The organism is Micromonospora ureilytica, assembly GCF_015751765.1.
GTDB classification, from domain to species: domain Bacteria; phylum Actinomycetota; class Actinomycetes; order Mycobacteriales; family Micromonosporaceae; genus Micromonospora; species Micromonospora ureilytica.
Window position 1 is genome coordinate 3,380,356 of sequence record NZ_JADOTX010000001.1, and the last position, 230,686, is coordinate 3,611,041.

The 230,686-nt window shown below is 70.4% G+C and carries 202 protein-coding genes, 1 pseudogene and 1 riboswitch (2 of these 204 running past the window's edge); of the genes and pseudogenes, 93 read left to right on the forward strand and 110 right to left on the reverse strand.

The genetic code is table 11. The features are described from left to right. From IW248_RS15095 to IW248_RS15120, 6 genes are all read left to right on the forward strand, one after another. A protein-coding gene (locus tag IW248_RS15095) for a DegT/DnrJ/EryC1/StrS family aminotransferase (RefSeq protein ID WP_196927511.1) crosses the window boundary here: on the forward strand, positions 1-1,031 show its 3' portion. The gene continues 127 nt to the left of window position 1, outside the view; the window shows 1,031 of its 1,158 coding nt (coding positions 128-1,158); its start codon lies beyond the left edge, outside the window; its stop codon occupies positions 1,029-1,031. A 10-nt stretch (positions 1,032-1,041) separates the two neighbouring features. Beyond that, the gene (locus IW248_RS15100) at positions 1,042-1,890 is read left to right on the forward strand and encodes a hypothetical protein (RefSeq protein WP_196927512.1); all 849 of its coding nucleotides are present in this window, start codon (positions 1,042-1,044) and stop codon (positions 1,888-1,890) included. Next, positions 1,880-3,706, forward strand: a complete 1,827-nt coding sequence (locus tag IW248_RS15105) for a class I SAM-dependent methyltransferase (RefSeq protein WP_196927513.1) — start codon at positions 1,880-1,882, stop codon at positions 3,704-3,706. Before IW248_RS15100 ends, IW248_RS15105 begins: the two co-directional genes overlap by 11 nt. Beyond that, positions 3,703-4,464 (forward strand): cytidylyltransferase domain-containing protein, encoded by a 762-nt coding sequence (locus IW248_RS15110; RefSeq protein WP_307787968.1) that lies wholly within the window; start codon positions 3,703-3,705, stop codon positions 4,462-4,464. The genes IW248_RS15105 and IW248_RS15110 overlap by 4 nt, the downstream gene beginning before the upstream one ends. Continuing rightward, on the forward strand, positions 4,461-5,555 hold the full coding sequence (locus IW248_RS15115; protein WP_196930211.1) for a PseG/SpsG family protein: 1,095 nt from the start codon (positions 4,461-4,463) through the stop codon (positions 5,553-5,555). The genes IW248_RS15110 and IW248_RS15115 overlap by 4 nt, the downstream gene beginning before the upstream one ends. 68 nt (positions 5,556-5,623) lie before the next feature. Further along, complete coding sequence (locus IW248_RS15120) at positions 5,624-6,259, forward strand: alpha-ketoglutarate-dependent dioxygenase AlkB (protein ID WP_196927514.1); 636 nt, start codon at positions 5,624-5,626, stop codon at positions 6,257-6,259. An 11-nt stretch (positions 6,260-6,270) separates the two neighbouring features. Here the strand turns inward: IW248_RS15120 and IW248_RS15125 are convergent, their stop codons facing one another. Next, entirely contained in the window at positions 6,271-9,018 is a 2,748-nt protein-coding gene (locus tag IW248_RS15125; protein ID WP_307787970.1) for an AfsR/SARP family transcriptional regulator, read from the reverse strand. Positions 9,019-9,350: 332 nt separating this feature from the next. Between IW248_RS15125 and IW248_RS15130 the strand changes: the two genes are divergently transcribed. Further along, positions 9,351-9,923, forward strand: coding sequence for a peptidoglycan-binding domain-containing protein (locus IW248_RS15130; RefSeq protein ID WP_196927516.1), 573 nt, complete (start codon positions 9,351-9,353; stop codon positions 9,921-9,923). Positions 9,924-10,007: 84 nt separating this feature from the next. Further along, positions 10,008-10,445, forward strand: a complete 438-nt coding sequence (locus IW248_RS15135) for a hypothetical protein (RefSeq protein ID WP_196927517.1) — start codon at positions 10,008-10,010, stop codon at positions 10,443-10,445. A gap of 145 nt (positions 10,446-10,590) precedes the next feature. On the opposite strand, the gene IW248_RS15140 is transcribed toward IW248_RS15135, so the two are convergent. The 3 genes from IW248_RS15140 to IW248_RS15150 form a co-directional block, all read right to left on the reverse strand. Then, entirely contained in the window at positions 10,591-11,109 is a 519-nt protein-coding gene (locus IW248_RS15140; protein WP_307787971.1) for a TrmH family RNA methyltransferase, read from the reverse strand. Between the two features lie 335 nt (positions 11,110-11,444). Then, positions 11,445-13,928, reverse strand: coding sequence for a DNA gyrase/topoisomerase IV subunit A (locus tag IW248_RS15145; RefSeq protein WP_196927518.1), 2,484 nt, complete (start codon positions 13,926-13,928; stop codon positions 11,445-11,447). Between the two features lie 32 nt (positions 13,929-13,960). After that, on the reverse strand, positions 13,961-16,018 hold the full coding sequence (locus IW248_RS15150) for a DNA gyrase/topoisomerase IV subunit B (protein ID WP_196927519.1): 2,058 nt from the start codon (positions 16,016-16,018) through the stop codon (positions 13,961-13,963). A 277-nt stretch (positions 16,019-16,295) separates the two neighbouring features. Here IW248_RS15150 and IW248_RS15155 point away from each other — a divergent pair, with 277 nt between their 5' ends. The 3 genes from IW248_RS15155 (at position 16,296) to IW248_RS15165 (ending at position 19,454) form a co-directional block, all read left to right on the forward strand. Then, positions 16,296-16,994 carry a hypothetical protein gene (locus tag IW248_RS15155; RefSeq protein ID WP_196927520.1) on the forward strand — a complete coding sequence of 233 codons (699 nt, stop codon included), beginning with the start codon at positions 16,296-16,298 and terminating at the stop codon, positions 16,992-16,994. Positions 16,995-17,192: 198 nt separating this feature from the next. Next, on the forward strand, positions 17,193-18,449 hold the full coding sequence (locus tag IW248_RS15160; RefSeq protein WP_196927521.1) for an SGNH/GDSL hydrolase family protein: 1,257 nt from the start codon (positions 17,193-17,195) through the stop codon (positions 18,447-18,449). A gap of 141 nt (positions 18,450-18,590) precedes the next feature. After that, on the forward strand, positions 18,591-19,454 hold the full coding sequence (locus IW248_RS15165) for an alpha/beta hydrolase family protein (RefSeq protein ID WP_196927522.1): 864 nt from the start codon (positions 18,591-18,593) through the stop codon (positions 19,452-19,454). A 33-nt stretch (positions 19,455-19,487) separates the two neighbouring features. Here IW248_RS15165 and IW248_RS15170 read toward each other — a convergent pair whose 3' ends face one another. Next, complete coding sequence (locus IW248_RS15170; protein WP_167493101.1) at positions 19,488-19,658, reverse strand: hypothetical protein; 171 nt, start codon at positions 19,656-19,658, stop codon at positions 19,488-19,490. Between the two features lie 197 nt (positions 19,659-19,855). Here IW248_RS15170 and IW248_RS15175 point away from each other — a divergent pair, with 197 nt between their 5' ends. Both IW248_RS15175 and IW248_RS15180 read left to right on the forward strand, forming a co-directional pair. Further along, entirely contained in the window at positions 19,856-20,485 is a 630-nt protein-coding gene (locus tag IW248_RS15175) for a hypothetical protein (RefSeq protein WP_124821501.1), read from the forward strand. Positions 20,486-20,642: 157 nt separating this feature from the next. Further along, a complete protein-coding gene (locus tag IW248_RS15180; protein ID WP_196927523.1) occupies positions 20,643-21,014 on the forward strand; it encodes a hypothetical protein in 372 nt (123 codons plus the stop codon). 36 nt (positions 21,015-21,050) lie between these two features. Here IW248_RS15180 and IW248_RS15185 read toward each other — a convergent pair whose 3' ends face one another. After that, a complete protein-coding gene (locus IW248_RS15185) occupies positions 21,051-21,947 on the reverse strand; it encodes a DUF72 domain-containing protein (RefSeq protein WP_196927524.1) in 897 nt (298 codons plus the stop codon). A 156-nt stretch (positions 21,948-22,103) separates the two neighbouring features. Here IW248_RS15185 and IW248_RS15190 point away from each other — a divergent pair, with 156 nt between their 5' ends. Next, entirely contained in the window at positions 22,104-22,607 is a 504-nt protein-coding gene (locus tag IW248_RS15190; protein WP_196927525.1) for a DinB family protein, read from the forward strand. A 49-nt stretch (positions 22,608-22,656) separates the two neighbouring features. On the opposite strand, the gene IW248_RS15195 is transcribed toward IW248_RS15190, so the two are convergent. The 3 genes from IW248_RS15195 to IW248_RS15205 all read right to left on the reverse strand — a co-directional run bounded on the left by IW248_RS15195 (position 22,657) and on the right by IW248_RS15205 (position 25,708). Next, positions 22,657-24,714 carry an amylo-alpha-1,6-glucosidase gene (locus IW248_RS15195; RefSeq protein WP_196927526.1) on the reverse strand — a complete coding sequence of 686 codons (2,058 nt, stop codon included), beginning with the start codon at positions 24,712-24,714 and terminating at the stop codon, positions 22,657-22,659. Continuing rightward, positions 24,711-25,118: an SCP2 sterol-binding domain-containing protein gene (locus IW248_RS15200; protein WP_196927527.1), complete on the reverse strand. Its 408-nt coding sequence runs from the start codon at positions 25,116-25,118 to the stop codon at positions 24,711-24,713. Before IW248_RS15200 ends, IW248_RS15195 begins: the two co-directional genes overlap by 4 nt. Positions 25,119-25,198: 80 nt before the next feature. Continuing rightward, on the reverse strand, positions 25,199-25,708 hold the full coding sequence (locus IW248_RS15205; protein WP_196927528.1) for a mycothiol transferase: 510 nt from the start codon (positions 25,706-25,708) through the stop codon (positions 25,199-25,201). Positions 25,709-25,787: 79 nt separating this feature from the next. Between IW248_RS15205 and IW248_RS15210 the strand changes: the two genes are divergently transcribed. Further along, positions 25,788-26,303: a 2'-5' RNA ligase family protein gene (locus IW248_RS15210; RefSeq protein WP_196927529.1), complete on the forward strand. Its 516-nt coding sequence runs from the start codon at positions 25,788-25,790 to the stop codon at positions 26,301-26,303. A 196-nt stretch (positions 26,304-26,499) separates the two neighbouring features. Beyond that, entirely contained in the window at positions 26,500-26,685 is a 186-nt protein-coding gene (locus tag IW248_RS15215; protein ID WP_196927530.1) for a hypothetical protein, read from the forward strand. A gap of 16 nt (positions 26,686-26,701) precedes the next feature. Here the strand turns inward: IW248_RS15215 and corA are convergent, their stop codons facing one another. After that, positions 26,702-27,826 carry a magnesium/cobalt transporter CorA gene (gene corA, locus IW248_RS15220; RefSeq protein ID WP_196927531.1) on the reverse strand — a complete coding sequence of 375 codons (1,125 nt, stop codon included), beginning with the start codon at positions 27,824-27,826 and terminating at the stop codon, positions 26,702-26,704. A gap of 154 nt (positions 27,827-27,980) precedes the next feature. Here corA and IW248_RS15225 point away from each other — a divergent pair, with 154 nt between their 5' ends. The 5 genes from IW248_RS15225 (at position 27,981) to IW248_RS15245 (ending at position 32,875) form a co-directional block, all read left to right on the forward strand. Further along, a complete protein-coding gene (locus tag IW248_RS15225) occupies positions 27,981-29,939 on the forward strand; it encodes an amino acid transporter (protein ID WP_196927532.1) in 1,959 nt (652 codons plus the stop codon). A gap of 86 nt (positions 29,940-30,025) precedes the next feature. Beyond that, a riboswitch (SAM riboswitch) is annotated at positions 30,026-30,137 on the forward strand. A 32-nt stretch (positions 30,138-30,169) separates the two neighbouring features. Then, the gene (locus tag IW248_RS15230) at positions 30,170-30,310 is read left to right on the forward strand and encodes a hypothetical protein (protein ID WP_167493100.1); all 141 of its coding nucleotides are present in this window, start codon (positions 30,170-30,172) and stop codon (positions 30,308-30,310) included. A gap of 100 nt (positions 30,311-30,410) precedes the next feature. Continuing rightward, on the forward strand, positions 30,411-31,319 hold the full coding sequence (locus tag IW248_RS15235) for an ABC transporter substrate-binding protein (protein WP_196927533.1): 909 nt from the start codon (positions 30,411-30,413) through the stop codon (positions 31,317-31,319). A gap of 39 nt (positions 31,320-31,358) precedes the next feature. Beyond that, complete coding sequence (locus tag IW248_RS15240) at positions 31,359-32,135, forward strand: amino acid ABC transporter permease (RefSeq protein ID WP_124856219.1); 777 nt, start codon at positions 31,359-31,361, stop codon at positions 32,133-32,135. Beyond that, positions 32,132-32,875, forward strand: coding sequence for an amino acid ABC transporter ATP-binding protein (locus IW248_RS15245; protein ID WP_196927534.1), 744 nt, complete (start codon positions 32,132-32,134; stop codon positions 32,873-32,875). Before IW248_RS15240 ends, IW248_RS15245 begins: the two co-directional genes overlap by 4 nt. A 29-nt stretch (positions 32,876-32,904) precedes the next feature. Here IW248_RS15245 and IW248_RS15250 read toward each other — a convergent pair whose 3' ends face one another. Continuing rightward, positions 32,905-34,479 carry a Na+/H+ antiporter gene (locus IW248_RS15250; protein ID WP_196927535.1) on the reverse strand — a complete coding sequence of 525 codons (1,575 nt, stop codon included), beginning with the start codon at positions 34,477-34,479 and terminating at the stop codon, positions 32,905-32,907. Positions 34,480-34,620: 141 nt separating this feature from the next. Next, positions 34,621-37,959, reverse strand: a complete 3,339-nt coding sequence (locus IW248_RS15255) for an ATP-binding protein (protein ID WP_196927536.1) — start codon at positions 37,957-37,959, stop codon at positions 34,621-34,623. A gap of 139 nt (positions 37,960-38,098) precedes the next feature. On the opposite strand from IW248_RS15255, the gene IW248_RS15260 reads away from it, so the two are divergent. The 3 genes from IW248_RS15260 to IW248_RS15270 all read left to right on the forward strand — a co-directional run bounded on the left by IW248_RS15260 (position 38,099) and on the right by IW248_RS15270 (position 39,448). Beyond that, positions 38,099-38,236, forward strand: a complete 138-nt coding sequence (locus IW248_RS15260) for a hydrolase (protein WP_196927537.1) — start codon at positions 38,099-38,101, stop codon at positions 38,234-38,236. A 370-nt stretch (positions 38,237-38,606) separates the two neighbouring features. Continuing rightward, entirely contained in the window at positions 38,607-39,056 is a 450-nt protein-coding gene (locus tag IW248_RS15265) for a hypothetical protein (protein ID WP_307787974.1), read from the forward strand. Further along, positions 39,053-39,448 (forward strand): hypothetical protein, encoded by a 396-nt coding sequence (locus IW248_RS15270; protein WP_196927538.1) that lies wholly within the window; start codon positions 39,053-39,055, stop codon positions 39,446-39,448. The genes IW248_RS15265 and IW248_RS15270 overlap by 4 nt, the downstream gene beginning before the upstream one ends. Before the next feature lie 14 nt (positions 39,449-39,462). Here the strand turns inward: IW248_RS15270 and IW248_RS15275 are convergent, their stop codons facing one another. From IW248_RS15275 to IW248_RS15285, 3 genes are all read right to left on the reverse strand, one after another. Next, a complete protein-coding gene (locus IW248_RS15275; RefSeq protein ID WP_196927539.1) occupies positions 39,463-41,631 on the reverse strand; it encodes a hypothetical protein in 2,169 nt (722 codons plus the stop codon). 8 nt (positions 41,632-41,639) lie between these two features. Continuing rightward, the gene (locus IW248_RS15280) at positions 41,640-42,842 is read right to left on the reverse strand and encodes a low temperature requirement protein A (RefSeq protein ID WP_196927540.1); all 1,203 of its coding nucleotides are present in this window, start codon (positions 42,840-42,842) and stop codon (positions 41,640-41,642) included. Positions 42,843-42,940: 98 nt separating this feature from the next. Beyond that, positions 42,941-43,882 carry an SDR family NAD(P)-dependent oxidoreductase gene (locus tag IW248_RS15285; protein ID WP_196927541.1) on the reverse strand — a complete coding sequence of 314 codons (942 nt, stop codon included), beginning with the start codon at positions 43,880-43,882 and terminating at the stop codon, positions 42,941-42,943. Positions 43,883-44,013: 131 nt separating this feature from the next. On the opposite strand from IW248_RS15285, the gene IW248_RS15290 reads away from it, so the two are divergent. Beyond that, on the forward strand, positions 44,014-44,823 hold the full coding sequence (locus tag IW248_RS15290; protein ID WP_196927542.1) for a helix-turn-helix domain-containing protein: 810 nt from the start codon (positions 44,014-44,016) through the stop codon (positions 44,821-44,823). 25 nt (positions 44,824-44,848) lie between these two features. Here the strand turns inward: IW248_RS15290 and IW248_RS15295 are convergent, their stop codons facing one another. From IW248_RS15295 to IW248_RS15305, 3 genes are all read right to left on the reverse strand, one after another. Further along, positions 44,849-45,616 (reverse strand): TetR/AcrR family transcriptional regulator, encoded by a 768-nt coding sequence (locus tag IW248_RS15295; RefSeq protein WP_196927543.1) that lies wholly within the window; start codon positions 45,614-45,616, stop codon positions 44,849-44,851. Between the two features lie 85 nt (positions 45,617-45,701). Continuing rightward, positions 45,702-47,336, reverse strand: coding sequence for an MFS transporter (locus tag IW248_RS15300; protein WP_196927544.1), 1,635 nt, complete (start codon positions 47,334-47,336; stop codon positions 45,702-45,704). After that, positions 47,330-48,025 (reverse strand): SDR family NAD(P)-dependent oxidoreductase, encoded by a 696-nt coding sequence (locus tag IW248_RS15305; protein ID WP_196927545.1) that lies wholly within the window; start codon positions 48,023-48,025, stop codon positions 47,330-47,332. The genes IW248_RS15300 and IW248_RS15305 overlap by 7 nt, the downstream gene beginning before the upstream one ends. A gap of 163 nt (positions 48,026-48,188) precedes the next feature. Between IW248_RS15305 and IW248_RS15310 the strand changes: the two genes are divergently transcribed. From IW248_RS15310 to IW248_RS15325, 4 genes are all read left to right on the forward strand, one after another. Then, positions 48,189-49,481 carry a sensor histidine kinase gene (locus tag IW248_RS15310; RefSeq protein ID WP_196927546.1) on the forward strand — a complete coding sequence of 431 codons (1,293 nt, stop codon included), beginning with the start codon at positions 48,189-48,191 and terminating at the stop codon, positions 49,479-49,481. Beyond that, positions 49,469-50,134 carry a response regulator transcription factor gene (locus IW248_RS15315; RefSeq protein ID WP_196927547.1) on the forward strand — a complete coding sequence of 222 codons (666 nt, stop codon included), beginning with the start codon at positions 49,469-49,471 and terminating at the stop codon, positions 50,132-50,134. The genes IW248_RS15310 and IW248_RS15315 overlap by 13 nt, the downstream gene beginning before the upstream one ends. Positions 50,135-50,230: 96 nt before the next feature. Further along, on the forward strand, positions 50,231-51,292 hold the full coding sequence (locus tag IW248_RS15320) for a Gfo/Idh/MocA family oxidoreductase (protein ID WP_196927548.1): 1,062 nt from the start codon (positions 50,231-50,233) through the stop codon (positions 51,290-51,292). A 260-nt stretch (positions 51,293-51,552) separates the two neighbouring features. Next, positions 51,553-52,080, forward strand: coding sequence for a DUF1062 domain-containing protein (locus tag IW248_RS15325; protein ID WP_307787976.1), 528 nt, complete (start codon positions 51,553-51,555; stop codon positions 52,078-52,080). A gap of 40 nt (positions 52,081-52,120) precedes the next feature. Here IW248_RS15325 and IW248_RS15330 read toward each other — a convergent pair whose 3' ends face one another. The 4 genes and pseudogenes from IW248_RS15330 to IW248_RS15345 all read right to left on the reverse strand — a co-directional run bounded on the left by IW248_RS15330 (position 52,121) and on the right by IW248_RS15345 (position 54,265). After that, positions 52,121-52,279 (reverse strand): hypothetical protein, encoded by a 159-nt coding sequence (locus tag IW248_RS15330; protein ID WP_196927550.1) that lies wholly within the window; start codon positions 52,277-52,279, stop codon positions 52,121-52,123. Between the two features lie 140 nt (positions 52,280-52,419). Further along, a pseudogene (locus tag IW248_RS33880) lies at positions 52,420-52,581 on the reverse strand (GntR family transcriptional regulator); the annotation flags it as partial. Between the two features lie 190 nt (positions 52,582-52,771). After that, the gene (locus tag IW248_RS15340; protein WP_030335934.1) at positions 52,772-52,993 is read right to left on the reverse strand and encodes a hypothetical protein; all 222 of its coding nucleotides are present in this window, start codon (positions 52,991-52,993) and stop codon (positions 52,772-52,774) included. Between the two features lie 177 nt (positions 52,994-53,170). Beyond that, complete coding sequence (locus IW248_RS15345; protein ID WP_196927551.1) at positions 53,171-54,265, reverse strand: PIN domain-containing protein; 1,095 nt, start codon at positions 54,263-54,265, stop codon at positions 53,171-53,173. A gap of 219 nt (positions 54,266-54,484) precedes the next feature. On the opposite strand from IW248_RS15345, the gene IW248_RS15350 reads away from it, so the two are divergent. Beyond that, complete coding sequence (locus IW248_RS15350) at positions 54,485-56,521, forward strand: glycosyl hydrolase family 28-related protein (protein WP_196927552.1); 2,037 nt, start codon at positions 54,485-54,487, stop codon at positions 56,519-56,521. Between the two features lie 45 nt (positions 56,522-56,566). Here the strand turns inward: IW248_RS15350 and IW248_RS15355 are convergent, their stop codons facing one another. The 4 genes from IW248_RS15355 to IW248_RS15370 form a co-directional block, all read right to left on the reverse strand. Continuing rightward, a complete protein-coding gene (locus IW248_RS15355) occupies positions 56,567-57,202 on the reverse strand; it encodes a CG0192-related protein (RefSeq protein WP_196927553.1) in 636 nt (211 codons plus the stop codon). Positions 57,203-57,215: 13 nt separating this feature from the next. Then, entirely contained in the window at positions 57,216-58,313 is a 1,098-nt protein-coding gene (locus tag IW248_RS15360; protein WP_196927554.1) for an SRPBCC domain-containing protein, read from the reverse strand. 67 nt (positions 58,314-58,380) lie between these two features. Beyond that, positions 58,381-59,430: an NAD(P)H-dependent flavin oxidoreductase gene (locus IW248_RS15365; RefSeq protein ID WP_196927555.1), complete on the reverse strand. Its 1,050-nt coding sequence runs from the start codon at positions 59,428-59,430 to the stop codon at positions 58,381-58,383. Between the two features lie 29 nt (positions 59,431-59,459). Further along, a complete protein-coding gene (locus IW248_RS15370; RefSeq protein ID WP_231396319.1) occupies positions 59,460-60,572 on the reverse strand; it encodes an SdiA-regulated/phytase-like domain-containing protein in 1,113 nt (370 codons plus the stop codon). A 297-nt stretch (positions 60,573-60,869) separates the two neighbouring features. Here IW248_RS15370 and IW248_RS15375 point away from each other — a divergent pair, with 297 nt between their 5' ends. Beyond that, positions 60,870-61,142, forward strand: coding sequence for a hypothetical protein (locus IW248_RS15375; protein WP_124822412.1), 273 nt, complete (start codon positions 60,870-60,872; stop codon positions 61,140-61,142). Positions 61,143-61,265: 123 nt separating this feature from the next. Here the strand turns inward: IW248_RS15375 and IW248_RS15380 are convergent, their stop codons facing one another. Next, positions 61,266-62,534 (reverse strand): Nramp family divalent metal transporter, encoded by a 1,269-nt coding sequence (locus IW248_RS15380; RefSeq protein WP_124822413.1) that lies wholly within the window; start codon positions 62,532-62,534, stop codon positions 61,266-61,268. Between the two features lie 215 nt (positions 62,535-62,749). Here IW248_RS15380 and IW248_RS15385 point away from each other — a divergent pair, with 215 nt between their 5' ends. The 3 genes from IW248_RS15385 to IW248_RS15395 are packed head-to-tail and all read left to right on the forward strand — an operon-like array spanning position 62,750 to position 65,054. Continuing rightward, positions 62,750-63,157 carry a GntR family transcriptional regulator gene (locus tag IW248_RS15385; protein ID WP_091401257.1) on the forward strand — a complete coding sequence of 136 codons (408 nt, stop codon included), beginning with the start codon at positions 62,750-62,752 and terminating at the stop codon, positions 63,155-63,157. A gap of 20 nt (positions 63,158-63,177) precedes the next feature. Then, positions 63,178-64,068, forward strand: a complete 891-nt coding sequence (locus tag IW248_RS15390) for an ABC transporter ATP-binding protein (protein ID WP_196930215.1) — start codon at positions 63,178-63,180, stop codon at positions 64,066-64,068. Continuing rightward, positions 64,065-65,054: an ABC transporter permease gene (locus tag IW248_RS15395; RefSeq protein WP_196927556.1), complete on the forward strand. Its 990-nt coding sequence runs from the start codon at positions 64,065-64,067 to the stop codon at positions 65,052-65,054. The genes IW248_RS15390 and IW248_RS15395 overlap by 4 nt, the downstream gene beginning before the upstream one ends. 48 nt (positions 65,055-65,102) lie before the next feature. On the opposite strand, the gene IW248_RS15400 is transcribed toward IW248_RS15395, so the two are convergent. From IW248_RS15400 to IW248_RS15435, 8 genes are all read right to left on the reverse strand, one after another. Then, positions 65,103-66,191, reverse strand: coding sequence for a DNA glycosylase AlkZ-like family protein (locus IW248_RS15400; RefSeq protein ID WP_196927557.1), 1,089 nt, complete (start codon positions 66,189-66,191; stop codon positions 65,103-65,105). A gap of 71 nt (positions 66,192-66,262) precedes the next feature. Continuing rightward, on the reverse strand, positions 66,263-67,093 hold the full coding sequence (locus tag IW248_RS15405; protein ID WP_196927558.1) for an ABC transporter permease: 831 nt from the start codon (positions 67,091-67,093) through the stop codon (positions 66,263-66,265). Further along, a complete protein-coding gene (locus IW248_RS15410) occupies positions 67,090-68,058 on the reverse strand; it encodes an ATP-binding cassette domain-containing protein (protein WP_196927559.1) in 969 nt (322 codons plus the stop codon). Before IW248_RS15410 ends, IW248_RS15405 begins: the two co-directional genes overlap by 4 nt. 111 nt (positions 68,059-68,169) lie before the next feature. Then, complete coding sequence (locus tag IW248_RS15415) at positions 68,170-69,432, reverse strand: ROK family transcriptional regulator (RefSeq protein ID WP_196927560.1); 1,263 nt, start codon at positions 69,430-69,432, stop codon at positions 68,170-68,172. A 112-nt stretch (positions 69,433-69,544) separates the two neighbouring features. After that, positions 69,545-70,648 carry a substrate-binding domain-containing protein gene (locus tag IW248_RS15420; RefSeq protein ID WP_124822420.1) on the reverse strand — a complete coding sequence of 368 codons (1,104 nt, stop codon included), beginning with the start codon at positions 70,646-70,648 and terminating at the stop codon, positions 69,545-69,547. A gap of 52 nt (positions 70,649-70,700) precedes the next feature. Continuing rightward, positions 70,701-71,999, reverse strand: coding sequence for a multiple monosaccharide ABC transporter permease (gene mmsB, locus IW248_RS15425; protein WP_112585417.1), 1,299 nt, complete (start codon positions 71,997-71,999; stop codon positions 70,701-70,703). Continuing rightward, positions 71,996-73,543: a multiple monosaccharide ABC transporter ATP-binding protein gene (gene mmsA, locus IW248_RS15430; protein WP_196927561.1), complete on the reverse strand. Its 1,548-nt coding sequence runs from the start codon at positions 73,541-73,543 to the stop codon at positions 71,996-71,998. Before mmsA (IW248_RS15430) ends, mmsB (IW248_RS15425) begins: the two co-directional genes overlap by 4 nt. A gap of 534 nt (positions 73,544-74,077) precedes the next feature. Continuing rightward, complete coding sequence (locus IW248_RS15435; RefSeq protein ID WP_196927562.1) at positions 74,078-75,256, reverse strand: alcohol dehydrogenase catalytic domain-containing protein; 1,179 nt, start codon at positions 75,254-75,256, stop codon at positions 74,078-74,080. A gap of 54 nt (positions 75,257-75,310) precedes the next feature. Between IW248_RS15435 and IW248_RS15440 the strand changes: the two genes are divergently transcribed. From IW248_RS15440 to IW248_RS15455, 4 genes are read left to right on the forward strand one after another with little or no spacing between them, the layout of a single operon-like run. Continuing rightward, positions 75,311-75,550 (forward strand): alpha/beta fold hydrolase, encoded by a 240-nt coding sequence (locus IW248_RS15440; protein WP_196927563.1) that lies wholly within the window; start codon positions 75,311-75,313, stop codon positions 75,548-75,550. After that, complete coding sequence (locus IW248_RS15445; RefSeq protein ID WP_196927564.1) at positions 75,547-77,256, forward strand: ABC transporter ATP-binding protein/permease; 1,710 nt, start codon at positions 75,547-75,549, stop codon at positions 77,254-77,256. Before IW248_RS15440 ends, IW248_RS15445 begins: the two co-directional genes overlap by 4 nt. Continuing rightward, a complete protein-coding gene (locus IW248_RS15450) occupies positions 77,246-77,638 on the forward strand; it encodes an aminotransferase class V-fold PLP-dependent enzyme (protein WP_196927565.1) in 393 nt (130 codons plus the stop codon). The genes IW248_RS15445 and IW248_RS15450 overlap by 11 nt, the downstream gene beginning before the upstream one ends. Further along, positions 77,632-78,711 (forward strand): aminotransferase class V-fold PLP-dependent enzyme, encoded by a 1,080-nt coding sequence (locus tag IW248_RS15455; protein ID WP_196927566.1) that lies wholly within the window; start codon positions 77,632-77,634, stop codon positions 78,709-78,711. Before IW248_RS15450 ends, IW248_RS15455 begins: the two co-directional genes overlap by 7 nt. Before the next feature lie 21 nt (positions 78,712-78,732). On the opposite strand, the gene IW248_RS15460 is transcribed toward IW248_RS15455, so the two are convergent. Then, positions 78,733-79,131 carry a hypothetical protein gene (locus IW248_RS15460; RefSeq protein ID WP_196927567.1) on the reverse strand — a complete coding sequence of 133 codons (399 nt, stop codon included), beginning with the start codon at positions 79,129-79,131 and terminating at the stop codon, positions 78,733-78,735. Between the two features lie 383 nt (positions 79,132-79,514). Between IW248_RS15460 and IW248_RS15465 the strand changes: the two genes are divergently transcribed. The 4 genes from IW248_RS15465 to IW248_RS15480 all read left to right on the forward strand — a co-directional run bounded on the left by IW248_RS15465 (position 79,515) and on the right by IW248_RS15480 (position 83,680). Next, positions 79,515-80,774, forward strand: coding sequence for a glycoside hydrolase family 16 protein (locus IW248_RS15465; protein WP_196927568.1), 1,260 nt, complete (start codon positions 79,515-79,517; stop codon positions 80,772-80,774). A 159-nt stretch (positions 80,775-80,933) separates the two neighbouring features. Next, positions 80,934-81,956 carry a DUF4331 family protein gene (locus tag IW248_RS15470; protein WP_196927569.1) on the forward strand — a complete coding sequence of 341 codons (1,023 nt, stop codon included), beginning with the start codon at positions 80,934-80,936 and terminating at the stop codon, positions 81,954-81,956. A 178-nt stretch (positions 81,957-82,134) separates the two neighbouring features. After that, positions 82,135-82,680, forward strand: a complete 546-nt coding sequence (locus tag IW248_RS15475; RefSeq protein WP_196927570.1) for a hypothetical protein — start codon at positions 82,135-82,137, stop codon at positions 82,678-82,680. Positions 82,681-82,696: 16 nt separating this feature from the next. Then, positions 82,697-83,680 (forward strand): COG1361 family protein, encoded by a 984-nt coding sequence (locus tag IW248_RS15480; protein WP_196927571.1) that lies wholly within the window; start codon positions 82,697-82,699, stop codon positions 83,678-83,680. A 67-nt stretch (positions 83,681-83,747) separates the two neighbouring features. Here IW248_RS15480 and IW248_RS15485 read toward each other — a convergent pair whose 3' ends face one another. The 3 genes from IW248_RS15485 to IW248_RS15495 form a co-directional block, all read right to left on the reverse strand. After that, positions 83,748-86,756, reverse strand: a complete 3,009-nt coding sequence (locus IW248_RS15485; RefSeq protein WP_196927572.1) for a fibronectin type III domain-containing protein — start codon at positions 86,754-86,756, stop codon at positions 83,748-83,750. Between the two features lie 162 nt (positions 86,757-86,918). Beyond that, positions 86,919-87,149 (reverse strand): DUF2188 domain-containing protein, encoded by a 231-nt coding sequence (locus IW248_RS15490; protein WP_196927573.1) that lies wholly within the window; start codon positions 87,147-87,149, stop codon positions 86,919-86,921. Positions 87,150-87,222: 73 nt separating this feature from the next. Further along, positions 87,223-87,882: a M23 family metallopeptidase gene (locus tag IW248_RS15495; protein ID WP_196927574.1), complete on the reverse strand. Its 660-nt coding sequence runs from the start codon at positions 87,880-87,882 to the stop codon at positions 87,223-87,225. A 120-nt stretch (positions 87,883-88,002) separates the two neighbouring features. On the opposite strand from IW248_RS15495, the gene IW248_RS15500 reads away from it, so the two are divergent. Genes IW248_RS15500 through IW248_RS15515 form a run of 4 tightly spaced genes read left to right on the forward strand, consistent with a single transcriptional unit; the run spans position 88,003 to position 92,977 of the window. After that, on the forward strand, positions 88,003-90,438 hold the full coding sequence (locus IW248_RS15500) for a PEP/pyruvate-binding domain-containing protein (RefSeq protein WP_196927575.1): 2,436 nt from the start codon (positions 88,003-88,005) through the stop codon (positions 90,436-90,438). Then, positions 90,435-91,100: a hypothetical protein gene (locus IW248_RS15505; protein ID WP_196927576.1), complete on the forward strand. Its 666-nt coding sequence runs from the start codon at positions 90,435-90,437 to the stop codon at positions 91,098-91,100. Before IW248_RS15500 ends, IW248_RS15505 begins: the two co-directional genes overlap by 4 nt. 51 nt (positions 91,101-91,151) lie before the next feature. After that, the gene (locus IW248_RS15510) at positions 91,152-91,718 is read left to right on the forward strand and encodes a TetR/AcrR family transcriptional regulator (protein WP_196927577.1); all 567 of its coding nucleotides are present in this window, start codon (positions 91,152-91,154) and stop codon (positions 91,716-91,718) included. Positions 91,719-91,777: 59 nt separating this feature from the next. Continuing rightward, positions 91,778-92,977 (forward strand): low temperature requirement protein A, encoded by a 1,200-nt coding sequence (locus IW248_RS15515; protein ID WP_196927578.1) that lies wholly within the window; start codon positions 91,778-91,780, stop codon positions 92,975-92,977. Between the two features lie 5 nt (positions 92,978-92,982). Here the strand turns inward: IW248_RS15515 and IW248_RS15520 are convergent, their stop codons facing one another. The 4 genes from IW248_RS15520 to IW248_RS15535 all read right to left on the reverse strand — a co-directional run bounded on the left by IW248_RS15520 (position 92,983) and on the right by IW248_RS15535 (position 98,221). After that, on the reverse strand, positions 92,983-94,299 hold the full coding sequence (locus tag IW248_RS15520; protein ID WP_196927579.1) for a hypothetical protein: 1,317 nt from the start codon (positions 94,297-94,299) through the stop codon (positions 92,983-92,985). Between the two features lie 14 nt (positions 94,300-94,313). Then, complete coding sequence (locus IW248_RS15525; protein WP_196927580.1) at positions 94,314-95,840, reverse strand: alkaline phosphatase D family protein; 1,527 nt, start codon at positions 95,838-95,840, stop codon at positions 94,314-94,316. Positions 95,841-95,954: 114 nt separating this feature from the next. After that, positions 95,955-96,938 carry a TolB family protein gene (locus tag IW248_RS15530; RefSeq protein WP_196927581.1) on the reverse strand — a complete coding sequence of 328 codons (984 nt, stop codon included), beginning with the start codon at positions 96,936-96,938 and terminating at the stop codon, positions 95,955-95,957. Further along, positions 96,935-98,221 (reverse strand): MFS transporter, encoded by a 1,287-nt coding sequence (locus IW248_RS15535; protein WP_196927582.1) that lies wholly within the window; start codon positions 98,219-98,221, stop codon positions 96,935-96,937. Before IW248_RS15535 ends, IW248_RS15530 begins: the two co-directional genes overlap by 4 nt. A gap of 214 nt (positions 98,222-98,435) precedes the next feature. Here IW248_RS15535 and IW248_RS15540 point away from each other — a divergent pair, with 214 nt between their 5' ends. Beyond that, positions 98,436-99,815 carry a CBM96 family carbohydrate-binding protein gene (locus IW248_RS15540; RefSeq protein ID WP_196927583.1) on the forward strand — a complete coding sequence of 460 codons (1,380 nt, stop codon included), beginning with the start codon at positions 98,436-98,438 and terminating at the stop codon, positions 99,813-99,815. A gap of 58 nt (positions 99,816-99,873) precedes the next feature. On the opposite strand, the gene mmsB (IW248_RS15545) is transcribed toward IW248_RS15540, so the two are convergent. The 19 genes from mmsB (IW248_RS15545) to IW248_RS15635 form a co-directional block, all read right to left on the reverse strand. Next, positions 99,874-101,124, reverse strand: a complete 1,251-nt coding sequence (gene mmsB, locus IW248_RS15545) for a multiple monosaccharide ABC transporter permease (protein ID WP_124820280.1) — start codon at positions 101,122-101,124, stop codon at positions 99,874-99,876. Continuing rightward, positions 101,121-102,659 (reverse strand): multiple monosaccharide ABC transporter ATP-binding protein, encoded by a 1,539-nt coding sequence (gene mmsA, locus IW248_RS15550; RefSeq protein WP_196927584.1) that lies wholly within the window; start codon positions 102,657-102,659, stop codon positions 101,121-101,123. Before mmsA (IW248_RS15550) ends, mmsB (IW248_RS15545) begins: the two co-directional genes overlap by 4 nt. Positions 102,660-102,742: 83 nt before the next feature. After that, positions 102,743-103,885, reverse strand: coding sequence for a multiple monosaccharide ABC transporter substrate-binding protein (chvE, locus tag IW248_RS15555; protein ID WP_307787982.1), 1,143 nt, complete (start codon positions 103,883-103,885; stop codon positions 102,743-102,745). Positions 103,886-104,197: 312 nt separating this feature from the next. Then, entirely contained in the window at positions 104,198-105,853 is a 1,656-nt protein-coding gene (locus tag IW248_RS15560) for a glycoside hydrolase family 27 protein (RefSeq protein WP_196927585.1), read from the reverse strand. Positions 105,854-106,153: 300 nt separating this feature from the next. Continuing rightward, positions 106,154-107,140 (reverse strand): LacI family DNA-binding transcriptional regulator, encoded by a 987-nt coding sequence (locus IW248_RS15565; RefSeq protein ID WP_196927586.1) that lies wholly within the window; start codon positions 107,138-107,140, stop codon positions 106,154-106,156. Positions 107,141-107,552: 412 nt separating this feature from the next. Next, positions 107,553-109,658, reverse strand: a complete 2,106-nt coding sequence (locus IW248_RS15570; protein WP_196927587.1) for an RICIN domain-containing protein — start codon at positions 109,656-109,658, stop codon at positions 107,553-107,555. A gap of 341 nt (positions 109,659-109,999) precedes the next feature. Then, positions 110,000-111,502, reverse strand: coding sequence for an L-arabinose isomerase (araA, locus tag IW248_RS15575; protein WP_196927588.1), 1,503 nt, complete (start codon positions 111,500-111,502; stop codon positions 110,000-110,002). Positions 111,503-111,528: 26 nt separating this feature from the next. Beyond that, positions 111,529-112,518: a galactofuranose ABC transporter, permease protein YjfF gene (yjfF, locus tag IW248_RS15580; RefSeq protein WP_124820273.1), complete on the reverse strand. Its 990-nt coding sequence runs from the start codon at positions 112,516-112,518 to the stop codon at positions 111,529-111,531. Beyond that, positions 112,515-113,585 (reverse strand): ABC transporter permease, encoded by a 1,071-nt coding sequence (locus IW248_RS15585; protein WP_196927589.1) that lies wholly within the window; start codon positions 113,583-113,585, stop codon positions 112,515-112,517. Before IW248_RS15585 ends, yjfF begins: the two co-directional genes overlap by 4 nt. Next, positions 113,582-115,123 (reverse strand): sugar ABC transporter ATP-binding protein, encoded by a 1,542-nt coding sequence (locus IW248_RS15590; protein WP_196927590.1) that lies wholly within the window; start codon positions 115,121-115,123, stop codon positions 113,582-113,584. Before IW248_RS15590 ends, IW248_RS15585 begins: the two co-directional genes overlap by 4 nt. 189 nt (positions 115,124-115,312) lie before the next feature. After that, positions 115,313-116,317 (reverse strand): ABC transporter substrate-binding protein, encoded by a 1,005-nt coding sequence (locus tag IW248_RS15595; RefSeq protein WP_372432393.1) that lies wholly within the window; start codon positions 116,315-116,317, stop codon positions 115,313-115,315. 128 nt (positions 116,318-116,445) lie between these two features. Beyond that, on the reverse strand, positions 116,446-117,138 hold the full coding sequence (locus IW248_RS15600) for an L-ribulose-5-phosphate 4-epimerase (RefSeq protein ID WP_196921969.1): 693 nt from the start codon (positions 117,136-117,138) through the stop codon (positions 116,446-116,448). Next, positions 117,135-118,817, reverse strand: a complete 1,683-nt coding sequence (gene araB, locus IW248_RS15605) for a ribulokinase (protein WP_196927591.1) — start codon at positions 118,815-118,817, stop codon at positions 117,135-117,137. The genes IW248_RS15600 and araB overlap by 4 nt, the downstream gene beginning before the upstream one ends. A gap of 751 nt (positions 118,818-119,568) precedes the next feature. Continuing rightward, entirely contained in the window at positions 119,569-120,357 is a 789-nt protein-coding gene (locus IW248_RS15610; RefSeq protein ID WP_196927592.1) for an ABC transporter permease, read from the reverse strand. After that, positions 120,354-121,331, reverse strand: coding sequence for an ATP-binding cassette domain-containing protein (locus IW248_RS15615; protein WP_196927593.1), 978 nt, complete (start codon positions 121,329-121,331; stop codon positions 120,354-120,356). Before IW248_RS15615 ends, IW248_RS15610 begins: the two co-directional genes overlap by 4 nt. 33 nt (positions 121,332-121,364) lie before the next feature. Next, entirely contained in the window at positions 121,365-122,207 is an 843-nt protein-coding gene (locus IW248_RS15620) for a DUF4097 family beta strand repeat-containing protein (protein WP_196927594.1), read from the reverse strand. A gap of 73 nt (positions 122,208-122,280) precedes the next feature. Then, positions 122,281-122,805 carry a hypothetical protein gene (locus IW248_RS15625; RefSeq protein WP_124820266.1) on the reverse strand — a complete coding sequence of 175 codons (525 nt, stop codon included), beginning with the start codon at positions 122,803-122,805 and terminating at the stop codon, positions 122,281-122,283. Between the two features lie 91 nt (positions 122,806-122,896). Then, positions 122,897-124,039 carry an FUSC family protein gene (locus IW248_RS15630; protein ID WP_196927595.1) on the reverse strand — a complete coding sequence of 381 codons (1,143 nt, stop codon included), beginning with the start codon at positions 124,037-124,039 and terminating at the stop codon, positions 122,897-122,899. Between the two features lie 57 nt (positions 124,040-124,096). After that, a complete protein-coding gene (locus IW248_RS15635) occupies positions 124,097-125,065 on the reverse strand; it encodes an SDR family NAD(P)-dependent oxidoreductase (protein WP_196927596.1) in 969 nt (322 codons plus the stop codon). 84 nt (positions 125,066-125,149) lie between these two features. Between IW248_RS15635 and IW248_RS15640 the strand changes: the two genes are divergently transcribed. Further along, positions 125,150-126,091, forward strand: coding sequence for an AraC family transcriptional regulator (locus IW248_RS15640; RefSeq protein WP_196927597.1), 942 nt, complete (start codon positions 125,150-125,152; stop codon positions 126,089-126,091). Between the two features lie 178 nt (positions 126,092-126,269). After that, entirely contained in the window at positions 126,270-128,498 is a 2,229-nt protein-coding gene (locus IW248_RS15645; protein ID WP_196927598.1) for a hypothetical protein, read from the forward strand. Positions 128,499-128,506: 8 nt separating this feature from the next. Here IW248_RS15645 and IW248_RS15650 read toward each other — a convergent pair whose 3' ends face one another. Beyond that, positions 128,507-129,262, reverse strand: a complete 756-nt coding sequence (locus IW248_RS15650) for an SDR family oxidoreductase (RefSeq protein WP_196927599.1) — start codon at positions 129,260-129,262, stop codon at positions 128,507-128,509. Between the two features lie 70 nt (positions 129,263-129,332). Here IW248_RS15650 and IW248_RS15655 point away from each other — a divergent pair, with 70 nt between their 5' ends. Both IW248_RS15655 and IW248_RS15660 read left to right on the forward strand, forming a co-directional pair. Continuing rightward, on the forward strand, positions 129,333-130,046 hold the full coding sequence (locus IW248_RS15655) for a class I SAM-dependent methyltransferase (protein WP_196927600.1): 714 nt from the start codon (positions 129,333-129,335) through the stop codon (positions 130,044-130,046). A 231-nt stretch (positions 130,047-130,277) separates the two neighbouring features. Beyond that, complete coding sequence (locus IW248_RS15660) at positions 130,278-131,468, forward strand: ice-binding family protein (RefSeq protein ID WP_196927601.1); 1,191 nt, start codon at positions 130,278-130,280, stop codon at positions 131,466-131,468. A 48-nt stretch (positions 131,469-131,516) separates the two neighbouring features. Here the strand turns inward: IW248_RS15660 and IW248_RS15665 are convergent, their stop codons facing one another. Beyond that, positions 131,517-132,047 carry an AAA family ATPase gene (locus IW248_RS15665; RefSeq protein ID WP_196927602.1) on the reverse strand — a complete coding sequence of 177 codons (531 nt, stop codon included), beginning with the start codon at positions 132,045-132,047 and terminating at the stop codon, positions 131,517-131,519. A 171-nt stretch (positions 132,048-132,218) separates the two neighbouring features. Here IW248_RS15665 and IW248_RS15670 point away from each other — a divergent pair, with 171 nt between their 5' ends. After that, positions 132,219-133,397, forward strand: coding sequence for an RNA ligase RtcB family protein (locus IW248_RS15670; RefSeq protein WP_196927603.1), 1,179 nt, complete (start codon positions 132,219-132,221; stop codon positions 133,395-133,397). Then, on the forward strand, positions 133,394-134,011 hold the full coding sequence (gene prfH, locus IW248_RS15675) for a peptide chain release factor H (RefSeq protein ID WP_196927604.1): 618 nt from the start codon (positions 133,394-133,396) through the stop codon (positions 134,009-134,011). Before IW248_RS15670 ends, prfH begins: the two co-directional genes overlap by 4 nt. Positions 134,012-134,027: 16 nt before the next feature. On the opposite strand, the gene IW248_RS15680 is transcribed toward prfH, so the two are convergent. After that, entirely contained in the window at positions 134,028-134,933 is a 906-nt protein-coding gene (locus IW248_RS15680) for an alpha/beta fold hydrolase (protein WP_196927605.1), read from the reverse strand. 161 nt (positions 134,934-135,094) lie between these two features. On the opposite strand from IW248_RS15680, the gene IW248_RS33720 reads away from it, so the two are divergent. The 4 genes from IW248_RS33720 to IW248_RS15700 all read left to right on the forward strand — a co-directional run bounded on the left by IW248_RS33720 (position 135,095) and on the right by IW248_RS15700 (position 139,391). Next, a complete protein-coding gene (locus IW248_RS33720; protein ID WP_196927606.1) occupies positions 135,095-136,465 on the forward strand; it encodes a bacterial Ig-like domain-containing protein in 1,371 nt (456 codons plus the stop codon). Positions 136,466-136,488: 23 nt separating this feature from the next. Further along, a complete protein-coding gene (locus IW248_RS15690) occupies positions 136,489-137,319 on the forward strand; it encodes a PIG-L family deacetylase (RefSeq protein ID WP_196927607.1) in 831 nt (276 codons plus the stop codon). A 335-nt stretch (positions 137,320-137,654) separates the two neighbouring features. Then, positions 137,655-138,848 carry an endo-1,4-beta-xylanase gene (locus tag IW248_RS15695; protein WP_196927608.1) on the forward strand — a complete coding sequence of 398 codons (1,194 nt, stop codon included), beginning with the start codon at positions 137,655-137,657 and terminating at the stop codon, positions 138,846-138,848. Between the two features lie 201 nt (positions 138,849-139,049). Further along, positions 139,050-139,391, forward strand: a complete 342-nt coding sequence (locus IW248_RS15700) for an ArsR/SmtB family transcription factor (protein ID WP_030333934.1) — start codon at positions 139,050-139,052, stop codon at positions 139,389-139,391. Between the two features lie 21 nt (positions 139,392-139,412). Here IW248_RS15700 and argS read toward each other — a convergent pair whose 3' ends face one another. Further along, complete coding sequence (gene argS, locus IW248_RS15705; RefSeq protein ID WP_196927609.1) at positions 139,413-141,131, reverse strand: arginine--tRNA ligase; 1,719 nt, start codon at positions 141,129-141,131, stop codon at positions 139,413-139,415. 349 nt (positions 141,132-141,480) lie between these two features. On the opposite strand from argS, the gene IW248_RS15710 reads away from it, so the two are divergent. Both IW248_RS15710 and IW248_RS15715 read left to right on the forward strand, forming a co-directional pair. Then, complete coding sequence (locus IW248_RS15710; protein WP_196927610.1) at positions 141,481-142,248, forward strand: hypothetical protein; 768 nt, start codon at positions 141,481-141,483, stop codon at positions 142,246-142,248. Between the two features lie 184 nt (positions 142,249-142,432). Continuing rightward, positions 142,433-142,942, forward strand: coding sequence for a nitroreductase/quinone reductase family protein (locus IW248_RS15715; RefSeq protein ID WP_196927611.1), 510 nt, complete (start codon positions 142,433-142,435; stop codon positions 142,940-142,942). Here IW248_RS15715 and IW248_RS15720 read toward each other — a convergent pair. Next, positions 142,921-143,304 (reverse strand): hypothetical protein, encoded by a 384-nt coding sequence (locus IW248_RS15720; protein WP_196927612.1) that lies wholly within the window; start codon positions 143,302-143,304, stop codon positions 142,921-142,923. The two genes, IW248_RS15715 and IW248_RS15720, sit on opposite strands and share 22 nt — an antisense overlap. A gap of 251 nt (positions 143,305-143,555) precedes the next feature. Beyond that, positions 143,556-144,062 (reverse strand): MarR family winged helix-turn-helix transcriptional regulator, encoded by a 507-nt coding sequence (locus IW248_RS15725; protein ID WP_196927613.1) that lies wholly within the window; start codon positions 144,060-144,062, stop codon positions 143,556-143,558. 109 nt (positions 144,063-144,171) lie between these two features. Between IW248_RS15725 and IW248_RS15730 the strand changes: the two genes are divergently transcribed. From IW248_RS15730 to IW248_RS15740, 3 genes are read left to right on the forward strand one after another with little or no spacing between them, the layout of a single operon-like run. Further along, positions 144,172-145,221 (forward strand): LLM class flavin-dependent oxidoreductase, encoded by a 1,050-nt coding sequence (locus tag IW248_RS15730; RefSeq protein ID WP_124820246.1) that lies wholly within the window; start codon positions 144,172-144,174, stop codon positions 145,219-145,221. After that, positions 145,214-146,242, forward strand: a complete 1,029-nt coding sequence (locus IW248_RS15735) for an LLM class flavin-dependent oxidoreductase (RefSeq protein ID WP_196927614.1) — start codon at positions 145,214-145,216, stop codon at positions 146,240-146,242. The genes IW248_RS15730 and IW248_RS15735 overlap by 8 nt, the downstream gene beginning before the upstream one ends. A gap of 26 nt (positions 146,243-146,268) precedes the next feature. Continuing rightward, entirely contained in the window at positions 146,269-146,985 is a 717-nt protein-coding gene (locus IW248_RS15740; RefSeq protein WP_196927615.1) for an NADPH-dependent F420 reductase, read from the forward strand. A gap of 11 nt (positions 146,986-146,996) precedes the next feature. Here IW248_RS15740 and IW248_RS15745 read toward each other — a convergent pair whose 3' ends face one another. Together IW248_RS15745 and IW248_RS15750 are read right to left on the reverse strand one after the other, a co-directional pair. Then, positions 146,997-147,713 carry a tetratricopeptide repeat protein gene (locus IW248_RS15745; RefSeq protein WP_196927616.1) on the reverse strand — a complete coding sequence of 239 codons (717 nt, stop codon included), beginning with the start codon at positions 147,711-147,713 and terminating at the stop codon, positions 146,997-146,999. Between the two features lie 38 nt (positions 147,714-147,751). After that, the gene (locus IW248_RS15750; RefSeq protein ID WP_196927617.1) at positions 147,752-148,513 is read right to left on the reverse strand and encodes a GNAT family N-acetyltransferase; all 762 of its coding nucleotides are present in this window, start codon (positions 148,511-148,513) and stop codon (positions 147,752-147,754) included. Between the two features lie 208 nt (positions 148,514-148,721). Here IW248_RS15750 and IW248_RS15755 point away from each other — a divergent pair, with 208 nt between their 5' ends. From IW248_RS15755 to IW248_RS15775, 5 genes are all read left to right on the forward strand, one after another. After that, positions 148,722-149,168, forward strand: coding sequence for an iron chaperone (locus IW248_RS15755; protein ID WP_196927618.1), 447 nt, complete (start codon positions 148,722-148,724; stop codon positions 149,166-149,168). Positions 149,169-149,285: 117 nt separating this feature from the next. Continuing rightward, positions 149,286-149,801 carry a hypothetical protein gene (locus IW248_RS15760; protein ID WP_196927619.1) on the forward strand — a complete coding sequence of 172 codons (516 nt, stop codon included), beginning with the start codon at positions 149,286-149,288 and terminating at the stop codon, positions 149,799-149,801. A gap of 71 nt (positions 149,802-149,872) precedes the next feature. After that, positions 149,873-150,670, forward strand: coding sequence for an inositol monophosphatase family protein (locus IW248_RS15765; RefSeq protein ID WP_196927620.1), 798 nt, complete (start codon positions 149,873-149,875; stop codon positions 150,668-150,670). A 114-nt stretch (positions 150,671-150,784) separates the two neighbouring features. Next, positions 150,785-151,189 (forward strand): superoxide dismutase, Ni, encoded by a 405-nt coding sequence (sodN, locus tag IW248_RS15770; protein WP_196927621.1) that lies wholly within the window; start codon positions 150,785-150,787, stop codon positions 151,187-151,189. Positions 151,190-151,250: 61 nt separating this feature from the next. Further along, positions 151,251-152,561 carry a radical SAM protein gene (locus IW248_RS15775; RefSeq protein WP_196927622.1) on the forward strand — a complete coding sequence of 437 codons (1,311 nt, stop codon included), beginning with the start codon at positions 151,251-151,253 and terminating at the stop codon, positions 152,559-152,561. 49 nt (positions 152,562-152,610) lie between these two features. Here the strand turns inward: IW248_RS15775 and IW248_RS15780 are convergent, their stop codons facing one another. Continuing rightward, positions 152,611-154,164, reverse strand: coding sequence for a pectate lyase family protein (locus IW248_RS15780; protein ID WP_196927623.1), 1,554 nt, complete (start codon positions 154,162-154,164; stop codon positions 152,611-152,613). Positions 154,165-154,579: 415 nt separating this feature from the next. Between IW248_RS15780 and IW248_RS15785 the strand changes: the two genes are divergently transcribed. Continuing rightward, positions 154,580-155,893 carry a hypothetical protein gene (locus IW248_RS15785; RefSeq protein WP_196927624.1) on the forward strand — a complete coding sequence of 438 codons (1,314 nt, stop codon included), beginning with the start codon at positions 154,580-154,582 and terminating at the stop codon, positions 155,891-155,893. Positions 155,894-155,954: 61 nt separating this feature from the next. Here IW248_RS15785 and IW248_RS15790 read toward each other — a convergent pair whose 3' ends face one another. The 8 genes from IW248_RS15790 to IW248_RS15825 form a co-directional block, all read right to left on the reverse strand. Beyond that, the gene (locus tag IW248_RS15790) at positions 155,955-157,031 is read right to left on the reverse strand and encodes a hypothetical protein (RefSeq protein ID WP_196927625.1); all 1,077 of its coding nucleotides are present in this window, start codon (positions 157,029-157,031) and stop codon (positions 155,955-155,957) included. Positions 157,032-157,090: 59 nt separating this feature from the next. Further along, the gene (locus IW248_RS15795; protein WP_196927626.1) at positions 157,091-157,723 is read right to left on the reverse strand and encodes a hypothetical protein; all 633 of its coding nucleotides are present in this window, start codon (positions 157,721-157,723) and stop codon (positions 157,091-157,093) included. Positions 157,724-157,750: 27 nt separating this feature from the next. Next, positions 157,751-160,171: a family 43 glycosylhydrolase gene (locus IW248_RS15800; protein ID WP_196927627.1), complete on the reverse strand. Its 2,421-nt coding sequence runs from the start codon at positions 160,169-160,171 to the stop codon at positions 157,751-157,753. A 205-nt stretch (positions 160,172-160,376) separates the two neighbouring features. After that, positions 160,377-162,791, reverse strand: coding sequence for a glycoside hydrolase family 43 protein (locus IW248_RS15805; protein WP_231396321.1), 2,415 nt, complete (start codon positions 162,789-162,791; stop codon positions 160,377-160,379). Between the two features lie 334 nt (positions 162,792-163,125). Next, the gene (locus IW248_RS15810) at positions 163,126-164,280 is read right to left on the reverse strand and encodes a serine hydrolase domain-containing protein (RefSeq protein ID WP_196927628.1); all 1,155 of its coding nucleotides are present in this window, start codon (positions 164,278-164,280) and stop codon (positions 163,126-163,128) included. A 3-nt stretch (positions 164,281-164,283) separates the two neighbouring features. Then, positions 164,284-165,108: a carbohydrate ABC transporter permease gene (locus IW248_RS15815; protein WP_124820224.1), complete on the reverse strand. Its 825-nt coding sequence runs from the start codon at positions 165,106-165,108 to the stop codon at positions 164,284-164,286. Next, positions 165,105-166,058, reverse strand: coding sequence for a carbohydrate ABC transporter permease (locus IW248_RS15820; RefSeq protein WP_196927629.1), 954 nt, complete (start codon positions 166,056-166,058; stop codon positions 165,105-165,107). The genes IW248_RS15815 and IW248_RS15820 overlap by 4 nt, the downstream gene beginning before the upstream one ends. Next, on the reverse strand, positions 166,055-167,410 hold the full coding sequence (locus IW248_RS15825; RefSeq protein ID WP_196927630.1) for an ABC transporter substrate-binding protein: 1,356 nt from the start codon (positions 167,408-167,410) through the stop codon (positions 166,055-166,057). Before IW248_RS15825 ends, IW248_RS15820 begins: the two co-directional genes overlap by 4 nt. A gap of 295 nt (positions 167,411-167,705) precedes the next feature. Between IW248_RS15825 and IW248_RS15830 the strand changes: the two genes are divergently transcribed. Both IW248_RS15830 and IW248_RS15835 read left to right on the forward strand, forming a co-directional pair. Then, positions 167,706-168,731: a LacI family DNA-binding transcriptional regulator gene (locus tag IW248_RS15830; RefSeq protein ID WP_196927631.1), complete on the forward strand. Its 1,026-nt coding sequence runs from the start codon at positions 167,706-167,708 to the stop codon at positions 168,729-168,731. Next, complete coding sequence (locus IW248_RS15835) at positions 168,728-169,744, forward strand: glycoside hydrolase family 68 protein (protein ID WP_269155201.1); 1,017 nt, start codon at positions 168,728-168,730, stop codon at positions 169,742-169,744. Before IW248_RS15830 ends, IW248_RS15835 begins: the two co-directional genes overlap by 4 nt. A 63-nt stretch (positions 169,745-169,807) precedes the next feature. Here IW248_RS15835 and IW248_RS15840 read toward each other — a convergent pair whose 3' ends face one another. From IW248_RS15840 to IW248_RS15865, 6 genes are all read right to left on the reverse strand, one after another. Next, a complete protein-coding gene (locus tag IW248_RS15840) occupies positions 169,808-172,201 on the reverse strand; it encodes an RICIN domain-containing protein (protein WP_196927633.1) in 2,394 nt (797 codons plus the stop codon). Positions 172,202-172,281: 80 nt separating this feature from the next. After that, on the reverse strand, positions 172,282-173,133 hold the full coding sequence (locus IW248_RS15845) for a sugar phosphate isomerase/epimerase family protein (RefSeq protein ID WP_196927634.1): 852 nt from the start codon (positions 173,131-173,133) through the stop codon (positions 172,282-172,284). A gap of 6 nt (positions 173,134-173,139) precedes the next feature. Next, positions 173,140-174,324 (reverse strand): substrate-binding domain-containing protein, encoded by a 1,185-nt coding sequence (locus tag IW248_RS15850; RefSeq protein ID WP_307787984.1) that lies wholly within the window; start codon positions 174,322-174,324, stop codon positions 173,140-173,142. A 13-nt stretch (positions 174,325-174,337) separates the two neighbouring features. Beyond that, on the reverse strand, positions 174,338-175,321 hold the full coding sequence (locus IW248_RS15855; RefSeq protein WP_124820218.1) for an ABC transporter permease: 984 nt from the start codon (positions 175,319-175,321) through the stop codon (positions 174,338-174,340). A gap of 2 nt (positions 175,322-175,323) precedes the next feature. Beyond that, positions 175,324-176,295: an ABC transporter permease gene (locus IW248_RS15860; protein WP_124820217.1), complete on the reverse strand. Its 972-nt coding sequence runs from the start codon at positions 176,293-176,295 to the stop codon at positions 175,324-175,326. Positions 176,296-176,409: 114 nt separating this feature from the next. Further along, positions 176,410-177,921 carry a sugar ABC transporter ATP-binding protein gene (locus tag IW248_RS15865; protein ID WP_196927635.1) on the reverse strand — a complete coding sequence of 504 codons (1,512 nt, stop codon included), beginning with the start codon at positions 177,919-177,921 and terminating at the stop codon, positions 176,410-176,412. Between the two features lie 525 nt (positions 177,922-178,446). On the opposite strand from IW248_RS15865, the gene IW248_RS15870 reads away from it, so the two are divergent. Further along, complete coding sequence (locus IW248_RS15870) at positions 178,447-181,995, forward strand: ThuA domain-containing protein (protein WP_196927636.1); 3,549 nt, start codon at positions 178,447-178,449, stop codon at positions 181,993-181,995. Positions 181,996-182,084: 89 nt separating this feature from the next. On the opposite strand, the gene IW248_RS15875 is transcribed toward IW248_RS15870, so the two are convergent. The 8 genes from IW248_RS15875 to IW248_RS15910 form a co-directional block, all read right to left on the reverse strand. Further along, a complete protein-coding gene (locus IW248_RS15875; protein WP_231396322.1) occupies positions 182,085-183,074 on the reverse strand; it encodes an aldo/keto reductase in 990 nt (329 codons plus the stop codon). Further along, on the reverse strand, positions 183,074-183,952 hold the full coding sequence (locus IW248_RS15880; protein ID WP_196927638.1) for an amidohydrolase family protein: 879 nt from the start codon (positions 183,950-183,952) through the stop codon (positions 183,074-183,076). Before IW248_RS15880 ends, IW248_RS15875 begins: the two co-directional genes overlap by 1 nt. Then, positions 183,949-184,710, reverse strand: a complete 762-nt coding sequence (kduD, locus tag IW248_RS15885) for a 2-dehydro-3-deoxy-D-gluconate 5-dehydrogenase KduD (protein ID WP_196927639.1) — start codon at positions 184,708-184,710, stop codon at positions 183,949-183,951. The genes IW248_RS15880 and kduD overlap by 4 nt, the downstream gene beginning before the upstream one ends. After that, a complete protein-coding gene (locus IW248_RS15890; protein WP_196927640.1) occupies positions 184,707-185,732 on the reverse strand; it encodes a zinc-dependent alcohol dehydrogenase in 1,026 nt (341 codons plus the stop codon). Before IW248_RS15890 ends, kduD begins: the two co-directional genes overlap by 4 nt. Positions 185,733-185,839: 107 nt before the next feature. Next, positions 185,840-187,063 carry a mandelate racemase/muconate lactonizing enzyme family protein gene (locus IW248_RS15895; protein WP_124820210.1) on the reverse strand — a complete coding sequence of 408 codons (1,224 nt, stop codon included), beginning with the start codon at positions 187,061-187,063 and terminating at the stop codon, positions 185,840-185,842. Between the two features lies 1 nt (position 187,064). Continuing rightward, the gene (locus IW248_RS15900; protein ID WP_196927641.1) at positions 187,065-187,892 is read right to left on the reverse strand and encodes a carbohydrate ABC transporter permease; all 828 of its coding nucleotides are present in this window, start codon (positions 187,890-187,892) and stop codon (positions 187,065-187,067) included. Then, entirely contained in the window at positions 187,892-188,752 is an 861-nt protein-coding gene (locus IW248_RS15905) for a carbohydrate ABC transporter permease (protein ID WP_307787986.1), read from the reverse strand. Before IW248_RS15905 ends, IW248_RS15900 begins: the two co-directional genes overlap by 1 nt. Positions 188,753-188,876: 124 nt before the next feature. Further along, entirely contained in the window at positions 188,877-190,139 is a 1,263-nt protein-coding gene (locus IW248_RS15910) for an ABC transporter substrate-binding protein (RefSeq protein WP_196927643.1), read from the reverse strand. A gap of 147 nt (positions 190,140-190,286) precedes the next feature. Between IW248_RS15910 and IW248_RS15915 the strand changes: the two genes are divergently transcribed. Beyond that, complete coding sequence (locus tag IW248_RS15915) at positions 190,287-191,057, forward strand: FadR/GntR family transcriptional regulator (protein WP_124820206.1); 771 nt, start codon at positions 190,287-190,289, stop codon at positions 191,055-191,057. A gap of 71 nt (positions 191,058-191,128) precedes the next feature. Here IW248_RS15915 and IW248_RS15920 read toward each other — a convergent pair whose 3' ends face one another. The 3 genes from IW248_RS15920 to IW248_RS15930 all read right to left on the reverse strand — a co-directional run bounded on the left by IW248_RS15920 (position 191,129) and on the right by IW248_RS15930 (position 195,679). Next, on the reverse strand, positions 191,129-192,523 hold the full coding sequence (locus IW248_RS15920; RefSeq protein ID WP_196927644.1) for an RICIN domain-containing protein: 1,395 nt from the start codon (positions 192,521-192,523) through the stop codon (positions 191,129-191,131). Between the two features lie 230 nt (positions 192,524-192,753). After that, positions 192,754-194,211 carry an endo-1,4-beta-xylanase gene (locus tag IW248_RS15925; RefSeq protein ID WP_443673279.1) on the reverse strand — a complete coding sequence of 486 codons (1,458 nt, stop codon included), beginning with the start codon at positions 194,209-194,211 and terminating at the stop codon, positions 192,754-192,756. Between the two features lie 496 nt (positions 194,212-194,707). Further along, entirely contained in the window at positions 194,708-195,679 is a 972-nt protein-coding gene (locus tag IW248_RS15930) for a PaaX family transcriptional regulator (protein ID WP_196930220.1), read from the reverse strand. 247 nt (positions 195,680-195,926) lie between these two features. On the opposite strand from IW248_RS15930, the gene IW248_RS15935 reads away from it, so the two are divergent. Beyond that, positions 195,927-197,261, forward strand: a complete 1,335-nt coding sequence (locus tag IW248_RS15935) for an extracellular catalytic domain type 1 short-chain-length polyhydroxyalkanoate depolymerase (protein ID WP_196927646.1) — start codon at positions 195,927-195,929, stop codon at positions 197,259-197,261. Between the two features lie 83 nt (positions 197,262-197,344). On the opposite strand, the gene IW248_RS15940 is transcribed toward IW248_RS15935, so the two are convergent. Beyond that, positions 197,345-198,919 (reverse strand): arabinofuranosidase catalytic domain-containing protein, encoded by a 1,575-nt coding sequence (locus IW248_RS15940; RefSeq protein ID WP_196927647.1) that lies wholly within the window; start codon positions 198,917-198,919, stop codon positions 197,345-197,347. A 184-nt stretch (positions 198,920-199,103) separates the two neighbouring features. After that, complete coding sequence (locus IW248_RS15945) at positions 199,104-200,939, reverse strand: RICIN domain-containing protein (RefSeq protein ID WP_196927648.1); 1,836 nt, start codon at positions 200,937-200,939, stop codon at positions 199,104-199,106. A gap of 299 nt (positions 200,940-201,238) precedes the next feature. Between IW248_RS15945 and IW248_RS15950 the strand changes: the two genes are divergently transcribed. From IW248_RS15950 to IW248_RS15965, 4 genes are read left to right on the forward strand one after another with little or no spacing between them, the layout of a single operon-like run. Further along, positions 201,239-202,477 (forward strand): sugar ABC transporter substrate-binding protein, encoded by a 1,239-nt coding sequence (locus IW248_RS15950; protein ID WP_196927649.1) that lies wholly within the window; start codon positions 201,239-201,241, stop codon positions 202,475-202,477. Between the two features lie 18 nt (positions 202,478-202,495). Beyond that, positions 202,496-203,467 (forward strand): carbohydrate ABC transporter permease, encoded by a 972-nt coding sequence (locus tag IW248_RS15955; RefSeq protein ID WP_196927650.1) that lies wholly within the window; start codon positions 202,496-202,498, stop codon positions 203,465-203,467. After that, positions 203,464-204,288, forward strand: coding sequence for a carbohydrate ABC transporter permease (locus tag IW248_RS15960; protein ID WP_196927651.1), 825 nt, complete (start codon positions 203,464-203,466; stop codon positions 204,286-204,288). Before IW248_RS15955 ends, IW248_RS15960 begins: the two co-directional genes overlap by 4 nt. A gap of 55 nt (positions 204,289-204,343) precedes the next feature. Next, the gene (locus IW248_RS15965; RefSeq protein WP_196927652.1) at positions 204,344-206,056 is read left to right on the forward strand and encodes an amylo-alpha-1,6-glucosidase; all 1,713 of its coding nucleotides are present in this window, start codon (positions 204,344-204,346) and stop codon (positions 206,054-206,056) included. Between the two features lie 10 nt (positions 206,057-206,066). Here the strand turns inward: IW248_RS15965 and IW248_RS15970 are convergent, their stop codons facing one another. After that, entirely contained in the window at positions 206,067-207,080 is a 1,014-nt protein-coding gene (locus tag IW248_RS15970; RefSeq protein ID WP_124819525.1) for a LacI family DNA-binding transcriptional regulator, read from the reverse strand. Positions 207,081-207,285: 205 nt separating this feature from the next. Here IW248_RS15970 and IW248_RS15975 point away from each other — a divergent pair, with 205 nt between their 5' ends. The 4 genes from IW248_RS15975 (at position 207,286) to IW248_RS15990 (ending at position 210,885) form a co-directional block, all read left to right on the forward strand. Continuing rightward, a complete protein-coding gene (locus tag IW248_RS15975) occupies positions 207,286-208,761 on the forward strand; it encodes an arabinofuranosidase catalytic domain-containing protein (RefSeq protein WP_196927653.1) in 1,476 nt (491 codons plus the stop codon). Positions 208,762-208,896: 135 nt separating this feature from the next. Further along, complete coding sequence (locus tag IW248_RS15980) at positions 208,897-209,244, forward strand: PadR family transcriptional regulator (protein ID WP_124819529.1); 348 nt, start codon at positions 208,897-208,899, stop codon at positions 209,242-209,244. Between the two features lie 8 nt (positions 209,245-209,252). Then, positions 209,253-210,206: a hypothetical protein gene (locus IW248_RS15985; protein WP_196927654.1), complete on the forward strand. Its 954-nt coding sequence runs from the start codon at positions 209,253-209,255 to the stop codon at positions 210,204-210,206. 82 nt (positions 210,207-210,288) lie between these two features. Beyond that, entirely contained in the window at positions 210,289-210,885 is a 597-nt protein-coding gene (locus tag IW248_RS15990; protein WP_196927655.1) for a VanZ family protein, read from the forward strand. 36 nt (positions 210,886-210,921) lie between these two features. Here the strand turns inward: IW248_RS15990 and IW248_RS15995 are convergent, their stop codons facing one another. The 3 genes from IW248_RS15995 to IW248_RS16005 are packed head-to-tail and all read right to left on the reverse strand — an operon-like array spanning position 210,922 to position 213,311. Next, complete coding sequence (locus IW248_RS15995) at positions 210,922-211,713, reverse strand: helix-turn-helix domain-containing protein (protein ID WP_196927656.1); 792 nt, start codon at positions 211,711-211,713, stop codon at positions 210,922-210,924. 45 nt (positions 211,714-211,758) lie between these two features. Beyond that, positions 211,759-212,520: an ABC transporter permease gene (locus IW248_RS16000; protein ID WP_196927657.1), complete on the reverse strand. Its 762-nt coding sequence runs from the start codon at positions 212,518-212,520 to the stop codon at positions 211,759-211,761. After that, on the reverse strand, positions 212,517-213,311 hold the full coding sequence (locus IW248_RS16005; protein ID WP_196927658.1) for an ABC transporter ATP-binding protein: 795 nt from the start codon (positions 213,309-213,311) through the stop codon (positions 212,517-212,519). Before IW248_RS16005 ends, IW248_RS16000 begins: the two co-directional genes overlap by 4 nt. A 180-nt stretch (positions 213,312-213,491) precedes the next feature. On the opposite strand from IW248_RS16005, the gene IW248_RS16010 reads away from it, so the two are divergent. Then, complete coding sequence (locus IW248_RS16010; protein ID WP_196927659.1) at positions 213,492-214,946, forward strand: alkaline phosphatase PhoX; 1,455 nt, start codon at positions 213,492-213,494, stop codon at positions 214,944-214,946. 58 nt (positions 214,947-215,004) lie between these two features. On the opposite strand, the gene IW248_RS16015 is transcribed toward IW248_RS16010, so the two are convergent. After that, a complete protein-coding gene (locus tag IW248_RS16015; protein WP_196927660.1) occupies positions 215,005-215,502 on the reverse strand; it encodes a GNAT family N-acetyltransferase in 498 nt (165 codons plus the stop codon). 80 nt (positions 215,503-215,582) lie between these two features. Then, positions 215,583-216,110 (reverse strand): CGNR zinc finger domain-containing protein, encoded by a 528-nt coding sequence (locus IW248_RS16020; RefSeq protein ID WP_196927661.1) that lies wholly within the window; start codon positions 216,108-216,110, stop codon positions 215,583-215,585. Positions 216,111-216,152: 42 nt separating this feature from the next. Here IW248_RS16020 and IW248_RS16025 point away from each other — a divergent pair, with 42 nt between their 5' ends. Together IW248_RS16025 and IW248_RS16030 are read left to right on the forward strand one after the other, a co-directional pair. Beyond that, entirely contained in the window at positions 216,153-216,920 is a 768-nt protein-coding gene (locus tag IW248_RS16025; RefSeq protein WP_231396324.1) for a pyridoxamine 5'-phosphate oxidase family protein, read from the forward strand. After that, the gene (locus IW248_RS16030) at positions 216,917-217,672 is read left to right on the forward strand and encodes an MBL fold metallo-hydrolase (protein WP_196927662.1); all 756 of its coding nucleotides are present in this window, start codon (positions 216,917-216,919) and stop codon (positions 217,670-217,672) included. Before IW248_RS16025 ends, IW248_RS16030 begins: the two co-directional genes overlap by 4 nt. A 58-nt stretch (positions 217,673-217,730) precedes the next feature. On the opposite strand, the gene IW248_RS16035 is transcribed toward IW248_RS16030, so the two are convergent. Then, the gene (locus IW248_RS16035) at positions 217,731-218,105 is read right to left on the reverse strand and encodes a cupin domain-containing protein (RefSeq protein ID WP_124819551.1); all 375 of its coding nucleotides are present in this window, start codon (positions 218,103-218,105) and stop codon (positions 217,731-217,733) included. Between the two features lie 135 nt (positions 218,106-218,240). After that, positions 218,241-218,738: a YcxB family protein gene (locus tag IW248_RS16040; RefSeq protein WP_124819553.1), complete on the reverse strand. Its 498-nt coding sequence runs from the start codon at positions 218,736-218,738 to the stop codon at positions 218,241-218,243. A gap of 95 nt (positions 218,739-218,833) precedes the next feature. Between IW248_RS16040 and IW248_RS16045 the strand changes: the two genes are divergently transcribed. From IW248_RS16045 to IW248_RS33725, 4 genes are all read left to right on the forward strand, one after another. Then, positions 218,834-219,826, forward strand: a complete 993-nt coding sequence (locus tag IW248_RS16045; protein WP_196927663.1) for a PaaX family transcriptional regulator — start codon at positions 218,834-218,836, stop codon at positions 219,824-219,826. Positions 219,827-219,936: 110 nt separating this feature from the next. Then, positions 219,937-221,142, forward strand: coding sequence for a cellulose binding domain-containing protein (locus IW248_RS16050; protein ID WP_196927664.1), 1,206 nt, complete (start codon positions 219,937-219,939; stop codon positions 221,140-221,142). A gap of 96 nt (positions 221,143-221,238) precedes the next feature. Continuing rightward, positions 221,239-221,829, forward strand: coding sequence for a DinB family protein (locus tag IW248_RS16055; protein ID WP_196927665.1), 591 nt, complete (start codon positions 221,239-221,241; stop codon positions 221,827-221,829). A 17-nt stretch (positions 221,830-221,846) separates the two neighbouring features. Continuing rightward, positions 221,847-222,701 carry a DUF4253 domain-containing protein gene (locus tag IW248_RS33725; RefSeq protein WP_196927666.1) on the forward strand — a complete coding sequence of 285 codons (855 nt, stop codon included), beginning with the start codon at positions 221,847-221,849 and terminating at the stop codon, positions 222,699-222,701. A gap of 26 nt (positions 222,702-222,727) precedes the next feature. On the opposite strand, the gene IW248_RS16065 is transcribed toward IW248_RS33725, so the two are convergent. Beyond that, positions 222,728-223,765: a serine hydrolase domain-containing protein gene (locus IW248_RS16065; protein ID WP_196927667.1), complete on the reverse strand. Its 1,038-nt coding sequence runs from the start codon at positions 223,763-223,765 to the stop codon at positions 222,728-222,730. 99 nt (positions 223,766-223,864) lie between these two features. Between IW248_RS16065 and IW248_RS16070 the strand changes: the two genes are divergently transcribed. Then, positions 223,865-224,734, forward strand: a complete 870-nt coding sequence (locus IW248_RS16070) for a fructosamine kinase family protein (RefSeq protein WP_196927668.1) — start codon at positions 223,865-223,867, stop codon at positions 224,732-224,734. An 82-nt stretch (positions 224,735-224,816) separates the two neighbouring features. After that, a complete protein-coding gene (locus IW248_RS16075; RefSeq protein ID WP_231396325.1) occupies positions 224,817-226,067 on the forward strand; it encodes an MFS transporter in 1,251 nt (416 codons plus the stop codon). Positions 226,068-226,084: 17 nt separating this feature from the next. On the opposite strand, the gene IW248_RS16080 is transcribed toward IW248_RS16075, so the two are convergent. After that, entirely contained in the window at positions 226,085-227,329 is a 1,245-nt protein-coding gene (locus IW248_RS16080; protein ID WP_196927669.1) for an MFS transporter, read from the reverse strand. 72 nt (positions 227,330-227,401) lie between these two features. Between IW248_RS16080 and IW248_RS16085 the strand changes: the two genes are divergently transcribed. Continuing rightward, positions 227,402-228,244, forward strand: coding sequence for a LysR family transcriptional regulator (locus tag IW248_RS16085; RefSeq protein WP_196927670.1), 843 nt, complete (start codon positions 227,402-227,404; stop codon positions 228,242-228,244). A 28-nt stretch (positions 228,245-228,272) separates the two neighbouring features. Here the strand turns inward: IW248_RS16085 and IW248_RS16090 are convergent, their stop codons facing one another. Both IW248_RS16090 and IW248_RS33110 read right to left on the reverse strand, forming a co-directional pair. After that, positions 228,273-228,728, reverse strand: a complete 456-nt coding sequence (locus tag IW248_RS16090; protein WP_196927671.1) for a hypothetical protein — start codon at positions 228,726-228,728, stop codon at positions 228,273-228,275. Next, on the reverse strand, positions 228,725-229,126 hold the full coding sequence (locus IW248_RS33110) for a DUF6069 family protein (RefSeq protein ID WP_231396326.1): 402 nt from the start codon (positions 229,124-229,126) through the stop codon (positions 228,725-228,727). The genes IW248_RS16090 and IW248_RS33110 overlap by 4 nt, the downstream gene beginning before the upstream one ends. A gap of 131 nt (positions 229,127-229,257) precedes the next feature. Between IW248_RS33110 and IW248_RS16100 the strand changes: the two genes are divergently transcribed. Further along, positions 229,258-230,418 (forward strand): sensor histidine kinase, encoded by a 1,161-nt coding sequence (locus IW248_RS16100; RefSeq protein ID WP_307787987.1) that lies wholly within the window; start codon positions 229,258-229,260, stop codon positions 230,416-230,418. Next, positions 230,406-230,686, forward strand: partial view of a response regulator gene (locus IW248_RS16105; RefSeq protein ID WP_196930223.1) — the 5' end (the start) only. The gene runs 382 nt beyond the window's last position; the window shows 281 of its 663 coding nt (coding positions 1-281); it begins with the start codon at positions 230,406-230,408; the stop codon falls past the right edge of the window. The genes IW248_RS16100 and IW248_RS16105 overlap by 13 nt, the downstream gene beginning before the upstream one ends.

Sequence of the window (230,686 nt, forward strand, 5' to 3'; positions counted from 1 at the left end):
CCCGGTGGACCGGCGGGGTCGGTGTCGCCGCCGTCTCCAACGGCACCGCGGCGCTGCACGTGGCGTACGCGGCGGCCGGGGTGGGACCGGGCGACGAGGTGGTCGTCCCGCCGATGACGTTCGTGGCGACCGCCAGCAGCGCGGTCGCCCTCGGCGCGACCATCGTGTTCGCCGACGTCGACGACGAGACGTTCTGCCTCGACCCGGCGGCGGCCGCCGCGGCGGTGACCTCGCGGACGAAGGTCGTCGCCGCTGTCGACTACGCCGGGCACCCCGCCGACTACGACGCGCTGCGCACGTCGGTCGAGGGCAGCGACGCGCTGCTGCTCGCCGACGCGGCCCACTCGATCGGCGGGACGTACCACGGTCGGCCGGTCGGTTCGCTCGCCGACCTGACCACGTTCTCGTTCTTCCCCACCAAGAACCTGACCACCGCCGAGGGCGGCGCCGTCGCGGCGCTGGACCCGGACATCCTGAGGCGGGCCCGCCGGTTCCGTGGCGTCGGCGTGGTCCGCGAACGTGACGACCTGCGTTTCCCCGACGAGGGTGGCTGGCACCAGGAGGTGCACGAGTTCGGGCTGAACTACCGGCTACCGGACGTGCTCTGTGCCCTGGGCCGCAGCCAACTACGTCGGCTCGGCGAGTTCACCGCCCGCCGCAGCGCCCTGGTCGCCCGCTACGACGAGGCGCTGGCCGACCTGGACGGCGTGCTGCTGCCGACCCGCAGGTCGTGGGCCGACCCGGCCTGGCACCTCTACCCGATCCGGGTGCTCGACGGTCGCCGTCGCGAGGTGTACGACCGGATGCGGGCCGCCGGCATCGGCGTCCAGGTCAACTACCTCCCGGTGCACTGGCACCCGGCGTTCGCCGACCTGGGCTACCGGCGCGGATCCTGCCCGGTGGCCGAGTCGTTCTACTCCCAACAGCTGTCGCTACCGCTCTACCCGGGGCTCAGCGACGCCGACCAGGACCGCGTCATCGACGCGCTGACCGCCGCGGTGCGGGTCGGCTCGGTGCGTTCCGCCGCCTGATGGGAACCTGATGCACCACGCCAACCACTTCTACGGCCACGCGCACGTGCTGGCCCGGTACGCCGGCCTCGGCGACCGGCACCCACCACGGATCAACGGGTACGTGCAGCACGGCTGGAACATCGGTGACGGCCTCGCCCCCGGCCACCCGTACGCCGAACGCACCCCCAGCCTGCTCTGGTCCGAGCAGACCCGCCGCCGGGCCTGGTCGGTGGGGCGACGCAACGTGGTCGTCATCGGCGCGCCGTTCACCTACCTGCTGGCCCTGCGACCCGAGGAACCACCGGCGGAGGAACGGGAGGGCACCATCTGGTACCCGTTCCACGGCTGGGAGGGTCAGCACGTCAAGGGCGACCACCGCAAACTGATCGCCCTCATCCAGGACACCGAGCCCGGCCCGGTCACGGTCTGCCTCTACTGGCACGAGTACCGGATGCGCAACGTGCGCCGGCTCTACGAGCGCGCCGGGTTCCGGGTGATCTGCCACGGCTACCGGGGGCACTGGTGGAAGGACACCGACCCGGAGTTCCTCGACCGACAGCTCACCGAGCTGCGCCGTCACCGCCGGGTAGCATCCAACCGGCTGACCAGCGCGATCTTCTACGGCATCGCGGCGGGGTGCGAGCCGGCGGTCTACGGCGACCCGATGATCCTGTCCAACGAGGACCCCACCTTCGGCGGCACCGCCCGGATCCGACGGCAGTGGCCACAGCTGCACGGCACCACCGTCGACCTGCCCACCGCGGTCGAGATCGCCCGCGCCGAGTTGGGCACCGACCACCGATGCACGCCCGCCGAGCTCCGCGAGCTGCTCGGTTGGGCGCACCTTCAGGAGGAAGAGGAAGACCGTGACGACTGAGACGGCACCCGCCGGCCGGATCACCCTGCCGGGCGGCGAGATGCTGGCCTGGTCGGACCTGCCGCAGGAGCGGCTGGCCAACGGTGGACCCCTCGCCGCGCTGGCCGCCCGGCTGGTGCCGCCCGGCGCCCGGGTCCTGGTGGCCGGTCCACACGACCCGGCGCTGCTCGACCAACTCACCCACGCCGAGGTGACCTGCCTGCTGCGCAGCCACCCGGACGCGGTGGCGCTGGCGCACCGGGCCGCCCGCGTGGTGGTGGGTGGCCCGAGCGGGCTGCCCGACGACGAGACGTACGACGTGGTGATCGCGGCCGCCGGGCTGGACCCGGTCGAGTCGGTGGAGGGCGCCCGGCTCGGCTGGGACGGTGTGCTGGCCCGACTCGCCGCCGCGGTACGACCGGGTGGTGCGTTGCTGCTGCGCCTGGACAACCCGCTGGGCCTGCACCGGCTCGTCGACACCACCCCCTGGTACGCCCTCCGGGACGACTCCGCCTGGATGATCGGCGGCGTGTTGGACCGCGCCCACCCGGCCAACCGGGACCAGCTGCGCGAGCGGCTCCGCGCGGCGGGGCTGCGGCCGGCCGCGTGCTGGGCCGCGTACCCCGATGTCAACACCCCGACCGCGCTGCTGGACGCCGACCACCTCGACCGGGACGCGGGCTCCGGTCTGTTCGACGCGGTGCTGCACGGCGCCTGCGCCGGGGGTTTCACCAGCGCCACAGTGCTCCAGGACCCGGCCCGGCTGGCGGTGGACGCGCTGCACGCCGGACGCGCCGCCGACCTCGCACCGAGCTGGCTGACCCTCGCCCACCGGCCCACCGACCCCACGGACCCGACCACGCCGACCGCCGATCCGGACCTGCCGGTGGCTCTCATGCAGACCGGTCGCCCCGGGATCGGCGTGCTGGAGGTGCTGCACGGCCCCTCCGGCTGGCGCTGGGGGCTCATCCCGGCCGTCGACGCGACGACGCCGGCCGTCGCGCCGTTCGCCAGCCGCGAGGCCGCCTACCGGGACGTGGACGCGCTGTCCGGGCCGGTGCCGTCCGGCCGGCTGCTGCGTACCCTGCTGCTCGACGCGGCCCTGCGCCGCGACCTGGCCACCCTGCGCGCGCTGCTGCACGGGTACGCGGGCTGGCTCGCCGACCAGGCCGACACCGACGGTCGGATCGCCGGCGCGGCGGCGCTGGCCGGCACCGACAACGTCGTTGTCGACGGCGAGCGGTACGCGGTGCTCGACCCCAGCTGGCGGGCCACCGCCGCGCTGCCCGCCGACGTGGTGCTCGCCCGCGGCCTGTGGCGCTTCGCCGCGGGCCTGCTCACCGGCGGGTACGCCCACCCGTGGTCGTCCACTCTCGACGTAGCGGGCCTGACCGTGGTGCTCGGCGGCCTCGCCGGCCACGACCTCGACCGCGCGACAGTCGACGAGGCGGTGGAGGCCGAGGCGGCCATCGCCGCCGCGCTGCACGGGTTGGACGCCGGCGGCACTGTCGACCTCGCCGCCGAGCTGCACGCCGTCGCGCCGACCGACCCGCCGGTCGGCGGGCACAGCTACCAGCAGCTGCGCGAGGCGTGGCTGCGCCAGCGCGAAGAACTCACCCGGTTGGCCGCGCTGACCGCGTGGACAGAGGAGTTGCTCACCTCGCGGGAACGGGCGCTGCGCCGGGCCGAGACGACGATCCACCTGCTCAGCGGGTCGCTCAGCTACCGGGTGGGCCGGCTCGCCATCACCCCGGCCCGGCTGGCCAAGCGGGGCGCCCGCGCCGCCAAACGCCGGGCCACCGCGGTGCTCGCCCCCAAGCAGGAGGAGCAGCAGTGACCGGCGTACTCCCCACCGACGGCTCCGGGCCACGGATCGTCGGCATCGTGCAGGCGCGTATGGGTTCGTCCCGACTGCCCGGCAAGGTGCTCCGCCCGCTCGCCGGACGGTCCGTGCTGGGCCGGGTCGTACGCGCCGCCCGGGACAGCGGCGTCCTGGCCGACCTGGTGGTCGCCACCAGCACCGACACCGTCGACGACGCGGTGGCCGTCGAATGCGCGCGGCTCGACGTGCCGTGCCACCGCGGGCCGGTCGACGACGTGCTGGACCGCTTCGTGGGCGCCCTCGCGGCACACCCGGGGGACGCCGTCATGCGGTTCACCGCCGACTGCCCCCTGCTCGACCCGGAGATCATCGCCCTGGTCGCGTCGGTGTACCGGGCGGTCCCCGGGCTGGACTACGCGAGCACCTCGATCGCCCGGACCCTGCCCCGCGGGCTGGACGTCGAGATCATCCGAGCGGAGACCCTCCGCACCCTGGGCCGGCTCGCCACCGACCACCACCGGGTGCACGTGACCTCGTACGCGTACACCCACCCGGAGCTGTTCCGGGTGCTCGGGGTGACGCTCACCCCGGACCGCTCCGCGCTGCGGCTGACCCTCGACACCGAGCAGGACTGGGCGCTGGTCAGCGCGATCATCGACCACTTCGGTGACGTCAGCGTGCCGCTCGCCAAGCTCGCCGACTGGCTCGACGGTCAGCCCAGGCTGCGCTCGCTCAACGCCGACGTACGACAGAAGCCGCTGGAGGAGTCCTGAGCACCCTGAGGGTCGGGTTGCGCTGCGACGCCGGGCCACGGCGCGGCGTCGGCCACCTCGTCCGCTGCCTGGCGCTCGCCGAGGAGTTCCTCGCCCGGGGCGCCGACGTCACGGTGTTCGGCACCGTCGAACGCCTCGACTGGGCAACCGCGGAGCTGGCCGCCCGGGGCATCCCGCTGCTCCCCGGCCCGGACTCGGCGGCCGAACTGGTCGAGACGGCCCGCCGACACCACCTGGACGTGCTGGTCCTCGACTCCTACGAACTGGACCCGGCCGGGGCCGGCGCCCTACGCGCCGCCGGCGTGTACACCCTCGCCATCATCGACGGCGACAGCCGAGGCCAGGTCGCGGACCTCTACCTCGACCAGAACTTCGGAGCGGAGCTGCCCGGCCCGGGTGCCGTGCCGGGCCTGGGTGCCGGCGTGGGGTTGCCCGGCCGGTTGCTCGCCGGGAGCGGGTACGCCCTGCTGCGCGACACCGTGATCAGCGCCCGGCCACCGGTCGCCCCGCCCGCCACGGCGGTCGGCCGCCCCCGGGTGCTGGCCTTCTTCGGCGGCACCGACGCGGTCGGCGCGGCCCCGGTCCTGACCCGGGTGCTGGTGGCCACCGGTCACCCGATGGACCTCACAGTCATCGTGGGGCGACCGGAGATCGAAGCCGAGGTCGAGGACGTCACCCCCGGCCGGGGGCAGATCATCCGACCGGTCCCGCCCACCACCTCGCTACCGGCACTGATCACCGAAGCCGACCTGGTGGTCAGCGCCGCCGGCACGTCCACCTGGGAACTCTGCTGCCTCGGCGCACCCACTGCACTGGTCTGCGTGGTCGACAACCAACGTGAGTCGTACACCCGGGTGGTGCGACACGGCCTGGCCGCCGGCCTCGGCGAGCTTCCCGAGCTGACCGCCGGCGGCGTCGCCGGACGAGCCGCCCGCGCGACGGCGGCGCGGACCCTGCACGGGCTGCTCAGCTCACCGCAGCGGCGCACGACGCTCGCCGCGCGGGCCTGGTCCACTGTCGACGGGCAGGGCCGGGCGCGGGTCGTGGACGCGGTGTTCGACGCCGTACGCGCCGCCGCCGTCACCGGCTGACCACAGCCGGCCACGGGCCCCGACTCAGGGCTAGCACGGGTGTACGAAAGTGCTGCTAGGGTGGTTGCATGACGCCTGCCGCCTACCAGCCGTCGATGCTCGACCTGGCCGACGCCGGGCCGACCCTGGGGCCACTGCCCGGCCAGATCCGCCGACACCAGCTCAGCCGAGGCGCCTGGGTCGACCACCTCCCCGGCTGGGTGCGCGGCTCCGACACGGTCCTCGACACCCTGCTCGCCGAGGTGCCCTGGCGTGCCGAACGGCGCACCATGTATGAGACCGAGGTCGACGTGCCCCGCCTGCTCTGCTGGTACGACGGCGCGCGGCAACTCCCCCACCCCGTGCTCACCGACGCGCGGGCCGCGCTCACCGAGCACTACGCGCCCGAGCTGGGCGAACCCTTCGTCACCGCCGGCCTGTGCCTCTACCGTTCCGGGCGCGACAGCGTGGCCTGGCACGGCGACACCATCGGCCGCTCGGCGCACACCGACACGATCGTCGCGATCGTCTCCTTCGGAGCACCCCGACCGCTGCTGCTACGCCCGCGCGGCGGCGGCGAGAGCCTGCGCTTCCCGGTGGGCCACGGCGACCTGATCGTCATGGGCGGCTCCTGCCAACGCACCTGGGAACACGCCATCCCCAAGACCGCCCGCCCCGTCGGCCCGCGGGTGAGCGTCCAGTTCCGCCCCCACAACGTCGCCTGACTGTGGCTCGGCTAGGCCGGAATCAGACGTTCCAGGCGGCGGCGGACCTCCTCGGCTGCGGGGTCGCCCACGTCCTCATAGATCCGCGCGGCCAGGCGCCAAGCGACGGCGGCGGCGTTCCGGTCACCCATCCCCTCCCGGGTTTCCCCGAGTCGGATGAGGGTCTCAGCCTCGTGATACCGGTCCGCGGAGTCGCGAAAGAGTTCGATCGCTTGCTCGTAGCAGTTGGCCGCGCGGTCACGTTCACCGAGGCGGTCGTAGGCGAAGCCGAGGCTGTCCAGCGTCGCGGCCTGACCGTTGCGGTCGTCGGACAGTCGTTGCTGGTCGAGGGCCTCGGTGCAGCTGGCGATGGCCTGAACATAGTCGCCGGTGGTGGCGAGTAGCCAACCGATCGCGTTGAGCGTCCGGGCCTCGCCTGCGTGATTGCCGACCGACCGGTAGAGCCGCAGCGCCTCGCGACCGTGTGCGAGCGCCTCGTCGAGCCGACCGTCCAGGTAGCAGAGTTCGCAGTAGTTGTGCAGCGTCTGGGCCTGGCCGATCGGGTCGCCGAGACGTTCGTGCAGCTCAAGTGCGCGCTTGAGCCGGTACTCGGCCGTGGTGCGGTCGCCCAGTCGGGTCAGCGCGCGGGAGACCAGCCGGTTGGCGACGGCCTGACCGGCGATGTCGTCGATCTTCTCCGCGGCGCCCAGCGCGACCTCTTGGATGGCGAGCTGGTCCTGCCACAGCCCGCGCGGCGCCACGAAGGTGGTCAGCGCCCACGCGATCTGCCAGGCGTACGTTTCGAAACCGTTCTCGGCAGCCTGTCGGACCACCCGGACCAGTACTCGATGCTCCGCCGTGAACCAGGCGAGCGCGCCGTCGTGATCGGTCACCGGCCGCCTGACGGGTACGGGCAGCGGCGGCACCGGCTCGATCGGAGGCCACTGCGGCTGAAGGAGCCGGGCGGCCGGATAGGCGGCGTGCAGGTAGTGGTCGTACAGGCGCTGTCGGGCTGCGCCGTGTTCGTCGCCACGCTCCGACGACTGTGCGAGCTCGGCCGCATACGCGCGCAGAAGATCGTGGAAGGCGAACCGGCCGGGCGCCTGCTCCGCCAGCAGATGCAGCCGGGTCAGTTCCCGCAGGATCGGAGTAACGGCCGCGGCCGACACACCGGCGAGCGCCGAGGCCGCTGCGGTGGTCAGGTCCGGGCCCGGATGCAGCCCCAGCAGGGTGAACAACCGGGCCGCGTCCACCCCCAGGGCCAGGAACGACCACGAGAAGACGCGCCGGACGTCGCCGTCGGCCAAGGCGTCCAGCCTCGCCTCGGCCGAGTGCAGTTCGGCCGCGATCGCGCTGAGCGGGAACGTGGGATGGGTCGCGACACGCGCCGCCACTATCGACAGTGCCAGCGGAAGCCGGCCTGCGGCCTCGATGATGTCGGCCACCGCCACCGACTCGGAGGCGAGCCGGCTGACCCCGAGACGCCTGGCCAGCAGGCTCCTCGACTCCTCCACCGTCAGCACGTCCAGTGTCAACGGCGTGGCGCACTCGGCGGCGATCAGGCCGCCGAGCCGGTCACGGCTGGTGACCACGACCATGCAACGGCCCGCACCGGGCAGCAGGGCGCGCACCTGGGCGGAGTCGCGAGCGTTGTCGAGCACCAGGAGCATCCGGCGGGAGGCCAGCAGGCTGCGGTAGAGACCAGTCCGGGCCTCCATGTCGGAGGGTATCCGGGCGTGCGGCACGCCGAGCGCTTCGAGGAAGCCGGACAGGGCGTCGGGCGGGGACACCGCGCCGGCTTCGTCGTAGCCGCGAAGGTTCACATAGAGCTGGCCGTCCGGGAAGCGGTCGGCAACCCGGTGCGCCCAGTGCAACGCCAGGGCCGTCTTGCCGACACCGGCCATCCCGGACACCACGGAGACGGCCACGCTCGTCGACCCGTCAGCCCTGCTGTGCAGAAGCCCGTCGAGGCCCGCCAACTCGGCGCTGCGTCCGACGAACTCCGGCACCGCACGCGGCAGTTGCTCGGGGTGCTGGATGAGCGGCCCCACTGTCGTCTCCGGCGCCGGCAGGTCCGGCCCCGCCGGCGGTTGCGCCGTCAGGCCCGGGCGGTGATGCAGGATGTCGTCGTACAGCGTGACGAGCTCGGGCGCGGGATCGAGGCCAGTCTCCTCCGCCAGCGTCTGTCGGGCCTGCCGGAAAGCATCCAGTGCGCCGGCTACGTCTCCGATGCGGTACAGGCTGAGCATCAGCTGGCCCCATGCCCGCTGCCGCAACGGATGCCGGTCGAGCAGGCCGCGCAACCGGTGCACCACGTCGGCCGATGCGCCGAGAGCCAGCACCGCCTCGGCGTAGTCCTCCTCGACGAGCAGCCGGCGCTCCTCCAACTGCGCCACCCGCCGAGCCAGCGTCGAGCGCAGCGGCAGGTCGGACAGCGGCGCACCACGCCACAGGCGCGCCGCGGCGGAGAGTTCGGCCTCGGCCCGGTCCAGATCGGAAACGGCCAGCGCCTCGCGGCCCCGCGCCGCCGCGGCGTCGAACAGGTCCAGGTCCCGTTCGCCCGGGCCCACCCGCAGCAGGTAACCGCCGGCCGCAGCGGTTATCCCGTCCCAGGTCACCCCACCGCCCAGCGACCGCCGCAACCCGCGCACATAGGTGCGCAGGTTCGCGGCGGCCGACGCCGGCTCGTCGTCACCCCACAGCATCGCGGTCAACTCGTTGGTGCCGACGACCTCATTCGGGCGCAACAGCAGGGTCGCCAGCAGGAGACGCTGCTTCACCGATCCCAGTGGAACCAGCCGGCCATCGCGGTACACCCGGAACGGGCCAAGGAGTTCGAAACGCAACCAGGCACCTCACATGTGGGCGCTGCACTGTGCCGCCACGCGTACCGCACCCGGACAGGCGGGCGAGTAGATGAGCTGTGCGTGAGTTGTGCGGCGGTTGTACCGGCCCCACCGTACCTTCTCCAAGGGGGGCCTCGGAGCGGTGAGGACGGTTCTACCGTCCTCACCGCCCCATCCAGGAGCACCGATCGCCAGCCTGGTTGCACGACGCTGCCGCGACGCCCCAGCACCGTTGCCCCCTTCTGATTCCCGACCAGAGGAGACACATGTCGTCGCTCCGCTCCACCCGCCGCATCCTCAAGAGAGTTGCCGTGCCCGCCATCGGCGCGGCGTTGGCCATCGGCATCAACGTCACCATCGCCACGCCGGCCGCGGCCAGCGGCTCCTACACGGGCAGGGCGTACGTCCATGGCACCGGCGGGGTGTCTGACGACTTCGATGACGAAGGCGTCACCAACGTCACCACGCACCGCAGCTCGAACGTCGCCTGCCTCTGGCAGACCATCCTCTGGGCGAACGGCTACCTGCCCTCGTCCGGAGTCGACGGCGTCTTCGGCGACCAGACCGATGCCGCGACGAGGAACTTCCAGCGCGACAAGGGCCTATCCGCCGATGGCTCCGCAGGCCGGAACAGCTGGACGAAGGCCGGCGACAAGCTGGTGCAGCACGACAACCAGAACGGTTGGCTGTACGTGGTGTACCACGGGGCGACGGGTTCCAGGAGCCCGTACGGCTCGCACCAATTCGTCCTGCAGCGTTCGCCCGACGGAAACTACCGGTTCTACCCGCCTCAGGGCAGCGGCCCCTACTGGGCCGCCTACAACTCCCGCACCTGCTGACCTCGCCCAGCACCGCGACGTGGCGGATGCCGGGCCAGCCTGTGCGCCGATCCGGGAAAAATACCGACAGATGGAGTGACGAGCATGGAGCAGAGCAGGCGGAACGGCGTCTCGCGTCGCGGGCTGATCCGAGGCGGGCTGCTGGCGGTGGCGGCATCGGGCGTGGCGGTGGTCGGTTTCGCAGGCCCGGCGAGCGCGGCCGTGGTCAACCTCGGCCTTGACAAGCAGGGTGCCAAGCGGATCCAGCGGTGGATCCTCACCATGTACGGCTACAACGGCGCGATCGACGGGGCGCTAGGGACCAACAGCTGGAAGGCGATGCAGCGCTACCTGGCCAACTGGCCCGACCAGCCCTCTCCCTACCGGGGCGCCATCGACGGAATCGTGGGAGCCGGGACGATCGTGTCGCTACAGGCCAACTTGAAGAAGTTCAAAGGCTACACCGGTGCCATCGACGGCATCGCCGGGCCGGGGACCAAGGCGGCGTTCTGGCGCAAGGCCTACTCCAACCCGGCGGTCTGACCGGGTAAGCATCGCGAGTGGCCCGACCGCCACGCGTGACCAGCGACTCGCAAGGTAGGTCCGGACGCGGGGGTCCGGTTATCCGGATCTACCTTGCGGTTCTCCGGCCTGATCGCCATTGATCCAGCGGCGACCGGGCGCCGTCCTAGAGGAGGCCGGCCAGTTTGTAGAGGACCAGGGAGCCGGCCACCGCGACGTTGAGGCTGTGGCCATGGCCGACCATGGGAATCTCCACCACCGCGTCCAGTTGGTCGAGCGCCTCGGGTGGGATCCCGGTCGCCTCGTGCCCCAGCAGCACCACGGTGCGGCCCCGAGCGGCGGGCAGGTCACCGAGCCGGACGGCCTCGTCGGCCAACTCCACCCCGAGGACCCGGGTGCCGGCAGCCCGTTCGGCGGCCAGCCAGCTCAGCGGACTGCTGACCCGGTGAACGCAGCCCGGCCGACGCAGCGTGTTGCCCCGGGCCACGGCCTCGTCCACCCAACGGAACGGGGGTACGGCGAGGCAGGCGCCGACCGCGTCGCACGTCCGTAACAGGGTGCCCAGGTTCGCGCCGTGCATTGGCCAGAGCGGCGCGGCGATCAGGTGACCCCAACAGCGGTGTGGCCGGGGACGGCGGGCGGCGCGTAGCTCACGCCTCGGCCGGACCCGGATGGCAGGGCTCACGCCGCGCCGGCGACTCCGCCGGACAGAGGAGAAATCATGTTAAAGGGTGCTTCGCGGTGCACCCGAACCATCACCGACAGCAGAGGGCCCCACCATAGCGCGCTGGCGGACACCCCACTCCGCAAGATCGTGCTTGATCCAGGATCGAGTGGCATCACCGCGTCGGTGAAACCACTACTTCCAGGATTGAGCACGATCTTCGGCGGCTCGAGCGACAAGATCCGCACAACGTCAGGGAAATTGCTGCCTGCGGTCTCCCGGAAGCAGCAACTTCCCCAAAGTTGTGCGGATCTTGCAGCCGGGCACGACCGGGCCGGCGCGACAACGCGGGTGGGTTAATCGCGCTCGATCAGGTGGCCTACCACAGTTGGGCCGAGCATCACCGCGAAGCCACTGCCGTCGCGGCGCGGGTCCGCCGCGGGCAGCTCCACCGGGTCGCCGGTGGCCGTCGCGCCGACCGGTCGCGGGCCCACCCAGGCGACGGCCACGTCCGTCTCACCCTTGAGGAAGCGGTGCGCGCGCACGCCGCCGGTCGCCCGGCCCTTCGCCGGGTACGACTTGAACGGCGTCACCTTGACCGTCGCCCCGGTGGAGGTGACCACCATCGGCTCGCCATGCCCCGGGTCGTCGGTGCGCACCGCCCCGAAGAACGCCACCCGTGCACCGGCCGGCAAATTGATGCCGGCCATACCGCCGCCCTTGAGGCCCTGCGGACGGACCAACCCGGCGGGGAAGCGCAGCAGTGACGCCTCCGAGGTGACAAAGGTCAGCGTCTCGGTGCCGTCGGTCAGCCAGGTCGCCCCGACCACCTCGTCACCGTCGCGCAGACCGATCACCTCGAACTCGTCGGAGCGCACCGGCCACTCCGGCGCGCAGATCTTCACCGCGCCCTGCCGGGTGCCCAACGCCAGCCCCGGTGAGCCCTCCGCCTGCCCGCCGAGCGGGGCCAGGCCGACGACGGTCTCCCCCGCCGCCAACGGCACCAGCTCGGCCGCGGACATGCCGCCCCGCAGTGACACAGTGCCCGCCTGCTCGGGCAGCACCGGCAGCGGCAGGACGTCGACCTTGAACGCCCGACCGGCGCTGGTCAACAGCAGCACCCGGCCACGGGCGGTGGAGTGCGCGATGGCGCGTACCGTGTCGTGCTTGACCCGGCCGTTGCGGCGGCGCCCCTCGGAGCTCTCCTCCGACTCGGCCGCGGTCCGGGCGACCAGCCCGGTAGCGGAGAGGATCACCTGGCACGGGTCGTCGGCGACCTCCAGCGGGCCGGCCGGCGCGGACGCGGCCAGCACCTCCTTCAGGTCACCGTCGACAAGCGTCGTACGACGTTCGGTGCTGAACTGCTTGACCACGGCGGCCAGTTCGTCGGAGACCACCTTCCTGAGCACCCGCTCGTCGTCGAGGATCTTGCTCAACTCGGCGATCTCGGTGCGCAGCCGCTCCTGCTCGGCCTCCAGCTCGATCCGGTCGAACTTGGTCAGCCGGCGCAACGGAGTGTCCAGGATGTACGTCGCCTGGATGTCGGAGAGGCCGAACCGGCTCATCAGCCCGTCCTTCGCGGCCTGTGCGTCGTCGCTGCCCCGGATCAGCCGGACCACCTCGTCGATGTCCAGCAGAGCGATCAGCAGACCGTCGACCAGGTGCAGCCGCTCCTGGCGCTTGCGCCGACGGTACGAGGTGCGCCGGGTGACCACCTCGTACCGGTGGGCCAGGAAGACCTCCAGCAGCGCCTTGAGGCCCAGCGTGCGCGGCTGCCCGTCGACCAGGACCAGGTTGTTGACGCCGAACGACTGCTCCAGCGGGGTCAGCCGGTAGAGGTCGGCGAGCAGCGCCTGCGGGTTGACCCCGACCTTGCACTCGACGACGAGCCGGGTGCCGCTCTCCCGGTCGGTGAGGTCCTTGACGTCGGCGATGCCGGTCAGCCGCTTGGTCTTGGTGACCTCGTTGGTGATGGCGGCGATGACCTTCTCCGCACCGACGCCGTAGGGCAGCTCGACCACTGTGATCGCCTGACGGCCCCGGCTGCCCTCGATCGGGCCGATCTCCACCTTGCCGCGCATCCGCACCACGCCACGCCCGGTCTCGTACGCCCGGCGCACCTCGTCCAGACCGAGCAGCACCCCACCGGTGGGCAGGTCGGGGCCGGGGACGAACTCCATGAGTTTGTCCAGACTGGCGTCCGGGTGGTTGATCAGCCAGCGGGCCGCGGAGACGACCTCCGCCAGGTTGTGCGGGATCATGTTGGTGGCCATCCCGACCGCGATCCCGGACGCGCCGTTGACCAGCAGGTTGGGGAATGCGGCCGGCAGCACGGTCGGCTGGGTCAGCGACCCGTCGTAGTTGGGCTCGACATCGACGGTGTCCTCGCCCAGCTCGCCGACGAGCAGCATGGCCTCGCGAGACATGCGTGCTTCGGTATATCTCGATGCAGCCGGTCCATCGTCTGGGGATCCAAAATTTCCATGCCCGTCGATGAGCGGGACATTGAGGGAGAAGTCCTGCGCGAGGCGGACCATGGCGTCATAGATCGCCGTGTCACCGTGCGGATGGTACTTTCCCATTGTATCCCCGACAATTCGGGCAGACTTCACGTGCCCGCGATCCGGGCGGTAGCCCTGCTCGTACATCGACCAGAGGATGCGCCGGTGCACGGGCTTGAGGCCGTCCCGTGCGTCAGGCAGGGCACGGGAGTGGATGACCGAGAACGCGTACTCCAGATAGGAGTCGGAGACCTCGGTGACCAGCGGGTTGTCGAAGACCCGCGCGCCGGCCTGGTCGAACGAGGAGAGGTCGACCTTGTTTTCCTTACGGCGTGCCATGACTCAGCTCTCCATCGAAACGGAACGGGCGCTCATGCGTCGATCGCATCCCGGTCGACGCGGTCGGCGGAGTCGATCAGCCAGTTGCGGCGTGGCTCGACCTTCTCCCCCATCAGCAGTTCGAGGATGCGTTCGGCGGCGTCGACGTCGTCGAGGGTGATCCGGCGGACGGCACGGGTGGCCGGGTTCATCGTGGTGTCCCACAACTCGTCGGCGTCCATCTCACCGAGACCCTTGAACCGTGGGATGGGCGTGACGATCTGCTTGCCGGACTTCTCCAGCTTGCGGACAGTCGTCTCCATCTCGGCCTGGGTGTAGGTGTAGACGGTCTGCGGACTGCGCCCCCTGGTGGTGATCTTGTGCAGGGGCGGCATCGCGGCGTAGAGCCGGCCGGCCTCGATCAGCGGCCGCATGTACCTGGCGAACAGGGTGATCAGCAGCGTACGGATGTGGGCGCCGTCCACGTCGGCGTCGGCCATGATCAGCACGCGGCCGTAGCGCAGCGCGGAGAGGTCGAAGGTGCGCCCCGAGCCGGCGCCGAGGACCTGCACGATGGCCGCGCACTCGGCATTGTCCAGAACCTGCTGGAGGTTGGCCTTCTGCACGTTGAGGATCTTGCCGCGGATCGGCAGCAGCGCCTGGTATTCCGAGGAACGGGCCATTCGGCTCGTTCCCAACGCGCTGTCGCCCTCGACGATGAACAACTCGCTGCGATCGATGCCGGTGGCCCGGCAGTCGACCAGCTTCGGCGGCATGGACGCGCCCTCCAGGGCGGTCTTGCGCCGGGCGGCGTCCTTCTGTTGCTTCTGGGTGAGTCGCACCCGGGCGGCGTCGACGATCTTCTGCAGGACGGTGCGCGCCTCGGCCTTGGTGCGCCGGTCCTCCAGCCAGGCCTTGATGTGCGCGTCGACCAGGGACTGGAGAACCTTGGTGATGCCGGTGGTGGAGAGCTCGTCCTTGGTCTGCGAGGTGAACTGCGGCTCGGGGATCCGCACGTGCACCACCGCGGTCATTCCCTCCAGGACGTCGTCCAGGGTGGGCGGCTCCTCCTTGGCCTTGAGCAGACCGCGGGTGTTACGGATCGCGTCGGCGAGCGCACGGACGAGGGCCCGCTCGAAGCCCTTGCGGTGGGTGCCGCCGTGCGCGTTGCGAATGGTGTTGGTGAAGCACTCGACGGTGCGCTCGTAACCGGTGCCCCACCGGAACGCCACCTCGACCTCGGCGCGCCGCTGCACGTTGGACTGCATGACGCCGTTGGCGTCGGCGGCGTTCTCCCGGTAGGTGCCCTCGCCGTTGACCAGCAGGGTGCCGGAGACCGGCCGGTCGCCGGCCGGGGCGAGGAACTCCACCATGTCGCTGAGCCCGTTGGGGTAGTGGAACCGCTCCTCGGCGGGCGTCTCGCCGGTCAGGTCGCGGAGCAGGTAGGTCACGCCGGGGACGAGGAACGCGGTGTTGCGCAGCTTCATCCGGACGGCGTCGACGTCGAGCGCCGCGCCGGTCTCGAAGTAGCGGGCGTCGTGCCACCAGCGGATCGAGGTGCCGGTGCGCTGGCCGCGCTTCATCGCGCCGATCACCTGGAGCCCGGGGCCGGCGGTGAAGCGGGCGTCCGGCCCGTCGCCGTCGAAGATGCCCGGGACGCCGTGCCGGAACGACATCGCGTGGACCTTGCCGGCCCGACGGACGGTCACGTCGAAGCGGCGGGACAGCGCGTTGACCGCCGACGCGCCAACGCCGTGCAGACCGCCGGAGGTCTTGTAGCCGGAGCCGCCGAACTTGCCACCGGCGTGCAGCCGGGTCAGCACCAGCTCGACGCCGGAGATGCCGGACTTGGCGTGCACGTCGGTGGGGATGCCCCGGCCGTCGTCGTCGACCTGCACCGAGCCGTCGGCGTGCAGGATCACCTCGACGTTGCCGGCGTGACCGGCGACACCCTCGTCGGTGGAGTTGTCGAGGATCTCGTTGACGAGGTGACCCACGCCACGGCTGTCGGTGGAACCGATGTACATGCCGGGCCGCTTGCGGACAGCGTCCAGCCCCTCAAGGTGGGTGAGGTCATCGGCCCCGTACAGGGTGTCAGGCTCTGCGGTCAACTGGTCGTACTCCCCGGTCTCGGCGGTGTGCTGCCGGTTACCGGCGACATCAGCCGGCGTGGCGCGCCGCAGCGAGCCTAGCCCGAGGCTAGGACAACCACCGGAGGACCTACGCGACCCGCCGCGCGCGGCCGTCCAGACGTGAGCCAACGAACAACCGGTGGGTGATCACGGGACCACGCAGAGACAGCGCCATCGGTACGCTCGACCATGATCGCGGCCGGTTTGCGCGCGGGGTGCACGCCGGCCGGGTCGAGGAGATCAGGAGGCGGTCGAGGTGGACGAGACGATTCGCGACGCGCTGCGGCGCTCCCTCGGTACGCCGGCGCGGCGGTGGCTGCTGGTGGGCACCCTGGTGGCGGGGTTGCTGGCCGCCGTGGCGTCGGTCGCGGCGGCGACTCCCGCCGACCGGACCTTCGCCGAGCTCTCGGACACGGTGCAGAGCCTGATGTCGGTCGCGACCCCGCTCTTCGGCATTCTGCTGGTCCGCGATCTGCGCCGGGCGTCCGTCCGCGTCCCGGTCCTGCCCACAGTGCTCGCGGTGGTGCTGCCGGCGGTCGTCGTCGGCGTGGTCGGTGTGCTGATCTGCGCCGCGACGTTGGCCCTCACCCCGGCAGACGTGGCCGACGAGCCGTGGCGGTTCGCCGGGACGGTGGCGGTGGGCAGCGTGCTGGTGCACATCGTCGCCGGCCTGGTCGGCACCGGGCTGGGCCTGTTGCTGCGCTCGGTGGTGGTGGCGTTCCTGGCCACGATCGTCCTGCCGTTGGGGCTGTTCGCGCTGCTGGGCGCCGTGGACGCCCTCCGTCCGACGCAGCCGTGGCTCACCCCGCTCGGCAGCGTGCGCAACCTGCTCTCGGGAGAGATGAGCGCGCTGCGGTGGGCGCAGTGGCTGTGCGTACTCCTGATCTGGGGTGTCGGGCTGAACGCCGTGGGTGCGGCCGTGCTGCGCCGCCGCGACCGCCCGGCCGGCCGCTGACTCCCTGCGCCGAGCGGCGCGGGTCGGTGGGGTCGACAACCCGGAGCGCGGGTCCTGTCTCGACGCGGTAGCCCGTCATGTCTACGGGCGCGTGTCTTTCGTCGAACGAATCTGTTACGGGCCATTGACGCCTGTCGCGCAGGGGTGATCTGATCGCGCTCTCAGAGAATCTTTCATCTTTCGATGGATGGGGGCCCCATGCCCAGGTTCCGCCGTACCGCGCTCGTCGCGGGACTAACGATCGCCATGGCCGCGTTGTCGACCGCCGTCGCGCTGCCCGCACCCGCGTCCGCCGCGTTGCCCACCGCCGCGGTGGCACTCGGAGACAGCTTCATCAGTGGCGAGGGCGCCGGGGCGTACACCCCGGTGGTCGACGTCAACGGAGTCAGCCAGGGCTTCCCCGGCTGGACGGGGGCGAACAACAACGCGTTCTTCTGCCACCGTTCGGCGAACGCCTCGCTCAACCAGGCCAACCTGCCGGGCATCCAGAACCGGTTCAACCTGGCCTGCTCCGGTGGTCAGCCACACGACATCGCCAACGCCTCCCAGGCGCGGACCAACGGTCGTACCGTGGCCTCGCAGTTGAGCCAACTGCGTGCCGTCGCGCAGACCCAGGACATCGACCTGGTGCTGATCGGCCTCGGTTCCAACAACAGCTCGTTCACCTTCGGCAGCGTCGCGGAGAAGTGCGCCAACCGGTTCATCGCCGACGCGTGGACGGGCTGGTGGGAGTTCTGGGCGTACCTGAACGGCCCGGTGGAGCAGAAGCCGTGCAGCGACGCCGACCTGGCCACCGCCGCGCAGATCAGCGCCGCGACCGCAGAGACCACAGCGGCCGTACGCCAGATCCTGACCACCCTCGACCAGGTGGACGCGGACGGTCAGCACCGGGTGGTGTTCCAGGACTACACGAACCCGCTGCCGCTGGACCTGAACCCGCAGTTCCACGAGGAGGACAGCCGCGACGACACCCGGGACAAGTTCCGTGACCTGGGTGCCGAGCGGTACGCGGCCGGTTGCCCGATCCACCGGGCCAGCCTGGCGCCGGGGCACCGCTTCTCCCAGGGTCTGGGCGGCATCGTTAAGTCCACCCGGGACACGCTGGCCGCCGAGTTCCCCGCCGACGACCTGGTGTACCTGAACGTGCAGCAGGCCTTCAACGGTGCCCGGCTCTGCGAGCAGACCAGCAGCCCGAGCGGCGCGTTGGCCACTCCGATCCGGCTTCAGGACGGCGCGACCGGCACCTTCGTCACCAGCCTCGCCGGCAAGGACAAGATCGCCATCCAGCGGATCGCCAACACCTGCGTCAGCTACTTCCAGACCTGCCAGGAGTCGTGGCACCCGAACGCCACCGGGCACCAGGTCCTCGGCCAGTGCCTGAGCGGCGCGGCCTCCACGAGTGCCCGTTCGGTGGCCTGCGTGCGGGCCAGCAACGGGGCGATCGCGGTCTCCTGACCGCAGCGCCGATCGGAGGGCTCCGCCATTCGGCGGGGCCCTCCGTCGCGTCCGTCGAGCGCGCGGCGCACCCGCACGGCGCGGCAGCCGCCCGGCCGCCTGGTGCTACCCGCCGGTAACGTCAGGCCGTAGGCTGAGCCGGTGAACGGGGACCCGGAGTACGCGCAGGAGTTCGTCGACGTCGACCGTGGCCGGCTGGGTGTCCAGGTCTACCCGGAGCCGGCCGGGGTGACGGGCGCGCCGGTGGTGGTGATCTGGCCCGCGATGGGGGTCCGGGCCCGGTACTACCGGCCCTTCGCCGCCGCGCTGCGCGCCGCCGGGCTGGCCGTGGTCGTGGCCGACCTGCGCGGCACCGGGGAGAGCACGCCCGCGCCGAGTCGGGCGGACCGGCACGGTTACGCCGAACTGGCCGACGACGTCGGCGCCGTCCAGGCCGCTCTCAAACCGCGACTGGACGGTCGCACCCGACTGCTTCTCGGGCACTCGCTCGGCGGGCAGGCCGCACTGCTGCACCTCGCCCTGCACGGCGGCGACGAGGTGGACGGGTTGGCGCTGATCGCGGTCGGCATCCCGTACTGGCGGACCTACCCGGGCCGGCGCGGCCTCGGCGTGCTGCCCTATACCCAGGGGATCGCCGCCACGGCGGCCCTGCTCGGGGTCTGGCCGGGCTGGGGCTTCGGCGGTCGGCAGGCACGCGGGGTGATCCGCGACTGGGCGTACACCGCGCGGACCGGCCGGTTCCCCCGGCTCGACGGTACGGACACCGAGGCGGCGGTCCACGCGGTGCGGACCCCGGTGCTGGCCGTCAGTGTGGACGACGACCAGTTCACCCCGCACGAGACCATGGACCACCTCTGCGCGAAGCTCGACAGCGCGCCGGTGACCCGGGAGCGGTACACAGTGGCGCAGGCCGGGGCGACGTTGGACCACTTCACCTGGGTCCGCACGGGTGCCCCGCTGGCGCGGCGGATCGCCGGTTTCGTCGGCGACCTGCCGCCCCGCTGAGCCGTACCGGCCGGTCGGCGGGCACCCCTCGGCTCACTCGTCCTGGTCCAGCGGCACCAGCTCACCGTCGCGCTCGACCCGGATCTCGGCGTGCTCCTTGCGGGGCGCCACCTCGGCGGTGTTCCGGTGTGGGTCGTTGTCGGGGTGCATGAGCACCGCGTCTGTTTTGGGGGTCTTCTCCCGGCTCTCGTCCGGCTGCGACATCGCGTTCCCCTCTCGTCGGCGTCGCTCGGGATCTACCCGCCACCGAGCGAACGACTCCTGCCCGGGCGACGCCGACCCGCCGACGGCACGGATGTCCCGTAGCTGCCGGCTACGGCGCGGATCGGCCCGCCCGGGGCGGGGTTAGCCACCCGACCGGCGGGTAAGCCGCACCGCCCGACACGGCGGAAGGGGATCACATGTCCGAACGGCATACCGCACTGCGCTCGATGCACGATCTGGGCCTGGCGGCCTGGTTTGGCGGCTCCCTCATGGGTGCCTTCGGCGTCAACGGCGCAGCGGCGAAAATCAGCGACTCGACCCAGCGACTTCCGGTCGCCTCGGCCGGATGGTCCAAGTGGACTCCGGTCAACGCGGCCGCGATCGGCGCTCACCTGGCCGGCGCCGTCGGCGAGCTGGTGACCGAGAGCCCACGGGTGGCGGCACAGTCCGGCGTCGGCCGGGCAAGCGCCATCAAGACCGCGTTGACCATCGGCGCGTTGGCGGTCACCGGCTACAGCCGGTTGGTCGGCATGCGGTTGGAGAAGGCCGGTGGCCCGTCGGTGAGCGGCGCCACCGAGCCGAACCACCAGACCCCGGCCAGTGTGGCCTCGTCGCAGCGGCAGATGAAGCTGCTCCAGTGGGCCATTCCGGCGCTGACCGGGACCCTGGTCGTGGTCACCGCGTACATGGGTGAGCAGCAGAAGCCCGGCCAGGTGTTCCGCGGGATGCTCGGTCGCGCCGGTGGGATGAAGGGCGCGTCGAAGGGCATGATCAAGATGGCGGGAATGAGCAACGGCAAGCGGCCGATGGCGATGGCCGGACGCTGAACGTCGGGCCGGCCGTCGTCCCGCCGCCACCTCGACGGCGGGGCGCTGGCCGGCCCTGCGCACGTACCGGAGCGATGCGACGAGGTCGGGCGGGCAGTCCCGCCCCGAGAACGGCACATCGTCCGCCGGTAGCGGCGGACCGACGAGCGGGGTGGCCATGACGGCGCACAAGGGACGCAGCGGTGACAACGACCGGCTGGAGCCGGAGGCGACCAAGCCATGGGGAACCGGCGACGGCTTCGACGCCGACGCCCCCTGGGGCGCGGACAACGACTCACCGATGGACGAGGGTAGCGAGGAGACGGCGGTGCCCGAGGGCCGGCGCGGTGAGCGGCGCGCGGGTGCCCCGGCGGGCCGGACGGACCCGGCGGGACGCCACGGCTTCGGCTCGGTCGAGCCGACCCGCACGACGATGGCCGGACCTGGCGCCCCACCCGATCCCGCCCCCAGCGGCCGCACGTTTCCCGACGACGCGGACATCGGCGAGTCGACCCAGGACGCGCTACGCAGCCGGGGACGGCGGTCCTGAGCGGACCCTCGCCAGGCCGGGCGGCCCGTGCGGCGATCAGACGGCCTGCTCGACGAGCATGGTCTCAGCGAGCAGTTGCGCCAGCCGGGTGGCGTCGCGCTGGGCCTGCCCGGCGCAGCAGTTGTTGAACAGCACGTGCAGCTCGTCGGGGAGACCGGCGAACTCGGCCAGCAGTCCGGCCCAGTGCCGAAGCTCGTCCTCGGCGTACGCGTACCGGAACTTGTCCTGCTTGTCGCCCCCCTCGCCCCAGGCGTCGCTGTGACCGTGGAACCGGACGATCGCCGGCTCCGCCGTCATGGTCAGGATCGGGGGCACCGACGACGGGTGCCCCTGTGGCATGTCGACGCAGACCACTGACAGGTCGTGGGCGCGGAACAGGTCCAGAGTGTCCGCCGCGGCGTCGTCGTCGAACCAGGAGCCGTGTCGCAACTCCACACCGACCCGCCACGGCCGGCAGCGCTGCGCCAGCTCGACGATCCGGCGTTCGGCAGCGGGGCTGCGCACCAGCCACGGGGGGAACTGCAACATCACCACACCGAGCTTGCCGGCCGCCGCGATCGGGTCGAGGGCCGCGCGGAACCGGGCCCACAGCTCGTCGTACGCCCGCTCCGGCAGGTCACGGCGGCGGATCCGGCTCGGGCCGGCGGCCGGTCGCAGGTCCCGGGGCAACACGGCGACCGGCGTCGGATGGCCGGTGAAGAGGCTGAACGCCTTGACGTCGAAGGTGAAGTCGTCAGGTGTGGCGTCCACCCAACCCTGGGTCGTCTCCGGCACCGGGATGGCGTAGTAGGACGTGTCCACCTCGACCATCGGGAACTGGCTGGCGTAGAAGCCCAGCCGACGGGCCGGCGTGCTGGCCGAGCGTGGGTACCACCCGGAGCGCAGCAGGGACTGGTCCGCCCAGGACGACGTGCCCACCTTAATCACACCCATGTCATTCAGTGGACCGCCACCGGCGCGGATCGGCAACCGCTGGCGGGTCATCCGTCGACCTGGGTGCTGTGCCCGGAAAGTGCGGTGTCGTGCCCGGGAAGTGTCGGTGCCTCGCCCTACGGTGGCCTCGGGTGGACATCAACGAGGGGTGGCGGCATGACCAGCATCGAGCAGCTCACGGGTGAGCGCACCGATCTCCTACAGGCGCTCCGCAGGCACCGCGGTTTCCTGTTGCAGACCGTCGACGGGCTCACCGACGAGCAGGCGGCAAGCCGCCCCACCGTCAGCGGCCTCTGCCTCGGCGGCCTCATCAAGCACGTGGCCGGCGTGGAGCACCGGTGGATGCTCTTCGCCGTGGGTGGCGCGGAGGCGATGGGTCGCGAGGAGGTCGACTGGGTCGGTCAGTTCCAGATGGCGCCGGGCGAGACCCTCGCCGGGCTGGTCGAGCGCTTCCAGGCGGTGGCCGGCCAGACGGACGAGTTGATCGCCACCCTCGACCTGGACGCGGCGCATCCGCTGCCGCAGGCGCCCTGGTTCGAGCCGGGGGCGAGTTGGACGGTCCGCCGGGTGCTGCTGCACCTCATCGCCGAGACGTCCCAGCACGCCGGGCACGCCGACATCCTGCGGGAGTCGATCGACGGCGCCAGGACCATGGGCTGAGCTGGGCTCGGAGCGCCGCCGGTGGCGGGCTGAGCGCTGCTTCTCGGCCTCAGCGCAGGCGGCGCTGGCGTTCGGTGGTCCGGTCTCTCGCGTACGCGTCGGAGTGACCCCAACGGCCCGGGATGTCCAGCAGCTCCAGCCGACCGAACCCCTCCGGCACCGCCGGGTTCACCAGCAGGTTGTCGCCGGTGGGTCGCAGCCCCAGCATGGTGCCGAGCAGCATCAGCAGCGCTCCCGACGACCACGCCTGCGGGCGGCAGCTCATCGCCAGTCGGACGGGGTAGGTCGTCAGGCTGCGCTCGTAGCCGGCGATCACCTCCGGCGCCTCGCCACCGAGCGTCTGTGCCATGTCGAAGATGCCGGCCGCGATCCGGGCCGCCTGCGCGTCGAGACGATAGCGACGCAACCCGGCGGCGATCAGCGCGTTGTCCGACGGCCACACCGCGCCCAGGTGTGCGCCCACCGGGTTGTACGTGCGCTGCTCCGTGGCCAACGTGCGTACCCCCCAACCACTGAACAGTCGCGGCCCGACCAGGTGCTCGGCGACCGTTTCCGCGCGGTCGTCCGTGACGATCCCGCTCCAGAGCAGGTGCCCGATGTTGGAGGTCAACGCGTCGACCGGTTCGCCGTACGGGTCGAGCGCCAACGCGTAGTACTCCCCCTGTGGCAACCAGAAGTCCCGGTTGAAGCGCTCCTTCAGCGCTGCCGCCTCCCGTTCCAACCGGTCGGCGTACGCGGGGTCGCCCCAGAACTCCCGGGCCAGACGGGCGCCCCGCCGTTTCGCGTCGTACGCGTAGCCCTGCAACTCGCAGGTGGCGCGAGGGAAGGCGGGTTGCCGACCGTGGGCGTCGACGATGGCGTCCGGGGAATCCTTCCAGCACTGGTTGATCGTGCCGTCGCGCTCGTTGCGGCGCTGGTAGCGCACGTAGCCGTCCCCGGTCAGGTCGCCGTACTCGTCGATCCAGTCCAGCGCCATCCGGGCCGGGTGGCGCAGCTCGCGGACCAGGTCCGCGTCACCGGACCAGCGCTCGTACTCGTCAAGCAACACGACGAAGAGTGGGGTGGTGTCCGCCGCGCCGTAGTAGAGCGCGCTCGTCCGGTCGCTGAACGCCCCGGTCTCGCCGTACCGGAGTTGGGCCAGGATCTTGCCGGGCTCCTCGTCCAGCGCGTCGTCGAGCTGACCGCCCTGCATGAGCGCCAGCATCCGTAGCGTCGCCGGGGCCAGTTCGGGGGTGAACGCCATCGTCTGCAGGCAGGTGATGAGGGCGTCCCGTCCGCAGAGCCCCATCGCCCACGGCAGACCACCGATCGGCACCCGCTCGCGGTACGACAACGGCTTGTACCGCAGTGCCTCCAGGTCCGCGAGGCTGCCCTCGTAGAGCTCCTCCAGGCCATTGCGTTCGGCCACCAGCTGCGGCGCCCGGTCCAGCCACTGCGCCAGCTCCTCGCGCATCCCCGTCCGCACGGTCTGTTGGTGCGACTGCAGGTCGGCGCGGAGATCCCGGCCTTCCTCGCCGCCCATGGTCACGCTGACGTGCAGGTCGGTCTCCCATTTCCCCTCGGGTTCGATCCGGATCCGAAACGTCATTCCCCGCTCGTCCACCTCGGCGGGGACGGTGCTGCGCACTGTGGTCTCGCGGACGAACCGGTCCCGCTGGTAGCGCAGCACGAGCCGCTGGCCCGCCGTGTCGGCGGTGACCTCGACGGCCCGCTGCCGGAGCTGCCCGACCTCGACGATGTCGGTGAAGTCGCTGGCCATCTCCATCCGGACGGTGTACTCGGCGGGCTGCGACGAGTGGTTGAGCACTGTGATGTTCTCGTGGAAACAGTCGTGGATCGAGCGGTGCCTGATGATCGACATGTCGGCGTCGACGTAGTGGCTCGCCGCACCGGGGACCAGGAAGAACCGGGTCTCGAAGTACGTGAGGTCGTCGCGGGCAAGCGCATTGATCCGTTCACCGTCGATCCTGAGCACCCAGTGGGACAGGAAGCGCGTGTCGTACGCGAAGAGTCCGACCGGGATCTGCGGATCGGCCTCGATGTCGCCCTGGGCATCGCTGATGGCGAACAGGTTGCCCGCGATGACGTGCACCAGTTCCTGCTTCACGACCGCTCATCCCGAGCGGTCGACGCGGCCCGGCCAACCAACGCGGCCCGGCCCAGCTCGTGCGGATGGCGGGCGCCGTCCGGCCCGGCGAAGATCCGCCGCAGCAGCATCAGCAGTCGCATGTTGCCGTGCACGGTCAGCTCGTTGCGCAGCAGGCCCGCGCCCGGGTGCAGCTCGCCGCGGGCCATCCGGTCGAAGACCGCCCGGTCGGCCCGCACCACCAGTTCGGCGTCGTCGGCCGAGCGGGTCACCCGGACGTGTTGGTCGGCGATGGTCAGGTACCAGTGATCGGTGCTGCCGTCGTCACGGAGATCCAGCCGCAGCGTTCCCGCGGTGGTCTCCGGCAGGTCGGGCCGCCGACCGGTGTCCAGCTGTCGCAGGTACTGCTCCGCCGTCGCGCCCATCGGGTCCCCTCCCCACGGTTTCCCGCAGGATCACCCGCGCCGGGGTGAGCGCGGCTCACCCGAAACGGGTGAGGAGCGCGTCAGGTGGCCTCGATCAGGCCGCGCACGTAGGCGGCCTGGCCCACGTGTTGCAGGTCGTCGTCGACGATGCTGACCAACCGGACGCCGAGGGTGACCGGCGGGTCCCACCCCTCGTCGACCACGCGGTCCAGGTCCGCCGGGCCCAGGCCGGCCAGGAAGCTTCCGGTACGCGCCGCGACCGCCCCGTAGTAGTCGATCAGCGCCTGCCCGCTCTCCGGCCGCACCGAGGCGACCTGAGCGGGCGAGTGCCCGTAGCCGGTGTCGTCGGGGTCGGCGGCGAGCCCGAACCGACCCGCCCAGTCGCCGCTCACCCAGATCTGCTCGGCGTCGAGCAGGTCGGCGACGTGGTGGTCCTGCACCCGGGTGAGGTGCCAGACCAGCCAGCCGACAGTGTTGGCGCCCGGACCGGGCTGGTCGCGCAGTTGCTCGGGGCTGAGGCCGTCGACGGCCGCGCGAACGAGGTCGGGCAGCCGGTCGTACGCCTCGGTCAGCAGGTCACTCACATCCACTGGGTACGCCTTCCTTGTCGCTTTCCGACCAGGTACCGCTGGATCCGGGCGCGCAAACCTCGGTCGCTACGGTGATCGAATGGTCGCCGCAGTGGAGTTGTACCTGGACCCGGACGCCACCCGCCGGATCCGGGTGCTCTGGGACGCGCTGGAGGCCGAGGGCGTGCAGAGCATGCGCTCACTGCTGGAGCAGCGCCACCGTCCGCACGTCTCGCTCACGGTGGCGCCCCGTTTCGATCCGGAGCGGGTCGCCGAGGCGCTACAGGGGACGGTGGTGGCCGCCCCACTGCGGCTCGACTTCCAGCATGCCGGCCAGTTCGTCGGTCGGGTGCTCTGGCTCGGCCCGGCGCCCACCCAGGAGTTGCTGGCGCACCACCGGCTGGTGCACGACCGACTCGCCGCCGCCGGCATCCCCCTCGCTGAGCACTACCAGCCGGGGCGCTGGGTGCCGCACTGCACGCTCTCCATGCGGGTGCCGAACGCGCTGATGGCCGCCGCGGTGCGCCGCTGCCTGGAGGTGTTACCGCTGGCCGCGACAGTGGTCGGCGCGGCGCTCACCGACCACGCCCGCGGCATCGCCCACCCGCTGCCCTGACCGTCGGCCCGTAATGTCCGGTTTGGCGGGCGACAGTCGGAAACCCGAAAACAAGCGGTGCGGATGTGGCCGGACGTGGGAAGGTTCGAGTGGCTGTCGTACCGGTGGCGTGCTGCTCGCAGGCGGTTCGCCCGGCCGGTGGCGCGGGTCCGTCCCGCGCCGCCCACGGCGGCTTCGACGAGGAGAGGCAGGGCCCATGCAGGCTCAGCGCAGGCCACCGCGCACGGAGCGGAGCCAGACCCGGGACGACCGGACCGGCGGCGGGCTGACCGGGGCGGCCACGCCACTGACGATCTGGGCGGCCGCCGTGCTGCTCGGCCGCATCGGTGCCGGCGACGACGACGTCGAGGACGAACGGCACATCCTGCGCGGCATCGAGTGAATCCCGGCCGCCCGGCTCAGAGCCAGCCGCGCCGCTTGAAGATCACGTAGAGGGTGCCGCAGACCAGCAGCATCAACAGCAGCGCGAAGAGGTAGCCGAAGCGCCAGTTCAGCTCTGGCATGTGGACGAAGTTCATGCCGTACACGGTGCCGATGAGCGTGGGAGCGAAGAGGATCGCCGCCCAGGAGGAAACCTTCTTCAGCTCCTCGTTCTGGCTGTAGCTGGCCGCGGTGAGGCTGCGCATCTCCTCGTTCTGCTGCTGCGAGACGAGGGTGGCGTTGACAGTGAGGATGTTCTGCAACAGGTGCCGGAAACCGTCCACCCGCTCCACCACCTGGGTCAGGTGGTCGGTCACGTCGCGCAGGTAGCGGCGCAGCTCCTCGTCGTCGCTACCCGCGCCGACGGCCAGCGCGTCGAGCACGCTGAGCAGTGGGCGGGCGGCCCGCTGGAACTGGATGACCTCGCGGCTGAGGCCGTAGATGCGGCGACTGGCGTTCGGGTCGCCACCGAACACCTGGGTCTCGATCTCGTCGATGTCGTTCTCCAGCCCGGCCACCACCGGCGCGTACCCGTCGACGACCTGGTCGAGGATCGCGTACAGGATCGCCTCCGAGCCCCGGGCGAGCATCTGCGCCTCGGTCTCCATCCGCCGACGCACCGCGGCCAGATCGGGCGCCTCACCGTGTCGGACGGTGACCACGAAGCCCGGCCCGATGAACAGGTGCAGCTCGGAGAACTCGACCTCCTCCCGGAGGTCGTCGTAGCGGGCGGCGCGCAGCACCACGAACAGCGTGTGACCGTACCGTTCCAGCTTGGGCCGCTGGTGGGCGTTGATCGCGTCCTCGACCGCCAGGTCGTGCAGCCGGAACTCCCGGGCCAGCGAGGTGATCTGGTCGATGTCGGGTCGGTACAACCCGATCCAGGCCATCGCGCCGTCCTGCTCCTGGAGGCAGCGGTACGTCTCGGCGAGGCCGGAGGGAGAGGCGAACCGGTGCCCCCGGACGTAGACCGCGCTGTCCACCAGACCGCCGTGGGACGGGGCGGGTGGCTCCGTGGACGGCGGCACATCGACAGTCGTCTCGTACTCGTCGAGTTGGCGGCCGAAGCCACCACCCGGGCGGAAGCGACGGCCGCCGACCATGCCCTGTCCCCTCCCCCGGTGCCGTCCGGTCCAGCCCGGGGCGCTGCTTCCCCCCTGTCCTGAGCCCGAAACCCGCGGCGGCGTCGGCTGGGTTCCGCGCACCGGCGGACGGGGGCGGCCCGGCGGGCGGATACTCACGGTGACCGTGGGCGGGATGACGGGGGACGCGCCGGTGGAGGTCGACAGACGTGCCGGCCGGTTGCGGGGGTGGCTGCTCGCCGCCGGCTCGGACCAGGCCGTGCAGCACCCGGGGCCGCACGGGCGCCCGCCGGAGCACCGGCACCACCCGTGGTGGAAGGTGATGTGCCTGACCGGTGTCGACTACTTCTCCACGCTGGGTTACCAGCCGGGCATCGCGGCGCTGGCCGCCGGGGCGCTCTCGCCGGTGGCGACGCTGGTGCTGGTGCTGGTGACCCTGCTGGGGGCGCTGCCGGTCTACCGGCGGGTGGCGGTGGAGAGCCCACACGGCGAGGGCTCCATCGCGATGCTGGTACGCCTGCTGAGCTACTGGCCGGGCAAGTTGCTGGTGCTGGTGCTGCTCGGCTTCGCGGCCACCGACTTCATCATCACCATCACCCTCTCGGCCGCCGACGCGACGGCGCACATCGACGAGAACCCGTTCTGGCCGAGCGGGCTCAAGGGGCACGAGGTGCTGGTCACGCTGCTGCTCGTGTCGCTGCTGGGCGTGGTGTTCCTCAAGGGATTCACCGAGGCCATCGGGATCGCCGTCGTCCTGGTCGCGATCTACCTGACGCTGAACGCGGTGGTGGTGGCCGACGCGCTGTGGCGGGTGGTGACGCATCCGAGCGCGGTCGGCGACTGGACCACCATGCTGACCACCGGGCACGGCGATCCGTGGTTGGTGGTCGGGCTGTCGCTGCTGGTCTTCCCGAAGCTGGCGTTGGGTCTGTCCGGCTTCGAGACCGGGGTGGCGGTCATGCCGAGCGTACGGGGTGACCCGCAGGACTCGGAGGCACGACCGCTGGGCCGGATCCGTGGCGCGCGCCGGCTGCTCACCACGGCAGCGGTGATCATGAGCGTCTTTCTGATCACCAGCAGCGTGACGACCACAGTGCTCATCCCGCCGGACGCCTTCCAGCCGGGCGGGCCGGCGAACGGGCGGGCGCTGGCCTACCTGGCGCACGCCCACCTCGGCGAGGTGTTCGGCACCATCTACGACCTGTCCACCATCGGGATCCTCTGGTTCGCGGGGGCATCGGCGATGGCCGGTCTGCTCAATCTCGTGCCGCGCTACCTGCCGCGCTACGGCATGGCGCCGACCTGGGCGCGAGCCGTCCGGCCACTGGTGCTGGTCTTCACCGCCGTGGCGTTCCTGATCACCATCGTCTTCGAGGCCAGCGTGGACGCGCAGGGCGGCGCGTACGCGACAGGGGTCCTGGTGTTGATCACCTCGGCGGCGACGGCGGTGACGCTCGCGGCGCTCCGGCGGCGTCAGCGTGGCCGCACCGTCGCATTCGGAGTCATCGCGGTGATCTTCGTCTACACCACGCTGGCGAACGTGGTGGAGCGCCCGGACGGTGTCAAGATCGCTGCCTGTTTCATCGGCGGGATCATCCTGGTGTCGGTGCTGTCCCGGCTGATGCGGGCCTACGAGCTGCGCGTCGACCACGTCGAGCTGGACCCGGTCGCGGCCCGGATGATCGACGAACGGGCCGGACGGCGGATCCGTCTCATCGCCCACGAACCCGACCGGCGTGACGAGGCCGAGTACCGCGCCAAGTTGGCCCAGACCATGGCGGACAACGACTTCCCCGACGACAGCGACGTCATCTTCGTCGAGGTGACTGTCACCGACCCGTCCGACTTCGAGACCGCGCTGCTGGTCCGCGGCGGCGTGGTCGACGGCCGTTTCCCGGTGCTCAGCCTGGCCAGCTCGTCGGTGCCCACCGCGCTCGCCGCCCTGCTGCTGGAGGTCCGTGACCGCAGCCGGCGACGCCCACACATCTACTTCGAGTGGTCCGAGGGCGGCCCGACTCGCAACTTCCTGCGCTACCTGGCGTTCGGACAGGGCGCCATCGCCTCGGTGACCCGGGAGATCCTGCGCCGCCGGGAGCCCGACCCGCACCGTCGACCGCACGTGCACGCCGGCTGACCTGCGAGCGGGCAGCCCGCCGCGCACGGTGAGCGTGGTCATAACGACTGGACGACCCACCCGTTCCTGCTGCTAGCCTCTGCGCAGGTCATGAGTGCCAGCGCGAAGCCCCGGCTCGCTGGCCGGCAACCCTCCTCCGCGGTGGGGTGCCCCGGGTGAAGACCAGGCACCGGCACGACGTCGGTGCAAGCGTGGCCTGGCACCCAGGTCAGCACAGACCCGGGAGAACCATGCGCATCCTCAGCACCACCCCACCGACCGACGTCGCGGCCTCCCGCACCGGTCGACAGTCGCCCGCCCTGACCCGGCGACGGCACGTGGACATGATGCGAATGTGCAGCGCCGCCTGTCGTCGCGGCACCGCGCTCTAGCACACCCCTTCCCGAGCTCCTTCCCACCGGCACGCCCAGCGGGCGCGCCGTCGGTGGCGCACGTCCGTGCGCGCCGAGACACCACCCTTCGGAGACACCAGTGCGATTCCTTCCTGCCCTGACCCGCGCCGCCGCCCTGGGCGCGGCCACGATCCTGGCCGCCACCGCCCTCACCGCCTGCGGCGACGACAGCTCGTCCGACGCCACCGCCAACCCGTACGGCCTGGCCCAGGCGGGTGTGCTGCGCGCCGGCACGCTGACCGACGCCCCGCCGAACGTGTACCTCAAGGACGGCAAGTTCACCGGCTTCGACAACGACCTGCTGACCGCCGTGGCCGGCAAGCTCGGCCTCACTGTCGAGTTCGTCGGCACCGACTTCTCCGCACTGCTCAGCCAGGTCAACAACCGGAAGTTCGACGTCGGCAGTTCCTCGATCACCATCACCGAGGCCCGCAAGAAGACAGTCGACTTCGGCAACGGCTACGACTTCGGCTACTTCGGCCTGGACGTCCCGGCCGGCTCTCCGATCACCAGCTTCGACCAGCTCGCCGGCAAGCGGGTCGTGGTGGTGCAGGGCACCGTCCAGGACGACTACGCCACCGGCAAGCAGCTCAACCCGGTGCGAGTGCCGGACTACAACGGCGCGATCAACCAGCTCAAGGCCGGTACCGCCGACGCCTGGATCGCCCCGGCAGAGATCGGCGAGAAGTCCGCCACCGACAGCAACGGCAAGATCACCGTGGCGGCCAAGCAGCTCAGCCCGGCACCGACCGCGTACGCCGTGGCCAAGGGCGGCGACAGGCTGCGCGAGGCGCTGAACAAGGGCCTCGACGAGGTCATCGCCGATGGCACCTGGAGCCGGTTGCAGGCGCAGTACTACCCGGGCCGACCGATCCCGGCGGACTTCGCGCCGGGCAGCGGCGCGGTGAAGGTGTCGGCCGCGTCGGCCACGCCGACGGGCCCGGCTACGCCGGCCGTACCGTCGGCGTCCGCGTCGGCCGCGTCCTGAGCCGGTGACGAGCGAGCGGGGCGGCAGGAGGGGCGACCGATGGATCCGTTGAGCACCCTGTGGGAGACCTTCTTCGACTGGGACGCGATGCGCGAGGCGCTGCCCGAGATGCTGACCGTCGGGTTGCCCAACACGCTGATCCTGGCGGTCTCCGCCGCCCTGCTCGGCTCGGTGCTGGGCCTGCTGTTGGCCGTCGCCGGGATCTCCCGCAGCCGCTGGTTGCGCTGGCCGGCACGGGTCTACACCGACGTGTTCCGGGGACTGCCGGCCGCGGCGACGATCCTGCTGATCGGTGTCGGGCTGGCCCCGCTGGGCATGCAGGTCTGGGGGCCGGATCCCTACCCGTTGGGCATCCTGGCGCTGTCGCTCATCGCCGCCGCGTACATCGGGGAGATCTTCCGCTCGGGTATCCAGTCGGTGGAGGCCGCCCAGTTGGAGGGCGCGCGGGCACTCGGCTTCTCCTGGGCCGACGCGATGCGGTTGGTGATCATCCCGCAGGGCATCCGGCGGGTGCTGCCGGCCTGGGTCAACCAGCTCATCGCGCTGATCAAGGACTCCAGCCTGGTCTACTTCCTCGGCCTGGTGGCCAGCCAGCGGGAGCTGTTCCGGATCGGGCAGGACTACGCGGCCACCACCGGCAACGAATCGGCGCTGCTGCTGGCGGGGCTCTGTTACCTGGCGTTGACAGTTCCGCTGACGCACGTCGTCAACTGGATCGACAGGCGGCTGCGCAACGGTCGGCCGGCCACCGCGTCGACCGAGGAGGACGACGACGACACAGCGTCGTACGCCGCGACGGAAGGAGATCGGCGATGACCGCCGCCACGACGACCTCGGTCAGCCTCGACGTACGCGACGTGCACCTCGCCTTCGGACCGAACCGGGTGCTGCGCGGCGTCGACCTCTCGGTGCCGCGTGGTGCGACGGCCTGCGTCATCGGCCCGTCCGGGTCGGGCAAGTCCACGCTGCTGCGCACCATCAACCGGCTCATCGAACCGGACCGGGGCGACGTGCTGCTGGACGGGCGCAGCGTGCTGGGCGACGACCCGGACGCGCTGCGGCAGCGGGTGGGCATGGTGTTCCAGCAGTTCAACCTCTTCCCCCACATGAGCGTGCTGCGCAACATCACGCTGGCGCTGCGCCGGCTGCGCAAGCTCGGGTCGGACGAGGCGGAGACTGTCGCCCGCGCCCAGTTGGAGCTGGTGGGGCTGGCCGGCAAGGCGAACTCCCGGCCGGCGCAGCTCTCCGGCGGTCAGCAGCAGCGGGTGGCGATCGCCCGCGCGCTGGCGCTGCGGCCCGAGGTGATGCTCTTCGACGAGGCGACCTCGGCGCTCGACCCGGAGTTGGTCAAGGGCGTCCTCGCGGTGATGGCCGACCTGTCCGCCGCCGGGATGACCATGGTGGTGGTGACCCACGAGATGGGCTTCGCCCGGCAGGTCGCCGACACCGTGGCCTTCATGGACCGGGGTGTGGTGCTGGAGGCCGGCCCACCCGAGGCGATCTTCGAGCGGGCCGCGCATCCGCGGCTTCGCCGGTTCCTCGACCAGGTGCTCTGAGCCGGCGCGGGCCGGACGCCCGCCGATGATCACTCGTTGGGCCCGCGCCCCAGCAGCCGGATCTCCTCGTTGTCCAGCGCGGCCTGGAGTTCCTGCAGCACCAGGTCGTCGATCTCCCGGTTGTCGCGCAGCCGGGTGACCTCCCGCCTCTTGTGGGCGAGGACGCCGAGGCGCAGTCGCCGCTCCAGCCGGCGCTCCTCGGCGGTGTTGCCGCCGCTCTCGTTGAGGTCGGCCAGATGCCGCTGATACTCGGCCTGCAACCGACGTACCGAGTCGTCCTGGGCACCGACCTCGGCGGCGACCTGGGGAAGAGCGGCAAGGCCCACCTCGGTGGCCCGCCGCCGGGCGTTGCGGGCCTCGTCGACGCGTTCCGGGTCGCCGCTCAGCCCGGCCCAGCGCACCACCAGTGGCAGGGTGGTGCCCTGCAAGAGCATGATCAGCACGATCACCAGCGCGGTGACGAAGATGATCAGATCACGTTCGACCACCGGACGGCCGTCGACAGTCATCGTCGGGACAGCCAGGGCGGCGGCGAGCGAGACCGCGCCCCGGAAGCCGGACCAGCCCGCGACCGTCCCCACCCGCCAGGTGGACGGCCCCTGGCTCGGGTCCACCATCCGCCGGCGTCGCAGCCGCGCCGACTGCGCGGTGAGATAGATGAAGAGCAGTCGGGTGCCGATCACGACCACTGTGACCACCAGCACGATCACCAGAGCACGCCCGGGCGAGGTGCTGGTGATACCCCGGACCGCGCGGGGAATCTGCGTGCCGAGCAGGACGAACAACCCGCCGTTGATCAGGAACGTGGACAGGTCCCAGAACGCGTACGCCAGCACCCGGGACCGGGCGCGGATCACCCGTGGGCCGGCGTAGGCCAGCACCAGACCGGCGACCACCACCGCCAGCACACCACTGGCGTGCACCGAGTCGGCGAGCAGGAACGCGCCGAACGGTGTCAGCACGCTGAGCGCGCCCTCCCGCAGCGGATCGTCGAGCCGCTTGCGGATCAGCACCACGGCGGTGCCCACCAGCAGACCGGCGACCACGCCGCCGACGCTGGCGCCGACGAACTCCTCGCCGATACCCAGCACGCCTGGTTTGTCGCTCTGGCTGAGCAGACCCACGGCCACCGCGAAGACCACAAGCGCGGTGCCGTCGTTGATCAGGCTCTCCGCGTGCAGAGTGGTGAGCAGCTTCCGGGGCAGCCGCTTGGCCAGGCCGGTGACCGCGGCGGCGTCGGTCGGCGCGAGGACCGCGCCGAGCACCCAGGCGGCGGCGGGGTTCACCCCGAGCGCCTGCGCGGCGAGCGACACCGTGACCATGGTGAGCACCACCAGCACCACGGCCAGCAACCCGATCACCGGCAGGTTCGCCCGGATCTCGCGCAGGCTGATGGTGAGGCTCTCCCGGTACAGGATCGCCGGCAGGAAGATCAGCAGGACCAGGTCCGGTTCCAGGGTGACCTCGGACAGCGGCGGCGTGAGCCCCAGCAACACGCCCAACGCGATGAGCAGGACCGGTGGGGCGACCCGGTACCGACCGCCGAGAGTGGTGCCGACGAGGACCGTGACGCCGAGCGCCACGATCAGGATGAGCGCCTCCACGCGTACTCCCCCCTCGGACCATGGCCGACGGCGGACGCGCCGGTGGTTCCATCTGACCGCACCCGGCGGTGGGTTCCGGCGGAAACCGGCAAGTCGCCAGGTAGCCCGCGCGCGGGACGTGCAGCATTCGCCCGGTGGCGCTCAGGTTGGGTCGTCGGCGCGGACGCGTGCGGTGAGCATCCGCGCGGTACGGCGGTGCTCGGCTGCTTCCTCGTCGCGGCCCAGCGCGGCGGCCAGATCCGCAAGGTGCCCGGCTACCGGGCCGACGGTGACCACTCCGCTGCCGGCGGCCAGTTCGGCGGCGGCCGGGCGGAGCGCGACGGCGACGCGTTCCATGGTGGGCCGGTCGCCGATGGCCAGCGCCGCCCGAGCGGTGAGGCACAGCCGCACCTCCCGCAGCAGGTCGTGCGGCCCGTCCGACAGGGCTCGCAGTGCCGCCCGGGTGGCGCTGCGGTCGCCAGTGGCGGCGAGCAGCAGTGGTCGGACCCAGGGCTCGTGCGGGCCCCAGTCCAGCCGCGCCCAGTCCACGTCGTCCGGCCCGGGAATCGGTCGCAGCTCGGGGACCAGCCGGGCGTCGCCTGCCGGTGAGTCGTCGCTGACGGCGTCGGCCAGCCGCAGGCCGAGCAGGGCGAGCGGCAGCAACCCCTGGGCCAGTCCCGGCATACCGTCGGCGGGCATTCGGTCGGCCGCCGCCCGGTACGCGTCCGCCGCCGCGGTCGACTGACCGTCGAGCGCGAGGCGCAGTGCGGCGTACCACTGGGTGAAGACGCCGACCAATGGCAGCTCGTACCGTTCGGCGAGGTGGTCGGCGGCGCGCGCGTGCGCGTCGGCGCCGGGCCGGTCGGCCAGCGCGCAGTGGGCCTGGACCAGGACGAGGTGGCCGAGCACCTCGAAGGTCACCAGGTGGTGTCGGGTGGCCAGGTCGACCAGGTCGACACCGATCCGGGCCCGCTCGTCGGCCAGACCGACGCGCTCGAAGGCGTGCATGAAGCGGGCGTTGAGCGCGAAGGCCAGCAGCCCGGGATCGCCGATGTGGCGGGCGATCGTCTCGGCCTCGTCGGCGGCGCGGCGGCCACGATCGGTGGTGGTGCCGCGCAGCTCCAGCGCGAGGGTGCTCAGCAGCCGGCTGCGCTGCGCCGAACCGGTCGGGCCGAGCGCGGTCAGGGCGTGTTCGGCGGCTCGGACGATGTGCCCGGAGAGCAGATCGTCGTCGTTGCGCGTCCAGCTGGCGGGCACGTCGAAGCCCGCGAGCACCTCCTGGATCAGCAGGGGGTCGCCGGTGGACTCGGCGGCGGTGATCGCTTCGGCTCGCCGTCGCCGCGCCTCGGCCAGCCGGCCCGTCACGGCCAGCGCCCGCCCGAGTCCGAGCAGCGCGGTCACCCGCCCGCGCTGCTCGATCCCGCCGGCGCGGTCGTACGCCTCGATCGCCTGGCCCCACAGGCGGGCCGCCTCGTGCGGGCTGCCGCCCCGTTCGGCCCGCTCGGCCGCCACCCGGGCGTACGTCGACGCCTGGGCGGCGGCGGCCGGGCCACCGGCGCGCAGCAGGTGGTACGCGAGGGCCGCCGGCTCGACCGGTTCCCGCTGTCGCAGCACCTCGGCGACGGCCGCGTGCCAGGCGGAGCGGCGCGGTGCGGACAGGTCGGCGTAGAGCGTGTCGCGGACCAGGATGTGGGTGAAGCGCAGCCGCCCGTCGGACTCCCGCTCGGTGAGGAAACCGGCCGCCAGGGCACGGTCCACGGCGTCCAGCGCCGCCGTCGGGTCACCGGCCAACGCGCCGAGCACGTCCGCGTCGAGGTCCCGGCCGAGCACTGCCGCCTGCCGCAGCACGGTACGGGTCGAGGCGGGCAGCTGCGCCAACCGGTGCCGGATCACGTCGCGTACCCCGGGCGGCACGGCGGCCAGACCCGCCTCCCCCGAACCCGCGTACAGCTGGGCCAGTTCGCGGACGAAGAACGGGTTACCGCCGCTGCGCTTGTGGATCGACCGGGTGGTGGCCGGGTCCAGCTCCGCCCCGACGATGGCGCCGGCCAGCTCACCGGTCGCCGACGCGGGCAGGCCGGCAAGATATTCCCGGACCGGTTCCAGCCGGGCGGCGCGGGCCAGGGTGGCGGTCAGCTCCGGGCTGATCTCGGTGGCCCGGTAGGTGCCGAGGATCAGCACCGGCCCGTTGGCCGGCTGAGGGCCGGTGAGCAGCGCGGTCAACAGGTCCAGGGTGTCGCCGTCGGCGCGGTGCAGGTCGTCGAGGACCAGGAGGACCGGCCCTCGGTCGGCGACCGCCGAGAGCAGCGACGCCACCGCACGGTGCCGGCGAAACCGGCTCTCGGCGGGACCCGCCGAGCCGACGGCCGGCTCGACGGCGACGACGGGGGCAGCCGGCCCGGCGAGCGCGTCGGTGATCTGGGTCCACGGCCACGCTGGTGGGGCGCCCTCGTACTCCGGGCTGCGTCCCCACGCCGTGGTCCAGCCGTCGGCGACGAGGCGCCGGGTCAGGGCCTCGGCCAGCACCGTCTTGCCGGCGCCCGGGTCGCCGCTGAGCAGGGCGAGCGTGGGCTGGTGGCGTCGGGACGCGGCGTCGGCGGCGTGCCGCAGCCGCTCCAGTTCGGCGTCGCGGCCGACGAACGGGCGCTGCCCCACCTCGACGGGTCGAGCGGCCTCCCGGAGGTCGGGGGTGGCGGCCCGTTCCGGGGGCGGGGTGAGGTGCGGCGCCTGGGCCAGGATGTCGGCTTCCAGCCGTCGCAGCTCGGGCCCCGGGTCCACGCCCAACTCGGTCACCAGGACGTGGCGGGCCTCCCGCAGCGCGGCCAGCGCGTCGCCCTGCCGGCCGGCGCGGTAGCGGGCGACCGCGAGCAGCCGCCAGGCGTCCTCGCGCAGCGGATGGCTGGCCAGGTGTGCCGGTAGGTCCGCGGCGGCGTCGTCCGGTCGGCCCACGGCGAGGAGCGCCTCCGCCCGTCGCTCGACGGCGAGCATCCGTAACTCGTTCAGCCGGTTGATCTCCGCGACCGCCCAGGACTCGTTGGCGCAGTCGGCGTAGGCGGGCCCCCGCCAGAGCCCGAGTGCCGTCTCCAGCGCGGCCAGGGCCGGCCCGGGGCGTCCGGCCGCCAGCAGTCCGGCCGCCTCCCCGACGGCCGCCTCGAACTGTCCGGCGTCCACCGTTTCCGGGGCGGCCTTCAGCACGTACCCGGGTGGCTCGGTGACCAGGATCCCCGGCGGTTGCCGGGGTGGTCGATCGGGTTCCAGGGCCCGGCGCAGGTCGGCGACGAAGGTCCGGATCGCGCCCACCGCGCCGTCCGGTGGGACCTCCCACAGGTCGTCGACGAGCCGATCCACAGGCACCACCCGACCGTGGGCGATCAACAGCCGGCCCAGCACCAAGCGCTGCCGGTGGCCCCGCAGGGGGACCGGGCCGCGCTCGGTCGCGGCGATCACCGGCCCGAGCACACCGAAGGTCACCACGACGGGCGCCGTCAGTTGCCTGGTCATGGCACCACCCTAGGCGGGTGGCCCGGCCGGCACTCATCCGACGCTGACCGGCTGCTGATGACCTCCGGGCAGGCTCGACGAGGTACGACGGCGACGGGCCACCGCCCCCCGCCGGCACTGCTCACCAGGAAGGTTCCCCGTGGGCTACGACGCCGCGGCGGTGTGGCGGGCCTGGGCGCCGGACCTGGACCACCAGACGGTCGGCTGCGGACACTTCATGGCCGAGGAGGCGCCGGCCGCGGTGCTCCGGGCGCTGCGGAACCTGCTCGCCCGTTGACCGATCGGCGACCCGACCACCACTGTCACCCTGGGCAAGATATCCGACACTCGTTGTCACCAGGTGGCCGTGTGGCCGGGTCGCCGCGCTTCATCCGCCCCGGAGGCCGGGAAGCCGCTCGCAATGGGGCGTTGAGCTGCGGGAACGCGACGTTACACCAGGTGGACGACAACCGGTCATCGGTGATACACAGGCAGATATCGGCAAGCCAACGGCGGCACGTCGCTCATCTCCTCGACCCTCGATTGTTCGCACCCACCGCCACCACCGGCTTCGCCGCAGGACCGCACCCTCGGTCGTGAAACCTCAACGCGGCATCGACCCTCGCGCCGGCTGGCGGACCGTGCCGGTTCTCGACCAGGGAGTTGCCGTGGGAAATCTCCGTATCCGAGCCAAGCACCAGCCGTTCGAGGTGGCCGCGCTGGTCACGACGCCCATCTGCGGCATTCTGCTGCTCGCGCTCGACGTCCGACCACCGTCGGTCCAGATGTCCATGCCGGAACCCATCCAGGTCGGCTGGGAGGTCGCCCTGGTCGTCGTCGGCCTGGGCGGCCTCCTGGGCATCCTGTGGCCGGGCCAGCTGTCCACCGGCCTCGGCGTCGAACTCGCGTCCGTCCTGGTGCTCGGCACCATCACCGGCATGTACGCGGTGGCGTTGGTGGCGGTCGCGGGCGAGCAGGGCGTCGTCGCCGCGTCGCTGATCGCCGCGGTGCCGGCCGGGTCGTTCTGGCGGGCCGCCCAGATCGCCGTCGACCTGCGTTGCCTGGCCAAGGGCCACCAGTGCTCGACGCACCGACGGGTCGTGGGAGGTGTGACGTGATCTCCGCACCGACGCCCGAGGCACCACACTGGGTGCAGGTGCTGCTCAGCCTGCTCGGCGTCCTCGGTGGCACCACCGGTCTGGCTGCCATCGCCACGGTCGTGGCCCAGCGCGGCAAGTTCAAGGCCGACGCCGCCGACACCCTCACCGAGGCCGCACTGACCCTGGTCCAACCGCTACAGGTGCGGATCACCGAGCTGGAGAGCGAGGCGTTGGGCGCCCGATCGGAGCTGGGGCTGCTGCGCGAGCAGGTCAACCAGTTGCAGTTCGTCGTCCGGGTGCTCAGCCGCACGCTCGACCGGTGGCGTACGGCGGTGCACGCCCCCGACGCCACGCTGCGCAAGATCCGCACGGTGGTCGCGGAGTCGGAACGGCTGGCGGAGGACCGCTGAGCGGCTTCGACGAGTCAACTCCGGCCACGCAGGCGTTCGGCGAGTTCGCGCACCGCCGCCCGGAACTCGCTGTCGCACTCGCCCGGATGATGTCCCCGTAGCGGCGGCGCGGACCGCTCCCCCGGCGCCGGCAGCAGGTCCGGTGGGTCCCGCAACCGCCGGTCGACCTGGCCAGCCGGATCGGCCGGGTCCGGGGGCGGATCGCCGGGGCGGTGCGCGGCGAAGACCCAACCGCCGACCGGGTCGGTGTCCCGCCAGAGGTTGAGCCACCGCCACTGGACGCGCTCCCCCACCTCACGCAGCACCTCCTCGTTGAGGTAGGCCGGAAAGAGCCGGGCGTACAGGCGGTCCAGCGGTGACCCGTAGGTGAGCAGGGCGACCCGTTGACGTACCCGCGGGGGCAGCCGCAGCACCGCGAGAGCGAGCAGCGCAGACCCGTGGCTGTGCCCACAGAGCAACACCCCGACGTGTCGCTCGGTCAGTTGGCTGATCCGGTCGGCCAGTTCCGGCACCGCGCGGTCGGCGTAGCTCGGCGGCGCGAACGGGTGCGCCGCCCGGGGCCAGAAGGTGCCCAGGTCCCACAGGATGCCGACGTGCCGGCGAAACCACGCGGTCCGGTAGGCGAACACGCCACCCGCCAACAGCGTGACCAGCAACGCGGCGAGGAGGTAGCTGCCGCCGCTGAGCCCCATCTGGACGGCTCCGGCCGGCAGCCCGAACAGCTGCCGGGTCAACTCCTCCGGGTCGCGCCCGGTACTCCCCACCAGGCTCGTTGCCAGTCCGACCACGGCGAGCGCCGCGTAGGTGGCGGCCAGCAGACCCAACCACTCGGTGAACCGCGCCTGGGCGATGGTCTTCGTCGTCAGCCGCAGCCGACCGACCGCCTCCGGCGGCACGACCGGGAAGTCCCGGGCGGTGATCGCCGCCGCCGCACGCCGCCGGCGGCGCAGCGACACGACGCTCATCGCGCCACACAGCAGCACCGCCGCGACCACGTGCAGGAAGAAGGCCAGCAGCGTCCAGCGATACGGCAGCGGTGGCCCACCGTCACCGCGGTAGCCACCGAGCAACTCCCCCGTCTGGTAGACGAGGCCGGCGGAGAGCGCGCCGGTCAGGCCGACCGCGAAGGCGGCGAGGACCGCCGCGCCAAGGCCACCCGGCAGCGCGGACCGGCCGCCCACCCGACCGTGGTGCCACAGCACCACACCGCTGAGCAGCACCAGCAGCACCATCTGGCCGAACAGCGCGACACCCGCGATCCCGCCGTAGCCGGGCAGCCCGGCCGCCGGCAACCAGGCGCGCCGGTCGCCCGCCACGATGACAAGTGTCGCCACGCTCAGGCCGGCCGCCACCACGCCCACCGTGCGGGCGGTCCAGGTGGCCGTTCGCTCGGTCGCCGCCCGGTCGATCATCCCCGGAACGGCGAGCAGACCGACGCAGGCCAGCAACACCGCCGCACTGAGCGCCAGCAGCAACGTCGACCCGAACGTCGCGCCGCCGGCGCGACGGGCCGTGAGCAACACGACATTGAGTACGGCGAGCGCGGCGGCGACGTGGATCGCGCGCAGCCTGTGCACCAGCGGCTCCACGGCCCACAGTGGATTGTCGGCCGGACCGGACCGACGCGTGCCGAGTAGGCGCAGGACCCCGATGGCGGCGATCGGCAGGAGCGCCAGCAGGGCCAGCCGCTGCCCGACGTGCCGGCCGTCGAGCCCGGCCATGGTGTCGAAGGGCGCGCGGCAGGGGACCGCGCCGAGACACCGCCAGGCGAGCAGGTCGAGGGCGACGCCGGCGATGGACACCACGTACAGCACTGTGAGGTTGAGCGCGAGAAGCCGACACAGCACGGTGACCCAGCCGGCTCGGCGATGGCCCGTGGGGCGCATCCACACGGCCACGTTGCTGAGCATGAACGGCAGCAGGAAGACCATGGCGAGGGTCCGGCCGACGGTGCCCGAGGGCAGATCACCCCAGCGGTACGCCTCCAGCGTCACCCCGTCCGGGCCGCCGCCGTCCGACCGGGCGGCGCGGTGGAAGCCCCCGCTGCCGTCGCCGGCGACCTGCCGGACCTGCGCCTGGTCGAGGATGACGGTGGGGTCCGCCCCGGACACGCCGTGCACCCGCAACTCCACCACGTCGGGTGCGCGCGGTTGGTCGCCGTGCTGCGGTCTTCTCTGCGACATCTGGGCAGCTACCCGTGTCGCCGCTGGTCGGGCGCGTCGCTCTTGCCGGACTTGCGAATGAACCGCCGCAGTCCCGGCATCGCGTCGAACAGGACGATCAGCAGCAGCACCCCGGCGACGACGGCGCTGTTGACCAGTTGCGGGGACCGCACGGTGGCCAGGCCGCCCACGATGATGGCCGGCACACCGACCAGGCGCGCCCAGGGCCGGCTGCCGTCGACCATCATGGCGAGCAGAATCCGGGCGGTCAGGAACAACGCGGGGCCGATGACGCCAACTGTCGTCTGCCCCGTGTTGTGTTCCTCCGGATGGCCGATCGTCATCTCCATCGCCACCGAGGTGGCCAGCACACCGGCGATCATGACGAGGTGCAGGTAGCCCGCCATCAGCGTCAACTTGCTGCCGGACGGGCCCTCCGCCTCGATCCTGGCGCCCAGCCGCCCGCCGGCGGGCACCAGATAGAGCCGGGCCAGGGCCACCGCGGTCACGAACGCCAGGGCGAAGGCCAGCGTGCTGTCCCGGTCCAGGCTGGACGCGCTGTAGGTGACGCCGGCGATCAGGATCAGCTCACCCAGGGCGATGATGAAGATCTGTTGGTACCGCTCGGAGAGGTGCCTCGCGTTCACCTGGAGTTCCGGCCAGGTACTGCGGCCGAGCCACGGGAACGGCCAGCGCAGCCGTGCCAGGGAGTACTCCAACAGCAGTGCCAGCGCCCAGAGCACCTCCCGGGCCGGGGTGACGGCCGCCCCGACCACCCAGAGCACGCCGGAGATCGCGAACCAGACCGCCACCCGCAGGCTGCGCACCTGCAGCGGGTGCCCCCGCAGGGCGGGGATCAGGATCGCCGCCCGACCCAGGTGGATGGCCACGTAGGCGATGGCGAACACCATGGCGTGCTCGTCGAACGTGGTGGGTACGGCCGCGGCCATCAGCAGGCCACCGAACATCGTCCAGAGCAGCAGTACGACGATCAGCGGGGCGCGCGGGTCGAACCAGTCCGCCGACCAGGCGGTCACGAACCACACCCACCAGAGCGCAGCCAGCATCAGCAGGGCCTCGAACCCGCCGTTGATGCTGGGGTCGTCGAGCAGCGCCCGGGACAGGCGGGTCAGCGCGAAGATGAACGCCAGGTCGAAGAAGAGTTCCAGGAACGACGCCTTGCCCGGGTTCTCCCGCCGGAGCAGCAGCCCTCCCGGAAGCCTGCCCGCCATCGTCATCCTTCCCCGGCCCGCGGCTGCTCACCGCCGCCCCAGTCGTACCACCCGGACGGCCGGGCCCGGGTCGGTTCCGCCGAGCCGGGCCGTCGTCGTCAGCGCCCGGCGGTGCCGCCGCCTCGCGAGATCAGGTCCCCTGCCACGTCCCAGAGCCGCTCGGCGTTGCCCGGGTCGGCCGCGTACGCGGCCACGCCGCTGTAGTCGGCCGGCCGCTCGCTGACGACCGGGGCCTCGGTGCAGTCCTCGAAGTAGCGACCGCCGACGCCGTCCAGCAACGGGGACGCCGCGAGCAGCACCGAGGTCGCGGCCCCCTGCTGCGGGGTCTTGTGCATCTCCTTCGGCGACTTGAGCCCACCTGTGTGCTTCTGCAGGCCGGTCGCGATGGCGCCCGGGTTCAGCGCGTTCGAGTAGATGCCCTCGCCGGCCCAGCGGCGGGTGGCCTCCACGGCGAGCAGAGCCTCGGCGCTCTTGGACTGCCCGTAGGCCAGCAGCGGGTCGTACGGCCGGAACGCGAAGTGCAGGTCGTCGAAGATCACCGGGGAGAAGAGGTTGCCGCTGGAGCTGACCGACACCACCCGGGCGCCGCCGGCCGCGGCGAGGGCGTCGTGCAGGCCGACGGTCAACGCGAAGTGCCCCATGAAGTTGGTGGCGAACTGCATCTCCCAGCCCTCGGCGGTGCGCTCCAACTCGGGCAGCGCCATGATCCCCGCGTTGTTGACCAGGATGTGCAGCGGCTGGTCCCAGCCGGCAACGAACTGGCGTACCGAATCCTGGTCGGCCAGGTCCAGTGCGCGGACGGTGACCCGCTCCGCGCCGATGCTGGCCGCGATGTCGGCGGCGGCCTGCTCACCCGCCGCGACCCGGCGTACCCCGAGCACGACCTCGGCGCCGGCGGCGGCGAGCGACCGGGCCGTCTCGACGCCGATGCCGGCGGCGCCGCCGGTGACGACGGCCCGCTTGCCGGTCAGGTCGACGCCGGCGATGACCTCGTCGGCGGTCGAGGCGAAACCGAAGGGGGTCGTGATGCGCTCTGTCATTGCTGTCCCGTCTCTCGATCACGCTTACCCCGACACTGTCACCCAGACGGCAGGTGCTAGCCGGTTCCCTGTTTTTCCTGGTAGTGGCAGGACCAGGATGGGCGGCCGGTGGCGGCTCCTACGATGGGCGGGTGAGCACGGCCGGCCCGCTCGGCGAATACCTGCGTGCCCGGCGCGAGCTGATCGGGCCGGGTGACGTCGGGTTGCCCGCACACGGCCGTCGGCGGGTGCCCGGCCTGCGCCGCGAGGAGGCCGCCCTGCTCGCCGGCATCAGCGCCGACTACTACCTGCGGTTGGAGCAGGGGCGTGACCGGCACCCGTCGACGCAGGTGGTCGAGGCCCTGGCCCGCGCGCTGATGCTGGACGCGGACGCCGCGGCACACCTGCACGGCCTGGCCCGGCCGGTGCCGGCCCGCCGGGCGGCGCGACCATCGGAGCGGGTGCCGGTGGGCATCCGGCAGCTGGTCGGCTCGTGGGCCGAGACGCCCGCCTTCGTGCACGGCCGGCACCTGGACGTGCTCTTCGCCAACCCCGTCGCGACCGCGCTGGCACCGATCTTCACCCCCGGGGTGAACCTGTTGCGCGCGGTCTTCCTGGACCCGAGCGTGCCAGCGCTCTACCCGGCCCTGACGGCGGTCGCGGCCAACGCGGTGGCGGGCCTGCGCGCACAGGTCGGCCCCGAGGTGGACGACCCCCGCCTCGTCGAGCTGGTCGAGGAGCTGACCGCCGGCAGCGAACGGTTTCGGCGGTTGTGGGCCCGGCACGACGTCACCGCCCGCGCGGGCGGTGGGGTGCGGGTGTTCCAGCACCCGGAGCTGGGCGAGTTGGCGTTGCGCTACGAGAAGCTGACGATCAGCGGCACCACCCAGTCGCTGGTGGTCTATCACGCCGAACCGGGCAGCCCGTCGGCGCGCTCACTCGCCCGGCTGGCCCGACGCTAGCGTCGCCGTTTCCGAAGCGGGCCGGTTACCGGGTGGCCGCCCGCTCGGCGACCACCACCGAGATCCCGTCGAGGACGCGTTGCAGACCGAACTCGAAGGCGTACTCCGGGCCGTACGCGGCACCGTGCTGCTGGCCCGCCGCGGTGCCGATCCGGGACGCGGTCGGGTAGGCGTCGGCGGCCATGAACGTCTCCAGCCAGGGCGCGTGCGACTGCCACCACTGGCCGTCGGTCATGCCGGACTCGCGCTCCAGGTCGACCACCTCGGAGGCGGCCCGCGCGGCGCTCTTCACGTGACCCAGCACGAGGGTGAGCACCGCGTCGACCTCGACGTCGGTGAGCCCGATGTCGACGACCGCACCGAGCTCGTAGTCGTACTTGGCCATCAGGTGCGGGCCGAGCACCGGGCGCGTCGTCTCGGCCCGCAGCATCCAGGGATGCCGCTGGTAGAGCGCCAGGTTGTCGCGGGCGATCCGCTCCAGCCGGGTACGCCAGTCGCCCTCGACGGCGGGACGCGGCATCTCGCCGTACGCGGTGTCGATCATGACGGCGACGAGTTCGGCCTTGCCCGGCACGTAGGTGTAGACCGACATCGTGCCGACTCCCAGCGCCTCACCGACCCGGCGCATGGTCAGCGCGTCGAGCCCCTCGGCGTCGGCGATGTCGATCGCGGCCCGGACGATCCGGTCGACGCTGAGCGCCGGACCGGCGCTGCGGCTGGTCGGCTCCCGGGTGCGCCAGAGAAGGGCCAGGCTGCGGGCCGGGTCTGCGGTCGACTTGCGCTCACTCGCCATGGTGCGACCATCCTAACCACGCGGCCGTACGCCGTACGCCCGCGCTGCGCCGGCCTGCTCCGCCGCGCGGTCGCCACGGTGTGCGTCAGAGCGCCTCGCGGTCGTCCGACAGCGTCGGACCGGCGGCGGCGGGCACCAGGTGTCGGACCTCCGGTTCCCCGTCGGTCAGCTCCCGGGCCCGTTGCTCGGCCGCGCGGTCCTCGCCGGTCAACCGGCCACCGTGCTGGCGCAGGTGCTCGCCCCAGGAGGGCACCAGATACACCTCGACGAACCGGTCCACCGTCTCGGCCGGGCGGAACAGTCCCCAGCGCATCGCGCCGGTCCGCTGCCGCGCGCCACGCACCAGGTCCATCGCCGCCAGGAACCGTTGGGTCCGCTCCGGCCGGACGGTGTACTGCACAGTCACCAGCACCGGCCCCACCCCCGGGTCCGGCTCGTGCGCCAGGTGCAGTTGTGGCCAGTACGCCGCCGGTTCACGGTTCACCGAGCGCAGGTCCGGCAACGGCCAGATCCGACTCGTCAGGGTGCCGACCAGCATCAGCGCCGCCGCCACCAGGTACGCGAGGACCAGCCCGGCCATGTCGGCCACCAACCCCCAGAGCAGCGCGCCGACCGCCTGCCCACCGGCGAAGCACACCTGGTAGACGGCCAGACCCCGGGCCCGTACCCAGCTGGGCAGGAAGAGCTGCATCTCGGCGTTGACGTTGGCCAGCACCGTCACCCAGGCCATCCCGGCGGGCAGCAGGGCGAGCAGCACCAGCGGCACCACCCGCACGGTGCCGACCACTGTCAGCGCCACCGTGAACAACGCACCGGCGATCAGCAGCAACTGGTTGGCCGACAGCCGGGTGCGGATCACGGCCAGCAGCACGCCACCCGCGATGGCGCCCACGCCGAGGGCGGCCAGCAGCAGCCCGTACCCGCCGGAGCCCAGCGCCAGCCGCCGACTCGCCACCAACGGCAGCAACGCCCACAGCGCGCTGGCCGGGACCACGAAGACCAACGCACGGCGCAACAGCCGGCGTACTGTCGGCGAGTGGCGAACGTAGCGGCTGCCCGCGCGCAACGCGGCGGTGAACCGCTCGGGCACCTCGACGGCGCGCGCGTTGGCGGGCCGCCAGCGCCACAGCGCGTACGCGAAGATCCCGAAGGCGACCGCGTTGATGCCGAAGACCGGGGCGACTCCGGTACGGGCGATGAGCACGCCGGCCACCGCGGGCCCGACCGCCCTCGCCACGTTCACACTTATCGAACCGAGGGCGGACGCCGAGCGCAGCTGGTCCTGCGGCACCAGCTCCGGGATCACCGCCGCCCACGCCGGCAGGGTCAGCGCCTGCCCGACCCCGAACGCGAAGGTGAGGGTGAGCAGCAGCGCCGGCGGCATCCGGTCGGTCAGGGTGAGCAGCGTCAGCGCCACCGCCACCGCCACCAGGAACAGCTGCACGGCGATCAGCAGGTGCCGGCGGTCGAAGCTGTCGGCCAGCACCCCGGCGGGCAACGCCAGCAGCAGCACCGGCAGCAGACTGGCGGTCTGCACCAACGCGACAAGGGTGGAGGCGTTGGAGTGGTTGATCAGCAGCCACTGGGCGCCGACGGTCTGCATCCAGGTGCCGATGTTCGCGGCGAGCAGCGCCAACCACAGGTTGCGGTAGACCGCCGTACGCAACGGCGCCCACGCCGACGCCGGACGGTCCGCGGGTCCGGCAGCGGCCGTCACCACCGCCCATCCGCGCGCAGCACGCGCTCACCGGAGACGTAGAGGTCGTCGGGTTCGAGCAGCAGCAGCCGGACGACCTCGGCGGCGACCTGTTCGGGCATGGCGTACACCTCGTCCAGGAACTCGGCGCCCACCCGTTCCTGTAACCGCGTCGGCATCGGCCCGGGATGCAGCTGCATCACCTTGACCCGGTTGTTGTGCTGGGCCTCGGCCAGCGAGTCGACAAGGCTGTTGCCGTAACTCTTGGTGGCCCGGTAGACGGGGATGCCAGGCCGGGGGGCCGCCAGCGCCAGCGCGCCGATGTACACGACGTTGCCGTGGCCCTGCCGGTGCAGGTGCTGCACCGCCTCCCGCAGCAGGTACGTGAGGCCCAGAACGTTGATCTCCACGGCCCGGCGGATGTGCTCCACCGACAGGTCCCCCAGGTCGCCGCCCGCCCACATGGAGGCGCAGGCAGCCACCCCGTCGATGGTGCCGTAGCGCTCGACCACCGCGGCGAAACCGTCGCGGACCTGCTCGTAGGAGGAGATGTCGCAGACGGCGCCGTCGCAACCCAGCTCGTCGGTCGCGGCGGCGACCTCGGCCGACACGTTGCCGAACACCACGACCTGATGCTCGTCGACGAGCAGTCGGGCCACCTCGAGGCCGAGGCCGCTGGTCCCGCCGACCACCACGAAGGTTCTGACACCCATGTCTCTCCAGCCGCCGCTCGCATAGGTCACGCGGGGCCGCGTGACGGCCCGTTCTTCCCGTTTCCGGACCCCGCACACCCGTTCGCCGGTAGTGCTGGGCATACCCCGAAGAGTGGATCTGGACGGCTGGGGTGCACGGTCGCTCCCGATTAGCGTCTGCCGCATGACCACGGAACACCCTTCGCACCTGGCCGAGGCGCTACGCCGCCGCCGCTGGTTGATCTCCGCGTGGCCCTGGCGCGCGCTGGCCTACCTGGTGACCACCGTGCCGATCGCCGGGTTCCTCGCCGTCGGGCTGCTGGTCATCGGCGGCCCCATGCTGCCCGTCTTCAGCACGCTCCGGCAGCACGGCCGACCGCCGAGCATCGCGCTGATGCTGTTCCTGATCACCGGCAGCGTCATCCTGGTGGCGTTGGCCCCGATCCTGAGCTTCGCGGTGGCCGCCGTCGAGCGGTGGCGGGTCCGGCTCGTCGACAACCGTCCGCTGCCCTCGTCGCCGTGGCCGGGCCTCGCCGCCCGCTACCGCAGCCCCGCGACCTGGCGGGAGGTGGCGTACCTGTTCTGGCTGGGCGGCTTCACGCCGGTCGCGTACTGGGTGTTCCTGATCCTGGTGCTGCTCGACCTCGGGATGATCTCCAGCCCCTGGCTGGCCGGCGACGCCAACCAGCCGGTGGTGATCTGGCAGCCGATCGACAGCACCGGTGAAGCCGTTCCGTACGCGATCGTGGGAGTGCTGCTGATCCCGGTGCTCTGGTATGCCACAGGTCTGCTCGCCGCCGTCCAGGCCGCCGTGGCCCGGTGGGCACTGGCCCATCCGGTGGACGCGGCGGCCCTGCGCGAGGTCACCCGCTCCCGCACCCGACTGGTCGGCGCGTACGAGGCCGAACGCCGCCGCATCGAGCGCGATCTGCACGACGGGGCGCAGCCCCGACTGACCAGCCTCACCCTCCAGCTGGGGCTGGCCCGGCTGGACGTACCCGAGGACTCCCCCGCCTCCCGACCTCTCGCCGTGGCGCACGACCAGGCCCGGGGCCTGATGGTGATGCTGCGGCAGTTGGTGCACGGCATCCGCCCGCAGAGCCTCACCGACCTTGGCCTGGCCGGCGCCGTACGCGAGCTGGCCGACGCCGCCACCATCCCGGTGACCGTGCACGCCGACCTGCACGACGAGTTGCCGGAGATCGTGGAGACCACCGCCTACTTCGTGGTCTCCGAGGCGTTGGGCAACGTCGCCCGGCACGCTCGGGCGACCCGAGCCGACGTACGCCTCACCCGGGCCGGCGGTGACCTCGTCGTCGAGGTGACCGACGACGGCCACGGCGGCGCCGACCCGGCCCGGGGCACCGGCCTGACGGGGCTCGCCGACCGGGTCGCCGCCGTCGACGGCCGGCTGCTGCTGTCCAGCCCGCCCGGCGGGCCTACAGTGGTCCGGGTGGAGCTGCCATGTCGTCGGTGACCCGGGTGGTGCTCGCCGAGGACGAGGTGCTGCTGCGGGAGGGCCTGGTCGCGCTGCTGACCCGCTTCGACTTCACGGTGTGCGCTGCCGTCGGCTCCGCGCCCGAACTGCTGGCGGCGGCCCGCGAACACCAACCGGACCTGGTGCTGACCGACATCCGGATGCCGCCGGGCCGCCGCGACGACGGGCTGCGGGCGGCCGTCGCGTTGCGCGCCGAGCGACCCCATCTCCCGGTCGTGGTGCTCAGCCAGTACGTGCAGACCGGGTACGCCACGGCGTTACTGGACAGCGGCGACGGCCAACGGGTGGGCTACCTGCTCAAGGACCGGGTCGCCGAGGTCACCGAGTTCGTCGACACGCTGCGCCGGGTCGCCGGTGGCGGCACCGCCATCGACCCGGACGTGGTCCGACAGCTCCTGCACCGCCCCCGCGACCCGCTCGCCGCGCTGTCCGCCCGGGAACGCGAGGTGTTGGCCCTGCTCGCCGAGGGGCGGTCCAACGCGTCGATCGCCGGCCGGCTGCACGTCAGCGAGGCGGCGGTCGGCAAGCACGTCGGCAACATCCTGCTGAAGCTCGACCTACCACCCAGCGACGACACCAACCGCCGGGTGCTCGCGGTCCTCACCTACCTGCGCGCCGACCCGGTGAGCTGACCAGCGTCGGGCCGGGCTCGGGCCCGCGCGTAGATTCACCTCATCAGCGGTACCGGCGCCAGGTCAGGGCGCGGACCAGGGAGACGGGGGCACGGCATGGCGAAGGCGCTGCGGGTTGGTCTGTTGGGGTACGGGCTGGCGGGCCGGGTGTTCCACGCGCCGCTGATCGCCGCGACCCCCGGGCTGCGGCTCGACGCCATCGTGACCCGCGATCCGCAGCGGCGCGAGCAGGCTCGACAGCACTTCCCGGACGCCCGCCTGGTCGACGACGCCGACGAGCTGTGGCGTACCCCGGACGCTTTGGACCTGGTCGTGGTGGCGACGCCGAACCGGCAGCACGTGCCGATGGCGCGCGCGGCCCTCGCCGCCGGCCTCCCGGTCGTCGTCGACAAGCCCCTTTCCCCGACCGCCGCGGAGGGCCGCGTCCTGATCGACGAGGCGACCGAGCGTGGGGTGCCGCTGACGGTCTTCCAGAACCGGCGCTGGGACGGCGACTTCCTGACCGTCCGCCGCCTGGTCGAGCAGGGCGAGTTGGGGCAGGTGCTGCGCTTCGAGTCCCGGTTCGAGCGGTTCCGTCCGACGATCAAGCCGGGCTGGCGGGAGCTCGCCGGTCCGGAGGAGGCCGGCGGCGCCCTCTTCGACCTCGGCGCCCACCTCGTCGACCAGGCGGTGCAGTTGTTCGGCCGCGTCGACCGGGTCTACGCGGAGGTGGACCGTCGCCGCGCGGGCGCGGCCGTCGACGACGACGCCTTCGTGGCGTTGACCCACGCCAACGGGGTGCACTCGCACCTGTGGATGGGCGCGCTGACCGCCCAACTCGGGCCGCGCCTGCGGGTGCTGGGCGACCGGGCCGGCTACACCAGCTACGGGCTGGACGTGCAGGAGGCGGCGCTGCACGACGGCGGCCGACCGGACCAGCCCGGCTGGGGCGAGGTCCCGCCGGAGCGCTACGGCCTGCTCGGCGTCGACGGTGACCTGCGGCCGGTGCCGACCCAGCCCGGCGCGTACCAGAGCTTCTACGCGCAGGTGGCGGCCGCGCTGCGCGACGGCGCACCGATGCCGGTGGACCCACGGGACTCGGTCCACACTGTCGAGCTGATCGAGCTGGCGCACCGTTCGGCGGCCGAGGGCGTGGTGCTGCCGGTCCCGCCCGCCTGACCCGGCCCCGACACCCGACCGGTCGGCACCTCCCGCCACCCGGGCTCCTGACGCGTACGCGAAAACCAGTGGAGCGGCGCCACCGTGCGCCGTTACCGTGCTGCGCAACCAGGTCGTCTAGGCAAGGACGTGCCGTTGTACACCCTGTGAGACCTCCCGAGAGCTGATCTGTCGCGCGTCGCGCAGTTGCGCCGCGCTCCTTTTTGCTGCGGACTTCTCACTGAAACCGGTGTACTTCTGTGCTCATAAATTGGGCCGTCGTGCCCACCTGCCTACCGATCATTCGCCGCCGTTGCCACGCGTGCGCGTCCCAACGCCTTCGGGCGAGCGGCAAGTTCCGTGTCAACGCCAACCACAAGATCCTCGACGTCTGGCTGCTCGCGCTCTGCACCGCGTGCGGGGAGACGGCGAAGCTCACCGTCCTGGAGCGGATGACCGTGCGCTCCATCCCACCCGAACTGCTGGACCGGCTCCATGCCAACGACCCGGGCCTGACCGCCGAACTGCTCCGGGATCCGGCCGTCCAGCACCGAAACCGATTCGTCCTGGACTGGGACAACGCCTGGCGTTTCGACACCGGCGGATCGGATCACCTGGACCTCGACGTGATCGACGTCGCGGTCCGCAACGCGGCACGGATCCCGGTCCGGCCGACCCGACTGATCGCTGAGGGTTGCGGTCTGTCGCGGGGCGAGGTCGACCGACTGATCGCGGAGGGGAAGGTCGTTTCGGCGTTCCGGTTGAGCGGCAAGCTCTCCGGCGACTTCACCTTCACGCTGAAGCGCTGACCCGCTTCGGGGCCTGTCCGGCAGAACGCCGGGCAGGCCCCTAGCCGGCGTTCTCCTCGGAGCGGGCTTCGTCCGGCGCCCGGGCGTCGTCGTCGGTCAGCGCGTCGTCCGAGGAGGTGGCGAGGTCGGCGAGCCGCCGCTCGGCCTCCCGGATCTCCTCGTCGAGCCTCGGGTTCTCCTCGTCGGGACCCTGCGACATGGGGACCTCCATCGGGCGCGAGCGGCAGACCTCCGGGTACCCGACCTAAGGGCGGAGACACGGATGTCTGCCGCTGCCCTTTGATCAAGTGATGAAAAACAGCTGCATCTGCCCCTCGAGACCTACTTCTCATCACTTGATCAAGGAGATCCCACGTCTTCCGCGACCCAGAGGCCACGGCCCTGAAGACCCACCACCAAGCCGCGTGTCTGAAGGACGATGATCGCCCGCTGAACCGTTGTCACACTGACGTCGTAGAGGTCCGATAGTTCGTTGTAGGTGGGCAGACGCTCCCCCGCCGCGTACTCGCCGCTCTGCCCGCAACTGGATTAGGCGTTAGCGCTTCTGGCAGATGTTGCTTCCGTCATGCTTCAGAAGCGGTGACGCGTGAGCTGAGCGCTTGCGGCGCACCAACGTTACCGAGCGCCGGGCCGGTCGGCGGGTGCGCCGGGCTGAAGCCCGGGAGCGTTGCCGACCCGGCCCGGTGCCGGATCAGCGCTGCTTTAGCTCGCGCCAGGATGGGTGGGTGCCGCGCCAGGCGTCGGCGAGGATGGCCGCCGAGGCCCGGCTGGGGCACTGCTGCACCCGCTCACGACCCGACGCCCCACCGATCTGGGCGCGGACCTCCCAACCCTGCCCGTCAGTACGGATGTACACGTCCCTGCGCCCGCGCGGGGTCGTGTCTCCGTTCCACCAGTGTTCCTCCACCTTCATTCGCCGACCGTATAGCAATTCCCGCGCCGAGGGTACGGCGCAGGTATGCCCGGACCGGGGCAAGAGCGACATTCCAGGCGCATTTCGGCCCAACCGTTGACGGTTCGAAACCATAACGGGCGGTTCTCCCGCTCCTGACTTGCGAATCAGGAGGCCACCCCGAAGGGGCCGGAGCGGTCAGGGTTGGGTGGTCAGAAGGTAGTCGTCGGCCTCCGGGCTCCAGCGCAGATCCAGTACGCCGGCGGTGGCGGCGGCCTTGCAGAACTGCAGGAAGCTGCGGTAGCCGAGCTTCTTCTCGCTGAAGTCCGGGCGGGCCCGGCGTACCTGGTTCTTCAACCCGGACAACGCCACCGGGTTGCCGCTGCTGCCCAGGTCCGCCACGACGCCCCGGAGCAGGCCGAACGCCACCTCCCGGTCGCCGTGCTCGGGCAGTGAGACCTCGGGGTCACCCTTCGCCGGGCCCTCGCCCAGCTCGATCACGTTGCGCTCGGCGAGGTGGCGCAGCAGTTCGCCGAAGGTGCGGAAGCCGTAGTCGGACTCGCTGAAGGTCGGGTCCTTGCGCAGCAGTGTGCGCTTGAGGCGGGAGGCGGTGACCTCACCGTTGGCGCTGCCCTGCAACCCTGCGACCGACTGGGCGACGAGCACGGCGAGGGCGTCCACGTCGCGGCCGGGCTCCTCCCCCGCCGGCCGACGGTCCGCCTCCGGTTCCTGCTCCCGTTCCGGCTCGGCTGGGCGTTGCTCCGCGCCGGCCGGTCGGGTGGTCGGGCGAGCGCGCCGACCACGGGCCGGCGGGATGTCCACGCCCTCCAGCCGGTCGTAGTAGAGGAACTCGTCGCACGCCGGGGGCAGTAGCCCCGATGTGGACCCCTCGACCCCGACGCCGATGACCCGCTTGTTCAGCTCGCGCAGCTTGTGCACCAGCGGGGTGAAGTCGCTGTCACCACTACAGATCACGAAGGTGGAGATGTAGTCGCGTTCGAATGCCAACTCGATCGCGTCGACGGCCATTTTGATGTCTGCGGCGTTCTTACGGGACGCGCCCATCCGCTGCGGAATCTCGATCAGCTCGACGTGGGACCGGGTGAGCATCCGTCGGTCCTCGTCGAAGTAGGACCAGTCGGCGTACGCCCGGCGCACGACCACCCGCCCTCGTTCGGCCAGCGCGTCGGCGATGGGCCGGAAGTCGAAGGCCGCGCCGCCGCGGTGGTCGCGCGCGCCCAACGCGAGGTTCTCGTAGTCGAGAAAGAGGGCGATCCGGTCTTCTTGATCCACGCGGACCAGCCTACGCCGGGCCTGAGCTGGCCGGGGCGGACGACGCGCGACACCTCAACTCGACGTCCGTCCATTTCTTGCGGCCCAATAGTCGTTTATTTTCGTTGTTCGATAGGTGTCTTGCAGTGCCATGTTCAGTGCTGCATCATGACGATCAATGTCGGGCGTCGGGGGGACGCCGGACGGACCTCCACCACCACCCACCCAGGAGGGTCACCGATGTTTCGCAGCCTCACGCCGGCGCGGGGACGCCCCGGCCGGCCCGGCGGCACCGCCGTCGCTCTCGCGGCCGGTCTCGCCGTGCTGGTCGCCGGGCCCACAGTGGCCGCCGCCAGTCCACAGGCGTCCGCCGGCGCGCAGCCGGTGGTCACCCGGGCCGCCCTCGATCCGGCGCTGGTCGCCGGACGCGGCGCGGACGTCGACTTTCTCGAGCAGGAAGCGGAGAACGCCCGCACCAACGGCGAGATCATCGGGCCCGACCGGTCCGCCTACACGCTGCCCGCGGAGGCTTCCGGCCGCCGGGCGGTCCGGCTCACGCCCGGGGAGTACGTGGAGTTCGTCCTGCCCAGCGCGGCGAACGGGATCACCGTGCGGTACAGCATCCCGGACGCGCCGCAGGGTGGTGGGATCACCGCGCCGCTGCGGGTCGCGGTCAACGGCAAGCACCTGCGCACCATGACGCTCACGTCGCAGTACTCGTGGCTCTACAACCAGTACCCGTTCACCAACGACCCGCAGGCCGGGCTGCTGCACCCGGACTGGTGGATCACCGAGTGCCAGTGCGTGCCGTCGGCCACCACGCCGTACCCGAGCATCAGCACGCCGTTCCGGCCCACCCACTTCTACGACGAGCAGCGGCTGCTGCTCGGGCGTACCTACCGGGCCGGCGACAAGGTCCGACTCACCGCGCCGCCCGGCAGCGCCGCCGCCTGGACCGTCATCGACCTGCTCGACTCCGAGTTGGTCGCGCCGCCACACGTCCGGCTGCTCGCGGCGAACGTGCTCGCCTTCGGCGCCGACCCGACCGGCCGGCGGGACTCCGCCGACGCGCTGGACCGGGCCATCGCCTTCGCTCGGCGCGCCCACCTCAAGGTGTACGTCCCGCCGGGCACCTACCAGGTCAACCGGCACATCATCGTCGACGACGTGACCATCGAGGGCGCCGGCAACTGGTACACCATCATCAAGGGCCGCGAGGTCGCCCTGCCGACCCCCGCGCCGGACGGCTCCGTGCACACCGGAGTCGGGTTCTACGGTCGGGACGCCGCCGACGGCGGCAGCCGCAACGTGCACCTCTCCGGCTTCGCCATCGAGGGCGACGTGCGGGAGCGTATCGACACCGACCAGGTCAACGCGATCGGCGGGGCGATGAGCGACTCCACCATCGACGGCCTCTATCTGCACCACACCAAGGCGGGCCTGTGGTTCGACGGCCCGATGCGCAACGTCCGCGTCACCAACAACATCGTCGTCGACCAGATCGCCGACGCGCTCAACTTCCACACCGGCGTGACCGACTCCCTCGTCTCGCACAACTTCGTCCGCAACACCGGCGACGACGGCCTGGCGATGTGGTCGGAGAAGACGGCCAACGCGCGGAACACGTTCGACCACAACACAGTGCAGTCACCGACCCTGGCCAACGGCATCGCCATCTACGGCGGCACCGACACCACCGTCTCGCACAACCTGGTCGCCGACCCGGTACGCGAGGGCAGCGGCCTGCACGCCGGGGCCCGCTTCGGCGCGGAGCCGTTCACCGGGCACCTGCGGTTCACCAACAACACCACCGCTCGCGCCGGCACCTACGAGCTGAACTGGAACATCGGGCTCGGCGCGATCTGGGTCTTCGCCCTGGATCGCAGCATCGAGGCGCCCATCGAGGTGACCGGCGACGCGTACCTGGACAACACGTACAACGCGATCATGCTGGTCAGCGACTGGCCGGTGAAGGATCTCTACTCGATCTCCGATGCGCGGTTCCGGAACGTCCGGGTCGACGGCACCGGCACCTCGGTGGTCAGCGCCCGCGCGGCCGGGTCCGCCTCGTTCGCCAACGTGGACGCCCGCAACGTGGGAGCGGTAGGCGTCAACAACTGCGGATCGTTCCACTTCACCCCGGCCGGTTCGGAGTTCACAGTGACCGACCTCGGCGGTAACGGCGGCGGGTGGCTCGCACCGTGGCTGCTGCCCAACACCATCACCTGCGACGACCGGCCGCCCGTGTCGCCGCCCCCGCCTCCGGCGCAGTGGTGAGAGCGGTGGGCGGCCCGAGAAGTCGGGCCGCCCACCGCGCACAGATCAGCGTGTCCTGGCGTACGCCAGCGGCACTGTCGTCGACTGACCGTCCCACCGACCGCTCAGCGTCACGCCGGCCGACCCGTCGGCCCCGGCACCCGGCCGACGCACGACGACCAGCTCGACGGTTCCGGTGTCGATGAGCGTGCGGTCCTCCTCGACGACCCGCCGCACCGCGCCGACGGCCGGTACGGGAGCGTCGGCCGCGCGGTCGACGACGAGCGTCACCGTCGGCTCACGCACCTCGCGCCGGCCGTCGACCTCGAAGTACTGCTCCGCCTGGCCGCTGCCGGTGAGGATCGCGTGGGCGAGCGCGGCGGCGTACACCGGGTCGACGCAGCCGTCGTACACCCAGCGCCGGCCGAGCACCGAGTGCTCGGTGGTGCCGACGAGCCAGCCGTCCGCACCGTCGAGGGGCGCGGCTCGGTAGGTGAGCGGAACATGGTGGACCGGCCCGTCGGCGGCGCTGACCAGCATCGTCTCGATGCCGACCTCGCCGGCCGGGTCGTCGAAGCGGTAGGCGCCTCGGCTCACCACCTCGACGCCGGCCGGGCCGGCGAACCACTGTCGGTCGGGCAGCCAGGTCGCCAGCAGGTCCAGCTTCGTGGGGCGCAGGGTCGCCCTGTGCAGTAGTGCCATGACGGCAGCCTAGTCAGAGGCCCTGGCAGGGTTGCCCGCCGATCGTGCAGCTCTCCGGTTCCCGGGCCTTCGGCCGACTGTCGCGAACATCGAAGCTGATCGTCAGGGATTTCCCAGCCCCCACGGCGGCTCCGGTGAAGGTGATCGCCCGTCCGTCCTGTCGCCCGCTCGCGCCGTCTACGTCATCGACTGTGGTGCCTTCGGCGAGGGTGACCACCACGGCCCAGTCTGCCACCGGTGCGCTGCCGGGATTGTCGACAACGATCTCGCCGGTGTAGCCGAACAGGCGGCTGGAGTCGGTCTCGTAGCGGGCCACCACCACGGGTGCCGGCGGCGGGGGTGGGGCGGCCGACGAGGGCGTCCGCGAGGGCTTCGCCGACGGGGTCCGGCTCGGGCGGGTGGTCGCCGACGCGGTGGTCCGCGTGGGGCGCGCCGACTGGGTCGCCGGGGGCGCTGCCACTGTGGTCGTGCCGGCCGTCGTGGTCGGCGACGCGGTGGTTGTCGGTGCGGGCGCGGCGGTCGGCTTCGGGTCGGGCGGCAACGTCACAAATGCCGCCGTCCCCGCCACCAGCACGGCCCCGGCGACCACGGCGACCAGCGTGCGACGCCGACGGGAGTTGCGGCCGGCCCCGCCGCGTACGCGGATCAGCGGCAGTTCCGTGGTCATCCCACCGTCGGCGCGGCGCAGGTCGACCTGCTGGAAGGCGAGCCAGTCGAGGATGGCCGGCAGCCGCACGGTCAGCCCCTGCCGGAGTTGTTGCTCGCGGGGCTCGTGCTGCTCGGCGGACCACGCCCCGTGCGTGCTGACCTCCCGCAGCTCCAGCCGGCAGCCCTGCTTCGTGGCGGTGACCGTGCAGGTCAGCTCGCTGAGCCGGCCGGCCTCGTCGCAGGCCAGCACGAGGAGGTCCGGCTCCTGCCGCTCGGTCACCTCGACCTCGACGTCTGCCTCGAAGCCGGGCAGGTCTGCCGTGTGCAGCAGCATCCGGTCCGGTACGCCCTCGACCGTCTCGGCCTCGGCGAACCACCGGCCGAGCAACTCCCGATCGGTCAGCGCGAGCCAGACCCGCTCAGGCGGGTGGGACAGGTCGACCTGCGCACCGATCTCGATCACGGCGAGACTCTAACGGGTTGCCCGCCGGGCCTGTCCCGCCCGCCCGAGCCGGTTGCCGGCGGCCTGCTCAGCCCCAGCGGCCGTACCGCTCGATCACCGTGGCCAGCGCGGCCCGCGCGTCGGCACTCACCTCGGCGACCACCTGCGCGGCCGGCAGGTCCCGGGCCAGCGGGTGCGCCTGCCCGGCCCACAGGTTGGCCACCGACGCGTCCCCGTCGCGCCGGGCGGCGGCGAGCAGTGGACGCGTCAGGTGTAGCACCTGGGGGTAACCGTGCGGTGCCACCGCGTCGTGCTGGCGCAGGAAGTCGTTGGCCAGACCCCGGGCCCGCTTGCCGGTGAACGACCGGGTCAACGCGGTCGGCGTGGCACCGGCCACCGCCGCCCGGTGCATCGGCGAGCTGCCCGCCTCCGGGCAGCGCAGGAAGGCCGTGCCGAGTTGCGCGGCGGCGGCGCCGGCAGCCAACACGGCGGCCACCGCGGGGCCGTCGACGAGGCCGCCGGCGGCCACCAGCGGCCGGTCACAGCGGGCGGCGGTCAGCCGGAGCAGCGGCAGCAGCCCGTAGTCGTCATCGTCCGGTAGGCCGCCGCGATGCCCACCGGCCTCGGTGCCCTGCACCACCACCGCGTCCACACCCAGGTCGGCGGCGGCGGTCGCCGCGTCCGGGCGGGTGACGGTGGCCCACACCTCGGTGCCCCGCTCGCGCAGGGCGGTCACCGCCGCCCGGTCGGGCAGCCCGAACACGAAGGACACGACCGGGACCGGGTCCGCGAGCAGGGCGGCCAGCTTCTCCGGGTACGCGTCGTCGCCTCCTACCGGCTCGCCCAGCCGCACCCCGCGCAGGGCGGCCTGCGGGGCGAGCCGTTCGGCGTACGCCTGGACGGCGGCCTCGTCGACGCCACCGGGGTCGGGCAGGAAGACGTTGACACCGAACGGCCAATCGGTACGCGCGCGGACCTCGGCGACGTCGGCGACCAGCCGGTCGGTGTCGATCATCCCGGCGGCGAGGAAGCCCAACCCACCCGCTGCGGACACGGCGGCCACGAGCGCGGGCGTGGACGGGCCGCCGGCCATCGGAGCGGCGATGATCGGGTGGCGCAACGTGGACAGGACGGACATGGCCCCATCCTGCCGCAGGCCCGGACCGGTCACCGGCGCACGGTGTGCCTCCACCACAGCACGCCGGCCAGCCCGAGCAGGACCAGCAGTGTCCCGGCGCCGACCGCCAGCGGCCAGGTCCGCCCATCCACACCACCCACCTCCCCGGCGGCCGGACGGACCGACGTGGGCGTCACCGGGTCGACGGACTCCGTGGAGGGCGCCGCGGTGAGCGTGGTGGCCGTGGCCGGGTAACGCAGGATCGTCGAGCGGGTGCCGGCTGCTTGACCGGCGGATTCGGAGACGGTGAGCAACGACCGGCCGTCGCGGCTGTAGGTGATCGACTCGCCCTGGGGCTCGTCCGGCAACGGGGTGATCCGCGGGGTGCCGGTGGTCAACGCGCGGACCACGTCGCCGTCGGGCACGTCGTACTCGAAGGCGTCGGCGTAGCTGCGCAGCACCACCCGCCGTCCGTCCGGTGCGCTCGCCGCGCCGGTGATCACCCCGCGTCCCAGGAACGAGAACGGGTTGCTGGTCGTGGTCGTCGGCACTGTCACCTGGCCGAGCGCGGTCAGCGGCGTTGTCGCGTCCGACCGCAGCGCGGTGCTCGGCGCGTACAGGAAGACGGTGCCACTGCCGCCCTTGGTGACGATCAGCGGCCGACCTGACGCGTCGAGCAGCAGCGCTTCGGCGTCGTGCGGGCGGTCCGGGTAGGTCATCCGGTGCAGCACCGGCTGCTTCGCCCCCGGCGCGAGCCGCCACACGCCGACCGTCGTCCGGGTGCGGTCGTTGTCGCCGATGTCGCCGACCCAGACGGTGCCGTCCCGACCGATGGCCAGGTCCTCGGTGTCGCGGGGGCGGGACGGGAAGGAGACCGTTCGCACCACAGCACAGCGCTGGTCGAGGAAGAAAATCCGGCGGCGCGCCTCGTCGTCGGCCCCGTCGTTGATCACCACGTACCCGTCGTCGGTGGCGACCATCCCGGAGATCTCACGGAGCCGGTCGTCGCGCACCTGACAGACCGGCGTCCCCGCCGCCGCGCCCGCCGTGGCGGCGGCCGGCACCAGCGCCACGGCCGGCGGCACCACGCCCGCGAGCAACGCGGTCAGCACCGCCCCCGCGCGAGCACGCCGCCCCCAGGTCAACCGTCCGCCTACCCGCATCGTCCATCCTCCTCGTCGCGACCGTGACCGGCCACCCGCCCATCCTGGCCGATCCCGGCCACCGGCGGCGGTCATCGGGGGGACGCGCCGGATCCCCCGGTCGATGTACTGTCGCTCCCCCTGCCCCGCCGTCTCATGATCCGCGCAACCACCGGGACAGTGCTGCCTCAGGCGCTGCGGAGGCAGCACTGTCCCGGAAACTGCCCAGATCTCGACCAGCGCGGCGGCCTGAGTGCGGCGGTGGCGGGTAGGCAGCGGCCCGGCGGCATGTCGACACCCGCCGGGTGGGAGGCTCCGATGAGTACGTACCGGGATGAACAGGGCGGCACGATCCCTCCTCCGGAGGCGGATGCCCTTGAGCAACGACAGGACGCGTTCGACGTCGGGCCGCCGGACCGGATGTCGGGTGACGTGGACCCGGAGGCGGCCGAGGCCGACCTGGCCGAGCAGGGCGCCTTCCCGGCGGGCACGCTCGAGGAGGTGACGTCGCTGCCGGCCGACGCCAACCCGGCGGACGCCCTCGAACAGCGTCAGGAAATCCCGACCCGCGACGAGGGACGTCGCACCTGATCACACCCGCCCACGCGGCTCAGCCGGCGACGCTGACCAGCCGGCTCAGCCGGCGACGCTGACCAGCCGGCTCAGCCGGCGACGCTGACCAGCCGGCTCAGCCGGCGACGCTGACCAGCCGGCTCAGCCGGCGACGACCTGCCAGAGGAGGAACGCGTTGAGCGCGACCACCAGCACGGCCACCAGGCACGCGGCGGCCGTGGTGAGCGGGTGGTTGACCAGGTTGCCCATCAGGTCGCGGCGGCGGGTGAAGGCGACCACCGGGATCAGCGCGAACGGGATGCCGAAGCTGAGGATGACCTGGGACAGCACCAGCGCCCGGGTCGGGTCGAGGCCGATGGCGAGCACTGCCAACGCGGGTAGCAGGGTGACCAGCCGACGCAGCAGCAGCGGAACCCGCCGCCGCAGGAAGCCCTGCATGATCACCTCTCCGGCGTAGGTGCCCACGCTCGTGGAGGCGAGCCCCGAGACCAGCAGGGCGACGGCGAACCCGAACGCGGCGGCGGTGCCGATGGTCTGGCCGAGCCCGGCGTGCACCCCCTCCAGGCTGTCCGCACCGCCCGGCCCGCCGCCCCGGAAGCTGGACGCGGCGATCAGCAGCATGGCGAGGTTGACCGCGCCGGCCGCGCTCAGGGCGAGCAGCACATCGGTGCGCTGGCCGCGGAACAGGATCCGGCGCTCGGTGTCGTCGGCGGCGGGAATGCGGTCACGGGTGAGCGCGGAGTGCACGTAGATGACGTGCGGCATGACTGTCGCGCCGAGGATGCCGGCGGCCAGCAGCACGCTGTCCGTGCCCTGCAGGCGCGGCACCAGACCGGCCATCGCCGAGGCGGGGTCGGAGCCGGAGGCGAGCAGGTTGGCGGCGAAGGCCAGCACGATCACACCGAGCAGGACGGCGATGGCGACCTCGAAGGCACGGTAGCCGCGCGAGCGCAACGCGAGCACCGCGAACGAGGCCGTGCCGATGATGATCCCGCCGGGCAGCAGGGGGATGCCGAAGAGCAGGTAAAGGGCAACCGCGCCACCGATCACCTCAGCCAGGTCGGTGGCCATGGCGACCAACTCGGCCTGCACCCACATCATCCGGTTCACCGGCCGGGGTAGGCGCTCCCGGCACAGCTCGGGCAGGCTGCGCCCGGTGGCCAGACCCAGCTTCGCGGTGAGCGTCTGCACCAACATCGCCATCAGGTTGGCCACCACCACGACCCAGACCAGCAGGTAGCCGTAGCGGGCGCCGGCGGCGGAGTTGGTGGCGAAGTTGCCGGGGTCGACGTAGGCGACCGCGGCGACGAACGCCGGGCCGAGCAGGATCAGCCGCCCGCGTACGCGGCCCCGGGCGCGAGCGGCCTGTAGTGGAGTCGCCCTCGACGTCGTCAGTTCGTTGGTGACCATCGAACACCTCCCCGTCCCCACGGATCGCTGCCGGTCCCTTCCCATCGGGCTGACCCGTCGGTGCCAACCGCTGGCCTGCCGGTGCCACCGGGGTCGGGCCGCCGCGCCGGACAGGACGCGGCGCATCGAACAAGACGGACTTGACAGCCGGTGGGTCACCGATGAAGCTGTCTATTAGTCCTACTGTCGTAGGACAACAGGAAGGATCATCGGGAGTGATCGAGTTCGTACTGGACAGCCGGTCGAAGGTGAACACCTACATGCAGCTCGTGCAGCAGGTGAAACAGGCGCTGCGGGTTGGCCTGCTGACACCGGGCGACCAGTTGCCGAAGGTCCGGGACGTCGCGCAATCCCTGGCGATCAACCCGAACACGGTGCTGAAGGCGTACCGGGAGTTGGAGATCGAGGGTCTGGTCGGCGGCCGACCCGGGGTGGGCACGTTCGTCCAGCGCACCCTGGCCGGCGCGTCCCTGCCCAACCAGGCTGAGCTACGCGACGACCTGGTCGCCTGGCTGCACCGGGCGCAAGCTGCCGGCCTCACGGCCGAGGACGTCATCGCCCTGGTGGAGACGACGCTGCGCGCCACCCTCACCGACGACGCCCCGCACAAGGAGCACGCATGAGCGGAACGAGAGGACAACGGATGGACATGGTCTTGGAAGCAGACCGGCTCGGCAAGCGGTACGGCAGCACCTGGGCGTTACGGGACTGCTCGCTGCATCTGCCGGCCGGCCGGATCGCCGCGTTGGTCGGGCCGAACGGCGCGGGCAAGAGCACGCTGTTGCACCTGGCCGTCGGGCTGCTCAAGCCCGACGCGGGCACGGTCCGGGTGTTCGGCCGGTCCCCCTACGGTGACACGGAGGGCCTGGCCGACATCGGCTTCGTCGCCCAGGACACCCCGCTGTACCGGGACTTCACGGCGTCCGAATTGGTCGTCGCCGGCGGCAAGCTGAACAAGCGGTGGGACGCGGCGTTGGCCCGCCAGCGGCTGGCGCAGCTCGGCATCCCGCCGGACAAGCCGGTCGGCAAGCTCTCCGGTGGTCAACGGGCCCAGGTGGCGCTTGCCCTGGCACTGGCGAAGCAGCCGCGGCTGCTGCTGCTCGACGAACCGGTCGCCAGCCTCGACCCCCTGGCTCGCCGGGAGTTCCTCCAGTCGTTGATGGGCAGCGTCGCGGAGTCAGGCACCACAGTCCTGCTCTCCTCGCACCTGCTGGCCGACCTGGAACGGGTCTGCGACTACCTGATCGTGCTCAACGCCTCCCAGGTGCAGCTCACCGGCGCGGTCGACGACCTGGTCGCCGAGCACCGGCAACTCGTCGGGCCGCGCCACGACGGCGGCGCAATCGGGGGCGTCGCCGCAGTGGTCCGGACCAGCCACACCGATCGGCAGTCCACGTTGCTGGTCCGCACCGACGGGCCGGTCACCGATCCGGCCTGGACGGTCCGCGAGGTCAGCCTGGAGGACGTCGTGCTGGCCTATCTGGCCGACGGCACCACGAAGACCAATCACAGCGAGTGGGGGGTAGCGGCATGATCTGGTTGACCTGGCGGCAACACCGCAAGCAGGCGCTCTACACCCTGCTGGGGTTCGCGGTGCTGGCCGCCGTGCTGGTGCCGATCGGTTTGTCGATGCGGAACACCTTCGCCGACCTCGGGCTGACGGACTGCGTCAACCAGCTCGCCCGTGCCGATGTGGCGCAGACGACCCGCGAGACGTGCGATGCGGGCTTCCACCGCTTCACCAACCAGTACGGCAACCTCAACCTGCTGGCCGTACTCCTGATCACCCTGCCGGTGCTTGTCGGTCTGTTCTGGGGCGCCCCGCTGGTCGCCCGCGAGGTGGAGCAGGGCACGCACCGGTTCGTCTGGACCCAGGGTGTCGGCCGGAACCAGTGGGCCCTTGTGAAGTTCGGCCTGGTCGGCGCGGGCGTGCTGGTCCTCGCGGTCGGCTACGGGCTGGGCATGTCCTGGTGGGTCGAGCCGCTCACCCAGACCGCGCGCGAGGGCCGGTTCGGTCTGATCGTCTTCGACCTGCAGGGTGTCGTCCCGATCGGTTACACCCTCTTCGCGGTGGCGCTCGGCATCTTCGCCGGCACCGTGTGGAAACGGATGCTGCCTGCCATGGGCATCACCCTCGCCGGGTTCATCGGCGTTCGGGCGGCAATCGCCGTCCTGGCCCGACCGCACTACCAGCCGGCCCGCACCCAGACATTCCCGATCGACGGGGGCGGGATACCGGAGGGGAACCGAGGCGACTGGGTCCTCTCCGTGGGCATCCGCAACGCCGACGGGGCGATGGTGGCGGAGGACACCCGGATCCAGTGCCCGCCGGGTGGCAAGGGCCCGGACGGCCGTGCCTGCGGCGCCGAACTGGGCCTCAAGCCGGGCGCGTACAACTGGGAGCTGTACCAGCCGGCGGACCGGTTCTGGCTCTTCCAGGGCATCGAGACGGGCATCTTCGTCGCCCTCGCCCTGCTCCTGGTCTACCTGGCTGTGCGTCGGGTCCGCCGCATCGCCTAGCTGGGCGACGGGTGCTCGTCGGGGCGCGGGGGCCTCGGCGAGCACCCGTCAGCGGAGGCCCTCGACGGTCAGCGACAGCCAGGACGCCAGGTCGTGCAGCTCGTCGTGCACGGCCCGGGTCACCTCCGGGGTGAAGGGCACATCCTCGTGAATGGCGTGCACGGTGAGCGTGCCGCGCCGACGCTCGGCCGTGGCGTCCACCTTTCCGACCAGCCGATCACCGTGCAGGATCGGCAGCGCGAAGTAGCCCCACCGGCGGCTCACCCTGGGCTTGTACATCTCCAGCACGTACTCGTACTCGAAAAGGTCCGCGAGGCGGACCCGGTCGTGCACCAGCCGGTCGAACGGCGACAGCAGCGCCGTACGCCCAGTGAAGGGCTGCCCGAGCGCGGCCGGGTCCACCCGCCACTCCCCCGCGACGCCCTCGATCACGGCCGGCTCGCCGACGTCGCCGACGTCGGCGGGCTCGCCGGGCACGACCACCGCCTTCGCCCGAGCGATGCCCAGCGCCCGCAGCCGTCGCTCGTTGCGGAGTCGGCGCGCCTGCTCCAGCTCGACGACGGGTGTGCCGGCCGGGTAGACCCGCTCGGCCACGTCCCAGAGCCGCTGTCGGCCCTGACGGCCGGCGATCGCGACCTCGCCGCGCAGGACCAGGAACTCCAGCATCTGGGTGACGTTGCGGTTGTTGGTCCAGCCCGACGACGGCCACGGCACGGCGCTCGTGTCCGGGATGTCGCGGGAGAGCAGCGGACCGGAGCGGCCCAGCAGGTCGAGCACGTCCCGCCGGAACGAGTCGTTGGCGCGCAGCCACTCGCTGTGGCGCTCGTGACCGGGCGACGCCGCCATCGCCGCGAGGAAGAGCCCCAGGTCGTCCATCGGTCGCACCATCGCCTGGTGCTCGAAGAGCGTCCGGTGCCGTTCGAGGGCCTCCCGCAGGTGCAGGGGCTGGTACGACGAGCCGAGCCGGCTCCAGCAGACGAGGTCGGCGCTGGGGGCGACGGCGGCGGTCGGGTCGATCTGCACCAGGGTCAGCTGGCGGACCACGGTCAGGAGGTCGGTCGGACGCGGAGCGGCCAGCAGCTGGGCCCGGATGGCGATCCGCCGCGCCTGGGCCCGATCGAGTCGGTGCACACCCACGGCGGCGAGCCTAACGGCGACCACCGACAACGAGCGGACCCAGAGAGTTGGATCGCCATCCGGGCTGGGGCTCAGCCGGCCAGCCGCCGGTAGCGGGCGACCGAGAGCGGCAGGAAGACCGCGACCAGTACGAGCGGCCAGAGCACTGCCAGCCACGGGTAGTGCTGCGCCGCCCAGGAGTCACCACCCCAACCGGGGTTGCCGAACAGCTCGCGGGTGGCGCCGACGGTCGCCGACAGCGGGTTCCACGCGGCCACCGCACCGAGCCAGGCGGGCATGGTGGACGGTGCGACGAACGCGTTGGAGAGGAAGCCGAGCGGGAACTCCAGGGTCTGTACTGCCACCACGGCCGTCTGCCCACGGGCGACCAACCCGAGGAAGATGCCGACCCAGATCAGGGCGAAGCGCAGCAGCAGGATCAAGCCCACCGCCGCCAGTGTGGCAGCCGCCCCGCCGTGCGCCCGCCAGCCGATCGCGAGACCGGTCAGCAGCAGGACTCCGAGGGTGACCAGCGCGAACAGCATGTCGGCCACCGCCCGGGCCGCCAGCGGTGCCAGCGGCGAGACGGGCATCGATCGGAGCCGGTCGGTCACCCCGCGCTCCAGGTCCTCGGCAACGGCGATCGTGGTGAGGCTGATGCCGAAGACCATGGTCATCACGAACATGCCGGGCATCAGGAACTCCCGGTAACTGCCGCCGCCGGGCACCTGCAACGCGCCACCGAACAGGTAGGCGAACATCAGCACGATCAGGATGTTGAAGCCGAGCGAGGCGATCAGCGGACCGGGATCGCGTCGCCACCGGGCCAGGGCGCGCCAGATCAGCGCGCTGCTGTCGGCCAGGAGGGTGGGCCGTCCGGGCGTCAGATCCACCGCCGGGGCCGGCATGCTCACCGCGCTCATGCCGCCACCTCGGCGGTCGGCGCCCGGTCCCCGGTGAGGTGCAGGAACACGTCGTCCAGGGTGGGGCGGCGCAGCGCGACGTCCGCCACCGCGACGTTCACCGCGTCGAGCGCCCGCAGCACGTCGACGAGCGCGCCGGCCTGATGACCGACTCGGACGCTCACCATCCGCCGGTCCACGTCGACCGTCGGTTCGTCGTCGGCTGCCTGGCGTACCTGGGCGACGGCGGCGGCAAGGTCGGCCGGTGCCGCGACGACGACCTCGATCCGGTCGCCGCCGAGTCGGGTCTTGAGGTCGTCCGGGGTCCCCTCGGCGATGACCCGGCCGGCCTCGACCACCGAGATCCGGTCGGCGAGCTGGTCGGCCTCATCCAGCTGCTGGGTGGTGAGCAGCACCGTGGTGCCGGCGCGCACCAGCTCCCGGACCGACTCCCACACCTCGTTGCGCCCACGCGGATCCAGCCCGGTGGTGGGCTCGTCGAGGAAGAGGACCGAGGGGGCCAGGATCATGCCGGCCGCCAGGTCGAGCCGACGGCGCATGCCCCCGGAGTACGTGCTGACCGGCTGCTCGGCGGCGTCGGCGAGACCGAAGCGTTCCAGCAGCTCGACCGCCCGCTGCCGGGCCCGGCGGCGACCCAGGTGGAACAGCCGGCCGAAGAGCACCAGGTTCTGCCGGCCGCTGAGTGCCTCGTCCAGCGCGGGATGCTGCCCCACCAGCCCGATTCGGTAGCGCACCTGGTCGGGCTGACGGGTCACGTCGAAGCCGGCCACCTCGGCACGACCCTCGTCGAGCCGGAGCAGGGTGGACAGGATTCGTACCGCTGTGGTCTTGCCGGCCCCGTTTGGGCCGAGCAGGCCGCACACAGTTCCCTGCGGCACCCGCAGGTCGAAACCGTCCAGCGCGTACCGGTCCCGATACCGCTTGCGCAGCCCTTCGGCCACTATCGCGTTCCCACTCGTCGCCACAGCGTTCCCCTCGTCCGACCGACAACGAGCACTACCGTACAACGTACGGTAGTGGATACGCCAAGGATTGACCGACTGAAGGCGGGGCCATGGAAGTGCCGACCGTGACGGCTACGCCGAGTGTGCGGGCCCGACCTGGCCCGCGACGCCGACGTTCAGCGGATCGGCCAGCAGTTTGTCGAACGCCAACTCGGCGGCACCGATCAGGACCGCGTCGCGGCCGAGTGCCGCCGCGCGCAACCGCAGGTGCTCGCGGGAGGCGGGCAGTGGCATGGTGTCCAGCCGGTCCCGGACCACGTCCGCACCGGCGGTGAAGATGTCGCGCAGCGAGCCACCGAACACCACGGCGTCCGGATTGACCACGTTGACCAGGTTCGCCACGCCGAAGCCGAGCCAGTCCGCCACCTGCTCGACGGCCGCGCGGGCGGTGGGGTCGCCGTCCGCCGCCGCGCGCAGCACCTCGGCCACCGCCGCGCGGTCGCTCGGGTCACGGCCGGCGTGCCGCAACAGCGCGGCTTCGGAGATCTCGGTCTCCCAGCAGCCGCGTGAGCCGCAGCCACAGGGCAGGCCGTTGGGGTTCACGACCATGTGGCCGACCTTGCCGCTGTGACCCCGGTGGCCGATCACCAGGCGGCCACCGACGATGATGCCGGCGCTGATGCCCAGGTCCCCGTGCAGGTAGATGACATCGTCGATGCCGGCCGCGACGCCCCGGACGTGCTCGGCCAGGCCGGCGATGTCGGCCAGGTCACCGGCCACGAAACCGGGGCCGGCGCTGAACTCCGCCTCCAGGGCGGCGCCGAGCGTCTCGTCGATGCTGGCGATCCGGATCCTGCCGTCCGGGTCGCGGGTGGTGTCGGTGACCGCGGCGGCGCCACCGACCAGCAGCGCGTCGCCGGCCACGGAGCGTTCCATGTCGCGGACCAGGTCGGCGAGGGGCCGCACGGCGTCGAGCGCCGACATGCCGCTGGGTCGGGGGATCTCCCGTAGATCGAGGATCTGCCCGCCGAGGCCGACCCGGGCGGCACGCAGCCGGTCCGCGTCGATGCTCAACGCGTGTGCGTAGACCCGGTCGGAGCGGGGACTGACCACAAGTGAGGGGCGCCCGGCGCGGCGGGTGGTGGTCGGGGCCTCCTCGGTGACCAGGCCGCTGGTGACCAGGTCGGCCGCGAGGGCGCCGATGGTGCTTCGGTTGAGGCCGAGCCGGCTGGTCAGCTCGGCGCGGGACGTTGGTCCGTGCAGGTGGACGTAGCGCAGCACAGCGCCGAGGTTCTGCCGCCGGATCTCCTCCTGACTGGCGCCGGGGACCGACGGCAGCGGGGACTCGGCGTTGCGGCCGACGCCGGCTGGCCTGGCCCGTACTGGTGTCGCCACGGTCAGACCTCCTTCCGGGTCGAGGCCGGTTGGTGCGGGGGCGCAGGGACGACGATGGGTCCCGGTAGAGGAGACCCGGGACCCATCGGCGTTACTACCTGGCGTGCGGTAATTACTTGGTGAGCGGCGCGAGCTTCGGGTCGGTGGCGTACGCCTCAGCCGCGTTCGCCTTGGTGACGGCGACCGGCGGGAGCAGGTACGTGTCGACGACCTTGCTGCCGTTGTTGTAGGACTTGGTGTCGTTCACCTGCGGCTTGTCGCCGGCCTGGAGAGCCTTGACCATGTTGATGGTCTCCTTCACCAGGTTGCGGGTGTCCTTGTTGATCGTCATGTACTGCTCGCCCTTGACGATCGACTTGACCGACTCAACCTCGGAGTCCTGACCGGTGACGATCGGGGTCGGCTTGCCAGCACCCTTGACCGAGGTCAGGATGGCGCGGGCCAGCGTGTCGTTCGGGGAGAGGACGCCGTCCAGCTCCTTGTTGCCGTAGGTCGAGGTCAGCAGCTGGTCCATGCGGGCCTGCGCACCCTCGGCCTTCCAGCCCTGGATGGCGGTCTGCTTGACATCCTTCTGACCCGAGGCGACGACCACGTTGCCCTTGTCGATCTCCGGCTTGAGCACGTCCATCGCACCGTTGAAGAAGACACCGGCGTTGTTGTCGTCCGGCGAGCCGGAGAACAGCTCGATGTTGTACGGGCCGTTCGGCTTCTTGGCCTTCATGCCGTCCAGCAGGGCCTGGCCCTGGAGCTGGCCGACCTTGAAGTTGTCGAAGGCGACGTAGTAGTCGAGGTCCGGGGTGTTCGTGATGAGCCGGTCGTAGGCGATGACCTTCACGCCGGCCGTGTGGGCCGCCGCGACCTGGGTCGACAGCTGCGCGGCGTCGGTCGCGCCGATGACGATGACCTTGGCACCCTTGGTGACCATGGCGGTGATCTGGGCCTGCTGGTCGGCGACAGTGGTCGACGCGCCGGCGTACTGCACGTCACCCTGGAAGCCGGCCTCCTTGAGGCCGTTGCTGAACAGGTCGCCAGCGAGGACCCAGTTCTCCGAGGTCTTGGCCGGGAGGGCGACACCGATCAGCGAGTTCGCCGCGAAGCCCTTGGCGGCCTCGCCGCCGGAGCCGCTGTCGCCGTCGCGGCCGGAGCCGCAGCCGGCGAGGGCCAGCATGGCGGCGGCGCTGATGGCCACCACCGACGTGCCGAAGAATTTACGCATGGTGAGGACTTGCCTTTCTAGATGGTGAGGCGGGTAGAGAGGTCGGTGGCCGTCAGCCGGACACCGCTGCCTTGGCGGGCTCGCGCTCCGCGTCCGGCGGTGAGGCGGGTGGGGCGGAGTCCTCGCGGCGGAAGGGCCGCATCAGGCTCCCGATGATGGAGAAGCGCCCCTGGCTCTTGTTGTAGACGTCGATCGCGACGGCCAGCAACAGGACCAGACCCTTGATGATCTGGACGCGGTCGGTGCCGACACCCATCAGCTGGAGGCCGTTGTTGAGCACGGCCATGACCAGACCACCGACGATGGATCCGCTGATGGTGCCGATACCGCCGGCGACGGCCGCGCCACCGATGAAGACTGCGGCGATGGCGTCCAGCTCCCAGCCGTTGCCGTCCTGCGGTCCGGAGGCCGCCGAACGGGCCACGAAGATCATGCCGGCCAGCGCGGCCAGGACGGACATGTTCATCATGACGAAGAAGTTGACCCGCTTGAGCTTCACACCGGACAGCTCGGCCGCCCGGGAGTTGCCGCCCACCGCGTAGATGTGCCGGCCACCGGCCGTGTTGCGGGTGTAGAAGGAGTACGCGATGACCAGGACCAGCAGGATGATGCCGGAGATCGGGAAGCTGGTGCCGACGCGACCGCTGGCGAAGCGCAGCGCCGCGAAGGCGATGACGCCGACCATGATGGCCATCCGCAGGATGGAGATCCACATGGGCGCCGGGTCGGCGTCCATGGCCCGTCGGGTCTTGCGGGCCTGGATCTCGCGCCACACCACCGCCAACGCCGCGGCCAGGCCGAGCAGCAGCGTGGCGTTGTTGTAGCCGGTGTTCGGACCGAACTCGGGCAGGAAGCCGGAGCCGATCTCCCGGAAGCCCTCCGGCACCGGGACGGTGCTCGCGTTACCGATGAACTGGTTGCCGCCCCGGAAGAGCAGCATGCCCGCCAGGGTGACGATGAACGCCGGCACCCCGATGTAGGCCACCCAGAAGCCCTGCCAGGCGCCGATCACCGCGCCGATGGCGAGGCCGAACACGATGGCAGCGGGCCAGGGAAGGTCCCACTCGGTCATCGACTTGGCGACCAGGATGCCGGCGAAGGCGGCGACCGAGCCGACCGAGAGGTCGATGTGCCCGGCCACGATCACCATGAGCATGCCGATGGCCAGAATCAGAATGTACGAGTTCTGCTGGAACAGCGCGATCAGGTTGTCCGACCGCAGGGTGAGGCCGTCGGTCAGGATCTGGAACAGGACGACGATCGCCACCAGAGTGAAGATCATTCCGAACTGGCGAGCGTTGGAGGTGGTGCCTCCGAACAGGTTCTTCTGAAGGTCCTTCAATCGGCTCATCGTGTGGCCATCTTCTTCGTCGAGGTCATCTGCTTCATGAGGGTTTCCGGGGTGGCGTCCGCCCGGGCGATCTCGCCCGTGATGGCGCCTTCGAACACGGTGTAGATGCGGTCGCACAGCCCGATCAGCTCAGGCAGCTCCGAGGAGATGACGATGACGCCCTTCCCCTGGTCGGCGAGCCGCTGGATGATGCCGTAGATCTCGTACTTGGCACCCACGTCGATGCCGCGCGTCGGCTCGTCGAGGATCAGCAGGTCGGGGTCGGTGAACATCCACTTGGCCAGGACGACCTTCTGCTGGTTGCCGCCGGAGAGCTTGGAGACGCTCTCGTCGACCGTCGGGGCCTTGGTCCGCAACTCCTTGCGGTACGACTCAGCCGCCTGGTATTCCTCGACCTCGTTCAGGACGCCGTGGTGCCGAATCTTGGACAGCTTGGCGGCCACCGTCGACGTCTTGATGTCGTCGAGCAGGTTGAGGCCGATCGCCTTGCGGTCCTCGCTGACGTAGGCGAGGCCGTTGTCGATGGCATCCGCCACCGACTTCAGGACGATCTCCTTGCCGTCCTTGATGATCGTGCCCGACTCGTACACCCCGTAGGAGCGGCCGAAGACACTCATCGCGAGTTCGGTACGGCCCGCGCCCATGAGACCGGCGAAGCCGACGATCTCGCCGCGGCGCACCACGAAGCTCTCGTTCTTGCAGACCTGCCGCTCGGCGGAGATCGGGTGCCGGACGTTCCAGTTGCGGACCTCGAAGAAGACGTCACCGATCTTCGGCGTGTGGTCCGGGAACCGGCTGCTCAGCTCACGGCCGACCATGCCCCGCACGATCCGGTCCTCGTCGACCCCGTCCGCCTTGACGTCGAGGGTCTCCACGGTCCGGCCGTCGCGCAGGATGGTGATCTGGTCGGCGATCGCCTCGATCTCGTTGAGCTTGTGCGAGATCATGATCGAGGTGATGCCACGGGAGCGGAACCCGCGCAGCAGGTCCAGCAGGTGCTTGGAGTCGGCCTCGTTCAGCGCCGCGGTGGGCTCGTCGAGGATGAGCAGCTTCACGTCCTTGGCGAACGCCTTGGCGATCTCCACGAGCTGCTGCTTGCCGACCCCGATGTCCTTGATCAGGGTGTCCGGGTCCTCTTCCAGACCGACCCGGGCCATCAGGTCCAGCGCCATCCGGTTCGCGGCCTTCCAGTCGATCGCGCCCCGCTTGCGCGGTTCGTTGCCGAGGAAGATGTTCTCGGCGATCGACATCCCTGGAATGAGCGCGAGCTCCTGGTGGATGATCACGATGCCGGCGTTCTCGCTCGCCCGGATGTCGGAGAACTTGGTCTCCGACCCCTGGTAGACGATCTTGCCGTCGTAGGTGCCGTGCGGGTACACCCCGCTGAGCACCTTCATCAGGGTGGACTTGCCCGCGCCGTTCTCGCCGCAGATGGCATGGATCTCGCCGGCGCGAACCACCAGGTTGACGTCGGAGAGGGCCTTGACTCCGGGGAACTCCTTGGTGATGGAACGCATCTCAAGGAGGATGGGCACGTCGCTCATCGCTCGTACCACCTCGCCAACGTCATCGGTTGCCTCCGGAAGGTTGAACCTTCACTTGGTTTTGTTGTTGACGGCAACGTATTGCGGCCGTAGGGCCATCCGCAAGGCGAGGGACTGTTGAAAAGGTAACAATCCGGCAATATAGATGTCGCACAGTGTTCGCCCGTCACGGTGGCCACCGCAGCCCCTCCCGGCCTCCCGGTCCGACCGCAGCACCCATGCCCACCTGCGACAACGCGCCAATCGACCCCGGCCATTCCCGCAGCTTTCCCACCAGGCAAGACACGCCGGGGAGGGTGCACCCGGTAACGCAGCGCACACGTCAGGCCATCGAACGATGGTGATCGGGCACCGGCCGCAGCGGCGTGCGCGAGGCACACGGTGGGCCTCGGGCACCTGATGTGACCCACGCCTCTGCCGGCCGGACGCATCGGCAATCGTCATTTCGGAATGGCGGTCACCGGACGACAGATCAGTGCCCTAACGTCCGTTAAGCGCAGTTCGGAACGGCACGCCGCACCGGGGCCGCACCGGTCAGCTCGGGCGCAGCACCGCCTTGATCACGCCGTGCTCCCGCCGGTCGAAGTGGCGATACAGGTCCGGGGCGTCGGCGAGGGCGCCGTGGTGGGTGACGATCACGCTGGGCCGTGCTCGGCCCGCGACGACCAGGTCCCGCAGCAGGACCGTGTAGCGGCGATCGTGAGTGCGGCCGAACCGGACGGCGACCCCTTTGCTGAACAACGCTCCCCAGGGCGCGACCAGGTCCTCGTGGCCGTCCGCGCCAGGGCCGGGGTGGGGGTCCCGGTCCGGGTACACACCCGCGACCGCGATCGCGCCGGCGGCGTTGACCAGCCGGGCCGCGTCGGCGATGACCTGGTTCGGACGCTCCCGGTCAGGGTGCTCCCGGTCGCGGGCCTGGAACCCGACCGCGTCGATGACCTTGTCGACCCCGCCCAGTTTCTCCTCGCCCAGCGGCAGCCCGGCCCGGGCCCGGTCGGCGCGAATCTGCTCGACCGGGTCGCCCCGGCGAAAGTCGATCGGCACCGCGCCCATCTCGCCGGCCTTGTCGAGCCGGGCGTCGACGCCGTCGACGGAGTACACGACGCGGGCCCCTCGAAGCAGCGCCGAGTAGGCGCCGAGTAGCCCGACGGCGCCGGCGCCGAACACCGCCACGGTGTCACCGGGCCCGACCTCGGCGAGGGTGGCGGCGGCGTGCCACCCGGTGACGAACGCGTCGGCGAGCAGCACGAAGTCGTCCTCGGAGGCGTCCCCCGGCTCGCCGGGCAGGGGGACGCAGTTGGCGTCGGCCCACGGCACGCGCAGCAGGTCGGCCTGCGCACCCCGGTACGGACCCATCCCTGCGTACCCGTACGCCGCGCCCGGCCCCTCGGCCCGGGCCCGCAGACAGGCCGCCGAGAGCCCGCGAGCGCACATCACACACGTGCCGCAGAACAGGTGCGTGGGGATCACCACCCGCGTGCCCGGCCGGACGGTCTGCACCGCGGCACCCACCTCCTGCACCACACCCAACGGTTCGTGACCGAGCACCAGGCCGGGCTCGGCGCTGGTCCGTCCGTCGTACATGTGCAGGTCGGTGCCGCACAGGGCGGTGGAGGTGATCCGCACGAGCGCGTCGGTCTCCGCCTCCAGCGTCGCGTCGGGCACCTCCCGCACCGCGACCGTCCGGACGTCCTCGTAGACGACGGCTCTCATCCGACTCTCCCGTTCGGCTGTGGAACGGCCGGTCTTCCCCCGACTGGGCCGTTCATGCCTGCCCGGCACGCCTGCCCGGCCGGCACCAAGTCCCTCCGGGACGAGACCGCCGATCTGGTCGCGGTCATCGAGGCGGCCCGCCGACCCTCGGGCCGACCGGTCCATCTCGTCGGCGCGTCCTACGGGGCGACCCTGGCGTTGCACACCCAGCCGAGACGCCGGCCGCTCAGTAACATCGGCGAGGCACGATATTCAGGCGGACCCCGCACCGACCGGATCGAGCACTCGACATGACGACCGAGCAGACCACGTCTCCCCCGCGCGCCGGTGTCGGCATCGCCGCTCAGGGGCTGGGCCAGAGCGTCCGGAGCGGTCGCCAGATCCTGACCGACATCTCCCTGAGCATCGCGCCGGGCGAGCTGGTCGCGATCGTCGGTGCCAGCGGCGCCGGTAAGACCACCCTGCTGGAGATCCTCGCCGGGGTGCGGCGACCGGCGGCGGGCACCGTGACGTACGACGGCACGGCCGCGGCCGGCGGCATCGGTGTCGTTCCGCAGGACGACATCATCCACCGCGAGCTGCCCCTGGCCCGCACCCTGCGGTACGCCGCCCGACTGCGCCTGCCCTCCAGCACCGGGCCGGCCGAGATCAGCGACCGGGTCGCCGAGGTGCTCGCCGGGCTGCGACTCACCGACCGGGCCGCCACGCCGGTCGGCCTGCTCAGCGGCGGTGAACGCAAGCGCGCCAGCATCGCCGTCGAGCTGCTCACCCGGCCCGGCGTGTTCTTCCTGGACGAGCCCACCTCCGGGTTGGACCCGGCGATCGCCGTGGAGCTGCTCCGGGTGCTCCGCGCGCTCGCCGACACGGGAGCCACAGTCGTGCTGACCACCCACCAGGTCACCGACGTGGACCATTGCGACCGGGTCGTCGTGCTGACCCGTCAGGGCCGCCTGGCGTTCACCGGCACCCCGGCCGCCGCCCGGGAGTTCTTCGGCCTGCGGTCCCTCGTCGAGGTGCACCTCCGGCTCGACGAAGCGACGCGACCCGCCGAGTGGCCCGATCGATTCGCCGAGCAACGCGACACCGAGCAACGCGACACCGAGCAACGCGACACAGAGCAGTCGCCCACCGACGACGGTGACGTCGCCGCGACGCCGCCGCGGTCTGTCGGCCGGCTGCGGCAGTGGGCGGTCCTCACGGCGCGCAACGCGGAGATCGTTCTCCGCAACCGGCTGACCCTGGCGATCCTGCTCGGCTCGCCGGTGATGGTGCTCGGCATGTTCGCGTTGCTGTTCCGTCCGGGGGCGTTCGAGCCGAGCAGCCCCAGCCCGACGGTGACCGTGATGATCCTGTTCTGGATCGCTTTCGGTGGCTTCTTCTTCGGGCTGACCTACGGGCTCCTCCAGATCTGCACCGAGCTACCGATCCTGCGCCGGGAGCGGCTGGCCGGTGTCCGGCTGGCCCCGTACCTGATGGCCAAGGTGGCGGTGCTGCTGCCGCTGCTGGCCCTGGTGGACCTGGCCCTGCTCGGGGTGCTGCGCGGCATGGACCGGCTGCCGCCGACCGACGGCGCCCAGTTCGCGGCCCTGTACGTGACCCTGCTGCTCTCCTCGGCGGCGGCGCTCGCCCTCGGTCTGCTGTGCTCGGCGGCCGTGTCCGATGCGGCCCAGGCGACGCTCATGCTGCCAATGCTGTGCTTCCCCCAGGTGCTGTTCGTGGGCGCGATCCTGCCGGTGCCGGCCATGGCGGTCGGCGGTCAGTGGATCAGCTACGCCATGTCGAACCGGTGGGCGTTCGAGGGCTTGGGGCACACCGCCGGGGTGGAGCGGCTCTGGCGCGACGGCGGCTCCCCGCTCGGCCCGCCGCTGCTGGCCACGTACGGCGACAGCTTCTCCCGGCCGGTGTGGGTCGACTGGCTGGTGCTCGGCGGTTTCGTGCTGCTCTTCCTGGGCGCGGCCTGGGCGGTCCTGGTCCGACGAGAGTTCCGTCGTGCGTCCTGACTCGATCCCGCACGCCTCCCCGACATCGCTGCCGGGGTACGCCGCCACGGGCCGGATCGACGAGCTGCGCGCCACCGAGTACCGGCACCTGGACGCCGGCGGGCAGGTGTACCTCGACTACGCAGGGTCCGGGGTGGCGGCCCAGGCCCAGGTTCGCGCCCATCACGATCGGCTGCTCGCCGGGCTGTACAGCAACCCCCACTCGGAGAACCCCACGAGTGCGGCGGCGAGTTCGCTTGTGGAGTCGGCGCGACGCGCGGTGCTCGACTTCTTCCGCGCCGACCCGGCCGAGTACGCGGTCGTCTTCACCCCGAACGCCAGTGGCGCCTGCCGGCTGGTCGGGAGGCGTACGACTTCGGCCGGGCTGCGCCGCTGGTGCTGACCTGGGACAACCACAACTCGGTAAACGGCATCCGCGAGTACGCCCGGTCGGCCCGCGCCTCCGTACGCTACGTGCCGCTGAGTGGGCCGGAGCTGCGGGTCGCCGAGTCGGACCTGGTCGCGGCGCTCGGCGCCGGCCGGGGCAGCCTGGCCCGTCGGTGGGATCGGGCCGGTCGTCGCGGGTTGTTCGCCTATCCGGCGCAGAGCAACTTCTCCGGGGTGCAGCACCCGCTCGGCTGGGTGGAGCTGGCCCACCAGCAGGGCTATGACGTGTTGCTCGACGCGGCCGCCTTCGCGCCGACGAACCGGCTGGACCTCAGCGTCGTCCGGCCGGATTTCGTGTGTCTGAGCTGGTACAAGCTCTTCGGTTACCCCACCGGGGTCGGCGCGCTGCTGGCCCGCCGTACGGCGCTGGCCCGGTTGCGCCGTCCGTGGTTCGCCGGCGGCACGATCCGCGCTGTCAGCGTGCAGGGCGACTGGCACCGGCCGATGGACGACGAGTCGGCGTTCGAGGACGGCACGCTCAACTTCCTGAGCATCCCGGACGTGGAGGTCGGGTTGCGCTGGCTCGATTCGATCGGCGTGGACCTCGTACACTCCCGGGTTGGCCTGCTCACCGAATGGCTGCTGGAGCGGCTGACCACCCTGCGGCACGACACCGGCGGGCCGCTGGTCCAGGTGTACGGGCCGACAACGGGGGCGGGGCGCGGTGGCACTGTGACGTTCAACCTCCGCCACCCGGACGGCACGCTTGTCGACGAACGGCTCGTCGCGCGGGAGGCGGCGGCGGCCGGCTTCTCCCTGCGTACCGGTTGTTTCTGCAACCCGGGCGCGGGCGAGGGCGCGTTCGGGATCAGCCGGAGGTCGACCCGGCAGCGACTGTTGGCGTCGGTCGACACGATCGACACGTATCTGGCGGCGCTACGCCTGCCGACGGGTGGCGCGGTCCGTGTCTCGTTCGGACTGGCCTCCACGGCGACCGACGCGGAACGCTTCGTCGCCTTCGCCCAGTCGACCTACCTCAACCGGGGCGTCGGTGCCGAGTCAGCGCTGCCGCCTCGGTTGCGCTGCTGATGACCTGCCTGACCGCGCCGGTTAGCTGACCTGGGCCACCGGTGCCGAGCGGTGCTTGATCTCCTCCATGAACGGGAACCGGGCGGTCAGCTCGGCGACTGTCAGGCCGGCCCGCCAGGCCGCGGCCACCTGGGCGACCTGCGCCAGGTCCATGACGTCACCGCGCGCGAGAACCTCTCCCGAGACACGAATGTCGATCATGAAGTATCGGGCCTGTGAGCCCAGGCCCACGCAGACCACGCCCTCGTCGGAGTGCAGCTCGGCGCAGGTGAACCGGGCCCGCCCCTGCTCCGGCGCGGTCACCCGGCCGACGTCGAGCCCGTGATGGGCAGCGGTTTCGATGAGCGCGGGGGCCAGGCCACCCCGCTCGACCAGATCCGGGTAGAGGCGCACACCCAGCGCCGTCGACGCCTCGCTCATGACTGACTCCCACTTCCTTGTGACAGAGACCAGCAGCGCGCAGGTTACGGGAAAGTTTCCGGCACGCCTCGTCATCCTGTCCCGCGTGGACGCCCCACGGCAATAGGAAGGGTCGATTCGACAGCTATCGAGTAACCCTCGGCCGCGCCGAACTCATTCGACGGGTCGATGCCGTCCACCTCGGAGCCATCGATCGATCTTACGATGACTGCCCGGATCGGCGCTCCGCCGCTCACTGGTCAGCATCGGGCGGTAACGGACGGTCGTGATATTGGAAACACTCTTGACAGAAAGAACCGATATCGACATGCTTCGCTTTAGAGAGCGCTCTCTATCCTGGTAAACCGCCTTCACCCCACCCCCCCCACGCTGAGGAGCCTCCCGTGTTCACAGCCCGGCCCAGCCTCCGCTTCCGCCCCCTCGTACTCCTGGCGGTCGCCCTCGTCGCGACCACGACGGCGCTCGTCTTCCCGGCGCACCCCGACCGGGCCGAGGCCGCCATCGGCCCGATCAGCTGGCAGGACGAGTTCAACTCCCCCGCCGGCACGCCCGTCGACCAGAACAAGTGGCGGTTCGACATCGGCGGCGGCGGTTGGGGCAACAACGAGCGGCAGTACTACACGAACAGCACCAGCAACGCCGTCCACGACGGGCAGGGCAACCTCGTCATCACCGCCCGCCGGGACAACCCCGCCAACTACCAGTGCCACTACGGGCGCTGCGAGTACACGTCGGCACGGTTGCTGACGGCGGCGACCTTCACCCAGACGTACGGGCGATTCGAGGCCCGGATCAAGATCCCGCGCGGTCAGGGCATCTGGCCGGCCTTCTGGATGCTCGGCACCGGCGGCGGGTGGCCCGACGCCGGCGAGATCGACGTCATGGAGAACATCGGCCGCGAGCCGAACACCGTCTACGGCACCGTGCACGGGCCCGGCTACTCCGGCGGAGGCGGCATCACGGGCAGCCGCACCCTCGGCGCGCCGCTCGCCGACACCTTCCACACCTACCGGGTGGACTGGGAGCCGAACGTGATCACCTGGTACGTCGACGGGGTGCAGTACCACCGGGTCGATCCCGCCCGGCTCGGCGGCAGCCGCTGGGTGTTCGACCACCCCTTCTTCATGATCCTCAACGTGGCGGTCGGTGGTAACTGGCCCGGCTACCCGGACGGTTCGACCCAGTTCCCGCAGCAGATGCTCGTCGACTACGTCCGGGTGTCCAGCTACACCTCGGGGGGCGGGGGCGACCCGGCTCCCGGCACCAACCGCATCCGGGGTGCGCAGAGCGGTCGCTGCATCGACATCCCCAGCGCCAACCCGGTGGAGGGCGCCAAACTCCAGATCTGGGACTGCAACACCACTGCGGCCCAGAGCTGGACCTTCGCCTCCGACGGGACCATCCGCGCGATGGGCAAGTGCATGGACCCGGCCTGGGCCGGCACCGCCAACGGCACCGAGGTCAACCTGGTCAGCTGCAACGGCAACACCGCGCAACGCTTCACCCTCAACGCCGCCGGCGACCTGGTCAACCTCAACGCCAACAAGTGCGTGGACGTACGGGAGGCCAACCCCAACAACGGCGGCAAGCTGCACCTGTGGGACTGCCTCGGCGCCGCCAACCAGAAGTGGTCTCGCGTCTGACCACCCGACAACCAGCGCGTGGGCCGTCCGAGAACAGCTCGGGCGGCCCACCGCCGTGTTCGCCTCCGCAGGCCAGATTGGCTCGATGAGCGGAGAGGCCAGGCTCACGCCCACTATGTTCGGATTAGTCCAAAATCCGGCAGTTCCGGGAGTGAGCTCATGTCGCACCACCTCGATACGCCCCTGGCCGCCCAGGGCGGTCAGCTGTACATCGACGACCTGTACGTCTTCAACGGTGACCGCGCCACCGTGTTCGTCATGGACGTCAACAGCTCGGTGACCAAGGCCGACATCAAGCGCGGCTTCCACGCCGAGGCGCGCTACGAGATCAAGATTCACATCAATGGCACCGAGGTCGAGGACCTGACCTACCGGTTCGCCTTCGGCGAGCCCGACGGCGACGCCCGGCAGGCCCTCCAGTTGTACGAGCTCACCGGAGCGGACGCGCGCGACGACGCCGCGATGGGCACCCCCGTAGCCGAGGGACGCACCGGCGAGGTGACGACCGGTGGCAACGTCCGGATCTGGGCCGGGCGGATCACCGATCCCTTCTTCATCGACCTCGACGAACTCGCCACCATCAACGGCGCGGTCAAGAACGGCTCCCGGGTGGACCGCTCGGCCTGGCGGGTGGACCAGGCCAAGAACAGCTTCGCCGGCACCACTGTCGAGTCGATAGTCCTTGAGGTCTCCCATGACGAGCCACTGCTGCGCGACGGCACCGAGATCGGCGTGTGGTGTCGCACCATGCTGGCCACCGACGCCGGCGGATGGCGGCAGATCAACCGCGCCGGCCACCCCATGATGTGGCCGATCTTCTGGCCCCACGACACCGACTTCTCCGACCCGGCCAACTTCCGGCACCCCGGCATCGACCTCACCGAAGGCGGCGAGGAGATCGCGAACGCGGTCGCCGGGGTCGTCAAGGCGAACGGCACCGCACCGGACCCACAGGCGTACGGCTGGAGCGTCGCCCGGCAGCTCTACCCCGACCTGCTGTCGTACAAGGTCGGCACGGCCGCGAACTTCGGCTTCGCGGTCCGCAACGGACGCACCCTGGCCGACAACGCACCCGAGGTGATGTTCTCCCTCGTCCTCAACACCGGCACCACGTCCGGGCTCACCCCGGAGGTCACGAAGGCCGCCCGCTCCGCCACGTTCCCCTACGTGGTCCCGGCCTGAAGCCGCTCGCAGGGCTCGGCGGCCAACACGGCGCCGGGCCCTTGCCGTGCGCGCCCTCCACCAGAGCCACGGATAGACCGCTCAGCGGGTGATACTCGCGTCATTCGCGCCCTTATGGGCGTTTTGCGTAGTTAGTCTTTGAAGCGCTTCCCAGGGTTATTTAGGACAAGGAGACTCGATGCGTAGAAGGATTCTGGCCGCTCTGGCCGGCGTGGCCGCCGTCGTCGCGCTCGCCGGGCCGGCCGCCGCGGACACGACGGGCGACACGATCGTGACCCTCACCGTCGACGCCGCCGGTGGTCTGTCGATCACCGTGCCGGCGACTGCGAACATCGGCAGCGGCGTGGAGGGCACGACCGTCTCCGGTCTGCTCGGCCCGGTCACCGTGCTGGACCAGCGCGGGTCGCTCACCCCCAACTGGACCGCCAACGTCGTCTCCACCGACTTCGCCACCGGCGGCGGCTCATCCGGGGAGACGATCCCGAACATCAACGTCCTGTACTGGTCCGGTCCCGCGACGGCGACCGCCGGCGGCGGCACCTTCACACCGGGCCAGCCGACCTCCGCCCAACAGGTGATCATCAACGTTCCCCAGACGGCGATGAGCCACACCGGCGGCACCGGCAACAACTTCGCCACGTGGAACCCCACTCTGGTGGTGAACGTGCCCGTCGGCACCGTCCAGGGTGTCTACACGGGGACGGTGACACATTCGGTGTTCTGAGCCGCTCGGCCGGCTGGTGCTGCTGGCCTCGGTCGCCCTCGTGGCGCTCGGGGTTTCGGCGGCACCAGCCGTTGCCGTGCGGGAGCAGCGACAGGAGCCGGCCGAGGAGGCCGCGATCAGCATCCGCATGCTGGACATCCCGGCCAGCCGGGTGCATGACCCCCGCGCCCAGGTCTACATCGTGGATCACCTGAAGCCCGGGACGACGATCAACCGCAGGGTCGAGGTGCGGAACACCTCCGCCGAGACCCAGAAGATCGAGTTCTATTCCGGCGCCGCGTCGGTCGAGAACAACGCCTTCACAGTGCCCGAGGGCCGCGCGGGCAACGAACTCAGCGGGTGGATCCGGCTGAGGACCGCCGTGATGGAACTGGACCCGGGTGAGCGGAGACCTGTCGAGGTCGAGATCGCCGTACCGAAGAAGGCATCGAAGGGCGAGCGGTACGGCGCGATCTGGGCGCAGGTCACCAGCGCGAAGGAACGCACCGGCAACGTCACCCAGATCCACCGGGTGGGCATCCGGGTCTACCTCGACATCGGTCCGGGTGGTGAGCCGCCGACGGACTTCCGTGTCGAGGGACTGGCCGCGGAGCCCGGCACCGGCGAGTTCCCGGTGGTCACCGCGAAGGTCACCAATACCGGCGAACGCGCGCTGGACATGACCGGCACCCTGTCGTTGCGCAAGGCGGCGGTCCAGGCCGGGCCGTTCAAGGTGACAAACGGCGTGACGATCCTGCCCGGCCAGAGCGGTCAGGTGCGGATCGAGGTCAACCAGGCCCTGCCCGCCGGGACCTGGGACGTGCACGCGAAGCTCGCCAGCGGCACCGTGGAGCGCACCGCGACCGGGACGATCGTCCTGCCCGTCGCGGCGCCGATGACGGTCTCGACGTCCGCCGGGCCGAGTTGGCTGGTCTACACGGTCGGCGGGATCGCCCTGCTGGCGCTGGTCACCCTTGGCGGCTGGTACCTCGTCCGCCGGCAGCGGACCCAGTTGGCCTGACGTCCACAGACCAGAGACTGCCCGGCCGTTCCTGGGGAACGGCCGGGCAGCGACGTCTGGCCGGCGGTTAGATGACGGAGTGCGTCACGACCGCCACGTAGTCGCCGACCACCAACCCCGACGGGAGGGTCACCAACAGGGTGGGGTTCCAGGTGGCCGAGTTCGGGCCTCCCGTCTGGCCGGACCACCCGGCGGCCGTACGCGGGGTGTTCAGCACCGCCCCCGGCTGCGGGACGAAGGTTCCGACCCCGGTGCTGGCCAGGGCGGCCCCGGAGGCGTACGTGATGTTGCTGTTGGGGATGGTCTCGCCGCCCGAGCCGGAACCCGTTGTGAAGTTCGTGCTGGCGACGACGCTGACCCAGTTTCCGGAGAACGGCCCGCGGTCGTCGGTCACGGTCACCGGCCCGAGTTGGCCCGAGACGCCTGTCGCGTCCGAGGTGACGGTGCCGAGCGCGGAGATCGCCGGGACGCTGATGGAGAGCCCACCGAGCGGGGTGATGACCAGCTCGACAGGTCGGGTCGCGGACTGGTTGAACGAGTCGGTCACCCGAACGGTGAACGGAAACGTCCCGGACACGGTGGGTGTGCCGGAGAGCAGGCCGGTGACCGGGTCGAGGGTCAACCCGGCGGGCAGACTCCCGGCGCTGACCGTCCAGGCGAACGGGCCCGTGCCACCGTTCACCGTCAACTGGTACTGGTACGGGTCGTAGGCCCGGCCGGGTGGCGGCGGTGGGAAGTCCAGCGTCGGCGGCGCGTTGACAGTCACCGACGCGGAGGCGGCCGACTGTGGGCCGGTCCCACCGGCGTTCGTCGCGGCCACCCGGAAGGTGTACGTGGCACCGGCGGTCAGCCCGGTGACGATCTGGGTGGTGGCGGTCCCGGTGAAGTTCTGCGGGGTCTGCGCCACGGCGCCGAGGTAGGGCGTCACTGTGTAACCGGTGATCGCCGAGCCCCCGTTGGCCGGGGCCGTCCAGCTCACCGTGGCGGCGTTGGTCCCCGCCGTGGCCGAGGTGTTCGTCGGCGCTCCCGGCAGGGTGTACGGGACCACCGCCGCCGAGGGTGGGCTGGCCGTGCCGGTCCCGTAGGCGTTGACCGCCGCCACCCGGAAGGTGTACGACGCGCCGGCGGTCAGCCCGGTCAGGGTTCGGCTGGTGGTGGAGGCGTCGAACGTGACTGTCGGTTGGGTGACGCCGTCCCGGATCGGGGTGATCAGGTAGCTGGTGATCGGGCTGCCGTTGTCCGCCGGCGCGGTCCAGCTCACGGCGGCGCTGGTGACACCCGCGACCGCGGTGGGCGTGGTCGGTGTGCCGGGCGCGGACGCGTAGACGAAGTTCGCCGCCCCGGCGGAGCCTCGGGTGACGACGCTGACAGTGACCGTCGCCGGGCTGGAGCGGGCGGGCATGGTGGAGATGCCGAGGGTGCCGTCGGGGTTCACGGTGAAGCAGCCGGCGGCCGGGCCGGAGGTGCACGGGACCAGCAGTACCGACGTGCCGGCCTGCTGTTCGGCGGCCGTACCGATGGTGATCGCGGTCGCGCCGGTGAGGTTGCTGCCGCCGACGGTGACCGCGATGCCCCCGGAGATCGAGCTCTGCGCCGGGGTGACGGTGACGCCGCTCGGTGCGGTGGCCGGCGCAACCGCCGTGGCGACAGTGGAGTAACCGGGGTTCGCGTCGATCGAGGATGAGGTCGCCACCGTCGCGGTCTGGATCAGCGTCGGCGTCACGCCGGTGCCGGTGACTGTCGCGACGACGGTGATGGGCGGCAGGGAGGTGCCGCCGGCGAACGGGCCGTTGCTGTTGGTGCAGGTGATGGTCTGCCCGGACGGTGCGCCGCAGACCCAGCCGGAGCCGTACGCGGCGCGGGGCACGACACCTGTGGGCACGGTCTGGGTGACGGAGATCGGGGACGTCTCGGTGGCGCCGGCATCGACCCCGGCGGTGATCGTGTAGGTGACCGGGTCACCGGGCTGTGGGGTGGCGCCGACCGCGCTGGTCTGCGCCACGTTCAGGTCCGGTACCGGGTTGAAGCTGACCGCGCGCGCGTTGTCGACCTCGTGGAAGTCGGTGACCGAGCCGGTGGAGCCCACCCAGCCGAATGCGAGTTGCCGGGGGTAGCCGCTGGCGTTCAGCCAGGTCGGTGACGGGTACAGGCTCGGCGACACGACCGGGAGGGCGCCGGCCAGGGTCCGCGCCGCGCCGCCGACGGGGGTGAACCTGACCCGGTACTCCCCGGCCGGAACTGTGATGCCGGTGTCGGTGGTGAACGGCGACGAGGTGGTGTTGGCGACCACCTCGACCGGCACCACCGAGGCGGGCCGGGTGGCGGCCCGCAACGCCAGTGCCGGCGAGGATGTGGTGGTGGCGGTGCTGTTGATCGCGCAGTAGCCGACCCCGTTGCGGCCCGGTCCACGGATCACGACCTGGCCGGGGACCCGCGTGTTCGTGGTCGAGATGTACGGCGGGTTCGTGCATCCGGTGCCCTGGTAGAGGCTGTTGCTGAAGTTGCCGAAGACATCGAGCCCGATGCCCAGGTAGCCGTTGGACAGACCCACCGAGCCACCGTTGAACGCTGCCGAGTAGCCCAGTGATCCGCCCGACTGGCCGATCACCGCCGGCGACCGCGGGTTGGCGGGGTCGACCGCGGCCAGCGCGAACGCCAGGCCGTCCGCCCCGGTGCTGATGCCGCCGTACTGGTAGGTGTTGAAGGTGACGTGCAGCCCCTGCGAGGTGGGCACGCTCACCGCACCGAACACCCCGCCCTGCCGGTTCGCGACGGCCGGGGTGAGCCGCAGTTTGCCCGCGCCCTGCGGATCGGTCGCCGTCGGGCAGCTCAGTAGCGGGCCGATGGTCGAGTTGCCCGCCGCGCTCAGGCAGGCGACGTTGGTCGCGGTCGCGGCCGGCACGCCCGGCACCACCACCGCGCCGATGCCGTTCGCGGTGTTGTTGTGGAAGGGCTGGTCGAACAGGACGGAACCGGCCGCCGACGCCGGAAGTGGCGCGACCGCGAGGGTTCCCACGGTCACGGCTACCGTCAGCGCCGCGAAGCTGCCCCGACGACTCCGGCCTCGAAACCACATGCCCACTCCCAGCTTTCACTCCAGCACCGAACCGGACTATATCCCCCTAAAACACCCACATTTCACAGACGCCGATAAAGCTGGCTCACTGCCGGGCCACACCACAGCGGACCGGCCCCCTCGGTCATGCCGAGGAGGCCGGTCCGCTGAGACTGGAAGCTGTCAGCCCTCGATGTCCCGGGGGTCGCGGCTGCGGGGGTAGGTGTTCTTCTCCCCGATCGTGCCGTCCTGCTTCTTGATCACGTGTTCGACGTCGCGGTCGGCAGCCATGTCGCGACCCTCGGCCTGCGCGTCGGCCTTCACCTCATGCGTGCTGCTGGCGCGCTCGTGGCCCTCCGGCTTGTTCTTCCACTGCCCGTCCTCGTGGTACGTGTCGACATCACCCTTGGCCATGGCCGGCTCCTCCCTGCGTCTGAACTGTCTCCCGAATCAGTGCCCCCGAGCCGTGGCGGGCAAACTGCGGTCCTCAGGAGACGGCCGGGCAGTTGTTGCTGACCCGCCGGAGGATCTGTTCGCGTTCGTCGGTGGTGATGCCGGACGGCGTACCGTCGAAGTGGGTCTCGACCTTGTCCCAGCCGCGGCGCTGCTCGTAGTGCAGGTGCGGCGCGCCGGAGTTGCCGGTGCTGCCGAGCCGCCCGATCTGGTCCCCCTGGGCGACCTTCTGGCCGACAGTGACCAGTGGCGGTTCGAGCATGTGCAGGTACTGCGTCTCCCACTTGCCACCGTGGTCGATCTTCACCCAGTAGCCACCGCCGCGCCCCCGTGGGCCCTCCGGGTTCTCCGGGGTGCGGCCGCCCAGCGACCCGTTGATGCCCGCCACGGTGACCGTGCCGGCGTACGACGCGAGCACCGGCCGCCCCCACGTCTCGCCCTCGACCGGGAAGAAGTCGACGTCGTAGTCGTCGTGACCGGGGTAGGTGCTGAGCTGCCACGTCTCGCCGCAGGTCACCGGCATCTGGAAGAGCGGGCGCGGCCCGGCCGGTCGCAGCATCGGCACCGCGACCACCGCGACGCCCAGGACGGCCGCCACCGCGATCAGCGCGAGGAGAACCCGGATGGCACGGCTTCGGGGGCGTCGGTGGGAACGGGCTGTGGTCGGGCGGCCGGTCGTCACCGGCCCGAGCATGGCAGATCCCGGCAACCTCCCGACTCCGGGCCGCACCCGGGGGCCGACACATTGCAGTCGTATCGCAAACGAGATACGGTCAGATGCAATGCAGTTGTATTGCAAAGAGAGTGGGCTGCCATGCACGTGATCGCATTGTCCGAGGTGACCGCCACCATGACCGCACTGGTCGGCGGCAAGGCGGCCGGGTTGGGCGAGCTGATCCGGCACGGCGAGCACGTCCCCGACGGTTTCTGCCTCACCACCGAGGCGCACCGGCTCGGCGTCATCCCCACGGCCGAGGTCGTCGCCGCGTACGAGCGGCTCGGCGCGGGCCCGGTGGCGGTGCGCTCCAGCGCCACCGCCGAGGACCTGCCGGACGCGAGCTTCGCCGGGCAGCAGGACACCGTCCTCGACGTCACCGGCACCGTCGAGCTGATCGCCGCCATCGAGAAGTGCTGGGATTCGTTGCACGCCTACCGCGCGACCGCCTACCGCGAGGCCCACGGAATCGATCATCAAACGGTGCGAATGGCCGTCGTCGTGCAGCGCATGGTCGCACCCGCGGTGGCCGGAGTGCTGTTCACCGCGAACCCGCTGACCGGGCGCCGCGACGAGATGGCGGTCGACGCCGCTCCCGGCCTCGGCACGACAGTGGTGGACGGCGCCGCGGCCGTCGACCACTACGTCCTCGACGACGCCGCGCGCCCCGCCGCCGGATGCCTCACCTCCGCGCAGCTGGCCCGCCTCCGCGCCACCGGCGAGCGGTTGCAGGCCCACTTCGGCTGCCCGCAGGACGTCGAGTGGGCGATCGACGCGGACGACGTGCTGTGGCTCCTGCAGTCCCGGCCGATCACCAGCCTGTTCCCCGCCCCACCGCGCAGCGGCAAGCCCCTCCCCCGCGTCTACCTGGAGTTCGGGCACGTCCAGGGCATGCTGCAACCGGTCACCCCGATGGGCATGTCGACCCTGCGGGCGCAGATCGCCGCGATGCTCGCAGCGCTCGGGGTGCGGGTCGAGATCGTCGACATCGGTGGCCGCCTCTACGGCGACCTGACCGACCTCGCACGCGACAGGTCGTCCCGCAAGCGACTGGTGAAGCTCCTGGCTGTCGACTTCGGGCCGCGCGCCCAGGCGGTGATGCGGCACGTGCTGGCGGATCCCCGGTTCGCCCCGACCAGCGGCGGCGCCCGGCGCGGCGGGGCGCCGGGGGCGGCGTCGCTGCGGACGGCCGGCCGCGCGGTGGTGGGGATCCTGCGGGCGCTGGCCCGTCCCGAGGCCGCGCGGAACCGGATGTTCGAGGCGATCGAGCAGATGAGAGTACGCGCAGCCGCCCCCGCCGACCTGCGTACCGCCGCCGACCGGCTGCGCTTCGTGCAGGCGCGGGACGCCGACGACAGCGCCGACGCGATCATGTGGCCGATCGTCGCCGGGATGCTCGCCACCGCGCTGCCGACCGCGCTCCTCAAGGGCGTCGCCGGCCCGGACGAGATCCACGCCGTGCTGGGCGGCATGCCGCACAACGTCACCATCGAGATGGACCTGGCCCTGTGGCGGCTCGCCCAGGGCGCGGGCGACCACCGCCAGCTTCTCCTCGACACCCCACCGGCCGAGTTGGCCGCACGCTACCTGCGCGGCACGCTGCCCGAGATCGGCATGGCGGCCTTCCTGGACGTCTACGGTCACCGCGGCGTCGCCGAGGTCGACCTCGGTGTGCCGCGCTGGGCGGAGGACCCCACGCCGGTCTTCGCCGCGGTCGCCAACTACCTGCGGGTCACCGATCCGCAGCAGGGCCCCGACCAGCGCTTCCAGCGAGCCGCGTCGGCGGCGGAGACAGCGCTGCGGGACCTGGTCGCGCGAGCCCGCCGTCGGCGGCCGGTGCGGGGCAGGATGGCCGGTTTCCTGCTGCGCCGGGCGCGGTCGTTGGCCGGCCTCCGCGAGGCCGGCAAGTTCGCCGGGCTGTACCCACTGCGCGAGACCCGCCGGCAACTGCTGCTCATCGGCGCCGACCTGCACGGCTCCGGGTTGCTGGACCAGCCCGACGACATCATGTTCCTGACCCTCGACGAGGTGCACACCGCCGTACACCAGGGTGTTGATCTGCGCGGTGCCGTCACCGCCCGACGGGCGGTGCACCGTCGGGAGCTGCGGCGTCGGACGGTGCCGGTGGCACTGCTCTCCGACGGTACGGATGTCGAGAGCGTCCTGCCGGGGGTGTCGGCCGGCGACGGGACGCTCACCGGAGTTGGTGCGTCGGCGGGCCGGGTGACCGGTCCCGCCCGGGTCGTCCACGACCCGGGCACCGCCCACGTCGAACCCGGCGACGTCCTGGTGGCCGCGACCACGGACCCCGGCTGGACCCCGCTGTTCCTCACCGCGGCGGCGCTGGTCACCGAGACCGGCGCGATCATGGCGCACGGCCCGACGGTGGCCCGTGAGTACGGCATTCCCGCCGTCATCTGCGTGCCGGACGCCACCCGGACCATCACCACGGGGCAGCTCGTCACAGTGGACGGCGGCGTCGGAACCGTGACGCTCCACCAACCGTCGGCCCCCGAGGGAGAAGGACGACCATGACCGACACGAAGACGCCGACCAGGGCACGGGTGGGCCCGCTGCTGCGGCGGGCGGCCGAACTCGAGGCCGCGACGTGGCGCAGCCTGTACGCGTGGGCGCGCCGCCGCCCACTGCCGCTGGGGCCCGGCGACGAGCCGTTCGGCTACCTCGGCGTGGTCAAGCCGATCCTGGGCATCTTCATCGGCCTGTCGGTCGTGGAGATTCCGATCTTCGACGTCGTGGTCACCCACGTGGTGCCGTGGCGGCCCGCCCGCTGGATCGTGCTGGGCCTCGGCATCTGGGGTCTGCTCTGGATGATCGGCCTGTTCGCCAGCATGACGATCCATCCCCACGTGGTGGGCGATCGGGGGCTGCGGGTGCGCCTCAGCTCGGGCATCGACATCTGGATCCCGTGGACGGACGTCGAGGCGCTGCGCAAGCGCTACCGCTCGCTGCCGTCGAGCAGGTCCGTGCAGGTCGAGCAGGAGGGCGACCGTCGGGTGGTGTCCATCTCGGTCGGCAGCCAGACGAGTATCGACGTCCTGCTACGCCGCCCGCTGATCTTCGACCTTCCGAAGACCGGTTCCACACCGATGAACGAGCTGCGACTGTACGCCGACGACCCGGACGGCCTGCTGCGCAGCGCGCGAGGCACTCCGGTGAGCCAGACCGTCAGCCGGTGACCGCCGCGCTGGCGGAGTCTCCGGGCCACCCACTGTGAAACGATCGAGGCCATGCCCAAGAAGGTCGATCACCAGGAGCGACGCACTCTCATCGCGGACGCGCTGATGCGGGTCGCCGCGGATCAGGGCCTGGAGGCCGTCAGCCTCCGACACGTGGCCGCCGCGGCCGGAGTATCCGCCGGGATGGTCCAGCACTACTTCCGGACCAAGGACGAGATGATGGCGTTCGCGCTGAGCGTGGTGCGTGAGCGCAGCCAGCTCCGGGTCACCGAGGCGGTGGCGCGGCTGGGCGAGACCCCGCCGCCTCGACTGCTGCTGCGCACCATGCTCGCCGCGCTGATGCCGCTCGACGACAACACCCGCGACGACGGGCGGGTGGCGCTCGCGTTCCTCGCCTACACGGCGGTGCGACCATCGGCCGCGCCCAGCCTGCACGAGGACACCGCGCAGTTCACCGGGTTCATCGCCAGCGTCCTGCCCGACCGGCACGGCGCCGCCGCCGCGGCCGGCCTGCTGGCGCTGATGGAGGGGCTCGGTGTCTACCTGCTGGGCGGGCAGTACACCGCCGAGCAGGCGCTGGACGCGCTGGACGCCCACCTCGACCTGCTCTTCGGCTGATTCCGTCGTAGCTGGGCGTTGGCCCCCGGACAGGGTGCGGCACAGACCAGGATGAGCGGATGAGCCGCGTCCACCGGTCCCGGCCGGTGCTGGTCGAGGAGGCACACCGGGCCACCACCTTCGAGATCTTCTTCGACCTGGTTCTGGTGTTCGCGCTGACGCGGCTCATCGGTTTCATGGCGGAGTCGCTGGGGCCGCTCACCCTCTACCAGGGGCTGCTGCTCCTGCTCTGGTTCTGGTACGCGTGGAGCTGTTACGCCTGGCTGGCCAATCAGGTCCGCGCGGACAACGGCCCGGTGCTGGCCGGGATGCTCGCGGCGATGGCCGCCATCTTCGTGGCCGCGCTGGTGATCCCGCAGGCGTGGCAGCGCCACGACGGCGTGCTGAGTCCTCCGCTCACCCTGGCGATCGCCTACATCGTGGTCCGTGGGCTGCACCTCGGCCTGATGACCTACGCCTCGTCCGGCAACCCGCAGTACCGCCGGCAGACGCTGCGCTTCGCCGTGTCCACCACTGTCGCCTGGGCCCCGCTGCTGGTGGGAGCCGTCCTCGGCGGGACCGCGCAGACCGTGCTGTGGACCGTGGCGTTCCTCGTCGACTACGGCGGCGGCCGGATCGCCACCGCCGCCAGCTTCGGCGAGGTCCGCAGCGGGGCGCACTTCGCCGAACGCCACGGTCTGGTGCTGATCATCGTGCTCGGTGAGTCCCTGCTGTCGGCCGGGGCCGGCGCGGGCCTGGCGGTGATCGCCTGGCCGGTGCTGGTGGCCGCGGTGTTCGGCTTCGCGGCGACCGTCTGCCTGTGGTGGCTCTACTTCGTGGGCGTCGCCCCGGCCGCCGCTGAGGTGCTGACCTCGGCCTCGCCGCGCTCCCGGCGCCGCCAGCAGTTGGCGTCGGATGCGTACACGCTGGCACACCTGCCACTGGTCGCCGGGGTCGTCTACTTCGCCCTGGGCATCCACCTGATCCTCGCCAGCCTGACCGATCAGACTCGGCACCCCGCCGGGGAGCCGATGGGGTGGCCGGCGACGACAGTGCTCTACGGCGGGACCGCACTCTACCTCGTCGGCCGTCTGCTGTTCCTCCGGCTGACCGTACGCGGCACGCCGGGTCAGCTCGTCGCGATCGGTGTCGTCCTCCTGTTGCTGCCGGTGGCCCGGACACTGCCCGCGCTCGCCGCCCTCGGGCTGCTGGTGGCCTTCCTCGCCGCCCTGGTGCTCTACGAGCAGCTGACCCGGGCCAACGGAGCCCGGGCCAGCTGACCGGCTCAGTGGTTCGTGACGCCCGCCCGCGCCTTCAGCCGGCGCAGCTCGGCGGCGGACATGAGCCAGGTGGAGTTCGTCGTGCCGAGACCGAGGAGCACCTGGTCGAAGGAGTTGCCGTCGTTGTCGTCGGTGTAGCAGACACTCACCTCACCCCAGGGCGACGCGGCGACCGCGAAGTGCTCCTGCCGACCCGTCGTGGTCTGACTCAGCGCCTGTGCGGCCAGCCGGCCGGTGGAGCTGCCGTCCGGGTTGAGGCCCCGCGCCCACACGTCCGGGTTGGCGCCGGAGACCGTCCAGCCCACCACGACGTTGTCCTGGTCGTCGATGCCGACCCCCGGAGCGATGGCGCCGGCGCCGGTGGAGACCGGGACCTCGTCGTGTCGGGCAGTGCCCGTCGCGGTGAACGACCGAGCCCAGACACCCCGGGTGCCGGTGTGGTCGGATTCCCACCCGACGCTGAAGTCGCCGGCGAAGTTCGCCGCGACCGAGGCACGTTGCTGCTGCCCGCCGCTCTGCGCGTTGGCCGTCCGCCGCGACAGCGCCACGGCACCGTTGGACCGGGCCAGCCGGGTCAGCCCGATGTTGTACGAGCCGTTCGCGTCGGCGTCCTCGTCCCAGACCACGATCGCCTCGCCGGACGCGGACACCGCCACGTCGGGACGGTGGTGCGTGCCCGTCGTCTGCGAGGCCGTCACCTCGTACGCTTTGGTGGTGGCCGCGGTGAAGCCGGCGGCCCTGACGGTGGCGGGAGCGGTTCCCTGCACGTCCTCCCAGGCCACCGTGAAGCCGACGGCGGCGGCGTTGGTGGGCGCGCCGTCCGGGTCGACCGACACCTTCGGCCAGATCTGTTGCCCGGCGTCGCTGGCGTTGGCCTGCCCCGAGCCGAGCACCGCGCCGGCGGGTGACACCACCCGGTACTGGATGTTGTAGACGCCGTTGCCGTCGCCGTCGGCGGCCCAGACCACCACGGCGTTGCCCCGGTCGTCGAGCCCCACGTCGGGGCTGATGTGCCGCCAGGCGGCCCCGCTGGTTCCCCCGGTGCTGAGCTTCAGCTCGTACGCGGGCGTGCCGTCGCGGAACAGCCGCAGGTAGATCTCGCTGTGGGTGTCGTCCTCCGGGGCGGTGCCGTCCCGGTCGTCCTCCCAGACCACGGCGACGTGACCGTTGCGGTTCATGACGATGGAGGGCAGGTCCTGGTCGCCGGTGGCGACGCTGTTCGCTGTGGTCCAGGTGACCGCCTCGGCGGTCATCGCCGGCGGGGCAGGCACCACGTTCGGGACCAGCAGGGACGCGGTGAGCAGTGCGGTGATCGCGGTCATGGTGGCTCTCTCCCTTACCCGGCCTGCAGGCCGGGCTGGCCGTCGAGGATGACGAACGAGCGCACGGTGGACGCCGCCGCGCCGTGCTCGGTCACGGTGTTCACCGCGCGGAAGTCCGCGCGGACCTGGCTGCGGCTGATGGTGGTACGGACGTAGCCGCGCCGGTCCGAGTAGAACTTCAGGTGCGGGTTGGGCGCCGCGTTCGGGACCGTGGTGCTGCCGCTGCCGTTGCCGGTCGAGCTGATCGAGGTGCAGACCAGCTCGGTGCCGATGGTTGCCGAGGAGGGGCTGGTGTAGTCGGCCTTGAGGTTGTTGGCCCATGACCGGTGCACGTCGCCGGTGAGCACCAGCGGGTTGCGCACCCCACGCTGCTGCCAGCCGTTCTGGATGCGGCTGCGGGAGGCCCGATAGCCGTCCCACGCGTCCATGCTCGCCGCCCCGTTGGCGTCGAGCTGTTGGGCGAAGAAGACCTGCTGGCCGAGGATGTCCCAGGTGCCGTAGCGCTGGGCCAGCCCGTCGAGCAGCCACGCCTCCTGGGTGGCGCCGGTCAGCGACCGGGAGGCCAGGTCCGCGTCGGCGCAGACCTTCCAGCCGTCACCACAGGCCTGGTCGTCGCGGAACTGCCTGGTGTCGAGCATGTGGAAGGTGGCGAGCTGCCCCCACCGGACCCGTCGGTACAGCGGGATGCTGTTGCCGTTGGCGGCGGACGCCGGCCGCAGCGGCATGTTCTCGTAGTAGGCGCGGTAGGCGGCGGTCCGCCGGGCGGTCCACTGGGCGGCGGTGAGCGTCGGGCTGCTGTCGTTGCGGACCATGCTGGCGTAGTTGTTCTCCACCTCGTGGTCGTCCGGCACCACGAGCCAGGGAGCCGCCGCGTGTGCCGCCTGCAGGTCCGGATCGGACTTGTACAGCGCGTACCGGCGGCGGTAGTCGGCCAGCGAGACGATCTCGGCGCCGACGTGCTGCCGCACTGTGGAGGTGCCGACGCCGCCCTCGTAGATGTAGTCGCCGAGGTGCAGGATCAGCCCGGGGTTGTCCTCGGCCATCCGCCGGTAGGCCGTGTAGTAGCCGGCCTCGTAGTGGGCGCAGGAAGCGAAGGCCATCACCAGGTCGCGGCCGAAGGAGCTGGGCGCCGGGGCGGTCCGCGTCCGCCCGACCGGCGAGATCTGGCCCTGGGCCCGGAACCGGTAGTAGTAGTCGGCGTCGGCGGCGAGTCCGCCCGCGATGGCGTGCACGGCGTGCGCGTCGGCGTACCTGGCTTCCACTGAGCCGGAGGCGACCAGCGACGTGAACCGATCGGTGGTGGACACCTGCCACTCCACCGTCACGTCGGCGTTGGCCATGCCGCCCTGCCCGTCGGCGTTGAGCGGGGACGGTGCCAGCCGGGTCCAGAGGACCACGCTGTCGGGCGCCGGATCACCGGACGCCACACCGAGTTTGAAGGGGTACGGCACCGCGGCGCGGGCACCCTGGCGGGGTGTCACCGCGACTCCGGCGGTAACCAGTCCACCGAGGACGAAGATGCGACGGCTCAGCCTTGTCATGGTCAACAGCCTCGGGAACGTCGATGAACGGCGATGGCTGCGGGGCGGAATCCGACATGACGGAATGCTGTCCGCGCCAAGGCGTTCAGGTGTCCGGACCCGAGGGCCGGGCCGTCAGGTGAGCGGGGACGGCGACTCGGCGCCGGGGATCACCAGCGTCGGCGTGCCGGACCCGTCCGCCGGAACGCTCCAGACGTCGGGCTGGCCGTCGTCCCGGCGCAGCGTGTAGGCCAGCTTTCCGTCGTTCAGCCACGCGGCCTGGTCATCGACGCTGCGGGTCTCGGCGGTCGCGCTGACCCGCATGCTCGACAGGTCCAGAACCGACAGCCGCCAGCCCTTCGCCGGGTCGGCGTCGACCGCCTCCTTGAACGCGAGTCGGGCGCCGTCCGGTGACAGCGACGGGCACTCGACGTTCTCCTTCAGCGTCTCGACCGTACGGGCGGCGAGGTCGCCCCGGACGAGGTACCTCTTCGCCCCGGTCGACATGGTCGCGTAGAAGCGGTTGTCGTCGGCGGTGAAGGTGACGCCCCAGTAGTTGACGTCCGGGTTGCGGTAACCCCGGCCGTCCCGGGTGATCGCGAACCCTTCGAGCGAGGCCACCGTGGCGCCGGTGCGCGTGTCGAGGATCCCGGTGCGGGTGGAGAAGCCACCGGAGGTGTACGAGTCACCACCGACGAACGTGGTCCAGGAGACCATCCGGCCGGAGGCCGAGACCCGGGCCCGGTTCGGCAGACCCGGCACACTGACCGCCCGGGTCTCGCGCAGCGTCGCGTCGAGCACGACAACCTGGTACGACCACGCGGACTCCGGCTTCAGGCAGACCCCGGTGCCGGCCGCGGCGTACACCCGAAGGCATTCCAGGCCGGCGACGGTACGCGGCCCGGCGGGGTCGGTCGCCGCGACGGTGGAGACGTGCCGGTCGGTGATCGCCAGCAGGCGCGGCCCGGGGGCCAGGGTGACCGCCTGCTCGCCGCCGGCCGGCGGCGGCGTCCGGGGAGCCTCCGCGGCCGTGGCGGTGTAGCCGGCCGCCACGGCGCCCAACAGCACGGCCGAGGCGACCACCACGGCGAGCTTCGCTCGGGTCGACATCGCGGTCATCGGGGCACCTTCCGGGTGGTGAGTCGGGACGGGGAGGCCAGCAGGAGCAGCGTGCCGACCAGGACACCGGCGACGGTCAGGGCCGCCGCGCGGATCGCGTTCTCCGGCCCCCACGCCTGCCAGGCCAGACCGAACAGCACGGAGGAGACGAGGTACGCCAGGGCCTGCCCGGTCTGCACCAGCGCGATTCCGGTGGTCCGCAGGCGCGCCGGCAGCACCGGGCCGGCGAGCGCGATGAGCACACCGTCGGTGGCCGCGTAGAAGGCCCCGTACAGCGTCAGCGTCAGGGCGATCAGCGGCCAACCGTCGACCGGGCCGGCCAGCAGCAGGTACGTCGCACCGAGGGCGGTGTAGCCGCCGATCACCACGGGCAGGCGACCGATCCGGTCGGCGAGTACGCCGAGCGGGGCGGCGAGCACCAGGTAGGCCAGGCTGGTCCCCACCGCGAGTAGCGGGAACCAGCGCAGACCGAGGTCCAGCCGGCGTTGCAGCAGCAGGTAGACGAAGCCGTCGCCGATGGTGGCCAGCCCGAGCATCGTGGCGGCCAGCACCAGCCGCCGGGCCGGCCCACCGCGCAGCAGACCGAACGCCTCGCGGACGGAGACTTTCGGGTCGTTCGACCCGTCCGCCGCCTCGCCGGCTGGTTGCTCCCGGACGAAGAGCACGAGCACCACGACGGCCAGGGCCGCGACGCAGAAGCTGGTGACGAAGACCGCGTCGTACGACTGCCCGACGACCAGCAGGACCGCGAACGCGGCGAGTGGCCCGAGGAACGCGCCGACGCTGTCCATCGCCCGGTGTACCCCGAACGCCCGACCCAGCGCCTCGGGCGGCGTGGAGAGCGTGATCAGCGCGTCTCGCGGGGCGCTTCGCACCCCCTTGCCGAGCCGGTCGACGGCGATGACGGCGCCGATCGCCGGTATCGACCGGCCGGCGAGCAGCAGGCCGAGTTTCGCGACCGCCGAGAGCGCGTACCCGACGCCGGCGATCAGTTTGCGCCGCCGGAACCGGTCGGCGGCGAAACCACCGACGACCCGCAGCAGCGCGGTGGCGCCGGTGTGGACGCCGTCCAGCACGCCGAAGGCCACCGGGCTGAGGTGCAGGCCCAGCACCAGGTAGAGCGGCAGGACCGCGGCCACCATCTCGGCCGACACGTCGGTGATCAGACTGACCGTGCCGAGCGCGACGACGTTTCCGCTGACCATCGCGAACCGGCGACGTCGGGGCCCCGGCCCGGGTTCATCGGCGACCGGTCGGGAGACGGTCGACAGGTACACGAGCATCTCCTCTGGTCGACGGCTGCCGGGCAGCCATCGTCCGTACTCAGTGGAGGCCGCACAACGGACCGGGCGTGGCATCCGGGCGAGGGAGGGATGAACGGGTCCCCAACACCGAGGTGTTCGCCTGTCGGGACGCACTGTTCATCCGCCCGTCGCCCGTCGGCTCATCGACCTTCCTACATTCCTTGCGCTCTACCCACGAGGTAAGGAGTCCTGGATGGACATTCGATTCCCCCGTCCGTCGGTGACGCTGGGGGTGGTCACGGTGGTCGTCGCCGCGACCGCCGCAGTCGTCGTGACCGGCGCTGGCGCGGCGTCGGCGGCGAGCGTGACCTTCACGCCGGTCGCCGACACCTACGTCCAGAGCGACACGGCCGCCACCAACTACGGCACGTCCACGCAGGTAGTGGTCGACAACTCGCCAGTTCGGCGCTCGTTCCTGCGCTTCACAGTGAGCGGCGTCAGCGGCACGGTGACCGCCGCCAAGCTGCGGCTGCGCACGATCAGCGGCAACAGCGGCAGCGACGCCGGTGGCACGTTCCGCCGGATGTCCAACACGACCTGGTCGGAGACCGGCACCACCTGGAACAACCAGCCGGCCATCGACGGGGCCACGCTCGGCACGATCGGCGCGGTCAGCGGCAACACCTGGTACGAGGTCGACGTCACGGCCGCGGTCACCGGCAACGGCACGTACAGCTTCGGTGCCACCTCGACCAGCGGTGACGGCGCCTACTACGACACCCGCGAGAGCGGCGCGGACGCTCCGCAGCTGGTGGTCACCACCGGGACCACCACGCCACCGACGTCGGGCGACCCGGTGTTCGTCGGCGCCGGCGACATCGCCGACTCGGGCTCCGGCGACAGCGCCACCGCGACGCTGCTCGACAACACCCCGGGAACGGTCTTCACCACCGGCGACAACGTCTACGACAGTGGGACGGCGTCGCAGTTCAACAGCTACTACGAGCCCACCTGGGGCCGGCACAAGTCCCGTACCCGCCCGTCGCCGGGCAACCACGACTACAACACGTCGGGCGCGACCGGCTACTACAACTACTTCGGTACGTCCGCCGGCCCGAGCGGTCGCGGCTACTACTCGTTCGACCTCGGCAACTGGCACATCGTGTCGCTGAACTCGAACATCAGCATGTCGGCCGGCTCGACGCAGGAGCAGTGGCTGCGCGCGGACCTGGCCGCCAGCAGCAGGCCGTGCACGCTCGCGTACTGGCACCACCCGTTGTTCACGTCCAGCTCCAACCACGCGCCGTCGACGTCGACGCGTCCGCTGTACCAGGCCCTCTACGACTACAACGCCGACGTCGTGGTGTGGGGGCACAACCACGTGTACGAGCGGTTCGCGCCGATGAACCCGGCCGGTGGCGCCGACTCCAGCCGGGGCATGCGCAGCTTCGTCGCCGGAATGGGAGGCGCGGGGCACTACGGCTTCGGCACCATCCAGCCCAACAGCGAGGCGCGCAACAGCTCGGCGTGGGGCCTGCTGAAGTTCACCCTGCACTCCAACAGCTACGACTGGCAGTTCCTGCCGGTGGCCGGCCAGACCTACACCGACACCGGCACCGCCACCTGCCACTGACAGACGCGTGCCCCCTGCCCGATTCCCGGGCAGGGGGCACGTTCGTACCGTCGGAGCGTCAGCGGGCGGTGCCGGCGCGACGCTTGTTGTAGACGTCGAAGGCGACCGCGACGAGCAGGACGAGACCCTTCACCACCGACTGGGTCGACTGGTCGATGCCCATCAGCTGCATGCCGTTGCTCATCACCGCCATGATCAGACCACCGACCATCGCGCCCACCACGGTGCCCACGCCGCCGGTGACGGCCGCGCCGCCGATGAAGGCCGCGGCGATCGCGTCCAGCTCGAACATGTTGCCGGCGGCCGGCTGAGCGCCGTTGGACCGCGACGAGTAGATGACGCCGGCCACCGCCGCCAGGAAGCCCATGTTGACGAACATCCAGAAGTTGACGGTGCGGACCTTCACCCCGGACAGCGCCGCCGCCGACAGGTTGCCACCGATCGCGTAGACCTGGCGACCGAAGACGGTACGCCGGGTGAGCAGGCCGTAGACCAGCACCAGGAACGCCAGGATGATCAGCACGATCGGCAGCCCTCGGGCGTGCGCCAGCTGCCAGGCGAAGTACATGAGGACCGCGCCGACCAGCACGACCCGGGCGACGAACAGCGGGAACGACTCGACGGGCTGCTGGTAGCGGATACGCGCCACGCGGGTGCGGAAGCCGCTGACCGCGTAGCCGGCCACGGCGATGGCGCCGATCAGCAGCGTGAAGGCGTCGAAGCCGTCACCACCGAGCAGGCCGTTGAGGAAGCCCGCCGCGACCTGCTGGTACTCGGACGGGAACGGCGACAGCGAGATGTTGTCGAGCACCCGCAGGGTGAGACCCCGGAACAGGAGCATGCCGGCCAGGGTCACGATGAAGGCCGGAATGCCGGCGTACGCCACCCAGAACCCGTGCCAGGCGCCGACCGCGAGGCCGACGGCCAGCGCGGCCACGACGCCGATCCACCAGGGATGGCCCTGCTGGATCACCAGGACGGCGGAGACCGCCCCGGTGAGCGCGACGATCGATCCGACCGACAGGTCGATGTGCCCGCCGATGATCAGGATGACCATGCCGATCGCGAGGACCAGGATGTACGAGTACTGGAGGACGATGTTGGTGATGTTGCCGGGGCTCAGCAACACCCCGTCGGTCAGGACCGCGAAGAGCGCGACGATGACGACCAGGGCGACGTAGATCCCGCTCTGCCGCAGGTTGTTCAACACCAGCGCCCGCAGGTCGCTCGTCCCGCTGTGCAGGGCGGCGGTGGGCGTGCTGTCCGGCGGCGTGGGGCGCTCCGTCGAAGGGGTCTTGATGCTTGTCATCCGACGAGCTCCTTGTCCTTGGTCATCAGCTCCATGAGGCTCTCCTGAGTCGCCTCGGCCACCGGCATCTCGCCGGTGATCCGGCCGGCGGCGAGGGTGTAGATGCGGTCGCACATTCCGAGCAGCTCCGGCAGCTCGGAGGAGATGACGATCACCGCCTTACCGGCGGCCACCAGCCGGTTGATGATCGTGTAAATCTCGTACTTGGCGCCGACGTCGATCCCGCGGGTGGGTTCGTCGAGGATCAGCACGTCCGGGTCGGTGAACAGCCACTTCGACAGCACGACCTTCTGCTGGTTGCCGCCGGAGAGCTTGCCGACCACCGCCATGACGCTCGGCGTCCGGATGTTCATCTCCTTGCGGCTCGTCTCGGCAACCTTGATCTCCTCGTTGCCGTTCACCCAGCCCATGCGGGACAGCCGGCCCAGCGCGGCGGCGGACACGTTGCGCCGCACGTCGTCGATGAGGTTGAGGCCGTAGCGCTTGCGGTCCTCGGTGACGTAGGCGATGCCATTGTCGATCGCCTCGGCGACGGTACGGGCCTGCACCTCCCGCCCGTGGACGAAGAGTCGGCCCCGGATGTCGCGCCCGTAGGACCGACCGAACACGCTCATGGCCAGCTCGGTCCGCCCGGCCCCCATGAGGCCCGCGATGCCGACGACCTCACCGGCGCGTACGGACAGGGCGACGCCCTCGACGACCATCCGGTCCTGGACCGGGTGCCGCACCGTCCAGTCCTCGATGCGGAGGACCTCGTCACCGGGGGACGACTCGCGGTCGGGGTAGAAGCTGTCCAGGTCGCGCCCGACCATGCCCCGGATGATCCGCTGCTGGTTGACGTCGTCGGACTTCATGTCGAGGGTTTCCACCGCGCGCCCGTCACGGATGACAGTGGTCGAGTCGGCGATGGCGGTGATCTCGTTGAGCTTGTGCGAGATCATGATGCAGGTGATGCCCTGCTCCTTGAGGGCCCGCAACAGGTCGAGCAGGTGTGCCGAGTCGATGTCGTTGAGCGCGGCGGTCGGCTCGTCCAGGATCAGCAGGCGCACCTTCTTCGACAGCGCCTTGGCGATCTCCACCAGCTGCTGCTTGCCGACGCCGAGCTGGATGACCGGGGTGACCGGGTTCTCGTGCAGCCCGACGGACGCCAGCAGCTTCGCCGCTTCGGCGTTGGCGAAGTTCCAGTCGATGAGCCCGCTGCGGCCACGCCGCTCGTTGCCGAGGAAGATGTTCTCCGCGATCGACAGGTACGGCACCAGGGCGAGCTCCTGGTGGATGATGACGATGCCGTTGGCCTCGCTGTCGCGGATGCCACGGAACTGCATCGGCTTGCCGTCGAAGAGGATCTCACCGTCGTACGAGCCGGACGGGTGGACGCCGGACAGCACCTTCATCAGGGTGGACTTGCCGGCGCCGTTCTCACCGCAGATGGCGTGGATCTCCCCGCGCCGGACTGCGAGGGTGACGTCCTCCAGCGCGGTCACGCCGGGGAAGGTCTTGGTGATGCGACGCATCTCGAGGATGGTGTCGTCCATGGTCACTGTCCTCCGTCAGGTCTGGACGCGGTACACGCCCAGGCGTCGGGCCCGGCGGGTGACCGCCGGGCCCGACGAGTGGCTTACTTCTTGGCCTGACCGGCGGCGACCTCTTCCGCCGTCCAGTAGCCGGAGTCGATCAGCGTCGCCTTGATGTCGTCCTTGTAGACGGTCGCGATCGGCAGCAGGTACGCCGGGACGACCTTGACACCGTTGTTGTAGGTCTCGGTGTCGTTGGCCTGCGGCTGCTTCTTCTGCAGGAACGCCTCGGCGGCGTTCACGGCCTGCTCGGCGAGCAGGCGGGTGTCCTTGAAGACCGTGGAGCTCTGCACGCCGTCGTTGATCAGCTTGATCGAGGCGATCTCCGCGTCCTGGCCGGAAACGACCGGGAGCTTCTTCGCGCCCTTGCCGTAGCCGGCGTTCTGCAGGGCGGTGATGATGCCGCGGGAGATGCCGTCGTACGGCGAGAGCACGCCGTCGACCTTCGAGCCGTCGTTGTAGGCCGAGGTCAGCAGGTTCTCCATCCGCTTCTGCGCGGTCTCCTGCTGCCACCGCAGGATGGCGACCTGCTCGGGGGTGGTCTGCTTGGACTTGACGATCAACGTGCCGTTCTCGATGAACGGCTTCAGGGTGTCCATCGCCCCGCTGAAGAAGTACTGGGTGTTGTTGTCATCCAGTGACCCGGCGAAGAGCTCGACGTTCAGCGGCCCCTTGGCGGTGCCCTTCGAGCCGTCCTTGTTCAGCAGGCCGAGTCCGACGAGCAGCGCGGTGCCCTGGGCGACGCCAACCTTGTAGTTGTCGAAGCTGACGTAGAAGTCGACGTCCTTGCTGCCGCGGATCAGCCGGTCATAGGAGATGACCGGGATCTTCGCGGCTGCGGCGGCCTGCAGCTGGCTGTTCAGCGCGGTGCCGTCGATCGCCGCCACAATCAGGACATCCGCACCCTGAGTGATCATCTGGTCGACCTGCTGCGACTGCGTGGGGATGTCGTCGCCGGCGTACTGGAGGTCGACCTTGTAGCCCTTGGCCTCAAGCTTCGACTTCACCGCGTTGCCGTCGGCGATCCACCGCTCCGAGGTCTGGGTCGGCATCGACACGCCGATGGTCAGCTCACTGGGCTTCTCGTCGCCGGTCTTGTCACCGCTGCCCGCACCCCCGCCGCTGCACGCCGCCATACTCAGCGCGAGTGCCGCGCCGCCGAGAGCAACCAGGAATTTCCTGCCCACGGGCTTCTCCTCTCTGGACTCCCCCGCCGACTGCCGGGGCCAACTGTCATCTTTCGGGTAGTGTTAGCGCTCACATAGATTGCGTCAACACCTGATCCGAAATACCGGTGTCACGGTCTCGTAACGGAGCATCCAGGCGAGCGTAGCCATCTGGCCGATCCGCCGGAAGGGCAGGACGCGGCAACTCAGCGTGGTCACCCGCAGCACCCTACAGACCGATGCCCGCGGACGACGTCTGTCGTCCGCGGGCATCGGCACTACCGCCGAATCAGGTGGGTCGCCGCGACCTCGGGGGCCGGCGGACCCGATCGGCTACCGCTGCGACCACCGCTGGTTCGCCGCCGCGGTGCAGGTCCAGAGGATCACCGTGGTGCCGTTGGCGGTGGCGTTGCCGTTCACGTCCAGGCAGAGCCCCGACTGCGTGTTGCTGATCGTGCCGTTGGCGTTGACCGCCCATTGCTGGTTGGTCCCGCCGTTGCAGTCCCAGATCTGCACCTTGGCGCCGGCCGCGGCGTTCGACGGTGCGTCCAGGCACTTGCCGAGGGCCTGCAGGGTCTGGCCGCTCCTGGTCCAGCGCTGGTTGGCGGCGCCGTTGCAGTCCCAGATGACCGGCTGCGTGCCGTTCGTCGTGTTGCTGTTCGGGACGTCCAGGCAGCGGCCGGAGGCGGCGCTGGCGTACGCGCTCGACGTGGTCGGCGGCGGCGTCGTCGGAGGAACCGTGCTGCCTCCGCTGACCCGGTACACCACAGTGCCGTGCGCGGGAACGCTGGCGCTGATGGTCCCGCTGCTGGAGCTGGTGCCACCGGTCCACGCGTCCACCAGCGTGAACGAGGAGCCGGACTTGCCGATGGCGGCGGCCGTCGTCGAGATCGTCGTCGTCGAACCGCTCTGGTTGAACAGGGCGACGGCGACGTCACCGTTGGCGAGGGGCTTGGCCAGCACCCGACGGGTGCCGTCGAAGGACACCTGCACCCCCTGCAACCCGAGCGAGTCCTGGTTGATCGCGATCAGGTTGGCGTTCTTGAGGATGGTCTGCGTCGCGGAGTTCATGTTCCGTACGTCGTTGCCGGCGATCAGCGGAGACGCCATGATCGCCCACATCGCGAAGTGGCTGCGCATCTCCGTGTCGTTCATGCCGCCGCGACCGACCTCCATCATGTCCGGGTCGTTGAAGCCTCCTGGCCTCGCGTAGGACGCCAGCGGAACTGTCACGTTGATGATGTTCTGGATGCCCATCGGGTAGCCGTTGCTCTGCCCGGTGTCCCACGCGTTGGTGATGTCCTCGGTGGTTCGCCACATGTTCGCCACGTCGCCCCAGTTGCGCTGCGGGCCGGTCTTGGAGTGGATGCTGTTGGAGTTGATGCTGTACACGATCGGTCGGCCGGTGGCGGCCAGCGCGTCACGCATCTTGGCGAAGGTGGTCACCTGGTCGTTGATGCTGCCCTCCGGCGAGCACCAGTCGTACTTGAGGAAGTCGACACCCCAGGCGGCGAACTGGCGCGCGTCCTGCACCTCGTGGCCACGGCTGCCGGTCGCGCCGGGGTAGGCGCCGAAGTACTGCGCGCAGGTCTTGTCGACAGGCACCTGGTAGATGCCGAACTTCAGGTTCCGGGCGTGCAGGTAGTCGCCGAGCGCCTTCATTCCGCTGGGGAACCGGCTGGGGTCGCCCTGGATGTTGCCGGAGCTGTCCCGGTTCGGGTTGAACCAGCAGTCGTCGACCACGACGTAGTTGTAGCCCAGGTCCCGCATGCCGCTGCTGACGATCGCATCGGCCGTCTGCCGGATCAGCCCCTCGTTGATGTTGCAGCCGAACGAGTTCCACGAATTCCAACCCATGGGGGGAGTGCGCGCCACGCCGTTGTCCAGCGCCTGCGCCGTCGGGGCGCGAAAGCCGACCAGGGCGCCGGCGAGCAGTATTCCGGCCGCCAGCACGCTCCCCCAGCGCCGACCTCGGGTAATGCGGTTCATCGAGCCTCCTTGTTGGTGGCGCCCGCCGGTGACTACGATCCCTGGTCGGTGCGCCGATAGTTGGACGCCAATTTTTGTTAGCGTTAACAGAGACGCACATCATGTTACGGCGACATTTCACGAGGTTCAATACCTTGCCGCAGCCGTATCGTTTGACATCGATTGGCTACAGTGCGCAACCCATCGAGCCACGTCTTATCGATGCGGAAGCCGAAAATTGGCGCAGGCTGGCGCGGACCCGCACGCGCGTTGCCACCGGGGCGGGGAGCGGCGGGGGCGAACTCCAGTTGGCCCCGGCCGTCAGCGACGAGGTGGGGCGACGCTCTCGCGGGCGACCAGAGTCGGGGCGATGGTCTGCCGCAGCGCCCCAGCGGTGCCCGACTCGATCTGGGACAGCAGCATCTGCAGGCTCGCCCTCGCCACCGCGTCGAAGTCCGGTCGGACGGTGGTCAGCGGCGGAATGAAGTACGCCGCCTCCGGCACGTCGTCGAAGCCGACCACGCTGATCTCGTCCGGCACCCGTCGGCCGAACTCGTGCAGCGCCCGCAACACACCCAGCGCCAGATGGTCGTTGGCGGTGAAGACGGCGGTGACCTCCGGCATCCGCGCCAACATCTGCCCGCACCGGTAACCCGACGCCGCGGACCAGTCCCCCGGCATCGGCGGCGGCGGATCCAGCCCGGCGGCCAGCAGCGCCTGCCGCCAGCCGTCGATCCGGCCGACGCTGTCGAACCAGTCGGTCGGCCCCGACACGTGCCAGACGGTGCGGTGCCCGGCGTCGAGCAGATGTTGCGTCGCCGCCCGGGCGCCCGCAACCTGGTCGACAGTCACCAGCGGCACCGGCCGGCTCGGGTCGCCGTCGACCGTGACCAGTGGGACGTCCTTGGGCAGGTGCTCCAGCGCCTCACCGGCCGACTCGACCGGGGCGATGACCACGATGCCCGCGACCCGGTGCGACAGGTGCCGCTCGACGGCCGCCGAGATGGAGCGGTGGTCGAGGTTTCGCACGCTGCCGACACTGACCGCGAAACCCTCTTCGGCGGCGGTCTGCTCCAACGCGGCCAGCAGCGACGCCGGACCGTAGAGCGTCGTGTTCTGCGCGACCACACCGATGACCTGTGATCGACCGGTCACCAGGGCGCGTGCCGCGCCGTTGGGGCGGTAGCCGAGTTCGGCGATCGCCGCGCGTACCCGAAGCCGGGTCTGCTCACGGACGTTGGGGTGCCCGTTGAGCACCCGTGACACCGTCTGATGGGAGACACCGGCGAGACGAGCAACGTCCGTCATCGCGGGACCGTGGACGGCCATTTCGCTCCCCCCGCTACATCTCCGGCCCGCGGCCCGTCGACGTCGACTGGAGCGGCCCGGCCCGATCCCCCTCGCTCAGTCACCACGCCGGTGCTGAATCCCAGGTGACCAGCGCTGGATCGCCGACAGTCTACGCCAGCGACGGTGCTGAACACGGTACGGCTGCGCGTGGACTGTATGAGGCGCCGAAGCCGTTCAACGTCGCGCCCCACCCGGAGTACGCAGCCAACCGGTGCGGGTAGGGCCGCGACGTGGCACGCCGGCCTGCCCTCGCTCGTGGACAGAGCGTGGAGCAGGCCGGCGAGGACCTGACGCGGTGGCGCGGACTCGACATGCCGTCAGGCACGCGTTGCCAGCGCCACCGGTCAGACCGGTCGTCGTGTGACAGGTGTCACGGGGTCGTGAGGTCGAACCGCCGCACGGTGACCGCGCCACCGAGCGACTGCGTCGCGTGATTGAAGATGGCGAATCGGTAGCCCATGAAGAACTGCCAGTTGTTCGCCAACGTCAGGGCGTTGCCGAACGAGGTGAAGTTGACCCCGTCGGTGCTGTACGAGAAACGGGCCTGCCGGCCGGAGCCGGGTCTGATGTCGGCGTTGGCGCGCAACCAGATCCGGCCACCGGAGACGGCGGTGCTCGCCACCTCGCTGCCGGTGCTGGTGGTGTTCCAGCTGCCGTCCATCGTCAGGCCGTTCTGCATGACCAGACGTGTGGACCCGTTGTCCCGTCGGACTCCGATCCAGGCCGACGAGTTGCGCAGCACCGCCAGGCCGGTGCGATCACCGTCGCGCATCGTGGAGTAGTCCAGCTCGATGGTCGCGGTCGAGGTGGGGCCCTGGATCCGGTGGGTCAGCGTGTTGCGTGCCTTGTACAGGTCGCCGGTGACGGTGGCGGTCTGCAGGTTCAGGCCGTTGTTGACCGACCACTTGCTGTTGTCGGGGTTGTGGTTCCACTCCCACTGCGGGCCGAGTGTGGTGCCGGCGAACGTGTCGCTGCCGGTGAGCGGCTTGACCGCCCGGGGCGGCGCGGGCAGGTTCGGCTTCGGGTAGGAACTGCCCCACGCGCCGTTGACCGTCTGCAGCACAGGCCAGCCGTCGCCGGTCCAGGTGATCGGGGCCAGGGCCGGCATCCGACCACCGGGGTACGCGTCGACGAAGGACATGTAGTACCAGTCGCCGTTCTGGGTCTGCACCAGCCCACCCTGGTGCGGCACGCCGCCGCCAGAGATCGGACCGGGCAGGTTGAGCAGCACCTGACGCTGCTCGTACGGGCCGAACGGGCCGTTCGTCGACTTCAGCACGTACTGGCCGTTGGCCGGGCGGGTGAGCCAGATGTAGTAGGCGCCGTTGCGCTTGTAGAAGCGGGCGCCCTCAAGCGTCCCGATGCTCGACGGCGTCTGGTACACCTGCTGGGCCCGGACCTGGGACTTCCCGTCCGCGGACAGCTGCGCCACGCTGATCGTGCCGTTGCCGTACGCGACGTACGGGGTGTCGTTGTCGTCGAACAGCAGGCCGGCGTCGTAGTAGCAGTTGGGGATGGTGGTGTGCTTGCTCCAGGTGCTGTCGACGGCCGACGCGGTGTAGATGTGGGTCTGCGCGAAGTCGATGCAGCCGGCCCAGTAGTACGTCTTGTTGCTCGGCCGATAGTTCAACGTCGACGCCCAGATCCCGTCGACGTACGCGTTACCGCCGCTCATGTCGTACTTCGACCCGAAATCGAGCTTGGGCACCGAGTGGCCGGCGAACTCCCAGTTGACCAGGTCGTACGAGCGCAGGACCGGCGCGCCCGGCGAGTAGTGCATGGTGGACGCGGACATGTAGTAGGCGTTGTCCACGCGGATGATGTCGACGTCGGCGAAGTCCTGCCAGATCGCCGGGTTCGAGTACGTGCCGTTCGAGGGCGGTGGCGTCGTGGGGTCGGTCCCGCCCACCTGGACGAGCTGCCACTGCTGGTTGGTGCCACCCCAGTCGGCGTACTGCACGACGTTCCCACCATCCGCGGTGGACGCACCCTGCACCTCGACGGCCTTGCTGCTGTTGCGGTTGATCAACCGCACATAACCACCATCGGAGTCAGCCAACCGGAACTGCTGGTTCGTCCCGTTAAGATCGGCCCACTGCACGATCGCCCCACCATCAGCGGTCGAGAAACCACTGACATCCAGCACCTTGCCCGAGTGCCGCGACTTGACCCGGTAATAGCCACCACCGGAGTCCACGAACTGCCACTGCTGGTTCACCCCGTTGTTACGCGTCCACTGACTGATCCGCGCCCCATCGTTGGTAGCCGACGCGTACAGATCCAACGCCTTACCACTGTTCCGGTTCACCAACACGTAGGAGGCGTTGGTGTCCACCGTCGCCGCTGACGCGGCGGTCGGCGCGACAGCCGCCAGGGCGCCGCCGATCACCACCGCGACCGCGGCGGCGACGAGCCGCGACAGCCGACCACGCCCCCGCGCTGGTGTTGTCCAGGGAACCCGACCGATGGCAACCATGATCCTCCTTATGCGTTCCGAACGGCCCGGGTCGTCATCCGCGGCACTGGGCGGTGTGCCGAGCTGGCCTGATCGCAGAATGTGATCGTTAACATCACTCATCGTGATTCACGCCGATGAATCGTCGTGCACGGGGAGGAGAAATGATCGCGAGCCGGGCCAGGCGCAGACATCGACCGTCTTGGTTATAGACTGTGAGCGATAACACGGCCTTAGTCAAGACGTAACCCAATCGGCTGGCGCTCGTGCTAGACGGACACGCAGACGGGTGGCCAGCCCCTGCCCGAGGGATGTCAGGCAGGGACGGACCACCCGTCCGAGGCGCGGCCGAGCCGCGCGAATCAGAAGCCGCGGGCCAGCCGGTAGTACGCCTGGTTCCAGCGCAGCTCGTCGGCGAAGCGGCGGGGCTCCGTATCGGCGTCGATGACGACGAGCTCGGTGCGACTCATCTCCGCCAGGTCGTGCAGCTCCTCCACGCCCACCGCCTGCGACAGCACCGTGTGGTGCGGGGCGCCCGCGGTGATCCACGCCTCGGCCGAGACCGGCAGGTCGGGGCGCGGACGCCAGACGGCACGGGCAACCGGCAACCGGCGCAACGGCTGTGGCGGCGCCACCACGTCGATCTCGTTGGCCACCAGCCGGAAACGCTCCCCCATGTCGGACAACCCGAGCACCACGGCCGGACCGGGTGCGGCGTCGAACACCAGCCGGACCGGGTCCTCCCGGCCACCGATGCTCAGCGGATGGATCTCCACGTTGGGCACGTCGGAGGCGATGGTCGGGCAGACCTCCAACATGTGGGCCCCGAGCACCAGCTCGTTGCCCGGGGTGAGGTCGTAGGTGTAGTCCTCCATGAACGACGTGCCGCCGCTCACGCCCACCGACATCGCCTTGAGGGTGCGGACCAGGACCGAGGTCTTCCAGTCACCCTCGCCGCCGAAGCCGTAGCCGTCCGCCATCAGCCGCTGCACGGCGATGCCCGGCAGCTGACGCAGCCCCCCGAGGTCCTCGAAGTTCGTCGTGAAGGCCCGGAACCCACCCGCGTCCAGGAAGGCGCGCATGCCCAGTTCCAGGCGTGCGGCGTACCGCAGCGAGTCGTGCTGCTCGCCGCCGGGCAGCAGCTCGCCGACGATGCGGTAGGTGTCCTCGTACTCCTTGACCAGGTCGGCCACCTGCGCGTCGGTGACCTCGCCGACCACCTCGACCAGGTCGTTGACGCCGTAGGTGTTGACCGAGACCCCGAACCGCAGCTCGGCCTCGACCTTGTCGCCCTCGGTCACCGCGACGTCGCGCATGTTGTCACCGAAGCGGGCCAGGCGCAGCGACCGCATCGCCGACCAGCCCAGCGCGGCGCGCGCCCACGCCCCGACCCGGGTGGTCACCCGCGGGTCACTGACGTGCCCGGCCACCGTCTTACGGGCCACACCGAGACGCGTCTGGATGTACCCGAACTCGCGGTCGCCGTGGGCGGCCTGGTTCAGGTTCATGAAGTCCATGTCGATGTCGTTCCACGGCAGCAGAACGTTGGCCTGGGTGTGCAGGTGCAGCAGCGGTGTCTGCAACGCGTCCAGACCGGAGATCCACATCTTGGCCGGCGAGAACGTGTGCATCCAGGCGATGACCCCGACGGCACCCTGAGCGGCCGCGTCCCGGCAGACCTGCAGGATCTCGCCGCTGTTGGTCAGGACGGGCTTCCAGACCACGCGGGCGGGAATCTGCGGCGAGTCGTCGAGCGCGGCCGCGATCTGGCGGGACTGCTCGGCCACCTGGCGGAGCGTCTCCTCGCCGTACATGCCTTGGCTGCCGGTGAGGAACCAGATCTCGGGTTCTGTGTGTGGTGCCATGGGGTTGCCTTCCGCGAGAGGGGCGGTCACTTGTAACGGATTCCGATGAGGCGCTGCAGGAGGATGAACGCGAAGAGCAGGCCGCCAATCACGATCTTGGTCCACCAGGAGTTCAGGCTCCCATCGAAGGTGATAAGGGTCTGGATCACGCCCAGGACCAGTACGCCGAGCACCGTGCCGAAAACGTAACCCGCGCCGCCGGTGAGCACCGTGCCACCGATGACGACGGCGGCGATGACGTCCAGCTCCATCCCCACGGCGATCAGAGGCGCGCCGGAGAGGGTGTAGAAGGACAGCAGGATCCCGCCGATGGCCGAGCACAGGCCACTGATCGTGTAGACGGCGATCCGGGTCCGCCCCACCGGCAGGCCCATCAGCAGCGCCGACTGCGGGTTGCCGCCGATGGCGTACACGTTGCGGCCCAACCGGGTGTAGGCAAGCGTGTACGCGGCGATGACGACCACCACGAAGGCGATCAGCACGCTGATCGACACGAAGTTGCCCTGCGGATTACCGATCCGCTCCTGCGACATCGAGGTCCAGAACCCGTCGGTGATCGGGATCGACGCGCCGGAGATGAACGTGCACATGCCCCGGGCGAAGAACATACCGGCGAGCGTGACGATGAACGGCTGGATCTCGAAGAAGTGGATGACGCAGCCCATCAACAGGCCGAGCGTCGGACCGATGAGCAGGGCGATGACGAGCACCAGCGCCGCCGGCATGCCGTCCTGCAGCAACGCGGCCGACACCATCGCCGTCATGGCCACGACCGACCCGACCGACAGGTCGATGCCACCGGTGAGGATCACGAAGGTCATGCCCACCGCGACGACGAGCAGGAAGCCGTTGTCGATGAAGACGTTGAAGATGACCTGGACGTTGGAGAACGCCGAGTACTGCGAGACGCCGATGCCGTACATCACCAGCAGCAGGGCGAGCGTCGCCAGGACCGGTATCTGCTTCCTCGGCAGCCGGAACCGGGTACGACCGGCGGTAAGCGTTCCAGTGGTCATGCCGGCACCTGCTCCTTCGGCTTGTCGGCGATGTTGGCGGCCGGCGGGGCGTTGCGCCTACGGCGGCCGAACCGGGCCCGGAAGGCCGGTGCCTGGATGAGGCAGACGGCGATGACGACCACCGCTTTGAACAGCAGCGAGGTCTGCGGTGAGATGTCCATGGCGTACACGGTGGTGGTCAGGGTCTGGATGATCAGCGCGCCGATGATCGTGCCGCTGAGGAAGAACCGGCCGCCCGCGAGGGACGTACCGCCGATGACGACAGCGAGGATCGCGTCCAGCTCGACCCAGAGGCCGGCGGCGTTGCCGTCGGCGCTGGAGACGTTGGCCGTCATCATGAAGCCGGCGATCGCGGCGCACGCGGCGCTGATCACGTACGCGAGGAAGATGACCCGGCCGGACCGGATGCCGGCGAGCCGGCTGGCCACCGCGTTGCCGCCCACCGACTCGATGATCATGCCGAGTGCGGTGCGCCGGGTGAACGCGGCGACCAGCAGGGCCGCCGCGAGGGCGATGAAGATGGCCAGCGGCAGGGTCAACGCGTGGCCCAGGCCGATCGCCCGGTACGGCTCGGAGTTGATGGTGATGATCTGGCCCTCGGTGATCAGCTGGGCGAGACCCCGGCCGGCGACCATCAGGATCAGGGTGGCGATGATCGGTTGGATGCCGATCACGGCCACCAGCACCCCGTTCCAGGCGCCGAGCACGAGCGACACCCCCATCGCCATCGCGAGGGCGGTCACCACCACCCCGACGCTGTTCTGGTCGGGCTGCTTGCTGATGTACATGCAGGCGATCGCGCCGCTGATCGCGCAGAGCGAGCCGACCGACAGGTCGATGCCGCCGGTCGAGATGACCAGGGTCATGCCCAACGCGACGAGGATCAGTGGTGCGCTCAGCCGCAGGATGTCGATCGGCGTGCCGTACAGGTGCCCGTCCTTGAGCTCGATGGACAGGAACCCGGGCCGATAGATGGTGTTCGCGGCGAGCATGACGAAGAGCACGGCGGCGGGCCAGAACAGCCGGTGACCCATCATCGTCCGATAGCGGCTCATGGTGTCGTTCATCGGTCTGCCTCCTCCCGGTGCGATCCGCTGGCGATGGTCTGCATGATGCGGTCGGCGTCGAGGCTCTCGTCGTTGGCGAGCTGCGCGACCATCTGCCGGTCCCGCATCACGGCCACCTTGTGGCTGAGGCGCAGCACCTCCTCCAGCTCGGCGGAGATGAACAGCACCGCCATGCCCCCGTCGGACAACTGCGTCACGAGCTTCTGGATCTCGGTCTTCGCGCCGATGTCGATGCCCCGGGTCGGCTCGTCGAGGATCAGCAGTCGTGGCTCGGTGATCAGCCACCGGGCCAGCAGCACCTTCTGCTGGTTGCCGCCGGAGAGGTTGCGTACCGGAACCTCCGGGTCGGCGGGCCGGATGTTGAGGGCCTTGACGTACTTGTCGACCAGCTCGTCCTGGCGACGACGCGGAATGGGCCGCAGCCAGCCGCGGGCCGCCTGCATGGCGAGGATCATGTTCTCGCGGACCGACAGGTCGGCGACGATCCCCTCGGCGCGGCGGTTCTCCGAACAGAAGCCCACGCCGTGGTCGATGGCCTGGGCGGGGGTGCGCAGGCTGCTCGCCGTGCCGTCGACCGCGACCTGACCGCCGTCGGTCCGGTCGGCGCCGAACAACAACCGCGCGACCTCGGTACGCCCCGAGCCCAGCAGGCCGGCCAGGCCCACCACCTCGCCGGCGTGGATGGTGAGGCTGAACGGCTCGACAGCGCCCGCCCGACCGAAGTTCGACACCGCCACCAGGGGGGTGCCCTCCTCCAGCGCGGCCAGGTCCCGTCGGGAGTGCTCCTCGATGCCCTCCAGGACGTCGAGCTCCTTGCCGATCATCTTCTCGACCAGGGACAGCTGGGGCAGCTCGGAGGTGAGGTACTCGCCGACGAGCCCGCCGTTGCGCAGCACGGTGATCCGGTCGGCGATCTCGTAGACCTGGTCGAGGAAGTGGGTCACGAACAGGATGGCGATGCCCTGGTCGCGCAGTTGCCGCATGATGCGGAACAGCTGCGCCACCTCGCTGGCGTCGAGGCTGGACGTCGGCTCGTCCAGGATCAGCACCCGGGCCTTGATGTCGATGGCGCGGGCGATGGCGACCATCTGCTGGATCGCCAGGGAGTACGAGCCGAGCGGCGCGCTGACGTCGAGGTCGAGGTCGAGGCGGGTGAGCAGCGCTCGGGCGCGGCGGCGAACCTCACCCCAACGGACCGCGCCGAGGAGTCGAGGCTCACGGCCGATGAAGATGTTCTCCGCCACCGACAGGTTGGTGCAGAGGTTGACCTCTTGGAACACGGTGCTCACACCAGCGGCGGTCGCCTGCATCGGCCCGGTGAACGACACGGGCTCGCCATCGAGGGTGATCGCACCCTCGTCGGTGTCGTAGACGCCTGTCAACACCTTGATGAGTGTCGACTTGCCGGCGCCGTTCTCGCCCATCAGGGCGTGCACCTCGCCGGGGAAAAGCTGGAAGTTGACGTCGTGGAGTGCACGCACCCCGGGGAAGGACTTGCTGATCCCGGTCATCGTCAGGACCGGACGGCTATCCGTCATCCCATCAGACCTCTTCTGGGTTGTCGACACGGAAGGGCCGCTACGCTCCCGCCACGCCCGCCCGGTCGTCCCCTGGGGGTCGCTCGGGCGGGCGTGATACGGGGGCCGTCGCGGGCCAAGCCCGGTCCGTTTCGGGTAGGAAAGCGACGCGGCGGGGCCGCCACGCGAACGCGGCGGCCCCGTCGTCGATCAGTACTTACGGTTGGGCAGAGCTTCCTTGGCCTGCTCGGACGTGAAGGTGGTCTCCTGCGTCTCGATCCGAGCAGGCACCTCCTGGCCGTCCTTGACCTTCTTGGCGAGGTCCATCAGCTGTGGGCCGAGCAGCGGGCTGCACTCCGCGATGAAGTTGAACTTCCCGTCGGCGAGAGCCTGCATGCCGTCCTTGACAGCGTCGATCGTGATGATGGTGATGTCCTTGCCCGGCACCTTGCCCGCGGCGGTGATCGCCTCGAGAGCACCCAGGCCCATGTCGTCGTTGTGCGCGAACAGCACGTCGATCTGCTTGTTGGCCTTGAGGAACTGCTCCATGACCTGCTTACCGCCGGCCCGGGTGAAGTCGCCCGTCTGAGAGGCGATGACCTTCAGGTTCGGGTTGGCGGCGATCGCCTCGGCGAAGCCCTTCTTACGGTCGTTCGCCGGTGCCGCGCCGGTGCTGCCCTGCAGCTCGACGATGTTCACCGGGCCCGAGGCGGTCTTCTTCTGCTCGACCAGCCACTCACCGGCGAGCTTGCCCTCCTTGACGAAGTCCGAGCCGAGGAAGGTCTTGTACAGCGACTTGTCGGCCGAGTCCACCGAGCGGTCGGTCAGGATGACCGGGATGTTGGCATCCTTGGCCTCCTTGAGCACGGTGTCCCACCCGGACTCCACCACCGGCGAGAAGGCGATCACGTCGACCTTCTGCTGGATGTAGTTGCGGATCGCCTTGATCTGGTTTTCCTGCTTCTGCTGCGCGTCGTCGAACTTCAGCTCGATCCCGGCTGCCGTGGCGGCCTCCTTGATCGAGATGGTGTTCGCCGTACGCCATCCGCTCTCCGCGCCGACCTGGGAGAAGCCCATCGTGATCTTGCCGTCGTCCTTGGTGCCGCCGCCGCCCGTGTCACTGTTGCCGCAGGCCGCCACGCCGCCGACCAGCAGCACGCTGGCGAGGACCGCGGCAGCGCGCCACGGAGCGGACTGCGTTCGCATCTTTCCCATCGAATCTCCTTGGCTGGATGTGGTGGGTAACCGCGCCGACCGCCGAGGTGCGAAAGAGCGGCGAACGCGGGTGGTGCGTGCTGGTGCGTCGTGGTGCAGACCGACGGGCCCGGATGATCGGTGCAGGGTCAGGAACCCGCTGGTGCGACTGGTTGTTGGCCGTAGACGTTCTGGTAGCGGTCGTAGAGGGAGTCGATGTCGGCCTGCGCCATCGGGACCGGCTGCCCGAGGGTGTGGGCCAGGTGCGCGGTACGGGCCACGTCCTCGCACATGACCGCCGCCTTGACCGCCGCGCGGGCGTCGCGGCCGATGGTGAACACGCCGTGGTTGCGCATCAGCACCGCGGGCGAGCGATGCCCGGAGAGCGTGGCGACGATGCCCTTGCCGATGTCGTCGCCGCCGATCAGCGCGAACGGGCCGATCGGGATCTCCCCGCCGAACTCGTCGGCCTGCGCGGTGAGGTGGCAGGGGATCGACTCCCCACACGCGGCCCAGGCGGTCGCGTACGAGCTGTGCGTGTGCACGACCCCGCCGACCTCGGGCATGGCCCGGTAGACGTAGGCGTGGGCGGCGGTGTCGCTGGACGGGGCGAAGTCGCCCTCGACGAGAACGCCGTCGAGGTCGCACACCACCATCGTGGCCGCGGTGAGGTCGTCGTAGCTGACCCCACTCGGCTTGATCACCATCAGATCCTGGCCGGGGACCCGCGCGGAGACGTTGCCGGACGTCCAGGCGACCAGGTTGTACCGGGTCAGCTCGGCGTGCAGGCGGGCGACGGTCTCGCGCAGCTCGCCGATCTGTCGGGTCACCTCGGCGTTCACGCCACCACCTCCAGCGGGGCCTCGTGCGTGGCCGCGGCGGTCTCGACCGCCGCGTTGCGGATCGCCCGAAGGCGGAGCATGACGTCGTTGCCGCCGCGACCGAAGTGGTCGTGCAGCGCCCGGTACTCGGCGTAGAGAGCGTCGTAGGCGCGCGCCCGCTCGGGGTCCGGACGGTAGACGGCCTCGTGCACCCGACCCATCGCCTGCGACGCCTCGTGGATCGAGGGGAACTCACCGGCGGCGACGGCGGCGTGGATCGCCGAGCCCAGCGCCGGCCCCTGCGCCGAGGCGATGATGTTCAGCGGTCGCCTGGTCACGTCGGCGTAGATCTGCATCAGCAGCGCGTTGTTGGTCAGACCACCCGCGATCACCAGGTCGTTCACCGGGACTCCGGCGTCGACGAACGCCTCGATGATCATCCGGGTGCCGTACGCGGTGGACTCCAGCAGGGCCCGGTAGATGTCCTGCGGCCGGGTGGCCAGGGTCATGCCGACGACCATCCCGCTGAGGTCGTGGTTGACAAGCAGGGAACGGTTGCCGTTCCACCAGTCCAGGGCGATCAGGCCGTGCGCGCCGACGGGCTGACTCGCGGCCAGCTCGGTGAGGCGTTCGTGCGAGTCGATCCCGGCCGGGGCGGCGTGCTCGACGAACCAGCCGAAGATGTCACCGACGCCGCTCTGTCCGGCCTCGTAACCCCACGCGCCGGGGCTGATGCCGCCGTCCACGACACCGCACATGCCGGCCACCTCGGCGACCTCCGCGCCGTTGACGACGTGGCAGGTCGAGGTGCCCATGATGGCGACCAGACGACCGGGCTCCACCGCCTGCGCGGACGCCGCGGTGACGTGCGCGTCGACGTTGCCGACGGCCACCGCGATCCCCTCCGGCAGACCGGTCCATGCGGCGGCCTGGGCGGTGAGCGCGCCGGCCCGGGCGCCGAGGGGCAGCAACGGGCCGTCCAACTTGGCCACGAAGTCGCCGAAGTCGGGGTTGAGCGCGGTCAGGAAGCCCTCGGAGGGATAGTGACCGTCCTGCAGGATGCCCTTGTATCCGGCCGTGCAGACGTTGCGGGTCTCGGTGCCGCAGAGCTGCCAGACGATCCAGTCGGCCGCCTCGATGAAGCGCTCGGCCCGGTCGTAGACCTCCGGGTCCTCCTCCAGGATCTGCAGGCCCTTGGCGTACTGCCACTCGGCGGAGATCTTGCCGCCGTACCGGCCGATCCACGGCTCGGCCCGCTCGTGGGCCAGCGCGTTGATCCGGTCGGCGTGCGGCTGCGCGGCGTGGTGCTTCCACAGCTTGACCCAGGCGTGCGGTCGGTCGCGCAACTCGGGCGTCTCGCACAGCGGGGTGCCGTCGGCGAGCGTCGGCAGCACGGTGCAGGCGGTGAAGTCGATGCCGATGCCGACCACCGCCGCCGGGTCCACCCCCGCGGCGGCAACCGCCGCCGGGACGGCGTACCGCAGCACGTCGCGGTAGTCCTGCGGGTTCTGCAGGGCCCAGTCCGGGGGTAGCGATCGACCCCCAGGGAGCGCCGTGCTCATCACGCCATCGCCGTACTCGTGCACCGCGGTCCCCAACTCGGCACCATCGCCGACACGGACCACCAGAGCTCGCCCGGACAGGGTGCCGTAGTCGACACCGACGACGTAGCGGTCGTCAGCTCCGTCCACACGGTTCATGTTCACCTCCACCGTTAACGGGGATAGTGTTAACGCTCACATCCAGGCTCGTCAAGACATCTACCCGCAACAGCTCCGTAACGGAACGCAGAAGGCGGACCGACTCGGGAGGGTCGATAGCGGACCGGTGCAAAACGCGCGATTCCGGCGTCAACCGTGGCAGACATGCGACGAAAGGGGCTACCTCGTGGAATCGCTGCCGCCCGGGAAGGCGTCGACAGGTGGGGCGACAGGGTCACCGCGCCGGACACTGCGGGACGACCGTGCGATAGCGACCACGTAACTTTCGGCGATGATGGCAGCGATAACATCGGCCGGGCGTCGTGCTCCGGTGTTCAGATCCGCTCCACGGCCATAGATGACCATACGGGCTCATGGCTGAGCACTCCGGAGGGGCGAGCCGCGCCGCGCGCAGCCGGCCGACGTGACTGTGTTATCGATAACATTCAACGTCTTGGTGCGCCCCCGTCGCCCGGGTCGGCCACGCGTCGGACGGCGCCGGCGAGCAAGGTCCACTCGTGTTTCCTGAAGTCGCGGGGTCCGCGGCGGTGCGACCGGACGGCTCCGCGACATCGGAGTCGATCATGTGATGATCCGCCGGCCCACGGCCCACGGCCCACGGCCCGCCGCCCGCCGCCATGCGCTCGCGCCGCCGGTCCCCAGGTCGCGTGACGCCACGAGCCGGCGGCCCGACCCCGCTGGGCCGAGCCGCCGGCTCTCTGTCGCGATGCGAGACCGCGGGCCGGTCGGATCAGGCCGTCCGGTTGCGGTTGTACAGGGCCTTGGCCCAGAGGAAGCAGCCCACGGTGATGACGGCGCACCAGACGACCGCGATGATCCCGTTGTTCCCGATCCCGGTGCCCAGGAGCAGGCCGCGAAGGGTCTCCATGACCGGCGTGAAGGGCTGGTACTCCGCGAACAACCGCACCGCGGCCGGCATGGAGTCGGTGGGGACGAACCCGCTGCCGAGGAACGGCAGGAGGATCAGCGGCATGGGCAGGTTGCTGGCCGTCTCGACGCTGTCACTGACCAGACCAAGGGCGACGGACAGCCAGGTGAGCGCAAAAGTGATCATTGCGAGCACGCCGATCGCGGCGAGCCATTCGACCGCGTTGGCCGTGGGCCGGAACCCGACCAGCAGCGCCACGAGGGTGACGGCCGCGAGGCTGAGCAGGGTCTGGACCAGGCTGCCCAGTACGTGGCCCGTCAGCACCGACGGTCGGAAGATCGACATCGTCCGGAACCGGGCGATGATCCCCTCGGTCATGTCCATCGCGACCGAGATGGCGGTGCCCTGCGCGGCGCTGACCACAGTGATGAGCAGGATGCCAGGGGTGACGTAGTTGGCGTACTCGGAACGGTCGCCGGTCGGGCCGAGGCCGGCGCCGAGCGTGCCGCCGAAGACGTAGACGAAGAGCAGCAGGATGATGATCGGGATGCCGATGAGCAGGAACGTCATCGACGGGTACCGCCGCATGTGCAGCAGGTTGCGCCGCAGCATGGTGCTCGAGTCGCGGACGGCGAGGGAGAGGGTGCTCATCGCGCGGGAGCCCTTTCGTGGTCGGGTCGGTCGGCCCGGGTGTCGGGCTGACCGGTGAGGGTGAGGAAGACGTCGTCGAGGTCGGGGGTGTGCACGGAGAGCCCCGCAACGCTGATCGAGGCGCCGTCGAGCTGGTCGAGCAGGGATCGCAGCGACCCGACCCCGCCGTCACTCGGCACCTGGAGGGTGAGCGCCGCGTCGTCCCGGGTGCCGGCCTCGAACGTTCGGGCCGCCGAGTCGAGCCCCTCCTGGTCGGCGAACTGCAACACGACGTGGCCGCCCGGGATGAGCCGCTTGAGCTCGCGTGGCGTGCCCTCGGCGATCAGTCGGCCGTGGTCGAGGAACGCCACCCGGTCGGCGAGCTGGTCGGCCTCCTCCAGGTACTGCGTGGTGAGCAGGATGGTGACGCCCTCGGCGGCGAGTGCGCGGATGATGTGCCACATGGCCCGGCGGCTACGCGGGTCGAGGCCGGTGGTCGGCTCGTCGAGGAAGATGACGCGGGGATCGCCGACCAGGGTCATCGCGAGGTCGAGCCGGCGGCGCATGCCACCGGAGTACGTCGACACCGGCTTGGCCGCCGCCTCGGTCAGGTCGAACTGGTCGAGCAGGTCGGCGATCCGTCGCCGACCGGCGGCCCTGTCCAGGTGGCACAGGTCGGCCATCAGGGTCAGGTTCTCCCGACCGGTGAGCAGGTTGTCGACGGCGGAGAACTGGCCGGTGACGCCGATCAGCGCGCGTACCGCGTCGGGCTCTCGGGCCAGGTCGTTGCCGAAGATGCGGGCGTCGCCGCCGTCGGCGTTGATCAGGGTGGAGAGGATCTGCACTGTGGTGGTCTTGCCGGCGCCGTTGGGACCGAGCAACGCGAAGATCGTGCCCTCGGTGATCATCAGGTCGATGCCGTCCAGCACGACCTTGTCGCCGTAGGACTTGCGCAGGTCGGTGGCGACGATCGCGGGGTTCATGGAGCTGGTCATGGTCTCCTCATTTGTGGTCGGCGGGGCTGTGGGTCAGGCGCGGCGGATCATGATGTCGCCGTAGGAGGTGTTCGCCCGGACCTCGACCGTCTCGTCGGTCTGGGCCGGGCTGTCGGTCGACTCCAGCGCGTTGTGCACGCGGCCGTGCTTGGAACTGACGTCGAGCCAGGCAGCGGTACCGCGACGGATGCCGACCTCGATCGCGCCGAAGGAGGTCTGCGCGTCGACCGCGCCGCGGGTGACCTCACCCAGCCGGAGGTTGCCGTAGGCGGTGCGCGCCGTCACCGAGGCATGTGAGGCGTCCACTGTGATGTCGCCGTAGGCCGTGTTGATCCGGACGTCGCCACCGCTGCGGCCGATCCAGCAGTCGCCGGACGAGTTCTTGATCTCGGCGGTGCCGTCGACAGCGCCGATGCGCACCTTGCCGGACGAGGCCTTCACCCGGGCGGAGCCCAGCACATGCTCGACCGCCACCTCGCCGTGGCTACTGTCGATCTCCAACGGTCCGGTCTCGTCGAGTCGGATGCCGCTGCCGGTCTTGATCCGACACTCGCCGAGCCGACCCTCGCAGCGGAACGCCGCCCATTCCGCCTCGGCGTATACCCGTGACCCGGTCGGCACCTCGATCTGGACGTCGACCGACGGCCCGGGGCCGAACCCGTAGCGGCGCCAGCTCTTCGGCACCCGGATCACCAGTCGCCCGGCGGCGAACTCGACGGTGCTCTGTTCGGCGGCGCTCACGTCGGCCTTGCTCGACGGGTCACGGGGCCGCACCGTCACCACAGTGTCGGTGCGGTCGCTCGCGGCGATCCAGGCATCGCCGATCGGCAGCTCGATCTGGACGGAAATCGGTTCTGGCGTCTCGAAAACAGGCATGGTGGTCTCCCGAACTGTGGTCGGCGAAGGTCGCCGCTGGCCAGCGGCGTGATGGTGGAAGGGGTACGGGGAGTTAGCGGGCCCAGCCGGTGAAGTGCTGGCCGGAGATCGGCTCCACCCGGCGGGGTGGACGACGCTGCGTGTCGCCTGCCCCGATGGCACCGGCGACAGCGCGCACCAGCCAGGCATTGACCGAGAGCCCGGCGCGGCCGGCGGCGTCCTCGACGCTGGCCTTCAGGTGATCGGGAAGCCGCAGGTTGATCCGCGAGGTGCCGCCCTCCTCACCGTCGGGCGCGGACACCGGCACCGACAGCGGTGGCGGGCCGCTGGGCTCGCTCGTCACCTCGACCGGCGGGCTGGCCGGCGTCACCACGAAGTCGGGCTCGCGCCCGCGCAACCGGACGTGCACCGAACCCGGCGCGAGGTCACGGGTGATCTCGTCGGCCGCGTCGGAGAGCGCTTCCAGCAGCGTGAGACGGGTGGCCGCCTCCAACTGCGCGAAGAGTCGTTCGGCCAGCGCTCTGGCCTCCGGGTCCACGCCCTCCGCGGCCACGGCGAACTCGTTACGCAGGTTCTCGACGTATGACCTCAGCTCCATGGCACCATCATGGCACCACTTTGGCTCAGGATGCAACAGTCATGGCTCAAGAAGGTGCCGCCGCCTGGCTCCGCTGCGGGTCACCAGGCTCTCAAAGATCGCCGAAAACCCTTCGGACCAGGTGATTCGCGTCCTCTTGACGCAGGCCGGAGGCGACCAGGAGGTCACTGACGGTCGTCCGGACCTGTGCGACCACGACCGCACCGGAGAAGCCGACACCGTCCCGATAGGCGTGCCCGGCCGTCCGGACCGCCCGCAGTGCCTGCTCGCGCGCCCGATTCGGCTCAGCGCCCGCGGCGAACTGCCGCTTGAGCAGGCGGACGGCCTCGGCGAGATCGGCCACCGCCGTCGGCAACGACTCCGGCACCGGCTCGCCGTCCTCGATGAGCGTCACCGACCGTCGGATCAGGGTGCCGCTGTTGCGCATCGCCCGGTCGATCGGCTCCGCCGCCTGCGCGTAGCGGCCCACCGGCCCGTGGCGTTGGTGCCAGTACACGGGTGACAGGGTGCTCGCCTCCCGGGCACCCTGGGTCGCCTCGACGAACGCCTTCAACCGGCCGGCGCTCTGTCGCAGCTCACCCCGGGCGGTACGGGCCCGATCGGCATCACGCTCGGTCAGCGCCTCGGCGGCGGCATCGAGCTGGGCCGCCAGCAGATCCAGCGCCGGCCGCGCGGCCCGGTTGAGCACCCGCAGCGGATTCAGCGGCAGCAACACGGCGGTGACCAGCAGCGCCACCCCTCCCCCGACGAGCGCGTCCACGAACCGGGGGATCTCCAGATCACGGACGGCCGGGCTGAGCGTGGCGATGAGCACAGCCGTCGCCCCGGCCTGGACCACCACCGCCGCGCTGCCCACGAGGAAGAGGGCGACGACGATCGCCAGGACGACGATCAGGGCGAGCTGCCACCACCCGATGCCGATCACCACCAGCAGCAGGTCGCCGATCAACACCCCGACGGTGACACCGATGATCAGCTCGACGGTGCGACGCAACCGCTGGCCGACGGACGCGGCGAGCGTCGAGACGGCGGAGATCGGCGCGAAGACCGGCTGCGACACCTGCAGCAGCGAGTGCGCCACGAACCAGGACAGCCCTGCGGCCAGGCCGGCCTGCAGGGCGAGGCCGCCGATGGTCCGTACCCGGCGGCCCCGCTCGCGCAACGTTTCCACCACGCGGTCCCAGAGCCGCACGGTCGACGGGCCCGCGTCCGCTCCGCGCCGGGCAGCGACCATGGCGGCACCTACCCCGCCACGACCGGATCAATCCTCGCCGGCACGGGCCGGCCGCGCTCAGCGCGAGGTGAGCGCCCTCTCGGCGTACGCCCAGAGCCGGTCGGCCGCAGCCGGGTCCAGCGCATGAGCGGCGACCCCACCTGTGGCATCGGGGCCACCGGGAACGACCTCGGCCTCCTGGTTGTCGTCGAAGTACCGGCCGCCGACGCCGTCGAGCAGGGGCGAACCGGCGAGCAGCACGGTGGTCGACGCGCCCTGGGCGGGCTTCTTGTAGTACTCCGCCTCGATGAGGTTGCCCGCTTCGTCCATCGCGCCCATCGCCCGCATCGTGTCGTCATCGATGTGGCGCTGGAGGTTGGTGAAGATGTACCCGGGGTTGAGGGCGTTCGCGGTGATCCCGTCGCTCGCCCACTGGCGGGTGATGCCGACCGCGAGCAGGGCCTCCGCGGTCTTCGACTGGCCGTAGGCCGACCACGGGTCGTACGGGCGCCGCTCGAACTGCGGGTCGTCGAAATCGAAGGGCGTGGCCAGGTGCGCCCCGGAGCTGACCATCACGACCCGGGCGCCCTTGGCGGCCCGCAGGTTGTCGTGCAGCCCTCGGGCCAGCGCGAAGTGGCCGAGGTGGTTCGTCGCGAGCTGGAGTTCCCAGCCCTCGGCAGTCAACTGGCGGGTCGGGATCGCCATGATTCCGGCGTTGGCGACCAGCACGTCGAGCGGGCCCTGCCAGGCCGCGACGAAGGCGTCTACCGACGCCAGGTCGGCGAGATCGAGGGCGGACGACCGGACCGTACCCCGGGTGGCAACCGTGGCGAACTCCTCGGCGAGCCCGTCGGCCGCTCGGGGATTCCGGGTCGCGATGGTGACCTCGGCACCGGCCCCTGCCAGCGCGCGTACCGTCTCGGCACCGATGCCGGAGGCGCCCCCGGTGACGATCATTCGGCGCCCGGTCAGGTCGACACCATCGAGGACCTCGGCGGCGGTGGTGCGGGCGCCGAACGGGGTGGTGAGGCGTGGGTTCGCTGTCATGAAACCCAGGCTACGAACCCACGACTTGGACTGCCTATAGCCTGGAGTCCTTCATACTTTCGTGAGCGTCCAGAGGAGGTGAGGATGGATCCGCTGGAGGACGTCCTGGCCCTGCTCGGCGCGACGAGCCACGTTTCCGCCGGCCTGGTCGGGGGCGGGCGCTGGGCAGTCGGTTTCGACCCTCCGTCCGGGGCCAAGTTCAACGCCGTCCGGCGCGGCCGATGCTCGCTGCTGGTCGAGGGCCACGCCGATCCCATCAACCTCGGTGCGGGGGACTGCTTCCTGCTGACCCGACCGGCGGCCTACACCCTCTTCAGCGACCCCGATGCGCCGGTCGAGCCCGCGTACCCGATCTTCGCGGCCACCGCCGACGGCGTGGCACACGTCGGCGACGGTGACGACGTGTTCCTCATCGGCGGCGCCTTCGCCCTGGGCGGACGGGCTCGTAGCCTCCTGTTGGACAACCTTCCGCCGGTTATCCACGTGCCCGCCGACACCCCGGAGGCCGATACCGTCCAGTGGGCCCTCGGCGAGATCGACGCGGAACTGCGCTCGACGCGACTCGGCTCCCACCTCGTCGCCGAGCACCTGGCGCTCGTCCTGCTGATCCGGGTCCTGCGGCTGCACCTGGCACGCGCCGAACAGCCCACGTCCGGGTGGCTGGCCGGTCTCACCGACCCGGTGGTCGCTCCCGCGCTACGCGCGATGCACGCGCGACCCGCGCACCCTTGGACGGTGGACGAGGTCGCCCGAGCGGCCAGTGTCGCCAGGTCGACGCTGGCGGCCCGCTTCAAGAAAGTCGTCGGGGTGGGTCCGCTGGAGTACCTGACCGGGTGGCGGATCGAGCTCGCGGCGGATCGCCTTCGGCGCGGCTCCGACACGGTCGCCACCATCGCCCAGGCTGTCGGGTACGGCTCGGAGAGCGCGCTGAGCGTGGCCTTCAAGCGCACCACCGGCCTGTCGCCACGCGCCTACCGCACCCAGTTGGCGAAGGCGGGCCGGAACGACGTACCTGACCGACGGTGACCGACGGTCGGGCCCAACCTGGGCGGTAGCGCCCCGGCCAGCCGCGATTGAGGGCGAACGGATCGGGTAGACCCGGCTCTGCCGTCACCGCGGTCGGTTGCCCCGTCGGGTGACGTCGGGTGGGTCGCGGGACAAGGCTGCGAGACGCCTCGGGGGGACGTCGAATGGATCAGCGCGGTTGAGCGGGCCGGACGACTCCGGTGACGTCGTGGAGCTACGGGTGCACGGAGTCTCCGGCGCGAGCGCCGCACAGGTGCTGAACCTGCAACAGATCGGGCAGGTCGCCGGTGACCGCAATGGCGGGTTCTACCGGCCGCGCCCCCGGAACTCGGACAGCACCGGCACGCACGGGGTGACGGTTGAGGCGTACCGCTGGGGTGACCTGCCCTCCGGGACCGTGGCCCGCACCCTGGCGGTGGTCTTCCTGCTCCCCTTCATGCTTGTCAACGTCGCGATCTGGATGCGCCCGGCGAACCCCGGCTCCGAGGCGACGGTCAAGTCCCTGTGCCGGCTGCTGGCGCTCACCCTCACCGTGTTGTACGTGCTCGCCATCGCCGGCGTCGCCCTGGACCTCGTCGGTTGGAAGTGCCTGGCTTCGCCGGACTGCCTGGCCGGGCGCAGTTGGTTGTCCTGGTTGGGTGGACGGCCGGTCGGGCTGCGGCTGGCGGTGCTCGCGCTGGTCCCGGCCGCCGCGATCGGCCTGATCTGGCGGGTCAGCTGCCGTCCCGGGCGGACCTTCGAGGCGTTCCGGGCACCCGATCAGGGCAGCTCCACGTCTCGGCTGGGCACTGTCGGCCAGTGGGACGCCGAGCCGCTGGTGGGCCGGTTGCGCGCCATCCACGTCGCCGCGGCCTTCGCGACGCTGGATCTCGTCCTGCTGCTGGCCCGGGGTGCCAGTGACGCCTCGCCGGCCACGATCGCGCTGGCGGCGATCACGGGGGTGATCCTGACGGGCTGCGTAGGGCTGCTCTGCACACCGCCGCTGATGGACCGGGCCCCCGGCAACCAGCGGCTCGACCGGGTCACCCGCACACTCCGAACCGCTGCCATCGTCCTGACCGTGGTCGTCGTGGCACACGTGTCGGCCAGCTCGCAACCCTGGCCTGAGGAGCGGGAACTCCCCGGTTACGACTCGACGCTGACTGGTCTGTTCGTGGCGCAGACGACGCTGTTGGCCGCCCTCGGCGTGGTGCTGCTCTGGCACCGGAGCCGGGAACACGGCGCCCCGCTCTTCGGACTGGGCGCTCTCGTTGTCGCCGCCACCGGGATCAGCATGGCGGTGGCGTACTCCGCCGAACTGGTCTACCGGGTGGCGGACTTCCTGGACCGCGACGTACCGACCGGAGCGGGCATCGCCTCCGGCCCACCCCGCGCCTACACCTGGGCGATCTTCGGCTTCTTCCGGGCGGTGCTGGTCACCGCGATCATCGCCGTCCTCGTCATCCTGATCTCCCGCCGGAGTCGACGCCGGGCCGCGGCGGCGATAGTCGCGCGCGACTTCCCGGACCCGCCGGCCGAGGCAGGCCCCCGGCTGCGGCAGGTCCGAGACGCGATAGCCCGGGCTCGCTTCACCGAGAAGCTGGTGCCGTTGGCAGTGCTCTACGGTTGCCTCGCCGGACTCGGCACGGCCACCACCACCATCGGCCTGCTCGGGCAGGTCCCGAGCGACGTCCTCGAGCGGAACATCGGATTGCCGGCGGGCGCGATCACGTTCGCCATCGCGTTCGGTAGCTGGGTGATCGCGGCGATCATCCTCGCTCTGATCATCGGCGGCATCTTCGCGTACCGGACCGAGCCGTACCGCCGGCACATCGGTGTCCTCTGGGACCTCGGCACCTTCTGGCCCCGGGCCGCCCACCCGTTCGCGCCGCCCTGCTACTCGGAGCGGGCGGTGCCGGAACTGGCCCGCCGGATCACCTACCTCGTCGAGCGCGGCGACGCGGTGCTGCTCACCGGGCACAGCCACGGCTCGGTTCTGCTCGCCGCCACGGTGCTCCAACTGCCGCCGCAGGTCGGTGACCGGGTCGCCCTGCTCACCCACGGATCGCCGCTGCGCCGCCTCTACGCCCGGCTCTTCCCCGCCTACGTCGACGACGCGGCACTGCGCGAGATCGGCCGTCGGGTGGGTTGGCGCTGGGTGAACCTGTGGCGCGACACGGACCCGATCGGTGGCTGGATCTTCTCGCCGCGTCCCGCACCCGCGCCGGCCACCACCGGTGACCCGGCCGGCGCTGTGGATCGTCGACAGCGTGACCCCGGTGACGTGGTGACACCCCCCGGGGACAGCGTCGCCCCACCCATCCACGGGCACTGGCCGGGCGAGTCCGACGAGCCGTTCACCGAGGCGGTACGGGAGTTGGTGCAGCGTCTCGGTGGGCGGGCCGGGCCGCCCGGGACGCCGGGGTAGCGGGCCGCTCAGTGTCCCCGGCCCGCCCGGGCACGCCAGTCGTCCAGGGCGGTGCTGGCGAGGCGGGCACCGTCGGCCGGGACGAGCGAGCGTTCGCCCAGCTTGGCGCCGAAGTACCGGGCGTCCGGGTCGGCCACCACCGAACGACGGTCCTGCTGGTCGGCGAGGAGGGATCGGCCCAACTCGTCGAGGCGGAACTGCTCCGGGCCGGCGACCTCGACCACGGAGTCCGTCGGCGCGCCGAGCACGACCTCGGCCACCGCGGTCGCGACGTCGTCCGCGGCCATCGGCTGAATGAGCACCGGCGCGAGGTGCACGGTGTCGCCGTCCGTGGCGGTGTCGATGATGCCCTGGAGGAACTCGAAGAACTGGGTGGCGTGCACCACCGAGTACGGGAGTCCGGACGCGACGATGAGCTTCTCCTGGGCGACCTTCGCGCGCATGTACCCGCTGTCCGGGATCCGGTCGCACCCCACGATGGAGAGCGCCACGTAGTGATCCACCCCGGCGTCCGACGCGGCGGCGAGGAGCGTCCGGGTGGATGTCTCGAAGAACTCCAGCACGGCGGCGTCCTCGAACGACGGCGAGTTCGACACGTCGACGACTACCTCGGCGCCGGTGAGCACATCGGCCACTCCCTCGCCGGTCAGGGTGTTCACGCCGGTCTTCGGCGATGCCGGCACCGCCTCGTGGCCCTGGCCGGCGAGGCGGTCCACGAGCTTGGAACCGATGAGGCCGCTGCCCCCGATGACGACGATCTTCATGCTCGCACCACGTCCTGTCTGCACTGGGTTGGATCGTGCTGCCAATCAGTAAGACGGAAAGCGTGCGCGGATGCAGGACAATCGCCGGAGAAAGAGTTCTCGGCAGAACACACCATCCCTGGAGGTCGACGTGGCCACGGTGTCCCACCCCGTGCACGCCCGGTTGTACGAGCGGCTCAGCGTCGCCATGGACCGCGCCGGCACGGCGGCGTTCCGGCGAGAGTTGGTCGCCGGCCTGTCCGGCCGGGTGATCGAGATCGGTGCGGGCAACGGACGGATGTTCCCCCATTACCCACCGGGGGTGACCCAGGTCCTCGCGGTCGAACCGGAGCGGCGTCTCCGTGCCGCTGCCGAGCGCGCCGCGGCGACCGCGCCGGTACCGGTCACTGTCGTCGACGGTCTGGCCGAGGCGCTGCCCGCCGGGGACGGCGAGTTCGACGTGGCCGTGGTCGCGTTGGTGTTGTGCACCGTGCCCGATCAGGCGAGTGCGTTGGCCGAGATCAGCCGGGTGCTGCGCCCCGGGGGCCAGGTGCGGTTCTTCGAGCACGTGGCCGCCGAGGAGGCCACACGTCTGCACCGCGCCCAACGACTCGTCGACGCCACACTGTGGCCGAAGCTGTTCGCCGGTTGCCACACCAATCGCGACACCGTCGCCGCCATCGGCGCGGCCGGCTTCGAGGTGGAGGCGCTGCGCACGTTCCGTTTCCCGGCCACCAGCAACAGCCCCTCCTCCCCCTGCGTCCTCGGCCGCGCGATCAGGCCTATCCAGGCGGTCCGGGATTAGGCCGAGGTTCGCTCGACCGCTTGCCCCCGGCGGCCGTGGGAACAGCAAACAAGAATGCGAAGGTCGCTCCAATTCAGATAGATGCACTTTAGCTATTGTCCCAATTTGCCCTCATTTGAACACCTGACGTGATGTGGTGGTCAGCGCGCTTATCGGCGCCATACAGGCCGTATCACGCAGGGCGCCACTCGCTGGCCGTCTCCTGCGAGTAGTACCCACGGAGGGTGTTCTGTGACAGCTATACCCAAGAATTGGCTACGGCGGCGAGTGGTCCTGCCGTCGCTCGCGGCTGGCGCAGCCGCCACGGTGGCAGCCAGCCTGCTGCTCTTCAGCTCGACCGCCGCCAACGCGCAGGAGGCACCGGTCAACCTCGGGACGGCGGCCGACTTCTCCGTCCTGGCCGGAGCGGAGCCCACCAACACCGGCCCCAGCTTCCTGGCCCAGAGCCTCGGACGGTTCCCCGGAAACACCGCCTCCGGCTTCGGAACGGCAACCATCGGCGGCGAGGTGCACCTCGGCGACGCCGTGGCACTCCAGGCCCAGAGCGACCTGACCATCGCCTTCAACGACGCCGCCGGCCGGACTCCGTTCACCAACCTCCCGGCGGAGCTGGGCGGCAACACGCTCAACGAAGGGGTCTACCGGATCGGGGCCGCGCAGCTGACCGGCGCGTTGACGCTCAACGGCCAGGGCGACCCGTCGGCCGTGTTCATCTTCCAGGTCGACTCCGCGTTGACGACGGCGTCGAACAGCAGCGTCGTCCTGACCAACGGGGCGTCGGCCTGCAACGTGTTCTGGAAGATCGGCAGCTCGGCGACGATCGGCACCGGCACCACCTTCGTGGGCACCATCATGGCTCAGGCCGCGATCACGCTGGCCACGGGCGCGACCCTCCAGGGCCGCGCGCTGGCGCGCACCGAGGCCGTCACCCTGGACACCAACGTCATCAGCGCACCGGTCTGCGCCGCGCCGAGCGGCCCGCCCGGACCCAGCGGGCCGCCCGGTCCGTCCGGCAGCCCCGGCGCACCCGGCAGCCCCGGCGCACCCGGTAGTCCAGGAGCGCCCGGCAGTCCCGGAGCACCCGGTAGCCCCGGAGCACCCGGTAGCCCCGGCGCGCCCGGCAGTCCCGGCGCGCCCGGTAGTCCCGGCGCGCCTGGCGCACCCGGTAGCCCCGGAGCACCCGGTAGCCCTGGCGCGCCTGGCGCACCCGGTAGCCCCGGAGCACCCGGTAGCCCGGGAGCACCTGGCCCGTCCGGGCCCGCTGGACCACCTGGTCGACCCGGTGGTCCGGGCGGCAAGCACCCCATCCTGCCGGTGACCGGTGGCGGTGTGGTCCCGACCATGACCGGCGTCGGAAGCGCGATGGTCGTACTCGGCGCGGTCGCGTTCCTCCTCGCGCGGCGTCGACGCCTGGAGTCCTGATCGACGGCCCGGCCGGCGCACTGCCGGCCGGGCCACCGCCCCACGGCTTCACCGGCGGGGCAGCCCGGTCAGCCAGACGTCCAGGTCCGCCGGGGAGCGCAGTAACACCACCGGCGGCGCGGACGGGTCCGCCCGCCAGGCCCGCATCCGCCGTCGAGCCCGGCCGAACGCGGTGACGTGCCACACCAGAATCGAGTCCGGGGACAGCACGCTGCCCAGCGACTCGCGGTTGCCGTTGCAGATCACCTCGCCGGTGACCACCCGGCGGGCGGTGCGGCGGAGCAACCGTCCGAACGAGCGCCACCGTGGATAGTCCAGGCCGACGACCAGGTCGGCGCGGGCCATCGGGACGTCCCGCCAACCGTGGTACGCCCCGTCGATGATCCAGCGGTCCCGTCGACAGATCTCCTCGATCCGGCTGCGCTGCTCAGCGACCGGCACCTCGACCCAGCCCGGTTGCCAGAGCAGGTCGTCCACCGGATACCAGGGCAGTCCGAGGTGCTCGGCCAGCCGCGCCGCGAGGGTGGACTTGCCGGAGCCGTACACCCCGTAGACCAGGATGCGGCGCGGTGCGCTCATCGCGGCAGCGTACGTCGCGAAGAAAAATCAGTTGTCCTGCCCGACGCGCCTCGGCCAGAGTGACGTCCATGACGTACTGACGGACACCACCCCCTGCTCCGCGCCACCGGTGATGCCTCCCGGGGCCGTGACGCCGTCCGTTCCCACGTTCGCAGCGAGAAGTGAGCCTCCTTGTCCCAGCACCACCTCCCCCTGCCCCCGTCCGCCCCGGCCACCGTCACGGTGTTCGCCTCTCCCGCGAGCTGGATCGAGTCCGAAGCGCTCGCGCAGTGCCAACAGGTCGCCGCCCTGGACGGCATGCTGCACGTCGCCGCGATGCCGGATCTGCATCCCGGCAAGGGCGCGCCGATCGGCGCGGCCATGGCGTCGACAGTGCTGTACCCGTTCCTGGTGGGCTCCGACATCGGCTGCGGCATCGCCGTGTTTCCGATCAAGCTCAAGCGTGCCGTGCCGGAACGGCTCGCCACCCGGTTCCCCGACCTCGACCAGGCGCTCGACCCGGTACGGGACGTCGACGACCCCGCCTGGGCCGCCGTCGACTGTGACGTCCCGGCGGGTCACCTGGACGGTCTCGGGACGGTGGGCCGGGGCAACCACTTCGTGGAGCTGGCCCGCGTCGACACCATCCTCGACGCCTGTCACGCGGGTCGGCTCGGGCTCGACGCGGGCGATCTCGTGCTCATCGTGCACAGCGGTTCCCGTGGTCTGGGCGAGCGGATCCTGCGGGCGCACACCGAGGTCCACGGCGCCGGGGCGGCTCCCGACCCCGCCGCCTACCTGAGCATGCACGACGACGCGGTGCGCTGGGGATCGCTCAACCGCCGGGTCCTGGCCACGCGGGTGGCGTACGCGCTGGGCGCCGAGCCCACCGCGCCGATCGTCGACCAGTGCCACAACCTGGTCGAGGTCCGGGACGGGGTCTACCTGCACCGCAAGGGCGCGGCGCCGGGCGATGGACGCGACGTCCTGATCGCCGGTACCCGGGGAACGGCGTCCTACCTGGTGGCCGCGCACGCAGGGCCGGACGCCAACCACTCCGTGGCCCATGGCGCCGGACGCAAGATGTCCCGCGCCGACGCCCTGCGGCGAGGCCGGGCCAAGCACACTGTCGAGGAGCTACGCCGTACCCCGGTGGGGTCGCTTGTGGTGTGTGGTGACCGGCAGCTGCTCTTCGAGGAGGCGCCCACTGCGTACAAGCGTATCGAGCAGGTGATCGCGGATCTGGTCGAGCACGACCTGGCCACGCCGGTGGTCAGCACGACTCCCCTGGTCACCTACAAGACGCCCGATCTCGGGTCCGTCGCACGACCGGACCGGCGGGGCCACCGCGGCCGCCGAGGCCGGTCGTGAGCGCGTCCCTGCTGCTGTCGGCCGGGCGTGGGCCGCAGGAGTGCGCCTGGGCGCTGAGTCAGCTGCTGCACCGTCTGCGCGGCGAGGGCACCCGCCGAGGTCTGACGATCCAGGAGGTTCAGGCGGTGCGCGGTGACCACGCCGGCACCTACCGGTCGATGCTGATCCGGATCTCCGGCGTCGACGCCGAGGCGTTCGCGGCCTCGTGGACCGGAACGCTGTGCTGGCAGGCCCCCAGCCCGTACCGGTCGGGCACCGGCCGCAAGAACTGGTACGTCACCGCCCAGCCGCCCGAACGCGACGCTCGGCCGACGACGTTCCGCGAGGCGGACGTCGACATCGTCGCCTGCCGCACCGGTGGGCCGGGTGGTCAGCACCGGAACAAGGCCAGCACGGCGGTACGCGCAACGCACCGCCCCTCGGGCCTGGTGGTCGTGGTGGACGAGGAGCGGCAGTTCAGTCTCAACCGCCGGATCGCCGTGGACCTGCTGCGCCAACGCGTCGAGCAGGGCGACGAGGCGGCGCGGCGTGCCGTCACCACCGCCCGGTGGCGCATCCACGACGGGCTGGTTCGCGGCGACCCGGTGCGGGTGGAACGTCCGACGCCCCGGTGATCGGGAGGCCGGCGACTCAGACCTCCAGCACCGCGTCCGCGAAGGCCTGCGGCGCTTCCTGCGGCAGGTTGTGCCCGACGCCGCCCCCGACGGTCCGGTGCTCGTACCGGCCGGCGAACTGCTTGGCGTAGACGCTGGGCTCCAGGTGCGGCGCGCCGTTGGCATCGCCCTCCAGGGAGATGCTGGGCACCGTGATCTTCGGCTTCGTGGCCAGGCGCTTCTCGATCTCGTCGTACTGCGGCTCACCGTCGGCGAGGGCGAGCCGCCAGCGGTAGTTGTGGATGACGATGGCAACGTGGTCGGGGTTGTCGAACGCCGCCGCGCTGCGGTCGAACGTCGCGTCGTCGAACGTCCACCTGGGCGACGCGGTGTGCCAGATCAGCTTGGCGAAGTCGCGCCGGTTCCTGTCGTACCCTTCCCGACCGCGCTCGGTGGCGAAGTAGTACTGGTACCACCACGCGAGCTCCGCCTTCGGCGGCAACGGCACAGTGCCCGACTTCTGGCCGTCGATCAGGTAGCCGCTCACCGAGACCAGCCCCCGGCAGCGTTCGGGCCACAACGCGGCGACGACATCGGCGGTCCGCGCGCCCCAGTCGAACCCGGCGAGCTTCGCGGTGTCGATCTTCAGGGCGTCCATCAGGGCGATGAGGTCGAGCCCCATGGCCGCCGGCTCGCCGTTTCGCATCGTGTCGTCGGAGAGGAACCGGGTCGTGCCGTAGCCCCGCAGGTACGGGACGACGACCCGGTGACCGGCGGCGGTGAGCAGCGGTACGACGTCGGCGAAGCTGTGGATGTCGTAGGGCCACCCGTGCAGGAGGATCACCGGGTCCCCGTCGGGCGGCCCGGCGTCCACGTATCCGACGTTCAGGACTCCGGCCTCGACCTGTCGCAGGTCAGTGAACCCGCCAGCGGCCAGTGCCATCGACTTCTCCCCGCGTCCGGACCTGCTCGGATCTGCTGATCACGCCCGAATCTAACGACCTGCCCGGAGCCTGAGCACCGTTCACACAAGGACCGCTCGACGGATGCCGAACTGGGTAAAATGCCAACTCCGGCGAGCCCCGGGTGGCGGAAGGTGATCGGGTGACACAGACCGAGGAGCGCCCCAGGGTCACGCTGGCCCCGTTCTCGCGCTACGGCATGGTCAACTTTGCTCGGTCCAACAGCCAGGCGGGGCAGCAGCTCTATTTCGCGGCGAGCATCGGCAACGATCCGACCAGCTGGACCGCCGTCAACGACGGGCAGGCGGTGCTCCGGTCCGCCGAGGGCATGCACGCCCTTCGCGACCCGTCCATCGTCCGCTCCCCGAAGGGGGACAGGTTCTATCTCGTCGCCACCGATCTGAACGTCGATGGCCGGGCGTACGGGTGGCAGGGCTGGGACTGGGCGCAGAGCGGCGCGAGTCGGCACATCGAGGTGTGGGAGTCCACCGACCTGCGGACCTGGTCCGAGCAGCGACACGTGCTGGTGGCCCCGGAAGAGGCAGGCATGGCGTTCGCCCCGGAGGCCATCTGGGACGAGTCGATCGGCGCCTACGTCGTCTACTGGACCTCGTCGATGTACGCCCCCGGCACGTACTACACACCGGATCGCACCGATCCGCGTGGCCGCTTCCCGCTCACCCGGAACCAGACCCTCTACAGCACCACCCGGGACTTCGTGACGTTCACGCCGGCGCGGGTGATGAGCAACCGCCCCCACCACGGGACGCTGGACGCGGTGATCATCCGGGACGACACCGACGGGTCGTACCACCGTTTCGTCAGCGACCGCACGTCCACCGGCGTCGGGGTCACACCGTACGTCCCGTCGTGCGGCTCGGAGGACATCTATCAGGAGCGGTCGCCCTCCATCCTCGCTCCGCCGGAGGAGTGGGAACTGGTGGCGAGCTGCATCACCCATCGGACGATGAACACCACCTACGCCGAGGCGCCGATGGTGGTCGAGGCGAACCCCGGTGACGTACGCGGACCGGGCTACTACCTCTGGGCCGACCAGATCTGGGCCGGGTCGCCCTCCGGTAAGCACCTGGAGGAGCAGTTGCACCCGTACTGGAGCGCGGACCTCGCGTCGGGCGACTGGACGCCCATCGACTGGAGTCGGAAGCCCGCATACGACCTGGCGGACGGCGTGCTGCGCCACGGGACCGTCTTCGCCCTCACCCAGGCGGAGCATGCCGCGATGCGAGGCGCCGACCCGACGAGCGTCGCGGTGCGGAAGCCACCGACCAGGACCACGTACACCGTCGGCGAGCCCCTCGACCGCACGGGTCTCGTGGTCACGGCCGACTACACCGACGGGGTGCGGGACGAGGTACTGGCGCACGGCCACGGCGGGTACACGGTTTCGGGGTACGACCCCACCACCGCAGGTACGCAGACCGTCATCGTGTCGTACTCGGTGGTCGGGATGACGAGGACCGCCTCGTTCCCGGTGGAGGTCGTGGGGTCGTAGCCGGAGGACCGTAGGGTGATGGCATGGCTGAGCGACCTCTGACCCTGATGGCGGTGCACGCCCACCCCGACGACGAGGCGACGAGCACCGGTGGTGTTCTTGCCCGCTACGCCGCCGAGGGGGTAACGACCGTGCTGGTGACCTGCACCGACGGGCGATGCGGGGATGGCCCGGGTGGGGTCAAGCCGGGCGAGGAGGGGCACGACCCGGCCGCCGTCGTGGCGATGCGTCAGGCCGAGTTGGAGGCCAGCTGCACGACTCTGAACGTCACCCACCTGGAGACCCTCGGCTACGCCGACTCCGGGATGATGGGCTGGCCGACAAACGACCTGCCCGGCGCGTTCTGGACGACGCCGGTGGCGGACGCGGCGGCCCGGCTCGCGGAGCTGATTCGGCGCTACCAGCCGGACGTGATCGTCACGTACGACGAGAACGGTTTCTACGGCCACCCGGACCACATCCAGGCCCACCGGATCACCATGGCCGCCGTCGAGCAGACCGACGTCCCGGCGAAGGTCTACTGGACCACGGTGCCGCGTACGGCGTTCGAGCAGTTCGGTCGGATCATGAAGGAGCTCGGCGTCGAGTGGGCCGAGCCGGACGCGGCGGATGAGCCGGGGCCGCAGCTCGGCCTTCCCGACGACGAGATCACCACCTGGGTGGACACGAGCAAGTACGGCGCGCAGAAGTTCGACGCGCTGGCCACTCACGCCAGTCAGACCGAGAACATCTTCTTCCTGCAACTGGGCCAGGAGCGGTTCACCGAGCTGATGGGCATGGAGACCTTCCTCCGGGTCCGGGACCGGACCGGCGCGCCGATCCCCGAGGACGACCTCTTCGCCGGTCTGCGCTGACCGGTCTCCCCCAGCGGCACCAGGCATCGTCGGCCCTCGCGTCGACGATGCCTGCGGCGTGCGCCGCGCTGACGTCACCGGGCGCCGCGTGGCCGCACGGCCGCCGGTTGCCGGCCTGCGGCCGCCGAAAGTTTCGACCGCTGGCCGCTCAGGGCTGGGCAGGTCATGTGATGAATTTCCGGAAGTTTTCAGCGTTGACGCCCAGACATAGATCGGCTTAACGTTTCGAGCAAGTTTCCGGTTTCCGGCCGGAACTACCGGCGTCACCCGACCAACGCCGGACCCTCACCTCCTAGATCGACATCTATCTATTGAGCGTCTGGAAGGGAAGGCACATGAAGTTGAGACAGTGGTCGACCGCCGGCCTGGTCGCCGTCGCGACCATCGCCACGCTGAACACGGTGCCGGCGACCGCGAGTCGGCCGTACGACCCCACGACGCAGAGCCTCGGCACCCTCGGCCTGCGCCACGGCCTGCACGTCGGCACCGCTGTGAACATGGATGCCCTCAACGACGCCGACGACCCGCAGTACCGCAAGCTGGCCTCCACCGAATTCGCCTCGGTCACCGCCGAGAACGTGATGAAGTGGGAGAGCCTGGAGCCCACCCGCGGCAGCTACAACTGGGCGCCGGCCGACCAGTTCGTCGAGTTCGCCAAGCGCAACCGGCAGAGCGTGCGCGGCCACGTGCTGGTCTGGCACAACCAGCTGCCCGCCTGGCTGACCAGCGGCGTCGCCGACGGCTCCATCAGCAAGCAGGAGTTGCGCGAGCTGCTGCGCAAGCACATCACCACTGTCGTGAACCGCTACAAGGGCAAGATCTGGCAGTGGGACGTGGTCAACGAAGCCGTCAGCGACCCGTGGGACACCCCGTCGACACTGCACTACAAGGGCTTCTGGGCGCAGAACCTCGGGCCCGGCTACATCGCCGACGCGTTCCGGTGGGCGCGGGCCGCCGACCCCAAGGCCCTGCTGTTCTACAACGACTACAACATCGAGGCGTTCGGCTCGGGCAACGCGGCGGACGACAAGACCCAGTTCGTGTACGACATGACCAAGAGCCTGCGCGCCCAGGGTGTCCCGATCGACGGCGTCGGCTCCCAGGGCCACCTGGGCACCCAGTACGGCAACTTCGACACCCTCCAGGTGACGGCCGCGCTGAAGAAGTTCGCCTCGCTCGGCGTCGCGACCGCGTTCACCGAGGTCGACGTCCGCAGCCAGCTGACGGAGGGCGTCCAGGCGGGCAACTCGGAGGAGATCAACCCTCGGCTACAGGCGTCGGCCGCCAACTTCAGCGTGCTGATGAAGGCGTGCCTCGCCGTGCGCAGCTGCCTGTCGTACACGGTCTGGGGTTTCAGTGACAACCATTCGTGGGTGCCGGGCTGGTTCGACGACCCGCCGGAGGGCCTGGCCACCATCTACGACGAGAACTACCAGCCCAAGCGGGCGTACCAGGAGTTGAAGTCCGACCTGATCTTCGCTGGGCCGCCGTACGTCCTGCCCCGCATCGCACCCAAACCCCGCCGCTGACGCACCTTTTCGCCGTAGGGCCGTGTGGAGCTTCCCGAAGCTCCACACGGCCCTTGTGGCCGCCACGGACGTCGACGTTCGACTCACGTTCGGTGGTTCCGTGCCGCCATCCGGACGCCATCGGACGGCTGGTGCCGGTTCTACCGGTTTATTGATGGTGTTGGTGTCACTATGGCAGGCGTGGGAACTGCGAAAACTGCCATGCCTGCGATCTCGCCGCTTACCGGCGATCCCATCAAGCGGGCCGATGCCGAACGGCTAGCGGGGGTGCTGAAGGCCTTCGCCGATCCGGCGCGACTCCGGTTGCTCAGCCTGATCCAGTCCGCGCCGGAAGGTGAGGCGTCCGTTAGTGACCTCACCTCGGCGCTCAATCTCTCCCAGCCGACAGTGAGTCATCACCTTCGGATCCTCACCGAGGCCGGCCTCCTCGAACGCGACAAGCGCGGGGTCTGGGCGTACTACCGCCTGGTGCCCGCCGCGATCGCGCAGATCGCCGACCTGTTGACGCCGCCGAGGAAGCGGGCGACGAAGAGGGCCCGCTGACCGGGCCGGGAGGCTGGCTCGTCACATCCGCTCCAGCGTGCGGATGCCGAGCAGGTGCAGCCCCTGCCGCAGGGTCCGGGCGGTCAGCTCGGCCAGCAGCAGGCGGCTCTCCCGCAGCTCGTCCGCAGCACGCAACACCGGGCAGCGCTCGTAGAACGCGTTGAACGCGGTCGCGAGTCGGTGCAGATAGCCGGCGAGCTGATGGAACTCGAGACTCCGCTCCACCTCGCCTACCACCCGGGCGAAGCCGAGCAGCTCGACCGCGAGCGCCCGCTCTTCCGGCTGCGCGAATACAATTGTCGCGTCCGGCCGCGCGGCGGTCCCGGCCCGCCGCAGCACCGACCGGGTCCGGGCGTACGCGTACTGCAGGTAGGGCGCGGTGTTGCCGTCCAGCGCGAGCATCCGCTGCCAGTCCAGGACGTAGTCCTTGGTCCGATCGACGGACAGGTCGGCGTACTTGATCGCGCCGATGCCCACCGCCCGGCCGATCTCGTCGGCGGCCGCGGCGTCCAGGTCCGGGTTCCTGCTCCGGGCCAGGTCGGTCGCGCGGGCGACCGCCTCTTCCAGCAGCCCGACCAGCTTCACCGACCCGCCGGCCCGGCTGCGCAGCATCCGCCCGTCGGCGCCGAGGATGGACCCGAAGCCCAGATGCTCGGCCTGGGCCGGCGGGCGGAGCCAACCGGCCGCCTGGGCAACGGCGAACACCATCGCGAAGTGTTGCCGCTGCGGTAGGCCCACGACGTACAGCAGCCGGGTTGCTCCCAGCTCGCCGACGCGCTGCCGCAGCGCGGCCAGGTCGGTGGCCGGATAGCCGTACCCACCGTCGCTCTTGCGCACGATCAGCGGCAACGGTTCGCCGTCCCGGCCGCTGAACCCGTGCGGAAACACGCAGTCGGCCCCACCGCTGGGCAGCAGCAGCCCCAGCCGGTCCAGGTCGTCGACGACGCCCGCGAGAAGGTCGTTGTAGGCGCTCTCGCCCCGGAAGTCGTCAGCGGACAACGTCACGTCGAGCAGGTCGTACACGGTCAGGAAGTACCGCTCGGACTGCGTCACCAGCAGCCGCCACAGCCGCCGGGTCCGCTCGTCACCGCCCTGCAACGCGACCACCCGCAGCCGCGACCGTTCCCGGAACGCCTCGTCCGCGTCGAACTTCACCCGGGCCTCCCGGTAGAAGGTGTCCAGGTCCCCCATCGACAGGTTCTGCGCGGCTTCGGCCTCACCGAGGTCGACCAGATGCTCGATCAGCATGCCGAACGGTGTCCCCCAGTCACCCAGGTGGTTGACCCGCACGACCCGGTGCCCCAGCCAGTCCAGCAGCCGCACCGCCGCGTCGCCGATGACTGTGGAGCGGAGATGCCCGACATGCATCTCCTTCGCCACGTTGGGCGCCGAGTAGTCGACCACAACTGTCTGCGGCGTCGCCGTCGGCGGCACGCCGAGCCGGGCGTCGCCCGCCAGCCCGGTGACCAGGTCGGCCAGGGCGAGGTCGCTGACCGTCAGGTTGAGGAAACCCGGCCCGGAGACCTCCGCCGACACGCCGACGTCGTCGAGCACCGCGTGCGCCACCACCGCGGCGGCGATGTCCCGCGGCGGGCGACCGAGCCGCCGGGCCAGCGCCAGCGCCGCGTCGGACTGGAAGTCCGCACGCGGAGACCGCCGCACGAGCGGGTCGACCGGACCGCCGGCCACCGCCGCGAACGCCGGTGCCAGCCGGTCGGACAACAGCTTTTCAAGATCCATGAGTACGCCGATCTCGCTCGGACTCGCGCTGTCACGCGAGCCGTTGACGGGGAGATGCGGGCGGACCGAGGACGACCAGCGAACGACCGGCGGCTCGATCCGCCGGTCGCAGGAAACAGGTCAGCGCGGGCGGGCGACGGATCGCCGGCGTCGCCCCGCACCGACCTGGACGTCACACGACAGTCCGGTGGTGCACTGAGCGATTACGCTGGTCATGCGGGGCATCATAGCCGCCCGGCCGGTGCGACGACACATCCATTCCCGTGGTCCGGTCGATCTCCGAGGCGCCGCGTGGTCGTTTTGGCCGGCCCGGCGCGGGGAACTGCCTCGGGATACACAAGGGGTGACAATGAGCCGATACGCACCACTGCTGGCGGCCGATGCGCGACGCGCGCTCGTGCTGCTCCCGCTGCTCGCGACCATCGCACTGACCGCTGCCTGCGCGGCCACCGAGGACGGGCCGCCCGGCTCCGCCCCGGCGACGACCGCCCCGGCCACCGCGACGGCGTCAGCGCCCCCGACAGACCCACCATCCCCGAGCGCGAGCACCCCGGTGACCATCCCGACCTCCGCCTTCGTCGAGCTGCCCGCCGAGCTGCGGAAGTCTCCTCGACGGACGACCCCCGTCGAGGAGGCCCTGCCGAAGCTGTGCGGCAACGAGTTCGGCACCGGCGGCCGGCAGGTCACCGCGAGCGCCGCGATGACAGTCACCTACCAGACGGCCGGCGCGCCCTCCAGCAACGTGCCGCAGGGGATGATCCACCAGACCATCTTCACCTTCGACGGCGACGGCGCCCCGGGTTACCTGAGCCGTCTCCGCGCCGCCGTGCAGGCGTGCCCCTCGTACGACCAGTCGGGGAACCGCGTCACCGTCAAGAGCAAGGCCCTGCCCGGTGTCGGCGACGAGGCGTTGCTGCTGACCCGGACCTGGCCCGAGACGAGCCTGAACGGCGAACTCACCGGCGACACCGCGTCCAGCCAGATCGCCGTGGCCCGCGTCGACAGCGTGGTGACGGTCTTCAACGACCAGGGGTGGGAGGGCACCAGCGGCAACCCGGCCACCCTGGATCGGGTCGTGCGCGACGGCGTACGCACCATCGACGCCTGGCAGCGGTAGCTCACCCAGCCGCCGCCCGCGCGGGGGCTGCACCGATCGGTTCGATCCATGGTCAGATCATGGACAGCGGGACGCTGGCCGCGCTCGCGCCGGCAGACTTGGGGATCTCGGTCCACAGTGGCGGCCAACGGCCGGACACGGCAGCCTGTCGGGCCATCAGCGGTGATCGGTGGAGGAGGTCGTCATGTCGGATGGTCAGGGAACGAAGGCGCCGTGGCTTCCGCCGCGGTGGTTCATCCGGACGGCCTGGTCGGTGCACCGGGGCCTGTACCGGGTCACCGGCAGCCGGGTCGGGCTGTGGCGACCGCGCGAGAACCGCTGGGGCACGTTGCGGCTGACCACGATCGGTCGCCGCACCGGTCAGCAGCGCGGCGTCATCATCGCGTACTTCGAGGATGGCCCGAACCTGGTCGGAGTGGCGATGAACGGGTGGGGCGAGGGCGCCCCCGCCTGGTGGCTCAACCTACAGGCCCGCCCGGACGCGTCCGTCGAGATGGTCGACGGGCGACGGCTGGTCCGCGGTCGCGCCGCCACCGGTGACGAGCGGTCGCGACTGTGGCCACGCTGGAGCGAGGCCGACAAGAACTTCGACGCCCACGCGACACGGCGATCGTCCGAAACCACTGTGGTGGTGCTGGAGCCCAGATCCGATGGCGACTCCCCGACGCCAGGTCAGCGGCCGAACGCGAGGTAGAGACCGAGGCCGAAGTTCACGACCAGCACGATCGCGCCGATGACCGCGAACAGGCGCTGCCACGCCGTCCACCGCACCGTCCTCTGGGACTCGACGATGCCCGCCTCCTCCACCCGGACCGCCGCGATCCTGTCCCGCTCACTGATGTCACGGCGGCCCGCGGTCACGTTGGCGCTGAACAGGGCGACGTTGGCACGTAGCTCCTCGGTGAGAGACCGGAGCGCCTGCGTCATCGAGTCGATCGAGCCGTTGATCCTTCGCAGGTGCTCGTCGTGGCCCTGCAGACGCTGCTCGATCCGGCCCGCGTCCAGACCGCGGGCGTAGGCAGCCGCCGCTTCGTCCGCGTTCTCCTGGATGGTCATCGCCGATCCGTCGTCCACGAGAACGCGGCTCCGATCCCGCCCCCGGGTGGGACCGTTGAAGTCGTCAGGCGGATGGACCGCCGGGGCCTGGTGCTCGTGAAACGCATCCGCCACCTCCTACTGACCTCGCACCACGCGATGCGGTGCAACAGTCGTACCACTCGCAGGCCCCGAACGCTACTGCTCGGATCCGACAAAACCGCAGGTCAGAAGGCCAGCGCGGGTGGGCTGAGGCAGCCAGGGGACGGTCTTCAGTGGGCACTCGGTCCGGGTCGCTGCAGGACGTCGAGACGCGCTTTCAGTGCCGTGGCGATCTCGCCCGCCGCGACGATCTGCTCCGGCGTGAGGGCGTCGACGAAGAGCTCACGAATGGCACGCAGGTGGGGGAAGGTGGCCCCCTTGAACGCCTCGGCGCCGGCCGTAGTGAGCTGCACCTCCGCCCCCCGGGGAACGGTCGCGCACTCCTGGCGGCGGATGAGACCGCGCCGCTCCATCCGTCCGAGGTGGTGGGAGAGCCGGCTTCGCTCCCACCCGATGTGCGCGGCAAGTTCGGACGACCGCATGGCCTGCCCCTCCGCCTCACTGAGGGCGAGGAGCACTGCGTAGTCCCCCGTCGAGAGCGAGGAGTCGCTCTGTAGGCGGGACTCGAGCCGGGAGCCGAGAGCAGCAGTCGTCTCGATGAAGTCCCGCCAGATCCGCAGCTCGTCGGTGGTCGGGAGTTGGCGTCCGCCCCGCCGGCCGGGTGTGGCCTCCGTCATCTCACTCTCCTGGGAATTGACGTGTCAATCGCCAAGTTAGCATCATTGACACGTCAACCGGTAGGTCCGCTCCCGCAGGCCGCCGGCGGATTGCACCGAGGAGGAGACGATGGCAGCTGCAGACTTCGAGCTGGGGCTCAACTCGTTCGGGGAGGTGGCCACCGACGGCGACCGGGTCCTGAGCGACGCCGAAACCGTACGGCTACTCGTGGACGAGGCACGGCTCGCCGAGTCGGCCGGAATCGACGTGTTCAGCGTCGGTGAGCACTACCGCGAAGGTCACAACGACTCGGCGACGCCCGTGTTGCTGGCGGCGGCCGCGACGGCGACCGAGCGGATTCGCCTCGGCACCTCGGTCACCGTGCTCAGCACCAACGACCCGGTACGGCTCTACCACGAGTTCTCCACCCTCGACGCCGTCTCCAACGGCCGCGCCCAGATGGTCCTCGGGCGCGCGTCGGCGACCGAGTCGTTTCCGCTGTTCGGTTACGACCTGGCCGACTACGAGCGGTTGTTCGAGGAGAAGCTCGACCTCTTCCTGCGACTCCAGCGGGACGAACCGGTCACCTGGTCCGGCACGGTGCGAAGCCCCCTGACCGCGCAGCGCCTGCACCCACGGATGCGGGCCGGCGGCATCCCGACCTGGATCGGTGTCGGGGGAAGCCCGAACTCGGTCATCCGCGCCGCCCGGCACGGACTTCCACTCATGCTCGCGATCATCGGCGGGCGTCCCCAGCGCTTCGCCGGCCACGTCGACCTCTACACCAGGGCGCTCGAACAATCCGGGCATACCCTGCAGCCAATCGGGCAGCACTCACTCGGCCTTGTCGCAGACACCGACGAGGAGGCGGTGGAGACGTGGTGGCGATACTGGCAGCCGGTCGTGGCGGCCCTGGCCGCCGAACGCGGCTTCTACAAACCGGACCGCGCGCGCTACGAGGCCGAAATCGACCACGGGGCGCTCTTCGTCGGTTCACCCGAGACGGTGGCGCAGAAGATCGCCACTGTCGCCCGCGACCTGCGGCTGAGCCGCTTCGACCTGAAGTACGACATCATGCACCTGCCCCGCGAGGCACGCGCGCGCACCATCGAACTGCTGGGCAGTGTGGTCGCGCCGCGGGTCCGGGAGCTGCTCGCGAAGGAGCCCAACCATGTCTGATCTCTTGTTCGGCCTGGACACGTTCGGCGACGTACCGCAGGACGACGCCGGCAAGCTCGTCTCCCACGCGGCGGCGATCCGGCAGGTCGTCGACGAGGCTGTGCTCGCCGACCAACTCGGGGTCGACGTCATCGCCCTGGGCGAGCACCACCGACCCGAGTACTCGGTCTCCACACCGGAGACGGTGCTGGCCGGCATCGCCACCCGCACCTCGCGGATCCGGTTGGCCTCCGGCGTGACGGTGCTGAGTTCGGACGACCCGGTGCGGGTGTTCCAGCGCTTCGCCACAGTGGACGCGCTGTCGAACGGCCGAGCCGAGGTCATCCTCGGTCGCGGCTCGTTCACCGAGTCGTTCCCGCTCTTCGGTTACGACCTGCGCGACTACGACACGCTGTTCGAGGAGAAGATCGAACTGTTCGTGAAGTTGCTGGACGAGAAGCCGGTCACCTGGAGCGGCACCCTGCGCGCCCCGCTGGAGAACGCCGACGTGTTCCCGAAGACCGAATCGGGTCACCTGGACACCTGGGTCGGCGTGGGTGGCTCGCCGCAGTCGGTCGTCCGCACCGCCAAGTACGGGCTTCCGCTCATGCTCGCCATCATCGGCGGCGCCCCCGAGCGCTTCGCGCCCTACATCGACCTCTACCGCCGGGCGGCCGACCAGCTCGGTACGACCGCGCACCCGGTCGGCATGCACTCGCCGGGCTTCATCGCCGACACCGACGAGCAGGCCAAGGAGATCTACTGGCCGCACTACCGGATCATGCGGGACCGGATCGGCAAACTCCGGGGTTGGCCGCCGATCCGCCGCCAGGAGTTCGACTCCGAGGTGGAGAACGGATCCCTCTACATCGGTTCGCCGGAGACGGTGGCCCGTCGGATGGCCCGTGCGATCCGCAGCCTCGGCGTCGGCCGGTTCGACCTCATCTACTCGGCCGGAGCGCAACCGGCGAGCGCCCGCATGCGCGCGGTGGAGCTCTACGGCTCGAAGGTGATCCCCATGGTCCGCGAACTGCTGGCCTGATCAGCACCTCCCAGCGAAAGGACGACATGAACGACAACGACCGGAGCCGGCCTGCGACCCTCGGCATCCTCGGGGCCGGCAAGGTGGGCACGGTGCTCGCCCGGCTCGCCGTCGCCGCCGGCTACCGGGTACGGGTCGCCGGCTCCGGCGACCCGGCGAAGATCGCCCTCACCGTCGAGGTCCTCGCCCCGGGGGCGGAGGCCACCACGTCGGTCGACGCGGCGGCCGACGCCGACATCGTCATCCTCGCCCTGCCCCTGGGCAAGTACCGCAGCGTTCCCGCCGAGGCGTTGCGCGGCAAGCTCGTCGTCGATTCCATGAACTACTGGTGGGAGATCGACGGCATCCGCGACGACCTCACCAACCCGCGTACCTCGTCGAGCGAGACCGTCCAGGCGTTCCTGTCCGGCTCGCGCGTCGTGAAGGCGTTCAACCACATGGGCTACCACGACCTGGAGGACGAGGCCCGGCCGACGGGGGTGACCGGCCGCAAGGCCATCGCGATCGCCGGCGACGACAGCGCCGACCTCACCGAGGTCGCGGCCCTGGTGGACGCGCTCGGCTTCGATCCGGTCGTCGCCGGCCCGCTGGCCGAGGGGGTACGACTCGAACCGGGCAGCGAGTTGTTCGGCGCCAACGTGAGCGCCGACGAGGTACGCGCCATGCTCGACCGCTTCCCGCAGTCGGAGCGGGGGCGGACCATCACCGCGGCCCGGGCCTCGACCTCACCCGAGGCCGCCTAGCCGAAGGCCGCCTAGCCGAAGGCCGCCTTCGGTTCGAGGAGTTGGCCCAGGGCGTACTCCTCGTCGAAGGCGACCTGGCCGAGCGCCTCGATCGCGGCGGCGCGCATCCTGGCGAGGTCCGCCGCGTCGTCCGGGTCCGGTACCTGGCCGAGCGCCGCGAACGCGGCATCCGCGACACCGATCATCCGCGCCGCACGCAGGTGGTCACCCTCGGCGGACGCGAGCGCGGCACCCGCGACGCAGACGTACGGCACGAAGTCGGCCCAGCCGTTGTGGAACACCCGCTCGCGGTTCTCGGCGAACAGCGTTCTCGCCACGTCGAGGTTGCCTAGACCCAGCTCGCAGAACGCGAGGTTGTGAGATTCGGAGTTGACCGTCTCGGGTTGGCCGAGCGCCTCGTTGAGCGCGATGCTCTCCCGGTACAGGTCCCGAGCACGCAGCAGGTCGCCGGACATGCGCGCCACGGCGGCGAGCACGTGCCTCGGCCGTTCCTCCAGGGCCCGGTCGCCGGAGCGCAGCGCCACCGCGAGAGCCTCCCGGGCCCGCGCCTCTCCGCCCGGCAGGTCACCGCCGCGAATCGCGACCCGGGCCAGGCTGTACCGGGCCTCCACCTCGCCCGCCGGGTCGCCGGCCGCCTGGGCCCGCTCGATCTCGGCTTCGCTCATCCGCACCACGGCGTCGGTCTCGCCTCGGCGAAAGGCCGAGCGCACGTTCGCACCGAAGGTCATGTCCCTCTCCCCCATCACTGGCACCGCACAGCAGACCGTCAGCGTGCGTGAAACATGGTCCAGGTCTCCACGAGCGTGAAGCCCATCGACTCGTAGAGCGGCTGCCCCATCGCGCTGGTGTGCAGGTAGGCGGCGTCCGCGCCGGCCGCGATGCCGTCTCGCAGAACGGTCTCGGTGAGCACCCGGCCCAGGCCACGACCCCGGGCGGACGGAACGACGGCGATGTTGAACACACCGACCACCCCGGAGGTCCGCATTCCGAGCCCGGTGCCGACGGGCCGACCGGACTCCTCGGCCAGGTAGCCGGTGATGGGGTCGGCGTCGAGCACGGCACCACCCATCAGCGACCCGAAGAGGCCGTCGGGAACCTCGAAGCTGCGGGTGAGGGTCTCGGTGTAGAGGTCACTCTCGGCGGCGCCGACCTGGCGCACCGAGGGGCGCTCTGCCGAGCCGGCACGGAACGCGAGGTCACTCGCGGCGCAGGCCAGCAGGGGCAGTTCGGTGCGTTCGAGGAGGCCGTGTCGGGCCGCGAGGTCGGCGACCTGGTCGCTCGCCGCACCCCGGACAATGATCGACCAGTGCGCGGCCTGCCCGCCGACCTCGGTCGCCATCTCGTCGAGCGACCCGAGATCAGGCTCGGTGGACCTGTCGTAGGCCGCGTTGAGCGTGGCGACGCCGGCCTGGGTCACCCCCGCTCGGGCGGTGCCCCGCTCGGCGTACCCGCCCTTCGGGGTCACCCGGCACAGCGTCTCGAAGGCGTCGAAGTACGCCCCCGCCATCCGATCGGCGGTGATGGTCATGAGGGCCCCCTAGACCGGTCGTTCTGCTCAAGCCGACAAACCTAGCCACCAGGCACGCTGACCAGCAAATCCAGGATATGAGGACCGCCACCCGCGGTCCGGGTTCGAACCGATCAGGAATCGAGAAGCCCGAGACCGCCGAGCAACCTAGCCTTTCCCCAGGTGAACGGCCGCACGCCGCGACTGGACGACGAGAGGGAGCCCGAGAATGCCCGCGAAGACCACTACCAAGTCCGACGGCTTCAGCCCCGAGGAGCGGGCCGCCATGAAGGAGCGCGCCGACGAACTGCGCGCCGAGGGCAAGAAGGGCGCAAAAAAGGCGGACGGGCTGCAAGCCGTCCTCGACCGGATCGCGCAGATGGAGCCGGAGGACCGCGCGCTCGCCGAGCGCGTGCACGTGACGGTGACCGCCGCCGCCCCGGGTCTCGCGCCGAAGACCTGGTACGGGATGCCCGCCTACGCGAACGAGGACGGCAAGATCGTTGTCTTCTTCCAGGACTCCGGCAAGTTCAACTACCGGTACTCCACAGTGGGCTTCCAGGACTCGGCCAACCTCGATGACGGGGACCTCTGGCCGGTGGCGTACGCGTTGCAGCAGTGGAGCCCGGCGGTGGAGAAGAAGCTCACCGAGCTGGTGCGGGCAGCCGTTTCCTGACCGACGCCCGCCCCCTCGTCGGCTCGCTCACGGTGCAATGATCGAGGGCCCTAGCCGACGGAGACAGGTGGTGCGGACGATGCGGTATGGGCCGCCGGCGGTACGACGGGTCGCCCGATGACCGGCCGGGCCGGCGAGGTGTTCGAGACGAGTCGGGCAGTGTCCGACATCGAGTCGTTGCTCGCCGCGGACCTGCCCACGGGCGGCCTACCGGTCAGCGAAGGAGACCCGGTCACCGGTGAGTGGACCGGCACCCGAGGCGAGGGCTTTCGGATCGTCCCACTCTGGGAGAGCGAAGCCCTGACGGGTGTGTACGGCGCCGGATGGAACCAGGCCGAGGATGCCGCCGAGGCGAACCTGGCCCTCGTCGCAGCGGAGTTGGACCGGAGGTGGGGCGCGCACCGCAAGGTCTCCATGCGGGTGCCGCTGTTTCGGGATCAGGCCGGCGAACCGATGCCGGCACTGTTCCAGTCGCTCTGCGACCTGGACTGCTACGGCGACCTGACGATCTGGGGGCCGACGGTGACCGAGGGCCGGTGGATCGCGATCTCGGTCAACCAGAGTGACGGTGACGCCCCCATGATCATGACGGTGGTTGTCAGTCAACTACCGATCATCGAACTGACGGACTGACCCACCCCTGCGCCCACAGCCCGGTGCGGGGGCGGTCATCGACGTTGCCCCCCAGCTCCTATGGTTCGTGCATGTCGATCACAGACCACGCGCTGGCCATCGAGGCGGCGGAAGCTGGAGCCGCAGTTGTCCGCTCCCGGTACGGCTCGACGATGACGCGCGTCATGAAGACCGCCGGTGACTTCGCCACCGCCGCCGACGTCGAGGCCGAGCAGGCCATCCTCGACGTCCTGGGTAGGGCGCGCCCGGACGACGCCGTGGTGGCCGAGGAGAGCGGGCGCACGGGTACGGGCGACAACGGACGCACGTGGTTGGTCGATCCGCTGTGCGGCACGTTGAACTTTGCCGCACGGACCACGCTGGCCTCGGTCAACGTCGCTCTACGCACCGGGTCGGAGGTCACCGTGGCGGCCTCGGCCGATCCGTTCGCCGATGAGGTGTTCTGGACCGACGGCACCACCGCGTACGTCCGGGGTGCGGGGACTGACGAGCGACTCGTCCCGTCGGCCGAGTCGACCCTCGTCGACGTCAATCTCGACCCGCCCTTCCCCAACCGGGACGTCTTCCTGGCCGCCCGCCTGCTCGCGGACGAGGGCTTCACCGAACAGTTCCGCCCCCGGGTGGTCTCCACCAGCCTGGCCGTGGCCTGGGTCGCCGCCGGTCGCCGCGCCGCCTATGTGACGGACCGCCACGACCTGCGGAACAGCGTCCACTTCGCGGCCGGAATCGCGCTCTGCCAGGTTGCGGGCTGCGTGGTCACCGGGCTCGACGGCCAGCCGCTGCACGCCGGTGGGGACGGTCTCGTCGCGGCCGCGGACGAGCGGACGCACGCCGCCCTGCTGACCCTCATCCGGAAACAAGGCTCGTGATCGCTCGGTCTTGACATGAAGTGCGGTTTAGGTTCTAGCGTCCCTAGATGATCACGTCGGGGCCGCCGCGCCCGGGCGTACGTCAGCCGAACGCCCACCGTCGAAGGGATTCCGATGTACCTGTCCCGCCTTCTCCGCCCGCGTACCGTCGCGAGCGCCCACTGCGACCTCCCCTGCGGCGTCTACGACCCGGCGCAGGCCCGCATCGAGGCCGAGTCGATCAAGGCGATCTCCGAGAAGTACCAGGCCAGCGACGACCCGGAGTTTCGCACCCGCTCGCTGCTCATCAAGGAGCAGCGGGCCGAGCTGGTCAAGCACCACCTCTGGGTCCTGTGGACCGACTACTTCAAGCAGCCCCACTTCGAGAAGTACCCCCAGCTGCACGGCCTCTTCAACGAGGCGACCAAGCTGGCGGGTGCCGGCGGCGCGAAGGGCGCCGCGGACCCGGCGGTCGCCGAGCAGCTCCTCGGGAAGATCGAGGAGATCTCGAAGATCTTCTGGGAGACCAAGCAGGGCTGATCAACCGGCACCGGGTGGCGCGGGCCACCCGGTGCGGCGTACCACATTCGGGAGGAACCGCATGGAGTCGCGAACCGACCTCGCCGAAGACTTGATGAGCCGTTTTCCACACGTGCCACGGGAGGCGGTCCTCAAGGAGGACCTGCTGCGCGGCGGGCTGGCCTTCGACGACGCGGCGCTGACCGACAACGAGCACGGCGACGTCAAGCCGAAGTCGTACTTCATCTTCTCCTTCGATCACCGGACGCTGCCGGAGTTGGGAACGGCCGCGCTGCGCCGGCCACCCGAGGAGATCGTGCTGACCGGTGGCCCGTACGAGCTGCGCCGTACCGTCGTGTCGGTCCGCACCAACCCCAGCTCGCCGTACCGTGTCGGCACCGACAGCGACGGTCGACTGCGCCTGTTCCTGGACGGACAGCCGATCGCCGATGTCGGGCTACCCCCCATGCCGGCGTACTACCGCCACACGCTCGCCAACGGCAAGTCGGTGATGGAGGTCGCCCCGACGATCCAGTGGGGCTATCTGATCTACCTCACCGCGTTCCGGGTCTGTCAGTACTTCGGCGCCAAGGAGGAGTGCCAGTACTGCGACATCAACCACAACTGGCGGCAGCACAAGCAGGCCGGCCGGCCCTACACCGGGGTCAAGCCCGTCGACGAGGTCCTCGAGGCCCTGGAGATCATCAACCGGCACGACACCGACCGCGCGTCGCAGGCGTACACACTGACCGGCGGCAGCATCACCTCGCAGGTCGGCGGGCTGGCCGAGGCCGACTTCTACGGTCAGTACGCGCAGGCGATCGAGGAGCGGTTCCCGGGACGGTGGATCGGCAAGGTCGTGGCCCAGGCGCTGCCCCGGGCCGACGTGCAGCGGTTCCACGACTACGGGATCCGCATCTACCACCCCAACTACGAGGTGTGGGACAAGCGGTTGTTCGAGTTGTACTGCCCCGGCAAGGAGCGGTACGTCGGCCGGGAGGAGTGGCACCGGCGCATCCTCGACTCCGCCGAGGTGTTCGGCCCGCGCAACGTGATCCCGAATTTCGTGGCCGGCGTCGAGATGGCCGCCCCGCACGGTTTCACGAGCGTCGACGAGGCGATCGACTCCACCGCCGAGGGGCTTGAGTACTTCATGTCCCGGGGCATCACGCCCCGGTTCACCACCTGGTGCCCGGAGCCCACCACACCGCTCGGCCGAACGAACCCGCAGGGCGCACCGCTCGAATACCACGTCCGCCTGCTGGAGGTCTACCGGGCGACAATGGACGCCCACGGCCTGTCCAGCCCGCCCGGGTACGGCCCCGCCGGGCCCGGCCGAGCGGTCTTCTCGGTCAGCTCCTTCATGGACACCCTGCCGGCCACGGATTCGTGATGGGCGCCTGCGGGCGGGAGCGGCTTGGCCTGCCGCTCCCGCCCGCGCCCTAGCTGGCGTACGTCTCGAACTCACCGATCCGTGGCGTACCGCCGGAGCTGTTGATCTTGAAGTTGATCTTGCTCATCGCGGTGGCCGAGAAGGTGATCGAACCGGCCCCGCTGCCGGAGGCCAGGACGGCGCCGTTGTCGTTGTTGATCAGCTGCCAGGACCCGATGGAGCCCTGGGTGCCGGACGGCTCGCGGATCACCACTCGCGACACCTGGGTCGCCGAGCCCCACTTGATCGAGATCGTGCCGGTCGACCCGGCCGGCGACCAGTAGGTGCTCAGGTTGCCGTCGCGCACGTTGCCGTAGCTGGTCCCGCTGGCCTTGCTGGAGCCGTCGGCACCGGCACCGAGGCTGAGGTTGGTCCCGCCGGAGGGCGGCGGCGTGGTGGGCGGGGGCGTCGTGGGCGGTGGCGTGGTCGGCGGCGGGGTGGTGGGCGGCGGGGTCTGCGGCGAGCAACTGCCGTTGGACACCTTCAGGCCCGTGTTGGCGCCGACCGTCTGGCGGACGATGTCCGGCACGCAGCTCGCCCCGTCGAGGCTGTACGGGTACGGGATGCTGACAGTGGTGTTGGAGGTCGGATTGGGGCCGGCCGGGTAGTTCTCGCTGCCGGCGCTGGACCAGGTCACGTTGTCGAAGACATTGCCGCCGACCTGCCAGTAGCCGCGCTCGTTGGTGTAGAAGGTGCCCAGGACGTCCTTGGAGTCGCGGAAGTAGTTGTTCTCCACCTTGGCCCTGGCGCCCGCCCGGGAGTTGATACCGGACTCGTGCAGGCTCACGTAGTGGTTGTTGTAGATGTGGGCGACACCGCCGCGCAGCAGCGGCGTCCGGGAGTCGATGTTCTCGTAGAGGTTGTGGTGGTACGTGATGAAGCCGTTCGACAGGTCGCTCTCGCTGGACCCGACGAGGCCGCCGCGACCGGAGTTGCGCAGGATGCTGTAGGACAGCGTCACGTACTGGGTGTTGTCCTTCATGTCGAAGAGGCCGTCGTACCCCTCGGACTCCCCGCCCGACGCCTCCAGGGTGACGTGATCGACCCAGACGTTGCGGACCGTGCTCTCCATGCCGATGGCGTCCCCACCGTTCGACGTGGGCGAGCCCGACTTCTTGACGTTCCGCACTGTCACGTTCTGGATGATGATGTTGCTGGAGTCACGGATGTGGATGCCGAGCTGGTCGAAGACGGCGCCGCCGCCGACCCCGATGATGGTGACGTTGCTGATCTGCTTGAGCTCGATCACGCCCGCCGCGGTGTTGCAGCTCGACCCGGACACCTTGCTGGTGTTGCCGTGGTTGATCGTTCCGGTGACCTCGATGGTGATCGGGGTGCTGCTACTGGCCCGACCGCACAGCGCGGCGTGGATCGCCGTGCCCGTGGTGGCCCGCACCGTCTGCCCGCCCGCGCCGCCGGTGGTTCCGCCGTTCTGGGTGGCGTAGCCGGTGGCGCTGCCGACCGCCGCCGACGCCTGCGGGGTCGGCAGGGCCACCCCGACCGCGATCACCACGGCCGCCGCGGCCAGCACCGCCTGACGTCGCAGCACGACTGGTCGTCTCATGTCGCCTCACCTTCGCATTCGTCTCGTTCCAGGGCTTCGCCTCGACGGTCGTCGCGACCGCACCTGCCGACCGACGTCATTCAAGAATTGGCGACAGTCAATCGCGGGAATGTCATCGAAGTCTCTCGCGCCCTGGTGGAAGCGGGGATGTGCCGCGCGAGCGGGGTTTGCCCGGTGACACCGCTCGCGCGAGCGTTAAACGAAACATCGATGTAATGCAATCGTAGGAAAGCGGTTTCCCTGAAGGCAATAGCTGACGCTTGCAGGTTTGTTGCAGCGCTCGGCATTGACACCGCCGGGCCGACCATCGATGCTCTGCTAAATCAGTTTAGCGACCGGCCCGCTCCGACCCGTCCCACTCCCGGACCCGTGCGGGATCGCTGGCTGAGCGCACCACCCCCGAGAAAGGACCCGCATGAGACTGCGAAAAGGACTGATCCCCCTCGCCGCCACAGTCGTCCTGGCCGGCGCCTCCGGCACCGCGTACGGCAGCGCGAGCGACAGCCGGGGCACCGCGGACGGAATCCGCAGCATCACCCCGATCACCACCGTCTACACGTACGGCCAGAAGGTCTCGGCGGTGGCGATCGAGTACGGCGCCACGGTCAACCCCCGCACCCTCGACACCGCCACGTTCTCGGTGACCGACACCGTCTACAACTTCCGCTTCAACCCCATCGAGGACCTGCCGAAGCTCGCCGACCGGACCATCACCCACACCTACACCAACGGGTCACCGGGCACCCGCGCCGACCACCGATCGGCGCCGGGCAGGTACGTCATCGTCGAACTGGACCCCGCCGACACCGGCGGCTCGACTGTCATCGTCTCCAAGTGCCCGACCTTCCTCTGCACAGTGAAGGTCAATCCCGAGCTGCCGACCCGGGTCGTGCAACGCAAGGACGTGCATGGCCAGCCCGGTCGCGGGGCCGGCAAGGGACCGGTGCTAGCCCGGGCCACCCCACGCGAGTCCCGACCGGTCACCGCGAAACCGGTCAACCAACTGGTCGACGAGTTCACCTACGGCTCGTTCCTCAGTGGCGGAATGGTTCTGCCGTACCACTACCACCTGCCGAAGAACTACCAGCCCGGGCGTAAGTACCCACTGATGGTCGTCCTGCCCGGTCACGGGATGGGCTGGGACGGCGACAACCTCGGCGTCCAACTCGCCGCCGACATCCCGGCGACCGCATGGCTCCAACCGCGGTGGACCGGCACCTCCGAGGACGTCATCGTCCTGGCGCCCCAGCACCAGCGGGTCGGTGGGCCCGCCGAGGCGGACCTGCTGGTCAAGCTGCTCGACCAATTCGCCGGCCAGTTCGCGGTGGACACCCACCGGGTGTACGCGACCACCGTGTCGTACGGCTCCCAGCTGCTCTGGGAGGCGTTCGCCAAGCGCCCGGACCTGTTCGCCGGCGGGTTGGTGACCGGCGGTTTCCCGGTCAACGCCACCCAGGCGACCGCCATCGCGGCGGCCGAGGTGCCGGTGTGGATCACGCACGGCGAGCACGACCACCTGCTCAACGTCTCGGGCGCGCGCAACTCCACGGCCGCGCTGCGGCAGGCGTACGTCACTCGGGGTAAGACGCCCGAGCAGGCCGCCGACCTGGTGCGTTACACCGAGTACGCCGACGCCGCCTTCTCGTTGCCGGACTACCACGCGGCGTTCGGACCGACCTACGAGGACGCCAGCATCCTGCGCTGGCTGCTCCACCAGGCCAAGCCCTAAGGTCGCGGGCCGGGCGACGCCCCGCCGCGATCCGGTGGCGCGATCTGATCGCGTCGACGGGTTACCGGCGGGCGTCGCCCTCGGGCTCGGCACCAGCGGGCGCGCCCCCGACGAGCACGGACTCCTGGCCCTCCTGGCGGCCCTCCTGGCGCGCGCGGGCCAGCAGCCCGGCCAGCCGACGCCGCCGGTGCCGGGCCGCCGCCCGCAGACCCAGGAGCAGGCCCGCGAGCAGACCCAGCAGTGCGAGCTGCGCCCACGGTACGACCCAGGTGGTGACGGTGGCGGAGGCCGGTCGGAGGTCGACCCCGGCCGGGCCGTCGCCGACCGGCGTCGGCGACGTGGTGACTGTCGTGCGGAGGCGCCCCAGGGCCCAGACGCCGTCAGCCCGGGTCTCCACCGTCCGAGCGCCGCCGGGAAGCAACTCCTCGACGGCGCTGGTGGCGTCGTGGCTGGTTCGGCCGAGGAGGTCGGACATCGCCACCCGACTCGTTCCGCTGACCCAGACGTTGCCGTCGTTCTCGACGGTGTAGCGGACCCGCACCGTGCCGCCGGCGAAGGGATTCCACGACGGGGAGTACGTCGCGCCGAGGCCCCGTACGGCCAGGGCCGCCCGCGCGGAACCGTTGACCCGCAGCATGACCCGGAACCCGACGCGGCTCTCGACGTTGACAGTGCCTCCGGTGCTGGTGACGGTCGCGGCGATACCGGCCGGGTGGTCGCCAGGTGTGGCGCCCTTCGGCACGGTGATCCTGAACGGCACCACCCGCGTCTCGTTGGGGCCGACGGTGACCTTCTCCTGCACGTCGATCCAGGTGCCACCGTCGACCGAGGGCCGGTCGGACGACAGCATGTTGAAGCGGCCCTTGTCGGTGAGGTAGCCGTCGGCGGCCTTCAGGGAGAAGGCCACAGCGGTGCGGCTGAAGTTCCGTACCGCCAGGTGCTCGGTGACGGCCTGCCCCGGGTCGAGGCTGGCATTGATCCACCGGCGTTGGTCCGGGCCACTCGCGGTGGCCGGCTGGACCGTCCAGGTCAGGGCCTTCGGGTCCGGCTCCGCCGCCGCCGCGGTCGGCGCGGCCGCAACCGTGAGGGACGCGACGGCGAGGACGACGAGCGCCCGGCGCAGCGGGGTGACGGTCATGGGGCGGCCCTTCGGCACGGGGCTGGGCGGGGGTCCGATCCGGGCCCCCGCCCAGGCCACTACTCGAACAGTGAGAGCGTGAGCGTGGAGCTGTACTCGCCGGCGGCGACCTCCGCGGGGGTCCGCAGATACAGGTCGGCGTTCACCGAGTACGAGTCGCTGACGACGGCCTTGGAGTCGAAGGCCGAGACCAACAGCTCCTGGTCGACGAGGCCGACATTGTTACCCGGCTGGGTCGCCTCGTCCAGGCTGGTCACCACCTCCTCGCCCTCGCTGACCAGGCCGGTCTCCCCGCCGTCGAGCAGGCGCGGCTTCCAGCCGAGGTGGTCGGCGGTGATCGGCCCCTGGCCGGCGGTGCCCGCGAAGTCGGTCGCGCTGCCGAGCACCGCCCAGCCGGCGCCGTCGGGCACCTCGTCGGCGACGCGGGTGTCGGTGACCGTCACCGTCGGCAGCGTACCGACGAACTGGCGAACCAGCAGGGTCGAGCCGTCCTCGGACAGCGCGACCGCGTCGCCGGCGATCGACAGGGCGAGCACGCCCGGTTCCCTGATCTCGTCGATGTCGACGGTGACCCGCACGCTGGCGTCGTCACCGGGCTCGGCCAGTGCGGGCGACGGCAGCACCGCCGCCCCGGTCAGCACCGCGCCGACGGCGCAGGCCGCGAGCGTCTGCCGCCGTTTGTATGTGTTCATGTGATCTCCGTTCTCCGCCATGAGGGGTTAGCCGCCGCAGGTGCCGGCGGGGTGTTGCACGGTGCGGACGGTCGTCACGTCCTGTCCGCCGATCGCCCCGGTCACCCGGACCGTCGCCGAACCCGCCGCCACCGACACGGCACGGGTGTTGAACGACTGGTAGGCGTTCCCGCCCGGCGCGACGGCCGCGAACGACCGCTCGCCGTACGGCGTCTCCAGCGTGATGCCCACCGGCGCGTCATGGTCGTTGCGCGCCTGCACCGCCACGTACACCTTGCCGCCCACGCACCGCGTCGACGCCGTGACCGTGACGGGCACCTCGAGGGCGGCCGCCTGGAAGGCCCAGTTGTCGATCTCGACGAGGTCGACGCCGGCCGGGCCGGTGTAGGTGAAGTAGACGTCGTGCACGCCGCTGACGCCCTCGAGCTCGGCGGTCACCTCGGCCCACTGTCCGACAGGCGTGTCCACCGCGACCGTGCCGACGACGGGACCGTTGACGTCGTCCAGCCGGACCTGGATCTGCCCGCCGGCGGCGAGCGCGCGCACCCGCGCCGTCAGGCTCTGTGCGCCGTTGTCCCCGAAGTTCACCGAGGACAGCGCCGTCCAGTCGCCGTTGTCGATGTCACGGACCACCAGGTTCGGCGCCGCGCCACCGAACTGTGCGGAGCTGCCGTCGACAGTCGCGGTCGCGACGCCCTTGCTCCAGCCGAAGGTCTCGGCCTCGAAGACCCGGTACGGGTCGAAGTCGCGGACCTGGTCCACGCCGGCGTAGGTGCCGACGACCTGCTGGATCGTGCCGTCCGGGTTGAAGGTCAGTTCCTGGATGTGCGGGCTGCGGTACCCCTGGGTGGTGTTGCCGTTGATGCGCTTGTTGAGCGTCGGGGCGTGGTAGGTGAAGTAGTACTTGCCCCCGAACTCGAACACCGACTGGTGGTTGTTACCACCGGTGCCGGACCCGAAGAACTGCGACTGGTTCGGGAAGAGCACACCGGCGTAGGTCTCCTTCGGCCACGACATCGGGCCATCGGAGATCATGTAGCCGATCTGGCCACCCCCGGGGTAACCCGGGAGCGGCTGCTGGTTGCCACCGAAGTCGTTCCCACCGAAGTGCGAGGAGTACGAGAGGTAGTACTTGCCCTGGCGCTTGAAGACGTGACCGGCCTCGAAGGCGACCGGGGCGTCGACCACAGCCGCGGTTCCCTCGGTCGAGACCATGTCGTCGCCGAGTTCGATCGAGCGGATGTTCTTCGGGTTGTTGAAGCGCTCGGCCGGCGGCATGCTCGTCGACGCGGGGCCACCACCGAAGTAGAGGTACGGCTGGCCGTCGTCGTCGACGAACGGGGCCGGATCGAACTTCCACGCGACGGCCTCGGCACCGGGGGTACGACCGTCGATCAGCGTGCTCGTGCGCTCGCTGGTCCACGGGCCGAGCGGCGACGCACCCGTGATCACGTTGCTGGAGCCACCGCCGTTGGCGTAGTAGAGAAAGAACTTCTCCACCCCGTTCACCACCTTCTTGGTGATGCCCGGAGCCCACGAGTTGGCGGTGAACGGGGCCACCCCGTTCGGGCCGGCGACCTGGATCTCACCGTGGTCCGTCCAGTTCACGAGGTCCTCCGAGGAGATCACCGTGATCTGGTTGATGTCGCCGTAGTTGATCCCCGGCGAGACGCCGGTGGTCGGGTTCGGGGCGTAGCCCTGGGTGTCGTTGGTCATGTACATGTACACCCGGCCGTCGTGCACGAGGCCGAAGCCGTCGGCCCCGAACTTGTGCCCGATCAACGGGTTGTGCTCCCCCGGCAGCTTGCCGACGACCTCGATGGTCTTCGAGGCTGGCGCGGGCGGCGCGGCGCCGATCACCGACACGTCGTCGAGCTTGAAGTCCATCAGGTGCAGAGCCGGGTCCGTGGACGGGGTGCTCGTCCAGGGGGTCTCGAAGAACAGACGCGCCGTCGACACGCTCTGCGTCGTCGGAATCGTGAACGTCCCGTTGAACTGCGCCCACTGGCCCTTCGTCGCCGTCACGCTGACCAGGTTGGTGTAGGTGCCACCGCCGTAGTGCATGGTGGCGAAGAACTGCTTCGTGGCCGGTCCGCTCTCGTTCTCGTACTTGATGCGGGCCGTGAGGGTGTATGCCTGGCCGGCCTGCACCTTGCCGCTGAGGTCCTGCATCGGGCCGGATCCGGTGGTCGTCCGGCTGGTGACCAGCGCGGCGTTCGCGCCGGCGTAGGCGTCCGACGTGGCCGACAACTGGGCGCCGTCGGTGGCGTTTCCGTTGTTGACGAACCAGTTGGCCAGGCCGTCCTCGAATCCGCCGTTGACGACGAGGTTCGTGTCGGCGGCCTGGACCGGCGCCGCCGGGGCGACGAACCCCGTGGCCAGCATCAGGCCGACTGTCGCGAGCGCTGCGACCCGTCCTCGGGTCGCCCGTCGCATTCGTTGTTCCACGAGACATCCTCCTTCATCTCTGACGTGCGGTCATCGGTGTACGGGGGATCGGTGGGTGTGCTTCCGTGGGTGGGCCGGACATCAGGGGTCGACCGCCGCCACCGGTCCGACAGTGGCCGGCGGCGCGGGGACGGTTCCGCTGTGCCGCGCCGCCCGGCCGGGTCGCCGGTGGTGCTGGTCGGTGAGCCGGGGGCTCGTGGTGGGGTTATCCGCCGCAGGCGTTGGCGGGGTGCGGCGCGGAGTGGACGGTGGTCACGTCCCGGGCGGCGACAGTGCCGCTGACCCGGACCGTCGCCGAGCCGGCCGCCACCGACGCCGCACGCGTGTTGAACGACTGGTAGACATTCGCTCCCGGCGCGACGGCCGCGAACGACCGGTTTCCGTACGGGGTCTGCACGGTGATCTCGACCGGCTCGGCCGAGTCGTTGCGTGCCTGCACCGCCACGTACGCCTTGCCGCTCAGACAGCGCACCTGGGCGGTGGCCGTCACGGGCAGCGCCGCCAGCACTCCGAGTCGGGCCAGTTGGTAGCTGAGCGCCCGCTCCGGCGCGTCGATCTGGTTCTGGGTGCCGAACTGGCCGGCCCGTGCCGACGTCGCCGCCGCCAGCGCCGCCTGCGTCGCGGCCCAGGCGTCGGCCGGGTAGTGGCGCGCGTCGAGAGACTGCGCGTGGGCGATGGCCGCGTCGAGGGCTGTGGTGTCCAGCGGCCGGGCCTGCGCCGTCAGCACGTCGCTGAGCAGGTAGTCGTCGAAGTCGACGTGGCCGCCGGTCTCCTGGGTCGCGTAGTTGAACAGGCCCACCCGGTGACCCATGAAGTGCGCGAGGCTGCCGTCGAGCGCCTGCGGGCCGACGCGGTTGCCGAGCCGGGTCCACTGGACCCCGTCCAGGCTGTAGTAGAACGTCGTCCACAGTTGACCCACCGGCGACGAGAAGTCGAGGTCCGCCTTCACGTGCACCTCGGTCGCGGCGTCCAGCGACACAGTGGTGCCCGACACGAAGTTCTCCAGCGTCGACTGGTCGAGGTCGACAGCGAACGGCTGCGACCGGTTCACGACGCCGAGGGTGTTCACGCCGCCGACGCGCTTCACCGCCACGTACGAGAATCCGCGGTTGTAGGCCGCCAGGCCCGCCACGTCGCCGTTCTTCATCCCGGAGATGTCCATCCGGGTCTGCACCGACTGCCGTGGCCCGAACGTCCGCTGCGAGAGCGTGTTGCGTGCCTCCTCGAACCACGCCAACTCGGCCCGGTTGGACAGCTTCGTGTAGACGTACTGGCCGGTGACCACAGTGCCGGCCGTCAACCGCAACCAGCCGTCGCGGTCGGTGAGTGACCAGTACCTGTTGTCCGGGGCGTGGTTCCACTCCCACGCCAGGTCCAGCCGCGATCCGTTCGGAGCGATCTCCGCCGGGTCGAGCGGCGCGGGAACCGTCCACTGCTCGTCCTGGTACGCCCTGTGCGGCGCGTCGTTGGCGAAGTCGTCCGAGGCGACGATGCTCTTTTGCCGCTCGAACGCCTCCTCGGCCGGGCTGAGCCGGATCGGCTTGTCGAACAGGCCGTTGACCGGCACGACCCCGTTGGTGCCGAAGGTCGGCCACCCGTCCTGCCAGGTGGCGGGGATGAGCGCCGGGATCCGACCGATCGGGAACGTGTCCCGGAAGAACATGCCGTGCCAGTCGGTCCCGCCGCCCGCGCGGCTGATCGGCACCAGGCTGCCCTGCGCGAAGCCGTTGGAGTTGAGCACTCCGCGCGCCTCGTAGGTGTTGACCCCACCGGCCGAGGTGTAGCGCCCGAGCAGGTCCTTCGACCGGAACATCACGACCTGGCGGCCCTGCCCGGACGGCCAGGTGATGATGACGGCGTAGTACCAGCCGTCGATGTGGTAGACCTGCGCGCCCTCGAAGAGCCCGCCGATGAACGGCTGCCCGGCGTAGTTGTTCGCCGTGAAGATGTTCGGGTAGTCCTGCGCGATGGCCGTCAGGTCGGCGTTGAGGCGGACGGCGCTGGTGCCGCCGGAGCCGTAGAAGATGTACGGCGTGCCGTCGACGTCGAAGAAGAGCGACGGGTCGTGCAGGCCACGGCCGAGGGCGGTGCGCTGCCACGGACCGTTCTCGATGTCGTCGGTGCGGTAGAGGTACGCCCCACTGAGGTTGTTGGTGTTGAAGACGGCGTAGAACGTGCCGTCGTGGTAGCGCAGCGACGACGCCCACTGGCCCTGGCCGTACGAGTTCTGGCCGTTGCGCAGGGAGAACGAGTCGCCGATGCTCGCCCGGTCGAAGACGTAGTTGACGATCTCCCAGTTGACGAGGTCGTACGACTTCATGATCGGCGCGCCCGGGCTCAGGTGCATCGTCGTGCTGATCATGTAGTAGATGTCGCGGCCCTCGTCGTTCTCGGCGGCCGGCACCCGCTCGACGCTGATGTCCGGCACGTCGGCGTTGAGCAGCGGCACCGAGTAGGTGCCGGCGCCGGTGTCGGTCGAGGTGTACGACGACCGGGGCGACCATCCGTCGTCGCCGTGCGCGGCGGCGGGTGTGGCAACCAGGCTCGCACCGACGAGAACGGCGGCCGATGCGAACGCACACAGTGGACGGAGGCGACGCGGAAACATTGTGGACGCCAAGCCCACCAGCGTGTGCGAGGCGCGGCGGGCGACAACGTTCAGCCTGTTCACAGCGAATCTGCGGGCGGAGTTCAGGACACGCGAGCGGACCGACACGACCAAGGCGAGCTCCAAACGCGAGAGCGGCGTGAAGGCCATCGTGTTATCGCTAACAACCCCTGTCAAGACAATCAATGAAACGCGCCCGAAGTATCCCCGTAACACCATCACTCACCACAGTGGACAGTCCCACCGCAGCTCCAACCCCGGCGATCATGAAGTTATTGCCCTGACACGCCGTCATTGACGGCAATAACTTCATGATCACCGAGAGCGCACCGGGCCCCAGGGGCCTTTAGGCGTTCAGGCAGGCGCGGAGGGCGGCGGTCAGTTGGTTGGCGCGTTCGTCGCCCATCCCGCGCATCTGGTTGACCACGTAGCCGAATCCCACCTGATGCTCGGCGTCGGCGAAGGCCAGGTTCCCGCCCGCGCCGTCGTGGCCGAAGCTGCGCTCGCCCACCAGGGGCCGGGCCGGTGGCGAGTGCAGCAGGAAGCCGGTACCCCAGCGCTGCCCGGTGTCCGGCGGGCCGTGCCGCTGCTGACCATGCGAGCGGACGACTACCGCGTCGTCCACCGACGCGGCCGTGAGCAGCGGTCCACCCTGGAGGTCCGACACACAGGCGGCGTAGAGGCGCGCGAGGCCGTCGGCGGTGCTCACCGCGCCCGCGCCGGGGACACCGGCGGCCCGGATGGCGTCGTCGTTGAAGCTCACCAGGCCGTCGGCGTCGGCGGGAAAGGCGAAGGCGCCTCCCATGGTGATGCCCCGTTCCGCGACCGGGTCCTCGAACGGGTCGGGATCCGGGGGCGGCGCCAGGCCCCAGGCGACGGTGTCGCTCTCGGCGGCCGGAAGCCCCAGCCAGGTGCGCAGGTCGAGCGGGTCCGCGACGGTGTCGGCGAAGAACGCGCCGGGCAGCTGGCCGGTAACGCGACGGATCACCTCTCCGACCAGCCAGCCGTAGGTCATCGAGTGGTAGCCGTGCGCGGTGCCCGGCTCCCACAGCGGGGCCTGCGCCTCGATCGCCTTGATGACCGGATCCCACGCCAGGACCTCGTCGAGGGTCAGGGGTCGGTCCACCGCGGGCAGACCGGCCTGGTGCGTGAGCAGCCAGCGCACGGGGATGTCCGCCTTGCCGTGCTGACCGAACTCCGGCCAGTAGCGCGTCACCGGAGCATCGAGGTCGAGCCGGCCCTGCTGGACCAGCAGATAAGCGCAGATCGCCAGGATGCCCTTGGTGCAGGAGAAGACGACGACAGGCGTGTGCGCGTCCCAGGGCCGCCCGGTACGGGTGTCGGCCACCCCGCCGTACAGGTCGACGACCCTGCGGCCCCGCACGTAGACGGTGACCGCGGCGCCGACCTCTCCCCGGGAGGTGAAGTTGTCGCGGAAGACGTCGGCGACGCGCCCGTAGCGATCGTCGACGTCGCCGTGGATCTGCGGCTGTGTGACCACTGCCTACCCCTTCACTGACCCTTGGATCAGGGCCTTGATGAACTGTCGCTGGAAGATCAGGAACACGATGAGGGTCGGGGTGAGGATCAGCAACGACCCGGCGCACAGCAGCACCAGGTCGGTGCCCCACTGGCCCTGGAACGCGCCGAGCGCCCCGGCCATCGTGCGTTTGGAGGCGTCGTCGACGAGGACGATGGCGAGGAGGAACTGGTTCCACGTCCAGAGGAACATCAGGATCGTCAGCGAGGCGATCGCCGGCCGGGCGAGCGGCACCTGGACCCGCCAGAACAACTGCCACGTGCTGCTGCCGTCCACCCGGGCCGCCTCGGACAACTCGACCGGCACGTTTGTGAAGTGCGCGCGCATCCAGAACACCGCGAACGGCATGTACAGGCCGATCAGCGGCAGGATGATCGCCCAGCGCGTGTTGAGCAGACCGAGGTCCTGCATCTGGTAGTAGAGCGGCGTGACCACTGCCTCGAAGGGCAGGGTCAGACCCAGCAGGAAGAGGCCGAAGACGAGTCGGGCGCCGGGCACCCGTAGCTGACCGAGCCCGAAGCCGGCCATGGTCGCGATGAGCACCGACACCGGTACCACACCGGCCACGATGAGCAGGCTGGAGCGGAGCAGGGCACCCATGTTCGCGGCGGTGAAGGCGTCCGCGAAGTTCCCCCACTGCGGGTCGGACGGCCACTCCAGCCCGCTCGGCACGGTGCCACGGGGCTGCAACGCCGCCGACAGCATGCTCACGAACGGCAGCAGCGTGACGACGATCAGGGCGATCAGGAAGGCGCGCCCGATCACCTGTTCGCGGCGGCTCAGGTTCACGGCTTCTCCCCTCGGCTGAGACGCTGGATCGGCAGCACACACGCCAGCACCAGCAGCATGAGTACGACTGCGAGCGCCGAGGCGAGCCCGACCTGCCGCTGCGAGAAGGCCAGCCGGTAGATCTCCAGGCCCGGCACCGTGGTCTGTAGGCCGGGGCCGCCGCTGGTGGAGATGTAGACGATGTCGAAGCTGGCCAGAGCCGCGATGATCGTCACGGTGAGGCAGACGCCGATCTCCTGGCGCAGGCTGGGCAGGGTCACGGCGAGGAACTCGCGGACCGGGCCGGCGCCGTCCAGGCGGGCGGCCTCGTACAGCGCCGGATCGATCTTGCTCATGCCGGTGACCAGCAGAATCGTGCAGAGGCCAAGCAGGACCCAGGCCCCGATGACGCCGACGGCAGGCAGCGCCGTGTCGAAGTCGCCGAGCCAGGCGCGGGCGACGCCACCCAGCCCGACCGCGCGCAGCACCTGGTTGATCAGACCGTTCGACGAGAGCAGCCAGCTCCACGCGATGCCCGCCGCCACCAGGGGGATGACCTGCGGCAGGAACAGGATGGTCCGGACGACGGTGCCGAACGTGCCGGTGGTGATCCGGCGAACCATGCTCGCCACCAACAGCCCGAGCGCGACCGGGATGAAGCTGAAGAAGACGATCAGGACGATCGCGTTACCGATGATCTTCAGCAGGTCGCTGTCGGTGAAGACGGTGAGGTAGTTGTCCAGGCCCACCCAGCGGGCCACCCCGATCCCGTTCCAGTCGTAGAGGGAGTACTGGAGGGTCAGGACGAGCGGGCGCAGGACGAACACCGCGTACATCACCAGGGCGGGCAGGACGTACAACCAGCCGGTCCCGGCCGCGCGGGCCCACCGAAACCGGTGGGCCCGCGTCGGGGTGGGACGGACGCGACGATCGTCTCGCCCGGTTGGTGCGCTGCCGAGGGCAGACGTCATCGGGACAGTTCCTTCTGATACTCGGCCTGGACCGCCTTCACGTACCCCTCGGGCGTCTGCTGACCAGCGATCAGCTTCTGCATCTCCGGCGTGATCGCGGCGGCGAAGATGCCGCCGGTCGCGTTCGCGGTGAAGTCCACCGCGCCGTTCTCCGCACCGAGCTGCTGTGACGCCTTCAGGGTCTCGGCCAGCACGGTGTTCGGGGCGGCGCTCGGCACCGGCAGGTCACTCGGGCCGCCGGGGCTGGAGCCGCCGACCGTCACCGAGATCTCGCGGGCCTTGGCATTGGTGTGGACCCAGTTCAGGAAGTACGCGGCGGCGTCCGGGTTCTTGGCCTTGGCGGAGACGCCGAAGGTGTTGGGGGCGGACATCGCCACGTGCTTGCCACCGGGAGACTCGGTGGGGAAGAGGAAGAAGCCCACGTTGCCGGGCATCGACTTGTCGAGGTTGGCCGACTCCCAGTCACCGTTGAACATGAACAGGCCGTTGCCCTTCTGGAACTCCCCCACCATGCCCGCGTAGTCCAGGGCGTTGGCGTCCTTCGTGAAGTAGCCGGCCTGCGCCCACTTCTGAATGGTCTGGGTGGCCTTCAGAGCGGCCGGGGTGTCGAACGTGGCCCCCGGCTTCTGGAAGATCCAGTCGGCGACCTGGGTCGGGTCGCCGAACTGGTTCTGCAGCGCCTGGTGGGGGAAGTTGATGCCCGCGGTGTTCTTGTTGAACTGCATGATCGGCTGGACCCCGCCGGTCTTCGCCTTGGCCAGCAACTCCTCGAACTCGGCGACGGTGGCCGGCGGCTGGGTCATGCCGATCTGACCGGCCAGCTTCTTGTTGTAGAAGACGCCCGTGACGCTGTAGCCGAGCCCCATCCCGTACAGCGAGCCGGTGCCCCGGGTGTTCTCGCCGACGCGCAACTGCATGAGCTGCGAGGCGGGGAACTTGTCCCACCCGTACGCGGTGAAGTACGGGTCGAGGTTCTTGAGCAGGTCGTCCTTGACCAGGTCGACCATGGTGGGGAGCCGGATGATGTCGGGCGAGTTGTCCGAGGCCATCACCCGGGGCGCGTTCTCCACGATCACCGTGAACTGGTCCTCGCGGATGTTGAACTTGACGTTCGAGTGCTGCTTGGAGAACTCGTCGGCCAGCGCCTTGGCCAGCGGGAAGCCGGTCTCCGCGTACATCTCCAGTGTGATCGGGTCGGTGCCCAGCTCCGTCTTGACGGCGGCATCGGACTTCTGGGTCGACGACCGGTCCTCCCCCGGGGCGCTACAGGCCGTCGCGGTCATCCCTAGCGCCAGCAGCGACGCGAGGAGCACAGTTCTCCGTCGCGGCAACTTTGTCAGCAATTCTGCCATTTCATGACTCCTTGACATCTCCACGCGTACGCCGTGACCAGTCGCCCGAGCGCAGCACCCCGTACGGTCAGCGAAAAGAACCATCGAAGGCACCTCTGGATGTACCAGAAGTGGTCGCTAAACTGATTTAGCAGAGCATGCGCGTGGCACGGGAAGCTGTCAAGGACAACTTGGCAACGGTGCGGAAACGTCGGGTTCACACCACGCCGACGTGACCGGCGCTGGATCCCGGACGGTGACGCATCATGATGGGCGGGAGCGGCGCCTGTGGCGCCGCGCCTGATTCGGAGGACTGATGGGCCGCAACAGAGCAACACTCGCCGACGTCGCGCGGAAGGCCGGGCTGTCCAAGACCGCCGCGTCGATGGTGCTCAACGGCAGGGAGGGCACCCGACTCTCGGCCGAGGCGCACCAGCGGGTGTTCGCCGCAGCCGAGGAGCTCGGCTACCGGCCCAACCTCGCGGCGCGCAGCCTCCGCACCCGCAAGACGGCCACCATTGCTTTCGTCTCCGACATCGTGGCCACCACCCGGTTCGCCGGTGACCTCATCCGCGGTGCCCTCGACGCGGCCCGCGAACGGGACCACGTCCTGCTCATCACCGAGACGCAGGGCGATGCCACCTTCGAGCAGTACGCGATCGAGGCCGTCCTGGACCGGCAGGTCGACGGGGTGATCTACGCGGCGATGGCGACCCGACGGCTGACGGTGCCGGCGGCCATCCTCGGCGGCCCGGTGGTGCTGCTCAACGCCACGAGCCCCGACGGCCTGCCCAGCGTGGTCCCCGACGACGAGGGGGCTGGCCGCGCCGTCGCCACCGCCCTGCTGGAGCTTGGCCACCGCGACGCGATCGCGCTCATCGGCCGCAACCGACTCAAGGAGGACGACCCGGAGGTCTCGCTCGCCGCCCGCGCCCGCCTGCACGGCATCCGCCAGACGCTGGACGAGGCGGACGTCAACCTCCTGGCCGAGTGTTTCTGCACGGAGTGGTTGCCCGAGCACGGGTACGCCGCCATGCGCGGCCTGCTGAGCAAGCCGAAGCGACCCAGCGCGATCATCTGCATGAACGACCGACTGGCCTTCGGCGCCTACCAGGCGCTCGGCGAGGCGGGGCTGACCGTCCCGGAGGACATCTCGGTCATCTCGTTCGACGACGACCCGATCGCCGCCTGGTTGCGGCCCAGCCTCGCCACCACGGCGCTGCCGCACGAGCAGATGGGGCGGCGCGCTGTCGAACTGCTCCTGGACGGGGGAGCCGCCGAGCCCTCGCTGGTTCCGATGCCCCTGCGCCGACGCCGGTCCCTCGCGCCCCCGGCCGACTGACCGCCGCCCTCCGGCCCGTACCGTCGGATTGGCCTTCGCCGACGCTAAAACGGTTTAGTGCTAGGTTTCCGACCATGCTTCGTCTACCCGACCACTGGGTGTGGGACAGCTGGTACGCGCGCGACGACAACGGCCTCTGGCACGTGTTCTTCCTGCGCGCGTCCCGCGCCCTGCACGACCCGCACCGCCGCCACCGCCGCGCCACCATCGGCCACGCCGTCTCGACGGACCTGCGCTCGTGGCGCCTGGTCGCCGACGCCGTGGTCCCCGCCGACGCGCCCAGCTGGGACGACCTGGCGACCTGGACAGGCTGCACGGTCCGCGGGCCGGACGGACGGTGGTACCTGTTCTACACCGGGGTCGGTCACGCCGAGGACGGGCTCGTCCAACGCATCGGACTGGCCGTCTCCGACGACCTGATGACGTGGCACCGGCACGGCACCGAACCGATCGTCCAGGCCGACCCCACCTGGTACGAGCTGCTGGACAAGGACCTGTGGTACGAGCAGGCGTGGCGTGACCCCTGGGTGTTCCCCGACCCCGACGGCGGGGGTTGGCACATGCTCATCACCGCCCGCGCCAACACCGGGCCGGCGAACACCCGAGGCGTCGTCGGCCACGCCACCTCCACCGACCTCGTCACCTGGACCGTCGCGCCACCGCTGTCGACCCCGGCCGGCTTCGGTCACCTGGAGGTGCCCCAGGTCGCCGTCCTCGGCGGGCAGCCGCTGCTGCTGTTCTCCACCGACGCCACCGGCAGCGCTCGGCGCGACGACCACCGGATCTGGGTGGCGACCGGCGAGACCACCCTCGGACCGTGGGACATCGCGTCCGCCCAGCCCTTCGCGCACCCGCACCTGTACGCGCCCCGACTGGTTCCCGGACCCGCCGACGACTGGTCCCTCATCGGTTTCCTCGACCACGTCGACGGAACATTCGTCGGGGAACTCACCGACCCCATCCCGGTCCGCTACGGCCCCTCGACCGGGTTGACAGTCGTCCAGGAGCCGTAACCGGACAGGTCCGGGCCGAGGCGTCTCGCCCCGACCCGGACCTGTCGAGGTCCAGCTACCGGATCAGCTGCGCACCTGCCACTGCTGGTTGGTGCCGCCGCTGCAGGCCCAGAGGATCAACTTCGTGCCGTTCGCCGTCGCGGCACCGTTCGCGTCCAGGCAGAGACCCGACTGCACGCCGGTGATCGTGCCGTTGGAGTTGATGTTCCACTGCTGGTTCGTGCCACCGTTGCAGTCCCAGATCACCACCTTCGTGCCGTTGACGGTGCCCTGGCCGGAGGCGTCCAGGCACTTGGTGCCGTAGACCATGAGCTGCCGGCTCGCGGTGTGGGTCCACCGCTGGTTGGCGACGTTACTGATGCAGTCCCAGATCTGGGCCTGAGTGCCGTTGGTCGTGCTGGAGTTTCCGATCTCGGCGCAACGACCCGACTGAGCGCCCACGAGCTGCACGTTCGTCGGGTTGGTGCTGCCACCGCTCTGCACGCCGGCCGTGTTGATCACCGTTTGCGCGCCCGACGGCCAGTTGCCGTTGCTGACCGTGACGTTGCCGTTGACCACGTTGCCGCGGTCGCCGTTTGTCACGTTCGTGCTGTTGTTCGTCGACCAGTTGTTGGTGACGGTGTAGTTGCCCATGTTCTCCGCGTACCAGTAGTTGGCGGTGGCCCAGGTGCCGGTGGAGGAGAACACGTTGTTGCGGGCGGTGTAGTAGCGCGAGCCCTCGTCGAAGTAGAGCCCGAACCAGCCGTTGGTGCGCAGGCAGTAGTTCTCGGCGATCAACCCGCCCGGGTTCGCCGACAGCGAGTAGATGCACCCGCCGTCGGTCATCTGCTGCATGACGTCGTGCACGTAGTTGCCGATGACCTGGTTGTTGGCCGCGGTGGTCGCCGTGGAGTACCGCGGCTGGTAGTTGTACAGGCCCCGGTTCGCGTAGTGCTGGCTGCCGCCGGCGTCGTTGGCGCCCCAGCCGTAGCCGACCGACAGGCCGGTGTACGGCATGTTGTAGACCTCGTTGTGCGAGACCAGCGAGGTGTTCACGTAGGTCGTGAGGATCGAGACGACGCCCCGGTACTCCAGACCGAGATCATGCACCTTGTTGTTGCTGATGGTGACGTTGCGGTTGACCATCCGCTGGTCACTGGGGTGGTGGGCGTCGGCCCGCACGCCGCCGACCACGACGCCACCTGCGGAGTTGCGGGCGATCTCGGAGCGGGTGACGGTGATGTTGTTGGCCCCCAGGCCGACGCCGCTGGCGTGGGCGTTGGCGTCGTTGCCGATGCCGATCGCGGTCTGCCCGAGGTTGACGAACTGGGAGTCGCTGAAGCTGATGGTGTTCGCGGCGGAGACCTGCACGGCGGCGGGCATCTGGTTCCAGTTCGGCCGGGTGGCCTCGAACTGGGGGCAGCCGGCCTGGCAGGAGGTCAGCGCGTCGGACGGACGGGACCAGGTGCCGGTGATGTGGGCGCCGGTCTGCTGGTCGGCGAAACCGTTGCTGCTGCTCGGGCCGAGCCAGCTGGTGCCGGTGAAGGTGATCCCGCTGAACGAGATGTGGTGCGCGGGCGCGTCGTAGGTGCCGCCGACGTTCACCAGGGACTGCAACTGCGGCAGCTCCACGCTGACCGAGCTCATGTTCTGTCCGCTGAGCGGGATGTAGTTGAGCTGGCCGTTGCTGGGATTGAGGTACCACTCCCCCGCCGAGTCCAGGAACTCGTACGCGTTGGCCAGGTAGAACGGGCCGGCGCGGTGCGGGCTGGAGAGGGTGTCGAACCCGAAGGTGTTGTTGTTCCACGCGGGCTGCTGCATCGTCAGGAAGTTTCCGCTGATGCTCTGCACCGGCGAGTACCGGTCGGTGAACGAGCCGACGCTCTCCACCTCGACCCGGTTCTGGTTGCCGAGGTTGTTGAGGTAGTTGAGCGCGCCGTTGGTGAACCGCATGCCGGACGTGGTGAAGGTGAAGTCGGAGCGGTTGACGGCGGTGCGTGCCCGGGTGGCGACGGCCCCGTTGACGTAGAGCTGACGGGAGTCGAGCCCGGCGCCGACGTTGGCGCGCCAGATGTTCTTCCCGGAGTCGACGAGAGACCAGCCGGTGACCGCCCGGGCGCCGGTGATGGTCGGACGTGCGCCGGAGGCCGCCCGCCAGATCACCTGATAGCCGTTGTTGCCCGAGTCGGCCGCGGTGAACCGCAGCGGCGACGAGAGCCGGTACGCGCCGTTGGCCAACTCCACCACGATGTCACCGGACATCGAGCTGTTGATCGCCCGCACCGCGGTCTGCGCGGCACTCAGCGAACACGGTTGGCTGGCCGAACACGTCGTGCCGGTGCCGGAGGGGGAGGCGTAGAGGGTGGTGGTGGCCGCGAGGGCCGGGGACGCCGAGGCGGTTACCGCGACCATTGCGGTCACCGCTGTCGCGGCGGCGCCGGCCAGCAGTCGGCGCAGCGACGAAAGGGACGAGGACACGGGACGGTGCTCCTGACGTGAGTTCGGGTTGGGGGTGGCGGAACGGCCTCGACCAGCACGGGGGTTGCGGGTCGCGGCGGTCATCCGAGGATCTCCCGGAGGTAGCGCAGGCCGTCCGTGGCGAGACGGTCCTGCGAGGGGGCCAACGGACGCCAGATCGCCGCGGCGACCGCGATGGCCTCGTTTTCCCCGGTGAACGACTCGATGCAGATCGCGCCCTGGTAGCCGGTGTCCCGCAGGACGGCGAAGAAGCGGGGCCAGTCGAAGTGGTCAGCACCGGGTGCGCCCCGGTTGGAGCCGCTGACCTGGACGTGCTTGATGTGCGGGCCAGCGACGGCGAGGGCCGCGTAGGGGTCGGCCTCCTCGATGTTCATGTGGTACGTATCGATCATGATGCCGACGTTCGGCGGAAGCCCGTCGATCAACTCGACCGTCTGCTCGATCGTGTTGACGACGCTCGTCTCGTAGCGATTCAACGCCTCGACACCGATGCTCACGCCCAGCTCGCCGGCTTCCTCGGCAACAGGCGCCAGGGCCCGCCGGAAATCCGCGTAGCAGGCCGCGCGAGCCGCCGGTGACATCCGCCAGGTGCGGCCGACCGAGGCGTACGCGGGACCGCCGACGCACGGAGCGCCGACGGCCGCCGCGCTCGCCACGCAGCCCTTGAGGTACGCCACCGTCGACTCGACCACCGCGGGCGCGGCGTCGACCAGCTCCCGCCCCGGCGAGGTGACCACGCAGACACCGGCGGCGACGAGGCCGTGCGCCGCCAACAGGTCCCGGGTACGGATCGGGTCCCAGTCGCCGGGCTGCTCGATCGGCAACTCGACAGCGTCGAAGCCGAACGCGGCGATCCGCGGGATCAGCTCGGCCAGGGCCTTGTCGTCGACCGGCGAGGCCCAGACCCAGGGGTTGACGCCGATGGCGTACATCAGGGCCTACTTCCAGCGCTGCGGGTAGCCGGGCAGGTCGGTGCAACCGCACATCGCGTAGTGCAGCGGCGGCATGCCCGCGTCGAGGTACTGGTCCAGGTTGTCCTGGGTGACGGTCGGCTGCGGCAGCTTCCACGGGCTGGACACCTGCTGGCCGTCGAGGATCTGCAGCGCCGCGATGATCGGCGTACGCCACTGGTAGGTCGGGTAGGTCGGCGCGATGGCGGTGAGCTTCTTGTCCTTCCAGATCTTCAGGAAGTCGAGCTGGTCCTCACCGTTCATCGGCGGAACGGGCTTGCCCGCGTCCTGGAACGCCTCGACCGCCGCGACTGCCACCGCGCCGGCGTCCATCCAGACTCCGTCGATCGTGCCGTACCGCTGGATGTAGTCGTCGACGATCTTCTTGGTCTTGGCCGGATCACCGTCGGTGAACTCGACACCGACGACGTCGACCTTCGCCTTGTCGAACGCCACCTTCGCCGCCGACCAGCGGGTCTCCAGGACGTCGACGCCGGGCAGGATCCGCAGGGCGAGGACCTTGCCGCCGGGCTTCATCTTCTGGCTGACGAACTCGGCGCCGACGTGGCCGAACCCGTAACCGCCGATGGGGTTGATGAACGTCACCGGGCACTTCGTGTTGACACCACGGTCGAAGACGACGACCGGCAGCCCGGCCTTGCAGGCCGCCTCGACGGCCGGGGTGAGCGTGGCGGTGGTGTTCGGCGAGACGATGAGGGCGTCGCAGCCCTTGCCGAGCAGATCGTTGATGTCCGCGATCTGCTTCTGGTCCTTGCCCTCGGCGTCGACGTGCACGAACTCCTTGATGCGGCTCTTCTGCGCCTCGACCTCGGCCTGCATGGTCTTGAACCCGACCTGACGCCACGGGTTGTTCAGGGCCGCGTTCGAGAAGCAGATCTTGTGTGGACCGCTCTTCTTGAACTTGGCGGTGTCGACCATCGTCGGGTTGAGCACCTGCTCCCACGGCTTGTCGGCCGGGCCCGTCGGTGCCGCGTCGAGCAGCGCGAGCTCGGCGTCGTAGTCGGCCTGTACGAAGAACTTCGACTGGTCCCCGGTGCCGGACCCAGCGGCGGAGGATGCACTCCCCGACGGGCCTGCGGCCGGTTCGTCGGTGGAACAGGCGGCTAGGGACAGCAGGGTGACAGCGGCAAGCGCCGCCATGGAACGTCGCACTATGGTTTCCCCTTTATCTCGACGAAGAACGCGTTGCCGAGACCGCCACGGCGAGCAGGATGATCGCGCCCTGGACGGTCGACCTGAGGGCGCCGGAGACGCCGTAGAAATTCATGAGGGCGAACAGCAGTTCGAGGGTCAGCGCGCCGAGCATCGCTCCGACGACCGCGCCGCGACCCCCGCCGAGCGCCACACCACCGAGGACGACCGCGGTGATCGCACCGAACTCCAGGCCCGCTCCGGCCTGGAACGACACGCCGCTGTAGCCGCCCAACAGGATCGCCGCCACCGCCGCCGCGAGCCCGCTGAGGATGAAGGCGAAAGTCCGGGTACGCCATACGCGTACCCCACTCAGCTCGGCGGTGCGCGGGTTGTCGCCGACGGCGACGAGCGTCCGACCGAAGTCGGACCGCATCAGCAGCACCGCCGCCACCGCGACGACCACCAGGACCACAAGCGCGAACGGCACGCGGCCCAGCACCGGAACGTCCTCGAAGGCGCGGCGGCCGAACCGCCGGAACTCCTCGGAGAGCCCACCCTTCGGGGCGCCGTCGGACCACAGGTAGACCGCGCCCACCAGGATCAGGAACATGCCGAGGGTGGTGATGAACGACGGCACCCGCAGCCGCGTCGTGATCAGGCCGTTGACCAGCCCGACCAGTGCTCCGAAGGCGAGCAGGAGCAGCACCACCGGCCAGGTACGCGCCGGGTCGCTGTCGATCAGCCGGGCGGCGACCACCACCTGCGCGGTGACCAGCGACCCGACCGAGAGATCGAACTCACCGGAGACGATCACGAAGTACTGACCGGCGGCGAGCAGGATGATCGGCGCCGAACGACCGAGGAAGGACATCAGCGACGGCGGGGCCAGGAAGTCGGGCTGCCGAATGCCGACGAGGACCAACAGCACCGCGAGAATCGCGAGGATCGGCAGGACACCACCGGGACGCACCCGCGGCAGACGCAGCGACAGGGAACGGGGCTGGACGGTCTGCATGGCTAGGCCGCCTTTCGCATGGCCCGGCGGGCGTAGACGGCGACCGCGGCGATGATGATGACGCCCCGGATCACCTGCTTGAAGAAGGCGTCGACCTCGAGCTGGTTGAAGATGGCGTCGATGCTGGCGAGCAGCAGCACCCCGCCGACCGTGCCGACGACGCCGCCGCGCCCACCGGCGAGGGCGGTCCCGCCGATCACCACCGCGGCGATCGACTCCAGGTCGTAGAGGCCCTCGGTGCCGACGCGCGGGGCACCCGAGCCGAGCCGACTGGCGAGATAGATGCCGGCGAGCCCCGCGCACATCGAACACAGGACGTGGGCGGTGACGAGGACCCGGTCGTTGCGGACACCGGAGAGCCGGGCCACCTCCGGATCCCCGCCGACGGCGACCAGATGGTGGCCGAAGCGGGTCCGCGAGAGCGCGAACCAGGCCGCCGCGGTCACGGCGATCAGCAGCAGGAACGACACTGGCACCGGCCCCACGCGCTGGTAGCCGAGCGCCTGCACCAGCGAGGGTGCGGTGGTGCCGGCCGGGCCGTCGTAGCCGTTGTCGAGGTAACCCTTGAGCAGCAGCCCGACGCCGAGGGTCGCGATGAACGCGTTGACCCGGAACCTGGTGACGAGGAGCCCGTTGAGCAGCCCGACGCCGGCGCTGACGACGAGCACCAGACCGATCGCCGGCAGCACCGCACCGTCGCTGCCGTTCATCGTCTCGGCCGCGACCAGAGTGCTGAGGCTGATCACGTACGCCACCGAGAGGTCGAGCGAGCCCCCCAGGATCACCAGGGTCTGGCCGACCGCGACCAACCCGAGACCGGCGGCGACGTGCAGCAGACTCACCGTCGTGGACTGGTTGAAGAGCTGACCGCCGTCGAGCAGGACGACCAGCCAGCCGATCGTCAGGGTGAGGGTCAGTGCCACGAACACGCCCGGTACGGAACGCCGGGCCGGCAGCAGCGACAAAGCGCTCACTGGGCCACCTCGGTTCGCGACTGCGGGGCTCGCAACCCCGGCTCACTCCTCGCGCTCACTGGGCCACCTCGGTTCGCGACTGCGGGGCTCGCAACCCCGGCTCACTCCTCGCGCTCACTGGGCCGTCTCCCGCACGGTGCCGACCGCCAACGCGACGACCTCCTCCTCGGTCGCGCCGGCGGGCAGTTCGCCCGCGACGTGGCCGTCCCGCATGACGACGATGCGGTCACTCATCCCCAGCAGCTCCGGTAGATCGGACGAGATCATCAGCACGGCCGCGCCATCGCGGGCGAGGCGGCGGACGAGGTCGTGAATGGCTGACTTCGCGCCCACGTCGATGCCCCGGGTCGGCTCGTCGAAGAGCAGGATCCGTGGGTTGAGCGCGAGCCATCGGGCCAGCACGACCTTCTGCTGGTTGCCCCCGGACAGAAAGCGGATCTCCTGGTCGTCGCCGGCGCCGCGGATCTCCACGGCGGCCAGCAACTGGCGTACGCGGACGGTCCTTGCCGCCCGGCCGGACCGAGCGGCGAAGACGGCCCGGCTGGCGAGCAGCGCGTTGTCGAGCACCGACTGGCGGGGGACGATCCCCTCGCCCTTGCGGTCCTCGGTGACGTAGGCGATGCCGGCCCGCATCGCGGTGCGGGGTGAGCGCAGTCGGACCGGCCGGTCGTCGAGCGTGACGTCGCCGGTCGTGAACGGTGACACCCCGAAGATCGCACGGGCCAGCGCGGACCGCCCGGAGCCCTGTAGGCCGCCGATGCCGAGCACCTCGCCGGCGCGCAGCTGGAGGTTGACGTCCCGCAGCTTCCGGTTTCCCGCGTCGCGAAGGTTGAGCCGCACCGGGCCCCGGTCCTCCGGGGCGGCCCGGTCCGGGTAGTAGCTGGACAGTTCCCGACCGACCATGTGCCGCACCAACTGGTCGCCGGTGGTGTCCGCGGTGTCCACTGTGGTTACCCGACGACCGTCCTTGAGAACTGTGATCCGACCGGACAGGTCGAAGACCTCGGCGAGCCGGTGCGAGACGTACAGCAGTCCGATGCCCCGCTCCTGGAGGCGGCGCACCAGCCCGTAGAGCAGCTCGACCTCGTGGTCGGCCAGCGCGGCGGTCGGCTCGTCCATGATGAGCAGCCGCGCGTCCAGGGCCAGCGCCTTGGCGATCTCGACGACCTGCTGCTGCGCGACGCCCAACTGCCCCACCCGGGCGTCGGCCGGCAACGTGGTCTCACCGATCGAGGCGAGCAGTCGGGTGGTCCGGTCGAGCATTCCCCGACGGTCGACGAGCCCGCGACGGACCGGTTCGTGCCCCAGGAACACGTTCTCCGCGACGGTGCGCTCCGGGAGCAGGTTGAACTCCTGGTGGATGATGCCGATGCCGGCCCGCTGCGCGTCCCGTGGGCCACGGAACGTACGCGACGCACCGGCGAACTCGACAGTGCCTCCGTCCGGGGCGTACCCGCCCGAGACGATCTTCATGAGGGTCGACTTCCCGGCACCGTTCTCACCGACCACGGCGTGCACCTCGCCGGGCGCGACATCGAGGTCGACACCGTCGAGAACGCGGACTCCGAGGAAGGACTTGCCGATGCCCCGAAGGCTGAGAAGCGGCGTCGGCGGTGGATCTGACATCCCGAAAGCCCTCACAGATAGTAGTTATCGACTGGATCCAGCACCGCGCTCCGGCGGCTCTGAAGGACCGCCCGGCGAACTTTCGCAGCTATCGATGGGGACTTATGTTCGCGTGTTGCGAACATTCCCTTGACATCAACGAAACATCACACGTATGAAGATAGATGTTTGGATGCGGGTCCGCAATCCTCGACCGGGGCTGATTGCCAGGGCCGTCACCCGATCGACAGCGGCGCCGCAGCGAGGGAGTCGCGCACGACCGTCGTCACCTGGGCAGGACGTCGGACGTCACTCCATTGATTGACACTGTTCTATCCCTAGCTCATCCTGACCTCGTGGATCACCGGACGAGACCTACAGCGATCATCACGCTGTGTGACGTCCTGCGGGTCTGACTGCCGTTTCGGCGAACGGCACGAGGACCGACCACCGCACCCCGTGCACCCTTGCGCGTCCAGGCACAACCTGGCGCGCCGTGGGGCCCGTGGTGGCAATCGGAGTTGCCCGCCCAACCTAGGAGACGGCATGCGTCGCAACACATTGCTCATCTCAGTGATCGCCGGCCTGTTGCTGGCGCTCGGACTCGCTCCACCCGCGTCGGCGGCCCCGGCCTTCCGCGCCCTGGTGTTCAGCAAGACCACCGGCTACCGGCACGACTCGATCCCCGCCGCGATCGCCATGGTCCAGCAGCAGGCCACAGCGAACAACTTCGAGGTGGTGGCGACCGAGGACTCGAGCGTCTTCACCGCCGCCAACCTCGCGACCTTCGACGTCATCGTGATGCTCCAGACCTCCGGCATGGTCTGGACCTCGACCGCCCAACGCCAGGCGGTGGAGGGCTACCTCGCCAGCGGCAAGGGCATCGTGGCCGTCCACAACGCCACCGACATGGGCATCGAGTCCGAGTACCCGTGGTGGGACAACACCATCAACGGCGGCGCCCACATGCCCGAGCACTCGCCCGGCGTGCTGCAGGGCACCGCCATCGTCGCCGACAAGAAGCACCCGTCGACGGCCAGCCTGCCGGATCGGTGGACCCGCAGCGAAGAGTGGTACAACTTCGACGCCAACCCGCGCGGCAAGGTGCACGTCCTGGTGACCGCCGACGAGCGCACCTACAACCCGGGATCCCGGGCGATGGGCCCGGACCACCCGATCTCCTGGTGTCGGGACACCGGCGGCGGGCGGGTGTGGGCCACCGCGATGGGCCACGCGATCGCCTCCTACAGCGAGACGAACTTCCAGAACCACGTCCTCGGTGGCATCAAGTGGGCCGCCGGTAACGCCGCCGGCGACTGCGGCGGCACCGTCTGGGGCAACTTCGAGAAGCGCACCCTGGACGACAACACCGTCGACCCGATGGCGATGGCCGTGGCCCCGGACGGGCGCGTGTTCTACGCCCAGCGCGGCGGGCAGCTGAAGATCTTCAAGCCCTCCACCAACAGCACGGTGACCGCCGGCACGCTGAGCGTCTACACCGGCGGTGAGGACGGCCTCACCGGCATGGCGCTGGACCCCAACTTCGCCACCAACGGGTACGTGTACCTGTACCACTCGCCGGCGAGCAGCTCGACCGACGTCAACCGGGTCTCCCGCTTCACGATGAGCGGCGACACGCTGAACACGTCCAGCGGCGTGACGATCATCGACATCCCCGCGTACCGCGACCGGACGTTCCCGGAGCCCGGCCACACCGGCGGGTACATCGAGTTCGGCCCGGACGGCAACCTCTACATCGGCACCGGCGACGACACGCCCCCGAACCTCGACCCCAACTGGCAGGGCTACGCCCCGCTGGACTGGCGCTCGGGCAAGTCCAACCTGGACGCCGCCCGGACCGCGGGTAACACCAACGACCTGCGCGGCAAGCTGCTGCGCATCCGCCCCGGAGCCAGCGGCAGCTACACCATCCCGTCCGGCAACCTCTACCCCCAGGGCACGGCGCAGACCAAGCCGGAAATCTACGCGATGGGCTTCCGCAACCCGTTCCGCTTCTCGATCGACGCTGCCACCGGCTGGGTCTACCTGGCCGACTACGGACCGGACCGGAACCCGCCCACCACTAACCGCGGCCCCGAGGGCCTGGTCGAGCTCAACGTGATCAAGACGCCCGGCAACTACGGCTGGCCGTTCTGCCACGGCAACAACCAGCCCTACGCGCCGTTCAACCCGGACACCGGCGTCGTCGGCTCGAAGTTCAACTGCTCCGCGCCGGTCAACAACTCGCCGAACAACACCGGCCTGACCAGCCTGAAGCCGGTCGTCATGCCGAACATCTGGTATGGCTACCCCGCCTCGACGACCTTCCCGGAGCTGGGCTCCGGCGGTTCCGCGCCGATGGGCGGCCCGGTCTACCGGTACGACGCGTCGAACCCGTCCGCGACGAAGTTCCCGCCCTACTACGACGGGGTGCACTTCTTCTACGAGTGGTCGCGCAACTACATCAAGGAGGTGCACTTCGACTCCTCCACGGCGGTGACCCGCACCAACCCGTTCCTGCCCGGCGGCAACTTCAACAAGCCGATGGACATGGAATTCGGCAAGGACGGCTCGCTCTACCTGCTGGAGTGGGGCACCAACTTCGGTGGCGGCAACAGCGACTCCGGGCTCTACCGGATCGACTACATCCAGGGCGGCCGGTCACCGATCGTCAAGGCCACCGGCACGCCCACCAGTGGCTCCTCGCCGCTGACCGTCCAGTTCAGCAGCGCGGGCACGTCCGACCCGGACGGCAACACGCTGAGCTACCTGTGGACGTTCGGCGACGGCACCACCTCGACGGCGGCAAACCCGTCGAAGACGTACACCTCCAACGGCAACTACACGGCCCAGTTGAAGGTCACCGACAGCACCGGCAAGACGGGCTTCGCCAACGTCCCGATCACCGTCGGCAACAGCGCGCCGGTGGTCACCATCACCACACCGGGCAACGGAGGCATGCTGACCTTCGGTGACAAGGTGTCGTACCAGATCAGCGTGACCGATCCGGACGGCGGCACCGTCGACTGCTCGAAGGTCATCCTCAACCCGGCGCTGGGTCACGACGACCACGCGCACGAGACCACTGAGTACCCGGGCTGCTCGGGCACCATCTCCACCGACCTGCTCGGCGGTCACCCGGATGGCGCCAACCTGTTCTACGTGCTGAACGCGCGGTACACCGACAACGGCGGCTCGGGGGGCGGGTCCCCGCTCACCGGCACCGCGCAGGCGATTCTCCAGCCGAAGCACAAGCAGTCCGAGTACTTCAGCAGCCAGTCCGGCATCCGGGTCGTCGACCAGGCGGCGGCGGAGAGCACCAAGCGCGTCGGTGACATCTCCACCAACGACTGGATCGCGTTCAGCCCGATGAACCTGTCGGGCATCTCGACGGTCAGCTACCGCGTGTCGTCGCCCTCCGGTGGTGGTTCGATCGAGCTGCGCGCCGGCTCGCCGACCGGCACTCTGCTGGCCACCACCACGGTGCCCAGTACGGGCGGCTGGGACAACTACCAGTCCACGACTCCGGTGAGCGTCGCCGCGCTCAGCGGCACACAGACGCTCTACATGGTGTTCAAGAACAGCAGCAACTCGTTCGATCTGGACTCGCACACCTTCGGCGGCAACGGCGTCGGGACACCCGGCAGTGGTAACGGCGGTGGCCTGGCGGGCAAGACCTACACGGTCACGGCGCAGCACAGCAACAAGCTGATGGACGTCAGCGGTGTCTCCACCGCCGACGGCGCCCAGATCACCCAGTGGGCGAACACCGGTGCCAACAACCAGAGGTGGCAGGCCGTCGACGCCGGTAACGGCGCGCTCTACCTCAAGGCGGTGCACAGCGGCAAGTGCGTCGAGGTGGTCGGCAGTTCGACCGCGGCGGGGGCCTTCCTCCAGCAGGCCACCTGCAACAACGGCAACCAGCAGAAGTTCACCGCCACCGCGACGGGAACCTCCGCCGTGTACACGGTGAAGAGTGTGCTGAGCGGCCTCTGCGTGGACGTCAACGGTGCTGCCACCACCGACGGCGCCCGACTGTTGCAGTGGACCTGCCACAGCGCTGCCAACCAGCAGTGGCGGTTCACCGCGGTGTGACCCCGCGGCTGTCGCGGTAACAACTGACGTCCCGGTCGGGACCGGTATCCGAGGAACGGAGCCGGTCCCGGCCGGGACGTCGTCGTCAATCAGGCAGGCCGACCGGGCGGCGCGGCGAGCAGCCCGGCCGCGGCCAGGTCATCCCACAGTTCCTCGGGTACGACGATCCCGGACCGTCGCACCGTCTCGACCACCTGCGCCTCGTTGCGGACGCCGACCACCGTCGACACCACTGCCGGGTGCCGGCGGACGAAGGCGAGGGCCGCCTGCGGCAGCGTCACCCCGTACGTCTCGCAGACCGTGGCGATCCGCCGCGCCCGCTCGATCAGCGCCTCCGGGGCCTGCTGGTAGTTGTAGACGGCGTCGGCCGGCGGCCGGTCCCGAGACAGCAGCCCGGAGTTGTAGACGCCCGCGATGACCACGCCCACCCCCCGGTTCTCGGCGGCCGGCAGCAGGTCGGCCGCCGCGCCCTGTTCGAGCAGGGTGTACCGCCCGGCGCACATCATCACGTCGACGTCGGTCTCCCGGACGAACCGCGCCAGCATCGCCGACTGGTTCATGCCGGCGCCGATGGCACCCACGACGCCCTGGTCGCGCAGGTCGATCAGGGCGGGTACGGCCTCGTGCGCGGCCTGCTCCCAGTGGTCGTCCGGGTCGTGCAGGTAGACGATGTCGATGCGGTCCAGCCCGGTCCGGCCCAGGCTGGCCTCGATCGAGCGGAGCACGCCGTCTCGGCTGAAGTCCCACACGCGCCGGTGGGTCGCGGGCACGTCGAACCCGTCGGAGTCCCGTAGGTGCGCGTCCTGGGGCGACGGCACCAGGAGTCGCCCGACCTTCGTCGACACCACGTACTCGTCTCGCGGCCGTTGGCGCAGCGCCGCACCGAGGCGGCGCTCGGACAGCCCGAGACCGTAGTGCGGCGCGGTGTCGAAGTACCGGACGCCCGCCTCCCACGCGGCGTCGACAGCCGAGGCGAACTCCTCGTCCGTCGTCGTCCGGTACAGGTTGCCGCCCTGGGCCGCGCCGAAGCCCAGCTCGGTGAGCCGTAGCTGCGGCCGGCGCGGCAGTGCGCGCGCCATCATGACGCCTCCAGCCCGTAGACGCGGCGGGCCGTCTCGCCCCAGACCGACGCCTGGTCGGCCCCGTCCTGGCCCTCCAGCAGCTCTGCCAGGGTGTCGACCCACCGCTGGTACGAACTGGCGAGCAGACAGACCGGCCAGTCCGAGCCGAACATCAGTCGGTCCGGCCCGAACGCGTCGAGGGCGTCCTCGACGGCGGGTCGAAGGTCACCCGTCGTCCACTGCGGGAGCGGCACCTCCGTCACCAGCCCGGAGAGCTTCGCCGTCGTGTTGGGCGAGGCCGCCAACGACCGCAGGTCCCGGCTCCACTCCGCCAGCTCCGGACTGCCCAGCGCGGGCTTGCCCAGGTGGTCGAGGACGAAGCTCACCTCGGGCAGGTCGCGCGTGAGACGCGCGGCCATGGGGAGCTGGTGTTGGCGTACCAGCAGGTCGAAGACGAGGCCGGCCGCGCCGACCGCCGCGATGCCCCGACGGACGTCCGGGCGGTCGAGGTACGCCGGGTCGCTCTCGGACTGCACGAGGTGGCGGATGCCGACGAGGCGTTCCCCACCTCGGGCGGCCTGTAGACGTCCGAGACGCTCGGTGACGTCGTCGGCGGTCAGGTCCACCCAGCCGACGACCCCACGTACCAGGGTGTCCTCGGCCGCCACGCCCAGCAGGTCCACCGTCTCCGTGTCGGAGGCGATGGACTGCACCACCACTGTCGCGGTGACCCCGGCCGCCTGCGCCGGCGGCGCGAGGTCGGCGGGTTCGAAGTCGGCGTCGATGGCCGCCATGGTCACCGGGTCGATCCACGTCTGCGGGTGCCGTGCGCGGACCCAGAGGTGGTGGTGCGCGTCGACGATCCCGGCGCGCCCGGGCCTCGTTGCGCCCGTCATCGGCCCAACCAGCCGCCGTCGACGGGCAACACGACGCCGTTGACGTAGTCCGACGCGGCCGACGCCAGGAAGACCGTGGCACCGCCGAGGTCGTCGGCCCGGCCCCACCGCCCGGCCGGGATCCGGCCGAGGATCGCCTGGTTGCGGTCGGGGTCGTCGCGCAGCGCCTGCGTGTTGTCGGTGGCGATGTAGCCGGGCGCGATGGCGTTGACGTTCACGCCGTGCGCCGCCCACTCGTTCGCCAGCGCCTTGGTGAGGCCGGCCACGCCCGACTTCGACGCGGCGTAACCGGGGACGGTGATGCCGCCCTGGAAACTCAACAGCGACGCGGTGAAAATGATCTTCCCTCGGCCGCGCTCGACCATGGTCCGGCCGATCTCCCGGCTGAGGATGAACTGGCTGCTGAGGTTCACCTCGATCACGTGGTCCCACATCTCGTCCGGGTGCTCCGCGGCAGGGGTCCGGGCGATCGTGCCACCGTTGTTCACCAGGATGTCGACCGGCCCGAGCGCGACGATGTCGCGGGCCAACCCGTGCACGGCCGCCCGGTCGCCGAGGTCCGCCCGCAGCGCTGTGAACCGGCGGCCGGTGGCTCGCACCCGACGTTCGACCTCGCTGCCCTCCGCTTCGAGCTGGGCGGAGACGCCGACGATGTCGGCACCTGCCCGGGCCAGGGCCTCGGCCATGGCGAGGCCGATACCGCGCCGCGCCCCGGTGACGACGGCGGTCCGTCCGGACAGGTCGAACAGGGCCGTCACTGGTTACCCTCCCGCACATCGAGCAGCACCTTCATGACGCCGCCACCCTCCAGCGCCGCGAAGGCCGCGCTGGCCGCCTCGACCGGCTCGACCCGGGAGATGAGCTGCCGTGCCGGGATCGCACCGGAGGCGACCAGCTGGATCGCCTCCACCATGTCGTCGCGCTGATACAGCCGGGCACCGAGGAGTTCCAGCTCACGCCAGAAGAACCGGTGCAGGTTGACCTCCCGGGGTTGAGGGTGGATCGCCACCATCACCAGCCGCCCGCGAGTGGTGAGGACATCGACCGCCGTGGTGACGCCGGCCGCGGAGCCGGACACCTCGAAGGCGATGTCGGCACCCGCGCCATCGGTACGGTCGTTGACCAAGGCGACGACATCTGTCGATCGCGGGTCGACGGCCTCGATCCCGATCCCTTCCGCCACCTCGCGTCGGAACGGGTCCGGCTCGACGAGGAGCACCCGCGCGCCGCGGCTCCGCGCGACGGTGGCGATGAGGACGCCGACCGGCCCACCGCCGACCACGACCACCTGGTCGTCGGCGCTCACGTTCCCCCGGCGTACGTCGTGCACGGCGACCGCGACCGGCTCGACGAGCGCCGCGTGGTCGAGTGGCAACTCCTCCGGCAGCGGCAGGACCAGCTCCACCGGCACGGTCCAGGAGGACTGCATGGCGCCCGGCGAGTCGATGCCGAGGAAGTTCATCGCGTGGCAGACGTGGGAGTTGCCACGCTGGCAGGCGGCGCACCGTCCGCAGGGTCGGGTCGGCATCACGGTGACGGGCTGACCGATGTTCCAGCCGGTCACGCCCTCGCCGACGGCCGCGATGCGCCCGGACATCTCGTGCCCGATGATCGCGGAGTCACCGACCCGGGCGTCCATGTCGCCGTGGTAGATGTGCAGATCCGTACCGCAGATCCCGGTGTACGCCACCTCGATCCGTACCTGGCCGCGACCCGGCGGCTCCGGGTCACGGTTCTCGATTCCGAGGTTTCGCGCCCCCCGGTAGACGACTGCCTTCATCGTTCCTCCGTCTCGACGGTCGGTACGTCGGTCGTGCCGACCGGGCATGGTCGTGGGTGCATCGCCGTCGCGATGCACCCACGCCTTCCCTCGTTCTGGTGGTCAGCTCAGTGCCGTACGGTCGGCGACACCTCGTTGCGGGAGTTCAGCGGCACGGCAGGCACCTGGCGGGTGGGGATCACCCCGTCGACCCCGGCCAGCAGCCGCCGTCCGGCCCGCTCCGGCCGGACGTTGGGGCTGTCGGCAGTCTGCGCCTGCGGGCGGCGGTTGGCCGCCCGGATCCGCTCCTCGTCCACCCGGACCCCCAGCCCCGGTGAGTCGCCGAGGATGAAGGCGCCATCCTCGACGTGCAGGTCGATGGAGACACCAACCGGAGAGTGCAGGTCCTGCAACTCGCTGGTCAGGTGGTTCGGCACCGAGGTCGCGGCGTGCAGCAGCCCGACCGGGCTGTTGCCGATCGGGCTGACCGGCAGGTCGTGGGCGTGGGCCAGGGCGGACGCGCGCAGGAAGTGGGTGACCCCCCAGACGGCCGCCATCTGGACGATGTCGACCGCGCCGGCGGCGATCAGCGGGCGGTACTGTTCGAGCCCGGTGAGGTTCTCACCGGTGGCGACCGACGCGGACACGCCTCGGCTGACCGCGGCGAGACCCTCGGCGTCCCAGCGCCGGACCGGCTCCTCGATCCAGATGAGGTCGAGGGTGCGTTCCAGTTCGCAGACGTGCCGGACGGCCTGCTTGCGGGTCCACGCCTCGTTGACGTCGAGCATCAGACCCGGCCGCCGGCCGCGCCCGGCCTCGGTCAGAACCTCCTTGACCAGGCTGAGGCGGTGCCTGTCGCTCTCGATGTCGAGGCCACCCTTGAGCTTGGCCGCTCGTAGGCCGTGGCTCGCGTAGACCTCGTACTCCGCGACGAGTTCGTCGTCGGTGAGCCCGATGTCCAGCCCGGACGCGTAGGCGGTGACCCGCCGGTCTCGTCCGCCCAGCAGCCGCCACAGCGGTTCGCCGGCGGCCTGCGCCTTGATGTCCCACAGCGCGGTGTCCAGAGCGCCGATGGTGCCGAACACCGGCCCGGCGTGGCCCGCCTTGAAGGTGTGCCGCAACATGCGGTCGTACAGGGACGTCACGGCCCGGGGGTCTTCACCCTCGATGGCTGGGAAGATCCGCTCGATCTCGACGTGCGGCCCGAGGCCGACTCCCGAGATGCCCTCGTCGGTGTCGACGATGACGATCGAGACCGGGACCACCCCGTCGGCGAACACCCCGTTGGCGTCGCCGACGGGTCGCCCCCATTCCTGGACCGTGGAGAGCGTCCGATATCCCGTGATCCGCATGTCAACCCTTCGTGGAACCGGCGGCCACACCGTCGGCAATTTGGCGCTGGAGGAACAGGTAGACCAACAGGACGGGTATCGCGGCGATCAGCACCCCGGAGGCGAAGGTGGGGATGTTGTCGGAGTACTGCCCGCGCAACGAGGTCACCCCGATCATGAGCGTCCGGTGATCGGCCGAAGGCATCATCACCAGCGCCATCAGGACGTCGTTCCAGCAGAACAGGGCGTTGAGGATGCCTACCGACAGCAGCGCCGGGGTGCCCAGGGGCAGCATGATCCGGCGATACACGCCGTACACGGTGTTGCCGTCGATGCGCGCGGCGTCGACGATCTCCGGCGGAATGCCCTTGTAGTAGCTGGTCATGAGAAAGACCGTGAAGGGCAGGAACTGAGCCACGTAGACGAGGATCAGTCCGGGGTACGTGTCGATGAGCGCGGTGTCGGCCATGATCCGCGCGAGCGGCACCATGATCACCTGGAACGGGATGAAGAGACCCGCGAGGCAACCCAGGAACAACGCCGACGAGCCACGGAACCGCAGTTGGCTCAGGGCGAAACCGGCCATCGACCCCAACAGCAGCAGCAGGAGCACCGACACGGTCACCACGAACAGTGAGTTGACGAAGTAGCGGCCCATGCCGACGCTGTTCCACGCCGCGCTGATGTTCTCCCACCGCAGAGCGTCGGTCAGGGAGAACCGGTCGAGAATGTAGTCACGGCGCGTCTTCATCGCGACGTTGGCGGTGAACAGCAGGGGGTAGATCGTCGCCAGGGCGAGCAGCGACATGGGGACGGCGATCAGCCAGAAGCCCAGGCGGAGGCGAGACATCAATCCTCCTTTCCGGATCGTTCGAGCAGCTTGATCTGCAACAGCCCCACCACGAGCATGATCATGAAGAGGATCGTCGACGCGGCCGAGGCGAGAGCCGGACGGTTCATCTGGCCCTGCTGCTTCCAGATGTAGAACTCCGGCAGGTACGTCGACCCCTCCGGCCCGCCGCTCGTCATCACGTAGAGCAGCCCGAACATCGAGGTCAGCATGCCGATCATCGTGGTCACGAAGACGAACTGGATGGTGCGCGAAAGGCTCGGGACGATCACGTGCCAGACCACCTGGCGCAGCGACGCCCCGTCCACCCGGGCAGCGTCCAGCAGCGCGGGGTCCAGCGTGGCGAATCCGGCGAGGAACACCACAAGGGCCATGCCGAAGGTGGCCCAGATGTGCACGCCGACCACCATGAACATCGCGATGCCCGGGTCACCGAGCCAGTCGATCGGCTCGATACCGACCGACCCGAGGACGGCGTTGAGGGGGCCGTCGAAGGCGAGTAGAAGGTTGAAGATCGCACCGACGATGACGGGTGAGAGCACCGCGGGGAAGAAGTAGACGCTGCGGTAGAAGCGGTGACCGGGCACCCGCAGGTAGATGAACGTCGCGAGCAGACCGGGGATCGCCACCGCCACCGGCAGCAGAAGAACCAGCAGCCCGACGTTCTTCAGCGCGGTCTGGAACAGCGGGTCGGCGAAGAGCTCGCGATAGTTGCCGAACCCGACCGCCGTCCCGTTCTGCGCACCGTCGCCGGTGAAGGAGAAGTTGACCCCGAGGAGCAGCGGGTAGAGGCGCAGCACCACGATGATCAGGACGGCCGGGGCGACCAGGATGTAGGGGGCGTAGCGTTCGGCCCGCACACCGCCACGGGTGCGACGGGGTTGTGCGCCGCTCCGATGCGCGGCGGGGGTGGCCGCCGCCCCGCCGGCCCGTCCAGCCGAAGCTGGACGGACCGACGGTTGCGTGTTTCCCATTGGCACGAGGTCAGCCCGCCTGGTCGGAAGCGGCCAACTGCTTCACCACCTCGTCGACGCTGACCGAACCGCTGAGCAGCTGCTGGGAGAGGCGCCCCATCAGGTCCAGCGTCTTCGAGGAGAGCGCCACGTGCAGAGCGGGCTTGCCACTCTTCAGCTCGCCGACGATGGTGCCGACGGCCGGTCCGGCCTGCGACACGTCGATGGTGGTGTCCGCGGCGATCGCGCCGGCGTCGGCGTAGAAGGCCTTCAACGCTTCGGCCGAGCTCAGGGAGCGCACCAGGTCGGCGGCCACCTTCGGGTCCTTCGTCCACTTGGCGACCGCGTAGCCGATGCCACCGTCGTACGGGAGGCTCGGGGTGGTGCCGGCGGTGACGACCGGGGCCTTCATGACGCCGAGCTTCTCCGGGGTGAGGAACTCGTTGAAGTCCTGCCAGTGGCCGACGTCCGACATCAGGCCCATGACGTGCGCGGCCTTACCGGACTGGAAGAGCGCGAAGGAGTCGTTGAACATGGCCGTCGAGTTGGCCCCGTCGCTGTTCATCTTCTTGTCGCCGGACTCCTTCCAGGTCTGGAAGATCCGCTTGACGTTTGCCGAGTTCCAGTCGCGCTTGCCGGCGATCCAGGCGTCGTACTCCGCGGCGGTGAGGGTGGTCGAGCCCAGGCTGGAGAGCCAGAACTGGATGCCGACGCCCTCCTTGTTGCCGAGGGCGAAGCACTTGGAGCCGGCCTTGGCGATGGCGGCGCAGTCGGCGACGAACTTGTCCCACGTGGTGGCCGGGGTCGCCGGGTCGAGGTTCGCCTTTCGGTAGATTTCCTTGTTGTAGTAGATGGGGTAGCCCTGCAGCGTCACCGGGGCGGCGTAGGTCTTGCCGTCCTTGGCGAACGCCTCCCAGCCGGCCAACCGCTGCCGATCCTCGGCCACGTACTCGTCGAGCGGCACCAGCGCGTCCACCCGGTCGCGGATCTGGCCGCCACCGTTGAACAGCATCACGTCCGGGCCCTTGCCGGACTGGATCGCCGCACCGAGCAGGGTGTAGTACTGGTCGAAGGGCTGCGCGACGAACTCGACCTCGACGTCGGCGTGCTTCTTCTTGAAGTCGGCCTTGGCCTTCTCCAGATAGGATTTGGCGAACGGCTCGCCGGACTTCCAGTCCCAGACGACCAACTTGCCGTCCGAGCTGGTTGACTTGCCCGAATCGCTAGCACTTCCACAACCGGCCAGGGCCAGGCCCACAACGAGGACGGCCGACCATATTGCGCGCTGTCTCATCAGTTGTCACCTCTATATGGGGGGTGGCCGGCGGGTATCCCGCGAGCCAAATGTTGACCGGAAGGTAACTCGTATGACGTGTGACGTCAACAGTCGGCCGTACACTGGCCCGGACGTCGTGCCACGGCGAGCCATTCGGAGGGGGACATGACGCCACCACAGGAGACAACCCTGAACAGCCCGGCGACCCCGGCGTGGGTGCGTCGGCCGACCAACCTCGCCAGGGCGGTCACCGCCGAACTGGTGGAGCGAGTCGTCCGCGGCGTACACCCGTCGGGGACATCGCTGCCTCCCGAACCGATCCTCTGCGAGACCTTCGGCGTGAGCCGGACCGTCGTCCGGGAAGCAGTCAAGATCCTTCAGGAGAAGGGGCTGGTGCAGGTCCGCCAGGGCGCCGGCACCATGGTCACCCCGCCGTCACACTGGGACATGCTCGACGAGCTCGTCCTCGCGGCCACCATCGCGGTGGACGACAGCCTCGCCATACTCGACGACCTGGTCGTCACCCGACGGGTGCTGGAGTCCGACATGGCGAACGTCGCCGCCCGCCTCGCCGACACCGAGACCGTCGATCGACTGCGGGCGATGGTGGACCGGATGGACGAGCTCGTCGACGACCACGTCACCTACCACGACCACGACCGGGCCTTCCACGACACGATCATGCAGGCATCCGGGAACCGCATCGCCCGTGGCGTCGTACGCGCGCTGGAGAGCCAGGTCATCAACACCGCCCGGTACATGGGTCGGACCGAACGCGCGTTGTGCGTGGCGTCCAACCAGGGTCACCGACGCATCTACGAACGCATCGCCGCCCACGACTCCAACGGCGCCGCCGAGGCGATGTTCACCCACATCACCGAGGCCTGGCTGGTCCGCCGCAACGGCTCGGGAAGCCCGGTCCGCCTCGAACGCTGACCGTCACGGGCAAACCAACGGCGCCCACCCCCGAGGTACGGGAGCAGGCGCCGCCAGCTGAGACCGAGGGGTCACGAGAACTGGGCGAAGAACCTCCAGATCTCACCCTTGGTCCAGGTGGTGATGCCGCTCTCGGCGTAGGTGCCGTCCACCGGGCCGGGCATGTGGCCGTTGTCGTACGCGGCCCACTGCACCGGATAACCGGACCGGCAGCCCGAGTACGTGGTCGTGACGTGCGTGCGGCTGCCGGCAGCCGGCTCGCGCGGGCTCTGCGCGGTGCAGCCGTTGTTCCGGACGAAGGTGTCGCGCAGCGCACGGCCACCCGAGATGCCCAGGACGTTGTCCGAGATGCCGTGCAGCCCGAAGTACGCGATGGGCTGCGTACCGCCACTGCAGCCGCTGATCTGCCCACCGGAGATGACCGCGACGGCGCGGAAGGCGTTGGCCCGCGCACAGGCGACGGCGTAGCTCATGCCGCCACCCCAGCTGAAGCCGAGGGCGAACCGCTGCCTCGGGTTGACGCAGAGGCTGCTCTCGATCCGGCTGATCATGTCATCGACGAAGACGATGTCCTCGCCGCCGGAGTTGCCCCAGCCGTTGCCGAACCCCTGGGGCGCGACCAGGATCGCGCTGTTGTTCGACTGCTCCTGCTGCCCGTAGTAGGACCACGGAGTTCCGCTGGTGCCGCCGGAGGAGATCTCCTGCATGGTGCCGCCGCGCCAGTGGAACGCGAAGATCAGCCGGTAGGGGTTGCTGTTGTTGTAGTTCGCGGGCACCCGGAGGATGAAGGTTCGGCTCTTGCCGTTGCTCTGGATGGTGTGCGTGCCGCTGGCCAGCGCCGGTGCCTTGCCGCACCCGCTGCCACCCGTCGGGGGTGGCGTCGTGGGGTCGGTCCCGCCCACCTGGACGAGCTGCCACTGCTGGTTGGTGCCACCCCAGTCGGCGTACTGCACGACGTTCCCACCATCCGCGGTGGACGCACCCTGCACCTCGACGGCCTTGTTGCTGTTGCGGTTGATCAACCGCACATAACCACCATCGGAGTCAGCCAACCGGAACTGCTGGTTCGTCCCGTTGAGATCGGCCCACTGCACGATCGCCCCACCATCAGCGGTCGAGAAACCACTGACATCCAGCACCTTGCCCGAGTGCCGCGACTTGACCCGGTAATAGCCACCACCGGAGTCCACGAACTGCCACTGCTGGTTCACCCCGTTGTTACGCGTCCACTGACTGATCCGCGCCCCATCGTTGGTAGCCGACGCGTACAGATCCAACGCCTTACCACTGTTCCGGTTCACCAACACGTAGGAGGCGTTGGTGTCCACCGTCGCTGCCGCCGCGGGCGCCGCGTTGACCGCGACGAGTGTGCTGGCTGCCATGACCGCGGCCGCCGCCGCAGCCAACCCTGACCGCCAGCGACGTCTCTGTCGAGAGGCGGGACGAGCCTCACCGAGGGCTTTCATGGTGCACTCCTTCGATCGGGGTCACCCACGAGCGGAACGCCCGCGGGTGCCCTGGCGTGCGTGCCGGCGTCCTGGTGATGGCGTCAGCACGTGTGGGGGGGTGTTGTGCGGGGGTACGGCGGCCCGCCCGGATGGGACGGACCGCCATTCGTCAGACCTCACCCGGGCGGGCGCCGGCCGGATCCCGATCGGCCGGCAGCCCTCTCTCCCCAGGTCGATGGTGGCGGTCGTCAGCCGATCCGGACCAGTTGCCACTGCTGGTTGGTGCCGCCCCAGTCGGCGTACTGCACGATGTTTCCACCGTCGGCGGTGGACGCGCCCTGCACCTCGACGGCCTTGTTGCTGTTGCGGTTGATCAGCCGCACGTAGCCGTCAGCCGAGTTCGCGAGTCGGAACTGCTGGTTCGTGCCGTTGAGGTCGGCCCACTGCACGATCGCGCCGCCGTCGGCGGTGGAGAAGCCGCTGACGTCGAGCACCTTGCTGGAGTTGCGCGACTTCAACCGGTAGTAGCCACTCCCCGAGTCGACGAACTGCCACTGCTGGTTGACGCCGTTGTTGCGCGTCCACTGGCTGATCCGCGCCCCGTCGTTGGTGGCCGAGGCGTATACGTCCAGCGCCTTGGCGCTGTTCCGGTTCACCAACACGTACCAGGCGCTGGTGTCCACCCCGGAGCCCGGCGGGGGCGTGGTGGGCGGGGTCGAGCCACCGTTCAGAGCGTCCAGGACGGCGGTGTACGCGGCCTTCTTGTTGCCGTTGCAGTCGAACAGCAGGGCGTTGTCGGAGCCACGCCACGAGTCGCAGTCCCGCACACCCCAGGTGGTGATGCCGGTGCAGCGCGAGACGGCCAGGCAGGCGCGGGTGACGGCGCCGTAGATGTTCGCCTGGTTGCCGCCGGTCATCACGTCCAGCTCGGTGATCTGCACATCCACACCGAGATCAGCGAAACGCTGCAGGTTGGCCTGGTAGTCACTGGCCAACGAGGTCCCCAGGTGCGACTGGAAGCCCACGCAGTCGATCGGCACGCCACGGGACTTGAAGTCCCGCACCATGTTGTAGATCCCCGTCGACTTCGCGTTGATCCCGTCGGTGTTGTAGTCGTTGTAACACAACTTCGCACCCGGATCCGCCGCCCGCGCCGCCCGGAACGCCGCCTCGATCCAGTCGTTACCCGTGCGCTGCAGGTTCGAGTCCCGACGCCCACCGCTACCACCGTCGGCGAACGCCTCGTTCACCACATCCCACGAATGGATCTTTCCCCGGTAGTGCGTCGCGACCTGCGTGACGTGGTTGATCGCCGCGTTCCGCAACGCGGTGCCGGACATGCCCTGCGCCCAACCCGGCTGCTGTGCGTGCCACAGCAGGGTATGACCCCGCACGCTCATCCCGTTGGCCTGCGCATGGCTGACCAGACGATCACCACCGGAGTGGTTGAACTGGCCCTGCGACGGCTCGTTGGATGCCCACTTCATCTCGTTCTCGGCCACGACACTGTTGAACTCACGGTTCAGAATCGTCGTGTACGCGCCGGTGGACAGCTTGCCCGTCGCGACAGCAGCCCCGAAATAGCGGCCCTTCTCGGCGGCGGCGGCCTTCAAGGTCGTGCCGGCGCCGGATGCGGGGGTCAGCGCCACCGTCATACCAGTGGTGAGGGCGACAGCGATCGTCGCCGCCGCCAACATCGTTCTCATGGGTTTCATGGCGTTCCTTTTCAGTGGTTGCATCGGTGGTGGTGATGTGCCACTTCGCTCGGGGTAACCGATCGGGGACGGCCTTCCTGGCTACCCGGCATCAGCACGCGCGGTCCGAGAGGGCTGTCGCGGCGTCCGCCGGTCCCGAGGTGACGTCCGCGTGCCAGGCAGGACGTCGTGATCGGAGGTACGACCGCGTGCGGCTCGCCCGGTGAGCCACGACAGCGATCGTCCTCTATATCGAGAGTGAGCGATAACATGCCGTTCGTCAAGACGTAACGGGCCGTTCACGGCGATCTCCCGGAACGCCACGTTTCGCTCGGCACCAAACGCCCAGGGCAACCGTGCTCAGCCGCCGCACGACCAGGGGACTATCCGTACCACCATGCCGCTGCGGTCGCGCCGGACAGCAACTCTGTTATCGCTCACAGTCGCCGAGCGTCGGCGACCGCCTCGTGGTTCACCAGCACCCGGTGGCCGAGCTACTCGAAGACGGTTACGCCGTTTTCGCGTCGGCGCGTATTCCGGCAACCAGGTCGGCGGTGGTGTGCGCCTCGATGCCGGGCTGCGCGGCGTCGGCGAACCGCTCGACGACCGCCCGGACGTGTCGCTCGGCGGGTGCGGCCAGGCCGTCGTAGACGGCCGCGAACAACTCCCGCGCCGGACGCCTGAGCCATTCCCGTGGGAGAAGCTCCACGGGCAACTGCGGATCGAGGACGGGGAAACGCCGGAAAGTGTCCATGACCTCGGTGCGGGCCCGCACCGCGGCGGCGCCGTCGACCTGCCCGGACACCACTCCGGGCAACAGCGGCGTCCACCGCCGCAGGAACGCGTCGTAGCTCCGGCTGATCGCCTCGATGTCCCAGGCTTCGATCGGCGCACGGTGAATGGTCGAGGCGAGTGCGGTCTGCCGCCCACGAAACACCGTCACGGCGCCGAGGGTGAGCCGGTCGAGCTCGGCCCGAGCCGCGGGAGTCAACTCCTGCGGTGAGATCCACAAACCGTCGTACAGCGGCGCGTAACCGAGCCACCGGAGTTGCGCCCGCAGGGCCCGACGCTGCGTGCTGCGATCCTGCGGCAGCGAGAAGGCGACGATCGTCCAGCACCCGTCCCACCTCGCCGTGGAGCTGGTGGAGGCGAGGATCCAGTGCCCTCCGGCAGAGAGGTTGGCGGCGGCGGCGCGGCTGAGGCGGTAGGAGCTGCGCCGCCCCAGTCGACTGCCTTCCAGCACGCCGCGCCGGGCCAACCTGCTGATCGCGGTCCGCGCTCCGGCCGTCGTCACGCCGGTCTCCCCGAGCAGCGCGACGATGGCGGCGGACGGGAGGGCGACACGGGTCCGCAGCGTGTAGTCGGCCAACAGGGTCACCGCGACACCCTGGGGCGAGTTGCCGACCTGCCGGCGGGGCAGCCGGAGTGCGTGGTCTCCGTCGTCCGGATAGATCTCGTCGATGTCGAAGAGGCTCGCCACTGGCACTCCGTGCTCCTCGGGGACGGTACGACGACTGTAGACGGACCGGCACCGCTCTTCATAAATAGAGCATCCTCGATTGACACTTGTTGGCCCGAGGGGAACACTAATTGCCACGCGACGCCATCCGAAGCCGGGCTGGGCGAGCCACAGGTAGCGGGCAGCGTGCGATCACCGCGGGAGTCGGGCAGACCCGCCGGGTCGCACGGCCAATCCAGCCTGCACAGGCAATCGAAGGAGTCGTCAGTTGAGAATCAGAAGGAAACTGCTACTCGCCCTGGCCGCGTCACTGGTGGCGGCCGGACTGGTGGCCCCCACGGTGGGGCCCGCGTACGCGGCGTCACTGACCGAGGTGACCAGCTTCGGTGAGAACCCCGGTCGGATGCGCATGCACGTCTACGTGCCGGACAACCGCCCGGCCCGGCCGGCGGTCGTGGTGGCCATGCACGGCTGCGGCGGGTCCGGCCCGGGCTTTTACTCCGGGAGCGAGTTCGCCAGCCAGGCCGACCGGTACGGATACATCGTGATCTACCCGTCCGCCACCCAGCAGGCCGGGTTCGGCAACTGCTTCGACACCTGGTCGGACGCCGCCAAGCGGCGTGGCGGAGGCAGCGACCCGGTGTCGATCATCTCGATGATCCGGTACGTGCAACAGCAGTACGCTGCCGACCCGGACCGGGTCTACGCCACCGGCAGCTCGTCCGGCGGCATGATGACCAACCACATGTTGGCGCTCCACCCCGACGTGTTCAAGGCCGGCGCCGCGTTCATGGGCGTGCCGTTCAACTGCTTCGCCAACGCGGCGGACTACCCGCCCGGGAGCAGCCAGTGCACCGGCGGGAACATGAACCGGACCCCGCAGCAGTGGGGCGACGCGGTCCGCCAGGCGTACCCCGGCTACTCCGGGCCCCGCCCGCGGGTGCAGCTGTGGCACGGCACCAACGACACGCTCGTGCCGTACTCGTTGTTGCAGGAGGCTATCGAGCAGTGGACGAACGTGTTCGGGCTGAGCCAGACACCCACCTCCACCGACACCCCTCAGGCCAACTGGAACCGGCGCCGGTACGCCGACAGCAGCGGCACCGTCCAGGTCGAGGCGTACAGCATCCAGGGGGCCGGGCACAGCCTGCCCTCCGGCGGCATGGCCGCGTCCGCGATCGCGTTCTTCGGACTGACCAACCCCACCACGCCGCCGCCCACCACCCCGCCGCCGACCACGCCGCCGCCGACCACCCCGCCCCCGACCACCCCGCCGCCGGCTTCCGGCGCCTGTCGGGTGACAGTCGAGGTCAACGCCTGGAACACCGGGCTGACCGAGAACATCACAGTCACGAACACCGGCACCAGCGCCGTCAACGGCTGGTCAGTGGTCTTCACCCTGCCGGGCGGGCAGACCATCACCTCGGGCTGGAACGCCACCTACTCGCCCAGCTCGGGGCAGGTGACGGCCCGGAACGTCGGCTACAACGGCGCCATTCCCGCCAACGGCTCGGTGAGCTTCGGCTTCCAGGCCACCCACACCGGTAACAACGCACGACCGTCCTCGTTCACCCTCAACGGCGCGTCCTGCACGGTCACCTGAGACCAGGTCGACGTCCATGCGAGCGTGCGCCGGTCACCACGAGGTGGTGACCGGCGCACGAAGCGTTCTGGCCTCGGCCAGGATCAGCGGTAACCGGCGGTCACCACGTTGGCCTGCACGGCGTTCTCGGTCGCGTCGGACGGATAGCCGGCGACCATCGCCCCCTCGTAGAAGGTGCCGGCGCTCAGGTTCGCGCCGCCGTCGGGCTTGCAGCAGTCACCGCCACTGCCCAGGATGATCGCGCCCTGCTTCTTCATCGGGCTGTATCCCGACGGGAGCGAGCCGTCCCACAGCGTGTAGAGGCTGCCGGACTGGGCGTTGCTGCCCTTGATGGCGAAGCGGGACACGCCGTTGTTCTTGAGCGTCGCGGTGACGAACTTGCTGGTGAACGCGCGCTGGTTCGGGTTCCAGGAGCTGCTGCCACCCGGGAAGAGACCCCATTCGAGGTCGGCCTGGACCCAGGGTCCGCTGCCCGAGCAGCCGCCGAACCAGCACTGCTTGCCGAAGTTGATGGCGTCCATCGCCCCGGCGGCGTCGGCCTTCCTGGTCGTCTCGCTGTTGCCGTAGTCGAAGCAGCAGCCGCTGTTGACGTGGGTCCCGCTGGTCACCATGTACATGCCCTCGGGCGCCGCGCCGGTCGGCACGCCGGTCAGGTGCCCGTCGCGCCAGTAGCTGTTGCCGGGGTTGATGTAGAGCGAGTACGCCTTCGCGCCTCCGACGGTCAGCGACTCCGAGGTCGCGATCGCCGGCTTGCTCTGGGGAGAGCCCGGCACCACGCTCGACCCCTGGTACCAGAGGTCGTTTCCGCGCCCGGACTGGTCGAAGACAACAGTGATCACGCAGGTCGTGCCGGTGCAGAAGGAGTCCTGCGTCGCCGCGTTGGCGGTGCCACCCGTACCCGTGAGCCCGATGTTGCGGGTCGTGTTGTCCGACGAGCGTCGGACCTGGTAGAGGTTGCCGGCGTACGCCTCATAGAGCGCCCGCGTGGTGCTGTGCGCCGCGATGCAGGGGGTGCCGCCGGAGGCGTAGATGTCGCACGGACGCGCGCCGGTCGGCGGGTTGGTCGGTGGCGGGGTGGTGGTCGGCGAGGCCCACTGCTGGTTGGCGCCGCCGTTGCAGGCCCAGAGGATGACCTTGGTGCCGTTCGCGGTGGCGGCGGCGTTGGCGTCGAGGCAGAGCCCGGACTGCACGCCGGTGATGGTGCCGTTGCTGTTGACGTTCCACTGCTGGTTGTTCTGGCCGTTGCAGTCCCAGATGATCGCCTGAGTGCCGTTGGTGGTGCCTCGGCCGGAGGCGTCCAGGCACTTGTTGCCGTACACCTGCAGTTGCTTTGTCGACGTCCACGTCCACGTCTGGCCGGCAGCGCCGTTGCAGTCCCAGAGTTGCGTCTGGGTGCCGTTGGTGGTGCTGGAGTTGGGCACTTCGAGGCAGCGGCCGGACGGCGTACCGACGATCGGGGTGCTCTGCCCCGGCTCGATGGCGGCCGCGAGTTGGGCGGCGGCCGCCTCGGCGATCGGCGACGGGGCACCGGGGGTGGCGCCGATGCCGACGAGAACGCCGACCAGAGCACCCGCCAGGGCGGTCAGACGACGGGCGCGTTGACGCCTCGGAATGGGTGCACGGGCTTTTCCTGGCCCGATGGGGGACGGGGTTCGCACGAGGCGGCTCCTCGAAGTCGTGGAAGCGCGGGGGATTGTCGACACGCCGCGGGGGTGGTGGCAGGGCGAATCGATTCGGAGCGAATCGTATGACCTTTGTTTTATTTATGTCAATGAATGCGGTTGCCCGGGTGACGCGCTGGCCGCTGGGCGGACAGCCAGCGCATCACCTCCCGCAGGACGCCTAACGCCCCAGGATCCGCCACGTCTGGTTCAACGGGCTGCCCTGGTTGGCCGCCTTGCAGGTCCACTGGTGGACCAGCGCGCCGGCCGCCGTGGATACCGCATTGACATCGACACACTTGCCACTGTGTCGGGCGACGAGTTGGTAGTCGTGCGAGTCGTTGCCGGAATAGGTCACCTTGCGCAGAGTGAACTGCTGGTTGGGCGCGTTCAGGCAGGTCCACTGGTGCACGGCCGCGCCGTCGGCGGTGGACACGCCGCTGACGTCGAGGCACTTACCGCTCTGCTGGTTGACCACGGTGTAGGTGTTGGCCACCCCGGCGACCGGACGGAAGTTCCAGAGCTGCTGGTCACCGCCGTCGCAGTAGTTCTGCTGCTGGACGTTGCCGTCGGCGGTGCTCAGGCCGGCGTTGTTCAGGCACTGCTGGGAGTGCTGGGCCACCGCCACCGACTGGAAGCCACCGTCCGACGGGGGCAGCAGCGTGACGGCGTAGGTGTCGGTCTGGTTGGTGTACGGCACTGTCACTGTTGCGTTGTTGTTGGACACACCGACCACGCTGTTCGAGACGGTGATCGGCCCCGCCACGGCGCCGCCACCGTTGTGTGGGATGCGTTGGGTGAGAACCCGGACCTGGTTGTTCTGCACGATGCCGCTGGTGGTGTCCAGGCGCTGCAGGTTGACTGTCAGGTTCCCGGTGGTCCGACCACCGCCGACCAGGACCTTCGCCACCCCGGCCGCCTTCGTGGCGTACGCGTCGTACGACTGGCTGGGGGTCACCGCGACGTTCTCCCCGACCTGGGAGGCGTAGAAGCGGTAGTTCCACCACTCGCCCTTGGGCTGGTGCTGGCCGGCCGAGTTACGGATCAACAGGTTGCCGAGGTCGTTGTGCAGACTGCCGCCGCTGGCCCAGTTCGCCCGCAGGCCGTCGGCCTTGGCCCGCTCCAGGCGCGCGATGTACCAGGCGCCGTCGGCCGGGTTCTGCTCGTCGGGCGCGCCGTACTCGTTGATCTGGTACGGAAGTGGGTGGGCGATGCCGCGCGGGTCGAGGGTGGCGTTGGCGGCGTTGACGTTCGCGACCGGGTCACCGGGCAGTGAGTGCCAGCTGATGATGTCCGGCACGGTGTTGGTCGAGCGCACGAAGTCCAGGTACTGGTTCCAGAAGGCGTGGTTGGTCGACGGTACGCAGGCGCAGCTCGGCCCGACGATGAGCTGGCTGGGGAACTCCGCCCGGATGCGCTGGTAGGTCCGACGCCACAGTTCGAGGTACTGGGAGATCGGCCGGTTCCAGAAGATGGTGATGTTGGGTTCGTTCCAGATGTCCCACTGCACCGACAGGCCGGACGCCCGGACGTCGTTGATCAGGCGGGTCAGGAAGTTGTCGTAGTCGGTCCAGTTGCCGTTGTCACCGGGGAAGCGGGAGATTCCGGCGCCGTCGGCGCCCCAGAGGTCGTGCGGCAGGATGATGAACTTCCCGCCGAGGGCTGTGGTCCGACGCGCCTGGGCGAGTGTGGAGTTCCAGCGACGGTCGTAGGTTCCGCCGACCCAGCCACTCCCCGGAAGCTGCGCGCCGCCGGCGCGCATGTACTGGAACTTGACGTCGCGGTAGAAGTGGTCGGCGGGACCGCTGGCGTTCTCGGTCATGCCGTAGATCCAGCCGGAGGCGCGGTAGGTCGGCGCACCGCTGGTGGTGGAGAAGTTGACGCTTATCGACTCGTCGGCGGCCTGGGCTGGGGACGAGACGACGGTGACGGCGGCAGCGGCGGCGAGCAGGCCGACGACGAGTCGGGCCACGAACACACGGGCTCGTCCGGACCTGCTGCGGGACGGGGTCTTCACGGGCGGCTCCTTGGTGGGGCGCGGGGGACGCTCTCCGGAGGGCAGCGCTTGCGAATCGATTCGCACGGATCGTAGGACTGGGAACTGAACCGTGTCAATGAAGTGACGGCCCGGTGACGTCCGTGTTGCCCAGCGATCCTCCCAGCGCGGCCAACTGACTCTTGACCCCTGGGCACGGCCAGACCTATCTTCGGGCGAACCGATTCGTCGAATCGATTCGCCTCATGGTTGGACTGGTCCAGCCCGCGACGATCAACCCACACACCACACCTGACGATCGATTTGAAGTGAGGCACCACATGACCGGACTCAGCCGTCGGCGGCGCCTGGCCGCCGTCGCCGTGATAGCTCTCGCCGCAGTGACAGGCAGTGCCTGCTCGTCGTCCGCCGACGGCCCGAACGACGGCGGCGCCTACCTCGTCTGGGACCCGTACCCGCAGTTCGCCGACGACTCCGAGTGGGTGGCGCTACTCAAGAAGTGCGGCACCTCCGCCGGGGTGACTGTCGAGCGGACCGGCTACGACACCACCGACCTGACCAACAAGGCGCTGCTCGCCGCCCAGCAGGGAAACTCACCGGACGTGCTGATCGTGGACAACCCGGTCATCTCGACTCTGGCCGAGGCCGGTGCGCTCACCACCACCGACGACAACAAGCTGGACGTCTCGGCCATGGAGAAGAACCTGCTCGGCGCCGGCCAGAGCGACGGCAAGACCTACGGCGTGCCGATCGGGGCGAACACCCTCGCCCTCTACTACAACAAGGATCTGCTCACCGCCGCCGGCGTCGATCCCGCCGCCGTCAAGGACTGGACGTCACTGACCGCGGCACTGACCAAGGTCAAGGCCAAGGGGAAGAAGGGCATCACCTTCTCCGCGATCGGCACCGAGGAGGGCAGCTTCCAGTTCCTGCCCTGGTTCTGGGGCTCGGGTGCGCAACTGACGAGTCTCGACTCACCGCAGGCGGTGTCCGCGCTGACGCTCTGGACCGACTGGCTCAAGGAAGGCCACGCCCCGAACTCGGTCATCAACAACACCCAGACCACGAGCTGGCAGGAGTTCGCCACCGGCAACTACGCGTTCGCCGAGAACGGCACCTGGCAACTGGCAAACGCGGAGAAGCTCGGCTTCTCGTACGGCACGATCCCGATCCCGGCCAGCGCGGGCGGGCCCGCCCCGGCACCCACCGGTGGTGAGTTCGTCTCCATTCCGGTGCAGAAGAACACCGGCCGGTACGAGGCGTCGCAGAAGCTCGTCACCTGTCTGACCAACGCCGACAACCTCCTCACCACGGACACCACGCTGTCCTACGTCGCACCCGTCGCCGCCGTTCAGGAGCGACAGGCGACCTCGGACCCCAAGCTCAAGGTCTGGGTGGAGGCGGTCCGGGCGGCCAAGGGTCGCACCGGTGACAACCTCGGCACGAAGTACCCGAAGATCTCCGAATCGCTGTGGACCGCCGTGCAGTCGGCCCTGAGCGGCGGGAAGTCGCCCCAGGAGGCACTGACCGCCGCGCAGACCGCGGCCACGACCAGGTAAGCGATCCGAACCGACACCATGCCCTCCACGACCGAGACCTCCACTGCCGTACGAGACCAGGGCGGGGCGGCGAACGCCGCCCCGTCCGGGCCTCCCCCGTCCCGTGCCCGCCGGCCCAACCGATGGTTGGCGTGGGGCTTCCTGGCCCCCGTGACCATCTACCTGGTGGCCTTCTACGCCTACCCGCTCTACCGCAACGTCGAGTTGAGCCTGCGGGAGTACACAGTCCGCTCGTTCGTGCAGGGCGGGGCGCCCTTCGCCGGCCTCGACAACTATCGGACGGTCCTGACCGACCCGGCCTTCGGGCCGACGCTGACGCACACAGTGGTCTTCACCGCGGCCTCGCTCGCCTTCCAGTTCACCATCGGCATGGCCCTGGCCCTCTTCTTCTACAACCACTTCCCGCTGTCGCGCACGCTGCGGGCGCTGTTCCTCGTACCGTGGCTGCTGCCACTGATCGTCTCGGCGTCGACCTGGTCGTGGCTGCTCAACAGCGACTCGGGGCTGGTCAACTCGGCGCTCGGCGTGGTGGGAATCGACCCGGTCAACTGGCTCACCTCGCCGGGCTGGTCGCTGACCTCGGTGATCATCGCGAACATCTGGATCGGCATCCCGTTCAACCTGGTGGTGCTGTACAGCGGCCTGCAGGCGATCCCGACAGAGATGTACGAGGCGTCCGCGCTCGACGGCGCGACGGGATGGCAACGGTTCTGGGGGATCACCTTCCCGCTGCTGCGTCCCGTCTCCCTGATCACGCTGCTGCTGGGGCTGATCTACACGCTGAAGGTCTTCGACATCATCTGGATCATGACGAAGGGCGGCCCGACCAGCTCCTCGGCCACGCTCGCCACCTGGTCGTACCGGCTCGGCTTCGGCAATCTGCTGCCCGAGTTCGGCCCGGGCGCGGCCATCGGGAACCTGCTCATCGTGCTGGCTCTGGTCGCCGGCCTCGTCTACATCCGAATCGAGCGGAGGCAGCAGCTGCGATGACCACGTCTACGCCTCGGGCCTGGTGGAAGACAGGCGTCGGCCTGGTGCTGACCGGGCTGATGCTCTTCCCCGTCTACTGGATGATCAACGTGTCGTTCACCCGGGACCAGGACATGCGGGCCAGTCCCCCGCACCTGTTCCCCACCAACGGCACCCTGGACGGCTACCGGGCGGTGCTCGACCAGCAACTGCCGTACCTCGGCACCAGCTTCCTGGTCGGCCTCGGCACGGTGGCGCTGACCGTGGCGCTGGCCGCCCCCGCCGGCTACGCGCTGGCGAAGCTGCGGCCACCCGGCGGCCCGGCGCTGAGTTTCGTGCTGCTGATCGCGCAGATGATCCCGGGAATCATCATGGCGATGGGCTTCTACGCCATCTTCCTCACTCTCGGTGTCCTGAACACGCTGCCCGGCCTGATCCTGGCCGACACCACGCTCGCGGTGCCGTTCGCCGTCCTGATCTTCACGGCCTTCATGTCCGGCATCCCCGACGAGCTGCTCCAGGCCGCCGTGGTCGACGGCGCCGGCCAGCTGCGGACCTTCTGGTCGGTAGTGCTGCCGGTCAGCCGCAACTCGATCGTCACAGTGTCGCTCTTCGCGTTCCTGTGGTCCTGGTCGGACTTCATCTTCGCCTCGACCCTGGCCGGCGGCGGCGACCACCAGCCGATCACCCTCGGCATCTACCACTACATCGGCAACAACAACCAGCAGTGGAACGCCATCATGGCCACCGCCGTCGTCGCCTCGATCCCCGCCGCCGTGCTGCTGATCCTGGCCCAGCGGTACGTCTCGATGGGCGTGACCGCCGGCGCCGTCAAGGACTGACCATCCGCGGCGGTCAAGGACGACCACCCGCACCACAGAAAGGCACCCGCCACCCATGACCGTCGCCCCGTCCGGTCCGGAGTTCGGAATCCAGGACATCCCGTTCAGCTACCGAGGATCCTGGTTCAACATCTCCCCGGTGGTAGCCGAGAAGACGTACGCCGACGACCTGCACCTGGTCTCCCACCAGACCGGGCTGCATCCCGTACTGCGCCTCACCCCCACTGTCGCCGGCACCACAGTCGTCGCCACACCGGCCCTGCTGACCTGGCGCCACGGGGCCGACCGGATCGAGGCCGTCTACGACGGGCCGGACACCCTGCGGATCCGGGGCCACCGGCTCGGCCTGCGGGTGGCCGCGGCCGCGCACACCCTCACCCCGTTCAGTGGCACCTACCTGTACGCCGACCCGGTCGACGGATCGCACGTGTTCACCTCGTACGAGACCGGTCGTCGCTACCGGGTCACGGTGCTCTCCGGCGCTCTGTCCCGAACCGACGGCACGCAGGCGCTCGGCACCGCCGACCGGTCCCTGGACCTTCCCGGCGACCAGCCCTGGGAAATCGCGATCGAGGAGTACGCCACCGCTCGCCCCCCGTACGCCGGATCCGTCACCTTCGAGCAGTTGTGCCGCGACCGGCTCGCGGAGTTCACCGCGTTCGTCGATGCGATAGCGCCCTGGCGTGGTGCGGAGACCCCGGCCGCCGAGTTGGCCGCGTACGTCCTGTGGTCGGCCACTGTCGCCCCGGCGGGCTTCGTCACCCGGCCGGCCGTCCTGATGTCCAAGCACTGGATGGACAAGGTGTGGAGCTGGGACCACTGCTTCAACGCGATCGCCCTGGCGGCCGGCGAGCCGGAGTTGGCCTGGCACCAGTTCCAGTTGCCCTTCGACCACCAGGACGAGGCCGGCGCCCTCCCCGACTCGGTCACCCACTCCGAGGTCCTGCACAACTACGTCAAGCCCCCCATCCACGGCTGGGCCCTCCGTCACCTGCGCCGACGCCTTCCCCAGCCGCCGGACCGGGCGGCGCTGGCGCAGACGTACGACCGGCTTGCCCGCTGGACCGAGTTCTGGCTCGACGCGCGGCGCGCCCCCGGCCACGACCTGCCGCACTACCAACACGGCAACGACAGCGGCTGGGACAACGCCACCACCTTCGACGACAACCGGGTCCTCGAGACGGCTGACCTCGCCGCGTTCCTGGTATCGCAGCTTCGCTGCCTCGCCGACCTCGCCACCGAACTGGGTGAGCCCGCCGCTCGCTGGTCCCGGGAGGCCGACCGGATCCACGGGGCCATGCTGCGCGACCTGTGGGACGGCGAACGCTTCTGCGCCCAGGACCCCCACACCGGGCACCGGCGCAGGAGCCGCAGCCTGCTCGACCTGATGCCCATCGCACTCGGGGCCGACCTGCCGGCCCCGGTGGCCGCCGCGCTGGCGCGCGGCGTCGAAACCCACCTGACCACGCACGGGCTGGCCACCGAGCCGACGGACTCGGCCCACTACCTCGCCGACGGCTACTGGCGTGGCCCGATCTGGGCACCCTCCACGGTCCTGGTCGAGGACGGCCTGCGCCGAGCGGGACAGACCAGGATCGCCGACGACATCAGTCGACGATTCCTCGCGCTGTGCGAGAAGTCCGGCTTCGCGGAGAACTTCGACGCCGAAACCGGCACCGGGCTCCGGGACCGCGCGTACACCTGGACCGCCAGCAGCTACCTCATCCTCGCCGCCGCCCAGGAGGAACGGAGGGTCAGCGGCGGGTAGCCGGGCCGAATCAGCGGGCCCGGACCGGACCGGTGCTGGAACGCAACGAGATGGGCGGGCTGTACAGGCGGTGTCGCGGCACGGCGCCGGGCGCCGCGATGATCTCCAGCAGCAGCGACACCGCCTCGGCGCCCATCTCGACCATCGGCACGTCGGCGGCTGTCAACGGCGGGCGGAAATCCTCCGCCCAGTGCTGCGCGGCGACTCCGGTGACGGAGAAGTCGCGGGGCACGGACAACCCGGCGCCGGTCAACGCGCGCTGCATTCCGGGCAGTGCGGCCTCGTTGATGGTGGCCACCGCAGTGACCTCCGGGTGCGTCGCGAGTAGCTGCTCCATACACGCCTCGCCGGAGGCGGTGTCGTCAGCGCTGGAGACCTCCACGCCGGTCAGACCCCGCTCCAGCGCCGCCGTACGGAAGCCGGCCAGCGCGCGATGGCTGGGACCGTATCCGGCGGCCACCAACTCGGCGGACCGGTTCACGAGTGCCACGTGCCGGTGCCCCAGATCGGCCAGGTGCTGCACGCACCGGGCGATCAGCCCGGCGTAGTCGATGTCGATCCAGCTCATCCCGTGCGGCTCGGCCGTCCGACCGATAGTGACGAACGGCAACCCGGCCTTGGTCAGCCGAGTCACCCGGTCGTCCGCCAACCGGATCTCCATCAGGACCACGCCGTCCACCCGGCGACCGGTGACGATCCGCTCGAACGACCGGTCATGGTCGCCGCCGGAGGGCGACAGCAACACATCGAGGTCATGGCGGGCGGCCGCCTCGACGACGCTGGCGACGAAGCCCAGCTGCATGTCGGTCAACCGCTGGCTCGCCGGCGGGATGACCAGCCCGAGGGTGCGGGTGCGCCCCTCCTTGAGAGCACGGGCGCTGGCGTTCGGTCGGTAGTCCAACTCGTCGATGACCGACTGGATCCGTTGCCGGGTCGCCTCCGACACGCTGCGTTTTCCGCTGAGCACGTAGGAAACGGTGCTGCGGGACACCCCCGCCCGGCGAGCGATCTCCCCGATGTTCATCAATCGCCCTCGAATCGATTTTTGCCCCGACACGGGGACGCACCTTGCTCGGCTGACCAGCATATCCGTCCTCAGGCTCATCGATCGACGACCAACGCGTGGCAACTAGCGCTAATCGATGGACGGCTATTAATGTCACAGGTATGACGTGTGACGTCAATTCCACCGCAGCACCCACCCCCACCACGCACGGGAAAAGGATCCGATGAATCTGAAGAGAAGGTTGGGTCGCCTGACGGCAGCCGCGGGGACCGTGCTGGCCCTCGTCGTCGGCGCCGGCGTCTATGTGGTCTCCGATGCGCCGGGCGTCGCCCGCGCCGCCGGCACGGGCCCCTGTGACATCTACGCCTCCGGCGGCACGCCGTGCGTGGCCGCGCACAGCACCACCCGCGCCCTGTACGGCGCGTACAACGGCCCGCTCTATCAGGTCCGCCGCTCGTCGGACAACACCACCCGCGACGTCGGCGTGCTGAGCGAGGGTGGCTACGCCAACGCCGCCACCCAGGACACGTTCTGCGCCAACACCAACTGCGTCATCACTGTCATCTACGACCAGTCCGGCCGCAACAACCGCCTCACCCAGGCGCCCCCCGGCTACTTCGTCGGCCCCGCTCCCGGCGGATGGGACAACCTCGCCGACGCGAAGGCGGCGCCGGTCACCGTCGGCGGCCAGAAGGCGTACGGCGTCTACATCGCCCCCGGCACCGGCTACCGCAACAACAACACAAACGGTGTCGCGACCGGCGACCAGCCCGAAGGCATCTACGCGGTCGTCGACGGCACGCACTACAACCAGTGGTGCTGCTTCGACTACGGCAACGCGCAGACCAACAACCTCGCCGACGAACGCGCCATCATGGAGACCGTCTACTTCGGTGCCAACAAGCAGTGGGGCTACGGGGCGGGGGCCGGCCCCTGGATCATGGCCGACCTGGAGTGGGGGCTCTTCTCCGGGGTGAACGCGGGCTACAACAACATCGCGTCCATCAACCACCGGTTCGTCACGGCCATGGTCAAGGGCGAGCCGAACCACTGGGCGATCCGCGGCGGAAACGCCCAGTCGGGCAGCCTGACCACCTACTTCGACGGGCCTCGCCCCAACGGCTACCACCCGATGAAGAAGGAGGGCGCCATCCTGCTCGGCATCGGCGGTGACAACAGCATCACCGGCCGCGGCACCTTCTTCGAGGGCGTACTGACCTCCGGCTACCCGACGGCGGCCACCGAGAACGCCGTCCAGGCCAACATCAACGCCGCCGCCTACGCGCCGGTCGGCGGCGGCAACCCGCAGCAGAACGTCCAGGTCGTCGGGGCCCAGTCCAACCGCTGCGTCGACGTGCCGAACGGCACCACCACCAACGGCACGCAGGTCCAACTCTGGGACTGCACCGGCAACACCGCGCAACGCTGGACCTACACCGCCGGCAAACAACTCCAGGTGTACGGCAACAAATGCCTCGACGCCTCCGGTCAAGGCACCGCCAACGGCACCCAGGCCATCATCTGGGACTGCCACAGCGGCACCAACCAACAGTGGAACCTCAACTCCAACGGCACCGTGACCGGCGTCCAGTCCGGGCTCTGCCTCGACGCCAACGCCGCCGGCACCGCGAACGGCACCAAGCTCATCCTCTGGGCCTGCAACGGCGGCGCCAACCAGCGCTGGGCCACCCGCAGCTGACCCACTGTCGGTCGTGCCGCCCCCGCGAGCTTCCCGGGGGCGGCACGACCAGCTAACTCTCGCACCGGTGACGGCCCCGCCGCGCCAACGCGTGACAGCGTTGCTATATATATCGTGGTGCGATATATATAGTGCATGGATATCAGTGAGCAGACGTTCCTGATCCTCTCCGCCCTCGCCGACCAACCCCGGCACGGCTACGCCGTGGTGACGGAGGTCGACAAGATGACGGACGGCCGGATCCGGTTACGCGCGGGCACCCTCTACGGGGCCCTCGACCGCCTCGTCACCCAGGGGCTCATCGCCCCCGACCACGACGAGGTGGAGAAGGGCCGGCTGCGCCGTTTCTACAAACTGACCGACGCGGGGGCAGACGCCATCCGCGCGGAGAGCCGGCGGATGGCCGCCGCGGTCCGGCTCGCCGAGGAGCGCCTAAGCAAGCGTGCCGCCCGCAACGCCCCGCGTCTCGGGACCATCGGATGAGCCCGGACATGAGCCCTCTGGAGCGACGATACCGACGGCTGCTGCGGCTGCTGCCAGCCACGCACCGCACCGCCCGCGGCGAGGAACTGCTCGGACTGCTGCTGGACCTCGACGACGGCCGTCGACACCCGAGCCGGCACGAGACACTGAACATCATCGCCCTGGCGATCCGGCTGCGACTCACCACGCCCGTCACCACCGCGGCCCTCACCACCGCGCTCAGTGCCCTGCTCGTCGCCGCCGGGACCCAGCCCGCCGGTCAGACCCTGGACCTGTTCACCGGCGCCGTCCTCGCCACCGACATGCCGGCCATCATCGCCAGCTGGCCGCAGATAGCAGCTCTCGGCCTGTTGCCCCTCGCACCGCTGATCGCCTGGCTGTGCGGCGCGACCCGGACCGCCCTCACCCTGCAAGCGATCTTCCTGACGGTCACCGTAGGTTGGTTCGTCATCGAGGTGCTCAACGGTGCCGGCATGGGAATCGATCCCGGCCACCAACTCTTCTCGTACGCCGCACCGGTCTCGATCCTCGTCCTGCTCGCGATCGCCGCCCGCGAGCGGTGGACCCTTCCCCGGCCGCGCCTGTTCTGGTGGGCCCTCGTCCCGCTCGGGATCCTCGCCTGGAAAGGCACCGGAGAATGGGGACGCCACGGCGTCTACGTTCCCGAGGCCGTGCCGACGGTCATCGGGATCCTCGCCGCCGGCACCGTCGCTTTCGGAGCCGCCTTCGCGGTCCGCCGCCACCGGCCCGCCGTCGTCATCGGCGTCGGACTCACCGGCTTTCTCGCCGGCTGGCTCATCCCCGACCCGCTGCTCTCCAACACGGCGATGCGGCACTTCGACGGTCAGCCGCTACCACTGGCGATCCTCATCGCGGCGGCCGCTGTCACCATGACCGGCATCGGTCACCTCGCCCGTCGGCGCAACCCGAAAAGTGGTCGCTATCAACCCATGAACCCATGACGCGCTGAACACCAGCTCTGGTCAGACGAGTGGCGGCCGGGCCAGGTAGGTTTCGGGACTGGGCGAACAGCGCGGGGGTCCCATGGTCAGGGGTTGGCACGGCTGGTTCGGTACGTTCAACGGCGTCGTCCTCATCACGATGGTCGTCCTGCCGTTGGCAGCGCTGGCGGTGTGGCTCCTGGCACGCCGCCGACGTGCCGCCGGCAGCACGTCGGCGTGGCGGACGTCGCTGGCCGACGTCGGCATCGTCTACGGCACCGTGCCGTGGGTATGGATGATCATGTTGCCGGGCGACCAGGCCGGCGTCGTCTCCGGTCGGGTAACAGTGGTACCACTGCGCGACCTGCTCACGATCGTCTCCGACGGGGGTCCGGTGACGGCGACGTTCCAGGTCGTCGGCAACCTGCTGGTCTTCGCGGCCCTGGGGTTCTTCGCCCCGCTGCGGTTCCCGGCGCTGGCATCGGTGCCGCGGATCCTGGCCCTCGCGGCCGGTTGCTCGGTCCTGGTCGAGACCGCCCAGTACGTGCTGCGGCTGGACCGGGTGTCGTCAGTGGACGACGTTCTGCTCAACGCCGCCGGCGCCGGGCTCGCCGCGCTGGCGTCCCGCCGCTGGTGGCGCGCCACCCCCGACACGTCCACGGATCGCCGACCTCAACCGGCCTCGGCGGCGGGACGCTGAGCATCGCTGTGAACTACCAACAGAGCTGATCACCGGTCAGGTCGGTGGCTTCGCCAGCCGCTCCGGGCGGGTCCGGGTCCACGTGGCCCAGCCCCGCTTGCGCATCAGGTCCAGCAACCGCTGCGCTCGCGGGTCGGCCTCGACGGCAAGCGCGTCCAGAAGGTCGAATGGGACATCGTCCGGTGCCGTCTCGCCGCGGTTGCTCTTGCTGGAGCTGGAGGTGTACGCCTGCTCGACAAGGTCGGCCAGGATGTCCGCGAGTTCCTCCAGACGCGGATCGTCGTCCGCGTCGCCGTCGAGGATCTCCGATCCGAGCAGATAGAGCCGGACGAGTTGGGGGTCGGCGAGCTGCGCGTGTTTCGCGCGCATGATCTCGTGGATGCGTTCGGGCCAGCGCGCCACAACCAGGATCCACCCGTCCCGCTCACCCTCCACCACCCGCTCCGACACCCCGATCTGCCGAAGCCGATCGAGGTAGGAGGTCACCTCCGGTGGGAGCGTCAGACTGTCTCCGGCAGCGAGCTGCGCGATCTGCTTGCGGCTCGCCTCCAGACGTTCGATCTCGTCGCACAGATGGCTGTCGATTCGCTGTACCGCCTCGGCGAAGTCTGCTGCGTCGGCTTCGAGCAGTTCACCGATCTGGGACAGCGGCACGCCCGCGTTGGCGAGGGTGCGGATCCTGATGAGGGACACGACGGTCGCGGCGCCGTACCGCCGGTAGCCCGAGGCGTCCCGCTCGGGCTCCGGCAGCAGGCCGATCTGGTGGTAGTGCCGCACTGCCCGCACCGTCACGCCGGTGTACGACGCGAGTTGACTGATCGTCAGCATGCCCTGATCCTGCCCGTACCTTGCCCAGCCTGGGTCGACACCGGGTCAGGAGATCTTGCGGCGGTAGGTCAGGTTGGCGAACAGGTAGGCCACCACGAGGATGCCGACGCACCAGGCCAGGGCGGTCCAGATGCCCGCACCGACCGGCTTCTGCGCGAAGAGGTCTCGGATCGCGTTGACGATGGCGGTCACCGGCTGGTGCTCGGCGAAGGCGCGGACCGGGCCGGGCATCGACGCGGTGGGCACGAAGGCCGAGCTGACGAACGGCAGGAAGACCAGGGGGTACGAGAAGGCGCTCGCGCCGTCCACGGACTGCGCGGTGAGGCCGGGGATTATGGCGATCCAGGTCAGCGCCAGGGTGAACAACACCAGGATGCCGGCGACGGCGAGCCAGCCCAGCAGGCTCGTGCCGGTGCGGAAGCCCATGAGCAGGGCGACGAGGACGACGACCACCAGCGAGATCAGGTTGGCGACGAGCGAGGTCAGCACGTGCGCCCAGAGCACCGCGGATCGTGCGATCGGCATGGACTGGAACCGTTCGAAGATGCCGCCCTGCATGTCGAGGAAGAGCCGGAAGGCGGTGTACGAGATGCCCGAGGCGATCGTGATGAGCAGGATGCCGGGGAGCAGATAGTTCACGTACGAGTCGGTGCCGGTCTCGATCGCGCCGCCGAAGACGTAGACGAAGAGCAGCATGAAGGCGATCGGCATGACCGCGGTCGTGATGATGGTGTCCGGGCTGCGGGCGATGTGGCGCAGCGAGCGTCCCAAGAGGACTGTGGTGTCACCGAGGAAGTGCTTGTTCATCGTTGTTCCTCGGTCTTGGCGCCGACGAGGGTGAGGAAGACGTCCTCGAGGGTGGGCTGCTTCTCGACGTACTCGACCTCGGCGGGTGGCAGGAGCTGCTTGAGCTCGCTCAGGGTGCCGTTCACGATGATCCGTCCCTCGTGCAGGATCGCGATCCGGTCGGCGAGCTGTTCCGCCTCGTCGAGGTACTGGGTGGTGAGCAGCACTGTCGTGCCGCCGTTGGCGAGTTCCTTGATGGCCTGCCACACCTCGATGCGCGCCTCCGGGTCCAGCCCGGTCGTCGGCTCGTCGAGGAAGATGACCGGCGGGTTCCCGATCAGGCTCATCGCGATGTCGAGGCGGCGGCGCATACCGCCGGAGTACGTCCGCACCCTCCGGGTGCCCGCCTCGGTCAGCGAGAAGCGCCTCAGCAGGTCGTCGGCGATCGCACCGGGCTCCTTGAGGTGCCGCAGCCGGGCAACCAGGGTCAGGTTCTCCCGCCCGGTGAGGATCTCGTCGACCGCCGCGAACTGCCCGGTGAGACTGATCGACTGCCGTACGTCGGCGGCCCGGGTCGCCACGTCGAAGCCGGCGACTCGGGCCGTGCCGCCGTCGGCCCGCAGGAGCGTGGCCAGGATCCTCACCACTGTGGTCTTGCCGGCCCCGTTCGAGCCGAGCAGGGCGAAGATGCTGCCCCGCGCCACGTCGATTTCGACGCCGCGCAGCACCTTCAACTGCTTGAACGACTTCTCCAGGCCGCGCACGTGGATCGCGGGTTGCTCGGTCTGAGCTGTTGCTCGCGAATTGCTCATGGCGGCAGCATGGAGGGTTGACGCAGCGTCAGGGTCAAGTCCGCCGACCCGGAGACGGGCGAGCGACCCCGATTCTTAACTCCGATGTCACCGCCCGATCCCACGGGTGACGTGTCGCTGTCCGTCCGCAGGGGTTGGCTGCCAGTCGTCGCACTACGTCCTGACCAGGAGCTGATCCACGTGCCTTCCTCTCGTCGTACCTTCCTCGCCAGCGGCGCCGCCGCCGGCGTCGGCCTTGCGGTCGCGGGCGGCCTGCCGTCCCTGGCCCAGGCCAGCCCGGCTCGACCGCACCCGCCGGTGAAGCCCGGTAGCGTGCCCTTCCCGCCGCTCGTGGACGACCCCAAGGGAGTCCTGGCCCTGCCCAAGGGCTTCAGCTACAAGGTGGTCACCCGGACCGGCGTCACCCGGCTCGACCGCGGCCAGGGCACGACCCCGTCGGACCACGACGGCATGGCCGTTTACGACGCCGGCCACGGCCGGTACACCCTGATCCAGAACCACGAGATCGACCCGGGCGCCGAGTTCGGCGTGCCGCACGTCAAGGGCACTGTCTACGACGCGGGCGCCGTCGACGCCGGCGGTTGCACCGTGATCAAGACCGACCTCGCGGGCCGTAACCTGGGCGAGTTCGTGGCGCTCTCCGGCACCATCTCCAACTGCGCCGGCGGGCCGACCCCCTGGGGCACCTGGCTCACCTGCGAGGAGACCGAGGACCGGGCCGGCGACACGTGGGAAGAGGGCGACCGGTCCGGCGTCTACCAGAAGGACCACGGCTACGTCTTCGAGGTGTGGGCCGACGGCAGCGCGGACCCGAAGCCGATCAAGTGCCTGGGCCGCTACTCCCACGAGGCCCTGGCCGTCGACAAGGACCGCACCCGGATCTACCTCTCCGAGGACGCCGACGCGCCCAACGGCCTCTTCTACCGCTGGACGGCGCCGCACGGCGTCAAGCTGGGCCCGGGCGTGCTCACCCGCCTCGCACCGAACGCCGGCGTCCTCGCCGCGATGCAGATCATCATGGATGACGGTTCGGTGCTGCCGGACGTCGCGTACCTGACCTCCGCCCAGTTGGGCCGCCCCTTCCCGGTCCGCTGGATCGAGGTGCCGGACCGCGACGCGCGCACCAAGTCGGTGCGCGAGCAGTTCGCCGACGGCCAGGTCACCCGCGGGCGCAAGTTCGAGGGCGTGTGGGCCACCGACGAGGGCGTGTACGTGGTCAACTCGTACGCCTGGGACGAGGGTGACCTGCCGGCGGACGCGGCGCCGCACGACGGAATGGTCTGGTTCTACAACTACCGGAACCAGACCATCCAGCTGGTGACGTACTTCCCGCACCAGACCGCCTCCGAGGAGGGCACGGCGGTCAAGTACACCGACCTCACCTTCGACGGCCCGGACAACGTGACAGTCACCCCGTGGGGAAGCCTCGTGCTCGCCGAGGACGGCACTGGCGCCTCGCACGTGCTCAGCACGGTCCCTGGTGGGCCCACGTACGCGATCGCCCGCAACCAGCTCAACGACTCGGAGTTCTGCGGGCCGACCTTCAGCGCGGACGGCAAGGTGCTCTTCGTCAACATGCAGGACCCGGGCCTCACCCTGGCCATCACCGGTCCGTGGGAGAAGTACCTGGGCTGACCGAGCCCGACCGTGGGGGCCAGGCGACCCGCCTGGCCCCCACCACGTCCGGCCGGATTCAGGAGACGCGCGGCAACGCCAGCCAGTCCTGCCAGGCGATGTCGCGGCCCAGACAGCGGGGCTGGCGGAACGGCCAGTCCGCGGCGATCCACAGCGGCACCAGCGCGTCGACCGCAGCCTCCACCTCGCTGCCCACCAGGTCGTCCACCACCCACCAGGAAACCTCTCCGTCGGAGCCCGCGCGCTCCGGCGGGTCGATGTAGACGCAGCCGAGGATCGCCGTCTCCCCCTCGTCCAGCAACGCGTAGTTGAACGACTGGTGCGCGGCTATCTCCCTCTCGTGGCGCAGCAGGTCGACGCGATCCTGTTCGTAGGTCATCGTCTCGCTGGGCCACGCCCAGGCCGGCCCGAAGATCTGCCACAGGCGCTCGCGGGAGCCCATCACGGCGGGGTAGTCAATCGGGGTGTCCGCCTCGCGAATCGGCCGCAGATGCAGCGCGGTGTCCGGCACCGGGACGTGGACGGGGTGGACGAAATCATCGGGTAGCCAGGTCACGAGGGCCGAGGCTACCGTCGCCCGGCAAGCGCCGCGCGAGCAACAATTGCCCGCGTACCGCGCCGAGCGGGACCAGGACTCTACGCGGTAGGGGTGACGCGCTGGCGTCGATAGTGGCGGGCGGCCTTGGCTCGAGCGCCGCAACCGTCCATGGAGCACCAGCGTCGGGTGCCGTTGCGCGATGTGTCGTAGAAGTGCAGGACGCAGGCGGGGTTGCCGCAGCGTCGGATGCGGTTGGGTTGCTGGCGCAGCAGGTCCAGGTAGTTGACGGTCGCCCGCCAGGAGGGGAGCCAGCCGGCGTCGACCTCATGCTGCTCCTGCACGGCCGCGTCGCGAAGCGTGTAGCGCGAGGCGCCACGGGCGAGGATCGCGTTGATCCCCCGTTCGGCGTCCTCGTCGGGCCGTTCGAGGACCCGGCGCAGGGCCGACCGCGCCTCCCGCAACGGGGGCTCCACCGCTGCGGGGTCACCTTCCAGGTGGTGTTCGGCGAGCCATCCCCGCAGCCCGTCCGGCTCGTCGAACAGGTCGACCATGCGGCCCCGCTCGACCCACTGGGTGTTGACCAGGTCCAGGGCGAGGGGTTCGCCCACCAGCGGCCGAGGTGTCATGCGAGCAACCTTACCACCGTCGGGCATTTGACAGGTTAGTCATTGCGACGTATCTTCTTACCGGTAAAAGTCTTCACGGTGGTTAGACAGGACCAGTCCGCCTGCCGGAGGACCGACCCTCCCGCCCGGCCCGACCCGTGGAAGGTGCTCGTCATGCCACACCGCTACCTGCAGGAACTGACCACCGCGTCGGTGGTCGCCACGCAACAGCGCTACGGCAGCCGATCCGCCATCGAGCGCATGACCGCTGGTTGGGACACGGACGCGACATTCAGTGACGATGAGGCTGCTTTCATCACCGAACGCGACAACTTCTACCTCGCCACCGTCGCCGAGAACGGCTGGCCGTACCTGCAGCACCGCGGCGGGCCGCCCGGCTTTCTGCACGTCCTCGACCCCGTCGACGGGCACAGCGTCCTCGGCTGGGCCGATCTGCGCGGCAATCGGCAGTACCTGTCGGTCGGCAACCTCGCCACGTCACCACGGGTGTCACTGCTGCTCATGGACTACGCCCACCAACGCCGCCTCAAGATCATCGGCACGGCGCGCGTCGTCGACGTGCGGGACCCCGCATTCGAGGACCTGCTGGCAAGGCTGAGCGTGCCCGGGCCATCGGGCCGGGTGGAACGGCTGATCACCGTCGACGTGCAGGGCTATGACTGGAACTGCCCCCAACACATCACGCCCCGCTTCAGCGAGGCGGAACTCTCCGACGCGCTCGCACCGGTACGCGACGAACTCGCCCGCCTACGCGCCGAGAACCAGGCCCTGCGCGAGCAGGCGAACCAACAAGCAGGGAGAACACCGTGAACAAGCTGACCGTACGCTCCGTCGGCGGCCCCACGGCCGTCCTCGACTACGCGGGCCACCGCGTCGTGCTGGACCCGACCTTCGACGATCCGCGGACGTACCAGAACGGGTCGATCACCGCCACCAAGTACACCGGCCCGAGCGCGGCCGCCACGGACCTCGACCCGGTCGATGTGGTGCTCGTGTCGCACGAACACCACATCGACAACCTCGACATCTCCGGGCGCGAGTACGCGCGCCGGGCCCGCCGGGTGCTCACCACGACGGCGGGGGCGCCGAATCTCGGCCCTGGGGCGATCGGCCTGCGGCCCTTCGAGTACGCCGAGGTAGGTGACGTGCGCGTCACGGCGGTCCCGGCGCTGCACGGCTCGCCGGAGATCGGCGTGGTCAACGGCCCGGTGATCGGGTTCGTGCTGGAGGCGACCGGTTGGCCGACCGTCTATGTCAGCGGCGACAACGCCTCACTGGATGTTGTGGCGGTCGTCGCGGAACGGTTCCCGGCGATTGAGATCGCGATCCTCAACCTCGGCGCGGCCCAGATCGCGGCACGCGGCGAGGCGTACCTCACCCTGACCGCGGAGCTGGCGGCACGAGCGGCAGCCCTGCTCGGCGTCCGGGCGGTGGTGCCGGTGCACCAGGACGGCTGGGCGCACTACACCCAGGGCGCCGACGACGTTGTGCGTGCCTTCGAGACCGCTGGCCTGACGGACGTGCTCGTCGACCTGCGACCCGGCGACTCGGCGACCGTCTGACCAGGATGCGGCCCGGCCCGGTGCTCTGGACGGCTGGAGACGTGCGGCCGGGGAGATCTCACTCCACCTTGGTGAGAAGCGGTTTCCCCTTCTCGACGACGTACGTGGCCAGTTCGACAGCCACACCGTCGCCGACATTGCGCGCCTGGTGGTGCACACCGTATGGGACCGTCAGCGCGTCGCCGGGATTGCACACCATGGGCGGCTGCCCCTCCAGCCGGTATTCCAGCGTTCCCTGCAGAACACAGATGATTTCCTCGCCGGGGTGGAAATGCTTGAACGGCGGCGAGTCCGGCGTGAACTCCACCCGGGTCTGAATGACCTCCCGCCCGGGGATGCTGAGGTCGTGCCGTTGCAGATCGATCCGCCACAACCCTGGTGCTGACTCCACAGCAGTGGGGCTGATCCCCTCGGGTCGATCCGTGCTGCTCATGACGGCCTCCTGTAAGCCGTCGGGCCGACGGCCACTACTCGGATTGGTGCATCCCCCGTCGAGGATAGGTAGCCGCAGACGATCAGGGGCGCGGATGCGGTAGCCCGATCCCCCAGCGGCGTGCGGCAGCTGATCTCACCGACGTCGCAGCAGCCCTCGTTCGGTCAGGAACGCGTGCAACGTCTCGGCATCCTCGGCGGACATCAGCCAGCGCGGGATCACGGTCGCCGGCATCCGGTCGACGTACACGACCCAGAACTCTCCGACGTCCCGCACCTGGGCGACCCCGTCCCAGGCGATCCCGCCGGACTCGGAGCCGCTGCGCATCATGATGTTGTCATCGGTGATGTCGTAGGCGCCCTCGACGGCGTAGCTACCGGAGCGGCGGCGGGCACGCGCCAGCACCCACGGTCGGTACAGCATCGACAGCACGCCGGCCACGAGCAGCGCCGTCCACAGCGGTGAACTCCGCTCGCCCCACCCGAAACCCTGCGAGACGACGAGACCGATGACCCCGACCACCGCCAGGACCGCTCCGATATAGCCGAATCTGCGCAGTCGAACGCTGCCGAGCGCGGCGGCCACCCGGCCCGGGTAGGCGGGATCGGCGGGGATGTCGAAACGGATGTGCACGCCAGAACGATAGTGCTCCCGTCCGCCCCTGGCTGCGCCTTACCCCCGCCCCGCTCGACGAGGCCGTGCGCATCGTGGTGCGGCAGTCTGGTGGGGTGAACGCCCGAGAGCCCGCCGACGACGTCCGAATTCCCCGGGCCCAGGCCGGGTCCAGCCCGCAACACCTCCTGACGACCCTGCTCGGCGAGTACCTCGACTCCGCGGATGCCGACCTGCCGTCGACAGCGGTCATCGCGATCCTGCGGGAGTTCGGGATCAGCGAGTCCAGTGCCCGTGCCGCGCTGTCCCGGCTGGTCAAGCGTGGTCTCATCGCCACGCGGGGGAAGGGACGGCCGCCGGTCTACCACCTCACACCGCAGGCGATCGCCAAGCATCGCTCCCGGATGCAGCACTTCCTGAACTTCGGCTCCCACCCGACGCCCTGGACCGGCGAGTGGGTGCAGGCGTCCTTCTCCATCCCGAACTCCGGCCAGGCGTCCCGTCACGCGCTCCGCAGGTCGTTGAGCGCGCTGGGCTTCGTGGGCCTGTACGACAGCGTGTGGATCCGGCCGGGATCCGACGCCGCGCCGGTGAAGGAGGCGCTGCGCGAGCTGCTGCATCACGTCGAGGGCGCCCGGTGGTCGGTCCTGCATGTCCGGTTCGACGAGGAGGCAGGTCCACACGGTCCGGCCTCCGCCTACGACCTGACCGGCCTCGCCTCCGCGTACTCGAGTTTCATTCAGCACTATGCGGAGCTGCGGGCAGCCGCGCGCGGCGGGGAGGTGGATGCGGCCCGGGCGTTGGTGGCTCGGACCTCGGCCATGGATTCCTGGCGGAGGTTCGCGGACATCGACCCGGACCTACCGCCGCATCTGCTACCGGAGCCCTGGCCTCGCCAGGAGGCCAGGGAGACCTTCCTGGACATCCACAGCACGCTCGGCTCGCTCGCTCAGGCGCGTCTCGTCGAGGTGGTTTCCCCGCACTGGTCGGAGGCCTCGTCGTGGATCACCCACTTCCAGGCGTCGAGGAATCCCTCGCGGCCCGAGCCGACCGGCGGCACCTGGCCGTCTGACGGCGACAGCGGGCCGTCAGACCAGACCAGACATTGACACTTTTCGTTACGCCAGTGATAGTAACTGCATTCAGCTCCCATCGGATCGCCTGTGGGGACCGCGGCCAGGTTGCCGGGAGCACCACCGTGACGTGTGCTGGAGGGTCAATGAGAAGGCGATCGAAGATCTACGCGGGGCTGGCGGCCGCCATCGTCCCGGTCACCTCCGTGCTCATGGCGCTCGGCGGGACACCGGCGTCCGCCGCCGTCGGCGGTTCCGGCCCCTATCCCGCCGACTACGAAACCTCGGCCACCCTGGCCAATCACACCATCTTCCGACCTCAGACCCTCCCGGCCGAACGCCTGCCCATCGTCGTGTGGGGCAACGGCGGCTGCTCGGCCAACGGCCTGTCCCAGGGCAACTTCCTCCGCGAGATCGCCTCCCACGGCTTCCTCGCCATCGCCAACGGGGCCCCGAACGGATCCGGCTCCACCACCTCCCAGATGCTCACCCAGTCCATCGACTGGGCGGTCGCGGAGAACTCCCGGCAGGGCAGCAAGTACTACAACAAGATCGACACCAGCAAGGTCGCCGTCGCGGGCTTCTCCTGCGGGGGCCTGGAGGCGTACGCCGTCTCGAACGACCCGCGCGTCACCACGACCGGCATCTTCAGCAGCGGTCTGCTGAACGACGCCGACGACTACCAGCTCAGGAGACTGACCAAGCCGATCGCCTACTTCGTCGGCGGGCCCAGCGACATCGCCTACCCGAACGCCATGGACGACTGGGGCAAGCTGCCCGCCGGTCTGCCCGCCTTCATGGGCAACCTGAACGTCGGGCATGGCGGCACCTACGACCAGGCCAACGGCGGCGAGTTCGGCCGGGTGGCGACTCTCTACTTCAAGTGGCGCCTGAAGGGCGACACCACCGCCGGCCGCAACTTCGTCGGCGCGGACTGCGGTCTGTGCCGCAGCCAGTGGAGCGTCCAGCAGAAGAACCTGACGCTCGACGACGGCACGCCACCCACCACACCACCTCCCACCACCCCACCGCCCACCACGCCCCCGCCGACCGGCACCCCCGGCTGCACCGCTGTCTACTCCGTCCAGGACCAGTGGAACGGCGGATTCGTCGCCAACGTCAGCGTCACCGCGGGAACCACCGCGCTGACCGGCTGGCGGGTCACCCTCACACTGCCGAGCGGCGCGTCGGTCAGCTCGCTCTGGAACGGGGTCAGCAGCGGCACCAGCGGGACCATCACGGTCGCGAACCAGAGCTACAACGGGCGGCTGGCCGCGGGTCAGGCCACCAGCTTCGGCTTCCAGGGCACCGGCAGCGGCAGCGGAACCACCGCGAGTTGCAGCGGCAGCTGACGCCCCGGGCAGATCGAGTCGCGCGGCGGGTCGGTGCCCCGGCACCGGCCCGCCGAGGGTGCGCGACGGTCCGGCGGATAGGGAAGACTGGCGGGCATGGCTGATCTGAGCGATGCGAAGGCCGCTCTGCACGACTACCTCCGGGAAAACCGCGAAGACCTCATCTGGAAACTCGACGGGCTCAGCGAACGGGAGGCCAGGCTGCCCCGCACCGCGACCGGCAACAACCTGCTGGGCGCGCTCAAGCATTGCCTCAATGTCGAAGCCGGCTACTTCGGGCCCACGTTCGGTCGCGAGTTCCCGACGCCTGACGAGCTGGTCCCCATGGCGGCGTTCGACGAGGACCCGCAGGCAGACTGGTACGCCCGCGAGGACGAGACGAAGGACGGGCTGATCGACCTGTATCGCCGCGTCGGCGCGTTCGCCGACCAGACGATCGAGCAGCTGCCGCTCGACGCGCCGGGGCAGGTGCCGTGGTGGCAGCCAGGTCGGCGGGACGTGACGCTCCAGCGGATCATCATCCACGTGACCTGCGATCTCGCCCGGCACGCCGGGCACGCCGACATCATGCGCGAACAGCACGACGCGGCGATCGGCCTGCGGCGGGGCAACACCAACATCCCCGACGACTACGACTGGCCGGCGTATGTCAGCAAGCTGACCAAGCTGGCCGACCACTTCGATTGACCGGGAAAGCTGTCGGCGTGCGCGACGACCTCGACCAGATCGAAACGGCCTTCCTGGGCACGCCACTGGCCGGCCTGCCGATCGGGCACGGCCCGTCGGGCACCGTCCTCGTCACCGACGTCGACCCCGACCGTCTGCAGGAGGTCTGGCGGGCCGCCGAGGCGCTGGTGCCGGTCATCGGACGCCGGCCCGTCCTGGTCACCGACGACTTCGACGACGCGCTGACGATCCGGTCCGAGCCCGAGCAGGGTCCGTCGGCGTCGGAGCTGCGCGCGTTCGCCGAAGCGGCGGCATCCTCCGAACCCTGGCTGACCTACCGCCACTACAGCGAGGACCAACAGGTCGACGAGGACGAGATCGAGTTCTACGCTCGCGGCACCACGGGCGTCGACCTGACCGCCCTGGTGCCGGACATGGTGCTGCCGACGCCGCTCCCGGCGCTGGAGCGGGCGCTGTACGACAGGCTGCTCACCGACGCCGACCTGCACACCCAGGTGCTCGGCAACGTGCGGCTCGTGACGCAGACCGACTACTGGTACGAGCCGGACAGCGTCCTGCTCATGTTGCTGCCCACCAGCGACGTGCGCAGCTCGGCGTACTGGGTGGACTTCTACGGCGCCCTCACCGAGGAGGATCGGCAGAGGCTCGGCGAGGTGCTGGCGCAGTGGCGGCACCGGTGGGATGCCCGCCTGGTCGCGTCGTGGGGCACCATGCTGCAGTTTCAGGTGGGTCGGCGCCCGACGCCGGGTGACGAGGCGTGGGCCGCCGCCGGTCAGCTCAAGGCGCTCGCTCCGGACCTCGAACTGAGCCAGTGGGAGGTCGCCGTCGCCCTACCGGCCGGTGACGCGTGGTTCGTCCACAACCGACCCTGACCGACCGGCGACGCGGCCCTACCCGACTATTCCGGTTGCTCGACGACGGTACGAGAAACCTCCCGGATCAGATCGAGCGGTTCTTCGGTCCAGTGGGAGGCGAGGACGAGCTCCCGGGCCGGATCGACCCACAGGAGGTGTCGTCCGCCGTTGCCCCGGGCACTGCGGCCGGTCGCCGGGGCCCCGGGCCACGGCACCTGCTCATCGTTGAGCCACCACAGATAGCCGTACTCCCGTTTGACCGGGCACGGAGCCCAGGACTGGTCAACCCACTCGGCGCTCAGCAGCCGGGTCCCGGCATGGGTCCCCCGGTCCAGGAAGAGCTGCCCGATCAGGGCCAGGTCCCGGGCCGGGACGATCAGTCCCCCGCCCCAGTGCGCGCCGCCGGAGACCACCTCGGTCCGGCGGCCGTCGAGGTCGACGACGCTCGTCCGGTACCCGTGCCACGACCACCGGTCGGAGGCGCCCAGCGGGTCCATGACCCGCTCCCGCAACACGTCCGGCAGCGACCGGCGAAACAGCAGCGTCAGCGCGTACGCGAGCAGGTTCATCCGCACGTCGTTGTACGCCCACCCCTGCCCCGGGGGTGTGCCGTGCACCTCGGTCCCCTCGCGGAAGCTCTGCGCGTCGACGCTCGTCGGCTTGCCCCACAGCTCGCCGTCCCACTGGCTCGACTGCTGCAGCAGATGACGCCAGGTGATCTGCTCGTTGTGCGGCCCCTGGAACTCGGGAACGTCGACGACCTGGTGCACCGGTTGGTCCGGCACCAGCAGGCCGTCGTCGAAGGCCAGGCCGGCCACCACCGACACGACCGACTTGGTGACGCTGAAGGCCATCTCCGGGACGTCCGGGTCGCCCCAGGCCGCGACCTCCCGACCCGCGACCCGGACCACACCACTGGCCCCACTGGCGGCAAGCAGCGGGCCGACCACGTCGCGGTGACTCGTGTCGGAGGCCTGTGCCGCCAGGTAGGTCTCGATGTCGGCGGCGTCACTCGTCCACCGGGCGCCGAACTCCTGGACGACCCGCTCCAGCCGCTGCCGATCCACCGACACGTGACCCATGCCCAGCAGTGTCCAACACCCCCGCCACCGGGAGCGGCAGCTGTGACCAGCCACATAGGATCGGCCGACCTCGTACGTCGGACCTGAGGAGCGTCCCGGATGACCCTGCTGGAGCGTCTGCACCGGGCCGGTATGCGTGAGGTCGTCACGGTGCAGCCGGTGACGGGCGGGCTCGCGGCGCTCGCGGGCATCGCCACCCGTCGGGATGCTCCGCCGGTGTTCGTCAAGGCCTTCGCCGACCCGCCAGCCGACGACGTCTTCGTCGCCGAGGCCGAAGGGCTGGCCGCCGTGCGCGAGCTCGGCGGCGTGGCGACACCCGAGGTGATCCTGGCGGATCGGGACCTGCTGGTGTTGTCGGTGTTGCGGGCGAGGCCGCGGAGCGAGGTCTTCTGGGAGCAGTTCGCGCACCTGCTCGCCCGCCTGCACCTGAGCACGACCCATCCTCGCTTCGGCTGGCACCACGACAACTGGCTGGGCCGTCGCCGGCAGATCAACACGTGGAACGACGACGGCTTCGCATTCTTCGCGGAGCACCGGCTGCTTCGCTGGCTCGATCAGCCCCGCGTCGAGGCGGCGCTCGACGCGGAAGACCGAGCGGCGCTGGAACGGCTCTGTGACCGGCTGCCCGACCTGCTGCCGGACCGGCCGGCGTGCCTGACGCACGGTGACCTGTGGGCACAGAACATCCTGGCCACCGCGGACGGACAGCCCGCGCTGATCGACCCGGCCGTGTCGTACATGTGGGCCGAGGTCGACCTCGCGCACGTCTGGTCCACCTCGCCCCCGCCCGAGGCACGACGGATGTTCGAGGTCTACGCGGAGTTGACCTCGCTCGACGGTGACTGGGAGGCCCGCATGCCGGTCATCCAGCTGCGACAACACCTCGCCGTGCTGGCCCAGTTCGACGACGACTGGGGCGCGGCCGATCAGATCCGCGCCGTCCTAGCCCCGTTCCGGACACGACAGTGACCGGAGAACCCGGCCGCCGAGGCCCGTGAGCGGAGCGGGCGTCGGGCCCTCCATTACGGTGGCCCCTGGAATGGGGGTGGCCATGGCACCGGAAGTGTCGCCGCGAAGGGCCAGGGCCGTGCTCGTCGCGCTGTCCCTCGCCGCGTTCGCCTTCATCACGACGGAGTTGCTGCCCGTCGGTCTGCTGACCCACATCGCCCCCGACCTCGGCCGATCCCGCTCACAGGTGGGTCTGCTGGTCAGTGGGTACGCCGTCGTGGTGGTGCTGGCGTCGGTGCCGCTGACCCGGCTGACCCAGCGGATCCCCCGGCGGCACCTGCTCGGCGGCACGATGCTCCTGTTCGCCGCCGCGAACGCCGCCGCCGCGCTCGCGCCGTCGTACGCCGTGCTGGCCGGCTCCCGCCTGGTGACCGCCCTCGCCCAGGCACTGTTCTGGTCCATCGCCACGGCGACCGCGATCGGGCCGTTCCCGGTCGCGGTGCGCGGTCGGGCGGTAGCGCTGTTCGCGACCGGGGCGACGCTCGCCCCGGTGCTCGGCGTACCCCTCGGCACCTGGCTCGGGCAGCAAGCCGGCTGGCGTGCGGCGTTCGCGGTGCTCGCCGGGGTCGGTCTGGCGATCGCCGCCGCGGTGCTGGTCCTCCTCCCCTCCTATCCCCCGGCCGCCGGCGGCGCGGCCCGGGGTTCCGCACCGGACGGGCGGCGCTTCGCCGTGCTGTTGATCGCCACCGCCCTCGGCATCGGCGGTTTCATGACGCTGCAGACCTACGTGACACCGTTCCTGCTCGACGTCAGCGGCTTCGCCGACGCGGTGCTGGCACCGCTGCTGTTCGTCTCCGGCGCGGCCGGCGTCGTCGGAACGCTGGTCGCGGCCCGGACTCTGGACACCCGACCGATCGCGTCGCTGCTGACGCCGCTGAGCATCGGCACGGCCTCGCTGCTCGGGCTGTACGCGCTCGGCGCGCTCCGGCCGGGTGTGGTCGCGTTCCTCGCCGGGATCGGCCTCGCGTACGCGGCGTTCGGCTCGGCCGTGCAGAACCGGATGCTGCAACTGGCCCCGGGCAGCACCGACATCGCGTCGGCCGGCGTCAGCACCGCCTTCAACGCCGGCATCGCCGGCGGATCACTGCTCGGCGGCGCCCTCCTGCCCGCCTCGGGGGCACGCCCGCTCGCACTCGCCGGCGGGCTGCTGACGCTGGCCGCGCTCACGCTGCTCGCCGTGGACACGCGTCGCGGCCGCGCCGTCGGGTCGGAGCCGACGGTCGCTCGTCCCCCGGCTACGCGCCGCCCGGATTCGCCTGCGACCGGAAAACCTTCCGGTACGCGCCAGGTGTGACGCCGAGGAGTAGGCGATCATCGTCGAATTGATGGTCTATCGGCTTGGCTCGCCCACGGGAGTTGGTCGGTGAGCCCGCGTCGTGTCCCGCCGTTCGTCGGCACGGCGGGCGAGCGGCGGGACAGGAGGTATCCGGTCAGTGCGGCGGCGAGGCCGGCGAGGCCGGCCGTCGCGAACCCGCCCGCCGGCACGGAGAGGTCGATCGCCACGCCGACGAGCGGGGATCCGAGCGCGAAACCGGCGCTCTGCGCCGACGATTGCAGACCGATGACCTCGCCCCGCACACCGGGCGGCGCCAGCCGGCTCACCGCGTCGGCCACCGTGCCAAGGGTCGGCGCGGTGAGGAGCCCGCTGCCAACGACCGCCACGCACAGCCAGGGCCAGTCGCGGGCCAGCCCGGCCGGTATCGTCACGAGCCCGAGCAGGCCGAGCAGCAGCCAGGTGGGCAGCGGCCGGGTCAGCGCGCCGTAGATCAGCCCGCCGATGACGGACGACACGCCGAACACCACGACGACCACGGCGGCCCAGGACACCTGACCGGCCTCCCGCAGCGTGGCGACGATGGCGAGGTCGACGCCGCTGAGCAGCGTCGTCGTCCCGAACGCCATCATCAGCGCGGCGATCATCCTGGCGTCCAACCACTGCCGGCGTGCGGGTCGGTCCCCCGCGCCGGCCTCCCCCTCGTCCTGGGCCCGCATCGGCGGGTTGAGCACGGCGATACCGACGCCACCGGCCAGGATCGCGGCGCCGACCCCCCACGCCACCACGTCGGGGGACACCGTCGCCGCGCCCAGAATCACCACCGCCGGCCCCACGATGTACGACAGCTCGCCCTGCACCGATTCCAGCGCGAACGCGGCCCGGCGCTGCTCGGCCGTCGTCATCGCGGCGATCGCCTGTCTGCCCACCGCCTGGGCCGGCACCATCAGCAGGCCCGCCACGAAGCTGGCGACCAGCAGGAACCCGTACGGCAGGACCGGCACGCCCAGCCAGAACACGACCTGCGCGGTGACGGTCACCAGCAGGACGAGGCGCAGGCCCCGCGAGTCGATCATGCGACCGAGCAGTGGGCCGCCCAGCGCCACTCCGGCGGTCAGGGCCGCCGCCACACCACCCGCCGCCGCGTAGCTCAGCTCCAGGCCCAGGACGACGAAGAGGGTCAGCGCCATCACATCGGCAGTTATCGCGGTGCGGGCGAGCAGCGAGACGCCCAGCAGCGGCGCCATCCCTGGCACGGCGAGCACCTGCCGGTATCCGGTCACCCCATTGACGCTAATTCCCTCCGCCCGCCATAAGAAGACACCATCTTGTTGAGTCCGGCATAATGCGTGCTTATGGCGAAGGATCTGGAGATCACCCTGCTGCGGTCGTTCGTCGCCGCCGTGCGGGAGGGCAGCATCAGCCGCGGCGCGACAGCGCTCGGCCATACCCAGCCCGGTCTGAGTCAGCAGTTGCGCAAACTGGAGAGCGTCGTCGGCCATCCGCTGCTGCACCGCTCGTCGTCAGGTGTCTCGCCCACCCGGGCGGGCGAGGAGCTCCTGCCATACGCCGAACGCATTCTCTCGCTCTCCGCACAGGCACTCGCCGAAACCGGACGCGCGCTCACCGGCCACTGTGGCGTCGGATTGCTCGAAGACCTCGCCGCTGCCCACCTGCCGCAGGCCCTCGCCGACCTCGCCCGCCTGCATCCCGGCGCGACGCTGGAGGTGCTCAGCTGCTCCAACGCCGCCATGCGGGAGGCCTACGAGGCGGGCCGCGTCCAACTCGTGCTCGACGCGGTACCGGACATTCCCGGGCCGCCGCGCTGGACGGTGCGCGCCCCGCTGGTCTGGGCGACCGGGCAGGGTGTGGACGTCAGCGCCGATCCGCTGCCGGTGGTGCTGTTCTCCAACCCGTGCTCCTGGCGTACGTCCGTGCTGGACGCGCTGGAGCGTGCCGATCGGCGCTGGCGGGTGGCCTTCGAGAGCAACAGCCTGGTCGGGGTGCTCGCCGCGGTACGGGCCGGGCTCGGCGTGGCGGCGCTCATGCCCGCGAACCTCGAACCGGTCATGATCTGCCGCGACGCGGACGCCCTGCCGGTCCTGCCGGACGTCGAGTTCGGCCTCGCCCGGCATCCACGGACCGAGGGTGATCCGCTGATCGACGCCGTGGAGAGGGTGCTCCGTCGCATCCTCTGAGCACTCGCCCTCGCCGTTGGGCAGGCTGTCACCCACCGCCCGCGCTGACGACCGCCATCACGATCAGGGTGCGTCGCCGCCGCTGACTCATCAGCGCGAAACAGGCGGTGAGCACCACCAGCTCCAGCTCGGCCCACTCGCCGGTGACGTCGACCCGGATCGGCCCGCCGCGTCGGCCGGGGAGGCCTATCGCGAGGCGGTGTCCGTCGCGTACCAGCTCACCGCCGCAGCGACCGGGCGCCCAGCGGGCCACCCCGCCGGGTCCCGGCATGTGCGACCGACCCGGGTTGAGCCGTACCGGCACGCCGTGCTCGCCCCGGGCGGCGAACCCGATGCGTCGGCGGTCGGTCGGTGCGACAGTCCAACGGCCGGTGCCAGTGCGGATCTCGCCACACCGCCAGGTCCAGCCGGTGCCCAGCGAGGCGCGCGCCCCGGAGTCGAGGACGAAGGCCCCGTCCTGTTTGCGCACGGTCAGCGCGGTCATCGGTTCGCCCCTTCCGGACGCGACCGCGGCAGGCCGAGGATGAGGATGACGCCGACGCTCAGGTGCAGCAGCGCGAGGGTCGCCTTCGCTCCCCCGCCGACGCCACTCGGCGGCCCGACCAGGAGCGACAGCAGCAGGACCGCGACCGCGACCGATGTCCACCAGACGCGGGAGCGGTTGGTGCGGCGTTCCAGCACCGCGAGCAGCGCCCAGCCGGCCAGTGCCGCGACGGCGGCGGCCACGATGACCGCGGCAACGCTGATCTGCCGGGTCGAGCTTCCGGACCTGACCGCCAGGTCCACACCGGCCGCCGAGTCCAGGAGCGCGAACTCGGCCACCGCCACCGCGATCGCGCCGGCCGCCACCGCGGCTCGTCGCAGGAGAAGGTTGTTCGTCATGGTCCGAGTCTGCGGACCGGACCGGGCCGGACGCGTCGGTCCAGACGCCGCGGCGGGTACGTCCACCGGCGGCTCGGCGTACTACCAAAGAAGGTGGTACGGCCCGCCGCGAGCCCAGTAACCTGCGCGATGTGGATGCGGCGACGTGCGAGGTCAAGCCGCCGCGGACGTGGCGTTCCGTCCCGGTGGCCGTGACCACCGTGGCGATCGGCGTCCTCGTCGCGACCATGCTGTGGTCCGCCACCCGGTCCAGCTCCACCGGCCTGGTCGGCGTCGACGTCGGGCTGGCGGTGGCCGCCCTGGCCCTCGTTCCGGTGGTCGTCCGCCGCCCACAGGTCGGTGGCGTGCTGGCCGGCCTGCTCGTCGCGCTGTCTCCGGTGGCCACGCCGGTGGCCAGCTTCGCGGTGCTGTTCACCGCCCGCAACCGGCCGTTTCGGCAAGCGGTGGCGGTGGCGGTGGTCGGCGTGGCGGGCGAGGCGGTGCAGGCGTTCTGGCGACCGGTGCCCAGCCTGCCGTACGGGTGGCGGCTTCTGCTGATGGCGATCGCGTACGCGGCCCTGCTCGGCTGGGGCACCTGGGCCCAGGCCCGCAACGCCCTGCTGGCGGCGCTGCGGGACCGGGCCCGGCGGGCCGAGCAGGAGCAGGAACGACGGGTCGGCGAGGCGCGGGCGGCGGAGCGCAACCGGATCGCGCGGGAGATGCACGATGTGCTGGCCCACCGGTTGTCACTGCTGGCGGCGGCCGCCGGCGCGATGGAGTACCGGCCGGACGCGCCGCCCGAGCGGCTCAGCGCCGCGGCCGGGGTGATCCGGGCCAGCGCGCATCACGCCCTCGACGAGCTGCGCGAGGTCATCACCCTGCTGCGCAGCGACGACGCCGAGTCGCCGACGGACGCACCACCCGGCCGGACCCTCGCCGACCTGCCCCGCCTGGTCGACGAGGCGCGGGCGGCCGGGCAACAGATCGAGGTCGACGATCCGCTCGGCCCGCCGGTCGAGATTCCTCCGACGGTTGGCCGCACCGCGTACCGGATCGCGCAGGAGGCACTGACGAACGCCCGCAAGCACGCCGCCGGCCAGCCGGTCCGGCTGGTGCTCGGCGGGGCGCCCGGCTCCGGTCTGAGCATCGCGGTGAGCAACCCGACCACGCCCGACAGCGGTGCCACCGGCAGCGCCGGTACCGGCCTGATCGGCCTCGCCGAACGGGCCGCGCTCAGCGGCGGTCGCGTCGCCCACCACGTCGACGCCGCGGGCCGGTTCCACCTCACCGCGTGGCTGCCGTGGCCGACGTGACCGGCCCGATCCGGGTCGTCATCGTCGACGACGACCCCCTCGTCCGGGGAATGCTCACGCTGATGCTCGACGGCGCCGACGGGATCGCCGTCGTGGGCGAGGCCGCCGACGGCGCCACCGCTATCACCGCGGTGGACCGGCACCTGCCCGACGTGGTGCTGATGGACATCAGGATGCCCGGCGTCAACGGCATCACCGCCACCGAACGCCTGCGTCGCCGCCACCGGCCACCCGAGATCATCGTGCTCACCACGTTCGACACCGACGA

What these genes read in the sequence shown, in the direction of transcription:
- IW248_RS15570 (WP_196927587.1), bottom strand. Translation starts at nt 109,658, where the DNA reads ATGGTTGCCATCGGTCGGGTTCCCTGGACAACACCAGCGCGGGGGCGT.
- IW248_RS15215 (WP_196927530.1), top strand. Translation starts at nt 26,500, where the DNA reads ATGCAGGCTCAGCGCAGGCCACCGCGCACGGAGCGGAGCCAGACCCGG.
- IW248_RS15620 (WP_196927594.1), bottom strand. Translation starts at nt 122,207, where the DNA reads ATGCCTGTTTTCGAGACGCCAGAACCGATTTCCGTCCAGATCGAGCTG.
- araA (WP_196927588.1), bottom strand. Translation starts at nt 111,502, where the DNA reads ATGGCACCACACACAGAACCCGAGATCTGGTTCCTCACCGGCAGCCAA.
- IW248_RS15775 (WP_196927622.1), top strand. Translation starts at nt 151,251, where the DNA reads ATGGAGTCGCGAACCGACCTCGCCGAAGACTTGATGAGCCGTTTTCCA.
- IW248_RS15870 (WP_196927636.1), top strand. Translation starts at nt 178,447, where the DNA reads ATGCGTCGCAACACATTGCTCATCTCAGTGATCGCCGGCCTGTTGCTG.
- IW248_RS15915 (WP_124820206.1), top strand. Translation starts at nt 190,287, where the DNA reads ATGACGCCACCACAGGAGACAACCCTGAACAGCCCGGCGACCCCGGCG.
- IW248_RS16020 (WP_196927661.1), bottom strand. Translation starts at nt 216,110, where the DNA reads ATGACACCTCGGCCGCTGGTGGGCGAACCCCTCGCCCTGGACCTGGTC.
- mmsA (WP_196927561.1), bottom strand. Translation starts at nt 73,543, where the DNA reads ATGAGCGACGTGCCCATCCTCCTTGAGATGCGTTCCATCACCAAGGAG.
- IW248_RS15730 (WP_124820246.1), top strand. Translation starts at nt 144,172, where the DNA reads ATGGCAGCTGCAGACTTCGAGCTGGGGCTCAACTCGTTCGGGGAGGTG.
- IW248_RS15785 (WP_196927624.1), top strand. Translation starts at nt 154,580, where the DNA reads ATGAGACTGCGAAAAGGACTGATCCCCCTCGCCGCCACAGTCGTCCTG.
- IW248_RS33110 (WP_231396326.1), bottom strand. Translation starts at nt 229,126, where the DNA reads ATGACGAACAACCTTCTCCTGCGACGAGCCGCGGTGGCGGCCGGCGCG.
- sodN (WP_196927621.1), top strand. Translation starts at nt 150,785, where the DNA reads ATGTACCTGTCCCGCCTTCTCCGCCCGCGTACCGTCGCGAGCGCCCAC.
- IW248_RS15965 (WP_196927652.1), top strand. Translation starts at nt 204,344, where the DNA reads ATGACCGTCGCCCCGTCCGGTCCGGAGTTCGGAATCCAGGACATCCCG.
- IW248_RS15355 (WP_196927553.1), bottom strand. Translation starts at nt 57,202, where the DNA reads ATGGCACTACTGCACAGGGCGACCCTGCGCCCCACGAAGCTGGACCTG.
- IW248_RS15275 (WP_196927539.1), bottom strand. Translation starts at nt 41,631, where the DNA reads ATGTCGCAGAGAAGACCGCAGCACGGCGACCAACCGCGCGCACCCGAC.
- IW248_RS15630 (WP_196927595.1), bottom strand. Translation starts at nt 124,039, where the DNA reads ATGGTCGCTGCCCGGCGCGGAGCGGACGCGGGCCCGTCGACCGTGCGG.
- argS (WP_196927609.1), bottom strand. Translation starts at nt 141,131, where the DNA reads ATGGATCTTGAAAAGCTGTTGTCCGACCGGCTGGCACCGGCGTTCGCG.
- IW248_RS15330 (WP_196927550.1), bottom strand. Translation starts at nt 52,279, where the DNA reads ATGTCGCAGGGTCCCGACGAGGAGAACCCGAGGCTCGACGAGGAGATC.
- mmsB (WP_124820280.1), bottom strand. Translation starts at nt 101,124, where the DNA reads ATGACAAGCATCAAGACCCCTTCGACGGAGCGCCCCACGCCGCCGGAC.
- IW248_RS15405 (WP_196927558.1), bottom strand. Translation starts at nt 67,093, where the DNA reads ATGAGCGCGGTGAGCATGCCGGCCCCGGCGGTGGATCTGACGCCCGGA.
- IW248_RS15635 (WP_196927596.1), bottom strand. Translation starts at nt 125,065, where the DNA reads ATGACAGCGAACCCACGCCTCACCACCCCGTTCGGCGCCCGCACCACC.
- IW248_RS15830 (WP_196927631.1), top strand. Translation starts at nt 167,706, where the DNA reads ATGGGCCGCAACAGAGCAACACTCGCCGACGTCGCGCGGAAGGCCGGG.
- IW248_RS15530 (WP_196927581.1), bottom strand. Translation starts at nt 96,938, where the DNA reads ATGACCGCGATGTCGACCCGAGCGAAGCTCGCCGTGGTGGTCGCCTCG.
- IW248_RS15655 (WP_196927600.1), top strand. Translation starts at nt 129,333, where the DNA reads ATGCAGGACAATCGCCGGAGAAAGAGTTCTCGGCAGAACACACCATCC.
- IW248_RS15680 (WP_196927605.1), bottom strand. Translation starts at nt 134,933, where the DNA reads ATGGCACTGGCCGCTGGCGGGTTCACTGACCTGCGACAGGTCGAGGCC.
- IW248_RS15130 (WP_196927516.1), top strand. Translation starts at nt 9,351, where the DNA reads ATGTCGTCGCTCCGCTCCACCCGCCGCATCCTCAAGAGAGTTGCCGTG.
- IW248_RS15780 (WP_196927623.1), bottom strand. Translation starts at nt 154,164, where the DNA reads ATGAGACGACCAGTCGTGCTGCGACGTCAGGCGGTGCTGGCCGCGGCG.
- IW248_RS16075 (WP_231396325.1), top strand. Translation starts at nt 224,817, where the DNA reads ATGGCACCGGAAGTGTCGCCGCGAAGGGCCAGGGCCGTGCTCGTCGCG.
- IW248_RS15375 (WP_124822412.1), top strand. Translation starts at nt 60,870, where the DNA reads ATGAGTACGTACCGGGATGAACAGGGCGGCACGATCCCTCCTCCGGAG.
- IW248_RS15960 (WP_196927651.1), top strand. Translation starts at nt 203,464, where the DNA reads ATGACCACGTCTACGCCTCGGGCCTGGTGGAAGACAGGCGTCGGCCTG.
- IW248_RS15340 (WP_030335934.1), bottom strand. Translation starts at nt 52,993, where the DNA reads ATGAAGGTGGAGGAACACTGGTGGAACGGAGACACGACCCCGCGCGGG.
- IW248_RS15390 (WP_196930215.1), top strand. Translation starts at nt 63,178, where the DNA reads ATGGACATGGTCTTGGAAGCAGACCGGCTCGGCAAGCGGTACGGCAGC.
- IW248_RS15720 (WP_196927612.1), bottom strand. Translation starts at nt 143,304, where the DNA reads ATGACCATCCAGGAGAACGCGGACGAAGCGGCGGCTGCCTACGCCCGC.
- IW248_RS15650 (WP_196927599.1), bottom strand. Translation starts at nt 129,262, where the DNA reads ATGAAGATCGTCGTCATCGGGGGCAGCGGCCTCATCGGTTCCAAGCTC.
- IW248_RS15715 (WP_196927611.1), top strand. Translation starts at nt 142,433, where the DNA reads ATGTCGGATGGTCAGGGAACGAAGGCGCCGTGGCTTCCGCCGCGGTGG.
- IW248_RS15295 (WP_196927543.1), bottom strand. Translation starts at nt 45,616, where the DNA reads ATGGCGAGTGAGCGCAAGTCGACCGCAGACCCGGCCCGCAGCCTGGCC.
- IW248_RS15740 (WP_196927615.1), top strand. Translation starts at nt 146,269, where the DNA reads ATGAACGACAACGACCGGAGCCGGCCTGCGACCCTCGGCATCCTCGGG.
- yjfF (WP_124820273.1), bottom strand. Translation starts at nt 112,518, where the DNA reads ATGACCACTGGAACGCTTACCGCCGGTCGTACCCGGTTCCGGCTGCCG.
- IW248_RS15595 (WP_372432393.1), bottom strand. Translation starts at nt 116,317, where the DNA reads ATGGGAAAGATGCGAACGCAGTCCGCTCCGTGGCGCGCTGCCGCGGTC.
- IW248_RS15690 (WP_196927607.1), top strand. Translation starts at nt 136,489, where the DNA reads ATGGCTGAGCGACCTCTGACCCTGATGGCGGTGCACGCCCACCCCGAC.
- IW248_RS15305 (WP_196927545.1), bottom strand. Translation starts at nt 48,025, where the DNA reads ATGGGTGTCAGAACCTTCGTGGTGGTCGGCGGGACCAGCGGCCTCGGC.
- IW248_RS15910 (WP_196927643.1), bottom strand. Translation starts at nt 190,139, where the DNA reads ATGAGACAGCGCGCAATATGGTCGGCCGTCCTCGTTGTGGGCCTGGCC.
- IW248_RS15665 (WP_196927602.1), bottom strand. Translation starts at nt 132,047, where the DNA reads ATGAGCGCACCGCGCCGCATCCTGGTCTACGGGGTGTACGGCTCCGGC.
- IW248_RS15175 (WP_124821501.1), top strand. Translation starts at nt 19,856, where the DNA reads ATGTCCGAACGGCATACCGCACTGCGCTCGATGCACGATCTGGGCCTG.
- IW248_RS15710 (WP_196927610.1), top strand. Translation starts at nt 141,481, where the DNA reads ATGAGCCGATACGCACCACTGCTGGCGGCCGATGCGCGACGCGCGCTC.
- IW248_RS15820 (WP_196927629.1), bottom strand. Translation starts at nt 166,058, where the DNA reads ATGACGTCTGCCCTCGGCAGCGCACCAACCGGGCGAGACGATCGTCGC.
- IW248_RS15610 (WP_196927592.1), bottom strand. Translation starts at nt 120,357, where the DNA reads ATGAGCACCCTCTCCCTCGCCGTCCGCGACTCGAGCACCATGCTGCGG.
- mmsA (WP_196927584.1), bottom strand. Translation starts at nt 102,659, where the DNA reads ATGGACGACACCATCCTCGAGATGCGTCGCATCACCAAGACCTTCCCC.
- IW248_RS15755 (WP_196927618.1), top strand. Translation starts at nt 148,722, where the DNA reads ATGCCCGCGAAGACCACTACCAAGTCCGACGGCTTCAGCCCCGAGGAG.
- IW248_RS15845 (WP_196927634.1), bottom strand. Translation starts at nt 173,133, where the DNA reads ATGTACGCCATCGGCGTCAACCCCTGGGTCTGGGCCTCGCCGGTCGAC.
- IW248_RS15210 (WP_196927529.1), top strand. Translation starts at nt 25,788, where the DNA reads ATGGTCGCCGCAGTGGAGTTGTACCTGGACCCGGACGCCACCCGCCGG.
- IW248_RS15315 (WP_196927547.1), top strand. Translation starts at nt 49,469, where the DNA reads ATGTCGTCGGTGACCCGGGTGGTGCTCGCCGAGGACGAGGTGCTGCTG.
- IW248_RS15975 (WP_196927653.1), top strand. Translation starts at nt 207,286, where the DNA reads ATGAATCTGAAGAGAAGGTTGGGTCGCCTGACGGCAGCCGCGGGGACC.
- IW248_RS15560 (WP_196927585.1), bottom strand. Translation starts at nt 105,853, where the DNA reads ATGAACCGCATTACCCGAGGTCGGCGCTGGGGGAGCGTGCTGGCGGCC.
- IW248_RS15100 (WP_196927512.1), top strand. Translation starts at nt 1,042, where the DNA reads ATGCACCACGCCAACCACTTCTACGGCCACGCGCACGTGCTGGCCCGG.
- IW248_RS15460 (WP_196927567.1), bottom strand. Translation starts at nt 79,131, where the DNA reads ATGAGCGAGGCGTCGACGGCGCTGGGTGTGCGCCTCTACCCGGATCTG.
- IW248_RS15745 (WP_196927616.1), bottom strand. Translation starts at nt 147,713, where the DNA reads ATGACCTTCGGTGCGAACGTGCGCTCGGCCTTTCGCCGAGGCGAGACC.
- IW248_RS15585 (WP_196927589.1), bottom strand. Translation starts at nt 113,585, where the DNA reads ATGAACGACACCATGAGCCGCTATCGGACGATGATGGGTCACCGGCTG.
- IW248_RS15880 (WP_196927638.1), bottom strand. Translation starts at nt 183,952, where the DNA reads ATGACGGGCGCAACGAGGCCCGGGCGCGCCGGGATCGTCGACGCGCAC.
- IW248_RS15350 (WP_196927552.1), top strand. Translation starts at nt 54,485, where the DNA reads ATGTTTCGCAGCCTCACGCCGGCGCGGGGACGCCCCGGCCGGCCCGGC.
- IW248_RS15765 (WP_196927620.1), top strand. Translation starts at nt 149,873, where the DNA reads ATGTCGATCACAGACCACGCGCTGGCCATCGAGGCGGCGGAAGCTGGA.
- IW248_RS16065 (WP_196927667.1), bottom strand. Translation starts at nt 223,765, where the DNA reads ATGGGTCACGTGTCGGTGGATCGGCAGCGGCTGGAGCGGGTCGTCCAG.
- IW248_RS15735 (WP_196927614.1), top strand. Translation starts at nt 145,214, where the DNA reads ATGTCTGATCTCTTGTTCGGCCTGGACACGTTCGGCGACGTACCGCAG.
- IW248_RS15160 (WP_196927521.1), top strand. Translation starts at nt 17,193, where the DNA reads ATGCCCAGGTTCCGCCGTACCGCGCTCGTCGCGGGACTAACGATCGCC.
- IW248_RS15825 (WP_196927630.1), bottom strand. Translation starts at nt 167,410, where the DNA reads ATGGCAGAATTGCTGACAAAGTTGCCGCGACGGAGAACTGTGCTCCTC.
- corA (WP_196927531.1), bottom strand. Translation starts at nt 27,826, where the DNA reads ATGGTCGGCGGCCGTCGCTTCCGCCCGGGTGGTGGCTTCGGCCGCCAA.
- IW248_RS15520 (WP_196927579.1), bottom strand. Translation starts at nt 94,299, where the DNA reads ATGACCGCGATCACCGCACTGCTCACCGCGTCCCTGCTGGTCCCGAAC.
- IW248_RS15395 (WP_196927556.1), top strand. Translation starts at nt 64,065, where the DNA reads ATGATCTGGTTGACCTGGCGGCAACACCGCAAGCAGGCGCTCTACACC.
- IW248_RS15435 (WP_196927562.1), bottom strand. Translation starts at nt 75,256, where the DNA reads ATGAGAGCCGTCGTCTACGAGGACGTCCGGACGGTCGCGGTGCGGGAG.
- IW248_RS16005 (WP_196927658.1), bottom strand. Translation starts at nt 213,311, where the DNA reads ATGAGCAATTCGCGAGCAACAGCTCAGACCGAGCAACCCGCGATCCAC.
- IW248_RS15890 (WP_196927640.1), bottom strand. Translation starts at nt 185,732, where the DNA reads ATGAAGGCAGTCGTCTACCGGGGGGCGCGAAACCTCGGAATCGAGAAC.
- IW248_RS15615 (WP_196927593.1), bottom strand. Translation starts at nt 121,331, where the DNA reads ATGACCAGCTCCATGAACCCCGCGATCGTCGCCACCGACCTGCGCAAG.
- IW248_RS15695 (WP_196927608.1), top strand. Translation starts at nt 137,655, where the DNA reads ATGAAGTTGAGACAGTGGTCGACCGCCGGCCTGGTCGCCGTCGCGACC.
- IW248_RS15120 (WP_196927514.1), top strand. Translation starts at nt 5,624, where the DNA reads ATGACGCCTGCCGCCTACCAGCCGTCGATGCTCGACCTGGCCGACGCC.
- IW248_RS15875 (WP_231396322.1), bottom strand. Translation starts at nt 183,074, where the DNA reads ATGGCGCGCGCACTGCCGCGCCGGCCGCAGCTACGGCTCACCGAGCTG.
- IW248_RS15200 (WP_196927527.1), bottom strand. Translation starts at nt 25,118, where the DNA reads ATGGGCGCGACGGCGGAGCAGTACCTGCGACAGCTGGACACCGGTCGG.
- IW248_RS15950 (WP_196927649.1), top strand. Translation starts at nt 201,239, where the DNA reads ATGACCGGACTCAGCCGTCGGCGGCGCCTGGCCGCCGTCGCCGTGATA.
- IW248_RS15495 (WP_196927574.1), bottom strand. Translation starts at nt 87,882, where the DNA reads ATGCTCGGGCCGGTGACGACCGGCCGCCCGACCACAGCCCGTTCCCAC.
- IW248_RS15865 (WP_196927635.1), bottom strand. Translation starts at nt 177,921, where the DNA reads ATGTCAGATCCACCGCCGACGCCGCTTCTCAGCCTTCGGGGCATCGGC.
- IW248_RS15515 (WP_196927578.1), top strand. Translation starts at nt 91,778, where the DNA reads ATGAGCCGCGTCCACCGGTCCCGGCCGGTGCTGGTCGAGGAGGCACAC.
- IW248_RS15985 (WP_196927654.1), top strand. Translation starts at nt 209,253, where the DNA reads ATGAGCCCTCTGGAGCGACGATACCGACGGCTGCTGCGGCTGCTGCCA.
- IW248_RS15900 (WP_196927641.1), bottom strand. Translation starts at nt 187,892, where the DNA reads ATGTCTCGCCTCCGCCTGGGCTTCTGGCTGATCGCCGTCCCCATGTCG.
- IW248_RS16070 (WP_196927668.1), top strand. Translation starts at nt 223,865, where the DNA reads ATGACCCTGCTGGAGCGTCTGCACCGGGCCGGTATGCGTGAGGTCGTC.
- IW248_RS15180 (WP_196927523.1), top strand. Translation starts at nt 20,643, where the DNA reads ATGACGGCGCACAAGGGACGCAGCGGTGACAACGACCGGCTGGAGCCG.
- IW248_RS15475 (WP_196927570.1), top strand. Translation starts at nt 82,135, where the DNA reads ATGCGTAGAAGGATTCTGGCCGCTCTGGCCGGCGTGGCCGCCGTCGTC.
- IW248_RS15445 (WP_196927564.1), top strand. Translation starts at nt 75,547, where the DNA reads ATGACGACCGAGCAGACCACGTCTCCCCCGCGCGCCGGTGTCGGCATC.
- IW248_RS15470 (WP_196927569.1), top strand. Translation starts at nt 80,934, where the DNA reads ATGTCGCACCACCTCGATACGCCCCTGGCCGCCCAGGGCGGTCAGCTG.
- IW248_RS16090 (WP_196927671.1), bottom strand. Translation starts at nt 228,728, where the DNA reads ATGACCGCGCTGACCGTGCGCAAACAGGACGGGGCCTTCGTCCTCGAC.
- IW248_RS15995 (WP_196927656.1), bottom strand. Translation starts at nt 211,713, where the DNA reads ATGCTGACGATCAGTCAACTCGCGTCGTACACCGGCGTGACGGTGCGG.
- araB (WP_196927591.1), bottom strand. Translation starts at nt 118,817, where the DNA reads ATGAACCGTGTGGACGGAGCTGACGACCGCTACGTCGTCGGTGTCGAC.
- IW248_RS15190 (WP_196927525.1), top strand. Translation starts at nt 22,104, where the DNA reads ATGACCAGCATCGAGCAGCTCACGGGTGAGCGCACCGATCTCCTACAG.
- IW248_RS15310 (WP_196927546.1), top strand. Translation starts at nt 48,189, where the DNA reads ATGACCACGGAACACCCTTCGCACCTGGCCGAGGCGCTACGCCGCCGC.
- IW248_RS15700 (WP_030333934.1), top strand. Translation starts at nt 139,050, where the DNA reads ATGCCTGCGATCTCGCCGCTTACCGGCGATCCCATCAAGCGGGCCGAT.
- IW248_RS16035 (WP_124819551.1), bottom strand. Translation starts at nt 218,105, where the DNA reads ATGAGCAGCACGGATCGACCCGAGGGGATCAGCCCCACTGCTGTGGAG.
- IW248_RS15955 (WP_196927650.1), top strand. Translation starts at nt 202,496, where the DNA reads ATGCCCTCCACGACCGAGACCTCCACTGCCGTACGAGACCAGGGCGGG.
- IW248_RS15225 (WP_196927532.1), top strand. Translation starts at nt 27,981, where the DNA reads ATGACGGGGGACGCGCCGGTGGAGGTCGACAGACGTGCCGGCCGGTTG.
- IW248_RS15500 (WP_196927575.1), top strand. Translation starts at nt 88,003, where the DNA reads ATGCACGTGATCGCATTGTCCGAGGTGACCGCCACCATGACCGCACTG.
- IW248_RS15365 (WP_196927555.1), bottom strand. Translation starts at nt 59,430, where the DNA reads ATGTCCGTCCTGTCCACGTTGCGCCACCCGATCATCGCCGCTCCGATG.
- IW248_RS15230 (WP_167493100.1), top strand. Translation starts at nt 30,170, where the DNA reads ATGCGCATCCTCAGCACCACCCCACCGACCGACGTCGCGGCCTCCCGC.
- IW248_RS15490 (WP_196927573.1), bottom strand. Translation starts at nt 87,149, where the DNA reads ATGGCCAAGGGTGATGTCGACACGTACCACGAGGACGGGCAGTGGAAG.
- IW248_RS15970 (WP_124819525.1), bottom strand. Translation starts at nt 207,080, where the DNA reads ATGAACATCGGGGAGATCGCTCGCCGGGCGGGGGTGTCCCGCAGCACC.
- IW248_RS15135 (WP_196927517.1), top strand. Translation starts at nt 10,008, where the DNA reads ATGGAGCAGAGCAGGCGGAACGGCGTCTCGCGTCGCGGGCTGATCCGA.
- IW248_RS16000 (WP_196927657.1), bottom strand. Translation starts at nt 212,520, where the DNA reads ATGAACAAGCACTTCCTCGGTGACACCACAGTCCTCTTGGGACGCTCG.
- IW248_RS16085 (WP_196927670.1), top strand. Translation starts at nt 227,402, where the DNA reads ATGGCGAAGGATCTGGAGATCACCCTGCTGCGGTCGTTCGTCGCCGCC.
- IW248_RS15185 (WP_196927524.1), bottom strand. Translation starts at nt 21,947, where the DNA reads ATGGGTGTGATTAAGGTGGGCACGTCGTCCTGGGCGGACCAGTCCCTG.
- IW248_RS15895 (WP_124820210.1), bottom strand. Translation starts at nt 187,063, where the DNA reads ATGCGGATCACGGGATATCGGACGCTCTCCACGGTCCAGGAATGGGGG.
- IW248_RS15145 (WP_196927518.1), bottom strand. Translation starts at nt 13,928, where the DNA reads ATGGCACGCCGTAAGGAAAACAAGGTCGACCTCTCCTCGTTCGACCAG.
- IW248_RS15280 (WP_196927540.1), bottom strand. Translation starts at nt 42,842, where the DNA reads ATGGCGGGCAGGCTTCCGGGAGGGCTGCTGCTCCGGCGGGAGAACCCG.
- IW248_RS15760 (WP_196927619.1), top strand. Translation starts at nt 149,286, where the DNA reads ATGACCGGCCGGGCCGGCGAGGTGTTCGAGACGAGTCGGGCAGTGTCC.
- mmsB (WP_112585417.1), bottom strand. Translation starts at nt 71,999, where the DNA reads ATGAGCCGATTGAAGGACCTTCAGAAGAACCTGTTCGGAGGCACCACC.
- IW248_RS15795 (WP_196927626.1), bottom strand. Translation starts at nt 157,723, where the DNA reads ATGAACACATACAAACGGCGGCAGACGCTCGCGGCCTGCGCCGTCGGC.
- IW248_RS15925 (WP_443673279.1), bottom strand. Translation starts at nt 194,211, where the DNA reads ATGAGAACGATGTTGGCGGCGGCGACGATCGCTGTCGCCCTCACCACT.
- IW248_RS15370 (WP_231396319.1), bottom strand. Translation starts at nt 60,572, where the DNA reads ATGCGGGTAGGCGGACGGTTGACCTGGGGGCGGCGTGCTCGCGCGGGG.
- IW248_RS15625 (WP_124820266.1), bottom strand. Translation starts at nt 122,805, where the DNA reads ATGGAGCTGAGGTCATACGTCGAGAACCTGCGTAACGAGTTCGCCGTG.
- IW248_RS15590 (WP_196927590.1), bottom strand. Translation starts at nt 115,123, where the DNA reads ATGACGGATAGCCGTCCGGTCCTGACGATGACCGGGATCAGCAAGTCC.
- IW248_RS15535 (WP_196927582.1), bottom strand. Translation starts at nt 98,221, where the DNA reads ATGCTCGTGTACCTGTCGACCGTCTCCCGACCGGTCGCCGATGAACCC.
- IW248_RS15255 (WP_196927536.1), bottom strand. Translation starts at nt 37,959, where the DNA reads ATGACCAGGCAACTGACGGCGCCCGTCGTGGTGACCTTCGGTGTGCTC.
- IW248_RS15485 (WP_196927572.1), bottom strand. Translation starts at nt 86,756, where the DNA reads ATGTGGTTTCGAGGCCGGAGTCGTCGGGGCAGCTTCGCGGCGCTGACG.
- IW248_RS15540 (WP_196927583.1), top strand. Translation starts at nt 98,436, where the DNA reads ATGGACATTCGATTCCCCCGTCCGTCGGTGACGCTGGGGGTGGTCACG.
- IW248_RS15640 (WP_196927597.1), top strand. Translation starts at nt 125,150, where the DNA reads ATGGATCCGCTGGAGGACGTCCTGGCCCTGCTCGGCGCGACGAGCCAC.
- IW248_RS15750 (WP_196927617.1), bottom strand. Translation starts at nt 148,513, where the DNA reads ATGACCATCACCGCCGATCGGATGGCGGGGGCGTACTTCGACGCCTTC.
- IW248_RS15725 (WP_196927613.1), bottom strand. Translation starts at nt 144,062, where the DNA reads ATGACGGAGGCCACACCCGGCCGGCGGGGCGGACGCCAACTCCCGACC.
- IW248_RS15510 (WP_196927577.1), top strand. Translation starts at nt 91,152, where the DNA reads ATGCCCAAGAAGGTCGATCACCAGGAGCGACGCACTCTCATCGCGGAC.
- IW248_RS15855 (WP_124820218.1), bottom strand. Translation starts at nt 175,321, where the DNA reads ATGCAGACCGTCCAGCCCCGTTCCCTGTCGCTGCGTCTGCCGCGGGTG.
- IW248_RS15525 (WP_196927580.1), bottom strand. Translation starts at nt 95,840, where the DNA reads ATGACAAGGCTGAGCCGTCGCATCTTCGTCCTCGGTGGACTGGTTACC.
- IW248_RS15565 (WP_196927586.1), bottom strand. Translation starts at nt 107,140, where the DNA reads ATGACGGACGTTGCTCGTCTCGCCGGTGTCTCCCATCAGACGGTGTCA.
- IW248_RS15920 (WP_196927644.1), bottom strand. Translation starts at nt 192,523, where the DNA reads ATGAAAGCCCTCGGTGAGGCTCGTCCCGCCTCTCGACAGAGACGTCGC.
- IW248_RS16050 (WP_196927664.1), top strand. Translation starts at nt 219,937, where the DNA reads ATGAGAAGGCGATCGAAGATCTACGCGGGGCTGGCGGCCGCCATCGTC.
- IW248_RS15240 (WP_124856219.1), top strand. Translation starts at nt 31,359, where the DNA reads ATGGATCCGTTGAGCACCCTGTGGGAGACCTTCTTCGACTGGGACGCG.
- IW248_RS15420 (WP_124822420.1), bottom strand. Translation starts at nt 70,648, where the DNA reads ATGCGTAAATTCTTCGGCACGTCGGTGGTGGCCATCAGCGCCGCCGCC.
- IW248_RS15980 (WP_124819529.1), top strand. Translation starts at nt 208,897, where the DNA reads ATGGATATCAGTGAGCAGACGTTCCTGATCCTCTCCGCCCTCGCCGAC.
- IW248_RS15285 (WP_196927541.1), bottom strand. Translation starts at nt 43,882, where the DNA reads ATGACAGAGCGCATCACGACCCCCTTCGGTTTCGCCTCGACCGCCGAC.
- IW248_RS15440 (WP_196927563.1), top strand. Translation starts at nt 75,311, where the DNA reads ATGCCTGCCCGGCACGCCTGCCCGGCCGGCACCAAGTCCCTCCGGGAC.
- IW248_RS16055 (WP_196927665.1), top strand. Translation starts at nt 221,239, where the DNA reads ATGGCTGATCTGAGCGATGCGAAGGCCGCTCTGCACGACTACCTCCGG.
- IW248_RS15170 (WP_167493101.1), bottom strand. Translation starts at nt 19,658, where the DNA reads ATGTCGCAGCCGGACGAGAGCCGGGAGAAGACCCCCAAAACAGACGCG.
- IW248_RS15320 (WP_196927548.1), top strand. Translation starts at nt 50,231, where the DNA reads ATGGCGAAGGCGCTGCGGGTTGGTCTGTTGGGGTACGGGCTGGCGGGC.
- IW248_RS15990 (WP_196927655.1), top strand. Translation starts at nt 210,289, where the DNA reads ATGGTCAGGGGTTGGCACGGCTGGTTCGGTACGTTCAACGGCGTCGTC.
- IW248_RS15790 (WP_196927625.1), bottom strand. Translation starts at nt 157,031, where the DNA reads ATGACCGTCACCCCGCTGCGCCGGGCGCTCGTCGTCCTCGCCGTCGCG.
- IW248_RS15380 (WP_124822413.1), bottom strand. Translation starts at nt 62,534, where the DNA reads ATGGTCACCAACGAACTGACGACGTCGAGGGCGACTCCACTACAGGCC.
- IW248_RS15245 (WP_196927534.1), top strand. Translation starts at nt 32,132, where the DNA reads ATGACCGCCGCCACGACGACCTCGGTCAGCCTCGACGTACGCGACGTG.
- IW248_RS15505 (WP_196927576.1), top strand. Translation starts at nt 90,435, where the DNA reads ATGACCGACACGAAGACGCCGACCAGGGCACGGGTGGGCCCGCTGCTG.